205 protein-coding genes, 4 tRNA genes and 2 riboswitches (2 of these 211 running past the window's edge) are annotated in these 230,686 nt (G+C 62.2%); of the genes, 111 read left to right on the top strand and 98 right to left on the bottom strand.

The genetic code is table 11. The features are described from left to right. From SM763_RS01325 to purC, 5 genes are all read right to left on the bottom strand, one after another. A protein-coding gene (locus tag SM763_RS01325) for a sigma-54-dependent transcriptional regulator (protein ID WP_065273386.1) crosses the window boundary here: on the bottom strand, positions 1-1,034 show its 5' portion. Its footprint begins 304 nt before the window's first position; only the first 1,034 of its 1,338 coding nucleotides appear in the window; its start codon is at positions 1,032-1,034; its stop codon lies beyond the left edge, outside the window. A 27-nt stretch (positions 1,035-1,061) separates the two neighbouring features. Further along, entirely contained in the window at positions 1,062-2,846 is a 1,785-nt protein-coding gene (locus SM763_RS01330; RefSeq protein WP_065273385.1) for an ATP-binding protein, read from the bottom strand. A gap of 36 nt (positions 2,847-2,882) precedes the next feature. Beyond that, a complete protein-coding gene (purQ, locus tag SM763_RS01335) occupies positions 2,883-3,551 on the bottom strand; it encodes a phosphoribosylformylglycinamidine synthase subunit PurQ (protein ID WP_065273384.1) in 669 nt (222 codons plus the stop codon). A gap of 202 nt (positions 3,552-3,753) precedes the next feature. After that, positions 3,754-3,984: a phosphoribosylformylglycinamidine synthase subunit PurS gene (gene purS / locus SM763_RS01340; protein ID WP_065273382.1), complete on the bottom strand. Its 231-nt coding sequence runs from the start codon at positions 3,982-3,984 to the stop codon at positions 3,754-3,756. 115 nt (positions 3,985-4,099) lie between these two features. Then, positions 4,100-4,861 (bottom strand): phosphoribosylaminoimidazolesuccinocarboxamide synthase, encoded by a 762-nt coding sequence (purC, locus tag SM763_RS01345; RefSeq protein WP_368997149.1) that lies wholly within the window; start codon positions 4,859-4,861, stop codon positions 4,100-4,102. A gap of 209 nt (positions 4,862-5,070) precedes the next feature. Here purC and SM763_RS01350 point away from each other — a divergent pair, with 209 nt between their 5' ends. The 3 genes from SM763_RS01350 (at position 5,071) to bmt (ending at position 8,591) form a co-directional block, all read left to right on the top strand. Continuing rightward, positions 5,071-5,388 carry a DUF1476 domain-containing protein gene (locus tag SM763_RS01350; protein WP_368997150.1) on the top strand — a complete coding sequence of 106 codons (318 nt, stop codon included), beginning with the start codon at positions 5,071-5,073 and terminating at the stop codon, positions 5,386-5,388. A gap of 130 nt (positions 5,389-5,518) precedes the next feature. Beyond that, a complete protein-coding gene (locus tag SM763_RS01355) occupies positions 5,519-7,498 on the top strand; it encodes a phosphatidylglycerol lysyltransferase domain-containing protein (protein ID WP_368997152.1) in 1,980 nt (659 codons plus the stop codon). A gap of 70 nt (positions 7,499-7,568) precedes the next feature. Further along, a complete protein-coding gene (bmt, locus tag SM763_RS01360; RefSeq protein ID WP_065273380.1) occupies positions 7,569-8,591 on the top strand; it encodes a betaine--homocysteine S-methyltransferase in 1,023 nt (340 codons plus the stop codon). A gap of 104 nt (positions 8,592-8,695) precedes the next feature. On the opposite strand, the gene SM763_RS01365 is transcribed toward bmt, so the two are convergent. Both SM763_RS01365 and SM763_RS01370 read right to left on the bottom strand, forming a co-directional pair. Beyond that, positions 8,696-8,914, bottom strand: coding sequence for a DUF6500 family protein (locus SM763_RS01365; RefSeq protein WP_368997154.1), 219 nt, complete (start codon positions 8,912-8,914; stop codon positions 8,696-8,698). A 43-nt stretch (positions 8,915-8,957) separates the two neighbouring features. Continuing rightward, the gene (locus SM763_RS01370; protein WP_368997156.1) at positions 8,958-10,037 is read right to left on the bottom strand and encodes a PA0069 family radical SAM protein; all 1,080 of its coding nucleotides are present in this window, start codon (positions 10,035-10,037) and stop codon (positions 8,958-8,960) included. A 221-nt stretch (positions 10,038-10,258) separates the two neighbouring features. Between SM763_RS01370 and SM763_RS01375 the strand changes: the two genes are divergently transcribed. Next, entirely contained in the window at positions 10,259-10,960 is a 702-nt protein-coding gene (locus SM763_RS01375) for a corrinoid protein (protein ID WP_065273377.1), read from the top strand. Position 10,961: 1 nt separating this feature from the next. Then, on the top strand, positions 10,962-11,687 hold the full coding sequence (locus tag SM763_RS01380) for a DUF1638 domain-containing protein (RefSeq protein WP_368997158.1): 726 nt from the start codon (positions 10,962-10,964) through the stop codon (positions 11,685-11,687). A 30-nt stretch (positions 11,688-11,717) separates the two neighbouring features. On the opposite strand, the gene SM763_RS01385 is transcribed toward SM763_RS01380, so the two are convergent. Continuing rightward, positions 11,718-12,347, bottom strand: coding sequence for a glutathione S-transferase family protein (locus SM763_RS01385; protein WP_368997160.1), 630 nt, complete (start codon positions 12,345-12,347; stop codon positions 11,718-11,720). A 96-nt stretch (positions 12,348-12,443) separates the two neighbouring features. Here SM763_RS01385 and SM763_RS01390 point away from each other — a divergent pair, with 96 nt between their 5' ends. Continuing rightward, on the top strand, positions 12,444-13,157 hold the full coding sequence (locus SM763_RS01390; RefSeq protein ID WP_368997162.1) for a helix-turn-helix transcriptional regulator: 714 nt from the start codon (positions 12,444-12,446) through the stop codon (positions 13,155-13,157). Positions 13,158-13,175: 18 nt separating this feature from the next. Here SM763_RS01390 and SM763_RS01395 read toward each other — a convergent pair whose 3' ends face one another. Then, the gene (locus SM763_RS01395; RefSeq protein WP_274827959.1) at positions 13,176-13,586 is read right to left on the bottom strand and encodes a SufE family protein; all 411 of its coding nucleotides are present in this window, start codon (positions 13,584-13,586) and stop codon (positions 13,176-13,178) included. Between the two features lie 135 nt (positions 13,587-13,721). Between SM763_RS01395 and SM763_RS01400 the strand changes: the two genes are divergently transcribed. Then, on the top strand, positions 13,722-14,231 hold the full coding sequence (locus tag SM763_RS01400; RefSeq protein ID WP_274827958.1) for a hypothetical protein: 510 nt from the start codon (positions 13,722-13,724) through the stop codon (positions 14,229-14,231). A gap of 113 nt (positions 14,232-14,344) precedes the next feature. Here the strand turns inward: SM763_RS01400 and rnd are convergent, their stop codons facing one another. The 4 genes from rnd to SM763_RS01420 all read right to left on the bottom strand — a co-directional run bounded on the left by rnd (position 14,345) and on the right by SM763_RS01420 (position 18,331). Further along, entirely contained in the window at positions 14,345-15,502 is a 1,158-nt protein-coding gene (rnd, locus tag SM763_RS01405) for a ribonuclease D (RefSeq protein ID WP_274832259.1), read from the bottom strand. An 83-nt stretch (positions 15,503-15,585) separates the two neighbouring features. Continuing rightward, positions 15,586-16,182, bottom strand: a complete 597-nt coding sequence (gene purN / locus SM763_RS01410; protein WP_065273372.1) for a phosphoribosylglycinamide formyltransferase — start codon at positions 16,180-16,182, stop codon at positions 15,586-15,588. Continuing rightward, the gene (gene purM, locus SM763_RS01415) at positions 16,179-17,225 is read right to left on the bottom strand and encodes a phosphoribosylformylglycinamidine cyclo-ligase (protein ID WP_368997164.1); all 1,047 of its coding nucleotides are present in this window, start codon (positions 17,223-17,225) and stop codon (positions 16,179-16,181) included. Before purM ends, purN begins: the two co-directional genes overlap by 4 nt. Before the next feature lie 137 nt (positions 17,226-17,362). Further along, on the bottom strand, positions 17,363-18,331 hold the full coding sequence (locus SM763_RS01420) for an MBL fold metallo-hydrolase (protein ID WP_368997166.1): 969 nt from the start codon (positions 18,329-18,331) through the stop codon (positions 17,363-17,365). Between the two features lie 119 nt (positions 18,332-18,450). Here SM763_RS01420 and SM763_RS01425 point away from each other — a divergent pair, with 119 nt between their 5' ends. After that, entirely contained in the window at positions 18,451-19,380 is a 930-nt protein-coding gene (locus tag SM763_RS01425) for a LysR family transcriptional regulator (RefSeq protein WP_368997168.1), read from the top strand. A 37-nt stretch (positions 19,381-19,417) separates the two neighbouring features. Then, positions 19,418-19,493, top strand: a tRNA-Ile gene (locus tag SM763_RS01430). A 151-nt stretch (positions 19,494-19,644) separates the two neighbouring features. Here SM763_RS01430 and SM763_RS01435 read toward each other — a convergent pair. From SM763_RS01435 to SM763_RS01470, 8 genes are read right to left on the bottom strand one after another with little or no spacing between them, the layout of a single operon-like run. Continuing rightward, a complete protein-coding gene (locus SM763_RS01435) occupies positions 19,645-20,370 on the bottom strand; it encodes an SDR family NAD(P)-dependent oxidoreductase (protein WP_368997170.1) in 726 nt (241 codons plus the stop codon). Continuing rightward, on the bottom strand, positions 20,367-21,140 hold the full coding sequence (locus SM763_RS01440) for a cyclase family protein (protein ID WP_368997172.1): 774 nt from the start codon (positions 21,138-21,140) through the stop codon (positions 20,367-20,369). The genes SM763_RS01435 and SM763_RS01440 overlap by 4 nt, the downstream gene beginning before the upstream one ends. After that, the gene (locus SM763_RS01445; RefSeq protein ID WP_368997173.1) at positions 21,137-22,387 is read right to left on the bottom strand and encodes an SDR family NAD(P)-dependent oxidoreductase; all 1,251 of its coding nucleotides are present in this window, start codon (positions 22,385-22,387) and stop codon (positions 21,137-21,139) included. The genes SM763_RS01440 and SM763_RS01445 overlap by 4 nt, the downstream gene beginning before the upstream one ends. Beyond that, positions 22,384-23,553: a thiolase family protein gene (locus SM763_RS01450; protein ID WP_368997174.1), complete on the bottom strand. Its 1,170-nt coding sequence runs from the start codon at positions 23,551-23,553 to the stop codon at positions 22,384-22,386. The genes SM763_RS01445 and SM763_RS01450 overlap by 4 nt, the downstream gene beginning before the upstream one ends. Next, complete coding sequence (locus SM763_RS01455; protein ID WP_368997176.1) at positions 23,550-25,154, bottom strand: AMP-binding protein; 1,605 nt, start codon at positions 25,152-25,154, stop codon at positions 23,550-23,552. Before SM763_RS01455 ends, SM763_RS01450 begins: the two co-directional genes overlap by 4 nt. Beyond that, complete coding sequence (locus SM763_RS01460) at positions 25,151-25,624, bottom strand: aromatic-ring-hydroxylating dioxygenase subunit beta (RefSeq protein ID WP_065273363.1); 474 nt, start codon at positions 25,622-25,624, stop codon at positions 25,151-25,153. The genes SM763_RS01455 and SM763_RS01460 overlap by 4 nt, the downstream gene beginning before the upstream one ends. Further along, the gene (locus tag SM763_RS01465; protein WP_368997178.1) at positions 25,621-26,961 is read right to left on the bottom strand and encodes an aromatic ring-hydroxylating dioxygenase subunit alpha; all 1,341 of its coding nucleotides are present in this window, start codon (positions 26,959-26,961) and stop codon (positions 25,621-25,623) included. Before SM763_RS01465 ends, SM763_RS01460 begins: the two co-directional genes overlap by 4 nt. Before the next feature lie 10 nt (positions 26,962-26,971). Next, positions 26,972-27,916 (bottom strand): PDR/VanB family oxidoreductase, encoded by a 945-nt coding sequence (locus SM763_RS01470; protein ID WP_368997180.1) that lies wholly within the window; start codon positions 27,914-27,916, stop codon positions 26,972-26,974. A gap of 90 nt (positions 27,917-28,006) precedes the next feature. Here SM763_RS01470 and SM763_RS01475 point away from each other — a divergent pair, with 90 nt between their 5' ends. From SM763_RS01475 to SM763_RS01490, 4 genes are all read left to right on the top strand, one after another. Further along, entirely contained in the window at positions 28,007-28,480 is a 474-nt protein-coding gene (locus SM763_RS01475; protein WP_368997181.1) for a MarR family winged helix-turn-helix transcriptional regulator, read from the top strand. A gap of 117 nt (positions 28,481-28,597) precedes the next feature. Beyond that, a complete protein-coding gene (locus tag SM763_RS01480; protein WP_368997182.1) occupies positions 28,598-29,620 on the top strand; it encodes a TRAP transporter substrate-binding protein in 1,023 nt (340 codons plus the stop codon). Between the two features lie 75 nt (positions 29,621-29,695). Then, the gene (locus SM763_RS01485) at positions 29,696-30,202 is read left to right on the top strand and encodes a TRAP transporter small permease (protein WP_065273358.1); all 507 of its coding nucleotides are present in this window, start codon (positions 29,696-29,698) and stop codon (positions 30,200-30,202) included. After that, positions 30,195-31,508: a TRAP transporter large permease gene (locus tag SM763_RS01490; protein ID WP_065273357.1), complete on the top strand. Its 1,314-nt coding sequence runs from the start codon at positions 30,195-30,197 to the stop codon at positions 31,506-31,508. The genes SM763_RS01485 and SM763_RS01490 overlap by 8 nt, the downstream gene beginning before the upstream one ends. 131 nt (positions 31,509-31,639) lie before the next feature. Here the strand turns inward: SM763_RS01490 and SM763_RS01495 are convergent, their stop codons facing one another. Next, entirely contained in the window at positions 31,640-32,602 is a 963-nt protein-coding gene (locus SM763_RS01495) for a Gfo/Idh/MocA family protein (RefSeq protein WP_274839233.1), read from the bottom strand. Positions 32,603-33,309: 707 nt separating this feature from the next. Here SM763_RS01495 and SM763_RS01500 point away from each other — a divergent pair. Continuing rightward, complete coding sequence (locus SM763_RS01500; protein ID WP_368997184.1) at positions 33,310-35,535, top strand: hybrid sensor histidine kinase/response regulator; 2,226 nt, start codon at positions 33,310-33,312, stop codon at positions 35,533-35,535. Positions 35,536-35,641: 106 nt separating this feature from the next. Here SM763_RS01500 and SM763_RS01505 read toward each other — a convergent pair whose 3' ends face one another. Then, the gene (locus SM763_RS01505) at positions 35,642-37,219 is read right to left on the bottom strand and encodes a bifunctional metallophosphatase/5'-nucleotidase (RefSeq protein WP_368997508.1); all 1,578 of its coding nucleotides are present in this window, start codon (positions 37,217-37,219) and stop codon (positions 35,642-35,644) included. Between the two features lie 174 nt (positions 37,220-37,393). Between SM763_RS01505 and SM763_RS01510 the strand changes: the two genes are divergently transcribed. The 4 genes from SM763_RS01510 to arsC are packed head-to-tail and all read left to right on the top strand — an operon-like array spanning position 37,394 to position 39,553. Next, entirely contained in the window at positions 37,394-37,732 is a 339-nt protein-coding gene (locus tag SM763_RS01510; RefSeq protein WP_274833845.1) for a DUF952 domain-containing protein, read from the top strand. Next, the gene (locus SM763_RS01515) at positions 37,729-38,160 is read left to right on the top strand and encodes a DUF1330 domain-containing protein (RefSeq protein WP_368997186.1); all 432 of its coding nucleotides are present in this window, start codon (positions 37,729-37,731) and stop codon (positions 38,158-38,160) included. Before SM763_RS01510 ends, SM763_RS01515 begins: the two co-directional genes overlap by 4 nt. Then, positions 38,157-39,215, top strand: coding sequence for a quinone-dependent dihydroorotate dehydrogenase (locus tag SM763_RS01520; protein ID WP_368997188.1), 1,059 nt, complete (start codon positions 38,157-38,159; stop codon positions 39,213-39,215). The genes SM763_RS01515 and SM763_RS01520 overlap by 4 nt, the downstream gene beginning before the upstream one ends. After that, positions 39,212-39,553 carry an arsenate reductase (glutaredoxin) gene (gene arsC / locus SM763_RS01525; protein WP_368997190.1) on the top strand — a complete coding sequence of 114 codons (342 nt, stop codon included), beginning with the start codon at positions 39,212-39,214 and terminating at the stop codon, positions 39,551-39,553. Before SM763_RS01520 ends, arsC begins: the two co-directional genes overlap by 4 nt. Here the strand turns inward: arsC and SM763_RS01530 are convergent. From SM763_RS01530 to SM763_RS01540, 3 genes are read right to left on the bottom strand one after another with little or no spacing between them, the layout of a single operon-like run. Next, the gene (locus SM763_RS01530) at positions 39,550-40,872 is read right to left on the bottom strand and encodes an MATE family efflux transporter (protein ID WP_368997192.1); all 1,323 of its coding nucleotides are present in this window, start codon (positions 40,870-40,872) and stop codon (positions 39,550-39,552) included. The two genes, arsC and SM763_RS01530, sit on opposite strands and share 4 nt — an antisense overlap. 13 nt (positions 40,873-40,885) lie before the next feature. Further along, complete coding sequence (locus SM763_RS01535) at positions 40,886-41,404, bottom strand: PaaI family thioesterase (protein WP_065273350.1); 519 nt, start codon at positions 41,402-41,404, stop codon at positions 40,886-40,888. Next, positions 41,401-41,823 carry a PaaI family thioesterase gene (locus SM763_RS01540; protein WP_065273823.1) on the bottom strand — a complete coding sequence of 141 codons (423 nt, stop codon included), beginning with the start codon at positions 41,821-41,823 and terminating at the stop codon, positions 41,401-41,403. Before SM763_RS01540 ends, SM763_RS01535 begins: the two co-directional genes overlap by 4 nt. A 173-nt stretch (positions 41,824-41,996) precedes the next feature. Between SM763_RS01540 and SM763_RS01545 the strand changes: the two genes are divergently transcribed. The 9 genes from SM763_RS01545 to SM763_RS01585 all read left to right on the top strand — a co-directional run bounded on the left by SM763_RS01545 (position 41,997) and on the right by SM763_RS01585 (position 51,053). Beyond that, positions 41,997-42,365, top strand: a complete 369-nt coding sequence (locus tag SM763_RS01545; RefSeq protein WP_065273349.1) for a MerR family transcriptional regulator — start codon at positions 41,997-41,999, stop codon at positions 42,363-42,365. A 371-nt stretch (positions 42,366-42,736) separates the two neighbouring features. Then, positions 42,737-43,138 (top strand): MerR family transcriptional regulator, encoded by a 402-nt coding sequence (locus SM763_RS01550; protein ID WP_368997194.1) that lies wholly within the window; start codon positions 42,737-42,739, stop codon positions 43,136-43,138. 78 nt (positions 43,139-43,216) lie between these two features. Then, positions 43,217-44,998: an acyl-CoA dehydrogenase C-terminal domain-containing protein gene (locus SM763_RS01555; RefSeq protein ID WP_368997196.1), complete on the top strand. Its 1,782-nt coding sequence runs from the start codon at positions 43,217-43,219 to the stop codon at positions 44,996-44,998. 84 nt (positions 44,999-45,082) lie between these two features. Continuing rightward, positions 45,083-45,295 (top strand): hypothetical protein, encoded by a 213-nt coding sequence (locus SM763_RS01560; RefSeq protein ID WP_065273346.1) that lies wholly within the window; start codon positions 45,083-45,085, stop codon positions 45,293-45,295. A 35-nt stretch (positions 45,296-45,330) separates the two neighbouring features. After that, positions 45,331-46,482 (top strand): acyl-CoA dehydrogenase family protein, encoded by a 1,152-nt coding sequence (locus SM763_RS01565; RefSeq protein ID WP_368997199.1) that lies wholly within the window; start codon positions 45,331-45,333, stop codon positions 46,480-46,482. 30 nt (positions 46,483-46,512) lie between these two features. Beyond that, on the top strand, positions 46,513-47,145 hold the full coding sequence (locus SM763_RS01570) for a glutathione S-transferase family protein (RefSeq protein ID WP_274832080.1): 633 nt from the start codon (positions 46,513-46,515) through the stop codon (positions 47,143-47,145). A 10-nt stretch (positions 47,146-47,155) separates the two neighbouring features. After that, positions 47,156-48,367, top strand: a complete 1,212-nt coding sequence (locus SM763_RS01575; RefSeq protein WP_368997201.1) for an acetyl-CoA C-acetyltransferase — start codon at positions 47,156-47,158, stop codon at positions 48,365-48,367. Then, a complete protein-coding gene (locus tag SM763_RS01580) occupies positions 48,367-48,852 on the top strand; it encodes a cupin domain-containing protein (protein ID WP_368997203.1) in 486 nt (161 codons plus the stop codon). Before SM763_RS01575 ends, SM763_RS01580 begins: the two co-directional genes overlap by 1 nt. Then, positions 48,849-51,053 carry a 3-hydroxyacyl-CoA dehydrogenase NAD-binding domain-containing protein gene (locus tag SM763_RS01585; protein WP_368997205.1) on the top strand — a complete coding sequence of 735 codons (2,205 nt, stop codon included), beginning with the start codon at positions 48,849-48,851 and terminating at the stop codon, positions 51,051-51,053. The genes SM763_RS01580 and SM763_RS01585 overlap by 4 nt, the downstream gene beginning before the upstream one ends. 125 nt (positions 51,054-51,178) lie before the next feature. On the opposite strand, the gene SM763_RS01590 is transcribed toward SM763_RS01585, so the two are convergent. The 3 genes from SM763_RS01590 to SM763_RS01600 all read right to left on the bottom strand — a co-directional run bounded on the left by SM763_RS01590 (position 51,179) and on the right by SM763_RS01600 (position 53,577). Beyond that, on the bottom strand, positions 51,179-51,841 hold the full coding sequence (locus tag SM763_RS01590) for a Hint domain-containing protein (protein ID WP_368997207.1): 663 nt from the start codon (positions 51,839-51,841) through the stop codon (positions 51,179-51,181). A gap of 109 nt (positions 51,842-51,950) precedes the next feature. Continuing rightward, complete coding sequence (locus SM763_RS01595; protein WP_368997209.1) at positions 51,951-52,601, bottom strand: sulfotransferase family 2 domain-containing protein; 651 nt, start codon at positions 52,599-52,601, stop codon at positions 51,951-51,953. A gap of 52 nt (positions 52,602-52,653) precedes the next feature. Then, positions 52,654-53,577 (bottom strand): DMT family transporter, encoded by a 924-nt coding sequence (locus tag SM763_RS01600; protein WP_274827886.1) that lies wholly within the window; start codon positions 53,575-53,577, stop codon positions 52,654-52,656. 77 nt (positions 53,578-53,654) lie between these two features. On the opposite strand from SM763_RS01600, the gene SM763_RS01605 reads away from it, so the two are divergent. From SM763_RS01605 to SM763_RS01615, 3 genes are all read left to right on the top strand, one after another. Then, positions 53,655-55,283, top strand: a complete 1,629-nt coding sequence (locus tag SM763_RS01605; protein WP_368997211.1) for an AMP-binding protein — start codon at positions 53,655-53,657, stop codon at positions 55,281-55,283. 110 nt (positions 55,284-55,393) lie between these two features. Further along, on the top strand, positions 55,394-55,585 hold the full coding sequence (locus SM763_RS01610; RefSeq protein ID WP_065273337.1) for a YgaP family membrane protein: 192 nt from the start codon (positions 55,394-55,396) through the stop codon (positions 55,583-55,585). A 124-nt stretch (positions 55,586-55,709) separates the two neighbouring features. Next, complete coding sequence (locus SM763_RS01615; protein WP_368997212.1) at positions 55,710-56,720, top strand: hypothetical protein; 1,011 nt, start codon at positions 55,710-55,712, stop codon at positions 56,718-56,720. Between the two features lie 71 nt (positions 56,721-56,791). Here the strand turns inward: SM763_RS01615 and SM763_RS01620 are convergent, their stop codons facing one another. The 7 genes from SM763_RS01620 to SM763_RS01650 form a co-directional block, all read right to left on the bottom strand. Continuing rightward, a complete protein-coding gene (locus SM763_RS01620; RefSeq protein WP_368997213.1) occupies positions 56,792-58,570 on the bottom strand; it encodes a methyl-accepting chemotaxis protein in 1,779 nt (592 codons plus the stop codon). Between the two features lie 256 nt (positions 58,571-58,826). Then, the gene (locus tag SM763_RS01625) at positions 58,827-59,501 is read right to left on the bottom strand and encodes a type 2 periplasmic-binding domain-containing protein (RefSeq protein WP_490363254.1); all 675 of its coding nucleotides are present in this window, start codon (positions 59,499-59,501) and stop codon (positions 58,827-58,829) included. Positions 59,502-59,927: 426 nt separating this feature from the next. After that, a complete protein-coding gene (gene gcvP, locus SM763_RS01630) occupies positions 59,928-62,777 on the bottom strand; it encodes an aminomethyl-transferring glycine dehydrogenase (protein WP_274827883.1) in 2,850 nt (949 codons plus the stop codon). A gap of 110 nt (positions 62,778-62,887) precedes the next feature. After that, the gene (gene gcvH / locus SM763_RS01635) at positions 62,888-63,247 is read right to left on the bottom strand and encodes a glycine cleavage system protein GcvH (protein WP_065273332.1); all 360 of its coding nucleotides are present in this window, start codon (positions 63,245-63,247) and stop codon (positions 62,888-62,890) included. Between the two features lie 40 nt (positions 63,248-63,287). Beyond that, entirely contained in the window at positions 63,288-64,427 is a 1,140-nt protein-coding gene (gcvT, locus tag SM763_RS01640) for a glycine cleavage system aminomethyltransferase GcvT (RefSeq protein ID WP_368997217.1), read from the bottom strand. A 99-nt stretch (positions 64,428-64,526) separates the two neighbouring features. Beyond that, positions 64,527-64,595, bottom strand: a riboswitch (glycine riboswitch). Between the two features lie 3 nt (positions 64,596-64,598). Beyond that, a riboswitch (glycine riboswitch) is annotated at positions 64,599-64,706 on the bottom strand. A gap of 82 nt (positions 64,707-64,788) precedes the next feature. Then, on the bottom strand, positions 64,789-66,243 hold the full coding sequence (locus SM763_RS01645; protein ID WP_368997219.1) for a glutamine synthetase family protein: 1,455 nt from the start codon (positions 66,241-66,243) through the stop codon (positions 64,789-64,791). 78 nt (positions 66,244-66,321) lie between these two features. Continuing rightward, positions 66,322-67,638 (bottom strand): Rieske 2Fe-2S domain-containing protein, encoded by a 1,317-nt coding sequence (locus SM763_RS01650; RefSeq protein ID WP_368997221.1) that lies wholly within the window; start codon positions 67,636-67,638, stop codon positions 66,322-66,324. Positions 67,639-67,817: 179 nt separating this feature from the next. Here SM763_RS01650 and SM763_RS01655 point away from each other — a divergent pair, with 179 nt between their 5' ends. The 4 genes from SM763_RS01655 to SM763_RS01670 all read left to right on the top strand — a co-directional run bounded on the left by SM763_RS01655 (position 67,818) and on the right by SM763_RS01670 (position 71,220). Next, positions 67,818-68,594 (top strand): IclR family transcriptional regulator, encoded by a 777-nt coding sequence (locus tag SM763_RS01655; RefSeq protein WP_368997223.1) that lies wholly within the window; start codon positions 67,818-67,820, stop codon positions 68,592-68,594. A gap of 199 nt (positions 68,595-68,793) precedes the next feature. Further along, positions 68,794-69,624, top strand: coding sequence for a bifunctional allantoicase/(S)-ureidoglycine aminohydrolase (locus SM763_RS01660; RefSeq protein ID WP_368997225.1), 831 nt, complete (start codon positions 68,794-68,796; stop codon positions 69,622-69,624). 95 nt (positions 69,625-69,719) lie between these two features. Beyond that, positions 69,720-70,112, top strand: coding sequence for a hypothetical protein (locus SM763_RS01665; RefSeq protein WP_274827877.1), 393 nt, complete (start codon positions 69,720-69,722; stop codon positions 70,110-70,112). Positions 70,113-70,233: 121 nt separating this feature from the next. Further along, positions 70,234-71,220: a type I glyceraldehyde-3-phosphate dehydrogenase gene (locus SM763_RS01670; protein ID WP_368997226.1), complete on the top strand. Its 987-nt coding sequence runs from the start codon at positions 70,234-70,236 to the stop codon at positions 71,218-71,220. A gap of 273 nt (positions 71,221-71,493) precedes the next feature. Here SM763_RS01670 and SM763_RS01675 read toward each other — a convergent pair whose 3' ends face one another. The 3 genes from SM763_RS01675 to puuE all read right to left on the bottom strand — a co-directional run bounded on the left by SM763_RS01675 (position 71,494) and on the right by puuE (position 74,909). Further along, complete coding sequence (locus SM763_RS01675; RefSeq protein WP_274833812.1) at positions 71,494-72,921, bottom strand: uracil-xanthine permease family protein; 1,428 nt, start codon at positions 72,919-72,921, stop codon at positions 71,494-71,496. A gap of 87 nt (positions 72,922-73,008) precedes the next feature. Further along, positions 73,009-73,497, bottom strand: a complete 489-nt coding sequence (locus SM763_RS01680) for an ureidoglycolate lyase (RefSeq protein ID WP_368946741.1) — start codon at positions 73,495-73,497, stop codon at positions 73,009-73,011. Continuing rightward, positions 73,494-74,909 (bottom strand): allantoinase PuuE, encoded by a 1,416-nt coding sequence (gene puuE / locus SM763_RS01685; protein WP_368997228.1) that lies wholly within the window; start codon positions 74,907-74,909, stop codon positions 73,494-73,496. The genes SM763_RS01680 and puuE overlap by 4 nt, the downstream gene beginning before the upstream one ends. 182 nt (positions 74,910-75,091) lie before the next feature. Here puuE and uraH point away from each other — a divergent pair, with 182 nt between their 5' ends. Further along, positions 75,092-75,448, top strand: a complete 357-nt coding sequence (uraH, locus tag SM763_RS01690; protein WP_368997230.1) for a hydroxyisourate hydrolase — start codon at positions 75,092-75,094, stop codon at positions 75,446-75,448. 12 nt (positions 75,449-75,460) lie between these two features. On the opposite strand, the gene SM763_RS01695 is transcribed toward uraH, so the two are convergent. Further along, positions 75,461-76,396: a LysR family transcriptional regulator gene (locus SM763_RS01695; RefSeq protein ID WP_368997231.1), complete on the bottom strand. Its 936-nt coding sequence runs from the start codon at positions 76,394-76,396 to the stop codon at positions 75,461-75,463. A 139-nt stretch (positions 76,397-76,535) separates the two neighbouring features. On the opposite strand from SM763_RS01695, the gene SM763_RS01700 reads away from it, so the two are divergent. From SM763_RS01700 to SM763_RS01710, 3 genes are all read left to right on the top strand, one after another. Further along, positions 76,536-77,765, top strand: coding sequence for a urate hydroxylase PuuD (locus SM763_RS01700; protein ID WP_274833802.1), 1,230 nt, complete (start codon positions 76,536-76,538; stop codon positions 77,763-77,765). 167 nt (positions 77,766-77,932) lie between these two features. Continuing rightward, positions 77,933-79,744: an autotransporter assembly complex protein TamA gene (locus SM763_RS01705; RefSeq protein ID WP_368997233.1), complete on the top strand. Its 1,812-nt coding sequence runs from the start codon at positions 77,933-77,935 to the stop codon at positions 79,742-79,744. After that, positions 79,741-83,223 carry a translocation/assembly module TamB domain-containing protein gene (locus tag SM763_RS01710; protein ID WP_368997234.1) on the top strand — a complete coding sequence of 1,161 codons (3,483 nt, stop codon included), beginning with the start codon at positions 79,741-79,743 and terminating at the stop codon, positions 83,221-83,223. Before SM763_RS01705 ends, SM763_RS01710 begins: the two co-directional genes overlap by 4 nt. Before the next feature lie 54 nt (positions 83,224-83,277). Here SM763_RS01710 and SM763_RS01715 read toward each other — a convergent pair whose 3' ends face one another. Further along, the gene (locus tag SM763_RS01715; protein WP_368997236.1) at positions 83,278-84,246 is read right to left on the bottom strand and encodes a glucokinase; all 969 of its coding nucleotides are present in this window, start codon (positions 84,244-84,246) and stop codon (positions 83,278-83,280) included. Positions 84,247-84,428: 182 nt separating this feature from the next. Here SM763_RS01715 and SM763_RS01720 point away from each other — a divergent pair, with 182 nt between their 5' ends. After that, positions 84,429-85,496 carry a glycosyltransferase family 2 protein gene (locus SM763_RS01720; protein ID WP_368997238.1) on the top strand — a complete coding sequence of 356 codons (1,068 nt, stop codon included), beginning with the start codon at positions 84,429-84,431 and terminating at the stop codon, positions 85,494-85,496. Here the strand turns inward: SM763_RS01720 and SM763_RS01725 are convergent. Beyond that, a complete protein-coding gene (locus SM763_RS01725) occupies positions 85,493-86,245 on the bottom strand; it encodes a WecB/TagA/CpsF family glycosyltransferase (protein WP_368997240.1) in 753 nt (250 codons plus the stop codon). The two genes, SM763_RS01720 and SM763_RS01725, sit on opposite strands and share 4 nt — an antisense overlap. 257 nt (positions 86,246-86,502) lie before the next feature. On the opposite strand from SM763_RS01725, the gene SM763_RS01730 reads away from it, so the two are divergent. From SM763_RS01730 to SM763_RS01770, 9 genes are all read left to right on the top strand, one after another. Then, entirely contained in the window at positions 86,503-87,966 is a 1,464-nt protein-coding gene (locus tag SM763_RS01730) for a hypothetical protein (RefSeq protein ID WP_274832057.1), read from the top strand. A gap of 356 nt (positions 87,967-88,322) precedes the next feature. Continuing rightward, a complete protein-coding gene (locus SM763_RS01735; protein ID WP_368997241.1) occupies positions 88,323-94,844 on the top strand; it encodes a type I polyketide synthase in 6,522 nt (2,173 codons plus the stop codon). Positions 94,845-94,850: 6 nt separating this feature from the next. Then, positions 94,851-95,882: a glycosyltransferase family 2 protein gene (locus SM763_RS01740; protein WP_368997243.1), complete on the top strand. Its 1,032-nt coding sequence runs from the start codon at positions 94,851-94,853 to the stop codon at positions 95,880-95,882. After that, positions 95,879-100,468, top strand: a complete 4,590-nt coding sequence (locus SM763_RS01745) for a MupA/Atu3671 family FMN-dependent luciferase-like monooxygenase (RefSeq protein WP_368997245.1) — start codon at positions 95,879-95,881, stop codon at positions 100,466-100,468. The genes SM763_RS01740 and SM763_RS01745 overlap by 4 nt, the downstream gene beginning before the upstream one ends. Then, on the top strand, positions 100,465-101,184 hold the full coding sequence (locus SM763_RS01750; protein WP_368997247.1) for a 4'-phosphopantetheinyl transferase family protein: 720 nt from the start codon (positions 100,465-100,467) through the stop codon (positions 101,182-101,184). Before SM763_RS01745 ends, SM763_RS01750 begins: the two co-directional genes overlap by 4 nt. Before the next feature lie 3 nt (positions 101,185-101,187). Next, positions 101,188-102,120 carry a hypothetical protein gene (locus tag SM763_RS01755; protein WP_368997249.1) on the top strand — a complete coding sequence of 311 codons (933 nt, stop codon included), beginning with the start codon at positions 101,188-101,190 and terminating at the stop codon, positions 102,118-102,120. After that, the gene (locus tag SM763_RS01760) at positions 102,117-104,636 is read left to right on the top strand and encodes a hypothetical protein (RefSeq protein ID WP_368997250.1); all 2,520 of its coding nucleotides are present in this window, start codon (positions 102,117-102,119) and stop codon (positions 104,634-104,636) included. Before SM763_RS01755 ends, SM763_RS01760 begins: the two co-directional genes overlap by 4 nt. After that, a complete protein-coding gene (locus SM763_RS01765) occupies positions 104,633-105,463 on the top strand; it encodes a glycosyltransferase family 2 protein (protein WP_368997252.1) in 831 nt (276 codons plus the stop codon). The genes SM763_RS01760 and SM763_RS01765 overlap by 4 nt, the downstream gene beginning before the upstream one ends. 295 nt (positions 105,464-105,758) lie before the next feature. Next, entirely contained in the window at positions 105,759-107,126 is a 1,368-nt protein-coding gene (locus SM763_RS01770) for an oligosaccharide flippase family protein (protein ID WP_368997254.1), read from the top strand. A gap of 93 nt (positions 107,127-107,219) precedes the next feature. On the opposite strand, the gene SM763_RS01775 is transcribed toward SM763_RS01770, so the two are convergent. The 4 genes from SM763_RS01775 to SM763_RS01790 all read right to left on the bottom strand — a co-directional run bounded on the left by SM763_RS01775 (position 107,220) and on the right by SM763_RS01790 (position 111,982). Beyond that, entirely contained in the window at positions 107,220-108,464 is a 1,245-nt protein-coding gene (locus SM763_RS01775) for a GumC domain-containing protein (protein WP_274832048.1), read from the bottom strand. 111 nt (positions 108,465-108,575) lie between these two features. Continuing rightward, positions 108,576-109,439 carry a CpsD/CapB family tyrosine-protein kinase gene (locus SM763_RS01780; protein WP_368997255.1) on the bottom strand — a complete coding sequence of 288 codons (864 nt, stop codon included), beginning with the start codon at positions 109,437-109,439 and terminating at the stop codon, positions 108,576-108,578. A gap of 193 nt (positions 109,440-109,632) precedes the next feature. Beyond that, a complete protein-coding gene (locus tag SM763_RS01785) occupies positions 109,633-110,268 on the bottom strand; it encodes a sugar transferase (protein ID WP_065273817.1) in 636 nt (211 codons plus the stop codon). Between the two features lie 634 nt (positions 110,269-110,902). Next, positions 110,903-111,982, bottom strand: a complete 1,080-nt coding sequence (locus SM763_RS01790; RefSeq protein ID WP_368997257.1) for an AraC family transcriptional regulator — start codon at positions 111,980-111,982, stop codon at positions 110,903-110,905. 417 nt (positions 111,983-112,399) lie between these two features. Here SM763_RS01790 and SM763_RS01795 point away from each other — a divergent pair, with 417 nt between their 5' ends. Beyond that, positions 112,400-113,290 carry a 2-dehydro-3-deoxygalactonokinase gene (locus tag SM763_RS01795; protein WP_368997259.1) on the top strand — a complete coding sequence of 297 codons (891 nt, stop codon included), beginning with the start codon at positions 112,400-112,402 and terminating at the stop codon, positions 113,288-113,290. A 64-nt stretch (positions 113,291-113,354) separates the two neighbouring features. On the opposite strand, the gene SM763_RS01800 is transcribed toward SM763_RS01795, so the two are convergent. Further along, a complete protein-coding gene (locus tag SM763_RS01800) occupies positions 113,355-114,149 on the bottom strand; it encodes a TIGR03084 family metal-binding protein (protein WP_065273305.1) in 795 nt (264 codons plus the stop codon). Between the two features lie 101 nt (positions 114,150-114,250). Here SM763_RS01800 and SM763_RS01805 point away from each other — a divergent pair, with 101 nt between their 5' ends. Together SM763_RS01805 and SM763_RS01810 are read left to right on the top strand one after the other, a co-directional pair. Beyond that, complete coding sequence (locus tag SM763_RS01805) at positions 114,251-114,922, top strand: TetR/AcrR family transcriptional regulator (RefSeq protein WP_368997261.1); 672 nt, start codon at positions 114,251-114,253, stop codon at positions 114,920-114,922. A 5-nt stretch (positions 114,923-114,927) separates the two neighbouring features. After that, a complete protein-coding gene (locus SM763_RS01810) occupies positions 114,928-116,070 on the top strand; it encodes an acyl-CoA dehydrogenase family protein (RefSeq protein WP_368997263.1) in 1,143 nt (380 codons plus the stop codon). Between the two features lie 15 nt (positions 116,071-116,085). Here the strand turns inward: SM763_RS01810 and SM763_RS01815 are convergent, their stop codons facing one another. Beyond that, on the bottom strand, positions 116,086-117,093 hold the full coding sequence (locus tag SM763_RS01815; protein ID WP_368997265.1) for a hypothetical protein: 1,008 nt from the start codon (positions 117,091-117,093) through the stop codon (positions 116,086-116,088). A gap of 320 nt (positions 117,094-117,413) precedes the next feature. Here SM763_RS01815 and SM763_RS01820 point away from each other — a divergent pair, with 320 nt between their 5' ends. The 3 genes from SM763_RS01820 to SM763_RS01830 all read left to right on the top strand — a co-directional run bounded on the left by SM763_RS01820 (position 117,414) and on the right by SM763_RS01830 (position 121,466). Beyond that, positions 117,414-118,712: a hypothetical protein gene (locus SM763_RS01820; protein ID WP_368997267.1), complete on the top strand. Its 1,299-nt coding sequence runs from the start codon at positions 117,414-117,416 to the stop codon at positions 118,710-118,712. Positions 118,713-118,919: 207 nt separating this feature from the next. After that, on the top strand, positions 118,920-119,705 hold the full coding sequence (locus tag SM763_RS01825; protein ID WP_274827852.1) for an EAL domain-containing protein: 786 nt from the start codon (positions 118,920-118,922) through the stop codon (positions 119,703-119,705). Positions 119,706-119,855: 150 nt separating this feature from the next. Continuing rightward, entirely contained in the window at positions 119,856-121,466 is a 1,611-nt protein-coding gene (locus SM763_RS01830) for a calcium-binding protein (protein WP_368997269.1), read from the top strand. A 120-nt stretch (positions 121,467-121,586) separates the two neighbouring features. Here SM763_RS01830 and SM763_RS01835 read toward each other — a convergent pair whose 3' ends face one another. Beyond that, positions 121,587-122,906 (bottom strand): ATP-binding protein, encoded by a 1,320-nt coding sequence (locus tag SM763_RS01835; protein WP_274836834.1) that lies wholly within the window; start codon positions 122,904-122,906, stop codon positions 121,587-121,589. Between the two features lie 90 nt (positions 122,907-122,996). Between SM763_RS01835 and SM763_RS01840 the strand changes: the two genes are divergently transcribed. Both SM763_RS01840 and SM763_RS01845 read left to right on the top strand, forming a co-directional pair. Beyond that, the gene (locus tag SM763_RS01840; protein WP_368997271.1) at positions 122,997-123,911 is read left to right on the top strand and encodes an MBL fold metallo-hydrolase; all 915 of its coding nucleotides are present in this window, start codon (positions 122,997-122,999) and stop codon (positions 123,909-123,911) included. Between the two features lie 124 nt (positions 123,912-124,035). Beyond that, positions 124,036-124,110, top strand: a tRNA-Asn gene (locus tag SM763_RS01845). A gap of 572 nt (positions 124,111-124,682) precedes the next feature. Here the strand turns inward: SM763_RS01845 and SM763_RS01850 are convergent. From SM763_RS01850 to SM763_RS01860, 3 genes are all read right to left on the bottom strand, one after another. Further along, positions 124,683-124,757: transfer RNA gene (locus SM763_RS01850), tRNA-Asn, on the bottom strand. 320 nt (positions 124,758-125,077) lie between these two features. After that, entirely contained in the window at positions 125,078-127,576 is a 2,499-nt protein-coding gene (locus SM763_RS01855) for a hybrid sensor histidine kinase/response regulator (protein WP_368997273.1), read from the bottom strand. A 12-nt stretch (positions 127,577-127,588) separates the two neighbouring features. Then, positions 127,589-128,098: a putative pterin-binding protein gene (locus SM763_RS01860; RefSeq protein WP_368997275.1), complete on the bottom strand. Its 510-nt coding sequence runs from the start codon at positions 128,096-128,098 to the stop codon at positions 127,589-127,591. Positions 128,099-128,426: 328 nt separating this feature from the next. Here SM763_RS01860 and SM763_RS01865 point away from each other — a divergent pair, with 328 nt between their 5' ends. Beyond that, a complete protein-coding gene (locus SM763_RS01865) occupies positions 128,427-129,041 on the top strand; it encodes a response regulator transcription factor (protein WP_274828475.1) in 615 nt (204 codons plus the stop codon). Positions 129,042-129,132: 91 nt separating this feature from the next. Here the strand turns inward: SM763_RS01865 and SM763_RS01870 are convergent, their stop codons facing one another. Together SM763_RS01870 and SM763_RS01875 are read right to left on the bottom strand one after the other, a co-directional pair. Further along, positions 129,133-129,993: a hypothetical protein gene (locus SM763_RS01870; protein WP_368997277.1), complete on the bottom strand. Its 861-nt coding sequence runs from the start codon at positions 129,991-129,993 to the stop codon at positions 129,133-129,135. A 149-nt stretch (positions 129,994-130,142) separates the two neighbouring features. Continuing rightward, a complete protein-coding gene (locus SM763_RS01875) occupies positions 130,143-131,369 on the bottom strand; it encodes a cytochrome P450 (protein ID WP_368997279.1) in 1,227 nt (408 codons plus the stop codon). Positions 131,370-131,492: 123 nt separating this feature from the next. Here SM763_RS01875 and SM763_RS01880 point away from each other — a divergent pair, with 123 nt between their 5' ends. Then, a complete protein-coding gene (locus tag SM763_RS01880; RefSeq protein WP_274828478.1) occupies positions 131,493-131,840 on the top strand; it encodes a TfoX/Sxy family protein in 348 nt (115 codons plus the stop codon). Positions 131,841-131,935: 95 nt separating this feature from the next. Here SM763_RS01880 and ndk read toward each other — a convergent pair whose 3' ends face one another. Both ndk and SM763_RS01890 read right to left on the bottom strand, forming a co-directional pair. Beyond that, entirely contained in the window at positions 131,936-132,358 is a 423-nt protein-coding gene (gene ndk, locus SM763_RS01885; RefSeq protein ID WP_368997281.1) for a nucleoside-diphosphate kinase, read from the bottom strand. A gap of 140 nt (positions 132,359-132,498) precedes the next feature. Then, positions 132,499-133,701: a multidrug effflux MFS transporter gene (locus SM763_RS01890; protein ID WP_368997283.1), complete on the bottom strand. Its 1,203-nt coding sequence runs from the start codon at positions 133,699-133,701 to the stop codon at positions 132,499-132,501. Positions 133,702-133,846: 145 nt separating this feature from the next. On the opposite strand from SM763_RS01890, the gene SM763_RS01895 reads away from it, so the two are divergent. From SM763_RS01895 to SM763_RS01905, 3 genes are read left to right on the top strand one after another with little or no spacing between them, the layout of a single operon-like run. Beyond that, positions 133,847-135,700, top strand: coding sequence for an ABC-F family ATP-binding cassette domain-containing protein (locus SM763_RS01895; RefSeq protein WP_368997284.1), 1,854 nt, complete (start codon positions 133,847-133,849; stop codon positions 135,698-135,700). Beyond that, a complete protein-coding gene (locus SM763_RS01900; protein WP_065273291.1) occupies positions 135,697-136,323 on the top strand; it encodes a MarC family protein in 627 nt (208 codons plus the stop codon). Before SM763_RS01895 ends, SM763_RS01900 begins: the two co-directional genes overlap by 4 nt. Before the next feature lie 45 nt (positions 136,324-136,368). Continuing rightward, complete coding sequence (locus SM763_RS01905) at positions 136,369-136,950, top strand: retropepsin-like aspartic protease family protein (protein ID WP_368997286.1); 582 nt, start codon at positions 136,369-136,371, stop codon at positions 136,948-136,950. 72 nt (positions 136,951-137,022) lie between these two features. Here SM763_RS01905 and SM763_RS01910 read toward each other — a convergent pair whose 3' ends face one another. The 6 genes from SM763_RS01910 to SM763_RS01935 form a co-directional block, all read right to left on the bottom strand. Next, a complete protein-coding gene (locus SM763_RS01910) occupies positions 137,023-138,396 on the bottom strand; it encodes an SPOR domain-containing protein (protein ID WP_368997288.1) in 1,374 nt (457 codons plus the stop codon). Positions 138,397-138,546: 150 nt separating this feature from the next. Beyond that, entirely contained in the window at positions 138,547-139,179 is a 633-nt protein-coding gene (gene upp, locus SM763_RS01915) for a uracil phosphoribosyltransferase (protein ID WP_065273288.1), read from the bottom strand. 77 nt (positions 139,180-139,256) lie between these two features. After that, positions 139,257-140,492 (bottom strand): phosphopentomutase, encoded by a 1,236-nt coding sequence (locus SM763_RS01920; protein WP_368997290.1) that lies wholly within the window; start codon positions 140,490-140,492, stop codon positions 139,257-139,259. Continuing rightward, positions 140,492-141,796: a thymidine phosphorylase gene (locus SM763_RS01925; RefSeq protein ID WP_368997291.1), complete on the bottom strand. Its 1,305-nt coding sequence runs from the start codon at positions 141,794-141,796 to the stop codon at positions 140,492-140,494. The genes SM763_RS01920 and SM763_RS01925 overlap by 1 nt, the downstream gene beginning before the upstream one ends. A 6-nt stretch (positions 141,797-141,802) precedes the next feature. Then, on the bottom strand, positions 141,803-142,195 hold the full coding sequence (locus tag SM763_RS01930) for a cytidine deaminase (RefSeq protein ID WP_368997293.1): 393 nt from the start codon (positions 142,193-142,195) through the stop codon (positions 141,803-141,805). Continuing rightward, a complete protein-coding gene (locus tag SM763_RS01935; RefSeq protein WP_274828485.1) occupies positions 142,192-143,295 on the bottom strand; it encodes a cupin domain-containing protein in 1,104 nt (367 codons plus the stop codon). Before SM763_RS01935 ends, SM763_RS01930 begins: the two co-directional genes overlap by 4 nt. A gap of 161 nt (positions 143,296-143,456) precedes the next feature. Here SM763_RS01935 and SM763_RS01940 point away from each other — a divergent pair, with 161 nt between their 5' ends. Beyond that, entirely contained in the window at positions 143,457-145,730 is a 2,274-nt protein-coding gene (locus SM763_RS01940) for an NADP-dependent malic enzyme (RefSeq protein WP_368997295.1), read from the top strand. Positions 145,731-146,001: 271 nt separating this feature from the next. Continuing rightward, positions 146,002-148,086, top strand: coding sequence for a putative bifunctional diguanylate cyclase/phosphodiesterase (locus SM763_RS01945; protein WP_368997297.1), 2,085 nt, complete (start codon positions 146,002-146,004; stop codon positions 148,084-148,086). 25 nt (positions 148,087-148,111) lie between these two features. On the opposite strand, the gene SM763_RS01950 is transcribed toward SM763_RS01945, so the two are convergent. Further along, entirely contained in the window at positions 148,112-148,570 is a 459-nt protein-coding gene (locus SM763_RS01950; RefSeq protein WP_368997299.1) for a DNA polymerase III subunit chi, read from the bottom strand. 7 nt (positions 148,571-148,577) lie between these two features. Further along, positions 148,578-150,053 (bottom strand): leucyl aminopeptidase, encoded by a 1,476-nt coding sequence (locus tag SM763_RS01955; RefSeq protein WP_274833738.1) that lies wholly within the window; start codon positions 150,051-150,053, stop codon positions 148,578-148,580. Positions 150,054-150,248: 195 nt separating this feature from the next. On the opposite strand from SM763_RS01955, the gene lptF reads away from it, so the two are divergent. The 6 genes from lptF (at position 150,249) to rsmA (ending at position 157,826) form a co-directional block, all read left to right on the top strand. Beyond that, positions 150,249-151,388 carry an LPS export ABC transporter permease LptF gene (gene lptF / locus SM763_RS01960; protein ID WP_274834457.1) on the top strand — a complete coding sequence of 380 codons (1,140 nt, stop codon included), beginning with the start codon at positions 150,249-150,251 and terminating at the stop codon, positions 151,386-151,388. Next, positions 151,385-152,518: an LPS export ABC transporter permease LptG gene (gene lptG / locus SM763_RS01965; protein WP_368997301.1), complete on the top strand. Its 1,134-nt coding sequence runs from the start codon at positions 151,385-151,387 to the stop codon at positions 152,516-152,518. Before lptF ends, lptG begins: the two co-directional genes overlap by 4 nt. A gap of 1 nt (position 152,519) precedes the next feature. Next, entirely contained in the window at positions 152,520-154,682 is a 2,163-nt protein-coding gene (locus SM763_RS01970) for an LPS-assembly protein LptD (protein ID WP_368997303.1), read from the top strand. Next, complete coding sequence (locus tag SM763_RS01975) at positions 154,667-155,935, top strand: peptidylprolyl isomerase (protein WP_368997305.1); 1,269 nt, start codon at positions 154,667-154,669, stop codon at positions 155,933-155,935. Before SM763_RS01970 ends, SM763_RS01975 begins: the two co-directional genes overlap by 16 nt. After that, on the top strand, positions 155,932-156,909 hold the full coding sequence (pdxA, locus tag SM763_RS01980) for a 4-hydroxythreonine-4-phosphate dehydrogenase PdxA (RefSeq protein WP_368997307.1): 978 nt from the start codon (positions 155,932-155,934) through the stop codon (positions 156,907-156,909). The genes SM763_RS01975 and pdxA overlap by 4 nt, the downstream gene beginning before the upstream one ends. Before the next feature lie 71 nt (positions 156,910-156,980). After that, complete coding sequence (gene rsmA / locus SM763_RS01985; RefSeq protein WP_368997309.1) at positions 156,981-157,826, top strand: 16S rRNA (adenine(1518)-N(6)/adenine(1519)-N(6))-dimethyltransferase RsmA; 846 nt, start codon at positions 156,981-156,983, stop codon at positions 157,824-157,826. Between the two features lie 177 nt (positions 157,827-158,003). Here the strand turns inward: rsmA and SM763_RS01990 are convergent, their stop codons facing one another. The 3 genes from SM763_RS01990 to prfA all read right to left on the bottom strand — a co-directional run bounded on the left by SM763_RS01990 (position 158,004) and on the right by prfA (position 160,817). After that, complete coding sequence (locus tag SM763_RS01990; RefSeq protein WP_274828494.1) at positions 158,004-158,690, bottom strand: DUF4167 domain-containing protein; 687 nt, start codon at positions 158,688-158,690, stop codon at positions 158,004-158,006. 221 nt (positions 158,691-158,911) lie between these two features. Then, the gene (gene prmC, locus SM763_RS01995; protein ID WP_368997311.1) at positions 158,912-159,799 is read right to left on the bottom strand and encodes a peptide chain release factor N(5)-glutamine methyltransferase; all 888 of its coding nucleotides are present in this window, start codon (positions 159,797-159,799) and stop codon (positions 158,912-158,914) included. After that, on the bottom strand, positions 159,762-160,817 hold the full coding sequence (gene prfA / locus SM763_RS02000) for a peptide chain release factor 1 (protein ID WP_065273272.1): 1,056 nt from the start codon (positions 160,815-160,817) through the stop codon (positions 159,762-159,764). The genes prmC and prfA overlap by 38 nt, the downstream gene beginning before the upstream one ends. A gap of 87 nt (positions 160,818-160,904) precedes the next feature. Between prfA and SM763_RS02005 the strand changes: the two genes are divergently transcribed. Continuing rightward, positions 160,905-161,207, top strand: a complete 303-nt coding sequence (locus SM763_RS02005) for a hypothetical protein (protein ID WP_368997312.1) — start codon at positions 160,905-160,907, stop codon at positions 161,205-161,207. A 151-nt stretch (positions 161,208-161,358) separates the two neighbouring features. Here SM763_RS02005 and SM763_RS02010 read toward each other — a convergent pair whose 3' ends face one another. From SM763_RS02010 to SM763_RS02025, 4 genes are all read right to left on the bottom strand, one after another. Then, positions 161,359-161,796, bottom strand: coding sequence for a DUF1499 domain-containing protein (locus tag SM763_RS02010; protein WP_065273270.1), 438 nt, complete (start codon positions 161,794-161,796; stop codon positions 161,359-161,361). A gap of 67 nt (positions 161,797-161,863) precedes the next feature. Then, complete coding sequence (gene speB, locus SM763_RS02015; RefSeq protein WP_274828932.1) at positions 161,864-162,811, bottom strand: agmatinase; 948 nt, start codon at positions 162,809-162,811, stop codon at positions 161,864-161,866. 7 nt (positions 162,812-162,818) lie between these two features. Then, positions 162,819-163,790: an agmatinase gene (gene speB / locus SM763_RS02020; protein ID WP_368997313.1), complete on the bottom strand. Its 972-nt coding sequence runs from the start codon at positions 163,788-163,790 to the stop codon at positions 162,819-162,821. Positions 163,791-163,898: 108 nt separating this feature from the next. Further along, complete coding sequence (locus SM763_RS02025; protein WP_368997315.1) at positions 163,899-165,074, bottom strand: M20 aminoacylase family protein; 1,176 nt, start codon at positions 165,072-165,074, stop codon at positions 163,899-163,901. A gap of 62 nt (positions 165,075-165,136) precedes the next feature. Here SM763_RS02025 and mazG point away from each other — a divergent pair, with 62 nt between their 5' ends. The 4 genes from mazG to SM763_RS02045 all read left to right on the top strand — a co-directional run bounded on the left by mazG (position 165,137) and on the right by SM763_RS02045 (position 167,802). Beyond that, positions 165,137-165,961 (top strand): nucleoside triphosphate pyrophosphohydrolase, encoded by an 825-nt coding sequence (gene mazG / locus SM763_RS02030; RefSeq protein WP_065273266.1) that lies wholly within the window; start codon positions 165,137-165,139, stop codon positions 165,959-165,961. A 32-nt stretch (positions 165,962-165,993) separates the two neighbouring features. Continuing rightward, a complete protein-coding gene (locus SM763_RS02035) occupies positions 165,994-166,935 on the top strand; it encodes a nucleoside hydrolase (protein ID WP_065273265.1) in 942 nt (313 codons plus the stop codon). Next, a complete protein-coding gene (locus SM763_RS02040) occupies positions 166,932-167,387 on the top strand; it encodes a GNAT family N-acetyltransferase (protein WP_368997317.1) in 456 nt (151 codons plus the stop codon). Before SM763_RS02035 ends, SM763_RS02040 begins: the two co-directional genes overlap by 4 nt. Before the next feature lie 139 nt (positions 167,388-167,526). After that, entirely contained in the window at positions 167,527-167,802 is a 276-nt protein-coding gene (locus SM763_RS02045; RefSeq protein WP_274832009.1) for a YMGG-like glycine zipper-containing protein, read from the top strand. Positions 167,803-167,954: 152 nt separating this feature from the next. Here the strand turns inward: SM763_RS02045 and SM763_RS02050 are convergent, their stop codons facing one another. From SM763_RS02050 to SM763_RS02065, 4 genes are all read right to left on the bottom strand, one after another. Beyond that, complete coding sequence (locus tag SM763_RS02050; protein ID WP_368997318.1) at positions 167,955-168,350, bottom strand: DUF2306 domain-containing protein; 396 nt, start codon at positions 168,348-168,350, stop codon at positions 167,955-167,957. Positions 168,351-168,634: 284 nt separating this feature from the next. Continuing rightward, a complete protein-coding gene (gene eno / locus SM763_RS02055) occupies positions 168,635-169,909 on the bottom strand; it encodes a phosphopyruvate hydratase (RefSeq protein WP_368997320.1) in 1,275 nt (424 codons plus the stop codon). A 160-nt stretch (positions 169,910-170,069) separates the two neighbouring features. Beyond that, a complete protein-coding gene (locus tag SM763_RS02060; RefSeq protein WP_368997322.1) occupies positions 170,070-170,951 on the bottom strand; it encodes a DMT family transporter in 882 nt (293 codons plus the stop codon). Positions 170,952-171,101: 150 nt separating this feature from the next. Next, a complete protein-coding gene (locus SM763_RS02065) occupies positions 171,102-171,515 on the bottom strand; it encodes a Fur family transcriptional regulator (RefSeq protein ID WP_065273259.1) in 414 nt (137 codons plus the stop codon). 364 nt (positions 171,516-171,879) lie between these two features. Here SM763_RS02065 and SM763_RS02070 point away from each other — a divergent pair, with 364 nt between their 5' ends. Then, complete coding sequence (locus tag SM763_RS02070) at positions 171,880-173,214, top strand: DEAD/DEAH box helicase (protein ID WP_368997324.1); 1,335 nt, start codon at positions 171,880-171,882, stop codon at positions 173,212-173,214. A 77-nt stretch (positions 173,215-173,291) separates the two neighbouring features. Here the strand turns inward: SM763_RS02070 and SM763_RS02075 are convergent, their stop codons facing one another. Then, positions 173,292-173,993 (bottom strand): endonuclease/exonuclease/phosphatase family protein, encoded by a 702-nt coding sequence (locus tag SM763_RS02075; protein ID WP_274832005.1) that lies wholly within the window; start codon positions 173,991-173,993, stop codon positions 173,292-173,294. Positions 173,994-174,141: 148 nt separating this feature from the next. On the opposite strand from SM763_RS02075, the gene SM763_RS02080 reads away from it, so the two are divergent. Further along, on the top strand, positions 174,142-175,050 hold the full coding sequence (locus SM763_RS02080; RefSeq protein WP_368997326.1) for a DMT family transporter: 909 nt from the start codon (positions 174,142-174,144) through the stop codon (positions 175,048-175,050). Positions 175,051-175,217: 167 nt separating this feature from the next. Here the strand turns inward: SM763_RS02080 and SM763_RS02085 are convergent, their stop codons facing one another. Continuing rightward, entirely contained in the window at positions 175,218-176,636 is a 1,419-nt protein-coding gene (locus SM763_RS02085) for a protein adenylyltransferase SelO (RefSeq protein ID WP_368997328.1), read from the bottom strand. A gap of 71 nt (positions 176,637-176,707) precedes the next feature. Between SM763_RS02085 and SM763_RS02090 the strand changes: the two genes are divergently transcribed. Further along, positions 176,708-177,127 (top strand): cupin domain-containing protein, encoded by a 420-nt coding sequence (locus SM763_RS02090; RefSeq protein WP_274868795.1) that lies wholly within the window; start codon positions 176,708-176,710, stop codon positions 177,125-177,127. Between the two features lie 163 nt (positions 177,128-177,290). Here SM763_RS02090 and SM763_RS02095 read toward each other — a convergent pair whose 3' ends face one another. Further along, positions 177,291-178,403: an anhydro-N-acetylmuramic acid kinase gene (locus SM763_RS02095; protein WP_368997331.1), complete on the bottom strand. Its 1,113-nt coding sequence runs from the start codon at positions 178,401-178,403 to the stop codon at positions 177,291-177,293. 142 nt (positions 178,404-178,545) lie between these two features. Here SM763_RS02095 and tyrS point away from each other — a divergent pair, with 142 nt between their 5' ends. Continuing rightward, a complete protein-coding gene (gene tyrS / locus SM763_RS02100) occupies positions 178,546-179,799 on the top strand; it encodes a tyrosine--tRNA ligase (protein ID WP_368997333.1) in 1,254 nt (417 codons plus the stop codon). A 162-nt stretch (positions 179,800-179,961) separates the two neighbouring features. Here tyrS and SM763_RS02105 read toward each other — a convergent pair whose 3' ends face one another. Continuing rightward, on the bottom strand, positions 179,962-180,099 hold the full coding sequence (locus SM763_RS02105) for a hypothetical protein (protein WP_165832663.1): 138 nt from the start codon (positions 180,097-180,099) through the stop codon (positions 179,962-179,964). A 48-nt stretch (positions 180,100-180,147) separates the two neighbouring features. Between SM763_RS02105 and SM763_RS02110 the strand changes: the two genes are divergently transcribed. Next, the gene (locus SM763_RS02110) at positions 180,148-181,089 is read left to right on the top strand and encodes a GNAT family N-acetyltransferase (protein ID WP_368997335.1); all 942 of its coding nucleotides are present in this window, start codon (positions 180,148-180,150) and stop codon (positions 181,087-181,089) included. 51 nt (positions 181,090-181,140) lie between these two features. Continuing rightward, entirely contained in the window at positions 181,141-181,896 is a 756-nt protein-coding gene (locus SM763_RS02115; RefSeq protein ID WP_274836804.1) for an SDR family NAD(P)-dependent oxidoreductase, read from the top strand. 156 nt (positions 181,897-182,052) lie between these two features. Here SM763_RS02115 and SM763_RS02120 read toward each other — a convergent pair whose 3' ends face one another. The 3 genes from SM763_RS02120 to SM763_RS02130 form a co-directional block, all read right to left on the bottom strand. After that, on the bottom strand, positions 182,053-183,864 hold the full coding sequence (locus tag SM763_RS02120) for an ABC-F family ATP-binding cassette domain-containing protein (RefSeq protein ID WP_490363255.1): 1,812 nt from the start codon (positions 183,862-183,864) through the stop codon (positions 182,053-182,055). Positions 183,865-183,931: 67 nt separating this feature from the next. Next, entirely contained in the window at positions 183,932-184,693 is a 762-nt protein-coding gene (locus SM763_RS02125) for a GNAT family N-acetyltransferase (RefSeq protein WP_368997337.1), read from the bottom strand. Positions 184,694-184,822: 129 nt separating this feature from the next. Further along, complete coding sequence (locus tag SM763_RS02130; RefSeq protein WP_368997339.1) at positions 184,823-185,293, bottom strand: outer membrane protein assembly factor BamE; 471 nt, start codon at positions 185,291-185,293, stop codon at positions 184,823-184,825. A 98-nt stretch (positions 185,294-185,391) separates the two neighbouring features. On the opposite strand from SM763_RS02130, the gene SM763_RS02135 reads away from it, so the two are divergent. The 8 genes from SM763_RS02135 to SM763_RS02170 all read left to right on the top strand — a co-directional run bounded on the left by SM763_RS02135 (position 185,392) and on the right by SM763_RS02170 (position 191,933). After that, positions 185,392-185,928 carry a YceD family protein gene (locus tag SM763_RS02135; RefSeq protein ID WP_347509508.1) on the top strand — a complete coding sequence of 179 codons (537 nt, stop codon included), beginning with the start codon at positions 185,392-185,394 and terminating at the stop codon, positions 185,926-185,928. A 238-nt stretch (positions 185,929-186,166) separates the two neighbouring features. Next, positions 186,167-186,373, top strand: a complete 207-nt coding sequence (gene rpmF, locus SM763_RS02140; protein ID WP_065273246.1) for a 50S ribosomal protein L32 — start codon at positions 186,167-186,169, stop codon at positions 186,371-186,373. Between the two features lie 39 nt (positions 186,374-186,412). Continuing rightward, complete coding sequence (gene plsX, locus SM763_RS02145) at positions 186,413-187,522, top strand: phosphate acyltransferase PlsX (protein ID WP_065273245.1); 1,110 nt, start codon at positions 186,413-186,415, stop codon at positions 187,520-187,522. A gap of 21 nt (positions 187,523-187,543) precedes the next feature. After that, a complete protein-coding gene (locus SM763_RS02150; RefSeq protein ID WP_368997341.1) occupies positions 187,544-188,515 on the top strand; it encodes a beta-ketoacyl-ACP synthase III in 972 nt (323 codons plus the stop codon). A gap of 92 nt (positions 188,516-188,607) precedes the next feature. After that, a complete protein-coding gene (gene ihfA / locus SM763_RS02155) occupies positions 188,608-188,910 on the top strand; it encodes an integration host factor subunit alpha (RefSeq protein WP_065273243.1) in 303 nt (100 codons plus the stop codon). Positions 188,911-188,954: 44 nt separating this feature from the next. Further along, positions 188,955-190,562: a MerR family transcriptional regulator gene (locus SM763_RS02160; RefSeq protein ID WP_368997342.1), complete on the top strand. Its 1,608-nt coding sequence runs from the start codon at positions 188,955-188,957 to the stop codon at positions 190,560-190,562. A 72-nt stretch (positions 190,563-190,634) separates the two neighbouring features. After that, positions 190,635-190,711, top strand: a tRNA-Pro gene (locus SM763_RS02165). 136 nt (positions 190,712-190,847) lie between these two features. Continuing rightward, positions 190,848-191,933 carry a 2'-deoxycytidine 5'-triphosphate deaminase gene (locus SM763_RS02170; RefSeq protein ID WP_368997343.1) on the top strand — a complete coding sequence of 362 codons (1,086 nt, stop codon included), beginning with the start codon at positions 190,848-190,850 and terminating at the stop codon, positions 191,931-191,933. Between the two features lie 28 nt (positions 191,934-191,961). Here SM763_RS02170 and SM763_RS02175 read toward each other — a convergent pair whose 3' ends face one another. The 7 genes from SM763_RS02175 to SM763_RS02205 all read right to left on the bottom strand — a co-directional run bounded on the left by SM763_RS02175 (position 191,962) and on the right by SM763_RS02205 (position 199,156). Continuing rightward, the gene (locus SM763_RS02175) at positions 191,962-192,201 is read right to left on the bottom strand and encodes a hypothetical protein (protein WP_368997344.1); all 240 of its coding nucleotides are present in this window, start codon (positions 192,199-192,201) and stop codon (positions 191,962-191,964) included. A gap of 84 nt (positions 192,202-192,285) precedes the next feature. Then, complete coding sequence (scpB, locus tag SM763_RS02180; protein ID WP_274831991.1) at positions 192,286-192,963, bottom strand: SMC-Scp complex subunit ScpB; 678 nt, start codon at positions 192,961-192,963, stop codon at positions 192,286-192,288. Beyond that, the gene (locus SM763_RS02185) at positions 192,963-193,760 is read right to left on the bottom strand and encodes a segregation and condensation protein A (protein ID WP_368997345.1); all 798 of its coding nucleotides are present in this window, start codon (positions 193,758-193,760) and stop codon (positions 192,963-192,965) included. The genes scpB and SM763_RS02185 overlap by 1 nt, the downstream gene beginning before the upstream one ends. Further along, the gene (gene nagZ, locus SM763_RS02190; protein WP_368997346.1) at positions 193,753-194,760 is read right to left on the bottom strand and encodes a beta-N-acetylhexosaminidase; all 1,008 of its coding nucleotides are present in this window, start codon (positions 194,758-194,760) and stop codon (positions 193,753-193,755) included. The genes SM763_RS02185 and nagZ overlap by 8 nt, the downstream gene beginning before the upstream one ends. After that, a complete protein-coding gene (locus SM763_RS02195) occupies positions 194,757-196,013 on the bottom strand; it encodes an SPOR domain-containing protein (RefSeq protein WP_368997348.1) in 1,257 nt (418 codons plus the stop codon). Before SM763_RS02195 ends, nagZ begins: the two co-directional genes overlap by 4 nt. A gap of 93 nt (positions 196,014-196,106) precedes the next feature. Beyond that, positions 196,107-197,852: an arginine--tRNA ligase gene (gene argS / locus SM763_RS02200; protein ID WP_274831987.1), complete on the bottom strand. Its 1,746-nt coding sequence runs from the start codon at positions 197,850-197,852 to the stop codon at positions 196,107-196,109. 152 nt (positions 197,853-198,004) lie between these two features. After that, entirely contained in the window at positions 198,005-199,156 is a 1,152-nt protein-coding gene (locus SM763_RS02205) for a deoxyguanosinetriphosphate triphosphohydrolase (RefSeq protein WP_368997350.1), read from the bottom strand. A gap of 92 nt (positions 199,157-199,248) precedes the next feature. Here SM763_RS02205 and SM763_RS02210 point away from each other — a divergent pair, with 92 nt between their 5' ends. After that, a complete protein-coding gene (locus SM763_RS02210; protein WP_065273234.1) occupies positions 199,249-199,572 on the top strand; it encodes a HesB/IscA family protein in 324 nt (107 codons plus the stop codon). Positions 199,573-199,667: 95 nt separating this feature from the next. Here SM763_RS02210 and SM763_RS02215 read toward each other — a convergent pair whose 3' ends face one another. From SM763_RS02215 to SM763_RS02225, 3 genes are all read right to left on the bottom strand, one after another. After that, positions 199,668-200,624, bottom strand: a complete 957-nt coding sequence (locus tag SM763_RS02215; protein WP_368997351.1) for a DMT family transporter — start codon at positions 200,622-200,624, stop codon at positions 199,668-199,670. Then, positions 200,624-201,685, bottom strand: coding sequence for a DUF6902 family protein (locus SM763_RS02220; protein ID WP_368997353.1), 1,062 nt, complete (start codon positions 201,683-201,685; stop codon positions 200,624-200,626). Before SM763_RS02220 ends, SM763_RS02215 begins: the two co-directional genes overlap by 1 nt. Positions 201,686-201,846: 161 nt before the next feature. Further along, complete coding sequence (locus SM763_RS02225) at positions 201,847-202,206, bottom strand: hypothetical protein (protein WP_368997355.1); 360 nt, start codon at positions 202,204-202,206, stop codon at positions 201,847-201,849. A 396-nt stretch (positions 202,207-202,602) separates the two neighbouring features. Between SM763_RS02225 and xth the strand changes: the two genes are divergently transcribed. Further along, positions 202,603-203,409, top strand: a complete 807-nt coding sequence (gene xth / locus SM763_RS02230; RefSeq protein WP_368997357.1) for an exodeoxyribonuclease III — start codon at positions 202,603-202,605, stop codon at positions 203,407-203,409. A 31-nt stretch (positions 203,410-203,440) separates the two neighbouring features. Here the strand turns inward: xth and SM763_RS02235 are convergent, their stop codons facing one another. Continuing rightward, a complete protein-coding gene (locus SM763_RS02235; protein WP_368997359.1) occupies positions 203,441-204,619 on the bottom strand; it encodes an FAD-dependent monooxygenase in 1,179 nt (392 codons plus the stop codon). Between the two features lie 99 nt (positions 204,620-204,718). Beyond that, entirely contained in the window at positions 204,719-205,141 is a 423-nt protein-coding gene (gene dksA, locus SM763_RS02240) for an RNA polymerase-binding protein DksA (RefSeq protein WP_065273809.1), read from the bottom strand. A gap of 198 nt (positions 205,142-205,339) precedes the next feature. Between dksA and SM763_RS02245 the strand changes: the two genes are divergently transcribed. The 7 genes from SM763_RS02245 to SM763_RS02275 all read left to right on the top strand — a co-directional run bounded on the left by SM763_RS02245 (position 205,340) and on the right by SM763_RS02275 (position 212,574). Then, complete coding sequence (locus SM763_RS02245) at positions 205,340-206,182, top strand: AAA family ATPase (protein ID WP_368997360.1); 843 nt, start codon at positions 205,340-205,342, stop codon at positions 206,180-206,182. A gap of 180 nt (positions 206,183-206,362) precedes the next feature. Further along, positions 206,363-207,748 (top strand): DUF2927 domain-containing protein, encoded by a 1,386-nt coding sequence (locus tag SM763_RS02250; RefSeq protein WP_368997362.1) that lies wholly within the window; start codon positions 206,363-206,365, stop codon positions 207,746-207,748. Positions 207,749-207,795: 47 nt separating this feature from the next. Continuing rightward, positions 207,796-207,963, top strand: a complete 168-nt coding sequence (locus SM763_RS02255; protein ID WP_165832664.1) for a hypothetical protein — start codon at positions 207,796-207,798, stop codon at positions 207,961-207,963. A gap of 19 nt (positions 207,964-207,982) precedes the next feature. Beyond that, positions 207,983-209,167, top strand: coding sequence for a vWA domain-containing protein (locus SM763_RS02260; protein WP_065273226.1), 1,185 nt, complete (start codon positions 207,983-207,985; stop codon positions 209,165-209,167). A gap of 148 nt (positions 209,168-209,315) precedes the next feature. After that, positions 209,316-210,758: an HD-GYP domain-containing protein gene (locus SM763_RS02265; protein WP_368997363.1), complete on the top strand. Its 1,443-nt coding sequence runs from the start codon at positions 209,316-209,318 to the stop codon at positions 210,756-210,758. Positions 210,759-210,789: 31 nt separating this feature from the next. Next, entirely contained in the window at positions 210,790-211,476 is a 687-nt protein-coding gene (locus tag SM763_RS02270; RefSeq protein ID WP_368997364.1) for a M48 family metallopeptidase, read from the top strand. Positions 211,477-211,581: 105 nt separating this feature from the next. After that, entirely contained in the window at positions 211,582-212,574 is a 993-nt protein-coding gene (locus SM763_RS02275) for an LLM class flavin-dependent oxidoreductase (RefSeq protein ID WP_368997366.1), read from the top strand. 2 nt (positions 212,575-212,576) lie between these two features. Here SM763_RS02275 and SM763_RS02280 read toward each other — a convergent pair whose 3' ends face one another. From SM763_RS02280 to glnE, 4 genes are all read right to left on the bottom strand, one after another. After that, a complete protein-coding gene (locus tag SM763_RS02280; protein ID WP_274828533.1) occupies positions 212,577-213,119 on the bottom strand; it encodes an RSP_2648 family PIN domain-containing protein in 543 nt (180 codons plus the stop codon). 6 nt (positions 213,120-213,125) lie between these two features. After that, positions 213,126-214,340 (bottom strand): RSP_2647 family RNA methyltransferase, encoded by a 1,215-nt coding sequence (locus SM763_RS02285; RefSeq protein WP_368997368.1) that lies wholly within the window; start codon positions 214,338-214,340, stop codon positions 213,126-213,128. A 79-nt stretch (positions 214,341-214,419) separates the two neighbouring features. After that, positions 214,420-214,689 (bottom strand): hypothetical protein, encoded by a 270-nt coding sequence (locus SM763_RS02290; RefSeq protein WP_065273808.1) that lies wholly within the window; start codon positions 214,687-214,689, stop codon positions 214,420-214,422. Next, on the bottom strand, positions 214,682-217,480 hold the full coding sequence (gene glnE, locus SM763_RS02295; RefSeq protein ID WP_368997370.1) for a bifunctional [glutamate--ammonia ligase]-adenylyl-L-tyrosine phosphorylase/[glutamate--ammonia-ligase] adenylyltransferase: 2,799 nt from the start codon (positions 217,478-217,480) through the stop codon (positions 214,682-214,684). Before glnE ends, SM763_RS02290 begins: the two co-directional genes overlap by 8 nt. Positions 217,481-218,271: 791 nt before the next feature. Here glnE and SM763_RS02300 point away from each other — a divergent pair. The 14 genes from SM763_RS02300 to SM763_RS02365 all read left to right on the top strand — a co-directional run. Beyond that, the gene (locus SM763_RS02300; protein WP_082996122.1) at positions 218,272-218,541 is read left to right on the top strand and encodes a DUF6455 family protein; all 270 of its coding nucleotides are present in this window, start codon (positions 218,272-218,274) and stop codon (positions 218,539-218,541) included. A gap of 350 nt (positions 218,542-218,891) precedes the next feature. Further along, positions 218,892-219,461, top strand: a complete 570-nt coding sequence (locus tag SM763_RS02305) for a thermonuclease family protein (RefSeq protein WP_065273219.1) — start codon at positions 218,892-218,894, stop codon at positions 219,459-219,461. Between the two features lie 375 nt (positions 219,462-219,836). Further along, positions 219,837-220,553, top strand: coding sequence for a helix-turn-helix transcriptional regulator (locus SM763_RS02310; protein WP_368997371.1), 717 nt, complete (start codon positions 219,837-219,839; stop codon positions 220,551-220,553). A 59-nt stretch (positions 220,554-220,612) separates the two neighbouring features. Beyond that, positions 220,613-221,995, top strand: a complete 1,383-nt coding sequence (gene iaaH, locus SM763_RS02315) for an indoleacetamide hydrolase (RefSeq protein WP_368997373.1) — start codon at positions 220,613-220,615, stop codon at positions 221,993-221,995. A gap of 29 nt (positions 221,996-222,024) precedes the next feature. Then, positions 222,025-223,173 (top strand): substrate-binding domain-containing protein, encoded by a 1,149-nt coding sequence (locus SM763_RS02320; protein ID WP_368997374.1) that lies wholly within the window; start codon positions 222,025-222,027, stop codon positions 223,171-223,173. A gap of 10 nt (positions 223,174-223,183) precedes the next feature. After that, a complete protein-coding gene (locus SM763_RS02325; RefSeq protein WP_368997376.1) occupies positions 223,184-224,032 on the top strand; it encodes a branched-chain amino acid ABC transporter permease in 849 nt (282 codons plus the stop codon). Then, positions 224,007-225,752, top strand: a complete 1,746-nt coding sequence (locus tag SM763_RS02330) for a branched-chain amino acid ABC transporter ATP-binding protein/permease (RefSeq protein ID WP_368997378.1) — start codon at positions 224,007-224,009, stop codon at positions 225,750-225,752. The genes SM763_RS02325 and SM763_RS02330 overlap by 26 nt, the downstream gene beginning before the upstream one ends. After that, complete coding sequence (locus SM763_RS02335; protein WP_368997380.1) at positions 225,749-226,432, top strand: ATP-binding cassette domain-containing protein; 684 nt, start codon at positions 225,749-225,751, stop codon at positions 226,430-226,432. The genes SM763_RS02330 and SM763_RS02335 overlap by 4 nt, the downstream gene beginning before the upstream one ends. 225 nt (positions 226,433-226,657) lie before the next feature. Beyond that, positions 226,658-228,202 carry a site-specific integrase gene (locus SM763_RS02340; RefSeq protein ID WP_368997382.1) on the top strand — a complete coding sequence of 515 codons (1,545 nt, stop codon included), beginning with the start codon at positions 226,658-226,660 and terminating at the stop codon, positions 228,200-228,202. Positions 228,203-228,412: 210 nt separating this feature from the next. Then, positions 228,413-228,925: a hypothetical protein gene (locus tag SM763_RS02345; RefSeq protein ID WP_368997383.1), complete on the top strand. Its 513-nt coding sequence runs from the start codon at positions 228,413-228,415 to the stop codon at positions 228,923-228,925. Continuing rightward, positions 228,925-229,395, top strand: a complete 471-nt coding sequence (locus SM763_RS02350; protein ID WP_368997385.1) for a hypothetical protein — start codon at positions 228,925-228,927, stop codon at positions 229,393-229,395. Before SM763_RS02345 ends, SM763_RS02350 begins: the two co-directional genes overlap by 1 nt. Beyond that, positions 229,392-229,640 (top strand): hypothetical protein, encoded by a 249-nt coding sequence (locus tag SM763_RS02355; protein WP_368997387.1) that lies wholly within the window; start codon positions 229,392-229,394, stop codon positions 229,638-229,640. The genes SM763_RS02350 and SM763_RS02355 overlap by 4 nt, the downstream gene beginning before the upstream one ends. Positions 229,641-230,110: 470 nt before the next feature. Then, positions 230,111-230,449, top strand: a complete 339-nt coding sequence (locus tag SM763_RS02360; protein ID WP_368997388.1) for a hypothetical protein — start codon at positions 230,111-230,113, stop codon at positions 230,447-230,449. 182 nt (positions 230,450-230,631) lie between these two features. Beyond that, on the top strand, positions 230,632-230,686 hold the 5' end (the start) of the coding sequence (locus SM763_RS02365) for a hypothetical protein (protein ID WP_368997389.1). Its footprint extends 77 nt past the window's final position; only the first 55 of its 132 coding nucleotides appear in the window; the start codon lies at positions 230,632-230,634; the stop codon falls past the right edge of the window.

The raw sequence follows: 230,686 nt of genomic DNA on the forward strand, positions 1-230,686 counted from the left end.
CAGGGGGCCTGCAACAGCTGTGCGGCCTCCTGCGCGGTGACCTGCGGTGCCTCGCAACCGTATTCTTCAGAGAATTGCTCGCTGAAGCGGGTGAACAGAGTCAGGATATCCTCGCCGCGCTGGCGCAGGGGCGGCACGGTGATCCGCAATGCCGCAAGGCGGTAGAACAGATCCGGGCGCAGCGCGTCCTCGCAGGTCTTGCCCGCCTCCTGTAGGTTCGAAATGGCGATGATACGGGTTTCGCCCGGCATGCCCTGTTCGTTGATCACGCTCAGGAGTTTGGCCTGCAGCGCCTCGCTCAGCGCCTCCACGTCCTCCAACACCAATGTGCCGCCGCGGGCCTCTTCAATGGCGGGCAACAGGCTGTCCTCGGGTTGCATCGGACCAAACAGACGCTTCGAGAGGGCCTCTTCCTCCAGTGCGGCGCAGGAGACCAGAACGAATTTCTTGCCCGCCCGGCTGCCGACGGCGTGCAGCGCATGGGCCACCAGTGTCTTGCCGGTGCCGGTCTCGCCATCGATCAGCACGTGCCCGTCGGCTTGGCCCAGATCCAGAATATCCTCGCGCAGGCGTTCCATCACCGGGCTCATCCCGATCAGTTTCTTCATGATCTGGCCGCCATCGGACAATTCGCGGCGCAGCGCCCGGTTGTCGAGCGTCAGGCGGCGGGAGTTGGTGGCCCGCTTCGCCAGTTCCGACATCCGGTCCGGATTGAAGGGTTTTTCGAGGAAATCGAAGGCCCCGACGCGCATCGCCTCAACCGCCATGGGCACATCGCCATGACCCGTGATCATGATCACCGGAAGGGCGCTATCGCTGCCCATCAGTTTCTTCAGGAACTGCATCCCGTCCATGCCAGGCATCTTGATGTCGGAGATCACGATCCCCGGATAATCCGAGCCCAGAACCTTCAGCGCATCCTCGGCACTGGCAAAGGTTTCAGTGTCATAACCCGACAGGGCCAGCCACTGGCTGATCGACTGGCGCATATCCTGTTCATCATCAACGATCGCGATTTTCATAGCCTGTGCCATGCGCGGCCTCTCCATCTTTAACGCCGCTTATTCAGCGGCTTCGATACCGTCCACAAGGATCGGCAACTGTATTTCAAACACGGCGCCGCCGTTTTGCCCGTTGCGGGCAATCAGCCGCCCCCCGAGGTCGTTCACGATCCCCGAGGAGATGGCAAGCCCCAGTCCGACCCCATCGCCGGGCTGTTTGGTGGTGTAGAAGGGTTCGAACAGATTGTCGAAATCCTTGATCCCGTTGCCATTGTCGCGCACCGACAGGGTTGCTGTCTCGCCTGCGGCCAGCAGGATCTCCACCTCGGGGTCCTCTACAGATTTGGTGGCATCCAGTGCATTGCGCAAGAGGTTGACCATCACCTGCTCCAGCCGCAACCGGTCGCCCATAACGTAAACCGGCTGATCGGGCAGCATTCGGGTGATCTTGACCTGACGCTGGCGCAGTTGCGGTTCCATCATCGACAGGGACGACGCCAGCGCATCGCCCATGTTTACAGGGGCAAAGGCATCGCCTGCCTTGCGGGCGTAGGATTTCAGCTGCCGGGTAATGGCGCCCATGCGTTCGATCAGATCATCAATACGCCCAAAGGAGGCAAGTGCCTCTTCGGGGCGGTTGCGGTTGAGCAGCAGCCGCGCCCCGGCCAGATAGGTTTTCATCGCCGCCAGCGGCTGATTGAGCTCGTGACTAACCGCCGCTGACATCTCCCCCAGCGCCGCGAGTTTCGAGCTTTGCGCCAGGCTTTGTTCGGCCACGGCAAGGGTTTCCTGCACCCGTTCCCGTTCGGCGATTTCCCGCTGCAGCCGTGCGTTCAATACGCGAAGCTCCGCCGACTCGCGCTGGAACAGCGCCATGCGCAGCGCCGTCTTGCGGCTGAGTGCATAGAAGGCCAGCGCCAGCAGAATCGCGAATCCCATGATTTCAAGCGCCAGAACCGCGTTCACCCGCTCGCGGATCGAGGCATAGGTGGTGAAGGAGGTTAGCCGCCAGCCCTGGAACGGCACCCGCGTTTCCAGCCGCATCACCGCCTCGCCCTGCAGGTAGGCATCAGCCGGCAGGACGGTCCAATCCGCGGTTGCCCGGATTGCGCGCTGAATGGCGCCCTCCGGTGTTTGCAGGCGCAGTGCGTCGCGCTCTTCCTTGCCGCGCCAGCGCGCTTCGGTCGCCAGAACGATACGGCCGGTGCTATCGCTGACCATCACCGCGTCTGAAATCCCCGCCCAGGCCCGTTCGAATTTCTGCAGATCGACCTCGATCACGATCACGCCGAGCGTCCCGGTGGTGTCAACAATGCGCCGCGAATAGGTAAAACGATAGCCGCCCACCTCGCGTTCAATGACGGAAAACACGGTAGATTTGGCCCGCACCGCATCGACGAAATAGGGCGCGTTGCGGTGGGTTTCGCCCAGACGGTTGCGATTGGTCGCCGCCACGGTACGCCCGTCGCTGGCCAGCAACATGATTGAGGCAGCGCCGATTTCCTCAACAAAAGAAATCAGTCGGTGGGTAGATAGCGAAAAATCCTGACTTTGCAGCGCCGATATCAGCGCCTGATCGCGCGCCAGCAGCTGCGGCACGATGGCATGGCGGCGCAGCTCACTGACCAGGTTTCCGGAGTAAAGCGCAAGGCGCAGTTCGGCCCGGTTGCGGGTACTTTCGGTGAACCGGTGCGTCAGCATTCGGTTGGTCACCCAGACCGTCGTTGCCGCCACCGCCATGAACAGGACCAAGGCCAGCCGCGCCCGCCAGGAGATCGTGCGCGATCTTGCGGCGGACCCGGATTTGGCCACGGGGAGTTCTGTGCGATCAGGCGGGGTGCTCATAGGCTTAACCTATTGCGGCTGCCCGCCTGTCTCAAGTCACGCTGTAGCGACGATCCCGGTCAATGCGCGGAAGACTGCCGTCCCGTCGGTGCCGCCATGACCTTCGTCCGCCGCGCGTTCGGGGTGCGGCATCATGCCCAGAACCCGGCGGTTCTCGGACAGGATCCCGGCAATATCAGCAACCGATCCGTTGGGATTGTCGACATAGGAGAAGGCCACCCGGTCCTGGTCCTTCAGCGCCGCGACAGTGTCGGCGTCTGCATAGTAGTTGCCATCGTGGTGGGCGATCGGGATGCCGATGACGTCCCCTGCCGAATAGCCTTCGGTAAAGACGCTGCTCGTGGTCTCGACCTTCAGGTCCACCGTGCGGCAGATGTATTTCAACCCCGCGTTGCGCAGAAGGGCGCCGGGCAGGATGCCGGTCTCGGTCAGGATCTGGAACCCGTTGCAGACACCAAGCGCGTAACCGCCCCGGTTAGCGTGCTCCACAACCGCCTGACAGATCGGCGATTGCGCCGCGATGGCGCCGCAGCGCAGGTAGTCGCCGTAGGAGAACCCGCCGGGCACGCCGACAATGTCGATGCCTTCGGGCAGCTTGCTGTCCTTGTGCCAGACCATGGAGACATCAAATCCGGCCTGTTCAAAGGCCACGGCAAGATCCCTGTCGCAGTTGGATCCGGGGAAAACGACAACGGCAGCACGCATCAGGGGTTCCTTCCTAGCTTGCGAAATCGGTAATGACCGCCCCAACCCGAAGGCGCCGGGCGGTCAAACGCGGCCAGATCGCGCTGGCCTTTAAAAGAGAGATGGCGCGGGTCAGCACTTTGCCCGGCGCGGGCGACGGATCCGGCAGGGTTACCAGCTCCAGCGGCTGGCGAAAGCCGATAAGCCGCGCCGCCCGCATCGGTCAGGCCAGCTCGATCTCGTAGGATTCGATCACGGTATTGGCGAGCAGCTTCTCGCACATATCCCGCACATCCGCCTCGGTGGCGTCGTCGCTCAGCTCCAGATCGATGACCTTGCCCTGACGGACGCCTTCGACCTTGTCAAAGCCCATGGCGCCAAGCGCGTGGCGGACCGCCTCGCCCTGGGGATCCAGAACTCCGTTCTTCAGCATCACATGCACCCGTGCCTTCATCGCGTCTTTCCTCAGCTTTCGGTCACAAAGCCCGCCACGGGCTTGTTGTTGTCAGATCTATGCCCTGCCTGCCATCTTCACGGGACCACAGCCCCGGATAGGCGGGACGGGTCGGTCAGTTGACCAGAGTCGGCTTTCCCGCTGCGGGCGGGTTGTTCGGCATCACGCCCAGACGGCGCGCCACTTCGGTATAGGCGTCGGTCAGGCTCCCCAGATCGCGGCGGAACACGTCCTTGTCCAGCTTCTGGCCGGTTTCGATGTCCCACAGGCGGCAGCTGTCCGGGCTGATCTCATCAGCGACAACCAGACGCTGGAAATCACCGTCGTAGACCCGGCCGATCTCGATCTTGAAGTCGACGAGGCGAATGCCCACGGCCAGCATCACGCCGGACAGGAAATCGTTGACCCGCAACGCCAGGCTCAGGATATCATCCATGTCCTGCTGGCTGGCCCAGCCGAAGGCAGCGATATGTTCCTCTGTAACCAGCGGGTCACCCAGCGCGTCGTCCTTGTAGCAATACTCGACGATGGGGCGTGGCAATTGCGTGCCCTCGTTGATACCCAGACGTTTGGACATGCTGCCGGCCGCGTAGTTGCGCACGATCACCTCAAGCGGGATGATCTCGCAGCTGCGCACCAGCTGTTCGCGCATGTTGAGCCGCTTCAGAAAATGCGTCGGCACGCCGATCTGGCCTAGCCCCTGCATGAAGAATTCGCTCAAGAGGTTATTCAGAACCCCCTTGCCCTCGATCACGTCCCGCTTTTCGGCGTTGAACGCGGTTGCGTCGTCCTTGAAGTACTGAACGATGGTTCCGGGCTCGGGACCTTCATACAATGTCTTGGCTTTGCCTTCGTAGATCTTCTTGCGACGTGCCATGAGGAACCTTTCGGGGTCAGGGGCGGGAATCCGTCCCGGTTTCTTGCCGCTCTCTTAGTGCAAGCGACATTGCGCCGCAAGCGCGGCGCGCGGTCACAGGCTTGCTGTGAAGGGATATTTGGTTCCGCAGGCCGCTCTTGGTACTATTGCAGTGCGCCCGGGGCAGGCGCATAGTCATCTCATGCCATAGTGCGGAACAGGAGGAAATGATGAGTACTTTTGACAGTCGCGAGCAGGCTTTCGAGGCCAAATTTGCCCATGATGAGGAAATGCAGTTCAAAGCGCAGGCCCGTTGCAACAAGCTGCTCGGTCTCTGGGCGGCCGAAATGCTGGGAAAGTCCGGCGATGCAGCCGAGGCCTATGCCAAAACGGTGGTTACCGCCGATTTTCAGGAACCGGGGCACGAGGACGTTGTCCGCAAGCTGGCGGAGGATCTGAACGGCCGGGTGAGCGCCGATGACATCCGCGAGAAGATGACCGACACGCTGGCCCTTGCCAAGGAACAGATGCTGTCCGAAATCAGCTGAGGCATGCATCTCCCGCCCAGCTTGGTCGGGAGAGGCATTAACTGAAATCATCGATATTAACTGAAGAAGAACGCCTTCTTTGGTATTCTCCTGCGCGAACCGCTGGTGCGGCGATTACGCAGGGATGCTGATGACAATCCACACTCTCCCTCTTTCCGGTGCAGGCCGCGGCCGCCTCTGGACTAGCCTGAAGGACGGTTTTGGCGCCGGTTTCCGGTGGGCCGCGCCTGTGGCCATGACGGTCCTGTGTCTCTGGACCTTCGAGGCCAAACTTGGCCTTCCCTCCCTTGCCGAACTTGGTCACACACTGGCCACCTTGCCCGCATGGGGCTGGCTGGGGGCCTCTATCGCCACCGCAATCAGTTTCTGGGCTTTGGGACGCTACGACTCCGTGGCACACCGCCATCTGCAAACCGGCCTTGATGGCGCCGCGGCCCGCCGCGCCGGAATGGCCGCCATCGCGTTCTCACAGACAGCTGGCTTTGGACTCATCACCGGCACCTATGCCCGCTGGCGCCTGCTGCCGGGTCTTACCGCGCTGCAGGCCGCCAAGATCACTGCCCTTGTCGGGTTCACCTTCATGGCCACGCTGGCCGCCATCGCCGGGGTTGCCCTCGTGCTCTTCCCGCCAATCCAGGGGTTTGGCTGGATTGGCGGGCTGTTACTGGCCGGTTTCATCTGTGCGGTTGCGGCCAGCTTCTGGTTTCCGTCCCTGAGGATCGGAAAGCTCAGACTGCGCTGGCCTTCACTGATTGCCCTGACGGCGCTGATGGGCTGGACCCTGATCGATGTGGTGGCGGCGGGAACTGCTCTTTGGATGCTGCTGCCGGATACGGTCCAGATTGCCTGGTCGATGTTGGTGCCTGTCTATCTGATCGCCCTTGGCGCTGCGATCCTGTCCTCCGCCCCCGGTGGCGCCGGTCCGTTGGAGCTGACGGTCTGCGCCCTGCTGCCAGGCGCGGATACGGGCGCCCTCCTCGGCGCCCTCGCCGCCTTTCGCCTTGTATACTATGTGTTGCCTGCCGCGCTGGCTTGCGGCATGCTGTTCCTGCCGGGCATGGGCAGCGCGAAATCCAGCGCCCCGACCGATGCTGACCTGCTGGGCGCCCGTCGCACCGCTGCCGCAGATCTGCCCGCAAGCCGCGCCTGCGCCGAAACGGCAATCATCCGGCAGAACGGAGGCCACGTGCAGGCCTTGGGCCTCAATCAGCTTGCCGTGCTTGACAGCCCGCAATGCACGGTAGCCTTCTTTGATCCACTGTCGGGCCACACGCCCGAAGTCTTTGCCCCGCTTGCCGCCTATGCCCGGCAGCGGAATGGCTCTGCCTGTTTCTACAAATGCGGCGCCCGCACCGGGACGCTGGCCCGCAATGCCGGATGGAGGATCCTGCGCATCGCGCAAGAGGCCGTGGTCCGGCCCACCACCTTCAGCGACAGCGGCTCCTCCCACCGGCAGTTGCGCCGCAAGCTCCGCCATGCGGAAAAGGCGGGCCTCAAGGTCATGCAGGCCCCCGCCTCTCTGCCGATCGACCAGATGGGCGCCATCCACGCCGCCTGGCAGTCCACGCACGGACACGCCCACGGCACCACCATGGGCCGGTTCGAACCGGGATATCTGGCCGAGCAGCGCGTGTTCCTTGCCTGGAAGGACGGACGGCTTGAGGGATTTGTCAGCCTGCACGCCACGCCCGGAGAGTGGTGCCTGGACCTGATCCGCATCGTGCCTGACGCGCCGGATGGCACAGGCCACGCGCTGGTGCGCACCGCGATTGCTGCCGCCGCGCTGGAAAACGTGCCGCGCCTGTCGCTGGCGGCAGTGCCCGACCACCGCTGGGCCAAGCATACCGATCCGGGGCTGCGCCGGTTCAAATCCTGTTTCGCGCCGCGCTGGGAACCACGCTATCTGGCGTCGCCCAGCTGGCCGCAGATGGCTGTCTCCCTGATTGAGCTTCTGCGTCTTGTGCACCGCCCGGGTCCCGTGCAGTCAGTCCTGCAGACCAGTAGCGATGACGCAAGCCAGACTTCGGACACAGAGAGTGATCTCCTCGACCGCTATCCGGCTCATAATGAACTTGAGCAAAATGAAATTGCCCTGCGCGCCGCGCCGTGACAGGAGGGGCCACTCCGCACTGGCCCGCCAGTGCGCCCCAGTGCCAACCCTTTGACGGGACCGATCAGCGATGACCAACACCTTTATTCAGCTCCTGCAAGACAAAGACGTGCTGCTGGCCGACGGCGCCACTGGCACCAACCTGTTCAACATGGGCCTGCAATCGGGCGATGCGCCCGAGTTGTGGAACACCGACGAGCCGAAAAAGATCATGGCGCTTTATCAGGGTTCGGTCGATGCGGGCAGTGATCTGTTCCTGACCAACAGCTTTGGCGGCACCGCTGCCCGCCTGAAACTGCACGACGCCCAGGGCCGCGTGCGCGAGCTGAACCGCGCCGCTGCGGAACTGGGGCGCGAGGTCGCCGACAAGGCCGGGCGCAAGATCGCAGTCGCGGGCTCGGTCGGCCCCACCGGTGAAATCATGCAGCCGGTCGGAGAACTGTCGCACGCGCTGGCGGTGGAAATGTTCCACGAACAGGCCGAAGCCCTGAAAGAAGGCGGCGTCGACGTGCTCTGGCTGGAAACCATTTCGGCCCCTGAAGAATTCCGCGCCGCGGCCGAGGCGTTCAAACTTGCGGATATGCCCTGGTGCGGCACCATGAGCTTTGACACCGCCGGGCGCACCATGATGGGCGTCACCTCCGAAGCGCTGGCGCAGCTGGTCGAGGAATTCGACAATCCGCCGCTCGCCTTTGGCGCCAACTGCGGCACCGGCGCCTCAGACATCCTGCGCACCGTGCTCGGCTTTTCGGCGCAGGGCACCGAGCGGCCGATCATCTCCAAAGGCAACGCCGGCATTCCGAAATACGTCGATGGCCACATCCATTATGACGGCACGCCCGAACTGATGGGCGAATACGCGGTGATGGCGCGCGATTGCGGCGCCAAGATCATCGGCGGCTGCTGTGGCACCATGCCCGAGCATCTGCGCCACATGCGCGCCGCGCTGGACAGCCGCCCGCGCGGTGACCGCCCCACACTGGAGCAGATCGTCGAAGTGCTTGGCCCCTTCTCCTCGGCCAGCGATGGCACCGGTGAAGATGCCGCTGCTGCCGGTGAGCGCCGCACCCGCCGGGGTCGCCGCCGCGGCTAAGCTTCCCCCTCCTTATTCTATGAAACGGCGGTCCAATCCCGGGCTGCCGTTTTTCGTTTCACCGATTGCAACCCTGTTCAGCGGGTTCCGTGCCCCGCAAGCGCCTAAAGCCCATCCGCCACCATGGCCCGGATCTTCACTGCCTTTTCGAAATGATCCAGCTGATGCGCCTGAATCCACCAGGTAGCCGCCTCCATCAACAGGACGGGATCATCATTGCGATTGGCGAAAAAGGCATAAAAGGACAGGCCGACACCGGCCCCCTTCTGACCAATTTTACGGTCGCACACCGTAAGGATCTTCTGACGCAGCTCGGCGCGCATAGCTCACTCCCATTCCCACATTCCAGTGCCCAGACCGGCCTGGTCAAAACAGCGCCAGCTGATCCCCGGCCTGCGCCGGGCGCGCAAAGAGATCGCAGCGCTGCGGTTCAGACCTCTCGGTCAGGCCCAGACGCTTGCAGGCGGCGCGAAACCGACGCCCGATCATTCCGGCATATTCGCCAGTGCCCCGCATCCGCTCACCCCAGCGCGGATCATATTCCCGCCCGCCGTGCATCTCCCGCAGGCGGGCCATAACCTTGGCCGCGCGGCCCGGCACGTGCAAGGACAGCCACTCCTGCCAGAGTTCGGACACTTCGCGCGGCAGGCGCAGCATGATCCAGCTGGCAGCATCGGCGCCCGCCTCGGCCCCGGCAGCAAGCAGAGCCTCAATCTCGTGATCGGTCAATCCCGGCACGATGGGCGACGTCATGACCCGCACCGGGATCCCCGCCTCCGACAGGCGGCGGATCGTGGCCAGCCGCCGGGCGGGTGATGGCGCCCGTGGCTCCATCCGGCGGGATAGGTCCGGATCCAGCGTCGTGACCGAAATGCCAACCCGTACTAGCCCAAGCGCGGCCATCTCTGCCAGGATGTCGATATCCCGCTCGACCAGCGCTCCCTTGGTGACGATGGCCACGGGGTGCCGGAAATCCCGCAGCACCTTCAGACAGCTGCGGGTGATCTCCAGATCCCGCTCACAGGGTTGGTAGGGATCGGTGTTGGTGCCGATGGCGATCGGCGCCACCTTGTATCGCTTCGCGCAGAGCTCCTTGCGCAGCAGCTCGGCGGCATTGGGCCGCGCGATCAGCTGGGTTTCGAAATCCAGCCCCGGTGACAGGCCCAGATAGGCATGCGTGGGCCGCGCAAAACAATAGATACAGCCATGTTCGCAGCCCCGATACGGATTGATAGAGCGATCGAAGGGAAGATCCGGCGAGCGGTTGTAGCTGATGATGGATTTCGCCGTTTCCTGCCGGATTTCGGTGGGAATCACCTCCGGCGGCGCCTCTTGCTCCCAGCCGTCATCGACCGCGATTCTCGGCAGATCGAACCGGCCTGTCGCATTGCTGACACTGGCGCGCCCTTTGCGGCGCATGTGGGGTTGGTCGCTTTCGATACTCATGCGCCAAGGATGACAGAGCGACAAGAACACATAAAGAACAAACAAGCAAACGCGAAGATTTCCTTGCGAAATCTTCATTATCATTCGGCATCTTTTCCGCCTATAGGTCGGTTCGGATAAAGGCAGTGTCGCAAATAATGCAGTTTCGCTGCGTCATTCTGGCCCATTAGTCGGTGAATAAGGCCAAGCCGGGGATACCCCGCCAGTCAAGGAACAAGCCCATGTCGGAAGAAGAAGACGAAATCATCCTGGCGGAACTGGATGACGAGGAACTCGTTCAGCAGATGTTCGACGACCTCTACGATGGAATGAAAGAAGAGATCGAAGAAGGTGTGAATATCCTTCTGGAACGCGGCTGGGCGCCCTACAAGATCCTGACCGAAGCGCTGGTCGGCGGCATGACCATCGTCGGCGCCGACTTCCGCGATGGCATCCTGTTCGTGCCCGAAGTGCTGCTGGCCGCAAACGCGATGAAGGGCGGCATGTCCATCCTGAAGCCGCTGCTGGCAGAAACCGGCGCGCCGCGCATGGGGTCGATGGTGATCGGAACGGTCAAGGGCGACATCCACGACATCGGCAAGAACCTTGTGTCGATGATGATGGAAGGCGCAGGCTTTGAAGTGGTGGATCTGGGCATCAACAACCCGGTTGAAAACTACCTGGAAGCTCTGGAAGAGCACCAGCCCGACATCCTCGGCATGTCGGCTCTGCTGACCACCACCATGCCCTATATGAAAGTGGTCATCGACACGATGGTCGAACAGGGCAAGCGGGACGATTACATCGTTCTGGTTGGCGGCGCCCCGCTGAACGAAGAGTTCGGCAAGGCCATCGGCGCAGACGCCTATTGCCGCGATGCGGCTGTTGCGGTGGAAACCGCCAAGGACTTCGTCGCGCGCAAGCACAACCAGATGAGCGCCTGATTTGGCACGCAAAGGACGCGCAGCCCGCCTGAATGAGCGGGCTGCCTTCCGCCCCCCAACCGGGCGCAGTCTCGATACCGCCTCCCTTGCGGAACAGGGGCTGGCTGCACCAGAGAAAAAGACCGGGCGCATCCTGCTGATCGGATGTGGCGCCCTGGCCCGGGAAATCCTTGATATCAAGGAAAAGAACGGTCTGGATCACATGGATCTGACCTGCCTGCCCGCGAAACTGCATATCTCTCCCGACAAGATCACCGAAGCCGTCGAGGAGGCGGTGCTGAAACACCAGCAGGTCTACGACGAGATCTATGTGGTCTATGCCGATTGCGGCACTGGCGGTACGCTCGAAAAGCGCTGCGCGGAACTGGGCGTGGAACTGGTGCCCGGCCCGCATTGCTATGCCTTTTTTGAGGGAAACGAAGCCTTTGCTCAAAAGGCCGACGAAGGCGAAATCACCGCCTTTTACCTCACCGATTTTCTGGTCAAACAGTTCGACGCCTTTGTCTGGCGTCCCATGGGGCTGGATAAGCACCCCGAGCTGCGCGACATGGTGTTCGGCAATTACACCAAGCTGGTCTATCAATCCCAGACCAGCGATCCCGCGCTGGTGGAAAAGGCCCGCGCCTGCGCAGATCGCATGGGGCTGGGATTTGAACACCGCCACACCGGCTATGGCGATCTGGAAACCGCGATCCGGCGCTGGGGCGCTAGGGACACGCAGGACTGACCTACGCGCCCCCAATTTGGCCCCTCTCGCTCAGGCGCTTTGCAACGCACCGAGCTCCGCCACCGCGTTAGCCTCGTAGGCTGCCAGCGCCGAACCATCCAAGGCATCGCCAACCCGTTTGACCCAGGCCTTGATCGCAGGACTGTCCGGCATCAGATGGGGCGCCCATTGAAAGGGCGAAGCCAGAAGGATGTCTCCAATACCAATGTCCTCTCCCAACAGGAACGGCCGATCCTTCAAGCCCGCCTCCAGTGCGGAGCAAACCTCTGCCATCCCGCGAAAATTCCCGGTGATCGCCGGATGGTCAATGCCGGAGAAGGCGGACACGATGACGGGTTCCATGACGCCGCCATAATAGCTCATCCAGCTTAGGAAGCTCCCACGCATAGGAGTGCCGATCTTCGGGCTTAGCGGCTGACCGAAGAGCTCATCGAGATACATCATGATCGCCGCGCTTTCGCGGACCTCTTGCCCGTCATCGGTGATCAGATAGGGCACCTTGCCTTCGGGATGGGCATTGCGCGGGTCGTGACGCCCGGTGCCATCACCGCGTGCGACATCTACGATGACCACATCGACCGCCTCCAGCTTGCCGATCAGTATGATCTGGGCAATCACGCGAGAGGAGCGGCTGTTAGGGGAATGAAAGAGTGTGGGCATATCCATGACCTTCGTGTTGATGGGTTGCTGATGACGCAGCTATGCCGCTACCCTCTTGCCAATTTCTGTCAGGATGTTTCCGGGTATATCTCCCCCATGGCCAAAAGCGACCGACTGTTCCGACTGCTGCACCTGATCCGGGGTTTGCGCCCGCCGGTCACGGCCGCGCGGCTTGCTGCTGCGATGGAGGTGTCCGAGCGCACGATCTACCGCGACATTGAAAGCCTGCGCGCCGCCGGGGCCCGGATCGAAGGCGAAGCAGGTCTGGGCTACACCATGACCGAGGACCCTGCCCTGCCACCGCAGACCTTTAGCCAGATCGAACTGGAGGCACTGATGCTGGGGCTGGCCGATGTGAACCAGCGGGGTGATGCGGATCTGGCGCAAGCGGCAAATGATGCATTGGTCAAGATTCTGGCCACCCTGCCCGAACGCCAGCAGCGCCAAGCGATGCATGCGGTCAATCTGGTACACCGGTTCAATGCGCCGCCGCAGGCGACGATCGACATGACCCTTCTGCGCGAGGCGATGTGGGCCGAGGAGGCGCTGGATATTGGCTATCGCGATCTGCAGGACACGCGCACGCAGCGGCGGATCTATCCGCTGGCCCTGTCGTACAATGATCGCACTGTGATGCTGCTCGCCTGGTGTTGCAAACGGCGGGATTTCCGTTTCTTTCACGTCACCCGCATCGAAGGCTATGAGCAAACCGGCGAAAGCTTTCGCCCGCGCAGGGTTGCACTGCTCAGGGAGTTTATCGAACAGCTAAAGGCGCGCTGTGAACCATCCCAGACAGAGTCGCTTTCATAGGCGCAGATCAGGGGCGGATCAGGACGCGGCGGCGGCGGTCTCGCGGATCCGCTCGATCATGGCGCGCAGACCGTTGGAGCGCTGCGCCGAAAGGTGATCGTTCAGCCCCAAGCGGCCCAGTTCAGCCTTGGCATCCACGGCCAGAACCTCGGCCAGCGTCAACCCGTTATAAAGCGACCGCAGAACCGAAATCAGACCACGCACGATCATCGCGTCGCTGTCGCCGTCAAAATGGAACCGGCCGTCTTCGATCACCGGGTGCAGCCAGACCTGACTGGCGCAGCCTTCGACCTTGGTTGCGGGGACCTTCAGCGCATCGTCCAGCGGGGTCATTTCCTTGCCCTGATCGATGACATGGCGATAGCGGTCTTCCCAGTCTTCCAGGAATTCGAAGTCCTCGACGATCTCTTCAAATGCGGCGCTGGCCATGAAAGGACAATCCCCTGTTGGTTACGGTGCGAGCAGATCAGCAGTTATGCGGCTGGCCCGGTCTTTTCAACCGCTTTTCAACGCAGCAGCAATCGGGTAACCACAATCAGGGAGAACTCAAACGGGCAGGACATCATGCGCAAACCCCTTTCACTACTCTTGGCCAGTGCAATTGTTCTGGCGGGCTGCGGCGGCTGGCGTGACTCCCGCATCAACCCGAGCAACTGGTTCGGCAGCTCAAGTGTGGCTGAGGCCCCGGTAGACGGCGACGTGAACCCGCTGATCCCCGAAAAGGTCGGCAATGGCCTGCTCGACAAACCCGAGGCCGAGGACCGCAGCGTTCTGATCGCCGAGGTCAGTGAATTGCGCATTGAAAAGACCCCCACCGGCGCCATCGTCTATGCCACTGGTGTTGCCTCGCGGCTGGGCGCCTTTGATGTCGAGATGCGCCCGGTGCCGAATGACGATCCTGCCGTTCTCGAATATGATTTCCGGGTGGTCTATCCCGAAGACGCAACCGCCGTGGGCAGTGCCTTCAGCCGCACCCTGCGCGCTGCGGTCAGCCTCGGAAGGCAGGATCTGGCGGGCATTCGCACGATCCGCGTCAACGGATCCGGCAACGCCCGCGAAAGCCGCCGTCGCTGATCAGGCGCCGTACGCGAACAGGCTGCTGCCCTTTGTACCTGGGCTTAGACCCTGACGACCACCAAAGGTTCGTCAGGGCAATGTGAAAGATTTTTCGCAGGAACGGGTGCCGCTTAGAGGGAAACAACCTTCACGGATTGCCCCTGCGCCGCCAGCGCGATTTCCCCGTCACACAGACGCAGCGCATCGGCACCAAAGACTTCGCGGCGCCAGCCCGTCAGGGCCGCCACATCGCGCTGCCCGGCGGCGATAGCATCCAGATCAGCGCTAGGCGCGATCAGCTTGGCCGCGACGCCTGAACTTTCGGTCTTTGCCTTCAGTAGTACCCGCAACAGGTCCGCAAGCGCCGGATTGACCTGTAGTTTTTCACGGCTGCGGTCGGGCTTGGGCTGTTTTTCCGGCGGGCAGTTCACACCGCGGCCAACTGCCTCCAAAATACCTTCGGCGATGGCGCCCTTGCGGGCCTCACGCAGCAGCAGGCGCGAGCCACCCAGATCCGATCCGGTGCGCGGTTTGGTCGAGGCCAGCTCGACCAGTGCGTCGTCCTTGAACACACGGTTGCGCGGCACGTTGTTGCGCTGTGCGTAATCTTCGCGGAAGGCCGCCAGTTCGCGCACCACGGCCAGGAATTTACCCGAGGTGGTGCGTGTCTTGATCCGGCGCCAGGCCTCTTGCGGGCGAATGTCATAAGTAGCTGGGTCGGTCAGAACCTGCAGTTCCTCGGCCACCCAATGGCTGCGACCGCTGCGGTCCAGCTCAGCCGCGAGGTATTCATAGATCCGGCGCAGGTGGGTCACATCCGCCAACGCATAGGTTTTCTGCGCATCACTTAAGGGGCGGCGCGACCAGTCGGTAAACCGCGAGGTCTTGTCGAGCCCCTGTTTCACGATCTTGCGCACCAGAGTTTCATAGCCCACCTGTTCGCCAAAGCCGCAGACCATGGCGGCCACCTGCGTGTCGAACAGCGGTTTCGGGAAAACGCCCGCATCGACCCAGAAAATCTCCAGATCCTGCCGCGCGGCATGGAACACCTTCACCACGCTTTCATCGCGGAACAGCGTGTAAAGCGGCTCCAGCGACAGACCGTCGGCCAGCGGATCCACCAGCACCGCGTCCGTTTCACCATCGCCGGAAAACGCCAGCTGGATCAGGCACAGCTTGGAATAATAGGTTCGCTCGCGCAGGAACTCGGTATCCACCGTCACATAATCATGCTTGGCAGCCTCCTGACAGAAGGCAGTCAACTCTTCGGTGGTGGTGAGTGTTTTCATCGGTCGCGGCTTTTCTTTATATTTCATGCGTATCACCCGGTGATACGCCCTTGGTTCCTGCATTGCAAACGGCGCGGGAAAGATCAGTCGATCAGAACCGGTGTCCGGTCCCCGGCTGCGTAACGACGCAGCACTGCCGGATACAGCAGGTGTTCCTTGACCAGAACTCGCTGGGCCAGATCCTCGGGCGTGTCCCCCGGTAGGATCGGAACCCGCGCCTGCCCCAGAACCGGGCCATCATCCAGCGCGGGCGTCACCTCGTGCACGGTGCAGCCGTGTTCCTTGTCGCCCGCCTCAAGCGCGCGTGCGTGGGTGTGCAGCCCCTTGTATTTGGGCAGCAGCGACGGGTGAATATTCAGCATCCGGCCCTGAAACTGCGACACGAAACCAGCGGTCAGAACCCGCATGAACCCGGCAAGGCAGACGATATCAGCGCCGGCCTCCAGAATGGGTTTGACCAGCTCCGCCTCAAACGCCTCGCGGTCGCCCTTGAACGGGCGGTGATCCACCACTGCGGTGGCGACACCAGCAGCGGCGGCCTTCTTCAGCCCGCCCGCATCGGCATTGTTGGACAGGACCAGACAGGGGCGCGCCGGATGGTCTCCGGTCATGCTTTCCAGCAGCGACACCATATTGGAGCCGCCGCCCGAAATCAGAATGGCAACCTTCTTGTGGCTCACAGCAGCTTGCCCGAGTAACGCATACCCTCGCCCGGGGTCACGGAGCCAAGGCGGCTGACGGTCTCGCCTTCACCTTCCAGAACCTCGGTCAGCGCATCTGCGCGATCGGCAGAAACCGACAGGATCATGCCAATGCCGCAGTTGAAGGTCTTCAGCATCTCAGCCTCGGCGATGCCGCCGGTTTCCGCCATCCATTTGAACACCGGCGGCAGTTCCCAGGCGTTCAGATCGATATCAGCGCCCAACCCTTCGGGCAGCACGCGCGGCAGGTTCTCGGTCAGACCGCCGCCGGTGATATGGGCCAGCGCGTGCACGCCCCCTGCCCGTACCGCCGCCAGTGATTGTTTCACGTAAAGCCGGGTCGGAGTCAGCAGCGCCTCCCCCAGAGTACCTTCGGCAAAGGGACAATCAGCCTCCCAGCCGAGGCCGGAAACCTCCACCAGCTTGCGCACCAGCGAATAGCCATTGGAATGCACCCCGTCCGAGGCCAGCCCCAACAGGACATCACCCTCTTCCACGCCTTCGGGCAGCGCGGTGCCGCGCTCCATCGCGCCGACGGCAAAGCCCGCAAGGTCGAAATCACCGTCGGGATACATGCCCGGCATTTCCGCCGTCTCACCACCGATCAGCGCGCAACCAGAGCGCACACAGCCCTCGGCGATACCTTCGATGATGCGGGCGGCGGTTTCTGTTTCCAGCTTGCCGGTGGCGAAATAGTCAAGGAAGAACAACGGCTCGGCGCCTTGACAGACCAGATCGTTGACGCACATGGCCACCAGATCGATGCCGACGCCATCCACAACACCGGTATCAATGGCAATGCGCAGCTTGGTGCCCACGCCATCGGTGGCACCCACCAGGATCGGATCATTGTACCCGGCGGCTTTCAGATCAAACAGCGCTCCAAAACCGCCCAGACCGCTCATCACGCCAGAGCGATTGGTGCGTTTCGCGGCCGGCTTGATCCGGTCCACCAATGCATTTCCTGCATCAATGTCCACACCTGCATCCGCATAGGTCAAACCGTTCTTGCCGCTGGTCATCGCTTGGCTCCTTTAGAAACGTTGCGCAGCCTTTAACGCAAGGCGCTTCGGAAGGGAACAAGGGAATCTGCCGCGCCGCAAGGGGCAGCGCGGCAAACCTGTCAAACTGCGTGCCTCACGCCCGGATTACAGGCCGATTACAGGCCGAACTGCCAGGGGGCCTGGTGAAACCGGTAGCCTTCACTTGCGCGCTGCACCTTGCCGAGCCCCGGGAAGTCCAGATGCATGCCGACCACCAGCAGATCATCCGCCATCGCCCGGTCGAACATCTGCCGCCGTGTCTGCGCTGCCAGTGCCTGATCGACGTCAAAGGGAATGGTCCAGTCCGGCTCGGCGAATTGCAATGCGGTGCTGTGCACCACATCGCCCCAGAACAACAGCGCTTCGCTGCCCGCATCCAGCATGAAGCCGGTGTGCCCCGGCGTGTGACCCGGCAGTGGCACCGCGCTCAGCCCCTTGGCGGCCTCGGCCTCTCCCTTCAGCAGTTTCAGGCGGTTCGCGTAGGGCGCGACGCTGCTGCGGGCGGTTTGGAAGAAGCCGCGGCTTTCATCGGGCACAGCGGCCAGAACTGCCTCATCGTGCCAATAGTCCCACTCCGCTGCTGCAACCGCCAGTTCCGCATTGGCAAAGGCGGCGCTACCATCCGGCGAAAGCAACCCTCCGCTGTGATCCGGGTGGATATGGGTCAATAGCACGGTGGTGATCTGGTCTGGCGTGACCCCTGCCGCCGCCAAGGCCGAAGGCAGCGCGCCCAGATCAGGCCCCAAAAGTTGCGCAGACCCGCTATCGATCAGTGTGTATTCTCCGCCCTGCTCCACCAGATAGCCATTGACCGGGATTTCCAGACCTTTCGCATTTTCGCGATAAAGCGAGCCTGCCAGCGCCGCCTCTGCCTTGGCTGCGTCATAGCCGGTGAAAAACTCCGGCTTGATCGCCAGATGCCCATCCAGCAGCGCGGTGATCCGCGCATCGCCCAGTGTGAACTGATGTAGCACTGGCGTCGGCCCCTGCAGCGCCGCAGCAGCAGGAGTGATCAATGCAGGTGCTGCAGCCGCCGCTGGGGCGACCGCAGCGGCTTTCAAAAGGGTTCTTCGGGTGATAGTCATAAGACACTCCAATATCTGATCAGCGGAATTTCCCCGCACCCTGCAGATAAGGTGCATATATCTTGGGGATCAGTCACAGAAGTCAGATACCCATTATAAGCATTGCTAATAGGTATTTCATGGACAGGCTTTCACTTCTGGAAACATTCGTCGTGGCACTGGATGAAGGCAGCCTGAACCGCGCAGCGCAGCGCCGGGGTATGACCCAATCCGCCGTCAGCCAGCAGATCAAGCAACTGGAGAGCCTACTGGGCCAGCAACTGCTGCACCGCAGTGCTCGCGGGGTGCAGGCCACCCGCGCCGGGGACCTGGTCTTTACCCACGCCCAGGGACTGCTGGGTGGCTATGACCGGCTAACAGCCGAGCTGGACAGCCTGAACGCCAGCGTCTCCGGTACCTTTCGCATCAGCACCAGCACCTTCCTTGGCCGCAGCGTGGTCGGACCGCTTCTTCTGGAGCTGGACCGGCAATACCCCGATCTAGACATCGTCATGCGGTTGGAGGACCGGCTGGTCGATGTGGTGCGCGAGAATTACGATCTTGCCATCCGCAGCGGCAAGCTGGGCAGCACCGATGGCGTGGGCCGCAAGATCGCGGAGTTGGAAACCGTGCTCTTTGCTTCACCAGCCTATCTTGATGACGTGGGGCGACCGCAGCAGCCCGAAGACTTGATAAGGCTTAAGTTCATCCAGCGGCACGAAGACCAGACCGAAGGTTTCTTTCCGCTGCACCGTGATGGCCAGGAAGTCCTGGCGCCGATCCGGGTTGGTTTCACGGCAGACGATCCCGAACTCATCATTCAGGCGGTGACCAACGGCTCTGGCTACACCCGCGCCCCGCGTCCTTTCGTCGAGGACCAGCTGCGCGATGGCACCTTCGAACAGGTGCTGCCGGAGTACAACGCCCCGGACAAGGACGTCTTTGCGGTCTTCCCCTCGCGCCACAGTATCGACCGGCGGCGGGAACTGGTGATCGATGGAGTGACCGAGCGCCTGACCCAGATACACCGCCGAGCGGCGCAGCCGAGACCCGCGACAATCATCGCTTGACCTTACCCGCGCCATTTCCTAACCACTTGCTTACGGCGGGCCTGTAGCTCAACGGTTAGAGCAGAGCGCTCATAACGCTTTGGTTGCAGGTTCGAATCCTGCCGGGCCTACCACACCACCAATGACTTCCCTCAAAGCCGCCGTCCCCCTGCGCATCAATCCGCTTTCTTGCGGCGCAGCACCGCGGTTGCACAAGCCGTCAGCGGTCGTACTTTTGCTTTAGAATTGCAGTGCTTTTTTTCAATCGCTACGGAGCAGCCCCGATCAAAGCGACATCGCCCCGACGCTGCCGCCACCGCAAACATACAGGGTCTGACCGGTGACAAACCCGTTCTCCGGATCGCAAAAGAACAGAAAGGCGTTCGAGATATCGCGCACCGTGCCGAGACGCCCCACCGGAATGCGCTTCGCCAGCTCTGCCTCACGGTCGCTGCCCTTGGGAATGATCCCCCAGAAGTTATCGGTCTGCACGGGGCCGGGAGAGACCACATTCACCGTGATGCCATGCCCGGCCAGTTCCAGCGCCCAGGTGCGGGCCATGCCGATGATCCCCGCCTTGGTGGCGGAATAGGCCGTACGTGTCGGCACGCCAAGCGCAGCGCGCGAACCGTTGAAAAGAACCCGTCCAAAACCACGCGCCTTCATCGCAGGCAGGAACGCCTGCAACAGCGTCAGTGGTGCGCCAAGGTGCAGCTGCGTCAGCCCGGCCAGATCTTCGGGCGTCGCCTCTTCCAGCAGATTGGGCCAGATCATCCCGGCATTGTTCACCAGATGCGTGACGTCATGATTGGCAGCGATTTCTGCTGCAGCCCTCGCCGTGGCGCTTGGGTCCAGCAGGTCGACCTCCACATGATGCAGGCCCGGGTCCGACCACTCAGGCGCGCCGCGTGACAGGGACACAACCGTATATCCCTTTGCAATCAGGCGCTGCCCCAGATCGGCGCCAATGCCCTTGCTGCCGCCCGTGATCACGGCTGTATACTTGCTCATGCCGTCACCATTGCCAGCACGCGCAGGGGGCTGCCCGTACCGCCTTTAATCTTGAGAGGGGGCGCGATCAGCAGCGCGCCCGTGGGGGGCAGCTGATCCAGGTTGCGCAGGCATTGCAGCCCGAATTTGCCTGCCCCATGAAGCAAGTAATGCGCCGGATAGGGTGGCACGTAATGAGCGCCCTGACCGGCATCGGTGCCAACGGTTTCCGTCCCGAACCCGCGAATGTCCCGCTTCAGCAGCAGCTCGATCGCTGCCGGGGTCGGCCCTGGTGAATGCGGCCCGTCCTCTGCCATGTTGAGATAGGCTGCCCCGCTGCGCTTGGACCAATCGGTGCGCATCAGGACCCAGCTGTCGGCGGGGATTTCTCCGTGCTCAGCCTCCCAGGCTTTGATGATCTCTGGCGTCAGTTCGAAATCGTCGTCCTTGGCCGCGCCTTCGGAACAGTCGATCACAACGACCGGGCCGACAAAGACGCCCGGGTCGATCTCATCCACTGCGCCATTGGGCACATCCTTGCCCGACACCCAGTGGATAGGGGCGTCAAAATGCGTGCCCGTGTGTTCATTGAGGGTCAGGTTGTGCCACTTCCACGCGGGGCCGCGATGATCATAGGCGCTGACCTCTTCCATGCGGAAGCGGGCGCATTGGCCAAACTCCGGCGGCAGGATGATCACCGGGAAATCCGGGTCCAGCGTATGGGTCAGGTCCACGATACGCGCCGCACCTCGGCCCAGCGCCACCGCCACATCTGCAATAAGATCGCTCATGATCCGCCTCCGGTCATTTCCCGTTCCAGCAGCAGGGCATCCGCCTGCCAGCGCGCATAGTGATCACGGGCAATGTCGCCACAGGTGACCTCTTCCAGCCCATCAACCAGCCCGCCCACGACCGAGCGCGCAATGGCGCTTGGAGTCACCTTGGGCGGCGGCAGGGGCTGGAACCAGGCATCGCCCTCAATGGGGCCGATATAGACATTCATCACGCGCAAGCCGCTCTGGCGGAATTCGGCGCGCAGGCTTTGCGAGATCGACCGCGCCGCCGCCTGGGACGCCCCGAATGTGCCAAAGCCCGGATCCGGCACCAGCGCCTGAACCGAGAGGATATTCACGAAGGCCGCCGCCGAATTGGTGCCATCCTGCACCCGCGCCGCCATGCCGGGGCCAAACCCCTGCGCCAGCCGCATCAGGCCCAAGGTGTTCACCTCGAAACTGTCGCGGGCAAAACCCGTGTCATTCCCCATGATCCCGCCGGGGCGCACGAAACTGGCCGTGTTGATCAGGATATCGACCTTGCCGCCGATCTCGGCCGCCAGCTTTTCGATCGACGTCACATCCGTCACGTCCAGCGGCAGCAGCGAGACGTTTTCCATCGCTTCAAAGGCCGCGCGTTCCGGCCAGCTGCGCCAGGCTTCCGGCTCTCCCAGGAACACATGGGAGGCACCGGCCTTGAGCAGCGCCTGCGTCAGGGCCAGGGCCACCGGCGCGCGGGCGTCACTGATCAGAACACGGCGGTATTTGGGATCGGACGACATCGCCCGCAGCACGGGATCATCTTGCATCGCGGCACTTCCTTTCTGCGGCAGCGCAACCAATACGCCCTGCCCGGCCCTATCCAGTTTCAACGCCATGCGCACCGCATCACCGCGGCCAACCTCGCCATGCAGATGGCAGTTGAGCATGGGCCCGGCCTCCAGTTTCACCGCCCCCATGCGCCAGGGCATGCGTTCGCGAAAATAGGGTTCGGGCGACACACGGATGGTGGTTTCGGCCATCACCGTGCCGGATGGATCCACATCCTGCCAGCGCAGATCAACAGACAGGCATTTGTGGCAGGCATCGCGTGGCGGATATTGCACCGCCTCGCACTCTGCACAGACCTGCAGGCCAAAACGACCCTGCGCGGCCATCACACCCAGACCAAGTGCGGCCCGGCTGCGCGTGGCGGGGGGCAGCACCGGCACGGTGGTGCGTTTTTGCGGGTCTTTCTTTTTCGGCGGGACCAGTGGTTCGCTCATGTCGTCCCTCCTTCGATCACGGCGGCAGAGGAACAGAGGCCCCGGTCATAGTTGATCACGCCAAAGCCCGACACGGCCGCGCGGCGGGCGCCCTCGACCTGGGTTGGTCCCGCCGTTCCTGTCACCTGCCGCAGTGCTTCAACCAGTCCAAGATAGCCGCCTGCCGCGCCGGCCTGCCCGACGGACAGCTGCCCGCCCGAGGTGTTATGTGGGAAATCGCCGCCGATGGTCAGATCGTGGCGGCGCACGAACTCCGCGCCCTCGCCCTTGGCGCAGAACCCCAAGTCTTCGAACTGCATCATGCAGATCACCGGGTAGTCATCATAGGTCTGCAAGACGTCGATCTCGTCAGGGCCATGGCCCGCCATCTGCCACAGCTCATCCACGTCCACGGCCCAGCCGCCGCGCAGCTGCATGGGATCCTCGGGAAAGGCGTTGGTGCGCTCGATGGTGGCGCTGATGCGGGCAAAGGGCAGCCCCTTGGCCACGGCCATCTCTTCGCGCATCACCACAAAGGCCTCAGCGCCCGCGCAGGGCATCACGCAATCAAAGAGGCCGATCGGGTCCGAGATCATGCGGCCCTCAAGGTATTGATCGAGGCTCAGCGGTTTTTTCATGATTGCCTGCGGGTTCTTCAGGGCATTGGCCCGCTGCGCCACCGCGATACGGCCAAAATCCTCCCGCGTGGCGCCAAACTCTTGCATATATGCGTCCTGCAACAGGGCGAAGCTCGCGTTGGGGCCGCCAAACCCATAGGGAAAGGTCGCATCCATCGAGAACCGAGAAAAGGCGGACAGAAGGGTGCGAAAACTATCGATCCGGTTGGTATCCCCCGACACGCAGGCGATGACATCGGCGTCGCCGCATTGCACTGCACGCGCCGCCCGGCGCAGGGCAGCAACACCGCAGGCCCCGCCCATCGGAACGGTATCGAGCCACCGAGGCGAAATGCCCAGATGCTGGGTCAGGCCAACAGGCGTGTCGGGCGCCAGCGTGAAACTGGAGACCGATAGCCCGTCCAGCTGCTGCGGGGTCATCCCGATCACCTTCAGCGCCTCGCGCAGGGCGCGGGCGATCCACCAATGGGCCGTCTCGTTGGTGTAGCGCACATAGGGCACCGACACCGGCGCGGTCAGCACAACCCCGTCATAGGGCAGACGGTTCATGCCGCGCTCCGCTTTTTCAGATGGCGGGTGTCGATGGTCTGGGGTTCCTTCAGCAGCTCAGCAGCGCGCGTCTTCAAGACCGCCCGTTGCAGCTTCTGGGTCGCGGTGACGGGCAGGTCTTCGACAAAGGCGATGTAGCCGGGTGCCTTGTAATAGGCCAACTGCGTCAGGCACCATGTGGTGATCTCCTGGGCGAGCTGCGGGTCGGCCGCATCTTTTGCAATGATGCAGGCAAAAACCTCGTCGCCCCGGATCTCATCAGGAACGGCGGCGACCGCGACGCTTTGAACTGCCGGATGGCGTGCCAAGATGGATTCCACCTCGACCGCCGCGATGTTTTCCCCGGATCTGCGGATCACGTTCTTCTTGCGGTCGACGAAATACATCGTGCCATCCGCCGCGCGCCGCACGATATCGCCGGTGTGGAACCAGCCGCCTTCCCAAGCCTCATCCGTGGCGTCCGGGTTCTTGAAGTATCCTGCAAAGAAGCCCTTGCGCGGATCCGACCCTGCATGGCGCACCAGCAATTCGCCCTGATCCGCATCCGCGCCGCTGTCATCCACCAGCCGCGCCTCGACCGTGTCCTGCGGCCAGCCGATGCAGGAGGTGCCCACATTGCGCGGCTCGCGGTTGGCACAAATGGTGGCCCCTGCCCCGGTTTCGGTCATCGCCCAGGCCTCGGTCAGGGCAAAGCCGAAGCGTTCTTCGAAGGGGGCATGGAGTTTGGGATCAATCCCTGCGCCAAACCCAAAGCGTACCGAATGATTGCGGTCATCATCGCTGGGCTCTGCCCCCATCAGCATCGAGGGCATCACGCCCAGATAGTGCAAGCAGGTTGCCCGGCTGCGGCGCACCGAGTCCCACCAGCTGCGTGGATGGAAACGATCCAGTGCCGTCAGGCAGCCGCCCACGGCAACCATCGCCATGAAGGAAAAGGCCATGGCGTTCATGTGAAAGATCGGCAGCGGCGTGATCATCCGCTCGCCATCCGTGTTCAGCGCGCAAACACCGGTTGCGGTGCTGTACCAGCGGCCCGCCTCGATGAAATACTCATCGGTCAGAATGCAGCCCTTGGGCTGCCCGGTGGTGCCCGATGTATAAAGAAGCGCCGCCTCCGCATCGCCTGTCCGCGTGGCAATCGCCTCGGTTGTGACGGCCTTCGGCAGCGGTTCCCCAAGTGTCACCACAGGCATCTGAACATTGGCCGCCTCAGCGGCGCTGCGCAGCTCTTCCGCGCGACTGGCCAGCGACAGGGCCAGAACAGGTTCGCCGTGCCCGATCATGTATTCCATTTCAGCGGCGCGCAGATCGGGGTTCACGGGAACAACAGAGATCCCCAGCGCATTGAAGGCCAGCCACCACAGGAAATAGCTGGGCCGATTTTCCAGCAGGACCATAACGCGCTGACCCTTGACGTATCCGGCAGCCTCAATCTCTGCGACATGGTCCTGCACCGTCTTCAGGGCCTCGGCGTAGGTGATCTCACCTGCGTCGATCCCGTAGATCTCTGCCGTCTCTGGCAGCACATTCAGGAACGGGCGGTCCGGCCAGCGGGCGGCGCTCTCTGCAAAGGCGCCATACACAGTCTTTGCGGTGATCATGGCAGCAACTGGATATTGCGGAAGGCCGCGTCGCAATTGAGGAGATCAACCCGCTTGCCCGCAATCCGAAGCGCCCCGTCCACTAGGGCCAGATCATGCCGTACGGTCAGGGCCAGCAACTGCTGCTCGTCCAGGCGCGTCTCCACGTAGTGCATCGAGGTATTGGTCACGAAACGGTCTTCCCCCATCTCGTCCACGAACGGGCGCTGAATGACATGATGACAGCGGCTTTTTGGCTTTTGGCTGAAGGTGCGCGCACCGTTCAGACGCTCGACCCGCAGTTTCAGCATGAACATGTCCTCGTATAGAAGCGAGGTCTGATTGATCGGATCGGTCTGCTTGTAATCAAGCGGCATCCAGTAGATCCCATCAGGCAGCCAGAGCGACAGCCATTCGTCATAGCGGCCCTCGTCCAGCATCCGTACCTCGTCATAGATGAAATCGATCAGCTGATCCCGTGTGACACTCATTCCGCCACCTCCTGCTCCGGGGCATCATAGGTCATGAACTTGGCCCAGGCGTTGAACTGGTTGCGCATCTGGCGTTCGGTGGTGCCATTGTGCACGGCTTCCTGGGTGAAATCCTCGTCGTCTTCGAGAAGACGCTGGACATTGACCCATTCCATACCGTCGGCGTGCAAACCTTCCTGCGCGCGCTCGTACATCTCAAGGTCGTCATGCCCCACAATCGAGGTGGGCGCATTGATCATGCGGTTGTACATCGCCGTACGGGCGGTCAGCGCGTCCGGCGCCCCAACCAGCCGATAGATATAGCTTTCCACGATGGTCTTGTCGGCCGCGAGCGGGATAAAGACCCGCAGCTGCTGGATCGGCCCCTTGATCATGATATTGGGGAAGTAGACGGTGTTGTGCCGGTTGTCGTCTAGGATGGCCTTTGCCCTCTCCTCTCCGTAGCTTTCCGTCAATGCTTCGAAATATCCGGGAATGGCGGAGTAGTCCGAATGGATCGAATGGCTCACACCGGTGTGCCCATGCCCGTTGGGCCATGTGCGGATGCCCATGCCCTCGAAGAACTCATAGGGGGACATGAAGGGCGCGATGATCTCCATCGCGGGGGGCTTGGGCGTGCCTTCCGGCAGGTCCAGCTCTTCGTATAGCTTCACTGCGGTTCCGGCGCTGCTTTCATGCGCGACCATTGGATGGCAGGTGTCGGTCTGGTTCTCGACCAGCATTTTCCAATTGCAGTGATGCAGATAACGCAGCGGCGGGCCGACCACCTCAAGCCGACCTTCGGGCGAGCGGTCCACCATATTGTCGAGCGAGCTGAGGCTATCGCCAAAGAACTCTTCGAAACTGATGCCCTCTTCGGCCAGCCGCGCAAAGATGAAGCCACGATAGTTTTTGACGGCGCCGACCGCCTTCATGCCCTTGCCGCTTACTGTCTCTTCAAGGCCGGTGCCCTCGTATCCCTTTTTGAGTGGGATCGCGAGCAGGCAGCCATCTGTCTTGAAAGACCACGCGTGATAGGGGCAGCGGAAGAATTTGCCGGTATTGCCCTGCCGGTCGATGACGATCTTGGTGCCCTTATGCGGGCAGCGATTGTAAAGAACGTGAATGTCATCCGCCTTGTGACGCACCTGGATGACCGGCTGATCCCCGATCTGGGTGGCGAAGTAATCGCCCTTGGCCGGGGTCTGGCTTTCGTGGCCGACAAACACCCATGAATTGGCAAAGACATGCTTCATCTCAAGCTTGAAGATGTCCTCGTTGATATAGACATCCCGGTGCACCTGATGGGGCTGCACAAGGGACGCCGCCGCAGTTGGGTTTCCTGAATAGCTGACCATGTCCGTTCCCCTATATATCCAGCACCAGCCGTGCGGATTTCGCACGGCTCACGCATATCTGCATCACATCACCGGCGGCGCGTTCCGACTCGCTGAGTACCACGTCGCGGTGATCCGGCACGCCCTCGATCACATCGCATTGGCAGATGCCGCAATCGCCGCGCTGGCAATCGTAAAGGACATCGACGTCATGCTCCTCCAGCACCTCTACGATGGTTTTGTCCGCAGGGATGGTGAAGACCCTGCCATCGTTGATCTGCACCTCAAAGGCGCTGTCACCGTCCTGCGCCTCGGCTGCGGTGAAGAGTTCGAAATGCAGATGATCCGCCGGAATACCGGCACCTTCGGCCTTGGCGCGCACCGCATCCAGCAACCCGCGCGGACCACAGACGTATAGATGCGCATCCCCCAGCCCACTTATGAGAGCATCCAGATCCAGCGCGCTCGAGTCATCATCGCAATGCAGGTGAAACGCCTCGCCCAAGGTGTCCGCCAGCCTCTGGTGATAGGCCATGGCGGCAGCCGTGCGGCCCGCATAGTGGAACGCGAACCTCTGGCCTGCCGCCTGCAAGGCTGCTGCCATCGAAATCATTGGCGTGACCCCGATGCCACCCGCCAATAGAACAGCAGGCGCGTCCAGCTTCACCGGAAAATCATTCTTGGGCGCCGCGAAAGTGACAGGATCGCCCACCGCCAGCGCGTGCATCGCCCTGGAGCCGCCCTGCCCTTCGTCTTCGCGCTGAACGGTGATGCGGTATTCCTTCGGCGCGGACATCAGGTCAGCATCAAACGCCACCAGCGAATAGGCGCGGGTTCCGCCCGGCACGTCGAACTCGACATGCGCGCCAGCCTCCCATTCGGGCAACACGCGACCATCTGTTGCAGCCACTATCAGGCTGCTGATACGGTCGGTCAGCGGTGTAACCTCCAGTACGACACCATCAATTTTGCTCACGGGAGTCCTCCTTTTGAAAGAATATGAAATTTCATATAACTCAGGTCAAGACATTTCTGGGCGTCGCCTTGGCGCATGCTGGGTGGACCTATGACAACGCCAGTCAGCCCGGATGGCACACCGGGGTTTGTGAGCAACTACCTGCTTTATCTGCTTGCTGCCGCCAGCGAAGGGGCCAGTGCCCAGTTTCACGCCCAAGTCCGCAGCTCGGGCCTGCGCGTGCCGGAGTGGCGGGTTCTGGCCTGCCTGCACGACTGCGAAGGCGCGATGATTACGCAGCTGGCCCGGATCGCGCTGGTTGAGCAATCCCGCCTGACCCGCATCATCGCCCAGATGGAGAAGCGCGGACTACTGATCCGCCAAAGCGATCCCGAAGATGGCAGACGGGTCCGCGTCTTTTTGACGCCGGAGGGGCGCGCGTTGACCAACAGGCTGGTTCCACAGGCACAAGCCCATGAAAAGGCCTTGCTAGAACGCCTGACAGAGCACGGCGGACACCAACTGAAGCCCATACTGCATGCATTGCTGAACACCCTGGAAGAGGACGCGCCAGAGAAGCTTTAAGCAGAAAATAGTTTTCAAGACGGCAAAAATGGAGTTACATGAAAACGCATATACCTTCCGAATTGGGGCGCTAGACCCTGAAAATGGTATGAATCCAACATTCTGGGAGACACTCCAATGACCAAGCTAACCAAGATTCTGGCCAGCGCCGCCGTTGCGATCAGCATGGGAACCAGTGCATTTTCTGCCGAAACGATCACCATTTCCACATGGCTGCCGCCCACCCACCCGGTGAACACTGAAATGTTCGCTCAACTGGGCGAGATGATGTCAGAGGCGACAGACGGTACCGTGACGACCGAGCTGAAGAGCGGCCTTGCCTCGCCGCCTGCGCAGATGGATCTGGTCCTTGATGGCATCGCGGATGTGGCAATCCTGTTTCACGGTTACACGCCCGGACGGTTCGTCGGCACCAAGCTGGTCGAGATCCCCGGCTACGAGGGCAACGCCGAAGCCTCCTCGGTCGCTCATTGGCGGGTGCACGAGGCCATTCTCAAGGACCTGAACGAGCATCGCGGCGTCAAGGTCATCGCACTGACGACCCACGGCCCGGGGCAGATCCACTCGAACAAAGAGGTCAACACCCTGGCCGATCTGTCGGGCCTCAAGACACGTTTGGGCGGTGGTGTCTCCGCAGACGTAGGCGCGAAACTCGGTCTTGTCGGCATTCAGGTGCCTGCCCCCAAGGTCTACGAGACGCTTGATTCCGGCGCTGCAGATGCCGTTGCCATGAACCTTGGCGAACGGATCAGCTTCAAACTGAACGAAGTGGCCAAGAACGTGTACGAAATGCCCGGTGGTTTCTATCGTGGCTCCTTCTCGGTCATCATGAGCCAGGAGAAATTCGACAGCCTGCCCGCCGATGTGCAGGAGGCCCTCGACAGCAAGGTCTTCGGCGAACCTGCTTCGCGGATGATGGGCGCGGTCTGGGATAAAAGCGACGCGACCGCACGCAAGCTGACCCTGGACACCGCGGACAATAAGATCGTTGAGGCCAGCGCGGAAGATCAGGCAGCCTTTGCCGTCATGGCCGCAGAGGTCCGCGACAAGATCATCGCAGAGGTGACAGACGCAGGCGTCGACGGGCAAGCCGCCTATGACATGATGGTCAAGGAAATGGCCGCCGCGTCTGGCAAGTAAACGATCCGGAAAACGGGACCGGCGCACAGATGGGCGCCGGTCCTTTCATATCCTACTGCGCTCAAGCGAGGCCCGATGCAATACGCCCTCCGGTTCCTGACCGCCCTTTCAAAACTGCCGATGTTCCTGGCCAACCTGTCCCTTTTTGCGCTGATGTGCCTGACCTTTGCAGATGTGCTGATGCGTTCGGTTTTCAATGCCCCGATCGAAGCGGCAACCGAGCTGATCCGTATCGGCATTGCGCTTATCGTGTTCGCCGCCTTGCCGGTTCTGAGCGCCCAGAACGGCCATATCGCCGTTGATCTGTTGGATGGGCCGTTCCGCAGGATGAGACTTGAACGCTGGCGTGATGCGGCTGTAGCCCTGATCTGTGCTGTGATGCTGTGGTATCCGGCGGGCCGTGTTGTCGATCTGGCGGAACGCTCGCGCAGCTACGGCGACGTGACAGAATATCTGTCGATCCCCACCTTTTATATTGCCTATTTCATCGCAGCGATGATCTACGTCACCGCTGTCGCATTGATCGGGCGCGGCCTGCTGCACCTCATTGCGCCGCATATGCTGGAGGCCAAGAATGCTTGAATCCTTCCTTGGCTTTATCGCCGTCTTCGTTCTGGTCCTACTGCGCATCCCGATTGCCTTTGCCATGGGTTTCGTCGGCATGATCGGGCTGATTTACGAAACCAGCTATCGCGCTGCGATTTCGATGGTCGGGCGCTTAATCATCGACACCGCACAGGACTATGGGCTCAGCGTCATTCCCTTGTTCATCCTGATGGGGCTTTTCGTCAACAAGGGTGGGATCAGTCGCGAACTCTACCGCGTCTCGAACGCCTTTCTGGGACATTTCCGTGGCGGTCTGGCCATGGCCACAATCGTGGCCTGCGGTGGGTTTGCGGCCATCTGCGGATCTTCGCTGGCAACGGCGGCAACCATGGCCAAGGTGGCCATGCCGGAAATGCGCAAATACGGATATGCAGACGGTCTTTCCAGTGCCTCCATCGCGGCGGGCGGCACCCTGGGCATCCTCATTCCGCCTTCCGTGATCCTGGTGATCTACGGGCTGCTCACGGAAACATCGATCGGCAAGCTGTTCATCGCGGGCATCGTTCCCGGCTTTCTTGGCGTCCTGTTCTACCTTGCGGCCGTACGCCTGACCGTGATGCGCAACCCAGAGGCAGGCCCTGCCGGGACGCGCGCCACATGGGGCGAACGCCTGCAGGCGCTCAGCCATGTCTGGGCCGTTCTGCTGCTGTTTTTTCTGGTCATCGGCGGCCTTTACGGAGCGCTCAACTTCTGGCCGCTGAACCTCGCCTTTTCCCCTACCGAGGCCGCAGGAATGGGCGCAATGGGCGCTTTCCTGATCGCCCTGGCCCGGGGCAACCTGAATTGGCGAAGCATTCGCGAAGTCCTGGGGGAGACGGCTCTGACCACGGCCTCGCTCTTTGCGGTTCTTATAGGGGCCTGGGTGTTTTCCAACTTCGTCAACCTGGCTGGCCTGCCCGAAGGGCTGCTGGCGCTGGTCACATCGCTTGATCTGGGGCCCTGGGTCGTGATGATCCTGATCATATTGATCTACCTCGGCCTCGGCTGCATCTTCGAAAGCATGTCGATGCTGCTGCTAACCGTGCCGATTTTCTTTCCCCTGATCACATCGCTGGGGTTCGATCCGGTCTGGTTCGGCATCGTTGTCGTCGTTGTGATCGAGATCAGCCTGATCACGCCTCCCGTCGGCTTGAACGTCTTCATCCTCAAAGGGGTGGTTGGTGACGTTTCGACCGCTACCATCTTTCGCGGCGTGACGCCTTTCTGGCTGATGGATATCCTGCGCCTGATCCTGCTGCTCGCCTTCCCTACGCTTGTGCTGTTCTTGCCAAGTCAAATGTAGGAAGCGCGGCGGAACTGGTGCTTGGGGTTTCGTAGGCCGAGGCGCATGTACCACGTGAGGGCGGCTCACCTCGCCGCCACTTCGCAAGGTATCGAGGATGGACCTGCCCCAACGGCAGGTCCAAACGCCTGTCAGCCTTTTCCGCCCAACATCTCCTCAACCAGGCGCTGCACCTCCAACGCCTCTTGCGGGGTGGCAAGCCGGTGAGGTTTGCCCGCCATGCACAGGAGGAGATCGTCCAGCTGCGCTTGCAGCGCGACGGTGCGGCGGTCTGCCGGAGGTTGGGGCACCGGAACGAAGTCGTCCCCTTCCGAGATGGCATGGTCCGAGAAATTCGAAACCCGGTGGCTGGCCTTGCTGCCCTTAATGGTGAACTCCTGACGATCCGGCTGCGCACCGCCGACCGAAGCCAGAATCGACACCGGCAATCCTTCCTCGTTTTCCAGCCGGGCCAACAACGCCGTTTCGCACAGCGCCGGGTCCCCAGGGTAAGAGGGCTGCGCCCAGGAGACGGTGAGCGGGCCAAAGATCCGCTGGGTGAAGAACAGGAAATGCGACAGGACCTCGCGCGTCATGCCGCCTTCGGCGCGGAACCGCAGCCAGTCCGCCGCCTGCTGCCAGGCGCGCGGCCAGGCGGCATAGGTCACCACCATATCCACCCCGACGAGATCGCCCATTTCCCCTGCAAGGGCAGCACTGGAGATATCCGTTAGAGCCGCACCGGCGGCCTGGGTGAAATTCACCGCTGCTGGTACGCCGCTGGCCTTGAGCCCTGCCACCAGCGCCTCGCTTTCCGCCAGATCAACGCCAAGCGGTTTTTCCAGAAACACCGCTTTGCCAGCCGCAGCCGCCGCCAGGGCATAGGCTTTGCGCGGGACCGGTGGGCAAGCAAGATAGACCAGATCAGCCGCCGCGATCGCCGCCTCGGGCGAACCTGTCACCTCAGCCTCGGGCGCCAGTGCCTGCGCGGCTGCGCAAGCGTCCGCAGACGGATCCCAAAGGGCTACCGGAGTGTAGTCTTTGTGCAGGATCAGTTGCTCAAGCATCCGCTGCCCCATGATCCCCAGTCCGATTACCGCTGTCTTCACCGCCATGTTGGCTCCTGTTTTTACTTCCAATTGTATTGATCCAGCATAGCCGGTTCAAAGGTCCCGCCCCACAGAGGTGGATCGGCTACTGTTGTTTGTCATGTGTAGTTACAGACAGATCGGCGCTTCCGCAGCAGGCGCTTTGTGACAATTATCCCTAACACATGCAAAGAGAGCGATGCGACCTGTTTCCGGACCCCCATGCCACAGACGCCGCGATCAAAAGTGACAGCCGCTAAGGTCTCAAAATGAAAACAATCTACGTATGACTGGAGCTTAGCGGCACCTCAATCACAAACCTCCGTTTACCTCACGGCACCTGCAAGTCGGAGTTGTGACCGCAGAAACGATCACAAAGCCCTGCTTTGCCCCTGTTGCCACGGCCAAGATTGCCCCTGGAATTAACCTGTAATGGCCCCAAACGGGCCATCGCCCACTTGCTGAGGGGCGACAGCGAATCCTGCTCTGCTGAGAAAGCTCAAAGATATGGGCGATCGACAGCCCAGCCCAAGCCCGGCAACACACCATTTACCACACAGGCTTTCCGCCTTGTTTTCAATATCTTCGCGATATACCGTCATTCTGTCCTCACGAAACAATGATCTACACCCTTTGTGCGAAACCGGACGCCATACGTATCAATATCGAAGATATCTTTTCATGCTCTCGCCTCTACGCTGCACAACTTGCCCCCAGGGTGTTCCGGTTAGGCCATGACCTGCCTGACACACCTGCATGTTACGCTGGCCGCTGCGACCGCTGCCATGCTCTGGGCGATCTGCGCCATGATCTTGTTCTGGGTCGCACGCAACACCCGCTTTGCGGGTAAGCCCGCCTTTCTGCTGACATTGAGTGCGATGCTGTGGTGGCTGTTTACCGTTGCCGCCGATCTCGCTTCGCCCGGAGAAGCCTGCAAGGTTGCCTGGTCCCTTGCTGCTTGGCCCGGCATCACCTTGCTGCCGATCGCCTGGTCCTTCTTTGTCTTCGACTACACGATGAATTCCAGCCGCAAGCGGCAACCGATCCGGTTGTTGCTCTATGTCGCTCTGCCAATCCTTGTCGCCCTCATCGCTGCCACCAACAGTCAGACGCAGCTGTTGTATGGTCCTGACACCCGGCTTGTGACCGAGGGCAAAAATACATTCGTCATTTTTGACCATGGCCCCCTGTTTTATGCGGTTGCGGCTGGGCTTTATATTTTTGTGAGCACCGCCCTTGGGCTGCTGACCTATGCGCTGATCCGGGCCAGGAAAATCATTCGGCCATTCCTCGCGGTGCTGATTTTCATCACCGCAGCGCCGCTCACGGCCAATCTGGCCTATATCTTCAATGGTTTCACTGTTTTCGGATATGATCCCACGCCCTTCATGTTTGCCGTGACCCTCATCGCGCTGAGCTGGCTGCTGCTGAACAACACGATGATGGATACCGTCGCACAGGGCCGGAGCCTGTTGTTCTATGCCACCCATGATCCGGTGATCATTCTGGACGCAGACGGTCGCTTTGCAGGGGCCAATCCCGCCGCCAAAATGCTGTTTGGTGAAACCCTTCCACGCCATGGCGACACGCTGGATCATCTGGACAAGATCGGTACGACACTGCAGTCATTTCTGAACAGTGGCGTTCTGGCCAACGCGGAACCGATCCGGCTCAACCAGCGTATCTTTGATCTGCGCGCGGTGCCGATCGAAAGCCCGATGCAAAGCAAGAGCCCGCTCCTGGGTTGGTCCGTTTCCCTTGTCGACATCACCGAAAGAGAACGGTCTGCCGAGGCCCTGCGCGAGGCGCTGGCGACAGCAGAAGCCGCCAACCGCGCGAAATCGCATTTTCTGGCGAATGTCAGCCACGAAATCCGTACACCGTTGAATGGCATTCTGGGGATGGCCTCGGTGCTGAGCGAAACCGCGCTGGACAGGGAACAGCATGACTATCTTCGCATTATCGAGGATTCCGGTCAGGTGCTGCTCACGACGATCGGCGATGTTCTCGATCTGTCAAAGATCGAAGCGGGACGGATGGCTCTGGAAACCCGGCCTTTCGCACTCCGCGATGCAATCGAAGGTGCGCGATCACTGTTTTCAGCTAGAGCCGAAGAAAAACACCTGCAGCTCAGCGCCAGCATTCACGAGGATCTGCCTCAGATGATCGTCGGCGACGGACACCGGTTCCGCCAGGTCCTCCACAATCTGGTCTCAAATGCCATCAAGTTCACCCAGTCAGGCAGCGTCACCATCACAGCGGAACCCACGGCTGAGGGCAGCGAGCTGTTGGTCCGGGTCAGTGATACCGGTGCCGGCGTTCCCATCGGGGCCCGGCAGGCGATCTTTCTTCCTTTTCAGCAGGCGGATGCGGGCGACACACGCAAGTTCGGCGGAACCGGTCTGGGGCTGTCGATCTCCCGTCAATTGTGCCACCTGATGGGCGGCAGCCTGGAACTGGCCGATAAAGCCGGGAAAGGCGAAACCTTTGAAATCAGACTACCGCTGGTCCCAGGCCCTGACGTAGACACGGGACCGCTTCAGTCCACCACGGAGGTCGTCACAGTGTCAGACGCTCCGGCGATGGAGGTTCTGGTAGTCGATGACAACAAGACCAACCGGCTGATCCTCGAAAAGTTCCTCTGCCATACCTCCTGCGAGGTCCACAGTGCCTGTAGCGGCGCCGAAGCGCTCGACATGGTGCGCGCTTCTGCCTTTGATGTGGTTCTGATGGATATTCAGATGCCCGGTATGGACGGCGTAGAGGCGACGCAGAAGATCCGTGCCATGGAACAGGCCACCCGTCGGCCGCCCTGCTTTATCGTCGCTGTCACCGCCAACGCCATGCCTGAGCAACTGGAACAATATTTGGCGGCAGGCATGGACGAGGTTCTGGCGAAGCCGGTGTCAAAGCCTCAGTTGCTGTCGCTCTTGCAACAGGTCCCCCGGAAGGCCGCATAGGGGCAGTTCAACGTTCCAGAACCGCCCCCATAGAGGCGGGGCACGTCAAATGTATGATTTGCGCGCAGCCTTAGACCGCGCGCAAATCCACTACCCGCAAGCCCGATTACTTCTGCGCGATGCGCCCATCGGTATAGGGCGAATATGCCCCTTGCTCTGCCAGATATTCCGCCAGCACATCCGCAAGATCGGGACCAAAGTCATAGGCGTTCTTGTCATCGCCCGAGAAGACCTTGTAGCCATCGCCCCCATTGCGCACGTAGTTGTTGGTTACAACCAGATAGGTCTTGGCTGGATCCAGCGGGGTAAATCCGTCGCCCATATCGACCATCACCTCCTGCACGCGCCCTTCGTTCGGGGCAACCGTAGGATCCCAGGTGAAGGTCAGCCCGGCTACCTGCGGAAAGCGGCCTTTGACCTCTTCCACCTGGCTGACACCGTTTTCAAGCGCAGCAACCAGTTCCTGACCTGAGATTTCAAAGGTCGAAAGCGTATTCTGGAACGGCAGGATGGTCAGAACCTCGCCCATCGTCACCTCGCCCGGCTCAAGGCTGGCGCGGATACCGCCCGAGTTGGCAATGGCGATCTGTACGCCCTGATCCTTGACCCGGTCCAGCATCGCATCCGCAACAAGATTACCCATCTGGCATTCCTGAATGCGGCAGGTCTGGCGGTCTCCGTCCACCGCAGCCGCAGCCTCGGCCACCACCTTGTTGCGGATCTCATCAAGCGGCTGCGCCAGTTCGGCGATACGGGCGACGGTGGCTTCATCCTCAGCCACGGTGCCATCCATGATCAGCGGCTCACCTTTCGCCTCGACCAGGTTCCCAGCCTCATCAAAGGTCACGTTCAGCTCGCCCAGAAATTTGCCATAGGCATAGGCTTGCACGATGGCCACACCGTTCACCATCGTCGGATAAGGCCCAACCGCCCGATCCGATACATTGGAGAGATAAGTGTTACTGTGCCCTCCTACGATCACATCGACGCCCTTGGTTTCGGCCGCAACGCGCTGATCTACGCCATAGCCAGAATGGCTCAGCACGATGATCTTGTTGACGCCTTCCGCTGTCAGTCGGTCGACCTCGGCCTGCACGGCAACCACCGGATCGGAGAAGGTGATATTCTTGCCGGGGCTGGCCAGCTCATGTGTGTCTTCGGGCGTAAGGCCGATCAGGCCGATCTTTTCGCCGCCGCGCTCGATCACCGTGGATTTCTTCAGCACATCCGCCAGCGCCGGTTCCGCGCTGACATCGGCGTTGGACATCAGCACCGGAAACCCGACGGAATCCATGAACCCGCGTAGCACCTCGGGGCCATCGTCGAACTCGTGGTTGCCGACGGTCATCCCGTCATAGCCCATCTTGTTCATCATCTCGGCCGCGGCTTTTCCCTTGTAATAGGTGTAAAATAGCGAGCCCTGGAACTGATCGCCGCCATCCACCAGGATCGAATTGTTGCTGCGGTTGCGGGCATCGGCAATCGCGCTCACCAGACGGGCGGAACCGCCAAAGCATTTGCCCTCGGCGTTGTCACCCTCGCGGCAGCCGCTGTCGTATTTGCTGATTGGTTCAAACCGGGAGTGGAAATCATTGGTGTGCAGAATGGTCAGCTTGTAATCGGCGGCCGCAACGCCCGCCGTCAGCCCCAGTGCCGCAACCGACATCAGGAAACGTGTCATCATCATCAGGACTCCCTTGTTTTATGATTGGAGGAATGGTGCGACCAAACAACGCGCCAGTCAAAGGGGAAAAACAACCAGACCGGGTTTCCTAGGGTCAGCCTGCGCAGGCAGTGGGCATCAGCACCACCGGAATACAGGCTTGATTCCATACGCGGCGCGGGGCATCACGATTTCATGCTGATCTACAAAATTTTCCGGGCGGACGAATGGGCCGCATTTGAGGCTGCGGGCACCACCCGTGGCGCGCCGATCGACCTTTCCGATGGCTACATCCACTTTTCCACCGCCGACCAGGCCGCCGAAACCGCGGCCAAGCATTTCGCGGGCGCGGAGGGGCTGTTTCTCCTCGCGCTGGAGGCTGACGCTCTGGGTGATGCGCTGAAATGGGAAGTCTCTCGCGGCGGCGCGGAGTTCCCCCATCTTTATCGCGAAATGAAGCTGGACGAGGTGCTTTGGGCCAAACCGCTGCCGCTGAAGGATGGCCGCCACCAATTCCCGCAGGAGATGACATGAGCCATTATATCGACCCGGACCGCGCCCAGTTCGAAGCCTTCAAGGGGCTCGACCGCGACCAGCCCATCGAGATGCTGAACCTTGTGAAGTTCCGCGACACCGCCGCCTACCCCGAGGATCACGCGCTGGCTGGCACCGGGCTGACGGGGGCCGAGGCTTACAAAAATTACGGCCGCGAAACCGCGCCGATCATCGCCCGCCTCGGCGCCGGTATCGTCTGGCGCGGCAATTGGCAGGCGACCCTGATCGGTCCGGGGGATGAGGTCTGGGACGAAATGTTCATCGCCCGCTACCCCACTGCCCATGCGTTTCTGGAGATGGTGACCGACCCCGAATACCGCAAGGCGGTGGTGCACCGTCAGGCCGCGGTTGAGACCTCGCGCCTGATCCGCACCAGCCCTGCGAAAGGCGGAGCGAGTTTCGGATGAAGCTGACAGAGAAGCTGGCCCTTGCCGCCCTGCACCGCGTTGATCCCGAAACCGCACACGGGCTGTCGATCAAGGCGCTGACATCGGGGTTCACACCGACGCCCGGCCCGGTGACGTCGCCGCGTCTGAAGACAACGCTGGCCGGTATCGAGTTGCCGAACCCGGTGGGTCTGGCGGCAGGGTTTGACAAGAACGCCGAGGCGCTGTTGCCGCTGTCGCGCGCCGGTTTCGGGTTTATCGAGGTGGGCGCCGCAACGCCCCGCCCGCAGCCCGGCAACCCCAAACCGCGCCTGTTCCGCCTGACCGAGGATGGCGCTGCCATCAACCGCTTTGGCTTCAACAACGAAGGCATGGAGGTGATCGGCAAGCGCCTTTCGCAGCGTCCCCGCGATGCCATCATCGGTTTGAACCTTGGCGCCAACAAGGACAGCGAAGACCGCGCTGCCGATTTCGCCCGAGTCCTGGCCCATTGCGGCGCGCATCTGGATTTCGCCACAGTTAACGTGTCCTCCCCCAACACCGAAAAACTGCGCGACCTGCAGGGCAAGGCAGCGCTGTCGGCGCTGCTGGCCGGGGTGATCGAGACCCGCGATGGTCTGCCGCGCCGGGTTCCCGTGTTCCTGAAAATCGCCCCCGATCTGGACCGCGCCGGGATCGAGGATATCGCCGCCGTGGCGCTGGAAAGCGGCATCGATGCGGTGATCGCCACCAACACCACCCTGTCGCGCGAGGGCCTCAAAAGCGCCCATCGGGACGAGGCAGGCGGGCTATCCGGGGCGCCGCTGTTTGATCGCTCTACCCGGGTTCTGGCGCAGCTTTCAGAGCTGTTGCAAGACCGGGTGCCGCTGATCGGGGTTGGCGGGATCAGCAACGCAGAACAAGCCTATGCAAAGATCTGCGCAGGCGCCTCGGCGGTGCAGTTCTACACGGCGATGGTCTTTGGCGGTCTGTCGCTGGCGGGCGATATCGCACGCGGGCTGGATGCCCTATTGGCGCGTGATGGCTTTGACAACGTCGCTCAAGCTGTTGGAACCAAAAGAAAGGACTGGCTGTGATCACCTATTGGCATAATCCTCGCTGCTCAAAATCCCGCGCCGGTCTCGCCCTCTTGGAGGAGCGCGGCGCAGAGGCCGAAGTGCGGCAATATCTGAAAAACGCGCCCAGCCTGGAGGAAATCAAGTCGGTGCAAGCCGCGCTGGACCTGCCTGCAATCGGCATGATGCGCACGGGCGAGAAAACTTTCAAGGAGCTGGGCCTCAGCAAGGACAGCGCCGAGGCGGATCTGCTCGCCGCAATGGCGGAACATCCGATCCTGATCGAACGCCCTATCGCCATCAAGGGTGACCGGGCCGTCATTGGCCGCCCGACCGAGGCTATCGAGGCGCTGCTTTAGGCGGCGACGCTGGCCTCCAACCGTGGATATCGAAGGGCAAGCGTGGCGGCCCGCGCCACGTTCAGCACCATCAGTGCGCCCCAGAGGCCATGATTGCCAAACAGCGGCACCAGAACCAGCAGCGACACCACATAAAGCGTCACCGACTGGATCATCGCAACGCGCATGTCCCGCGTCCATGTGGCGCCGATAAAGACACCATCGAGCATGTAACTGGCCACGCTCAGCACCGGCGCCAGCGCTGCCCAGAAGAGGAACAGCCGCGCCGTGCTGCGCACCTCGGGCGAGGTTGTCATCACATCGATGATTGCACCGCCGCCAAGCGCAAAGGCCAGCGACAGCGCCACCGCCCCGCCAAGCGCCCAGAAAGAGGCCAGCAAGGCCGCCCGGCGCATCCGGTCGCGGCTATTTGCGCCCACGGCGCCGCCCACCAGGGCCTCGGCAGAGAAGGCAAAGCCATCAAGCGCAAAGGCGGTGATCTCCAGAAACTGCAACAGCACCTGATTGGCCGCCAGTTGCACATCGCCAAGATCCGCGCCAATGAACAGGAAGGTGGTGAAGGAGCCGGTCAGAAGAACCGAACGCACCATGATGTCACCATTGACCTGCAGCATGCGGCGCAGCCTTGCGGGGTCGAATACCCGCCCCCAGTCGCGCCACTGATTGCCAACAAAGGCATCGCGGCACAGCCACAGCCCCAGCGCCAGGCCGCTCCATTCGGCGATCAGGGTCGCCGCCGCGACGCCCTCGACGCCCCAGTCGAGGCCCAGAACAAACCACAGATCCAGCAGGATATTGAGCCCGTTCATCCAGATCTGCAGGATGAAGACGCCGCGTGTCCGCTCCATCGCGATCAGCCAGCCGGTCACGGCATAAAGCGCAATTGTGGCAGGTGCCCCCCAGATCCGAATGGTCAGATACTCGCGCGCCAGCGTCTCCACCTCGGCGCTGGCCGGGGCCAGCGCAAAGGCCCCCCAGAACAGAAGCGTCTGAAAGACGATAAAGACGCCACCGGCCAATGCGGCCAGGATCAGCCCGCGCATCAAAAGAGCGCCGGTTTCAGCCATATCCCCGGCGCCACGCGCCTGCGCCGCAAGCCCGGTGGTGCCCATACGCAGGAACCCGAAGATCCAGTAGACGGTGGCCAGGATGACGGCACCAATACCCACGGCGCCAATCGGGGCCGCCTGCCCCATCTGCCCCACCACGCCGGTGTCGACCGCGCCAAGGATCGGCACCGTCACGTTGGACAGCACGATCGGCACCGCGATCTTCAGAACCCGGCCGTGGGTGATTGGCGCCTCGGACGCGGCAGTCATCGCGACACCCGGTTCAATCCTTTTTCACAGGATCCTGCGGGATCAGGAAATGGCCGGTGGCCTGCGCGAACAGCCGGTCCTTGTGATCCTGCCAGGCCTCGACATGGACCGAGGCATAGCGGCGCCCAGCCCGGTTCACCGTCGCCCGCGCATAGGCATCACGCGGCAGGCCAGATCGCAGGTAATCAACTGTGAAATCGATCGTCTTGGGCTGGCGCGGAAGTTTGCCTGCCGTCAGCTCATTCGGGTCCAGCTCGCCGGATTCGATTTTCGGCCACAAATGCGCCCAGTTCAGTGTGACCACTGAGGTGACCTCAAGGAAAGCCGCCGTGACGCCGCCATGGATAGCGGGCAGGAACGGATTGCCGATCAGCTTCTCATCGAAGTTGAGGATCGCCGTCAGCTCATCCCCGCGCCGGTCAAAAGTGATCCCCAGGAAACGGATATAAGGCACGGCCTCGACAAGGGCGGCAAGGGCCGCATCGCGGCGCTGCTTGACCACCTGAACGGGTTCGGGTCGGGAACGGTTCAAAACCCTTTCTCCACTGTGAAGGCACCCGAAGCCGTAGCCACGGGGCGGTCGCTGTCGTCATCCATCGCAACCGCGCGGACAAAGGCGACGTTGCGGGTGATGTGATGGCAGGTGGCCCGGGTGACAATGGTCTGCCCCGGGGTCGCTGCCCGCATGTAATCGATACGCAGATCAATGGTCGCGGTGCCGCCGGGCGCCGAGGGATGGCTCATCACTGCCGCACCGCAGCAGGTGTCCATCACGGCCGAAACCGCGCCGCCATGAATAACGCCCGTTTCTGGATCACCGATCAGTTTTTCATCATAAGCCATGGTGATCTCGGCCATGCCATCGCCGATTTCGGTCAGCACCATGCCCAATTCACGGGCGTGGGGGATGGCTTCGATGAACTGGCGCGCCAGCTGGGTCTTGTCCGCCATAGGGGCGTTCCCTTTGATCTGTTTGGTCTTTGTATGCGCAACCTTGGCCCTGCCCGCCCCAAAGCGCAACCCCGTGATCACAGCGCTCCGTGACGTCGGATGAAGTTGCCTGCTGCGGGTGCTTGCACTGTTTGCCGCAGTTGCATAGGTTCGCGGCCAAGGGGAGAAAGTGGATGACCGAAGCCAGATTGTCATTCAAGGAAATGTGCGCTGCGTTCGACGTGACACCGCGTACATTGCGCTATTACGAGTACATCGAGCTGCTGCAGCCCGATCGCGAAGGGCGGTCGCGGTTCTACGGCCCGCGTGAAAAGGCGCGGATGAAGCTGATCCTGCGCGGACGCCGGTTCGGCTTTCAGCTGGAAGAGATCAGGCAATGGCTGCTGATCCGCGAAAACGAAGGCGATCAGGCACAAATGCAGGCCTTTGTGGAGATGGCGGACCGGCAGATGATCGAGCTGCAAAAGCAGCGCGAGCAGCTGGATGAGGCCATGGAAGAGCTGAGCGCCCTGCGCGTCACCACCCTGGCTCTGGCGAAATAACACGCAAACTCCCGTTTCGGCGGCTCTCGGAATACCGGGTTTCACGCGGCAGCTATGCCTGCGTGGCCGTGCTGTGAAGTGCCCTTGAGCCGCCCGCGCGGCATATCTGACGTGCTGGGTGGGATTCGCCGCACCGCCGCATCGAATCCCGAAAGATCCGACCTGAATTCCACCTTTACCCCTGCTCCGGATCCCCCTTTCGCCGGATTTTTCGGTCGTTCCGGGGTCCGACGCTGCGTCATAAATGGCTCTCTCCACGTCACCCACGCATGTGACGCAGCGTACAGCTTACGTAAACGTCAAGAAGATGTTGTAAAACACGCCTCAGCTGTTCAATTTTAGGCTGCACGCAGCAGTCGAGAGTGACGACGATGACCGAAGAGACAAAATCCATCCGTCAGATGTGCGATGAGTACGACGTGACTCCGCGCACCCTGCGGTTTTACGAAGCCAAGGAACTGTTGTTCCCGATCCGCGACGGCCAGAAACGCCTGTTCACCAAACGGGACGGCGCGCGCCTGAAGCTGATCCTGCGCGGCAAACGGTTTGGCTTCAGCCTTGAGGAAATCCGCCAGCTTCTGGACCTTTATCACATCGGGGACCAGCAGCTGACGCAGCTGTCGCGGACCTATGATGTCGCCTGCGAGCGGCTTGCCGATATGGAACGCCAGCGGGACGAGCTGAACGAAGCGATCGAAGATCTGCAACAGCAGCTGAAATGGGGCGAAAGTGTCATCGCCTCGATGAAATCCGAACAGGAGGCTGCCGAATAACCGGTTGCCCCGCCCCGGCCTTCCGCCCTTCGGGAGGTCACGCCAGACAAACACTGAAGAAATTCAACGAGGACCGCGATGCCCGTTTACAATGCTCCCACCAAGGACACCCAGTTCATCCTGCACGATGTCTTGAAAGTCTCCGAGGCCGCCACGCCGGGATATAGCGAGTTGGAACGCGATTTCACCGGCGCCATTCTGGAAGAGGCTGGTAAGATCAGCTCCGAGGTTCTGCACCCGCTGAACGTGGTGGGTGATACCGAAGGCTGCCGCCTGGAGAACGGGATTGTCTACACCCCGACCGGCTTCAAGGACGCCTTTGAGCAGGTCAAGGAAGGCGGCTGGACCGGCCTTGATATGCCGGAACAATACGGCGGCCAGAACATGCCCTATGTGCTGGGCACCGCAGTGGGTGAGCTGTTCTCCTCGGCCAACCAAGCATTTGTGATGTATCAGGGCCTGACCCATGGCGCCGCCTCGGCGATCCTGGCGCATGGCACCGACGCGCAGAAAGACACCTACCTGCCCAAGATGGTGTCCTGCGAATGGACCGGCACCATGAACCTGACCGAACCGCATTGCGGCACCGATCTGGGTCTGATGCGTACCAAGGCAGAACCGCAGGCAGATGGCACCTACAAGGTGTCAGGCCAGAAGATCTTTATCTCGGCTGGCGATCACGACATGTCCGACAACGTGATCCATTTGGTTCTGGCCAAGATCCCCGGCGGCCCCGAGGGTATCAAGGGCGTCAGCCTGTTCATCGTCCCGAAATTCATCGTCAACGAAGACGGCTCGGTCGGCGAACGCAATGGCGTCTCGGTGGGCAATATCGAAAAGAAGATGGGCATCCACGGCAACTCGACCTGTGTGATGAACTATGATGAGGCGACCGGCTACCTCCTTGGCACCGAGCACAAGGGCATGCGCGCCATGTTCACCATGATGAACGAAGCCCGTCTGGGTGTCGGCATGCAGGGCGTGGCCCAGGCCGAAGCCGCCTATCAGAACGCTGTTGAATACGCCAAGGACCGCCTCCAGGGCCGTGACGTGACCGGCGTCAAGAACCCCGATGGCCCGGCCGATCCGCTGATCGTACACCCGGACATCCGCCGCAGCCTGATGGATCAGAAAAGCTTTGTCGAAGGGGGCCGTGCCTTCCTTCTGTGGGGTGCCACCATGATCGACAAGGCGCACCGCGACGGAGACAAGGACGCCGACGGTCTGGTCTCGCTCTTGACCCCGGTGATCAAGGGCTTCCTCACGGATGAAGGCTACGACATGACCGTGAAGGCGCAGCAGGTCTATGGCGGCCACGGCTATATCGAAGAACACGGCATGAGCCAGTACACCCGCGACGCCCGTATCGCGCAGATCTACGAAGGTGCAAACGGCGTTCAGGCGCTGGATCTGGTGGGCCGCAAGCTGGCGCAGGACGGTGGCAAGCACGTCATGGCCTTCTTTGAGCTGGTGAAAAACTTCTGCAAGGAAAACGGTGGTATCTCTGAGGCTTACGCCAAGGATTTCATTGAGCCCCTGAAGGCCGCGTCGAAGGATCTTCAGGCCGCGGGCATGTATTTCATGCAGAACGGCATGAAGAATCCCAACAACGCGCTCTCTGGCTCTTATGACTTCATGCACATGTTCGGTCATGTCTGCCTTGGCCTGATGTGGGCGCAGATGGCAAAGGCGGCGCATGCGGCGCTGGAGGCCGGAACCTCTGACGCGGCGTTCTACGAGACAAAGCTGACCACCGGCCGTTACTACATGGCACGGCGCCTGCCCGCCACGCAGCTGCACCTTGTGCGCATCCAGAGCGGTGCGGATACGGTGATGGCGCTGGACGCGGCAAGCTTCTGATCCTTTGCCGGGGCGTTCCAACCGGGACGCCCTGCTTTGCCTTCCCTTCCGGCCCGGTGCCCAGACCAAAAGGACCACCGAACCATGCCAAAACGGTTCCGCCTGACCCGCCGCTTTCCGGTTGCCATGACCGAGGATGGTTATCGCAGGCTGAGACGTTTTGCCCATGAGGCCGGGTTGGACGAAGGCGAGGCGCTGTCATTCCTTTTTGAGAATTTCGACAGCGTCACCGATAGCGAAAACCTGACCCACCGGCTGCGTCTTTTCAACAGCGCGCTGGAGGACAGAAAACGATAGGCACGCCGCAACGACGCGTGCTGAAAGGGAGAGACATGAGCACCGAGACCCGTTCCGCCTGGATGACAGACGAGCACCAGATGCTGGCCGACATGACGGCGCAGTTCATCACCAACGAATGGATGCCAAAATACGAAAAATGGCGCAAACAGGGGATGATGGACCGCGAGACGTGGAACCAGGCCGGTGAATTGGGGCTTCTCTGCCCCTCGATCCCCGAGGAATACGGCGGCGCGGGCGGTGATTTCGGGCACGAGGCCGCAATCCTGATCGAAGGCAGCCGCGCCAATCTGGCGAGCTGGGGACATGGCATCCATTCCGGCATCGTTGCGCATTACATTCTTCAGTACGGCACCGAGGAGCAGAAGAAACGTTGGCTGCCCAAGATGGTTTCGGGTGAGCTGGTCGGCGCACTGGCGATGACCGAACCCTCGACCGGGTCGGACGTGCAGCGGATCAAGACCAAGGCCGTGCGCGATGGCAACGCCTACCGCCTGTCGGGGCAAAAAACCTTTATTACCAATGGCCAGCACGCCAATCTTATTCTGGTTGCAGCCAAGACGGATCCCTCGCAGGGCTCCAAGGGCGTATCGCTGGTTGCGCTTGAGACCGACGGCGCCGAAGGATTCCAGCGCGGGCGCAATCTGGACAAGGTAGGCCTCCATGCCGCCGATACCTCCGAGCTGTTCTTCGACAACGTCGAAATCCCGCCGGAAAACATCCTTGGCCAGGAAGAGGGCAAGGGTTTCTATCAGATGATGCAGCAGTTGCCGCAGGAACGTCTGATCATCGCCTGTGGTGCAGTGGGCGCCATGGAGGGCGCGGTCGAGCGCACCATCGCCTATTGCAAGGAACGCGAAGCCTTTGGCGGCCCGCTCACCCAATTCCAGAACACCCGTTTCAAACTGGTGGAATGCCTGACAAAGACCAAGGTTGCGCGCGCCTTCCTGGATGAATGCATGGCTGAGCATCTGCAAGGCAAGCTGACCGTCGAAAAGGCGGCGATGGCGAAATACTGGACCACCGACACCCAAGGCGAAGTGCTGGATGAATGCGTCCAGATGCATGGCGGTTATGGCTTCATGCAGGAATATGCCGTCGCGGAAATGTGGGCTGACGCCCGGGTGCAGCGCATCTACGGTGGCACTAATGAAATCATGAAAGAACTGATTTCGCGCAGCCTTTGATCTGCTGAATTCCGTGGGAGGATTTGAAGAATGACCATCAAACTGCACTGCTTCGGAGAAAGCGGTAACGCCTATAAGGCCGCCTTGGCGCTTGAGCTGTCGGGCCTTGAGTGGGAGCCTGTCTTTGTTGATTTCTTTGCCGGGGTGAACCGCACGCCGGAATTCCGGGAAATGAACGTGATGGGCGAAGCACCGGTGCTGGAAGACGGCGACATGCGCCTGACCCAGTCAGGCGCCATCCAGCAGTATATCACCGACAAAACGGGAAAATTCGGCGGCGCGCCGGAGGACAAATACGAGGTGCTGCGCTGGGTTCTGTGGGATAACCACAAACTCTCCAGCCAGGCGGGCATGACCCGGTTCCTGATGAACTTCCTACCCGAAGACAAACGCCCCGATCAGGTGATCGGCTTCATGCAGGGACGGCTCAAGGCCGCTTATGCGACGCTGAATGCCCATCTGGACGGGCGCGACTGGATCGTTGGTGACGGGATCACCAATGCCGATCTTTCCTGCTGCGGCTACCTTTATTATCCCGAACCCTTCGGCTTTGACCGCGCCGAATGGCCCCATATCGACGCCTGGCTGACGCGCCTTAGCGAAACACCCGGCTGGCAACACCCCTATGATCTGATGCCCGGCAACCCGTCGGACCGAGCTTGAGGAGATACTTATGACCGAAGCTTATATCTATGACGCGATCCGCACCCCGCGCGGAAAGGGCCGCAAGGACGGCTCCCTGCACGAGGTGACCTCGGTGCGCCTGTCCGCGCTGACACTGAACGCCCTGAAGGCGCGCAACAATCTGGACGGTCACGCCGTCGAGGACGTGATCTGGGGCAACGTCACCCAGGTGATGGAACAGGGCGGCTGCCTTGCGCGCACCGCGGTTCTGGCCTCGGATCTGGACGAAAGCATTCCGGGCCTCGCCATCAACCGTTTCTGTGCCTCGGGCATGGAGGCCGTGAACCTGGCCTCCAACCAGGTGAAGGGCGGCGCAGGCAAGGCCTATATCGCGGGCGGCGTTGAGATGATGGGCCGCGTTGCCATGGGCAGCGATGGCGCGGCCATCGCCGTGGATCCCTCGGTTGCGATGGAAACCTATTTCGTCCCGCAAGGCATCTCGGCCGATATCATCGCCACAGAATACGGCTTTTCGCGTGAGCAGGCCGATGCGCTGGCCGTTGAATCGCAGCGCCGCGCCAAGGAAGCCTGGGACGATGGCCGTTTCGACAAGTCGGTGATCGCCGTCACTGATCAGAACGGTCTGACCATTCTGGACCGCGACGAATATATGCGCCCGCAGACCGACATGCAGAGCCTTGGTGCGTTGAACCCTTCGTTCCAGATGATGGGCGAGCAGATGCCCGGCTTTGATGCTGTGGCCAAGCTGAAGTACCCGCACCTGGAGCGGATCAACCACATCCACCACGCGGGCAACTCCTCTGGCATCGTCGATGGCGCTGCCGCCGTTCTGATCGGCAACAAGGAGTTCGGCGAGGAATACGGCCTGAAACCCCGCGCGCGCATCAAGGCGACGACCAAGATCGGCACCGATCCCACCATCATGCTGACCGGCCCCGTGCCCGCAACGCAGAAGATCCTTGCCGACAACGGCATGGCGATCGGTGATATCGATCTGTTCGAAGTCAACGAAGCCTTTGCCTCGGTCGTGCTGCGCTTCCAGCAGGCGTTTGACGTGGACCCTGCCATCGTGAACCCCAACGGCGGCTCAATCGCCATGGGCCACCCGCTGGGCGCCACCGGCGCGATGATCATCGGCACGCTGCTGGACGAGTTGGAGCGCACCGACAAGGAAACTGGTCTCGCGACGCTCTGCATCGCATCCGGCATGGGCGCGGCCACGATCATCGAGCGCGTCTGATGCCCAAGCTGAACCTGGCCGATATCCCCTGGCGGACCGGCTCCGCCTACCCCGGCAAGCTGGCAGAGGCGGTCGCGGGCCGCTCCAGCCAGCGACTAGGGGATGCGGGTGGCCTCACGCAGTTTGGCGTGAACCTTGTTCAGCTGGAACCGGGTGGCCTGTCGTCCTTGCGCCATTACCACATGGAGCAGGACGAATTCCTGATGGTCACCGCCGGGGTCTGCACCCTGATTGATGATCACGGGGAAACCGAGCTGCACCCCGGCGACTGCGCCACTTTTCCTGCGGGTGAGGCCAACGGCCATCACCTGAAAAACAACACCGACGCGCCGGCCAACTTCCTGGTGGTGGGCACGCGCACCGAAACAGAGACCGCTTATTACAGCGACATAGACATGATGGTGAAGGACGACGCCAATGGCTTCAACTTCACCCGCAAGGACGGCAGCCCGCTGACGGCTGACCAGATCGGAGACGAAACATGACTGAGTTTACGCTTTCCAAGGACGCCGACGGCGTCGCAACCATCACCTGGGATGTGCCCGGCAAGACCATGAACGTGATGTCTTTTGACGGGCTCATGGAACTGGAAGCCGCCATCGACGACGCCCTAGCCGACGACGCGGTCAAGGGCATCGTGATCACCTCGGGCAAGGAAGGCTCCTTTGCCGGCGGCATGGACCTGAACCTGCTGGCGGTGATGAAGGAAGAAGCCGGAGACGATCCCGCACGCGGCGTCTTTGACGGCATCATGAAAATGCACGCCCTGCTACGCAAGATCGAGCTGGCAGGCATGGACCCCAAGACCAAAAAGGGCGGCAAGCCGATTGCCACCGCCCTGCCCGGCACCGCTGCGGGCATCGGTATGGAGTTGCCGCTGTCCACGCATCGCATCTTTGCCGCGGAAAACCCTAAGGCGAAATATGGTCTTCCGGAAATCCTGATCGGTATCTTCCCCGGCGCCGGCGGCACCACCCGCATGGTACGCAAGGTGGGCGCCATCGCAGCCGCGCCGCTGTTGCTCGAAGGCAAGATGCTGGACGCGAAAAAGGCCAAGAGTGCCGGTTATATCGATGAGATCGCAGCCGATCCCGTCGCCGCCGCGAAAGAATGGGTGCTGAATGCCAAACCCGCAGACCTAGTGAAACCCTGGGACGCAAAAGGCTACAAGATGCCCGGCGGCGCGCCCTATCACCCGGCTGGTTTCATGAACTTCGTCGGCGCCTCGGCGATGATCAACGGCAAGACACAGGGCGCCTTCCCGGCGGCCAAGGCGCTTCTGTCGGCGGTCTATGAAGGCGCGCTCGTCGATTTCGACACCGCGCTCAAGATCGAGGCCCGCTGGTTCACCTCCGTGATCATGAACCCCTCCTCCGGCGCGATGATCCGTTCGCTGTTCCTCAACAAGGAAGCCCTGGAAAAAGGCGCCGTGCGGCCCAAGGACGTGCCGGATCAGCGCGTCAAGAAACTCGGCGTTCTGGGTGCGGGCATGATGGGCGCGGGCATCGCGCTGGTTTCGGCGCAGGCCGGTATGGAAGTGGTTCTGGTGGACCGCGATCAGGCCGCAGCCGACAAGGGCAAGGCCTATACCGAAGCTTACCTGGACAAGGGCATCAAACGCGGCAAGGTCACTGCCGAGAAGAAAGAGGCGATGCTGGGCCTGATCAACGCCACCCCCGATCTTGATGCGCTGAAGGGCTGCGATCTGATCATCGAAGCGGTGTTCGAAGATCCCGGCGTCAAGGCCGAGATGACCCAAAAGGTCGAAGCGATCATTCCCGAGGATTGCATCTTTGCCTCCAATACCTCGACCCTGCCGATCACCGATCTGGCCAAGGCGTCGAGCCGTCCTGAGCAGTTCATCGGCATCCACTTCTTCTCTCCGGTTGAGAAGATGCTGCTGGTTGAGATCATCAAGGGCAAGGAAACCGGCGATCGCGCGGTGGCCAAGGCGCTCGACTATGTGCGCCAGATTCGCAAGACCCCGATCGTGGTGAATGATGCGCGTTTCTTCTACGCCAACCGCTGCATCATTCCCTATATCAACGAAGGTCTGCGCATGATCACCGAGGGCGTGTCGCCCGTGCTGATCGACAATGCGGCGCGTCAGCTGGGCTTCCCGGTGGGTCCGATCCAGCTCAACGACGAGACCTCGATCGACCTGGGTGCCAAGATCGCCCGCGCAACCAAGGCTGCCATGGGCGATGCCTATCCCGACAGCCCGGCGGATGATCTGATCTTCTGGATGGAAGGTCTGGGTCGTTTGGGCCGCAAATCCAATGCCGGCTTCTTCGACTATGACGAAAAGGGCAAGCGGGTTGAATACTGGAGAGGCATGCAGGAAAAATACCCGCTGGCCGAAGACCAGCCCGATCTGATCGAAGTGCAGGAACGCCTGATGTTTGCGCAGGTGCTGGAAGCCGTGCGCGCGCTGGAAGAAGGCGTTCTGATGGATATCCGCGAAGGCGACGTGGGTGCAATCCTGGCTTGGGGCTTTGCGCCTTGGTCCGGCGGCCCGCTCAGCTGGCTCGACATCATCGGCACGCCCTATGCTGCCGAACGCTGCGATCAGCTGACCGAAGCCTACGGTGAACGATTTACCTGCCCGGCGTTGCTGCGGGAGATGGCGGAGAAGGGTCAAACCTTCTATGGCCGGTTCAATCCGGATGCAGCCGCCGCTGCTTAAGATTGGGCATTTGAAAAATGAAATGGCCGACCCGAAACCGGGTCGGCCATTTTTGTTTCTTGGTAAGGCTCTATAGTAAAATAAAAGCCCTGACCGGCTCACCCAGTTTTTTATCGGGCGAAACCTCAGATCAGGGACGGAGCTCCCGAAGGGTCAATCGTGGGGCCAGCACCAAAGCCCCCAAGTTGCTCTGCTGCAGCCATGGCCAGCACAAGATCGCGCGCCTCGGGTGCGGCCAGCACATTGTAAAACTCAGGTGCGGCGGCGCCATTCAGAAGATCGCCTTGCATCGGTGCAAAGCCAAGGAAGCCGGCCTCCAAATAGATCACCTCGTCCCGGGCAAAGCGGGGGATGATCAACTCCATCCGCTCGCCTGGATGCAGGCGGCGGATACCGCGATAGCCGTCCAGCGCACAGGCGGGAACCACGGCAAAGGGATCGCCATGGGCGTCCTCGACCAGATCACTTTCCATCAGAACGCCCTGATCCGGCATCAGATACATCGGCACGCGGTTGTTCAGCGCGTCCTGCGGCACCAGCAGTGGGCAGAACACCGGGTCCACGTCGCCTTCACCCACCAGCACCGTTTCGCGCCGCACTTCGACCAGTGGCTGCATGCCATGATCAAAGGTCAAAAGCTGGTCGCCGACAGTCAACGCCTCGACCGGGCGCCAGCCCAGGTTCGACGCCGCATGGGTTCCGGCCAGAAAACCACCCTGCCCAACCGACACCATCGGCGCCGCGCCCTCGGAAAAAGGGTTGCTGCGTTTCTGGAACCAATCAAGCATCTGCGATCCTTTCCGGCCTTTCGGTCCGGGGTGCCTGTCCCCTGCGCCGTTTAGCCTGTTACATCCGTTTCGCGCGGGCGGTTTTGCCCGTCTTAAACAGAGGTAAAGGTTAAACGTTAAAAGAATATTCAAATTGTTTAATTTCTTCAGCGCAGCTTGCCGCCAGTGCGGCGCGACTTTGCAGATCGTAATATTCCCGCCAATCCCGCGCCCGGACCGAGGCATTGGCCCGCTCTAGGTCCAGCCGAAAGCCGAGATGATCAAACAGCGGCTCAGCATCCTTCTCAAAATACTCGATGCGGATATAGGCCTGACACTGTTCGCTCCCGTCCGCATGGCGCATGTAGGAACGCGGCGGATGCGCACGAAACGCCGAAAGCGTATCGGAATGCAGGATAAATTCGCGGAAATCCAAGGCCTTGGATCGCGTGACTGCGGGATGATCGAACGTCTGGTCCCGCAGCCAGTGGTAATAGCTGACCGCCCGATCAAAGGGATTGCGCACCAGAGTAAAGGCAAAAAGCCCCCTCATCTGGTCCTCCGGCAGCAGCCCTTCGATATCTGCGAGGGTGGAATGTTTCCACAACCTACCCCGCGTCTGCACGTCCGTCAGCCGCCGCCGCCGGTTGCGCGCCTTGGGCGTATCCCCCAGCATCATGTCGTCCTTCATCGCCCGCGCCTCCAGCGCCAGCGACAGGGAGGTGCCCCCGGTTTTGGGGATATGAATAAAAACGAAGTTGCGGCCGGGGGACAGGATCATGACCGCAGCCTATGCGGTCCCGTGGGAAAAGAAAACGGCGGACCGCTGCGGTTTACGATCCGCGCAGGGCCAGTGTCGCCCCGGCCAGCACAATCAGTCCGATCCCCGCCATCTGCAGCAGATCCAGCGTCTGACCGAACACAAGCCAGGCAAAGGCGGGTCCGACGATGATCACCGAATATTCGAAGACTGCAACATAAGACGCCTCGCCCTGCTGATAGGCCTTGGTGATCAGGAACACCCCAACGACCGAAGCCATCCCCTGCAGCAGCAGCCAATGCGAAATCTCCCACACTGGCCAGACCCAGCCCCGGGTCACAAACCCATCGGCGCCCTCGGCCACCGGCAACGGCCAGATCGCCAGCCCGCCTAGGGCCACAGCCCCGATCACCGCCTGCGCCAGCAGCATGGCAAACAACATCGACACCGTGCTTTCGCCCCGGCACATCAGCCCGGTCGCCATAGATCCCAGCGCGTAGAACAGCCCGCCACAGACCGGCAGCAGGATCAGCCAGTCGAAATCGGACAGGTCCGGCTGCAACACGCACAGCACACCGACAAACCCCAGCACCACCGCCCCGATGCGGACCGGGCCAATACGGTGCTTCAGAAACAGCACCGAGATCAGCACGATCAGGATCGGCGAGGTGAAAAGCCCGGCCAGCGCCTGCGCCAGCGGCATCAGCGCGACGGCTGAAAAGTAGAACACCATCGACACCGCCACCAGAAAACCCCGCAGCGCCACCGGCCCCAGCCGCTGAGGCCGTAGCCCGCCCAGGCCGGCACGCATCATGACCCAGATCAACGGCAGGGTGATGACCGTACGCAACAAGTAGAACTGCCAGATTCCGATCTGCTCCGCCATGAGCGGCACGGCATTGTCACTGATACCGATGATGGCCATGGCGGCCAGCATCGCCTGCGCGGCTGTGGTCTGGCTGCCTGCCACGCCGGGGGGAATGGTCAATTGTTTCATATCTCTTTCAATGAAAGTAACTTTCGGCAATATCTGTCCTCTAAGCGACACGGCGCAGAATCATGGGAGGAAAATTCATGGGCTGGATGCAGGATGAAACGGGACTGGAAAAAAATGCGGCAAACTATGTTCCGCTGACCCCGCTGTCGCATCTGCGCCGGGCCGCACATGTGTTTTCCGACGTTCCGGCGGTGGTCTATGGCAAGCACCGCAAGACCTATGCCGCTTATTATGATCGCTGCACCCGGCTGGCCTCGGCGCTGGCGGGGATGGGCGTGAAACCAGGCGATGTGGTCGCAACGCTGATCCCCAACCTGCCCGCCCAGGCCGAAGCGCATTTTGGCGTGCCCGCCTGCGGCGCCGTCCTCAACACCATCAACACCCGCCTGGATGTGGACACGGTCGCCTATATCTTTGAGCATGGCGAGGCCAAGGTCGCACTGGTGGACAGCGAATTCCTGGCCCTCGCCGAAGCGGCCAAGGAGCGGATGGAGGGCGACGGACCGATCCTGATCGAAGTGCCGGACACCGAGGCTGGTTTCACCGCTTCTGGCCGCTATTCCGTTTATGAGGACGTGCTAGGCAATGCAGCGCATGATTTCGACTGGATCATGCCCGAGGACGAATGGGAAAGCCTGGCGCTGAATTATACCTCTGGCACCACGGGACGTCCCAAGGGGGTCGTCTATCATCACCGCGGCGCCTACCTGATGACCATGGGCACGGTGATCTCCTGGCGCATGGTGATGCACCCGGTCTACCTAACCATCGTGCCACTGTTTCACTGCAACGGCTGGAACCACACATGGATGATGCCGGTTCTGGGCGGCACGCTGGTCTGCTGCCGCAACATGACCGCGTCTGCTGTCTATAACGCGATTGCGGATGAAGGCGTCACACATTTCGGCGGCGCGCCCATTGTGCTCAACACCATCGTCAACGCCAAGGAAGAGGACCGCCGCGACTTTGACCACACGGTCGAGGTCTTTACCGCCGGCGCCCCGCCTGCCCCGGCAACGCTGGAGAAAATCGAAAAGCTCGGCTTTCACGTGACGCAGGTCTATGGCCTCACCGAGACCTATGGCCATGTCACCGAATGCCTGTGGAAAGGCGGCAGCTGGGACACGCTGGACCAACAGGGCCGCGCCGCGATCAAGGCGCGTCAGGGCGTTGCCTTCCCGATGATGGACCATATCACCGTCGTGGATGACGACATGCATCAGATCCCGATGAATGCCAAGGATCAGGGCGAAATCGTCATGCGCGGCAATTCGGTGATGAAGGGGTATCTGAAAAACCCTGAGGCAACAGCCGAAAGCTTCAAAGGTGGCTACTTCCATTCGGGCGATATCGCGATCCAGCACCCCGATGGCTATATCCAGATCGCCGACCGTGCCAAGGACATCATCATTTCGGGCGGTGAGAATATTTCCTCGGTCGAGGTAGAGGGCGTGCTGATGGCCCACCCGGATGTCAATCTGGCTGCCGTTGTGGCCAAGCAGGACGACAAATGGGGAGAGGTTCCCTGCGCCTTTGTCGAGCTGAAAGAAGGCGCATCTGTGGATGAGGCCGGGCTGATCGCCTTCTCCCGCGAGACGCTGGCTGGGTTCAAGGCGCCCAAAAAGGTGGTGTTCCAGGAGTTGCCCAAGACATCGACCGGGAAAATCCAGAAATTTGAGCTGCGCAAGATCGCAAACGGTCAATAATATCGGCACCGGCGGGCCTGCCCGTCGGTTGCCTCTTGCATTCGCTTACTTTTATTCTTATTTTTGAATATGAAGGCGCCGCAGGGCGCGCGTATCAGAAAGGATAAGACATGACGATCAACAAAGCGGTTATGGCGCTTGCCGGTTTCATGGTGTTGCTGTCCGTGGTGCTGACGCAATTCGTGTCGCCCAACTGGGTCTGGCTGACGGTCTTTGTCGGCGCCAACCTGTTTCAATCGGCCTTCACCGGCTTTTGCCCGGCGGCGATGATCTTTGCCCGTATGGGTTTGAAACCCGCGTGAGGCACGGCGGTCGCTAAGGCGCCCCACTGAGTTGTGAAATCTGCGGCAAAGCGGTTTGCTGCCTTGCCGTGAGGCATGCTATCCTGCGGCAAACAGAACAACCGCAATGATACGGGCAGGCTGAATGACCGCACTCAGGGACTTCGAACGGCTGGAGGCTGCGGGTTTGTGGCGCGCAGCCCCTGATGCGCAGCGCCGGGATGTGATCATCTCGGTCGGCGATGCGACGCTGACCATCACCGACATGAGCGACCGCCCCCTGGCGCATTGGTCCTTGGCGGCGGTCGAACGTGCCAACCCCGGCGAATTCCCGGCGATCTTTCATCCCGATGGCGATCCCGGTGAAACGCTGGAGATCGCAGAAGACGAAAGCACCATGCTCGAGGCGATCGACAAGGTGCGGGCCGCCATTGATAGGCGCCGTCCGCATCCCGGGCGCCTACGCGCGGCAAGCGTCCTTGCCAGTCTGGTCGTCCTTGCGCTGGTGGTATTTCTATGGCTGCCGAGCGCGCTGCAGAACCACGCCGTCAGCGTTGTGCCCGATATCAAGCGCAAGGCGCTGGGTCAGGCGCTGCTTGGCCGGATTGAGCGGGTTACCGGTCAGGCCTGCAGCACGGCGGACACGGTGCCCATTCTGGAAAAACTCGCGCTGCGCACAGGCGTGCGCCGTCTTGTTGTGTTCCGCTCTGGCCTTGCCACCAGCCTGCACCTGCCGGGCGGTATCGTTCTTTTGAACCGGACGTTTGTCGAGGATCACGAAGACCCTGCCGTGGCAGCAGGAGCCGTTTTGGCCGAACGGGCCCGGGCCGAGGCACAGGACCCGCTGGCAGAACTGCTGGCATCAGGCGGTGTGCTGGCCTCTTTCCGGCTTCTGACCACGGGACAGCTGAAACGCGAGACACTCGATCACTATGTTGAAACGGTTCTCAGCACGCCGCGCCCCGAGGTTGCGGATGAGACGCTGCTGGCCGAATTTGCCCGCACCGCGATCCCCTCCACCCCTTACGCCTATGCGCTGGATATCACCGGAGAGACCACCATCGGGCTGATCGAGGCCGATCCGATGGCAGGCCGGGTTCTGGAACCGGTTCTCAATGACCGCGACTGGGTGCGCCTACAGAACATCTGCAGCTAACCCCAGGAAGACACAAAAACGCCCGGGCCAACGGCCCGGGCGCAATGGATTTCCCTGCGCGGAAAAGCGAGTTAGCCCGCCATGAGCTCCTGACCAAAATCATCGTCATAGCCCTGCCCCGCGAGATCCCAATCACCATGGGCACTGGGCGTTGGAGCCGAAGCGAAAGACGAAGACGAGGGTTTGAACTGCGCCACTAGTTGCGCCAGCTCGGTCGCGGCCTGCTGCAACGACTTGCCCTGCTCACTGGATTTCAGAACCATGCTCGCGTTCTGTTGCGTCACCCTGTCCAGCTCGGTCATGCCCGAGTTGATCTCGGAGATGGTCGAGGCCTGCTCACCGGAAGACTCCGCGATCTGGCTGGCCAGGGTCGACACCGACTGGATCTTGGTGATGATCTCGTCCAGAGATTTACCAGCCTCATCAACCAGTTCCACGCCGATCTTGACCTTTTCCGAGCTGCTCTGGATTAGTTCCCGGATTTCATTCGCCGAATTGGCCGACTTCAGCGCCAGCGACCGCACTTCGGAGGCCACCACGGCAAAACCACGGCCGGCCTCGCCCGCGCGCGCCGCCTCAACCCCAGCATTCAGCGCCAGCAGATTGGTCTGGAACGAGATATCGTCGATCACGCTGTTGATCTCCGAAATCTTGCCCGAGGCCTCATTGATCTCCTGCATGGCCACGACGGTCCGCTTCACGATATCACCGCTGCGCATCGCCTCGCTGGTGGTTTCGGCAATAGTGCCTTCGACCGCTTTGGTCTGTTCGGTGGCGGATTGAACATTGGAGGTGATATTGTCCAGTGCAGCCGCAGTTTCTTCCAGGGTCGCCGCCTGATTTTCGGTGCGGCGGGACAGCTCGTCCGTGCCAACCGCCATCTCGCCGATCTGACCTTCAATATCTCCGACCGTGCTCAGCACCCGCCCGATCACGTCATCCAATGCTTCGGCAGTCTGGTTAAAATCGGAGCGCAGTGCGGCATACTCGGCGCTCATTTCCTTGGTGATCCGGTATCCGAGGTTGCCCTTGGACAGGTTGTTCAGACCGTTCGCCAGCTCCTGAACCACATCCGCCTGCTCCTTCGCCGCAGCGCGGGACTGCCCCTCAAGCTCGGCATTGGCGCGCATCGCCTCGACGAATTCGACAACCGCAGCAGCCAGACGCCCCAACTCGTCACCTCGCGCCTTTTCCGGAACCGCGCTGTCGGTGTCACCATTGCGCAGCGCATCGATACGATCAACGATCCGGTCCAGCGGACGCGTGACCGAGGCCGCGGAGAAATAGACGATCAGGCCAATTGCAAGGCAGATCGCAAGACCGATGACCGCCGACTGCAGATAGAGAGCAGAGACGGTGTCCTGGATCGCGCTGTTGTCAAAGCCCATCACCATTTCACCCACAACGGTGCCATCGGTGAGGGAGATCGGAAACTTGACGTAGACCACTTGATTGACCTCGGTGGTCTTCTCCTCTTCCGGATCCGCCAGCAGGGTTTCCACTGCCCCGGTAACTTCCGCGCGCCGGTCCTCGCTTACGAACACCTCGGTAAAGGTCTCACCATCGACCACGACCTGCGCGAACAGAGCGTTTTCCATATCCGCCACGCCCTGGATTGCCCCCTGCGCCGCATCACTGTTGAAATCCCAGACCGCCGCAGCGACCGGAGGCCCGACAAACCGTTGCGCCAGCCCGACCTCATCCTCGAAGGCGTCAATCAAGGCGCTGCTGTGCTTGGACGCCCAGAAGACGGTGTAAGCAATGTTCGATACAACAATGCAGGCGAGGATGGGCAGCAGCAGTTTCTTCTTGATGGACATGCCCAAGAAACGTGAAAGCTGGCGTTTCATTATGGTGCTCCGGTTTGGTGACGAACGTGTCAGTGATCTTGAGGCCAGGCTGCATGCAGAGCTGCGTACACCCCCGGCAAGCAGGGTTCCGGGTTCAAAAATTCTTTTTGGAGGCGCCACGCATGGCGCCCCGTTTTCCCGAAGGAGAGGTTATGCGCCTGCCACACGCAAAGGGGTCGTTCCCCCCGCGAAGGCAGATCGCACAGGGTGGTAGGCGCGGGCCGGGTTAGACCAACACGCCTGCCCCCGCTGCGGATCAGAAGGACATGTAGTTGTCTTCCAGCGCGTCCCGGTATTTGTCGGTCCACCGGGTGTTGATCTCCTGGATGGTTCCATCTGCTTCCAGCTCACCAAAGCAGCGGTCGAAATCAGCGGCAATCGCCGGATCCCGGAAGCTCATGACATAGGGGCTGGGTTCAAAGATGGCACGGAATTCAAGCGGCTGGCTGGCGTCGACACCAGCGGCAGAACCAGCTTCTTGCAGTTGACGGCTGAACTCGGCGAAGAGCATACCATCGCCCAGAATGCCATCGACCCGCTTGCCATAGAGCAGCTTGCTCTGGGTCTTCTGGTCAGCCATCTCGCGATAGGATTTGAAGCCTGCGGTTGCCCCATCCAGACCGGGAATGATGTTGCTCGCGCCCTCAAAGGCCACGATGTTCCAGCCATCCAGATCCGACAGCGCATCGGCCTGCTGCTCTGAAGAGGTCAGGAACGAAACACCATTCTGATAGTTGATGTAGGTCTTGGTTTGAGTCCCGGCTGTGGGCATGCCCAGCGGCACGGTGGCCACCGCATCACCAGACCCTTTTTCGAAGGACTGCCAGTGACGGGTAAAAGGCTGCACCTTGAAAACAGCGCTGTGGCCGCAGTGCCCCAGAACCGCCGAGATAATCTCAGCCTCGCGCCCGGTGCCATCCTGATTGATCATAGGAGGCAGATCACCGGCCATGACTGTAATTTCGGCCGCTACTGCGGGATTAGAAAAGACGAGAAGAGACGCAGACACACATGCTGCAATTCCGAACTTCATACTTCGCTCCTGGTATTGAGTACCAAGCCAAAGAAGTCGATTCGTCTTAACGGGTGCTTATCACTCACGCGCCTGTAGGTTGCAAAAAAGGTCATAACTTCGCGAAAAATTGACCTGCACATAAAATGTGCATCAATGTGGAAGCGCCTCGAAAGCGTTACGAAATAATATTTCCGAAACAAGCCGCACTTTGAACACTTACGTCTCTTTGGCGGATTAACGCATTCCTGCGCAAACAGAGATAGCCGGCCGCCGAAGGCAATCCGCCAATAGAAAACGGGCCCCAAATGGGGCCCGCTGTCCTTCTTCAATTAAGACCGCGCCTTACTCTGCCGCTTCGGCGTAGTCCTCCAGCGGCGGGCAGGTGCAGATCAGATGGCGGTCACCATAGACGTTGTCGACCCGGTTGACCGGTGGCCAGTATTTGTCGACGCGGAAGGCGCCCGGCGGGAAGCAGCCCTGTTCGCGGCTGTAGGGACGGTCCCAATCCTTGACCAGATCCTCCATCGTGTGCGGCGCGTGTTTCAGCGGGTTGTTCTCCCCGTCGATACGGCCTTCCTCGATGTCGCGGATCTCTTCGCGGATCGACAGCATGGCCTCACAGAACCGGTCCAGTTCGGCTTTGGTTTCGGATTCCGTCGGCTCCACCATCAGGGTACCTGCCACCGGCCAGCTCATGGTCGGGGCGTGAAAACCGCTGTCCATCAGACGTTTGGCAACATCGTCCACGGTGACATGAGCACTGTCCGCATAGGGACGCGTGTCCAGGATGCACTCATGCGCGACGCGGCCCGAGGGTCCCTTATACAGGACGTCATAAGCCCCTTCGAGCCGCTTGGCGATGTAGTTGGCGTTGAGGATCGCAACCCGGGTTGCCTGGGTCAGACCGGCGCCCCCCATCATCAGGCAATAGGCCCAGCTGATGGTCAAGATCGAGGCCGACCCGAAAGGCGCACCCGACACCGGACCTTCTTCGCCGCCGGTTTCGGGATGGCCCGGAAGGTGCGAGACCAGGTGCGATTTCACACCGATCGGTCCCATGCCGGGGCCGCCGCCGCCATGCGGGATGGCAAAGGTCTTGTGCAGGTTCAGGTGGCTGACATCGCCGCCCAGATCACCGGGACGGGACAGGCCGACCATGGCGTTCATATTGGCGCCGTCGATATAGACCTGACCGCCCAGATCATGGGTGATCTTGCAGACTTCATGCACGGTTTCCTCGAACACGCCATGGGTCGAGGGATAGGTAATCATGCAGCCCGCAAGGTTGTCGCGGTGCTTTTCAGCCTTGGCCCGGAAATCGTCGAGGTCGATATCGCCATTCTCGGCCGATTTCACCACCACGACCTTCCATCCGACCATCTGCGCCGAGGCCGGGTTGGTGCCATGCGCGGAGACGGGGATCAGGCAGATGTTGCGGTGCCCTTCGCCGCGCGCCCGGTGGTAGGCTGCAATGGTCAGAAGACCGGCGTATTCGCCCTGCGCCCCGGAGTTCGGCTGCATCGAAATCGCGTCATAACCGGTGATCTGACACAGTTTGTCGGACAGATCCGTCACCATCTCGCCATAGCCTTCGGTCTGATCAGCCGGGGCAAAGGGGTGGATATGGGCGAACTCGGGCCAGCTGAGCGGCATCATTTCGGCTGCAGCATTCAGCTTCATGGTGCAGGAACCCAGCGGGATCATCGCCCGGTCCAGCGCCAGATCGCGATCCGCAAGACGACGCATGTAGCGCATCATCTCAGTCTCAGCCCGGTTCATGTGGAAGATCGGATGGGTCAGGTAGTCCGAGGTCCGATGCAGGTTCTCTGGCACCCGGTATTCCGGGGTGAAATCGTCATCCTTGCGGACAATCCCAAAGGCGCGCCAGACGGCTTCGATGGTTTCCGGACGGGTGGTTTCATCCAGCGTGATGCCAACCCGGGTCTCACCAACGCGGCGCAGGTTGATACCTTCGTCGACCGCGGATTTCAGGACTGCCGCCTGCAACGGGCCCACATCGACGGTGATGGTGTCAAAGAACACCTTGGGATCGACCTTGAAGTTCGCCTCTTCCAGCCCTTTGGCCAGACGTACGGTCTTGCGGTGGATACGCTGCGCAATCGCCTTCAGCCCCTTGGGACCATGGAAGACGCCATACATCGAGGCCATCACAGCCAGCAGCGCCTGCGCGGTACAAACGTTCGAGGTCGCCTTTTCGCGGCGGATGTGCTGTTCGCGGGTCTGCAGCGACAGGCGGTATGCCTTGTTGCCATGGGCATCGACCGAGACGCCGACGATCCGGCCCGGCATCGCGCGCTTGTAGGCGTCCTTGGTCGCCATATAGGCCGCGTGCGGCCCGCCTGCCCCCATCGGCACGCCAAACCGCTGGGTCGAGCCGACAGCGATATCGGCGCCCATGGCACCGGGCTCTTTCAGCAGCGTCAGCGCCAGCGGGTCGGCAGTGACCACGGCAATTGCCTTGTGCGCGTGCAGCTTTTCGATATGGGGGGTGAAATCGGTCACGTGACCATAGGTGCCGGGATACTGGAAGATGGCGCCAAACACCTGCTCGGGGTCCATCTTCTCCGGATTGCCGACGATCACCTCGATCCCAAGCGGTTCGGCGCGGGTCTTGATCACGGCGATGTTCTGCGGGTGGCAGTCGCGGTCGACGAAAAACGCCTTGGCCTTGGATTTGGCAACCCGCTGCGCCATGGTCATCGCTTCGGCGGCGGCGGTGGCTTCATCCAGAAGCGAGGCATTCGCAATTTCCAGACCGGTCAGATCGGAAATCATCGTCTGGAAATTCAACAGCGCCTCAAGCCGACCCTGCGAGATTTCCGGCTGATAGGGGGTGTAGGCCGTGTACCAGGCCGGGTTTTCCAGAATGTTGCGCTGGATCGCGGGCGGGGTCACCGTGCCATGATAGCCCTGCCCGATCAGCGAGGTCATCACCTTGTTCTTTTGTGCGACTTCGCGCATGTGGAACAGCAGCTCGCGCTCGGACAGCGGGCGACCAAAATCCAGCGCAGCCTTTTGCCGAATCGACGCCGGAACGGTGTCGTCGATCAGCGCATCCAGACTGTCGGCGCCCACGACGCGCAGCATCTCGTCCATCTCCTCGGGAGACGGGCCGATGTGGCGGCGGTTGGCAAAGTCATACGGCAGGTAGTCCGTCGGTTCAAAAGACATGAGGCACCCCTTCAGGTTCATGTTTCAGGCACAACCCTATCATTCGGGCAGGCCCGTTCGCACAGCGCAGTGGTTCCCCGCCCCCGGATCTGGCGGCGGGGAATGAGAAATCAGCCGATGAACGCCTTGTAACCGGCTTCGTCCATGTAATCGTCCATCGGAGACAGATCGGACGGTTTGATCTTGAAGAACCAGGCTTCGCCTTCGGGGTCTTCGTTGACCTTGCCCGGCTCATCCGCGATGGCTTCGTTGATCTCGACTATCTCGCCGTCCAGCGGCGACAGGATGTCCGAGGCGGCCTTGACGGATTCGATCACCACGATCTCTTCGTCCTTGGTCACTTCGCTGCCGACCTCGGGCAGTTCGACGAACACCACATCGCCCAACTGTTCAGCCGCATGGGCGGTGATGCCCACGGTGATGATCTCGCCTTCGGCCTGCAGCCACTCGTGTTCTTCGGTATATTTCATGTCCACTTTCCCTTTGAACAAACGCGCCTGTTTTTCTGTTTCAGCGCTTGAAGTTGGCCGCCACGAAAGGCAGCGTTGCAACGGTGACGGGGGCGCGTTTGCCGCGCAGCTCGCCATAGATACGGGTGCCGGGCGTGGCCATGTCCGCAGGGACATATCCCATCGCCACCGGGCCGCCCTCGGTGGGACCAAAGCCGCCAGAGGTGATCTTGCCGATGGGCGCGCCGCCCTCGGGTTCGGCAAACAGCTCCACACCTTCGCGCATCGGCGCGCGGCCTTCGGGTTTCAGGCCCACACGGCGCACAGTCGGCCCCTCTGCCATCTCGGCAAAGACATGCGCCGCGCCCGGAAAACCACCTTCGCGGTCGCCGCCCGGGCGACGCACCTTCTGGATGGCCCAAGTGAGCGAGGCCGCCGCCGGGCGGGTCTCTGCGTCAATGTCATGGCCGTAAAGGCACAGACCGCCTTCAAGGCGCAGGGAGTCCCGTGCGCCAAGGCCAATCGGCTCTACATCAGCGTGCGCCAGCAGGCGGCGGGCAAACGCTTCGGCCTGGTCTGCAGGTACGGAGATCTCATAGCCATCCTCGCCCGTGTAGCCCGAGCGGGAGACCCAGATTTCGACCCCATCTGCATCCAGCGTGGCCACATCCATGAATTTCATGTCCGCGGCGGCAGGCGCAATCGCCGAAAGAACCGCCTCGGCCGCAGGACCCTGCAGCGCCAGCAGCGCGCGGTCAGTAATGGGGGTAACAGTCACGGCCGGTTCCAGCGCCGCCTTCATGCGGGCGATATCGGCCTCTTTACAGGCAGCATTCACGACCACGAACAGGTGATCACCGCGATTGGCGAACATCAGATCGTCCTCGATGCCGCCCTGATCGTTGGTGAACAGACCATAGCGCTGGCGCCCTTCCTTGAGGCCCAGCACGTCCATCGGTACCAGCGTTTCGAATGCCTCGGCCACCGCCGCATAGCTCTCCCCGGTCAGGATCACCTGCCCCATGTGGCTGACATCAAAAAGGCCCGCCTTGGCGCGGGTGTGCTTGTGCTCGCCCATGATGCCCATGGGATACTGCACCGGCATCAGATACCCGGCAAAAGGCACCATCTTGCCACCCAGCTCTTCATGCAGGGCAAACAAAGGCGTCTTTTTCAAATCAGACGTGGTTTCATCAGACATGCGTGTCCGTCCCGTTGTCACGGCCGGTCCGATCCATCTGCTCGAATGGGTCCGGCATCCAAGTTCTGCGCAGATTTCGCCTGCACACTTCGATGCCCCCTCTGTCCCTTGCGCCTGAGATCGCTATCCCTTCGGCGCCCCGATACCTACGCCGGGGTCTCTCCAGAGTTTACTGCGCAGGCGGTCCCTGTGGCCTGAGAGTTTCCGGGGCGGTTGCTCCTTCGGCACCGGTTGGAGCGAGGTGATTCCGCTCCGCTGCGGTTCTCCCGTCTGCGCGCCCCGAAACTAACAGCGCGCCGCCCGCCGTTCAAGACGCAAACGGCAGCAATACTGTCGCTTTCAAGGAAGTTTGATGCCGATTTCAGAACAGGTTGAAATATTCGGCCTGTTCCCATTCGCTGATGGTGTTCAGGTAACGATCCCATTCGAAGCGTTTGAGATGGGACAGATACCCGGTGAAGCCCTCCCCCAGAACGCCGCTGAACAGATCGCTCCCTGCCTCGAATGCCGCCAGTGCCTCGCCCAGCGATTTCGGAAATTCCTGCGCCCCCTCACCATAGGGAGAGGTTGTGGGCAACGGCGCCTTGAGCCCCGCCGCAATTCCAGCGCCGCCCGCGATCAGCTGTGCGGCAAAGGCGTAATAGGGGTTTGCCGAACTGTCCGGCGCGCGGTTTTCGATCCGGCTCGCGGGATCGCCGGGCGCCATCAGCCCGCGCAGCATGGCGCCGCGGTTGTCGGCGCCCCACTGGATCCGGTTCGGCGCCAGCTGGAACGGCATATAGCGTTTGTAGCTGTTGACCGTCGGTGCGATCATCAGCGACGAAGCCTCCGCATGGGTCAGCAGCCCGGCGATCCAGCCCGACGCCTCGGCGCTAAGGCTGCCATCCGCCTGCGGCATGAACAGGTTGCGGCCTGTGGCGATATCCTGCAGCGACTGATGCACGTGCCAGCCGTTGGCCATCGCGTTCTCCAGCCGCGGCTTGGCCATGAAGCTAGCGTGCAATCCTTCGCGGGCACATACTTCCTTGACCATGGTACGGAACATCACCATGGCGTCCGCCTGCGTCACCGGATCGGCAGGGGCAAAGGTCAGCTCGACCTGGCTTGGCCCCATTTCAATCTCGACCGAGCGCACCTTCAGCCCCAGCCCCTGCGCGTTGCGGCGGATGAGATCCAGCACGCTTTCCATTTCGCCATAACGGGTTTCGGTCAGATACTGGTACCCCTGCGCCAGATTGCGGGTCTCAACCGGCGCGCCAGGCATGCCCGACTGACCGTGTTCGCGGGCATCGCTGGTCCGCTCAAAGACCTGAAATTCCACCTCCAGCCCCAATGTTGCAGCCATGCCCTGCACGGCCAGCCGATCCACCGCCGTCTGCAGCACGGCTTGCGAGGCAAAGGGAACCGGGCTGCCATCGCGCATCACCGGCGTGCAGAGGATCCAGGCCGAATGCGGCGACCACGGCAGTACGCGGAAAGTCTCCGGACGCGGCACCAGCAGCACATCACTCGCCCCCTGCATCAGGCTGGCAGGACTGTCATCTGCCTCGCTCCAGACGGGAAAGGCGGTGCGATGCGAGGTATCTTTCAACAGCAAAGTCGAAGGCACATTGAGCCCCGCAGAGAACAGGCTATCAAAGGCGTCGGCCACGATGGTTTTGCCACGCAGGATGCCGTGCTGATCGGCAAACAGAACCCGGACGGTTTCTATACCCTCTGACCTGACCCTTTGCAGCAGATCCGCCGCCCCAGCGCGGCATGCATCGGACAAGAGGCCAAGACGGGCCAGCTTGCCTGTGGAAATATCTTCGGCCATCTCGCCTCTTTCATCGCTATGCATCCGACCCTACCGGGGCCGGTGCTGGCTGTGGTGTTGCGTTGCTTCCGGGACGGTTCAGACGCTCGCATCCCAGGAGCACTGGCCGCGGCGCGCATCGTCTGCCTCTTCCGCCGCCTTTTGCCAATCGCCGTCCTGGGCGATTGAGTCATTGGAAATAGGCCCGAAAATGCTGCCAAGGTCCAGTCCGCCCGCCATCGGAAGATCCGCTTCGCGGCCCTCCTTGACGGCCGCAATCGCTGCCCGCAGCATACGACGGTAGCGGATGATGGCCACATCCGACTTGCCCAGATGCTCCTGCGTGCGGTCCTGAATGGCGCCCATGCTTTCAACTGCCCATTGATCGTGCACGTTGATGTCGAGCCCCATGCCCGTATAGGTCTCGCTTTCCTGCTCGGCCGGGTTATAGCCGTATTCGTTGCGCTTGTTCTTTTTCGGCGCATAGCTGGGCAGCACGTGTTCCTTGAGGCGCTGTTCGCGCATCAGCTCCTTGTTCACCGGTTTGTCGAAGCTGGTGAACATCGAATACCAATAACAATTCTCGTCATCGATCGGCACGTGCCACTGGGTGATGGTCATTTCCCGGCTCATCGGAATGCAGATCGCCTCGGGGAAGATCTGGTTGGTGACCCGCACGTGGCTGCGGCCATCCTCCATGTGGCGCAGGGCGGTGATTTTCAGCCCGTGATCGGCCTCTTCCACCTGAATTTCCGGGCGCGGATAGTCGCGCAGCAGCTTGGTCATCGGGATTTCGGTGTTGCCCGCCTTATCGCGGAACTGCTTGCCATAGCTGTCGGCGGGATCTTCATCCTGCAGGAAGCGGTGCAGGAAAGAGGCATGCGCCGGGTCGATCCCCACTTCCAGTGCCTGCAGCCAGTTGCACTCCCACAGGCCCTTGAAGGCAAAGACATGCGTATCGGGTGCCCGGAAACAGTCAAAGTTGGGGAATTCCGGCGGCTCTCCCGGCCCCATATAGGCCCAGACGATACCGTTCTTTTCGACCACCGGGTAAGACGCGGTCTGGATCTTCTCGTGCATCCGGCTGCCTTCCGGCTCACCCGGCTGCTCGACGCATTGCCCAGAACGGTTGAAATGCCAGCCATGGAAGGGGCAGCGCAGACCGTTATCCTCAAGCCGCCCATAGCACATGTCTGCGCCCCGGTGCGGACAGTGCCGCCCGATGAGGCCGAGCTTGCCTTCGGTATCGCGGAACAGCACCAGATCCTCGCCCAGCAGACGCACCGGCACCACCGGGCGCCCCTGCTGCAATTCATCCGAGAGCGCCGCAGGCTGCCAATAGCGGCGCAGCACCTCTCCGGCATCGCTCCCCTTTCCGACGCGTGTCAGACTGTCGTTGAGTTCCTGGCTGATCATGGCGGGATCCTTATTCCTGTCTGCAATAATTCGAACCGAAGGTAACAGGCTGCAACGAGTGACTTGACGAAGTTCGAAATACGCACCAATATATGTTGATACGCACAATTACTGCGCAGCCTGAGGATCGGTGTCAAGACCTGTTCCCCTTATGGCGAGCGGCTTCTTTGGGACTTCGAATGAACAAACCTCCTCAGGACCGGAACATTTCATCCAGCTTTGCCAAGGGTCTGGCCGTCATGGCGACCTTTGACGCCGAAACACCCAGCCTCACCCTAGCCGAAATCGCGCGCCGCAGCGGACAGGAGCGGGCAACTGCGCGCCGGGGGGCCCTGACACTGGTGCAAGCCGGGTATCTGCGGCAGGACGGCCGCATGCTATCGTTGACGCCGCGGGTTCTGGCGCTCGCGGGCGGTTTCCTGCAGGCCAACCAGTTCGGCCACCGGGTTCAGCCGGTGCTGAACCAGCATGCCCGCAAGCTGGAGGTCGGCATTACCCTGTGCATTCTGGATCAGGACCGGGTTCTGCTGTTGGCACAATCCACCGTCGATCAAGGACCGGTCACCTACGGCTTTACTGCGGGGGCGCATATCCCGCTGCTGCACACCAGTCTCGGACGGATGCTTCTGGCCTGCCTACCGCCCGAGGAGGCGGGCGAAGCCGTCGCGCGCGCGGATAAACCGCGCCATACGGAGCAGTCCCTGACCCACCCCGAAGACATCACCAATCAGGTCGACCTCGCCCGTCGTCAGGGCTGGTGCCTGACCGACAGCGAATTCGAACCAGGCATCCTTGGCCTTGCGGTGCCCGTCTCCGTTCCGGGACAAACTCCAATCGTGGTTGGCGCCTCCGTCCCGCGCGGAAACAACCCCGAGGCCGACACTGGCGATCTGCTGCAAGGATTACAACTCTGCGCCGCTGATCTGCGCCAGTCCAAAGCCGTGGACTGCCTCTGATCGTTGCCCGCTCGCACCCCGGGGCGCCGACTCCGGGGCATATTCAAAAATTATTGAACAATGTTTTTACCACGCCGCACCTTGGACCCGCGCGCGCATCGGCTCATAGTCGCTCCTGACGCGCGGTAACCGCCTGCCCAAACAATGCCAGGCGGGACGGTCCGCGCCCCATCAGAGCCTCACAAAGGACGGCGGCACCATGACAGAGCGCAGCTATTTCACCCCAACAGGCGGGCACCCCGGGCAGGACCAGCTGCTGACAGACCGGGCCATGTTCACCGACGCCTATGCGGTCATTCCCAAGGGCACCATGCGGGACATCGTCACCTCGGTCCTGCCGGGCTGGCAGGGCATGCGCATGTGGGTGATCGCGCGCCCGCTCAGCGGGTTTGCCGAAACCTTCTCTCAATATATCGTCGAGCTGCAACCGGGCGGCGGCTCTGACACCCCGGAAACCGATCCGGCTGCGCAGGGCAGCCTGTTTGTTACCGCTGGCCAGGTCGAGCTCAGCATCGACGGCACCGCGCATGTGCTGGAGGAAGGCGGGTTTGCCTATGTGCCCCCGGGCAGCGACTGGTCGCTGCGCAATCCCGCCGCAGACACCGCCACCTTCCACTGGATCCGCAAACAGTGGCAGTCCGCACCGGGCCTGACCGCGCCCGCCTTTTTCACCGTCAATGAAAAGGATCTGTCACCCCATATGATGCCTGGAACCGAGGGGCGCTGGGGCACCACGCGCTTCATGGATCCCGAAGACCTCTCCCATGACATGCATGTGACCATCGTTACCTTTGAACCCGGCGGCACCATTCCTTTTGCCGAAACCCATGTGATGGAGCACGGACTTTATGTGCTGGAAGGCAAGGCTGTCTACCGGCTCAATCAGGACTGGGTCGAGGTGGAAGCCGGTGATTTCATGTGGCTCCGCGCTTTCTGCCCACAGGCCTGCTATGCGGGTGGACCGGGCCGGTTCCGCTACCTGCTTTACAAGGATGTGAACCGCCATATGCCGCTCACGCCCCTTCGCTGAACGGCCGGGTCGGCGGCTTTTCCTCGGACGCCCCATTGCAAACCGCAGCCGCGACGCTAGGCTGCGAGTACGTCTTTGCCTTCAGGAGCAGTCCGATGACTTTTGCTTTTGCCCCGGCCCGCACCCTTGCCCGCCTTGTTTTCAGCCGCCGCACAACGGTTCCCACTCTGGCGCTTTGCGCGACGCTCGGCGCGGGTATGCTGACGCTGCCCCCCACACCCGCCGCGGCCGGGGAGAAGGTGCAGGGAAGTCAGGTTACAATTCTGGGCCGCACCTGGATCGTCAGCCCTGTCGGCGATGGCACCGGTCGCTACCGGGCCGAGCGGCTGAACCGCAAGCTGGAAGCCTTCCGCCCGCCTGCAATGATCAGCGCCCGTCAGGCTGCCCGCGCCTACAAGGCCGCCACCGGTTGCACCGTCCGCCGCGACAGCATGCTGCGCACGATCTCCGGCGTCTACTACGCCGATCTGGTCTGCCGGTCGCGGTAACCGCGTACCGCGACGCCGCACGGCGCCTGCCACTCGCTCCCTTTTGCCCTCCCATTCAGATATTCATCGCCCCAATCCGGACCGGCTGCGCCGCTCCATTTCCGGGGCCGGAGAACAATTCATGAAAATTGCCATCAACGGATTTGGCCGCATTGGCCGCACCATCCTGCGCCAGATCCTGACACTGCCCGGATCCGAAAGCATCCAGATCGCCCGGATCAACGATATCGCACCGCTCGATATCTGCGCCTACCTGTTCCAATACGACAGCACATTCGGCCCCTTCCCCGCGCCGGTGGAGACAGGAGAAGCCAGCCTGCACGTGATGGGGCGCACTATCCCGGTCAGCCATGCAGCGGACCTGACTGAGGTCGATCTGTCCGGTGTCGATGTGGTTCTCGAATGCACCGGCATCGCCCGAACCTCCGACGTGGCGCAACGCGGCCTGCAGGCCGGCGCGCGCAAGGTGCTGATCTCCGGCCCCTCCCCCGCCGCCGAACGCACCGTGGTTCTGGGCGCCAACGAGGATAGGCTGACAGACGCCCGCATCGTCTCCAACGCCTCCTGCACCACCAATGCCCTGGCGCCGCTGGTACGCCTGCTGGATGAGCTCGCGGGCATTGCTTCAGCCCATATGACCACGATCCACTGCTACACCAATTCGCAGCCGCTGGTAGATGCGCCCCGCGGCGATTTCGCCCGTTCTCGTGCGGCGGCAATGTCGATGGTTCCGACCACCAGCTCGGCCACTCACCTGATCGACGAGGTCCTGCCGCAGCTGAAGGGCCGGATCAGCGGCGCTGCCGTCAGGGTGCCTGCCGCCAGTGTTTCCGCCGTCGATCTGGTGGCTAGCCTTGAAACCCCGTTCAGCGAAACTGACGCCCTCAGCGCGCTGAAGAAAGCCGTCGAAGGCTCTCCGGTGCTGGGCTGGACCGATCTGCCCCTGGTTTCCTCGGATCTGCGGGCCCGGCCGGAATCACTGGTGATCGCAGCGCCGGAAACCCGGATGTGCGGCGACAGACAGATCCGTCTGTTCGGCTGGTATGACAACGAGTGGGGCTTTTCCGCGCGCATGCTGGATGTGGCCCGGCTGATGGCGCAAAGCTGACCTCATCCCCGGCCCGATCTTGGCCCCGCTCCCAAGGTCTGGGTTCGGGGTCAAGGGCAGCGCAGCTGCCGCGCCTTGGCGCGGGCTCCCCTTGAGGCCGAAACCAGTCCAATAGAATGGCGCAGGTGCCTGAAGGCAGACCTGCCCTTTAGGCACCTCTCAGCAAAAAGAAAAGCGCCGCGCGGCAGCGCGGCGCCCGGCCCAACGGGACCAGATCATCACAGGATGATCGCAGGACGGGCGGGAGAAACCCGCCAGTCCCGTAAAGCTGGCTCAGTCGTGCCCGAGGCTGCCCTGACCATGCCCCGACATGCCGCCCGAGACTTCCTCGGTGGCGCTGCCGGGCAGTTCCATGGGCAGCACCAGGTTCAGCACGATGGCGATTACCGCCGCAGGCAGTAGACCGCTGGTCATCAGGATCCGCAGCGTATCGGGCAGATACTGAACCGCACCGGGTTCCAGCTGCAGCCCCAGCCCCACCGACAGGGAGATTGCAAAGATCACCATGTTACGCCGGTTCCAGTCCACATCGGACAGCATCGAAATACCCGCTGCGACCACCATGCCGAACATGACGATGACGCCGCCCCCCAGCACCTCGATCGGAATGGTGCGGATAATGGCGCCGACCTTGGGCACCAGGCCGCAAATGATCAGAAAGATCGCGCCGCAGGTCACCACATGGCGGCTCATCACGCCGGTCATGGCGATAAGGCCGACGTTCTGGCTGAAAGATGTATTCGGCAGCCCGCCAAAGATCCCCGCAACCGCCGTGCCCAGACCATCGGCATAGGTCGCTCCGGCGATCTCTTTGTCGGTGGCCTCGCGCCCGGCGCCACCCTGAGTGATGCCGCTGACATCACCCACGGTCTCAACAGCCGAGACAAAGGCCATCAGGCAGAAACCCAGGATCGCGGCGAAGGAGAACTCGAACCCGTATTTGAACGGCACCGGCAAGGCAAAGGCCGACGCGCGCGACCAGCTGGTTCCGATGGCCTCAAAGCTCACCATGCCGACCATCAGCGCGTAGATATAGCCCACGATCAGCCCCAGAAGCACCGCCGAAACCGACAGCATGCCACGGGCAAAGAATTTCAGCCCCAAGGTGGCAAAGATCACGATCAACGCGGCCGACCAGTTCAAGAGCGAGCCGTATTCCGGCTTGCCGATGGCAGGCACGCCGCCTGCCGCGTACTGGATGCCGACCTTGACCAGCGCCAGACCAATCATCGTCACCACCAGCCCGGTCACCAGCGGCGGCAGGGCAAAACGGATCTTGCCGATCACGGTCCCGAGCAACGCATGAAACAGGCCGCCGATCAGGACACCGCCATAAAGCGCGCCCAGCGCATCGACGCCCTTGCCCGCGACCAGCGGGATCATGATCGGCAGAAAGGCAAAGCTGGTGCCCTGCACGATCGGAAGCGCGGCGCCAACCGGGCCGAGGGTGATCGTCTGCAGCAGCGTCGCCACCCCGGCAAACAGCATCGACATCTGGATCATGTACAACAGCTCGGGAAAGTCGGGCGAGTTCGAACCAAACCCGAACCCCGCCGCCCCGGCGACGATGATCGCTGGCGTCACATTGGACACGAACATCGCAAGCACATGCTGGATCCCCAGCGGTATCGCCTGGGTCAGCGGTGGCGTGTAATTCGGATCGCGCAGCTCTGCTGCCGTTCCGATGGAACCATCTGCCATTTTCATTTCCCTCTTCTGTTGGATCTGTTGGTATTTTTGTTGGTGCCACCTCTTTTCGGGTGGGCTTGAAAACAGACGAGGCGCCCGTCAGGGGCGCCTCACCTCATATGCGGTATCGAACCAGTGTTCCTGCAGATTTGCGCCGGGACCGATCCGGTCCACCACGGCAAAGAGGCCGGGTTCGCACAGCGGCGTCAACACGCCGTGCCAAGTGCCACGGTGGAAATTGATGGCCTGACCCGGCTCTGTCTCAAAAGCCAGCGGCCTGCCCGGCGCATCGCCCAAATCTTGGGCAACAACCACAAGGAAACCCTGCCCCCCCATGGGGATAAAGGCCTGGCTTCCCTCCGGGTGGCGCTCCACCATTTCCAGCCGCATCGGCAGGCTGCGGGGCTCGGCGTTGAACAGGCTGAGGCCCGCGCGCCCGTCCGCAAAATCCATCTTTGCCCGGTCGTGATAACGCCCGCACAGGCCCTGATTGATGATCTTGTCGGGCGCGCCGGAAATGTCGATCAGATCCCCGAACGGTGCAAAGGCTTCGGCGCTGATCGGCGTGATCTCGATGATCTCACTCATGGCAGGAGATCCTTCAGGCGAAATTCGGCAATCCGTTCAACCTGTCGGCAGGCCTCGGCAAATTCGGTATCCCGGTCGTTTTCGATCCGCCGTTCAAAGGCCGCCAGGATCGATGCCTTGTCGTGATCGCGCACGGCGATGATGAAGGGGAAACCGTGTTTTTCCACATAAGCAGTGTTGAGCTGCGTGAAGCTCTCCCGCTCAGCGTCAGTCAACGCGTCCAGCCCGGCGCTGGCCTGCTCTGAAGTGCTTTCTGCAGTCAGGCGTTTCGCCGCGGCCAGCTTTCCGGCCAGATCCGGATGGGCGGTCAGCACGCCCAAACGCTCAGCCTCGCTGGCGGAGCGGAACATCCGGCACAGCGCATTGTGCAGCCCCAGTGCCGTGTCATGCGCCGGTCCCAGCTCCAGATCAAAGGCGCGTTCGGCGATCCAGGGGGAATGTTCGAAGATGCCGCCATAGGCCGCAACAAAGCTTTCCCGCTCCATCTGGCTCGGACGCGTGTAGCGCTTGTGCGGGTGGGTCTCTGCCCAGTGATCGGCGATATCGGCCCGGCGCGGACACCAGACGCCCTCAAACCCTTGGATATAATCAAGGAACCTCTTCAGCCCTGCGGCCTTGCCCGGTCTGCCGATCAGACGGCAATGCAGACCCACCGACATCATCTTGGGCGCTCCGGCCTCTCCTTCGGCATAGAGCACGTCAAAGGCGTCCTTCAGATACTGAAAGAACTGCTCGCCCGTGATGTAGCCCGGCGCGGTGGCAAAGCGCATGTCGTTGGCTTCCAGTGTGTAGGGAATGATCAGCTGGTCCCGATCGCCCACCTCGAGCCAATAGGGCAGATCGTCGTCATAGGTATCCGAGATATAGTCGAACCCGCCTTCCTCTGCGACCAGCCGCACAGTATTGGCGCTGCACCGCCCGGTGTACCAGCCGCGCGGGCGGGTTCCGACCACCTCGGTATGAAGGCGCACCGCCTCAGCGATCGCTGCGCGTTCCTCCGCCTCGGGCATGTCCTTGTGCTCGACCCATTTCAGCCCATGGCTGGCGATCTCCCACCCAGCGGACTTCATCGCGGCCACCTGCTCCGGGGAGCGCGCCAGCGCAGAGGCGACGCCATAGATGGTGACCGGGATACTCGCCCCGGTGAACATCCGGTGCAGCCGCCAGAACCCGGCGCGGGCGCCGTATTCGTAGATCGACTCCATGTTCCAGTGCCGCTGCCCCGGCCAGGGCGCGGCCCCGGCGATATCCGACAGAAAGGCTTCAGACCCGGCATCCCCGTGCAGCACGCAATTCTCGCCGCCCTCTTCGTAGTTAAGCACGAATTGCACCGCGACCTTCGCACCGCCCGGCCAGGCTGCATCCGGAGGGGTGGCGCCATAGCCGATCATATTGCGCGGATATCTGTTCATGGTCTGCTGTCTCTTTGTTGATGTCGCCCGCCACTTTGGCAGGCAACCGCAAGCATAACCTCTATAATGGCAGAAGACCTGGCCCTTTTATCAAAATTTCCCGAAAACACTGTCAATCCGGCGCCATTTGCTCAACTCTCGCGCTTGGTGCAGGAAGAACAGACATAGCGAAGGAACTGCCAATGACCGGATACCTTACCACCCATGTTCTGGATACCGCCCGCGGCTGCCCGGCCGAGGGGCTGTCGATCACGCTTTATCGTGTCGAAGGTGGCACCCGGACCGAGCTGGCGCAGATGCAGACCAACGCGGATGGACGCACCGACAGCCCGATCCTGCCACAGGGGAAGTTTGCGACCGGCACTTACGAGTTGGAGTTCGACGCAGGCGGCTATCTGCGCGCCACCGGTCAGACCGCAGAGGAGCCACTGTTCCTCGACATCGTGCCGATCCAGTTTGGCATCAGCGATCCAGAGGCCCACTACCACGTGCCGCTGCTACTATCGCCCTATGGTTATTCCACCTACCGTGGCAGCTGAACGCCGCATCGGTCAGGCGCCGGGATCCTCGGCGCCTGTTTCGGTCTGGCGCATCGCCCGCGCCATCCGCTCGGTCATGAAATCCATGAACAGCCGGGTTTTCGGATCCTGATGGCGCCGGTGGGTGTAAAGACAGGCCATCTGCACCGGCACCGGCGGCGTCGCGGTTGCAACCGGCACCAGCCGCCCGGCCTCCAGATGCGGCGCCACCTCGAACACGGGTTTGAGGGCGATCCCCTCACCAGCCAGAGCCCAATCGGTCAGCACATCGCCATCATCGCATTCATAGCGCCCGGAAACGGCAAAACGCTGCGGCCCCTCCGGAGTTTGCAGCCTCCACTGGAACTCGCTGGCACCGGGATAACGCAGGTTGAGACAATTGTGCCCCTCTCGGATCAGTGCCGCGCCGTCCTTTGGCATGCCACAGCGAGCAATATACTCCGGCGCCGCAACCAGAACCCGGCGGCAATCGGCGATCTTGCGGATCCGCAGGGTGCTGTCTTCAGGTTGCCCCAGAAAAAACGCCAAATCCAGCCCTTCGGTGGTCAGATCCACCGCCCGGTCCGATAGTCGCAGGCGCAGGTTGATTTCAGGATAGCTCGCCAGGAATTCCGGCACCGCAGGCGCAACCAATCGCCGCCCCAGTCCCAGAGGCGCCGCTACGAACAGCGTGCCGCGCGGCGCATCGGTCAGATGCATCACCTTCGCCTCAGCCTGATCCACCGCATCCAGAACCGTGACCGCGCCGCTATAGAACACCTGCCCCTGCTCGGTCGCGGTCAGGTTGCGAGTGGTGCGCTGGAACAGACGAACGCCCAGATAATCCTCAAGCTGGGAAATCCGTGCCGAAGTAACAGCCGGAGAGATCCGCAGATCCCGCCCTGCCGCCGACATGGAGCCAAGTTCATAGACACGCACAAAAGTGCGGATATTGTCGAGGTAAGACATGGACGGGGCCGATATTATTCCAGAATTTTTGATACAGCTTGGATTTTATCTGCAATACCGAAGAATGTCCCCCTTGCCTAGGGTAAGGACCAGAGACCGGACTGAGACCAGAAAGCAAAGACAATAGGGGCGTTTGCGCATGTATGAACTCGTGATGATGTGGGATTGGCTGGGCTTTGCCATCCGCTGGCTGCATGTGATCACCGCGATCGCCTGGATCGGCTCGTCCTTCTATTTCATCGCGCTGGACCTGGGCCTGCGCAAGGCCGCGGATCTGCCCCCCGGCGCCCATGGCGAGGAATGGCAGGTCCACGGCGGCGGCTTCTACCATATCCGCAAATACCTGGTGGCCCCGGCCGAGATGCCGGAGCATCTGATCTGGTTCAAATGGGAAAGCTATTCCACCTGGCTCTCCGGCTTTGCGCTGCTGATGGTGGTCTACTGGGCCGGGGGTGAGCTGTATCTCATCGACCAGTCCAAGGCGGATCTGTCCCTGTGGCAGGGCATCGCGATCTCTGCCGCCACCTTGTCGATTGGCTGGCTCGTTTACGACCGCCTGTGCAAATCCGGTCTGGCCGAGCGCCCTACCCTGCTGATGGTACTGCTGTTCGTGCTGCTGGTGGCCATGGGTTGGGGGCTCAACCAGGTCTTCACCGGTCGCGCCATGATGCTACATCTGGGGGCCTTTACCGCCACCATCATGACCGCGAATGTCTTTTTCATCATCATGCCGAACCAGCGCATCGTGGTGAAGGACCTGCAGGAAGGGCGCACCCCCGATGCCAAATACGGCAAGATCGCCAAGCTGCGCTCGACCCATAACAACTACCTGACCCTGCCGGTCATCTTCCTGATGCTGTCGAACCACTATCCGCTGGCCTTTGCCAGTGAATACAACTGGCTGATCGCGGCGCTGGTATTCTTGATGGGGGTGACGATCCGGCATTATTTCAACACCCGCCACGCCAATGCAGGCAACCCGACCTGGACCTGGCTGGCCACGTTCCTGCTGTTCCTCGGGGTGATCATTCTGTCCACTGCCGGGCTGGAGCACGAAGGCGATACTGAGGAAGAGGCCGCACTGCAAGGCACCGCCCTGGTGATGGCAGAGGCCGCAGGGTTCGAAGAGGTGCATGAGATCGTCATGGGCCGCTGTAGCATGTGCCACGCGCGCGAACCTTTCTGGGACGGCATCCGCACAGCGCCCAAGGGCGTGGTTCTGGAAACCGAGCGCGACGTGGCCCGCCGCGCCCGCGAAATCTACCTGCAGGCAGGCGTCACCCATGCCATGCCCCCGGCCAATATCACCTATATGGAACCCGAAGACCGTGCCGCGATCCGCCGCTGGTTCCGCGCCGCGCAGATGTGATCCGCGCCTTCTGATGGCGGGCGGCATGTCTATGTGCGCACCAATCCGCCACCTGCCCGATCCGCTCCTGCGATGATACCTATCCCGGCTTTACCTCGGCTGTTGCTGTGCTAGGTTTTCCGCCGACAGGGGGGCACGCCCGCCCCCTGCCGCTGCCCGGAGCCTTGATGTACTCAAAACCGAAATCACGCTTTGCCTTGCGGCGTTTGGCGTCGGGCCTGCTGGTCTGCGGCTGCCTGCTGTCCGCTCCTGCTGAGGCCGCCGAAACCCTGCTGGTCGCTCCCGGTGCGCCGGATGATCTGACCGCGCGTCTGCAAGGCGCCTCTGCGGTTCTGGCCACAAGAAATCAGAGCGACGTTCAGGATCTTCTGGCGGCAGCGCTGTCGGATTACCGCACCATGGTGCAGGTTCTGTATGATGCGGGCTATTTCGCGCCGGTGGTGAATATTCGCCTTGATGGGCGCGAGGCAGCGGCGATTGATCCCGTAACACCGCCCAGCCGCATCGACCTGATCGAGATTTCGGTCAAACCGGGGCGCAGATTCACCTTTGGTGCGGCCGAGGTTCGTCCCTGGCCCAAGACCAGCGATGTGGAGCTGCCGGACGAGTTCACCAGCGGCGCCCCCGCCAGCACCGGTGCCATCCGCGATGCAGCCAATGCCGGGATCCGCGCCTGGCGGCGACAGGGGCATGCCAAGGTCGCCCTTGGCGGGCAGGACATCACCGCCGACCATCGCAGCGCCACGCTGAAAGCGCGACTGCGGCTGCAGCCCGGTCCGCAGCTGCGGTTCGGCAAGACCACGATTCTCAGCCCCAGCGCCGTCCGCGAAGACGCCATCCGCAAGATCGCGGGTTTCCCGCAAGGCGCAGTCTATCACCCCGATCTGATGTCGAAATCCGCGACGCGCCTTCGCCGCACCGGGGCCTTCTCCTCGGTCTCGCTGCAAGAGGCCGAGCGCGCCAACACCGATGGCACGCTTGATCTGAACGTAACGCTGGAAGACATGCCGCCCCGCAGGCTGACCTTCGGCGCCGAGCTGAGCACCACCGAGGGGGTGACGCTCACCACCAGCTGGATGCACCGCAACCTGTTCGGCGCTGCCGAAAAACTACGCTTCGAGGCCCGCGTCAGCGGCATCGGCGGCAGCAGCGATATCGACGGGCGCGTCGCTGTGCGTCTGGACAGGCCTGCCACGCTCGGCCCCGATGACAATATTTTCTACCTGGCCGAAGCCGAGCGTCTGGATCAGGAGCATTTCACCGCCACCCATGGCATGGGCGGCATCGGGGTTCGGCGGGTGTTTTCCGACACGCTCTTCGCCGAAGCAACCGTCGGCTTCGATTCCATCCTCGCCACGGACGCCTTTGGCAAACGGCGTTTCAAATATGCTTTCGCCAGCCTGCGCGCCGAATATGACGGACGCGATAGCACGGTGGATCCTACCCGTGGCCGCTTCCTGAGTGGCCGCTTTACGCCTTTCTTTGGTGTCGATGGCAGCGATCCCGGTGCGCAGATCACGCTGGATGCCCGGACCTATCATGGGTTTGGCGCCGATGACCGGATCGTGCTGGCCGGGCGGGCGCAGCTCGGCTCGGTCATTGGTCCATCGCACAGTGGGGTCTCTCCGACGCTGCTGTTCTTCTCCGGCGGTGGCGGGTCGGTGCGCGGGCATGAATATCAATCCCTTGGCGTGCCCGTCGCAGGCAAGACCGCAGGCGGCCGGGGCTATCTGGCCCTGTCAGCGGAACTGCGCGGCCGCATCACAGAGAAAATCTCACTCGTCGGCTTTTACGACCATGCCTACGTCGATGCGGATAGCTTCGTGTCGTCGGACTCGGCCAGCCACTCGGGCGCCGGGCTGGGCCTGCGCTACAACGTGTCGGGCATCGGCTCGATCCGGGTTGACCTCGCCTATCCCGTGACCGGCGGCAGCGACGATGGGCCACAACTCTACATCGGCATAGGACAGGCGTTTTGACCAGTACCCGCACCCTCACGCGCGGCAGCTGCCTGGCTGCGGCCCTGTCGCTCACCGCTGCTGTCGGCCCCTCCGGCGCTCAGGAAACAGAAAGCGACAGCGGCGGCATGCTGGTGGGGTTACTCGAAGACACCCTGTCTGCCGACAGTCGCTATATCACCGTGACCGGCCTCACTGGTGCCCTGTCCTCACAAGCCACGATCGAACGGCTGACCGTCGCGGATGATGATGGCATCTGGCTCACCATCGAAGAGGCAAAACTGGACTGGAACCGGCTGGCCCTTCTGCAGGGGCGGTTTTCGGTCAACAGCCTCAGCGCCGAGAGCATCACCGTGGTTCGCAGCCCGACACCGGTGCCCGCAGACCCGGAGCTGCCCACCCCGGAAGCCACCCCACTCCGCCTGCCCGAATTGCCCGTCGCGATTGAACTGGGCGAGATCCGCGCAGGCCGCGTGGATCTGGGCGAAGACCTGCTTGGCCAATCCGCCAGCCTCTCCGTCACGGGGACACTGAGCCTGGCCGATGGCGCGCTGCAGACCCGGCTGGAAACGGCGCGGCTGGACAAGCCCGGCGACCGGCTGTCGCTGGTGGCGGGCTATTCCGATCAGACCCGCCAAATTGATCTGGACCTGTCCCTGACCGAGGCCGCAGGCGGTTTGCTCTCCACCGTCCTGGCACTTCCCGGTCGCCCGACCCTTGGCCTCACCGCAAAGGGCAGTGGCCCGGTCACTGATTTCAAAGCGGATATCGCGCTCAGCAGTAACGGACAGGAACGCCTTTCGGGTCAGGTCGTTCTGGCTGCGCTGCAGGATGCCGAGAGCGAACCGGATGAAAGCCCCAGCGGGATCGCCTTCTCGGCTGATCTGGGCGGCGATATCGACCCGCTTCTCTTGCCCGACTACCGCCCCTTCTTTGGCCCGGGCCTGCGACTGGTGACACGTGGCCAAACCGTGGCAGAAGGCGGTGTCGCGCTTGATACGCTCGCGCTCAGCACCCGCGCCCTGCGCGTGACCGGCGCGCTTGCCACCGGCGCCACCGGCAACCTTGATACCGCCAACCTGAAGGTCCAAATCCAGCCCCCGTCAGGAGAAGCCGCCGTCGTCCTGCCCGTCCCCGGCGCGGCAACGACCCTTGCCGGGGCAGATCTCACCGCGCGCAAGACCACCGATGGCGCATGGAGCGTCGCCGGAACGGTGAACCAGCTCAGCCATCCGCAGATGCGCCTTGGGGAACTGCGCCTTGACGGCTCCGGCACCCTCAAGAGCGCAGCAGATGACACCGGCCCGGCAGGTCTTGTCGGAGATCTACGTCTGGCCCTGCGCGATTTCGCGCCGCGCGATCCGGCGCTGGCACAGGCAACCGGTAGCGAACTGGAGCTTGTCACCACTCTCACCACAGACGGGCCGGATGCGCTGTCGCTGACCGGCCTGACGCTGAGCGGCTCCGACTACCGCGCCGCAGGCGACGCCACTTTTTCCGGCCTCGATAGCGGTCTCCGGGTGGCGGCTGACCTCAGTGCAGGTGCTAGCGACCTGTCACGGTTCTCTGCGCTGGCGGGCCGCCCGCTGGGCGGCGCGGTGCAGGCATTGTTCACCGGGCAGTTCACGCCTCTTTCCGGCGCCTTTGACGTGGATCTGAACCTGCAGGCGCAGGACCTGAGCGCGGATATCGCCCAGCTGGATACGCTGATGACCGGTCCTACCACGCTGAAACTTGTAGCCGCGCGCGGCGCAGACGGATTGCGGATTGACGATTTCAACCTAGATAGCCGCGCCCTGTCTGCCACTGCCAGCGGCAGTCTGGACAGCGCCGCCGGACGGCTCTCCCTCACCGCCCGCCTGCTGGAGCTGGAACAGCTGGTGCCAGAGGTGCCCGGAACGCTGGAACTTGCGGCGGACCTGACCCGCGATGGCGACATCCTGTCGGGCCAGGCACGGCTCAAGGGACCGCATTCCTCGCGTGCGGATCTGGAAGGGTCCGTGCAGCTGGATGGCAGCGCCGATCTGACATTTGATGCGGCGCTCAACGAATTACAGCGGTTCGTGCCGGAATTGCCGGGCGTCCTGGCCGCCAAGGGCGAGGCGCAGCGCAAAGACGGGGTCTGGAGCATCAATGCCAGTGCCACAGCCCCTGCAGAGGCCCGCGCCGATCTCTCCGGCACCTTTAGCGAGGCCAGCGGCGCGGCCGATATCGCCGCCACCGGTCAGCTGCGTCTGGAGGGGGCGAACCCCTTCATCAAGCCCAACCTTGCCAAGGGCGCCGCCCGCTTCGATCTGGCCATGAAAGGCCCGCCCGCACTCGAAAGCATTACGGGCACGATCACCACGTCTGGGGCAACGCTGGCCCTGCCGTCGGCGGGACAGCGCGTGGATGATATCAACGCCACCGTGTCCCTGCAGCAGGCGCGCGCCTTGCTACAACTTTCAGCCAGCCCCGGCGACAGCGGCAGCCTGCGCGTCTCCGGGCCGGTGGCTCTGGCGGCGCCGTTCAATGCAGACCTCAGCATTGAGATCCTCGATCTGCTGATGAGCGATCATCTGAGCTATGACAGCCAGTTGAACGGGCGGCTGGCCCTCACCGGCGCGCTCACCGGCAACAGCCGCCTGTCCGGGCGCATCGACGTGGGTGAAACCAATATCAACCTCAACGCCACTGGCGGTTCGGTCACTGCGGCGCCGATCCCGCCGATCTCTCATATCGGGGCCTCTGGCGCCGTGAATGCCACCCGCGCCCGCGCCGGGCTGATCACATCGGCGCAAAGCACGGGTGGCAGCGCGGGACGTTCGAACATGGCGCTGGACGTGGTGATCGATGCTCCGGGCAAGATCTTTGCCCGTGGGCGCGGCCTGCGCGCCGAACTGGGCGGACGCATTCACCTGCGGGGCAGCACAGCGCGGATCTCACCCGCCGGGCAAATCGGCCTGATCCGCGGCACCTTCGACATTCTGGGGCGGCGTCTGGATCTGGACGAAGGGCAGATCACCCTGCTGGGCAACTTGGTTCCTTATCTTGAATTCCGCTCCTCGGCGCAGACGGAACAGGGCAGTGCAACGCTGGAGATTTCGGGCCTGATCGATGCACCGGAAATCAAGGTCACCTCCGAGCCGCCCCGCCCCAGCGAAGAAGCCCTGGCGTTGCTGCTCTTTGGGGATAACATCAAGGATCTGTCGCCGCTGGCACTGGCCCGGCTGGCGGCCTCGGCCCTGCAGCTGAGCGGTCGGGGCGGGCAAACTCAGGACACTCTGCGCCAAAGCACCGGCGCGGATGATGCCGAAGTCGGCCTGGACAGCCTTGGCGCCGGGCGACTGGGTTTGGGCGGTTATATCTCCGAGAACGTCTATACCGATGTGGATGTGAACACCCGCGGCGATAGCGAGCTGAGCATCAATCTTGACCTGTCCAAAAGCCTGACGGTGAGCGGCAAGGTCGACAGTGAAGGCGAATCCGGTCTGGGCCTGTTTTTCAAACGTGATTACTGACAGGCAGGCGCCGCGCCCGGCAACACTCTCCGCTCCGCGTTGGTAGCCGACCAATTACGCTCGAACGGGTGCGGCACTCCGGCGCTGCGCTGCTTCGATGGCATAGCGGGCGGTGCCGCTGACGCCAGCAGCATCATCGGTGATCAGCCACAGGGGCGTGGTTGCGCATTGCGCGGCAAGTTTGCCCCCCGGTTCGGCAAAGGCCGCCAGAAAATCACCGCGCGCACCGGTGCCAAGCACCCCGCGGGCGACGCTACCGGCAAAGAAGATCCCCTGACCCGGCATATAGGCAGGCACCAGTTCGCGGGCCAACAGCCCAAGCAGCCGCGCCCAAGCAGGCATGCTGCGCTGCGCGACGTGTTCTTCGCCATCCTGAAAGGCGGCAACGATCTCTGCCCCGCCTTCGGAGGGATCGCCGCCAAGGGCGCGGTGCAGCCGCACGAGTCCGCGACCGGAAAACAGCTCTTCCACGCTGGGAAATTCCTCCGGACTACGCCCCAGAAGACGTGCCAACTCCTGCGCCAGCGGATCCGGCAGGCTGGCGTGACCCAGTTCCGCCTCGATTGTGTTTCCACCGGCCGAAAGCGAGACATTGAAGCCGGTGCCGACACCGGCCACCAGTGCCTGCTCTCCTTGCTGGCGCCCAGCGCGCAGCGAGGACAGCTGTCCGGGGATCAGCACCGGCAGCGCGTGCCCAAGGGCAGCAAGGTCATTGACCACATCGACCCGGCCACCGGTTTCCAGCGGTAGTCTTTCAGCAAGTCCTGCCGCAGTACCGTGCCAGTCACGATTGGTCAGCCGATAGGTCCCACCGTAGACCGGCCCTGCCACAGCAAGGCAGCAGCCCTGCAAGGGCGGCAGATCCGGCTGCGCGCAATAGGCGGCCAGAACTTCATCCAGGCTGGAATAGCTGTCGTTCGGGAAATGTTTGAGCCCTGTCACGCCGATTTCCGGCCCCGCAAGAGCCAGCCGCGTATTACTGCCCCCAACATCCCCCACCAATACGGTCAGATCCGATGCCATTCCTGTCAGCCTCCTCGGGCGCCCCGGTTGTCGGGTGCTGTTATTTTAAGCTGCCGCATCGAATAGCAAAATGCAAATGTTGGCGCAACCATTGCCCGTGCCGGGATCGGCAAACACATCTTGCCGCAGATACGGCCCTCGCCTTAGGTTGGCCGCACCTAAGCTGAAGGAAACAGATGCAAATGAAGGACAGTGCCGAACCAAGCTCCGTCTCTGTACGGCTGCGCAAACGGCTCGGCCGAACCTATCGGCGGATGCGGTTCCTGTCCTCGCTGCGTCACTTGCACGGGCCGCGCGGCGTCTTTGCAGCCCCGGATGAGGTCACCCTGATCGCCCTTGTGCGTGACGGGAGTTATTACCTCGACGCGTTTTTCGATCACTACAGCAGCCTTGGCATCCGCCATTTCGTGTTCTTCGACAACGGCTCGGAGGATGACACGATTGCGCGGATCCGCGAAAGACCGGGCACCGCCATCCTGCAATCGCGCCTGCCCTGGGGCCAGTTCGAGAACATGTTCCGCAGCTATGCCGCGCAGCGCTATGCGCAAAACCGCTGGTGCCTGATCGTGGATATGGACGAGATCTTTGATTTCGAAGGGCGCGCCGAGGTCGGGCTTCAGGGGCTGACGCGCTACATGTCCGCGCGCGGATATACCGCCATGATGGCGCAGATGCTGGAAATGTTCCCCAAAGCGCCTTTGGCCGAGGTCGCGGACATGACCTACCCCGAGGTGCTGCGCCAGTTCAGCTGGTGCGACCTCAGCGCGATTACCGCCCATGACTATGACGCGCCGGACACTGGGCTTTCCTATTTTCTGAACCAGAACCGGATCGCCGTGGGTGGTTCGCAGCCACTGCAAGTGTTGTTTGGCGGCGTGCGCGCCAAGGTGTTTTCAGAGCATTGCTGCCTGACGAAACACCCGTTGGTCTTTGTCGGTCCCGGGGTTGAGGCAGGCGTGCACCCCCATGCCGCCACCGGGGTGACACTGGCGCCGATGACGGGGCTGCTTAAGCACTATAAATTCGCCAATGACAGCCTGGCGCGCGACCGTAAATCCGTCGCCGAGGCGGCCATCGCCCATGGTGAGGACCAGTTGCGCCTGTCAGTTCTGTCCGGCAAACCCGATCTGTCGCTGTGGTCGGAGGCGGCGCTGCAGGCACCGGATATCGCCACCCTGCAGGACAAGGGATTTCTGATCGCGTCAGAGGACTACAGTCAACACATCCGGGCCTCGGCTGAGGGCGGCTAGCTGCGCCTGATCCGCAGGGCGCGCTTAATTTGACGTGGCAGAATGGCAAAGCATTTCAGATAACGGGGCACCATCCGACCCGGACTGCTGAGCGCCCGCCAGAGCCATTCCAGCGCCAGTTTGCGCATCCAGAGCGGCGCGCGCTGCTGATGCCCGCCGAGAAAATCCAAACCCGCACCAACCGAAGCAAACCCCACTCTCGGCGCAAATTCGCGCCCGCGCGCCGCCAGCAGCTCCTGCTTTGGCGCACCAAGCGCAAGGAAACACAGGCGAATTCCCTTTTGATCCAAGTTACGCAGGATCTCTTCCGCCTCGGGGCATGCGGGGTCGAACACGCCAGAGGGCGCATGGCACCATGCCAGATCAAGTCCCGGCACCTTGGCTGTCAGCGCAGCGGAGGCATCCGAAAGCGCCTCGGCAGTGCTACCGACCAGCGCCACCGGCACCCCAGTCTTTGCGGCCAGCCTGCACAGGGGTAGCACCATGTCCGATCCCGGCATCAGCTCAACCGGTCTGCCCGCCAGCTGTGACAGCCAGACCACCGGGCGCCCATCGGCAACAACCAGATCCTGCGCCGCATAGGCGGCAAGGAAATCGGCACTTGTTTCCAGTTTGACCAGATGATCCAGATTGACCGTAGCAAGAGCAAAGCCTTCGCCGCTTGCAAACCGCAACAGGACTTCACTCTCCAGCCGGGGCCAGTCCGCGATGTTGACCTCAATCCGTGTGCCTTGAAACTCGAAATACACCAGTCCGCCTCATCCCTGTCTGCAAACCCTGCCTATAAATCCAGTCTGCAAAGGACTGATTACCCGTCTGCCCGCGTCTGGACCAGTCCGGCAGGGGTGCGCATAGGTAAACGTGGCATTGTTGCCATCCGTTTACCCGATTTCGCATTTCAGCGGGACACGAGGTGCAAGTTTACGTAAACTTTGACAGGTAAGGTCTATAAAACAGGCCATTACTGATCGTTTGTGATCGTCACCATCGAGAGTCCCGAACGCCGATGCCCAACGCCCTGGCCAATATGATGCTGCTAATCTGGCCGCTGGTCAGCCTGCTGCTGTTCCTGCGGCTGCCGCTGGAACGGGCAATCCTGTGGTGTTTCATCGGTGGCTATCTTGTGCTGCCGCCCCTGGCCGAGTTCGACCTGCCGCTGGTGCCGGACATGGACAAGTTCACGATCCCTTCGGTCGTCGCTTTTGGCCTCTGCGTCTGGCTGTTGCGCAAGCCTGTGCCGCTGTGGCCGCGCCATCCGCTGGCCCGTGCGCTGACAATCCTGTTTGTCCTATGCGTCATCCCTACGGTCATGACGAATAAAGATCCCGTTCTGTTTCAGGTGCTTGAAGGGGCCGGCCCGATCGTCTTTCTGACCGATATGCTACCTGGGCTGCGCTGGCGTGATCTGGGATCAGTGATCATCAATCAGATCATCGTGCTGATGCCGTTTTTGCTGGCCCGTCGCTATCTGTCCTGCGAAGCGGGACAGAAGGAACTGTTGCTGGCCCTCTGCCTTGCCGGTCTGGCCTATAGTATTCCGTCGCTGTTCGAGATCCGCTTGAGTCCCCAGCTCAACATCTGGATCTATGGATTTTTCCAGCACGATTTCGGCCAGATGATGAGGCAGGGCGGATTTCGTCCCATCGTGTTCCTGCCGCATGCGCTGTGGCTGGCCTTCTTCATCTTTTCCTCCATTGTTGCAGCTGTCGCACTTGCCCGGGCCGCACAGGAGCGGGAACGGACCAAATTCGCCCTCGCCGCTGTCTATCTCTTTGGGGTGCTCTACCTGTGCAAGAGCCTGGCTTCGCTTGCCTACGGGCTTTCCATCGTGCCGGTTGTGGCCCTGGCCCCGGCCCGCTGGCAAATGCGTCTGGCGATGGTAATTGCGGTGATCGCGGTGACCTATCCGATGCTGCGCAACCAGGGTCTTATTCCAACCGACGCCATTCTGGCACAGGCAGAGGCAATCAGCACCGAGCGGGCACAGTCCCTGGGTTACCGGTTCCACAACGAGGCGATGATGCTGGAGCGGGCCGCCGAAAAGCCCTGGTTCGGCTGGGGGGGCTGGGGGCGCAATCTGGTGCGCGACATGGAAACCGGCCGGATCATATCTGTGCCCGACGGGCGCTGGATCATCACTTTCGGCGCATTTGGCTGGCTGGGTTACATTGCCGAAATGGGCATGCTGACCTTGCCGATTTTTCTGCTCGCTTGGGAAATGCGCCGCCACCGGGGCCACGCGTTCTCCCCCTATGCAACACCGATCGCCCTGATTCTAGCCGCCACATTGGCCGATATGCTGTTGAATGACACACTCATCCCGATCACCTGGCTTTGTGCAGGCTCTGTGCTGGGATATGCCGAACGCCTGCGCAATCCGGACGTATTTCGTAGTAAGCGCAGCCTGTTTGACCGACAGCAAGCCATTGGAACGTCGGAACAGGCTCCGGGGCCACGCAGTGTCTTGTGACAAACGCTTTGCAAGCTTTTGCCCTTGCTGCCTCATTTTTATCGCGTTTCCGGCGTAATTGGTCACCATCCGTTCATAGCTTGGCCGCATATGGCGATCACTCTGGCCTTGGGCAATCAGGATTTCGGGTGTCATATTTCCGAGGTTTTGACTGAATTCAGCCCAGCCACGTTTTGGTTCACGATACCTCTGCACCCGCTTTCCCGGGGGCTTTTCCTATTTCGGAACAGAGGTTAACCGGGCGCGACAAGGGGTTGAAGGGATTGACAAAAGACGACCGGCCCGTTCCACTTTCACGGCGCTGCGGGTTTCGGTTCAGGGTTGATGCGTAAGACGCGTAAAAGGTGAAGACTAAGTTGGGAAACAAAGACGAGAGCCAAACACGCGCCGACGCCTACTCCGGTGACATCGCCATCGTCGGACTGTCCGTCTGCCTGCCTGGCGCCGAATCCGCTGCGGCGTTCTGGCGCAACCTGCGTGACGGCATTGAATCCATCGAGGTGCTGGACGAGGCGAGCCTGCTGGAAGCCGGTGAACGCACCTCTATTCTCAGCGATCCCAACTATGTGCCTGCCGCCGCGCGTCTTGAGGGCTATGACGAATTCGATGCCGATTTCTTTGGCTTCAGCCCCAAGGAAGCCGCCATTCTGGATCCCCAGCACCGAAAGTTCCTTGAGGTCGCCTGGGGCGCCATGGAGGATGCCGGCCACCCGCCCGAAAGCCTGGATGAGCCCATCGGTGTCTATGCGGGCTGCGGTATGGGCAGCTATTTCTATTTCAACATCTGCTCGAACCCGGCCCTGGTGGACGAGGTTGGCATGTTCCTGCTGCGCCACACCGGCAACGACAAGGACTTCCTGTCGACCCGCGTCAGCCATGTCTTTGATCTGAAAGGGCCATCGGTCAACATTCAGACCGCCTGCTCGACTTCTCTGGTAGCGGTGCACTACGCCTGCAAGGCGCTGCGCGAAGGGGAGTGCGGCATGGCGCTGGCAGGCGGCGTCACCATCGAGCTGCCGCAGGGGCGTGGATACCTTTACAAGGAAAACGAGATCCTGTCGCCCGACGGCCATTGTCATGCTTTTGACCACCGGGCGCAGGGCACCGTCTTCGGCTCTGGTGCTGGGGCGGTGGCGCTCAGACGGCTGGAGGATGCCATCGCCGATGGCGACCATATCTGGGCCGTGATCAAGGGCTCCGCTATCAACAACGACGGCGCCGACAAGGCTGGCTATCTGGCGCCTTCGGTCGGAGGACAGGCCACTGCCGTACGCAAAGCGCTGGCGGCCGCGGATGTGACGGCTGAGACCATCGACTATGTGGAATGCCATGGCACCGGAACCTACCTAGGTGATCCAATTGAGGTCACCGCCCTCACAGAAGCCTACCGCGACAGCACCGAGGAAAGCGGCTTTTGCCGCATCGGCTCGGTCAAGACCAACATCGGCCATCTCGATACGGCCGCAGGGGTCGCTGGGCTGGCCAAGACCGCGCTGGCGCTGAAACATCAGCAGATCCCGGCCTCGCTTGGCTACGAGGCACCAAACCCGGCCATTGATTTCGACGGCTCACCGTTCAAGGTCAACGCCGCTCTCAGCGACTGGCAGTCCAATTCTGGACCGCGACGGGCCGCGGTGAACGCGCTGGGGGTTGGCGGCACCAACGCCCATGTCATCTTGGAGGAAGCGCCAGGCCGTGGCGCCTCCGACGAAAGCGATTTCCCCTTCCATGTGCTCTGCATCTCGGGCCGGTCCAAGGCGGCGCTTGACGACAACAGCGCCGCGCTGGCCGCGTGGCTGCGCCAGAACCCCGAGGTGGATCTGGCCGATGTGGCCTATACTCTGAAGGAAGGGCGGCGCGGTTTTGCCAAGCGTCGGGTGCTGGTGGCCGAAACCGCAAGCGAGGCCGCCGATCTTTTGGAGACTGGCGATCCACGCAAGGTCTTTACACACGACCATCTGGGCGATGCGCCCGAGGTCGTCTTCATGTTCCCGGGCGGCGGTGCACAATACGCGGGCATGGCGCGCGACCTTTACGAAACCGAACCGGTCTTTGCCGATTGGATGGACCGGGGGATTGATCACCTCCAAGCCAGCCTCGATTATGACATCCGCGCTCTGTGGCTCCCCGAAGAGGGGCAGGAGGAGGCCGCGAATGCAGCCCTGCAAAAGCCCTCGGTGCAGCTGCCGCTGATCATGATCGTGGAATACGCGCTGGCGCAGCTCTGGATCAGCTGGGGCGTGCGCCCCGCTGCGCTGGTCGGCCATTCCATGGGCGAAAACACCGCCGCCTGTCTGGCAGGGGTGATCTCATTCGAGGATTGCATCGATCTGGTGCTCTTGCGCGGGCGGCTCTTCGACACCGTGCCTGCGGGGGGCATGCTGTCCGTCTCCCTGCCGCTAGCCGAGGTGGAGGCACTGATCGGTGACGATCTCGATATCGCCAGCGTCAACGCGCCGCGCCTGACAGCCGTTTCCGGTCCGCAAGCGGCGCTGGACCGGCTGGCCAAGGACCTGAGCGCACGCGACATAGACCATCAGCGGATCCAGATCGATATTGCGGCTCATTCGCGGATGCTGGACGGGATCCTTGAGCAATACGGCGCCTTCCTGCGCGGTCTGACCCTGTCGGCGCCGCAGATCCCGGTGATGTCCAACCGCAGCGGCGACCAACTGACGCCAGAGCAGGCCACCGACCCCGACTATTGGGTCAGCCAGCTGCGCGGCACTGTGCAATTTGGCGCCTGCATCGACAGCTTGGCCGAGGTGCCGGGCCGCATCTATCTGGAGGTCGGCCCGGGCAAGGCGCTCAGCGCGCTGGCGCAAATGGCCCCGGCGGTCGCCCCCGGACAGGCGCTCAGCTCATTGCGCCATCCCGAACAGGATGTGATGGATGATGCCTATTTCTTTGGCGTCATAGGTCGGCTCTGGGCCTGCGGGTATGACGCCGATTGGGATCAGATCTGGGGCGAGGCAAAGCGCCATCGCCTGCCGCTGCCCACTTATGCCTTTCAGCGCAGCCGCTATTTCATCGAACCGGGCACCGCCACGCAGGTCGATGAGGCTCCCCTGCCCGCCCGCCACGATGACATCGACAACTGGGGCTACCGTGCGGCCTGGCGCCCGCGCCTTGCCGATTGCGCGCTGGATGTGGACACCGAACTGGATCAGGACCCGCAATGCTGGCTGATCTTCGAAGATGACATCGGCCTTGCCTCTCAGGTGGCGGACAGGCTGGTGGCGGCAGGGCACGCCGTGGTGCGGCTGCGCACCGGGGATACCTATGCGCAGCTATCGCCGACCTCTTACATCTTGGCGCCCGAACAGGGCCGCGCGGGCTATGCCGCACTGCTGGCGGATCTGGCCCGAACCGAGATGCTGCCAACCCGGATTGCGCATTTCTGGCTAGCGACCGACGGCGAGACCTTCCGCCCCGGCAGCTCCTTTTTTGACCGCAATCTGGAAACCGGGTTTTACGCCCTGACCGCGCTGGCGCAGGAGCTTGGCAGCGCCGATCTGCCCCAGCCGCCGCACATCACCGTCTTCACCACCGGCGCCGCGCAGTTGCGGGACGAGGCTTTGCCGGATCCGGAAAAGGCGATGATCGCCGGTCCTGCCCGGGTGATCCCACGCGAATTGCCTGGATTCTCCTGCGCCACGGTGGACATCGAACTTCCCCGCGCAGAAACAGGTCTGCTGGCCCGGATCAAGGGCGCGGCGGCGCCAGATATCTCCTCTCGCCTGCTTGAGGAACTTCTGGCCGAGCCGACCAGCACAGCCGCCGCCTGGCGCGGTGAAAAACGTTATGAGCTGGACTGGCGCCCGGTCGAACTGCCGCCTGCCGCGCTGCCCACCTTCAAAAAAGGCGGAACCTATCTGATCACCGGTGGCTATGGTGGCATTGGCCTCTCAATCGCCCGGCACCTGCTGGAAGAATACGCCGCAAATGTCATCCTGATTTCGCGCGAGGGCCTGCCAGAGCGCGGCGGATGGGCGCAATATCTGCGTAGTCACAGCCCCGCCAACCGCACCGCCACGCGCATCCGCGCGGTCGAGGCGCTGGAGGAGATCGGCAAGGGCGCGGTGCTGCCGCTGGCCGCCGATGTCTGCAACTCCGGCCAGATGCGCGCCGCTCTGAAGGCCGCCGAGGACCGCTTTGGCCCCCTCACCGGGGTGATCCATGGCGCGGGCAGTATCGATGACGGGCCATTGCTGGCGAAATCGGACGAACAGATCGCCAAGGTCCTGGCACCTAAGGTCAGCGGGCTGCGGGTACTGGACAGCCTGTTCCCCGATGGCAGCCTTGATCTGATGGTGCTGTTCTCCTCTTCCTCGACGGTGACGGGTCCGGCGGGACAGGTGGATTACATCGCCGCCAACGAATACCTCAACGCCTGGGCGGCGCATCGCCGGGGCGGCAAGACCCGTGTCGTGGCGGTGGATTGGGGCGTCTGGGCCGATACCGGCATGGCTTCCGAAGCGATGGCCGCGCGGCAAGGCAGTGACGGCCCCTCGGACCCTGTACCCTGCGCACAGGCCCTGCTGGACAGCGAAGGATTTGATGGCAGCGGCAACCGGATCTACCACACCCGACTGGATGCAGCCCGTCATTGGCTGCTGAATGAACACCGCACCGCCGATGGCACCGCAGTGATGCCCGGCACCGGTTACATCGAACTGGCTGCAGAGGCGATGACGGCCCTTGGCATGGCCGAGGATGGCGCGCTCCCAGCCTTTGAACTGCACGACCTTTACTTCCTGCGCCCGCTGGCGGTCGCCGATGACAGCCCGGCAGATCTGCTGATCCGGCTCTTGGCCGAGGAAGACGGCTACGCCCTGTCCTTTTACACCGCCAGCGGCGAAGGCTACGCCCTGCATGCCGAGGCCAAGGTCACATTTGCCGAGGCGCAGAGCCCGGCGGCGCCGGTTGACCTCAGCGCTCTTGCCGCCCGCTGCCCGTCGCAGACCGAAACCGATGGCGCGCGGCTGAAATCCCCGCAGGAGGTCAACCTGCTTTTTGGCCCGCGCTGGCATGTGCTGCAGCGCATGGCCTTTGGCAGTGGCGAAGGGATCGCGACACTGCAACTGGCCGATGCGGCCAAATCCGACGGGGCGCTTTTGCACCCGGGTCTGCTGGATCTGGCAACCGGCTGGGCCATCGCGCTGGCGCCGGGCTATAGCCCTGACCACCTTTGGGTGCCCCTGTCGTACCGGGCAATCCGCATCCATGCGCCACTGACCGAGACAATCCACAGCCACATGCGCCTGTCCGCGCAAGCCGCCGACGCGGCTGGCGAAGGGACCGCCGTATTCGACGTGACGCTATGCGATGATACAGGGCGGGTTCTGGTCGAGATCGAAGGCTTTCGCATGCAGCGGATGACGCAGGCTCTGGCTCCCGCTGCAACTGCGGCGGCTGATGTCAGCGCCACCGATATTGCCATGGGCAAAGGGGGCAGCGCCCAGCCCCTGTCGCCCGAGGAACGCCGCCTTCACCACAATATCGCAAACGGCATCCGCGCCGAAGAAGGGGGCGAGGCCCTGTCGCGCGCCCTTGCCGCAGCAACCTCCGGCGGCCTGTCGCAGGTCGTGGTCTCAGCCCTTGATCTGCCTGCCCTGATCGAACAGGCCAAGATGACCAGTTCCGAGGCCCCATCGGACAGCCAAAGTTTTGAGCGCCCGCAGCTCGACACTGACTACGTGGCGCCGGAAAACGCGGTTGAGGAGGTCCTGGCGGGATATTTCCAGACCCTTCTGGGTGTGGACGAGGTCGGCACCCGCGACAGCTTCTTTGATTTGGGTGGGCATTCCCTGATCGCGGTGCGGCTGTTTGCCCAGATCAAGCGGGATTTTGGCGTCGAGTTCCCCCTGTCAGTCCTCTTCGAAGCCCCAAGCGTTGCTGATCTGGCGACCAGGATTATCGCCCGAACAGGCGGCGGCGTGACCACCGAAGGCAGCGCGCAGTCCCCGGACACTACCGATGACGCAGGGCCAGAACCCTTTACCCATCTGGTCAAGCTTCACGCCGGAGATGGCACCGGGCGGCGCCCGTTCTTCCTTGTGGCCGGCATGTTTGGCAACGTGCTGAACCTGCGGCATCTGGCGCAGATGCTGGGCAGCGACCGCCCGGTCTACGGCCTTCAGGCGCGCGGGTTGATCGGGGACGTCGCGCCACACGACAACATTGCCGAGGCCGCCGCCGATTACCTGCAGGAGGTGCGGCAGATCCAGCCGCAGGGCCCCTATCTTCTGGGCGGTTTCTCGGGAGGTGGCATCACGGCCTATGAAATGGCGCAGCAGCTGAAGGCTGCCGGAGAGGAAACCGCAGCGCTGGTCCTGCTCGACACACCGCTGCCAGTGCGCCCACCGTTGAGCCGACAGGACAAGGCGCTGATCAAACTGCAGGAGTTGCGCCGCAAGGGACCGTCCTATCTGGCGGAATGGGCGCGCAACCGCGTTGCCTGGGAGATCACAAAACGCCAACGCCGCCAGGGCAGCAACGATGCAGGCGCTGCGCCTGCCTTTAACAACCGGCAGATCGAAATGGGCTTCCGCGCCGCTGTTGCCAGCTATGAATTGCAGCCCTGGGACGGCGCCATGTCGCTGTTCCGTCCGCCACTGGACCAGCACTGGCAGGTCTCGGGTGGCAATTGGGTCAGCGCCGAGCGGGAGTATGTCTTTGACGACAACGACTGGACCCGCTGGGCGCCGGAGATCGAGGTGATCGAAGTGCCCGGTGACCACGACAGCATGGTGCTGGTACCAAACGTCAGCGTTCTGGCGGCTGAGGTCAAAGCGCGGCTGGACCGGGCCGAGGCTGGCTATACTGCGCCAGCACCGGAGCATGCCGGGCAAGTGCGCAATCAGGCGGCGGAGTAGATGTCCATGGCCCCTCCCCCACAGTTCCAAAGCGACAGCGTTCTGACCATCATCCTGAACTACCGCACCCCGCAGATGACGCTACAGGCGGCAGAGGCAGCGCTGGCGGAAATGGAAGATCTGTCCGGCGCCGTGGTGATCGTGGAAAACGGATCGGGCGATAACTCGTGGGAAGAGTTGCAAGCAGGCGCTGCCAGCCGGGGCTGGCTGGACAGCGGCAAACTGCGGCTGATCCGTTCGCCCGTCAACGGTGGCTTTGGCGCGGGCATGAACATCGGCATGGAGGCCGGTCTGCCCGACGGCAGCGCGCCGGGGTTCTATTACCTGCTGAACTCCGATGCCTTTGTAGAGGGCACGACGATTTCCCGGCTGCGGGATTTTCTCCTTTCCAGCCCCGGTGCTGGCCTCGCCGGATCCTTTGTGCATGGCACGGATGATGCGCCCCACCGCACCGCCTTCCGCTTCCCCTCGATCGCGGGAGAGTTCGAAATGGCCGCCCGCACCGGTATCGTGACGCGGCTCCTATCCCATGCGGTGGTGGCAATGGACATGCCCGAGCAGGAGACCCAGGTCGACTGGACCGCCGGCGCCAGCCTGATGATCCGCCGCGAAGTGATCGAGGATATCGGTGGCTTTGACGAAAGTTTTTTCCTCTATTTCGAGGAAACGGATCTGTGCAAACGCGCCGCGCAGGCCGGATGGCGCACGCATTACGTGCCGACCAGCACCGTGGCGCATCTCGGCTCGGCCTCGACCGGGATGAAGTCCTGGGACCGCACACCGACCTACTGGTTTGATTCCCGCATGCACTATTTCGTCAAGACGCACGGGGTGATCTACGCCGCCCTCGCCACCTTGGCGCGCGTCCTCGGCTGCGGCCTTTATGGGCTGCGGCGACTGATCCAGAAAAAGCCAGCCGCGGATGCGCCGCATTTCCTGCGCGACCTGCTGACCCACGCGCTGCGGTCGGCGATCCGCCCCAAGACAGCAATACGTGAAACGCGCCCTCACAGTCATGTTCCGGAGGAACAGAAATGAGCCAATTTTCCTCAGTCATCATCGGCAATGAATCCCTCGCGGTGGGATGCGGCGATGCGCTGCTGGCGCGCGGGCATCAAATCTCTGCCGTCGTGTCGCAGGATGATGGTATTCGCAGCTGGGCCGAAAAACACGGAATCCCAGTGCACGCCAGCCCGGATGCGCTGACCGAAGGCTTTGACTGGCTGCTCTCCATTGCCAACCTGCGGGTCATTCCCGACCGGGTGCTGACGCTGGCCGCCAAGGGCGCGGTGAACTTTCACGACGGGCCGCTGCCACGTTACGCCGGCCTCAACGCGCCGAACTGGGCGTTGATCGAGGGCGCCGACAGCTATGGCATCACCTGGCATATGATAGAAGGCGGCATCGACGAAGGCGATATCCTCGCCCAGCGCCTGTTCGATGTGGCAACGGATGACACCGCCTTCAGCCTCAACTCCAAATGCTATGCCGCCGCGATGGACAGCTTTGGCACGGTGATAGACCAGCTGGAGGCAGGCACACTCAACCGCCAGCCACAGGACCTGAGCCAGCGCAGCTACTACGCCCGCAGCGACCGACCCGCGGCAGGCGCGCTGATCGATTTCACCGCCCCGGCGGCGGCGATCACCCGTCTGGTGCGTGCGCTTGACTTTGGCGGCTACTGGAACCCGCTTTGCTCCGCGAAATGCGCCATTGGCGAGAATATCCTGCTGGTCGGCAGCGCAGAGGCGGTCGAGGGCGCAGGCGCGCCCGGCAGTGTGATCGAGGTCAGCAAGGACAGCCTGACCGTGGCCTGCGGCGATGGCGCGGTGCGGCTCAGCGGTCTGACCGATCCTGCAGGACGCAAACGGGCGCCTGTCGATCTGTGCAAGCCAGGCGATGCGCTGCCGGTCCTGAATGCGGCGGAAAAGCACGCGATCACCGAAGCCCTTGCCAAGACACAGAAAGGCGAAAGCCATTGGCGCCGCGCGCTGGCTGCGATGCGCCCAGTCGCTGTTCCCCTTGCAGAACCGACCGGTGACAGCGGTCTCACCCGCCGTCCCATTGCAACGCCGGATGGCCTGACGGAGGCACAGATCGCCGCCGCAGTCCTGACCTGGGCCCTGCGCGGCGCGGGGGAAGAGGTCGCCGATATTGCCCTCAGCCTTGAGACCATGACACCGCTGGCCGGGCTTGTCTCTGGCTGGGTTCCGGTGCAGGGACAGCGCGACGACACCTTCGGGGATCTGCGGGACCGCGTCGCCAAAGAGATTGAAAAAGCCCGCGCAACAGGCGGGTTTGCCGAGGATTTGATTGCCCGCGCGCCGGAACTGGCACCGCAGGCACAGCCCGGCATTGGTTTGTCCATGGGACGGGATGCAGCTCTGCCAGGCTGCGTCGCGACCGTGTCATGGGCGGATGGGGTGCTTGCGCTCCATGTGGATGGTGCCCAGCTGACACCAAAGGCCGCGGAGCTGCTCGCCGCGCGGCTGGAGCTGCTGCTGGGCGCCATTTCCACCCCGGATCAGGCAGATAGCCCTCTCGCCGATCTGCCGGTCCTGCCCGAGGATGAGCGCCGGGTGTTACTCAGCGACTGGAACCAGACAGCCGCAGACACGGGCCCGGATCAGACCATCCACGCCGCATTTGCAGCGCAGGTGTCCCGCACACCCGAGGCCACCGCTCTGGTGTTCGAGGATCAGAGTCTCAGCTACGCAGACCTCAATGCCCGCGCCAACGGGGTCGCGGCCAGACTACAGGACATGGGCGTCAAACCCGGCAGCCATATAGGGGTCTACGTCTCCCGCAGTCCGGATCTGGTGGTGGCTGCCCTCGCGGTGATGAAGGCAGGTGGCGCCTATGTGCCGCTCGACCCCGCCTATCCTGCGGATCGGATTGCCCATTTCATCAAGGACAGCGGCGCCGATGTCATCGTGACACAAGACGCCCTGCAAGGCAGCCTGCCCGTCTCAAGCGCGCAACTGCTGGTACTGGATGGCGCGGATGCCCCCGCCCCGAGTGACACGCCTGTTGATGGCGGCGCCACCGGACAGGATCTGGCCTATGTGATCTATACCTCCGGCTCTACCGGCCTGCCCAAGGGGGTGATGGTGCGCCACGCCAATGTGGCGAATTTCTTTGCCGCCATGGATGCGCGCATTCCCCATCAGCCCGGCGATGCCTGGCTCGCGGTGACCAGCCTCTCCTTTGATATCTCGGTGCTGGAGCTGTTCTGGACCCTCGCCCGCGGCTTCAAACTGGTGCTCTCCAGCGATGAAAGCCGCCTGCAGCTATCCAACGGGCCAATTGCCATCTCGGACCGCAAGATGGACTTCAACCTGTTCTACTGGGGCAATGATGATGGCCCCGGCCCACGCAAATACAACCTGCTGCTGGAGGGCGCGAAATTCGCCGATCAGCACGGCTTCAACGCGGTCTGGACGCCCGAGCGGCACTTTCACGCCTTTGGCGGCCCCTACCCGAACCCCTCGGTCACCGGGGCAGCCGTCGCGGCGGTGACGCAGAATATCGGTGTGCGCTCGGGCTCTTGCGTGGCGCCGCTGCACCATCCCGCCCGCATCGCCGAGGAATGGGCGGTGATCGACAACCTGACGGCGGGGCGCGCCGGTATCGGCTTTGCCGCAGGCTGGCAACCGGATGATTTCATCCTGCGCCCCGAGAATACGCCGCCGGCCAACAAACCGGCGATGTACGAAGCCATCGAAACCGTGCGCAAACTCTGGCGCGGCGAAGAGGTCGCCTTCCCGCGCAAGGATGGCGGCACCCATGCGGTGCTCACACAGCCTCGCCCTGTGTCCAGCGAACTGCCGGTCTGGGTCACTACGGCTGGCAACCCCGACACCTGGCGCGAGGCAGGCGAGATCGGCGCCAATGTCCTGACCCACCTTCTGGGGCAAAGCATTGATGAGGTCGCGGGCAAGATCCGCATCTACCACGACGCCCTGCGCGGCGCCGGGCATGATCCGGCGGAGTTCACCGTGACGCTGATGCTGCACACCTATCTGGCCGACAGCCGCGAGGATGCCCGTCAGACCGCGCGCGAACCGATGAAGGATTACCTGCGCTCTGCCGCGGGTCTGATCAAGCAATACGCCTGGGCCTTCCCCGCCTTTAAGAAACCCAAAGGTGTCAATAATCCCTTTGAAATGGATCTTGGCATCCTGTCCGAGGAAGAACTGGATGCGATCCTCGACTTTGCCTTCGAACGCTATTTCGAGGACTCAGGCCTGTTCGGCACCGTGCAGGATGGCGTTGCCCGCGTGGAGCAATTGAAACGCATCGGCGTGGATGAGGTGGCATGTCTGATCGATTATGGCATCGCGCCCGAGGTGGTGCTCGAGGGGCTGAAACCTCTGGCCGAGGTGCTGCGCCTGTCCAACGCCCCGCAAGAACTGGCCGCGGACGACTTTTCACTTGCGGCGCAGATCCTGCGCCATGACATCAGCCATATGCAATGTACGCCCTCCATGGCGCGCATGATGGTGCAGAACGATGAGGCCCGCATGGTGCTGCCGCACCTTAAGCATCTTCTCGTCGGTGGCGAAGCGCTGCCCGCCGATCTAGCCGGTGATCTGCGCGAGGCTGGACCCGGGCAGATCCACAACATGTACGGGCCGACCGAAACTACCATCTGGTCGACCATGCAGACCCTTGATGGCGTCCCGGCAGGCGTTGCCGATATCGGCGGGCCCATCGCCAATACCCAAGTTTACGTGCTGGATGCTGCGGGCGCGCCGCAGCCCATCGGGGCGCCGGGGGAGTTGTTCATCGCCGGACACGGGGTGACCGCAGGTTACTGGCAACGGCCCGAACTGACAGCGGAGCGGTTTGTCCCCGATCCCTTTGGCGGCGGGTTGATGTATCGCACCGGCGATCTGGTGCGCTGGCGCGCGGATGGGCGGCTCGATTTCCTGGGACGGACCGACCATCAGGTGAAGATCCGCGGCCAACGTATTGAACTTGGAGAGATTGAAGCGGCGCTGGCCGTCCAGCCCGGCGTCACCGGCGCGGTTGTCATGCCGCGCAAGATCGGCGCGGGAGAACAACTGACCGGCTATATTACCACCTCTGCTCCGGTGCAGGAGGCTGCGTTGAAACAGGCGCTTTCGGCCCGGCTGGCCGAGGTGATGGTACCATCGCATATCGTGACGCTGGATGCGTTTCCACTGACCCCCAACAAGAAGATCGACCGCAAGGCGCTGCCGGTTCCAAAACCGGCGCGGGTTGCCGCACCCACCGCAGCGACCCCGCCCAAGGGCGGCGCGCAGGGCAAGATCGCCGCGATCTGGGGGCAGATTCTTGGTCTCGATGGGATTGGCGCGCAGGACAATTTCTTTGTTCTTGGCGGTCATTCCCTGCTGGCGGTGCAGGCGCACCGGGACATCCGCACGGCACTTGAGGTGCCGAAACTGTCGATCACCGACATCTTCCGCTTCCCGACGCTCGCCGGTCTTGCCGCCCATATCGAAGGGCTTGCAGGCGGCGCGGAATCGCCGGATGATCCCGCGGGTGCAGAACAGGCCGCCGCAGCCGAGGCGGCCAAATCGGAAACCATGTCGAAACGGCGGGCGATGCGCGCCAGCCGCAAAGCCCGGACCGGATGATAACTGACAGCCCCGCCCCCCTTGATCAGACAACCGATGCGCGGCTGGCTCTGGTCCTGCCGCTTTTTGGCGCTGGCATATCGCTGGGGGCGGCCAACCCGCTGGGGGCGTTGCCCGATCCCTTCCCGCAAGAGCGCGCCTGCCTGTCGCCCAGCGCCGTGGATAAACGCCGCCGCGAATTTGCCGCCGGACGGGCGGCTGCGCACCGGGCGATGCAGGATCTTGGCCGGGCGCCATGCCCCATCGTGATTGCCAAATCCCGCGCGCCCATCTGGCCCAAAGGGTTGACCGGATCGATCACCCATACCCACAGCTGCGCCCTTGCCGCCGTGACCTCAACACAGACCCGGCGGGCCATTGGCATCGACGTCGAGGAAGACACCCCGCTGAAAGACGACCTGCGGCCCGCGATCTGCTCTGCCCGCGAACAGGATTGGCTGACCTCGCAGGACAACCCCGGCCAGATGGCCAAGCTGATCTTCTCCGCTAAGGAAGCCGCCTATAAGTGCCAGTATACTGTCAGTGAACAGTTTTTCGGCTTTGACGGCATGGAATTGGAGATCGAACCAGAAGACGCGGGTGAAACGGTCCGGCGCGGACGTTTCGTAGCCGCCTTCACCGCCGACCGCCCGCCGTTTCGCACTGGCGCCCGGATCAACGGCGCCTATGTCATCGGGGAAGGTATCATTTTCACCGCAGCAAGCCTGGAGGCGTGAGCAATGGGAAAACGATCTCTGCTTCTGGCGCTGACGACCTGCCTGCATGGGATTTGGGCCAGCCTGCCCCTGCAGGCCGCGCCGTTTCCGGTCCCCGAGCTTTCCCCACCAGAGCAGCCAATGAAGGTCTATCACCTTGGCCACTCTCTGGTCGGCCCTGTGATGCCTCATATGCTGGCGCAGCTTGCACCCAAGGGGCACAGCTGGAATAGCCAGCTCGGGTCGGGCACGTCGCTAAAACAGCACTGGGAGCCGGAGGAGCCGATCCTTCATTTCGATCTGGTGAATCATGCCCCCATCTGGCGCGACGCCAAAGAGGCCATCGGTTCTGGCGATTATGATGCGGTGGTGCTGACAGAAATGGTCGAGCTGCGCGACGCGGTGAAGTATTTCGGCTCCGCCAAATACATGCGCCGCTGGGCCGCGCTGGCCCGTGATGCTTCGCCTGACACGCGGATCTATCTTTATGAGACCTGGCATCACCTCGATGACCCGGACGGCTGGCAGGCGCGCATCGCAAGCGATCTGGACCGGCTCTGGCTGGGCAAGGTGCTCGGATCAGACACGCGTCGCAATCCCAAACGCCCGGTCTACCTGATCCCCGCCGGACAGGTCATGGCCGCTGTCGCACGGGCCATTGATGCAGGCCAGATCGACGGGTTGAGCGATATTGCGGATCTTTTCGCCAAGAGCCCAGAGGGCGCACAGGATACCATTCATATCAACGACTTGGGCGCCTATATTGTCGCCCTCGCCCACTATGCCGTGCTCTATCACCGCTCCCCTGTTGGCCTACCGCACCAGCTGTCGCGTCCGGATGGAGAGGCAGCGACGGCGCTGTCACCGGCCGCTGCCGAGACGGTGCAGCAAATTGTCTGGCAGGTGGTGACAGGGATCCCCCGCACGGGTCTCTCTGACGCAGGCCAGAACGGATGAACCTTGAAACACTGATCACCTCGGTCCTGATGGTGGGCCATTCGCTGTTTGGCCAGGACAATCCCGCCATGCTGGAACAGCTGTTGCGCCAGTCCAGTAGCAGTGCCACCGTCGAAGCGCAGATCATCAATGGCGCGCCGCTCAGCTATAACTGGGAGCACGGCGACAGCGCCGAAGGGGTGAACGCCCGCGAGCGGCTCCAGACCCCAGTCGACGCGGTGATCCTCACCGAGGGCCTTCCGCTGGCCAATCACCTGAAATGGAGCAATACCGAAGAGACCGTCACCCGCTATTACCAGCTGGCCAAGGATGCCAATCCGGATGCCGCGGTCTATCTGCAGGAAACCTGGCACAGCCTCAGCAGCGGAACCGGCACCGAGGTGCCGTTTGACGAAGGCGCCGATATCCCCTGGCGTGACCGGCTGGAGCAGGACCTGCCCCGCTGGCAGGCTGTGGTCGATGAAGTCAACGACAGTGTCGGTGGTGATATGCGCCTACTTCCCGCCGGGCAGGCCATGGCGCGTCTGGACGATGCCATCCGGGCCGGAACGGTGCCGGGCCTCACCGAGATTTCCGAAGTTTTTTCCGATGACATCCACCCAAATGCCACCGGGTTCTACTATATCAGCGCGCTGCAGTATGCGGTTCTGACCGGACACAGCCCAATGGGCCTGCCGCACCGGCTGAAGGATCGTTGGGGCAAGGCCTATCCGGCGCCTGCGCCCGCACTGGCCCGGCGGCTGCAGGAGATCGCCTGGGCCGCGGCCCAAGGCGAGGAGGTGCGCACCGCCGCCCTGCCGCCCGACCCGCCGCCGCTGCCCTCCGACCCCGCTGCGCCACGCCTGAATGAGGAGGTTGCGGCCTCTGCCTCCGCGCCGGGAAACACCGCAAAGGCACCGCCGCGCCAGCCGATCGCCATGAACCTGATGGAGGTCGCCGACTGGAGCCCGCAGGCGCCTTTCCTTGACCACTTCAAAACCGCCCGTCCCTGGATCGGCCACCTGCCTGGGCGCTGGGGCGGTGTCGGCCATGACGATCTTGCCGCTGCAGGCTATCTGGACCCGCAAGGCTGGCCCACCGCCATGCCGCCCGAGCTTGGCTCCATCGGCACCGTCATTCTGACCGATCTGCCCGCCTCGGCGCACTCGCTTGCCGGGCGTTATGTGCTGCGCTTTGACGGCTCCGGCATTGTCGAGGTCTCTGGCCGCGCCGAAAACGTCCGCTATGGCAAGGGCAAGGTCACCTTTGACTATACCCCCGGCCCCGGTCCGGTCGAAATCCGCATTCAGCGTACTGGGCGCGGGGCGGACTACGTCCGCAACATCACCGTGGTGCGCGCCGATCAACTGCAGGCCTATGAAGATGGCGCCCTGTTCAACCCACTCTGGCTCGACATGCTGGATGGGTTTGACGTGCTGCGCTTTATGGACTGGATGCAGACCAACGATTCCGAACAGGTTGGCTGGGAAGACCGCCCGGAGGTCTCCGATTACACCTGGGCGCGCAAGGGCGTTCCGGCCGAGATCCTGCTGGCGCTGGTCAATACACTGGGCGCCGATCCCTGGTTCAACATGCCCCATATGGCCGACGACAGCTATCTGCGCAATTTCGCCCAGCTGGTGGATGGCGGCCTGGACGAAGATTTGCGCGCCTATGTGGAATACTCCAACGAGGTCTGGAACTGGCAATTTGCACAGGCCCAATGGGCCGACGAGCAGGCCCGCAGCCTCTGGGGCGGCAGTGACCTCTGGATGCAGTTCTACGGCGGACGCGCTGCGGAAATGTCGCGGATCTGGACCGATGTCTTTGGCGCAGACGCCGACCAACGACTGGTGCGGGTGATTTCCAGTCAGACCGGCTGGCCGGGCCTTGAGGAACAGGTGCTGAACGCACCGCTCTGGGTGGCCGGGGCGCCAGACCGCCTGCCCCCGGCGCGCTATTTCGATGCCTATGCAATCACCGGCTATTTCGGCGGCACGCTTGGCCTGCGCGACAACGCCCCCATGGTGCGCGCCTGGATCGCCGACAGCCGCGACCGGGCCCGCTCTGCCGCCGCCGATCTGGGGCTGCAGGGCGCTGAGGCTGCGGCCTATATCGAGGCGCATCAGTACGATGTGGCAACGGCGCAGGCTATGCTGGAAATCGAGGATGGCCTCCTCAGCGAGGACGGCAATGGCGCTATGGCCGGTTTTCTGGACAAGGAGCTGCCCTATCACAAATCCGTCGCCGACGAATACGAGCTGGACCTAATCATGTACGAGGGCGGCAGCCATGTGGTGGGTGTCGGCCAAATGGTCGAGGACGCAGAGCTGACCGGCTTTTTCACCCACTTTAACTACACCGAAGAAATGGCCGCGCTTTATACGAAGATGCTGACTGGCTGGGCCGAGCATGGCGGCACCCTGTTCGCGGCCTATGCCGATGTGGCTGTGCCCGGCAAATGGGGCAGCTGGGGTGCGCGGCGCACGCTCAGCGACGACAACCCGCGCTGGCGGGTGCTGGAGGCGGTGAAATGACACCGCTGATATCCGTGCTGATCCCGGCCCATAACGAGGCGGCGTATATCCGCCCCTGTCTTGAGGCGCTTTTTGCCTCTGATCCGTTGCCCAGCTCGGCCGAGGTTCTGGTGCTAGCCAATGGCTGCACCGATGACACCGCTGAAATTGCCCGCTCTGTCACCCTTCCCCAAGGCTGGAGCCGCAAGGTGATCGACCTGCCACAGGGCGGCAAGCTGGCCGCGCTCAACGCCGGGGATACCCGTGCAAAGGGCGCTGTGCTGGTCTATCTTGATGCCGATGTCACGGTTACCCCGCCTCTCTTGGCGCAACTTGCAGGGGCTCTGACGCCGGAGCGACCGCTTTATGCCAGCGGCAGCCCCCGTGTCGGCCCGGCCCGCTCTGCCCTGACCCGCGCCTATGGCCGGTTCTGGTCCAGACTGCCCTTTGTCACGGATGGCGCCCCCGGTTTTGGTCTTTTCGCCATGACCCGTACCGGGCGTGAGCGCTGGCAGGACTGGCCCGACATCATCTCGGACGACACATTCGCACGGCTGTCCTTTGCCCCTGCCGAGCGCATTCGTGTGCCCGCCCGCTATGACTGGCCGATGGTCGAAGGTTTTGCCAATCTGGTGCGGGTGCGCAGACGGCAGAATATCGGCGTCGAGGAAATCGCCAAGCGATTTCCGCATCTGTTGGAAAACGATGACAAACGCAGCCTCGGCGCATCGGGTCTGATGCGCCTCTTCCTGCGCGACCCGCTGGGGTTTGCCGCCTATGCGCTGGTCAGCCTGACGGTAAAAACGCCACTGTTCAGGACCAAGACACGCTGGGCGAGAGGTCGCTAGGCCTCCTGAAGCCTGCGGACTGACGCCACCGCGCCGCGCTTGCGCGGCGCCAGGCCCAACCGTCGCACACGCGGCTCTGCCGTGGGCAAGATGGGCGGGAGAGCGCCGTTGGCAGCAGAAGTTTCCGCCGTCGCGCTGCTTCACTGCCTGTCACGACGGCGCATCAATCATTGCCCAGCCAACGGATTGTCGCAAGCAACTGCCGGGTTTCGTGCTTAGGCAGCGCCGAAAGTTGCATGTCGATTGACGCGCCGCGCCGCCCTGCCTAGCGTGCAGAAAACCATCAGGAGGTCAGATGCTTAAGCAAGCCGCGCTGTTTTCCGGCCAGGGTCTGCTGGCGCGGGTGCTGCGCTCGGCCTCCTGGCTGATGATCGGCTATGGCGGCAGCCAGGCACTGCGGCTTGGCGCCAATCTGATCCTGGCCCGGCTGCTGTTCCCCGAGGCCTTTGGCCTGATGGCACTGGTCAGCGTGGTGACCGTTGGCCTTTCCCTGTTTTCCGATGTCGGGATCGGCCCGTCCATTGCGCAGAATGAACGCGGCGATGATCCCGACTTTCTCAACACCGCCTGGACCATTCAAGTTGTCCGCGGGTTCGGTCTCTGGGGGATGACTCTGCTGCTGGCCTGGCCTGTTTCCTGGCTCTATCAGGCCCCGGATCTGCTGCTCTACTTGCCGATTGGCGGCATTGGCCTCGCCATCGCAGGCTTCAATCCGACCCGCATTGAAACTGCGCACCGGCACTTGCTGGTCGGGCGCCTCACTGCACTGGATCTCGCGGCGCAGGCCCTTGGCATCGGCGCTATGGTGCTTTTGGCCTGGGCAACCGGATCGGTTCTGGCGCTGGTTCTGGGCGGGGTCATTCAGGCCGCGGTGAAACTTGTGCTGACCCATTTCGGCCTGCCAGGGCAGACAAACCGGTTTCGCTGGGAACCCCGCGCCGCGCAGGAGCTGATCCGCTTTGGTAAGTGGATATTCCTCTCCACGGCCTTCTGGTTCCTGACCTCGCAGGGGGACCGGGCTATCTTGGGCCGCTTTGTGCCGCTGGATGTGCTGGGCGTCTATAATATCGGCTACTTTCTGGCGAGTTTCCCGATGCTGCTGGGCCATGCGGTGAACCAGAGGCTGATGATTCCGGTTTATCGCGACAAGCCCGCTGATGGCCCGCCGGAAAACCGGCGCAAACACCGCCTGCTGCGCGCAGGTCTGAGCGCCGTGATCCTGTCGCTGCTGTTGATCATGGCCTGGATCGGCCCCTGGCTGACAGACCTCCTGTATGATGCGCGCTATCAGCAGGCGGGCGCGATGATCGTGCTGATCTCACTGGCGCTGGCCCCGGCCGTCATCACCATGACCTACGACCAGGCCGCATTGGCCGCCGGGGACAGCCGGGCGTTCTTTGTCTTCACCGCCAGCCGCGCCCTACTGCAAACAGCACTTTTCTTACTCGGCACCTACTGGTTCGGGTTGCCCGGCGGTATTGCAGCGCTGGGATTGGCGATGCTCGGCGCCTATCCGGTGCTGATCTGGCTGGCCCGCCGACACGGCGCCTGGGATCCCCTGCACGATCTGGTCTGTGGCTTTCTGGTTGTTCTGGTCGGAGGCAGCGCCCTTTGGTGGCATCAAGATGCGGTGCTGACCCTGATCAAGGCGCTGGCCCCTTGATCCACCGCCTGCCCTACAGCCGCCCCTGCGGCAGGACAACTGGGACTGCGCGCCCGGCTTTTGGTCGTGACGGTCCCCTCACAAGGCAAACGATCAGCTGCGCCGCCCTTTGCCTGAGCGCCGTTTTCCACCGGGGGACTTCATTTCCGGAATGGTGACAACCGGCATTAGCCCAGTTTCCCGCTTCATCTGCGCGACCGAGCGCAGCACCGGCTTTCGTAACTCCAGAAGGAAGGCAATCACCAAAGCGGCGAGCAGGCTGGCGGCGGCGCCCAAAAGCGCCGTGCGCTTGCGTCCCCCTGTTACCGGGTAATCGGGCAAGGCAGCTGGTTCCAGCACTGTCAACCGCTCGGACTGGCGCGCGGTTTCCAGACGGAATCCGATCTCGGCCTCGTTGCGGCGAGCACGGGTCGTCTCCAGTTCGCTCTGCAGCTGTTGCAGCCTGCGGTCATAGGCAGCGAGCTGACGCTCGACCTCAGGAGAGGTTTCTAGTGACGCTTCGATTTCTGCCTTGCGCCGGGTCAGAAGATCGCGCTGCGCGGTCAGGGTAGCAAGCTGCTCTTCGAATTCTTCAAGCATGCGCTGCGCTGTTGCCGGGCGTTCATTGGACATCGCCTGATCTGCCGCCCGACGGATCTGGATCTGCTCCCGGTCAATATCCAGCAGCGCCTCGTTCAGTGTGGCGATTTCCCCTTGGCGGATTTCCAACGCCCCCGGCTGAGCAACGTCGTGCTCGGTCCGGTAGGAGGCGATCTCATCGTCCAGCGCCGCCAGTTCCTTGGCCACGGCCGTTTCCTTTGCGGTAAAGAAATTCAGCGTTTCCCGCGCCTGCTCGATACGGGTACTGACGCTGAGCTCGATCGTCCGGCGCCCAAATTCCGCTGCAACCGCCTGGGCCTGTTCAGGGCTGGGCATGCGGGCGGTGATGGTCAAAACAGCGATGGTGCCATCATCGGCGAAGCCTTCGCGCACCGCAGCCACCCCGGTAATCGAGACGTTTTCGCGCACCAGCGTAACCAGGTCCGAAGGTCTAAGATCCGGCATATCGCCATATAGATCGAACGCCTCGACAATCTCCAGTACAGAGCTGCGCGCCATCAGCCGCTGTTCGATCAGCTGCATGCGACGCGCGGTGGATCCTTCGACCGTTGATTTGGCCAGATCATCCGCGATTGTCGGCTGTGCGACTTGGATGACCTCGGAGCTTTCGTAGAAATGCTGCTGTCGGGCGGCCAGAAACAGCGACACCAGACTGCCCAGAACGGCAATCGCAAGGATCACCAACGCACGGCGGCGCAGCATGTCCAGAAGATCCGGCAAAGAGTAGATAGGACCCATTCAACATCTCTTGGTTTGCCGCGGTCGCGCCGCTGGGCAGATTAACGTGCAAAGTGTGCTGTGCCATACACACCATGGCAAGCAGGCAAAACTTTGACCGGTTGGCGGAAGTTATGCGACAGGACCGATGTCGGCGGTCGCGCGCCCTCGGTTCAGGACCACCCCCAGCAACGGCGCGTTTCCATTGAGGATCCTCTCGCAAGCGGCCAGATGCGCCGCCGTTGTCTGCGTCCCGTCCGAGATCACCAGCACCCCGTCGACCTGCGGCAGAAAGGCCGCCGCATCATCGTACTCCAGCATCGGTGGCAGGTCGAAGACAACCGTTTCCGGGTCCAGGTCCGCCAGCATGTGGTCCAGTACCGCGGCGCTACGGCTGTCATGCAGGATTTCTGCCGCGTTCAGGTCCGGCGTCGCGTTCAACCCGACCGCGAGCGTATCGAGCGGGCGCACCAGCGCCTCTTCTACAGGGCGGGTGCCGGACAGGAAGGACGCCATGTCGCCCGCCGCCACCAGCCCCATCGCAGGGCCCACCCCAGGGCTGCGAAAGTTGAGATCCATCAAGATGGTCCGGCTAGACGGCACCCGCGCCAAGCTAAGCGCCAGATTGACCGCACAGAATGTGGCTCCACAGCCCCCGGTGGGCGCAGTGACCGCAACCCGGTTCCAGCCGCGGACCTTCAAGGTTTGCAACAGCCGCGTGCGCAGCAGATCAAAGGCGCGCCCGGCCGGGTCGGTCCGCACGGCTGAAGCCAGCGGCGCACCATCACGGCCCCCCCGGTCAGGATTAAAGGAGATTCTGGCCAACCGTTCCCATGGGCTTGGCAAGGTGGTGGGGAGGATTTCGGCAGGTTCGGACTGCAGGCCGGGTGGTACGTTCTCCAGCACAGCCTCATCCGGTTCCGGGCGCAACTGTTCCTGCACCTCGGGCTGAACCTGTGCGCGCCGCCGAAATTTCTTAAAACCCTGTTGCGTCATGCCTTGCTCATATTGTCATCACAGCCTTGCCACGTGGCCGCAGCTTTGCCAACTTCAGGATCATATCAACTTGCCCCTGCGAAAGAAGCCCGCAACGCGTCTTGCTCCGGCCATGGCCGCAAGGCAGCGCCCGCACCAAAAATGAGATGCACGGCGCGGGTCCTCTTCGCGACTGCATTGAACCAGACAGGGATTAATATCCTGTACCTTTCAGAACCACGCCGATAGTACGCCAGATCAGACCGATGTCACAGCCAAGGCTTAGCGCACGACAGTATTCGGAATCCGCGGCAGCGCGAAAGGCAAAGGTGCTTTCGTTGCGGGCCGACACCTGCCACAGCCCCGTCAAACCGGGTTTGAGATCAAAATAGTCGCGCGGATCACCGTAAATCGCCAGCTGCTCGGGCATCATCGGACGCGGACCCACAAGGCTCATCTCGCCTTTCACCACGTTCCACAGCTGCGGAAGCTCATCCATGGAGGTGACTCGTAGGATACGGCCAACACGGGTGATGCGGGGATCGTTCTTCAGTTTCTGCGTTGCGTCCCATTCCCGCCGCAAGGCCGGGTCCCGCGCAAGGCATTCGGCCAGACGGGCATCCGCATCCCGCACCATGGTGCGTAATTTCAGGATTCGGAAGCGTCTGCCATTCCGGCCCAGGCGCTCCTGCGTGTAAAACGGGCTGCCGCCTTCAAGTGCAAGCGCCAGCGCGCAGAACAACACGACAGGCAGAGTGACAGGCAAGGATAATAGGGTTAGCAGCAAATCTAGGGTCCGTTTTCCAGCCCGACGATACAGCTCCGGACGCGAGGACCGGCGGTGCGGCATCTGCAGCGGTTCATAGTGTGATGGACCGATCCATTGGGCCACGTTGGCATTGGCGGCCTGCGCTGTCATCGCCTGTCGCAGAGCTTCATCCTTGAGCCGTTTCAAAACCAAGGTTCCCTGCCCAGCAGTATCGACTGAAGCAAATGACAGCATCGGAACTTTATTCTTACGCAACAGGTCCGTCATCAAAATCCCCATTCCTCACCAGACCCCATGGGTCGGGCACACCGCATCCTGCGGAACCGTTTAATTTGCACAGGTCCGGCATGGCAGCAGCCGGCAACACACGTCTGTAATTGAAGGGTCTGATAGGACGCGCCCCCACGCGTCTTCCCTGCACCCACTTCTCCGCATTTAGGGCGAAAGAAGTTCAAATTATCGACACATTCTTTTTAATATATTTTTATCTAAATTGCTGCGAGTAAATGAAAAAAGGTTAACCAGCCACATTTTCACCTGAATTCCAGCGCATTTGGGAAACAATAATCCAAAATATGCTCACACTGTTGGGGAACTGGGGAATATAGACCCGGAATCGGTGGCGCAGCGCACCTCAGCCCCCACATTGCATCCGGGCTAAGCGTGCACGCTATCAGCCTGCAACAGAATGAGATTCGACAGGATCACGGCCGTTTCAGGAGCCGCTGCGGAATTTTCCGGGGCTTTTTCCTGTCCAACGCTTGAAGGCATCGTTGAACGAGCTGAGCCCGCGATAGCCCAGCAAATGCGCGATCTCTGCCAGAACCAGATCGCTGTGCAACAGATATTGCGTGGCCATTTCCTCGCGCAGCTTTTCCAAAATTTCGAAATAACTGGTACCCTGATCGCCCAGCTTGCGCGACAAGGTACGGGGACTCATGCCAAGGTCCTGTGCCACGGTCTCCAGCGCCGCCGTTCCCGAGGCAAGTCGACGCGAAATGCTCTGCCCAACTTGCGATGCGATATCTCTCTCCCCGGCCGTCATGGTCTTCATCTGCGACGCGGCGCATTGCAGCAAGATGCGCAACAGGATCGGGTCACCTGTCGCAAGCTCCCGCGTCAGGTCATCGGTTTCGAACCGTAACAGGTTTTCCGGTGCACCAAACTGGACACGGCAGCCAAAGAACTCTTCCATCTCGGCGGCGCCGGACAAACGGTGATGGCAGAACGCCACCTGCCGCAGCCGGATACGGGTCTGGCTGGACCGGCGCAGGCTGGACAGGATCAGTGCCACGAGGAATTCCACGTATTGTCCGCTTAGCTCGATCCCCGCCGTGTCTGGAGCAGATGTCCGCACTCGGCTTTCTCCTCCGCGGATCTCGGGGCGGGTGCCTGCATCCACCGCATAGGTCCAGGTCAGCGCACCGGTTTCAGCAAGCTGGGAGCGATCGAAATGCAGGGCCTCTCCGAATAGGCGGGCGTAGTCCGACAGGTTCGACAGAAACCCCAGCACCTGCGGCGCACACAACGCCAGATACCCCAGAAGCCCGGCCTTGCGCAGATCGGTCTGCTGCCCGAACCGCAGTCCGAAGAGATCAATCTCGCTGATTTTCGCCGCATGCTGAAAGAACGATGCGATCGAACGGCTGTCGGTAAAAGGCTCTTCTTGGCCAACAAGACTCTGGCCAAAAGGCACCGCACGAAAGATCTCTGCCGAAGAATGCCCAAGCTCGGCCAGCCTTTGCGCGGCGCATTGTACAAAAATTGCATTTTCAAGGTTCAGATGCCGGGTCATAACACAAGCCCCACTCAAGACACACTCAACACCACAGTCAGAGGGCATCGTCTTGGCCCCTGACATGGCCTCTGTGGTGCATCCGGGCAGAGCGTCCCGGCGTTTCATCCGTGCGTTGTACGCGGGTGCGCCGCTTGGCCAGGCAGCCCCACGAAACGCTGCAGGCTGCTTTTACAATATAGCCTGATTTGAATATTTCCCAACTCTGTCCAGCGGAAACCGGCCACCGCTTGGCGTCTCTTCCGGTCATCCCCCCTCACCTTTTGGATAGTACCCCAAGACCTGCGGATAGGTCTGGCCGTTTTTCGGGGCGATCAAACGCCGTGCCAGCAACATTGACGGTCGCCTGCTTGCCTGTTGGCGGGAATCGCGTCTTTATGCGCGCCATTCCAAAACAGACGGAAGGCGCGGATGACCATGGCTGCAGATAGATCGTCTTTTTTTCAGTCCGACAACTGGATCGCTGCCGAGGCGCAGGGCACGGAGTGGACTTTCTGGGCCATGTCCGGAGACACGCCCGGCGCTCGCCGCAAGGCACATCTGCCGCAGGGCAGCAACGATCCAGGCTTTTCCGAGATCCATGCCGCGCTGTGCAGCGAGCTGACTGCATCGCAACTGCCAATTGTCGCCTGTGGCACCGGCCTGGCCGCACCGCAGGCCGTCCCGACGCGCCCGGACCAGCTGCCACTGGCCCCACAAGGCAGCGCCCTGCCCCGGGAAACCGTGCTCATCACTCTGCCCGGGCTGGCGCAAAAGGCGCCGCCTGCCATAATGCAGGGCGCCGAAACCTGCATCGCCGGGTTTCTGGCGCTCAATCCGTCCTGGGACGGGGTTCTTTGCCTGCCCGGAAAAACCACCCACTGGGCTTTGATCAGCGCAAATGAAGTCGTCAGTTTTCAAAGCTTCCTGACTGTGGAGCTGGCCGAAGCCACCTGCGCCATGGCCGGATTGCAGGTGCAGGACTGGGCAGCTGGTGAGCTGACCGGAACCGCAGCCGACACCATGTCAAAGCCGGAACTGATGGCCGCGCGATTAGCCGAAGCCAAGGCAGCCATGCATGGCGGCAGCTGCACCCCGGAACAGGCCACCGGGCGGATCTGGGGCGCCGTGCTGGGCGCCGAACTGGCCGCCGCCCGCCCTTACTGGCTAGGGCAAAATTTGGCGCTGATCGGTGAAAAGGAGACCGCCCGCCCCTATGCCGCTGCATTGGAAATGCAGGGGCTGCCGGTCACCATTGCAGACCCGGAACGCATGACACTGGCCGGGTTGACCCGGGCCTGGCGCAGCTTGCGCAAAGAAGACGACTAACCTCCACCGTCGCGCCGGCCCCCTGCCCGCTCACAGGACAAAGGGCCGAGGGAGCGCCAAGCGATCAGACCTTGTGACGGGCCCCTTTCGAGGGGGGCATTTCGGGCGGGCCAGCAAAACACTGGGCGATCTCCATCCAGCGCGTCGCGGTCGCCCCGGTCACCTCCAGCGCGGTGTCTTCGATATTCCGGACCTGCGTGACCACCTGCGCGAACTCCACCGCAGATCCGACAACCCGGTTGTCCTCTTGCGGCGTGTTCCATTCCCAGACCGCCGAAGACGGTCCGGTCAGCTGGACGAATGGCGCGGGGTCGGGCACCTCTTCTCCCCGGTTCAGGAAGGTCCAGCCATAAGTCGCAACGCCAAGATGGGCGATATTGCGGATCCGGTCCTGCTCCACCCGCTCCAGCCCCAGAAGATCAAAGACCTCCTGACCATGCGCCCAGGTTTCCATCTGCCGTGCGGTGATCGAGGACAGCGCACTCATGTCCGGGCCCACCCATTTCACCCGCGCCTTGGGATCGGCCACAGCAAAAGCATCGGCGCAGGTTTCCGCGCCAGCCTTCCAGGCCTCAAATAGCGCCCGTCCCGACAGCCCGTCGAGCCAGGGGAACTGGCACTGCAGGATCGTCTTGCCCGATTGCATGTCCTGCACGATCGGGCCGATGAATGCGGCAAAGGCCTCCTCCCCCTTGAGCGAGGTTTCTGCCGCCACGTTGAACAGGTGCAGGTGGCCCAGCACGTGATCGATGGTCCAGTCTTTGAACTGCGTCGGCCTGTGAAACGCCTCTTCCGGCAGATCCTCCAGTATCGCCGCCAGCGCCCGGCTTTCGGCACGAAAATCCTCTGCCTGCTGCATGGATGCCCTCCTCCCAATTGAAATTCCGCTACGTCCGGCGAGCCCTTCCACGATTGAACCGACCGAACGTTCTGTTTTACGATTCCTCAAAGGATAGGCGCATGACACAGAAAACCGAAGACCAACCCGACGTCACCGCGCCCGGCGCTGCGGGCACAACGCGAACCGAAACGCGGGCAGACAAGACCCGGCAGCGGATTTTCGACGCGGTCACGGACTGTCTGGACCAGTCGGGATACGCGGAAACCTCGATCAACCGGGTACAGACCGCCGCTGGTGTGTCACGCGGGGCGCTGACCCATCACTTTCCTTCGAAAGAGGAGATGATGGTGCGCACGCTGGAACATCTTCTGGCGCCGGTGCGCGGCCCAGAACAGGCGAGCGAAAGCGGCCATATGCTGCGCAAGGGCGGCGCGGCACAGGATTTGCCCGCCGAACTGCACCGTCTGTGGGCCCGGGTGATCAACACCCGTGAAGGGCGCGCGGTGATGGAAATCCTCGTCGCCTCGCGCACGGATGAAACCCTGCGCACGCGCATCACCCCCTCGCTCTGGGATTATAACGACGCCTTCAACCGCAATATTGCCAATCTATACACCGCGTCCTCGGGCGAGGATCTGGCGTTGCTCTGGTCGATCTGCCGCAGCTTTATGCGCGGGCTGCACAGTCAGGCACCCTACGAACGCGATCGAGAGATCATCACCAAGATGGTCGATCTGTTCGCCCGCATCATGTCGCCGCATCTGGCGACCCGCCCCGGCCCCAAGGAGTAAACCGCATGCAAAGCCCCTTTGACACCGAAGAGCGCCGTGCCTTCCGCGAGAGCCTGCGGAGCTTTGTGGCGCAGGAAATCACTCCCTTCTGCGATGACTGGGACGAAGCCGGGGAAATCCCCTGGGAGCTGCACCAGAAAACCGGGGCGCTGGGCGTCTGGGGCTTTGGCATCGAGGAGAAATACGGCGGGCTTGGCTTTGACGACTGCTTCATGCGTGCCGCCTACAGCGAGGAAATCGCCCGCTGCGGCGCGGGCGGTGTCGCGGCGGCCATGGGTGGGCGTCAGATCTCGCTTGATCCCATTGCCCGGCTGGCCAGCGAAGAAATCAAGATGCAGGTGCTGCCGGAGGTGATCGCGGGGCGCAAAGGGTCTTCGCTTGCGGTGACGGAGCCGGGCGGCGGGTCGGACGTCGCCAATATCACCACCACGGCGCGGCGGGATGGCAATCACTGGGTGCTGAGCGGCAGCAAGACCTTCATCACCGGCGGCATGACGTCGGAGTATTTCGTCATTCCTGCCCGCACTGGTGAGCCGGGGCTGGAGGGGATTTCGCTGTTCTTTGTCGAAGCAGATACCCCGGGGTTCACCCGCAGCGCGCTGAGCCGGAAAATGGGCTGGTGGTGCTCGGATCAGGCAACGCTGTTCCTCGATGACGTCCGCCTGCCCGCCGACCGGATGATGGGGCCGGAAAATCATGGCTTTCTGGCGGTGATGGAGAATTTCAACCTCGAACGGGTCGGGCTGATCGCCAACATGCTGGGCATGATGAAAACCTGCCTTGAGGACAGTATCGCCTGGGCACAGGAGCGGCAGACCTTTGGCAAGCCGCTGATCCGCCATCAGGTGATCCGCCACAAGATCGCCGATATCTCGGCCCGGATCGACGCGGTAGAGGCCACTCTGAACATGATCTGCTGGCAGGTGAACGAAGGGCGGATGCCGGTGGCCGAAATCTGCAAGGCCAAGGTCTTTGCCTCCAAGGCCTGCGAGTTCTGCGCCTCCGAAGCGATGCAGATACTCGGTGGTGCGGGCTATCTGCGCGGCAACCGGATCGAACGTATCTACCGAGAGGTCAAGGTGATGGCCATCGGCGGCGGCTCCGAGGAAATCATGCGCGATCTGGCGGTGCGGCAGATGGGGCTGTAATCGCGCAGCGGCGCGTCATACCGCCGAGGAAAAGCTGCGTTCAGCCGCCTCGAAATTACGGGTCAGCGGCGCCGTCAAAGGCGATTGCGCCGAATAATAGGCCCCGACCCGGCACAGTTGCACTGCAAAATCGGGATGCGCGCCCGCATCATCGTATTTGCGCACCCGCTCCTTGCGCAGCCAGCCGCGGCGTTTGACCTCCTGCTCGATCAGCTTCAGCCGCTGCACGCAATGCAATGTCGTGTAGACCGACAGGTAATCCATGTAATCGGCGATGTCGTGGCCACAGCCAGGGTCGAAAATCTCGATCACGATATCGGCCATCACATCGGGGGCGATGGGCCAGGTTTCATCAGCAATCAGCCAGGCCAGATCTTCGGCCCCGTGGCGTAGACCGGCGTATTCGAAATCGAACCAGCGCAGGTATCCGTCGTCGCCAATGGCGGCATTGCCCGACCGGCAATCCCATTTCAGGAACTGCATGCCCGGGTAATCCATCCGCTCAGCCACAGCCGCCATATCGAACTGGCGGGAGATGCCTACCGAATAGGGCTCCATCGCGGCAACCGAGCCGACAAAGGAGCCAACCCAATCCGCGTTCGAGCCCAGATGCGGCAGCATTTCCGCCAGCTTCGTCTGCCGCCCGGCCGCGTGAATACGAAAGATCGCCGCCACCGCCTCGGCCGCCAGTTCCACCTGATCCTCGGGGTCCTGCTCCATGATCTCGGCATTCAGACGCATCTCACCGGTGTCAGACTGGAACATCACGTCATCGCTGACGCCCAGAACCTGCGGAATATCGTCACAATGGGGCGCCAGCTCCTGCAGCACATGCGCCTCCAGATGGGTGCGGCGAAAGTCGGGCCGCAGTGTCGCGATCACGCTGTGGTCGGGATAATGCAGCCGCAAGGACGAGCGCGAATTGCCCCCCGGCGCAGAAATCCGGTCGGGCGCGGCGCCCAGAACCACCTCGGCCTTGGCCGCGATATAGGCCTTGCGATCCTCAAAACTGCCGTCAGCCACGTCTGTCCCTCTTCACCTCACCAAGTGTTGCGCCTGTGCTGACATCAGAAAACGGCGAATTTCGGGACAAACAGAGGCAGAGAGTGCGCGATTCGCCCGGTACACGCTGAAGTTGATACGCCAGGGCGCGCCAATCGCAAACAATACACCTCCGAAAGGACTGTTTGTTTCCAAAATTTCCCGCACTCACCCCGTATTTGACTAAAATGCGACGAAAATTTGTTCGACTGCCGAACCATTTCATATGTTCACCGTTGAGCGGCACGCCTCCCATTTTGCGCCTGCCGAAACGCATCATTTCAGATCGTAGGGGTGACAATATGACTTGGGGACATTTTTCGCACAAAGGCTGGTCCGGTTGGGGAAAAAGCAGCGGCAAGGACGCCTGCGGCAGCAACAGCTACCACAATGGCGGCGTGCGCGGCGAACACTTCGCGCGCTGGTATGACGGACATCTGTCCGACCGGTTTGGCCACGGCGGCAAAGGCCATAAAAACTGGTGGGACCGCGACGAAAAGGACGATCACGGCACGGGCGGCAGCAAGGGGACCGGTGGCAGCAAGGGCTCCGGCGGAACCAAAGGCTCTGGCGGCACCCGGGGATCGGGTGGCAAGGACGGCTGCGGCACGGGAGAAGGCACAGGCCGCGGATCAGGCGGCGGCACCGGTGGCGGCTCGAAAGGCCATCACGGCGGCAAGGACTGGTGGAACCACGGTGGCAAGAACTGGTGGGACCATGCTCGCAACGAAGATGACGATTGCGCGTCCGATGGCTCTGGAGGAACCCGCGGCTCTGGCGGAACGCATGGTTCTGGCGGCACCCACGGTTCTGGCGGGACTCACGGTTCTGGTGGAACCGGCGGATGGGGCAGCGGTGGCCATTGCGGCTCCGGAGGCACGGGCGGAACCGGCGGTACAGACGGCGGCGGCGGCGAAAACACCGACGATGGCAAGACCACCATCACTTTCACCCTGGGCGAAGAAGGCGGCAGCCAGGTGGACGTGTCCGTCACGCAGACGCCCGGCGGTGAGCTGTTCGTGAAACTGGATCCAACCACCTTTGACGGCCAGGAGGCTGATCTCGACGGCATGTTCTTCAACCTGAGCGACGACGGCCGCACCGATGCACTGCACTTCTACCCGGATGAAAACGCGTTGCCGGTGACCGGCCACAGTGCATCCGCCAATTCGGAGAACACGCTGGATAACGGCGCCACTGTCTCCGAAAACTATGACGCCCACGTGCAATTCGGACAGGTGCCGGACAGCACCGAAGGGACCGTCAACAACCTCAACTTCACCCTCTGGTCCGAAGATGGCGCGCTGACGCTGCAGGATCTGGACCTCACCAATGTGTCGATTGTGGTCAACAGCGACGGTCGGGATCCGCAGGAGCTGCACGGCGGTCTGACTGATGAAGCGCAGGCGCAGGTCGAAACCGACCCGGCAGCGGTGAATGGCATGACGCTGGACAGCTGGTCCGAAACCCTTCCGGTCGCCTTTAGCCAACCCGCAACCGAACCGGATGTTATGTCTCTCATGACCCTACCGCCGGAGGATGACATGATGCCGGAAGACCCGGCTGACACGGAAGACGACATGATGGCCGAGGCTGTCTGAGGCCACGCTGCCTCACCATGAACCGAGAAGACATTGACCGGAGGCCCCCAAACGGGGGCCTCCGGCGATTTTTTGGAGCAGCATTACTGATCCCCTTCGACGATCAACCGTTCACCTAAAAAGGAGGGTGCATCCCGCTGATGCATAAACCTTTCTTTAGGAAGAAAGGTTACACAGCTGGCCGACGGATCCTTAGGAGGTGCAGCGGTGAAACAGGAAAAATGTCAGGCCTGCCGGAATGGCGCAAAGTTCGACCTGCCCATCACCATGGCGTTCCAGCCAATGGTCGCCCTTGGCGCGGAAAAGATCTTTGCCTACGAGGCGCTGCTGCGCGGCAAGGACGGCGCTGGTCCGCGCGAAGTGTTCTCGCATGTCACTTCTGATACGCTTTACGCCTTTGACCAGAAGTGCCGCACCACCTCGATCGAACTGGCAGCAAAGCTGAACCTTGCGGAAACTGGCGCGCTCCTGTCGATGAACTTCCTGCCCAATGCGGTTTACGATCCAAAGGCCTGCATCCGGCTGACTCTTGAAACGGCGAAACGCACTGGATTTCCGGTGGACCAGATCATGTTTGAGTTCACCGAAACCGAACGGGTGAACACGGACAAGCTGATCGAAATCCTGACCACCTATCGCCGCCTTGGCTTCAAGACCTCCATCGATGATTTCGGCGCCGGCTATTCCGGCCTGAAACTGCTGACGATGTTCCAGCCGGATGTGGTGAAACTGGACGCCGGGCTGATCCGCAATATCGATGTCTCATCGGCGAAACAGACGATTGTTCGCAACACCATCAGGATGCTTGAGGAAATGGGTATCCTGATCGTCTGCGAAGGGATTGAAACCCAGGGCGAATACGATGCGCTATATGATCTGGGTGTGGACCTGATGCAGGGGTATTTGTTCGCCAAGCCGGGATTTGAGTCCCTCCCTGCGCCGCAATGGCCTGTCCACAGCAGCCTGTCCATGGAGAAAAGCGTGCTACGCTGAGGCACACGCCAAAAGTTACCGTCACGTCATCCTCTTTTTGAGCGAATTCTCCCACCTCCGCCCGCTCCTATTTGATCCTGGTCACGTTCCACGCGTACGCCCGGCCTTAAAATTGCGCTGTATTTACGGGCACGGTGAAGGAGGTTTCCCATGTATCAACTGACCGAAGACGGCGACTGGACCAACGATTTTGACTACACTCAGACCAACGTCGCAGACATCCAACCCGGTCACAGCGTCAGCGGTACCGTAGGCGGCGCCGATGCGGGCGATCTGATCCGGGTCTCACTGGCCTATGATCAGCCCTACACGTTTACCCTGGAGGGCGACGGGGTTTCCTTTGAGATGCTGGATGACGGCACCGATGCCGGGGCAACAATCGACGGCAACACGATGACCTACACGGCCGAGCACCCCTCGGATTATTATAACATCCGCGTCACTGGCAGCGGCAGCTACACCGTCACCATGCAGGGCCTTCCTGCGGATTATCTGGAGGACGAGGACGCACGCGACATGAGCGGCGCGCCAACTCTTGAGATCGGATCCAGCATAACGGGCGTCATCAATGGCAGCGCCCGCACCGGAGAGACCGACTACTATGCCTTCCACGCGATTGGCGGAATGGACTACGGGTTCTCTATGGCGCAGGCTGACTCGCCTTTTGGGGCCACGTCCGGCGGCTGGCTGGAAATCCTTGGCGCGGATGGAGAGCCGGTCGACGGTGTGTCCGGCGGCGCCAGCGCCTGGGACGGATCAGTGAAGACCTTCTCGCCCGAGCTTTCCGGCACCTACTACCTCGCCGCCTGGACCTATTTCGGCTACTCCGGCGCCTATACGATCAGCAGCTATACGGACGCCGCACCGACCAACCTGGCCAGCCTCGGCACGATTTCCGCTACCGAAAGCGGTGGCTCCACAATGGTTACCCTGCGCGTTGATATCGCCGAGGCCCCCGAAAGCGATATCACGGGAACCGTCTCTGTCACCGCAGTGGACGCGGATTACTCTAAGACGGTCAACAGTTTCGACGCCGCCTTCACGCTGGAGGCAGGCCAGACCTATGTGAACGTCACCGTCCCAGTAGGCAGCAGTGCAGATTACTCAGAAGACACGATCTTTGTCGGTGATATTGCGGAAATTCGTGGTGCCGGGATCGACCAGGGTTTCCTCGCCTCAGAGAGCTTTGTCAGCGAGCTGAGCAACACCCCAACCGCGGGCGACGACGTTCTGGTCGGCACCGATGGAAAAGACCGCATTTTGGGCCTTGCGGGCGACGATGAAATTTCCGGCCTCGGCAGACGCGATACCCTGAAGGGCGGTGCTGGCCGCGACACGCTGGACGGAGACACCGGCAACGACAAACTTCTGGGCGGCACCGGTCGGGACAAGCTGTTCGGCGGCGACGGCGACGACAAACTGCTGGGCGGCGGCGCCCGTGACCGGCTGTTCGGTGGCAGTGATGCCGACATCCTGGACGGTCAGGGCGGCAACGATATTCTGACCGGTGGTCGTGGTCTGGATGTGTTCGTGTTCTCCGGCGACTTTGGCAATGACAAGATCCGCGATTTCAACGCCACACGCAACGGTGAGGACATTGATCTGAGCGGGGTGGAAAGCATCACCGGCATGCGGGATCTGCGCAACAATCACATGAGCCAGGAAGGCGACGACGTGCTCATTCAGGATGGCAACGGCAATTCGATCACTCTGCTGGACGTCGATATGGCCGACCTAGGTGTGGGCGATTTCATCTTCTGATCGTGTAACCGGATTTTCCACCGGGCCTGCATCACGCAGGCCCGACTATTCTGACATTGACCAGCAGGTGCCCTGCCCGTTCAACCGTTTCGCAGCCCCTCAGGGTATAGCTGCAATTCCTCAGCGTGCGATCACGATATCGGCCTGCAACCCGCCCAGTTCGGCGCTTTCGGTCAGGCGCAGCGTGCCGCCATGCGCCCGCGCCACATCCACAACGATGGCAAGCCCCAGTCCAACCCCGGTTCCAAGGTTCTGATTGCGCGCAGCATCCAGCCGGGTAAAGGGACGTATCGCATCACCGCGCTGCGCGGGGTCGATACCGGGACCGTCATCCTCGACCCGGATGCGCAGGGATTTTTCCGTCAAAGTCACAGAGACCCGCGCCCGGCTGCCATATCGTACCGCGTTCGAGACCAGATTTTCCACCGCCCGGCGTATCGATTGCTGGCGTAGCATCACGGTGCCAGACCCGCTCAGCTCTCCCAGCATCACATCCTTGCCTTGCCGCTGCCAATCCTCGACGATGGCATGCGCCATTTGCATCGGGTCCACCGGTTCAGGCTCGCCTGTTGACGCACCGCGGGAGAAATCCAGAAAGGCATCCAGCAGCGCCTGCATTTCATCGACATCACGCAACAGCGGTTCCGCTTCCTCTTCGTCCAACATCGCCAGCCCCAACTTCAGCCGTGTCAGCGGCGTGCGCAGATCGTGGCTCACCCCCGACAGCATCAGGGTCCGCTGCTCGATCTGCCGCTCGATCCGGGCGCGCATATCCACGAAGGCGCTGCCAGCGGCCCGTACCTCGGTCGCGCCACGCGGCGAATAAGGGATCATCCGTCCCCGGCCAAAGGCCTGCGCCGCATCCGCAAGCCGCTTGATCGGGCGCAGCTGATTGCGCAGGTAGATGAAAGAAATCAAGGCCATGAAAAGGCCGAAGAAAACCATCGTCACGATCAGCTGATGCGGCGCTGCCGCCGTCAACCGCCGCCTGTCCACCCGCAGTTCCATCCTGCCAAGGTCGGTATCCAGGAACACCTTGACCTCGCGGTTATCGGGAAACTGCGCCGCGACAAAACCCGGCAGATCCTGCTGCAACTTGTCCCGGACAACGCGGCCAGAGAATTCGTACCACCCCACTAGATCCTGCGGGTCAGGTTCACCCTCCTCAAGGAACCGTGCCCCCATCTGCAGAGGCTGCAGGAACGGAGCAATCCGCACCAGCATGTCCTGTTGGCTTTCCGCGCCTGCGCCCTGCTGTTGCAGCAATGCGATCTGCTGCATCACCGTGGCCGTCATCTGGGTGGTCACATCCTCCAGATCTCGTTTGATAAAGACGATGGAGACCACAAGCTGCATCGACACGATAGGCACGATCAGGATCAGCGCCGCCCGGCCATAAAGGCTCCGTGGAGAATATTGTTTGAGCCTTTGCAAGAACATGCGCTAAGCCTACAGGGTCGCCCCATGGCTGTGAAGGGACCCGGCAGGCTTTTGCCCCCCGCGCCAGCAACAAAAGGAACGGATACCCGAATGCAGGCTCCATACGATTTCAATCCCGCCCCCGGCCGTGCCGAAGAGCTGCAACCGGGTGTGCGCCGCATTCTGGCCCCGAACCCCTCGCCAATGACCTATCGCGGCACCAACACCTATCTGATCGGAACCCAGGATCTGGCGGTGATCGACCCAGGCCCGGTGCTGCCAGAGCATCTGGAGGCGATTTTGGCCGCAGTGGGCCCTGATCAACGTATCGGTCATATCATCGTCACCCATGCCCATGTGGATCACTCACCCTTGGCGGCCGAGCTCAGCCAGCGTACCGGCGCGCCGGTCTATGGTTTTGGCCCGGCCAGCGCAGGCCGGAGCCCGGCGATGCAGCAACTGGTCGCGCAGGGCATGACAGGCGGCGGCGAAGGCATCGACAGCGCGTTCACGCCTGACATTATCGTGGCAGATGGCGATGTGATCTCCGGCGCGGGCTGGGACCTTGAGGTGCTGCACACACCCGGGCATCTGGGCAATCACATCGCGCTGGCGTTGGATGATGCCTGTTTCACCGCCGATCACGTGATGGGTTGGGCCAGTTCGCTGGTCTCGCCGCCCGATGGTGATCTGACTGACTTCATGGCTTCCTGCCGCAAGCTGCGCGCCCGCGACTGGCGGATCTTCTATCCCGGCCACGGCGCCCCGATCACTGACCCTGCCGGACGTCTCGACTGGCTGATCGCCCACCGCGAAGCCCGCGAAGCCGCCATCATTGATGCGCTGCGCTCCGGCCCGGCCCGCCCGGGCGATCTGGCCGCCCGGATCTATACCGAAACCCCGGCGGCCCTATTGCTCGCTGCCGAGCGCAACGTCCTGGCCCATCTCATTGACCTAATGGGAAAATCCCGCGTAACCCCGGTCGGTGACCTGAGCGCAACCGCAGAATTCAGGCTGCTGGGCTGATCCCTGGACGCCCCTGCCCCAGAGCGGTTTTCGGTCCCGGAATGTGCGATCCAATGTTATTTGCATTTTTTTCGCCTCCCCCTCTGGACGCCCCCACGCAGGGCCGCTATACGGCGCGGACCGTTCCGGCGTAGCTCAGCGGTAGAGCAGTTGACTGTTAATCAATTGGTCGTAGGTTCGATCCCTACCGCCGGAGCCATAAAAAGCCCTTAGGTCTTTACGACCTGAGGGCTTTTTGGGTTCCAGAATCTGGAGTGCTATTGGATGCGGGGGTATCTGCGCAAGAGGTGCACTCCCCTCCTTTTTTCTGAACCTGCTGGCCTTCTAAGTTACATTCTGGTCTCCAGTTGAGCGCTAGAGGTCAGAATGGCGAAGCGCCACGTCCGCGTTCTGCGGTCCGAACCCTGTGTCCGTGGATGTGGCCTTTGAGGCCATCAATTAGTCCATTTAATGCGACAGCTTTTTGTGTTCCTTGCCGTCCTCCGAGATGTGAAAGAGAGTGCAGTGGGGCACTGCCCTTGCGCCATGCTTTTTGAGCTCAAACCCAAAGACAGACGTTTTGATTTCCAACAAAGAGGAAAAAATTATCTGTGCATTTGGAAGTCCAGACGCCAGAGGTAATCAGTTGGTAACTCAGGTTGCTTGGCCACCCTTAAGGTAGGTGCAGTGCCTCCCCCCAAGCGCAGGCTTTCATCAAAAGGATGGAGCTATGGCGTCAAACTCTCCGACACCAAAAAAGCCCTCAGGTCTGCGCGACCTGAGGGCTTTTTATGGCTCCGGCGGTAGGGATCGAACCTACGACCAATTGATTAACAGTCAACTGCTCTACCGCTGAGCTACGCCGGAATGTGAGGCGTGGTATAGAATCTCCGCTCTGCCGCGTCCAGAGAAAATTCTCTCCAAGCTGCAGTTTTTTTCAGCCCCTAAAGTCAGAGCGCGCTTTCAGCCTAACATATTGGTCTTAAGCCCTCTTTCGTCTCCGCGCCGACACCCCCTGTCACCTTGATAGGCCCCTGTGGAACCAACCTCTGTCCACGCGTCTTCGGCACCAAGGCGGCCCAAAAGCCCGACCGGATTGCCACGTTGTCCGGCTCGGCGCCGTAGCCAGCCCCCCTCCCCCGTTATTGGTCAACAGCACGGAGAGCCTGTGCCGCGGAGCGCCGACTTCAGGCGCACATATGGACGGACAAAAAGCTCTCGGCCTCGCACCAGATCTCATCGAGCAGTTCGGTCTGGGTGATGTCGCAGCCTTCTGCGTGTTCGATCTCCAGCATCAGCTCGCGGAACCGGGTCAGGCCCAGGACCGCTGCCGATCCCGCCAGGCGGTGTGCCTCCTGGCGCAGCTCTGTCGTCAGCTCCTCGGCCTCGGCCAAAGCTGCCTTCAGCCGCTCCACGTCCTCGCAATACGTCGCGAGGAAGCCGCGGGCGCGTTCCGGGCCAAGCGCATCGAAGAACTGCACGATGTTTTCGTCCTGATTAACCTCCGGCAGCACCGGGGTTCGCCCTGCCCGACGAGCGATCACATCGGCAAGTTCCTGTTTGCTGATCGGCTTGGTGATGACCTCGGCGAATCCCGCGTCCAGAATGCGGGCATGATCTTCGGCGGCGGCATGCGCTGTAAGGGCTACGATGTCGGTGCCTTCCGCCAGTTTCCGCGCGCGGATCCGGCGAATTGCCTCGATCCCGTCCACCTCTGGCATGCTGATATCCATCAGGATCAGATCGAAACTGCCCGCTTCGGCGCAGTTGACCGCCTCCAGCCCGCCTGCGGCCGTGGTCACCCGTTGGCCCTGCTGGATCAGCATCTTCTCCAAGAGCAGGCGATTGATGTCATTGTCTTCGACGATCAGGACGGCACTAGTCTCCTGTTCCTGATCCGATTGCGCCTCGGCCTTGACCATGGGCGCGCTGGCCACCGGCAGCGGCAGCGACATCGAGAACAGGCTGCCTTCGCCAAGTTCGCTTTCGCAGGTGATTTCACCATCCATCGCCTGCACGATACGGCGGGTGATCGCCAGGCCAAGCCCGGTGCCCTCATTGCCGCGCCGATAGCTGGAATCGAGCATGGTGAACTCTTCAAAGATGCGCTGCAGATCCTCCTGCGGGATACCGGGGCCGGTATCGGCGACATGGAAGTCCACCACATCCGTCTCCGGCAGGCGCTGGATATCGACGGAAACGGCGCCTTCATTGGTGAATTTCACAGCATTTGCGATCAGGTTGAGAAGCGCTTGCTGAATGGCGCGGGGTCGCCCTGCCACCACCGAGGACGGGCCAAGGCTGCAATGCAGCGACAGATCGATTCCCCGGCTCTTTGCGGTGGCCTGCTGGCTTTCGATCAGACCTTCGGCCAGTTCCCTGAGGTCGAAGACACGAATCTTTTCCGGGTCCACCCCTGCTTCGAGCCGCGACAGCTGCAACACGTCGTTCACATGATGCAGCAGAAGCTCTCCCGACACTCGCATTGCCTGGAGATAGCGCATCTGTTCGCCCGAGGGATCGGTGTCTTCCAGAAGGTCGATCGCCCCCAGCACCCCGGTCAGAGGGGTGCGCATTTCGTGGCTCATGACGGTGAGCAGATTGGCCTTGGCACGCTCACCTGCAAGGGCATCATCGCGGGCGGTGCGCAACTCTTCTTCGGCCTGCATCCGGTCCGAAATGTCACGCATGAAGCTGACAAAGACCATATCCTGCCCCGACTGGCTGAGCGAGACCGAGAGTTCGACCGGAAAAATTTCACCGGACTTGCGCACCCCTTCGAGCTGGACCCGGCCGGCGCCGATCACTTTGGTCTGGCCGGTATTGAGGAAACGCGCCATGCCCCGGGCATGGGCTTCGCGCAGGTGCATCGGAATGATCAGCTCCTGCATCTTCTGCCCGATGACTTCGGCGCTGTTGTAGCCAAAAATCGTTTCGGCCGCGCCGTTGAACGCCTGAATACGGCCTTCGGTGTCGACCACCAGAATGGCGTCGAGAGAGGAGGAAATCATCGCCTCCATCTGCGCGGCGGCGCGGCTGCGCTCTTCGGCCAGCTGGCGCCCGCGCCGGTACATCTGCGCCAGCATTAGCGCGGTGATCGCAATGGCCGCGAATAACGCCAGAATGACCCAACCCAACTGGTAGAGGATATCGAACAGCTGCAGGCGCTTGGCCTCGGTTCCCTCGACCTGCATCACCACCCCGAACAGGGCAAGTTCACGCACCTTGTCGCCGTTCTGATTCAGTTCCGAACGAACCTGAGAGATATTTTCAATCAACTGCTCGTCGCTGACATCGATCAGATCAGCCAAACGGTCCAGCCGCGCACTGAGATCGGACAGTAACTTGCTGCCCGCCTCGTTGTCGCGAAGCTCCTGAAACAGCGGGCTTTCCTGAAAGGTCGCAATACGGCTGTAATAAATGTCAAAGCGACGGCGCAGCAGGGGCAGGTCCTTTGCCTGCCGCGCTGCACCGGCTGCTGCATCCAGTTTCAGATGCTCGACCTCGGCCTGCGACATGACCCATTGCATGTTGTCCGTCGCGGCCGTCGATAGGCCCTCGAGCCTGAGGAGAACCTGTTGACCCAGGCGCACGGACTGTACCACCAGCAAAGGCAGAACGATCAGGGCCGCGACCAGAACCCAGCGCGACGCTAGTGGAAATCGCCAGTCCGTTTCTTTGGTCACCGGGCCACACCTTTACCGTTGGACGTTGATCCCCTCCAGCTGCCAGATGCTTCTGGAGTAGATCGCTTCGGTTTTATACGAGGGATTGCTATCGTAAGGGTAAACGATCCACAAAGGCCCCTTGGAGCGGACCGACATGGTCTTGCCGTTGCGTTCATAGGCGATGATCGGCCCCCCTTCGATCGCATCGGACAGAGGCACCTCGACCATGTAATCGTTGATCGCCCGCGCTTGCAGGACACCGGAGGTCAACCCGAGATGGGCCATGAGATCCTTCAGCGATACGCCGGTGAAGGCCTGCGTGCCAGAGGTCCAGATGGTTTCCGTTTCAAAGGAGGTCTGGCCCAGCGCCATTAGCTGATCGCGGGTGAAGGTCGTCGTCGAGGCATCATCCCCTTCGATCTGAACCGTCAGCAGCACGGTGTCGTCGCTGGCGGCCTGCGCCGACGCCCCAAGCCCGAGCATCAGGCCTACCCCCAGCGCCAGAACCAGCGCGCCCAAAACATTCATCCAGCGGATCATCACAACACTCCTTTTTGAAAATACCCAATTTCACCGCGTCGGACACTGACAGATTGTGCCCCCTCTGGCACCAACGCCTCGGGATATGCGCCTATCCCAAAGGATAGGACGCCTGCCGGATGGGTTATTAAAACCCAACCTTTTCAGCTGTCCTTCTCCAGCTTAATTCAGTTATCTTTCTAAATGTTTTATTGAAAACCGGCCCGGGGCACTATTGTCTGCAAGAGGGAAGACACGTCCAGCCGGGGATTGATACTTATGAAACCCTTGTCGTGTAGGTGTCGACTTTGATTGACCTTCGCTGTCGCTAACAGACTCTAGGAATTCTATGCGTATTCTTTTGGCAGATGATCATGACATGGTTCGCGAGACCATTTCCGCCTACCTCAAATCCGAGGGGGGCGCAGAGGTGTTGCTTGCCACCGATCTGCCGGGCGCGATGGAGCTGATTTCCGCGGAAGGCCCGTTTGACCTGGTGTTGCTGGACTACCAGATGCCCGGAATGACGGGACTGGATGGTCTGGCTGAGGCGCTTGCGGCCAATGGCGGCAAGGGCGTTGCCATCCTCTCCGGCAGCGCTCCGGCCAATACTGCCCGGGCGGCGCTCGATGCCGGGGCCATCGGGTTCATTCCCAAGACCATGGGCGCGCAGTCGCTTTTGAACGCGGTCCGCTTCATGAGCGCGGGGGAAATCTATGCTCCGGTCGAGTTGATGCGCGCGGAAGAGAGCGCAAATACGCACCCCCTGGCCGAACGGCTGAGCCCGCGGGAGCTGGAAGTCCTGAACGGCCTTTGCCGCGGCCTGTCGAACAAGGAAATCGCCCGCGAGTTGGACTTGCAAGAGGTCACCATTAAACTGCATGTGCGCACCCTCTGCCGCAAGCTTGACGCCAAGAACCGCACCCAAGCTGCGCTGACCGCCAAGGAAGCCGGTCTTTTCTGAACCCCGCCCGCAGACTGCGCCGCACCGGTCGCATTCAGGTGTTCTTTGGCAAGAGGCGACATTCCTCCTCTCCGGCCGTGCGGCCTCTTGATCAGGCCGCCCTCTGCCGTTTCGCACGTCGGCGGGCCGCACCGGCTTCGGCCTTTTCATTCGCCATGTCTTGGATCCAGTCCTCCCAGATCGACCGGTTGTGGTCCAGTTGCACGCTGTCGACGATCTCCACCCGTCCCAGAATCGCAGCCTCAAAGCTTTCCTGTTTCACCTTGCCATAGGCATCGGGCACAAGCCGACGAACGATCTCGGTCTGCGCGATACCGGCAACGGCGGCCTTGGTGGCATGAAGGATACGCGGCGCATGGCGTTTGAATGCTGCAAGGAGACTGCCCGCCCGCACCAGATAGATGCCGGAATTCCACAGGACATCAGGATCGGCCTCATCACTCCCCACTCCAGCGCTGTACAGCGCCTGCATCGGCTCCTGTCCCCGGCGCCGCGACAAGGTTCTGAGACGACCATAAGACCCGTGATCACGGGTTGCCACCGCCACGATACCGCCCTGTTTGGCCGCAGGCAGTGCTGCCTCCAGCGTCTGAAGCAAACGGCCTTCGGAGGCGCAGGAATGGCTGGCAGGCATGATCAGCAACAGCGCATCCGGCGCATCGCGGAACCGCAGCGCAACGGCCGCGAGAGCCGCAGCGGATTTCGACAGCCCCGGCTCGATCAGCAGGGAGCCCTTTACGCCCACCGCGCACATCTGCTGCACTGCCAGACCTTGATTGGCTTCGCAGGTGACCACCGTCGGAGCGGCAAACATCGGATGATCCAGACAGCGGATAACCGATTGGAACCGGCTTTCGATCATCGCTTCCGCGAAGAAATGCGCCGGAACGCGCTCTTCCCCTGCCGGAACCACAGAATTTGCCTGCCCTGCCATCACCACTGGATAAATCATAACAACCCTCGCCGGAGTAAACTGATGCCGACAGGTTTACAGAAACTTCATACAAAAAGCGCCTATCCATGGGGCTGCGCAGCGCGCCCAAAAGGATAGGTCGCGCGCAAAGGCGCACCCCATGCGGGCAGCGCTCGGCCTGGCGGCGGTCAGCCTAAGGAGGCAGGCAGATGCGCATAGCCCCGGAACCGCATCCGACCGCCGGAGACCCGCCCCGGCAGCAGATTGTAATCCGGAAAGCGACTGAGGAAGCGTTCAATAGCGATCTTGCCTTCCAGCCGTGCCAGGGTCAGCCCGACGCAGACATGGGGTCCCCCGGCGAATGCCAGATGCCGGTTTGGCTTGCGCGAGATGTCGAAGCGTTCAGGATGCTCGAACACCTCCGGATCGCGGTTGGCGGCGCCGATCACCAGATGCAGGTTGGTACCCCGCGGGATCTCAAGCCCGCCGATCTCCACCATCCGCGTGGTTTCCCGGTTGCCCAGCTGGTTCGGGGACCGCATCCGCAACATCTCCTCCACCGCCGGTTTGATCAGCTCCGGATCCGCCTGCAGCCGCGCGCGCTGGTCCGGGTGATCATTCAGAAGCGCCAGACCATTGCCGATCAGGTTGGTGGTGGTCTCATGCCCTGCGTTGAGGATGAAAATACAGTTCTGGATCAGCTCGATCTCGCTCAGCTGCTCATCCGCGCCCTCGCCCCGGATCAGTCGGGTCAGCACGTCGGTTTCCGGATCGCCCCGCTGGGCACGGCGCCGCGCGATGAGATCCGTCAGATAGGCTTTGAACTCCTCCACCGCCTTATGCCCGCGCTCCAGCTCCTCATCGCTGAGCGCAGGTTCCAGCGCCCCGAGGATCGCCAGCGACCAATCGCGCAGCGGCCCGCGTTCCTCCATCGGGACGTCCAGCAGGTTGCCGATGATCTGGATCGGAATGGTCGAGGCGAAATCCTCGATAAGATCGACCTCCTCGCGCCCTTCCATGGCATCCAGCAGATGATCGACGGTCTCAACCAGCCCCGCCTCCATCCGCCCGATGGCACGCGGCGTCAGGGCCGAGGTCATGATCTTGCGCACGCGTGTGTGCAGCGGCGGGTCGGAAAACACCAGCGATGTGGTGTGATGTTCAAAGAGCGGTGAACCTTCGCCGAACTTGGGAGCAAAGGCGGCCTTCTTATCCGAGGAGAAAGACGTGGTGTCCCGATAGATCCGGTCCAGATCCGCATGGCGGCAGATCAGCACCGAACCATCGGGCTGCTGCAGAATGGGCGCCTCAGCCAGCAGGGCATCGTAGAAGGGAAACGGATCCTCCACAAAGCCCTCGGGTGGGTTTGCCAGATCAAAATTCAGAATGTCGGGTGCGGTTTGCGGTTGTGTCACGTCGTCTCCTCCCAGAACGTGCCGTAACGTCCGCTGTCGTTTTGAGACTGTCAATCGCTGCGGCGTAAAATTCCGCTGCGAAACCAGCGTGACAGCCCCCTGCGCCCCGGATATGTTCGCCCTATGTCCACGCCTATCTCATCCATCCGCAACCTTGGCCCGGCCTCGGAAGAGTCCTTTGCCCGTGCAGGCATCCACTCCGCCGAGGAGCTGCGCGAGCTTGGCGCGGATGCGGCCTATGCGCGGCTGCTGCAGGCGGGCAGTCGCCCTCATTTCATCGGGTACTATGTGCTGGTGATGGGGCTTCAGGGGCGCCCGTGGAACGACTGCAAGGGCGAGGAGAAAAAAGCTCTGCGCAAACGGTTCGACCAGATCAAGGCGGAAAACACCACGGCCAAGAGCGAGGCCGCCGGTCTGTCCCGGCTAGAGCGCGAGCTCGATGCCATCGGCGTCATTCCCCGCCGGGGATAAGCGCTCCTCCCCCTTTCCGAAGGAAACGGACGAACGAAAAAGGCCGCCCCGGTGTCCCGAGGCGGCCCTGAAATCCGGGTCACGGAAAGTCAGGCTTAGCCGACCAGTTCCAGACCGGAGAAGAAGTATGCGATTTCAACCGCTGCGGTTTCCGGCGCGTCGGAGCCGTGAACCGAGTTTTCGCCAACCGATTCCGCGAACTCGGCGCGGATGGTGCCGGGAGCGGCGTCTGCCGGGTTGGTGGCGCCCATGATTTCGCGGTTTCTCGCGATGGCGTTTTCACCTTCCAGAACCTGACACACGATCGGCTCGGAGGACATGAATTCGCACAGTTCGTCGTAGAAGGGACGCTCGGCGTGCACTTCGTAGAACTTGCCGGCCTGTTCCTTGGTCAGGTGGATGCGTTTTTGCGCGACGATGCGCAGACCTGCTTCTTCGAATTTGGCGTTGATTGCGCCGGTCAGGTTGCGGCGGGTTGCATCGGGCTTGATGATCGAAAAGGTGCGTTCCAGTGCCATCGGGCGTTCTCCATTAGTGTTCGGCCGGGGCAAATCCCCGCGCCGGATATATCGCGCGCCGGGTAACATGCCTGCGCTCGCTTGGGAAGGGCTGAGTTGCTCCCTGGCGCTCAAATCCACGCTGTCAACACGGCCTGCGATCAGCCCGCTTCGGGCAAAGGTTCGCGTATATCGACCCAGCGCACATACAGCGCCGAGGCCAGCGCCAGGATACTGGCGCACAGGATGATCCCCAGCACCATGAAGGGCCCGTTTTCAGGCGCCACCAAAGCACCGGTCAGCGAGGTCAGAACCGCCCCCAGCGCCACCGACAAGGCCCCCGACAACCCCGAAGCGCTGCCCGCCAGATGCGGGCGCACCGACATCAGCCCGGCGCTGGCATTGGCGATGGTGAGACCGTTGCCAAATCCGACGCAGATCGCGGCGCCGAAAAACACCGAAACCGAGCCCTGCCCCAGCGCGAACAGGATCAAACCCCCAAGCGGGCCGAGCGTCGCGCTGATACGGCCAATCAGGATCAGCGTCAGCAGCGACACCCGCCCCGCCACCCGTCCGGTGATGAAATTGCCCACCATGAAACCGCTGGTGATGATGCCGATGCCCAGCCCCACCATGGCAGGGCTGAGGTCGAACCAGGCCGCTGCCACCAGCGGCGCCCCGGTGATGAAAGAGAAGAACCCGCCGACCGAAAAGGCCACACAAAGGCTGTACCCCCAGAACCGGCGCGAGGCCAACAGCTCAGGATAGGTGCGCATCTGGGCGCCAAAGGTGGCCGAGCGGTTGTCGTTTGTCTCGCCCCAGTCGCCCCAGGCCAGCGCCAGCATCGCAAGGCCCATCAGGGTATAAAGGATGAATCCCGCCCGCCAGCCAAAGGCCATCTCGAGAAAGCCCCCCAGCATCGGCCCCAGCATCGGCGCCAGCGCCATCGCCATGGAGACGTAGCCCATCTTGCTGGCGGCCTCTTCGGCGCTGTGCATGTCTCGGATCGCAGCGCGGGAGACCAACTGCCCCGCCACCACGGCCCCTTGCAGCAAGCGAAAGCCAAGGAACACCCAGATCGATTGCGCCAGCGCGCAGCCGATTGAGGCAAGGGCAAAGACCAGCAGCGACGCCAGCACCACCGGGCGACGTCCGAAGCGGTCCGACAAAGGCCCCATGACCAGCTGCAATACCGCAGAAATCGCCAGGTAACCGGCGATGGATAGGTTCACCAGACCATAGTCGGCCTGAAAATCCTCTCCGATCCGAGCCAGCGACGGCAGGAACATGTTGAGCGACAGCACCGAAAGGGCGGTGCCAAAGATCAGCGTGGCAATGTGAGGGGCCGTTTGCGCAGCTCGCATGGCAGTCACCGGACGTAGAACGGGAGAAAGACGAATTCCCGCCTTGGCTATCACGTGCTCCGGGGATGGGCCAGTTGATACCCAGTTGAGACACAGCGTGCAAAGGCGCTGGTCGGGCGCGATACCCTCTGCTATGAGCGCGGCCATGCTACGTATTTCGGACATCACCTATTCGGTCGAAGGCCGCCCCCTGTTCGACGGGGCCAGCGCCACCATTCCCACCGGCCACAAGGTTGGCCTTGTGGGGCGCAACGGCACCGGGAAGACCACCCTCTTCCGCCTGATCAAGGGCGAACTGGCGCTGGAAGGCGGCAGTATTTCGTTGCCGTCCCGGGCGCGGATTGGCGGTATAGCGCAAGAGGCACCCGCCTCGGACGTGTCGCTGATCAACACGGTGCTGGCCGCCGACCTCGAACGGGCCGAACTGATGGCCGAAGCCGAAACCACAACCGATCCTGATCGCATCGCCGAGGTGCAGACCCGACTCGCCGACATCGACGCCTGGTCCGCCGAGGCCCGCGCGGCCTCCATCCTCAAGGGGCTTGGCTTTGACGAAGAGGCGCAACAGCGCCCCTGCGCCGATTTCTCGGGTGGCTGGCGGATGCGGGTGGCGCTTGCCGCTGTGTTGTTCTCTGAGCCCGATCTGCTGCTGCTCGACGAGCCGACCAACTATCTCGACCTCGAAGGCGCGCTCTGGCTTGAGGCCTATCTAGTGAAATACCCTCATACGGTCATCATCATCAGCCACGACCGCGAACTTCTGAACCGCTCGGTCGGCGGCATCCTGCATCTGGAGGATCGCGGCCTCATCTACTACGGCGGCAACTATGACCAGTTCGCCCGCCAGCGCGCCGCCAACCGCGCCAATCAGGCCGCAGCCGCCAAGAAACAAGAGGCGCAGCGCGCCCACCTGCAGGCATTCGTGGACCGGTTCAAGGCCAAGGCCAGCAAGGCCAAGCAGGCGCAAAGCCGGGTGAAGATGCTGGAAAAGATGGAAACCATTCGCGCGCCCGAAGACGCAGCACGCACAGTCTTCACCTTCCCGGAGCCCGAAGAACTGTCGCCGCCGATCATCGCCACCGAGGGCGTTTCGGTCGGCTATGGCGACACGGTGATCCTCAGCAAACTGGACCTGCGCATCGATCAGGACGACCGGATCGCGCTGCTGGGCAAGAACGGCGAAGGCAAATCCACCCTGTCGAAGATGCTCTCGGGCCGTCTTGCACCGATGTCCGGCAAGATGACGCAATCGAGCAAGCTGCGCATCGGTTTCTTTGCCCAGCACCAGGTCGACGAGCTTTATATCGACGAAACCCCGCTGCAGCACCTGCAGCGCGAGCGCCCCGAAGAAGGTCAGGCAAAACTGCGGGCGCGCCTTGCGGGCTTTGGCCTTGGCGCCGCGCAGGCGGATACCGAGGTCGGACGCCTGTCGGGCGGGCAAAAGGCGCGCCTGTCACTGCTTCTGGCAACACTGGATGCGCCGCATCTTCTGATCCTCGACGAGCCGACCAACCACCTTGATATCGAAAGCCGCGAAGCGCTGGTGGAAGCGCTGACCGCCTATACCGGGGCGGTGATCCTTGTCAGCCACGACATGCACCTTCTGAGCCTTGTGGCCGACCGGCTGTGGCTGGTGTCGCAAGGCACGGTGAAACCCTATGAGGGCGATCTGACCTCTTACCGGTCGCTGCTGCTGGAAAAGGACAAACCTGCGTCGAAACCGGCCGCTGCCAAGCCAAAGCCGAAACGCCCCACGCGCGATGCCATGCTGGCGCTGCGCGCGGAGGCCCGTAAAGCCGAGGAACGCGTCAGCAAACTGACCGCAATGAAGGACAAGCTTGACATCAAGCTGGCGGACCCGGAACTCTACGAGGCAGAGAAGAAGGACGAAGCCCGCGTCTGGCAAGGCAAGCACGCCGAAGTCATCGAGGCGCTGGACCGCGCCGAACTGCTGTGGATGCGGGCGCTGGAGAAACTGGAAAAAGCCGAAGCCCTATGATCGACACGGCCTTTATGATCACCTCTTTTGTCACGCTTTTCGTGATTATTGATCCTATTGGCCTGACCCCGATCTTTCTGGCGTTGACACAAGGCATGACCGCGTCCGAGCGGCGCGGCGTGGCCATTCGCGCTTCGCTGACCGCGACCTTCATCCTCGCGCTATTCACCCTGTTCGGAGAGGCGGTTCTGGCCTTCGTCGGCATCTCAATGCCCGCCTTCCGTGTCGCAGGTGGCGCGCTGCTGTTCCTCACTGCGCTCGACATGCTGTTCGAACGGCGCACCAAACGCCGCGAACATCAGGGCGAGGAAGCCACCGAGGTCGAAGACCCGTCCGTCTTTCCGATCTCCATCCCGCTGATCGCAGGCCCCGGCTCGATTGCAACCGTGATCCTGCTCGCCGGTCAGAAACCAGGCATCGAAGGCTTTGCCCTGGTGATGAGCATCGTTCTGGCGGTGCTGTCGCTGATGCTGGTGATGTTCCTTGTCTCCGGCGTGCTGGAGCGGCTTCTGGGCAAGACCGGGATCAACGTGGTGACCCGGCTTCTGGGCATGCTGCTGGCGGCGCTTTCGGTGCAGTTCATTCTGGACGGTCTGCGCGCCTTTGGCTTTGCCGCAGGCTAGTATCGCGGCGCGAACTTCCTACATCAGAAAGCAGGAGGCGCGCTGATGACCGATATGGACTATGCCCGGGTGATTTATCTTGTCCTGCTGCTGGTGGCGGTAGGATCCTGGGTCTTCGTGCGGAACCGGCAGTCGCTGGGCAAGACGGTGCAGATGCTCGCCGTCTGGGCGTTTATCTTCCTTGGGGTGATCGCTGCCTATGGTCTGTGGGGTGATATCCGCAGCACGGTAATGCCACAGCAAAGCGTGATCACCGAACAAGGCCGGGTCGAGGTGCCGATGGCGCCGGATGGTCACTACTACCTGACCCTGTCGGTCAACGGCACGCCAGTCAATTTCCTGGTGGATACCGGCGCCAGTCAGCTGGTGCTGAGCCACGCGGACGCTGAGCGCGCCGGGATCGACACCGACAAACTGGCCTATCTGGGCCGCGCGCAGACCGCCAATGGCGAAGTGCGCACCGCCTCTTTCTGGGTGGATGAGATGTCGCTTGGCGGGATCACCGACAGCGATGTGCGGGTTTGGGTCAACGCCGGTGAGATGGATAAATCCCTGCTTGGCATGGGCTATCTGCAACGCTGGTCACGGATCGAGATCCAGAACCGCGCCCTTGTGCTGACCCGTTAAGTTACGGAGCAACGCAACGGGGCAGAGATGCGCCCTGCCCCATAGCCTGAACGCCCATCTTTCTTGCTGAGCTTACTTGCTGAGCCGCGCCTTGGGATACCCCGCGCCGCGCACGGCATTCAGGGCTTCATCACCTGCCCCAGTGGCAGTGAAAGGCCCTGCCAAAACAACTTTGTAGGTCTTGCCCTTGCGGGTGAGCGTGCCCAGACGGACCGGCAGGCCGGTGCTGCGGGCCAGATCCCGCGCAGCAGCGCGCGCCGCCGCCGGATCGGCAAAGGTCGCCGCACGGACGTAGCGACGCGGCGTGGCTTCAGATGCAGCCGCTCCCGCCTCGGGGTCCGACCTGGTCGACAGACGCAATGCCAGCGGCTCGCGCGCCTCGGCGGCGCTGCGGGCATGACGCCCCGACAATGTGACCGTCTGCCGGTCCAGCGGTTTGCGCACCAGTTTACGCGGCAGGCCATCGGTCCAGACCTCGGCCATCTGCGCATCTCCTGCAGCGCTGCGCACGCCGCGCATTGTATTCATGCGGTCGTCATCCCGTTCCACCCGGACGTAACCCGGCGGCACCGCAGTCTGTCCATTCGGCGTGGCCGCTGTTAGCGTACGCTCGGCGCGCCGGGGGTTCAGACGATCATCCTCCCAGACTGGGCGGTAGCCTTGCGGCACCGTCAGCCCCGTGCTCAGTCGGCGCTGCTGATAGACATGTGCGGGCAGGATACGGGTATTGGGCGCCAGTTGAAGCGACGAGTTCTGATCGCCCGCCCTGTCCCGGCCATAAGTCACCGGCGCTTCGGTCTGCGGGCCACAGCGGACGCCTGCGGATTTATTGATGTACTGCTGGCTGATCGCAGAAGCCCCGGGGCAGCCGCCAGCCGTCGGCGCCGTGCGCACTTGCTGCGGTGCAGGCTGCGGCGCCGGAACAACCGAAGCCGGTTTCACGACACGCCGGGGCGCGGCAGTGGTGACCCGCGTGGGGCGGGCACTGGTGCTTTGTGCAGTGCGGCGCGGTTTGGTGGTTGCGGCAACTGCAGGGGCGCTTGCAGGAGCCGTCGTCCGAGACGTGGGCGTCGCCTTTTTGGCGGGAGCCGTTGCAACCGCGGTCGCGGCGGGCTGCTGTTCCTGCGGCAGGGTGATGATTTCAGGCCCCGCGTTCGCCTGCGGCTGGCGTTTAGCAGCCCCTGCGATGGTAGTAGGCTTGTAGCCGCACAATTGCTTGCGGCTGCGGGTTACGCGGGGCACCCAGTTCACATTGCCGTCGATCCCGGCGCGGATATAGATACAACCGCGGCTGTCGACATATTGCTTACCCTTATAAGAGGCCGGGGGTACCTCTGCTGGGGGACTGGAGGCCCGCAGGGTCTGCGCCTCCACGGCCTGACCCACGCCTTGAACGCTCAGCGTGCCTGCAATGATGGCGAGCGCGACAATTCTTGTTATCTTCATACCAGAGCCCCACAACATATGGGCATACGATGCCTGATAACCAAATCTTAGTAAACCCGGCGCCGGGCACAATCTGGCGGCGTTCGGGCAAATTGTTGCCCCGGCTCCGCTGCCAAGGCAGGCAGCGGGCCCAGAGCCAGCAAATGCGAATTACTTGGTGCCGAACATGCGGTCGCCGGCATCGCCAAGACCGGGCATGATATAGCCTTTTTCGTTCAGCTCGCGATCCAGCGAGGCCGTGACGATCGGCACATCCGGATGCGCCTCTTTCATGCGCGCAACGCCTTCCGGCGCGGCCAGGAGGCAAAGGAAACGGATGTTGTTGGCACCGGCCTCTTTCAAGAGGTCGATGGCCGCTGCCGAGGAGTTGCCGGTCGCCAGCATCGGATCGACGGCGATCACCAGACGGTCCTTCAAACCTTCGGGCGCCTTGAAGTAATATTGCACCGGCTGCAGGGTTTCCTCGTCGCGGTAGAGACCCACAAATCCAACCCGGGCCGAAGGGATCAGTTCCAGTACGCCATCCAGCATGCCGTTGCCCGCCCGCAGGATCGACACCAGCGCCAGTTTCTTGCCCGCCAGGATCGGCGCTTCCATTTCCTCCATCGGGGTGTCGATGGTGGTGGTGGTCAGCGGCATTTCGCGAGTGATCTCATAGGCCAGAAGCTGGGTGATCTCGCGCAGCAGACGCCGGAACCCGGCAGTCGATGTGCCCTTGTCCCGCATCAGGGTCAGTTTGTGCTGGACCAGCGGATGATCAACAACGGTCAGATGTTCGGACATATCGGCACTCCTGCGAATAAATTTGGTCTCTCTTATGCGTCCTTGCCCGGTGCAGGCAAGCCGGATTGCCCATTCCGCTACAGAAAGCTGCGCCCCGGACCGCTGCTGGCCACGCCCAGATGCTGCGCAATCGAGACCCCGACATCGGCAAAGGCCCGCGCGCCCAGTGATCCGGCGCCCGGTGCCTTACCTAGTGTCTGGCCCGGCGCGGCCACCAGAACCGGCACCTGTTCGCGGGTGTGGTCGGTCCCCGGCCAGCTGGGATCATTGCCATGATCTGCGGTCAGAACCAGAATATCCCCGTCCCGCAACCGTGGCAGGATCTTTCCGATTTCATGGTCGAACCATTCCAGCGCCCGTGCATAGCCCGAAATATCACGCCGATGACCGTAAAGACTGTCGAACTCCACAAAGTTGGCAAAGGTCAGACTGCCCTCCTCTGCCGTCTCCACCGCCTCGGCCAGATGCTGCATCAGGTCGGCGTCGGGGCCTTTCTTCAGGGTGTCGATGCCGCTCATGGTGAAGATGTCGCCGATCTTGCCGATGGCGTGGACCTTCTGCCCGGCGTCCTGCACCCAGTTGGTCAGCAGCTTTGCCGGGGGCGTGATCGCAAAATCCCGCCGGTTGGTGGTGCGGGTAAATCCACTCTCTGGCGCGCCTACAAACGGGCGCGCGATCACCCGGCCCACCTTCATCGCATGCAGGCGCGGCGCCACCGCTTGGCACAGGTCCAGAAGACGATTGAGGCCAAAGCTCTCTTCATGCGCAGCGATCTGAAAGACACTGTCGGCAGAGGTATAGCAGATCGGGGCGCCGGTCCTCATATGCTCGTCCCCGTGACGGGCAATAATATCGGTGCCCGAGGCGTGACAATCGCCCAAGATCCCCGGCGCCCCCGCGGCCTCTGCGACAAAGGCGCTGAGATCTGCCGGAAAGGCAGGCGTCTCGTCTGGAAAGAAATGCCAGTTCCATGGCACCGGAAGGCCTGCCAGCTCCCAATGGCCGGAAGGCGTATCCTTGCCGGGGCTGACTTCAGCGGCGCAGCCCCACAGCCCCTCAGGTTCAGCGGTCAACCCCGGAAACGGCACAGCAGAGGCCAGCCGCATGGCCGATCCCAGCCCCAGCCGGTCCAGATTGGGTAGATACAGCGGGCCACTGCGCCCGTCCTCAGCCCGGCCCTCGGCGCAGGCCTGCGCGATATGCGCCAGCGTGTTGGCGCCCAGATCCGGCAGATCGCCGTTGTAAAAGCGATCCGCATCCGGCGCTCCGCCAATGCCAACGGAATCCATCACCACCAGAAAGGCGCGCGCCATCAGATGATCCTTTCGTGAATGAGCGGCGGCAGTTCCGGCGCCGCCTCTGCAATGGTGATCGCCGCCAGAACCTCCTGCGCGGCGCGGTCGGCGGCCTCTTCCCGGGCGGCATGAATGCGCACCAGCGGCGTTCCGCGTGCAACGCGCGCGCCCAGCGGCAACAAATCCGACAGGCCGACAGCAGGATCGACAAGATCGCTTTCGACCATGCGCCCGCCGCCAAGGCCAACCACGCAAAGGCCCAGCGCCTCACCGTCGATGGCGGAAATATAGCCGGCCTGCGGCGCGGCCACTTCGCGGATGACGCTGGCTTCAGGCAAAACGCTCTGCCAGTCGCTGGCAAAGCCCTGCGGCCCGCCCATTGCGGCCACCATGGCTTCGAAGCGGGCAGCGGCCCGGCCATCGGTCAATACCGCCGACAGGCGCGCGGCGGCCTCTTCCGGAGTTTTTTCCAGTCCCGCCTGCACCAACAGCACCGCCCCAAGTGCGATGGTGATCTCAGCCAGCGGCCCGGCGGTCTCGCCGGTCAGCACGCGCATCACCTCAGCCACCTCTAGCGCATTGCCCAGCGCGGGCGCCAAGGGCTGGTTCATATCGGTGATCAGCGCCGAGGTCGGGCAGCCTGCCGCATTGGCGGTGTCCACCAGCGAACGCGCCAGCGCGCGGGCCTCCTCGTCAGATTTCATGAAGGCGCCCGAACCTGTCTTTACGTCCAGCACCAGCGCATCGGGGCTGGCGGCCAGTTTCTTGGACAGGATCGAGGCGGTGATCAGATCCAGGCTTTCGACCGTGGCCGTCACATCGCGGATCGCATAGAGCCGTTTATCTGCGGGAGCGATCTGCGCGGTTGCCCCGACGATGGCACAGCCGACATCGCGCATCAGACCGTCCAGTCGATCCTCGGACACTGAGGTGGTAACGCCGGGGATGGCCTCCATCTTGTCCAGCGTCCCGCCGGTATGGCCCAGCCCCCGCCCCGAGATCATCGGCACATAGGCGCCGCATTCCGCCAGCGCGGGCGCCAGCAAGAGCGATACACAGTCGCCGACACCGCCAGTGGAATGCTTATCCAGCACCGGCCCATCCAGATCCCAGCTCAGCACATCACCGCTGTCGCGCATGGCAAGCGTCAGCGCGCGGCGGCCATCCGTGCTCAGCCCCTGCAGACAGACCGCCATGGCAAAGGCCCCGGCCTGGGCATCGCTGACCGTACCATCGGCAAGCCCCTGAGCAAACCAGCGCAGATCGGCGTCACTCGGGGTCTCTCCCCGGCGCAGGACAGCATTGATCGCACGGGCATCCATAGGGGATCAGGCCCCGGCCATGTGGCTGGCACCAAAGGCACCGGGCAACAGATCGGCAATGGTGGCGTGCCGCTCGGCCCCTGCGGTGGTGCCCATGGTCACAGACACTTCTCCGCTGCCGAATTCAGCCAGTTTCTGACGGCATCCGCCGCAGGGCGGCACCGGGTCGGGACTGTCGGCGATCACATAGACCTCTGCCAGCTGCGTCTCGCCCGCTGCCACCATGGCGGCAATCGCCCCGGCCTCGGCGCAGGTGCCTTCGGGATAGGCGACATTCTCTACGTTGCAGCCCACGTAGACCGTGCCCGAGGCCGCGCGAATGGCGGCCCCGACCTTGAAGTTGGAATAGGGCGCGTGCGCGTTCTCACGCACGGCAATGGCTGCTTCCTTCAGACTCATGCTTCCTCCAGCTTTGTGTTGAAGGTACCCGGCAGGCTGACCTCAAGCAATTCCAGATCCGCAGAGCCATCGCTGAGCCGCGTTTTCATGCCGGGCGGAATGACGAAGGCATCGCCTGCTTCCAGCTCATAAGGATCACGCCCTTCCCCGTGCAGGGTAACGCTGCCCTCCATCACGAAGGTAAAGAGGATGTCGGTGTCGTGGCTGGCCCAGGGGCTGTTGCCCGCCTCTGCGCCCTCGGCGCGGCGTACCACCTGCACCGAGGCGACGCCCTTGGTGTTGTCGTTGATGGTGGTGTCGCGGCAGACAAAACCCGGCAGACGGAAAGGAACCCAGTCTGCGCCCGCTGCCTGATTGTAGACAAACCGCTGGCCCTGCCATTCGCGATCAGGGCGGTAATGCGGGGTCGGCAGGGTCATCTCGTGGTCGATCTCGGTCACATGTTCTGCCGGAACGCCGATCTCGATCACCTGCACGTTGTCGCTTGCCTCCAGCACGCGGTGACGGATTTCGGGCGGCTGGATAAAACAGTCACCCGCCGTCAGGCGCATCTTCTCGCCCTGATCCTCATAGACCACATCGACCCAGCCGTGGATGCAGAAAATCAGCTGAAAGCCGACCCGGTGGAAGTGCACCATATCCGGCACTGGCCCGCCATCGGGGATGCGGATGTGGCTGGCGATGATCGAGCCGCCCAAGCGGTCCGGCACCAGATCACGGTAATGCATGCCCGCGCGCCCGATGATCCAGGGCGCCTGATCCTTCAGCCTACGCACCACGAAGGAATGCACCGTGTCCGGCATCACAATTGGTTGATGACGCTCTTCGATTTCGATTTTGGTGCCGTTCGGGGCGGTCAGACTACGCGCCCCGCCCGCGAATCCCTCGGGGTCTTCGGTCAGAATGCGCAGGGTTCCGGGGCTCTCGGGGGCCCCCCGTTCGATACGCAGCCGCAGGCCATGCCCCGAGAAGACACCGATGCGCGGATCGTCCGCCGGATAGATCATATCCAGCTTCATTCCCAAGGTTTTAGTATAAAACGGAATATCGTCGCGTAGCTCCTGCGTGGGCAGGCGCATTTCTGCGATGGTCTCGGCCATCTCTCTTCTCCCTCAGACGGTCTGGTGCGGTTCTGCCCGGCAGAGTGATCCGATTGGATAAAATATGCAAGGATCCGCCCGCCGCCGAGACCGCCCCGAAAACCCTGTTCCCCTCCGGCGCAATATAGTTTAACGCTAAACTATCAGTTTTGGAGGGCCCCATGTCCGATACCCCGAACCTGCGCGACGCCGCGCTGCGCTATCACGAATTCCCCCGCCCCGGTAAGCTGGAGATCCGTGCGACCAAACCGATGGCCAATGGCCGCGATCTGGCGCGGGCCTACTCCCCCGGCGTCGCCGAGGCCTGCCTTGAGATCAAAGCAGAGGCAAGCACCGCCGCGCGCTATACCTCGCGCGGCAACCTGGTGGCGGTTGTCACCAACGGCACCGCGGTTCTGGGGCTGGGCAATATCGGCCCGCTCGCTTCGAAACCGGTGATGGAAGGCAAGGCGGTCCTGTTCAAAAATTTCGCGGGCATCGACTGTTTCGACCTGGAACTGAACGAAAGCGATCCGGAGAAGCTGGCCGATCTGGTCTGCGCGCTGGAGCCGACATTCGGCGCCATCAACCTGGAAGACATCAAGGCGCCCGATTGCTTCATCGTCGAGAAGATCTGCCGCGAGCGGATGGGCATTCCGGTGTTCCACGACGACCAGCACGGCACCGCCATCGTAGTGGGGGCTGCCGCCCGCAACGCGCTGCATGTGGCAAAGAAATCCTTTGAGGACATCAAGGTCGTCTCGACTGGCGGCGGCGCAGCGGGCATTGCCTGTCTCAACATGCTGATGAAACTGGGCGTCAAACGGGAAAACATCTGGCTCTGTGACCTTCATGGTCTGGTCTACGAAGGCCGCACCGAAGACATGAACCCGATGAAAGCCGCCTTTGCCCAGAAAACCGATCTGCGCACACTGGAGGATGTGATCGACGGCGCCGATCTGTTCCTCGGCCTCTCCGGTCCAAACGTTCTGAAACCTGATCACGTCGCCCAGATGGCCAAGCGACCGATCATCTTTGCCCTTGCCAACCCGACGCCGGAAATCATGCCCGATGAGGCCCGCAAAGTGGCGCCCGATGCCATCATCGCCACCGGGCGCAGCGATTTCCCCAATCAGGTCAACAACGTCCTGTGTTTCCCGTTCATCTTCCGCGGCGCGCTGGACGTCGGCGCGACCGAGATCAACGACGAAATGCAGATCGCCTGCGTCGAAGGCATCGCGGAACTGGCGCGCCGGACCACCTCGGCCGAGGCGGCAGCGGCCTATCAGGGCGAACAGCTGACATTCGGCGCCGACTACCTGATCCCGAAACCCTTTGATCCGCGCCTTGTGGGGGTTGTCTCCTCTGCCGTGGCCAGCGCCGCCATGAAAAGCGGCGTTGCCACCCGCCCGATCGCGGATCTGACCGCCTATCGCGCCCAACTGAACCAGACCGTGTTCAAATCGGCGCTGTTGATGAAACCGGTGTTCGAAGCCGCCCGCGCCGCCGCCCGCCGCATCGTCTTTGCCGAGGGCGAGGATGAACGGGTGCTGCGCGCCGCGCAGGAGGTATTGGAAGAGACCACCGAAACCCCGATCCTGATCGGCCGCCCCGATGTGATCGAGGCACGCTGCGAGAAGATGGGCCTGCGCATCCGACCCGGCAGCGATTTCCAGATCGTCAACCCGGAGAACGATCCGCGCTATTACGATTACTGGAACAGCTATCACAAACTGATGCAGCGCAAGGGCGTGACCCCGGATCTGGCCAAGGCGATCATGCGCACCAATACCACGGCCATCGGCGCCATCATGGTGCACCGCGGCGAGGCGGACAGCCTGATCTGCGGCACCTTTGGCGAATACCGCTGGCACCTTAACTATGTGACCCAGGTTCTGGGCGGCGGCACCTATGCACCGCATGGCGCGCTGTCGATGATGATCCTTGAGGACGGCCCGCTGTTCATCGCCGACACCCAGGTGCGGATCGAACCCACCCCCGAGCAGATCGCCCAGACCGTTATGGGCGCCGCGCGCCACGTACGCCGCTTTGGTCTGGAGCCCAAAATTGCCCTTTGCTCGCAATCTCAGTTCGGCAATATCGATTGCGACACCGGTGCCCGGCTGCGCGACGCCATAGACATTCTGGACGATAAGCCACGCGATTTCATCTACGAAGGCGAAATGAACATCGACACCGCGCTGGATCCTGAGTTGCGCGGGCGGATCTTCCCCAATTCCCGGCTGGAAGGCGCCGCCAATGTGCTGGTCTTTGCCCATGCGGATGCTGCCAGTGGCGTGCGCAACATCCTGAAAATGCGCTCGGACGGGCTGGAGGTCGGCCCCATCCTGATGGGTATGGGCAACCGCGCCCATATCGTCAGCCCGTCGATCACCGCACGGGGGCTTTTGAACATGGCGGCAATTGCCGGTACGCCCGTCGCCCACTACGGCTGATAGCGACCAATTTAGCGCGCTTGCGCGCCGCCCCCGGTGAGCGGCGCGCCAGTGCCGTCACGTCAGATGCGGAGCCTGCGCTCTGCCCCGCATATGAATTGCTGAATATAAACACAAAAGTAACCCCCGACACTTAGCAAGACATTGGTATGGCCCGTGCCAAGCGGTATTGACGCGGGCTGGTCACAGGAGGCGGTTCAGGACGTAACAGGTTCGGAATTGTCCGGCGCAAGGCAGGATCTGCCAAGGCGCAGTGCGAAGGTTGGACGAGGTGACGGAACAGTTTCCGCAACATAGCCCAGAAGGAGATGGTGGAGCCGCCGGAGCCGAAAGGGACTGTCAAGCGCAGGAACAGCGGATCGGGCTGAGCCTCCTTAAGCATGCCTATCGCAACCATCTGTCCAATCTCTTCGTGAACGTCGCCTGCGTCCTGGGCGTCTACGCCCAGTTCCAGTACACGGGGCAAGGCAGCACCTTGGTCGATACTCTGACCGCCTGTCTGCTGACGCTGTCCATTGGCCGGACGATCCTGGCAGCGCGGGACGAAAGGCACCTGTCGCAGGAAACCGATCCTGAATCATCTCTGGCAGTAGGTGCCAGTCGGCGTTATTTCCTCGGCACATTTCTTGGCAGTCTGATCTGGGGGGGCCTGCTGCATGCTGCCCTGCAAAGCGGCAATCAGGACCTGAAGTATTTCACCGTCATCGTCGTCTCTGCCATGGCCTCCGGGGCGACCGGGGTGCTCGCGCCGATGGCAAACACGGGCCGTATCTATATTGCCACCCTGCTGACGCTGATCATCGCTGAACTGTGCCTGCAGCCTGTGCCGGAATTCGCTCTCGCCACTTTGGTTGCCGTCTTCATGGCCGTCATGTTGGTCACACACCAACGCAACTACAATATCCTACGCCATTCGATCCGCCTGCAACTGCGCAATCACGAACTGGTGCAGGACCTGCGCGTCCAGCAGGAAGCCCTGACCGAACTCAATGCAACGCTGGAAGACCGGGTCAAGAAACGCACCCGAGACCTGAAACGGCTGGCGGAACATGACAGCTTGACCCAGCTGTATAATCGCCGTGGCATCATTCAATGGGTGGAGGATCAGCAACCCAATATCCCTGACGGATATGCCTTTGTCGTGATCTTCATCGATCTGGACCGGTTCAAGCAGATCAACGACGGCATGGGCCATGCCACCGGGGACTGCGCCCTTGCAGAAATCGGCGAACGTCTGGCTGACGCCGCGCCGGAACACGCGGCCTTCTGCCGTTGGGGCGGAGACGAATTCGTAGGATTGGTTGCGGTGCCTGAAGAGCGCTGCATCGACATCGGCTATGAATTCACCGAACAACTGCGCGCCATTATCGAAAAGCCCATCATCTTCTCCAGCCAGGAGGTCACCGTGGGGTTCAGCGCCGGTCTCGCCGTCTCGCGCCCCCGTCCGGTCGCAGTCAGCGAGGCGATCAGATCTGCGGATCTGGCCGCCGGAGAGATCAAGCGAACCGGACGCGGCAACACGCTGCTGTTCTCCAAAGAGCTGGTTGAAGAAAAAGAGCGCCACCTGATCATTGCCCAGCGCCTGAAACACGCGGTGCCTGCCAATGAAATGCACCTGGCCTTTCAACCGCTCGTGCATGCGGATGATTTCTCGTTGCATTCGTACGAGGTTCTGCTGCGCTGGGACAATCCGATCCTTGGCCGTGTCAGCCCGGAAGAGTTTATTCCCATCGCCGAAGACATCGGCGAGATCGTCCGCATCGGCGAATATGTGCTGGATACGGCACTCTCGACCTACACCGAAGAACTTGGACGCGATTCACATGTGAAGCTGGCGCTCAATATCTCGCTGCGGCAGCTGGTTGTGCCCGGGTTCGCAGACTTCATTCTGGGATACCTTGAAAAATACGGCCTGTCCGCCCGATCACTGATCCTTGAGGTGACAGAAACGATTTTTGACGCCCGGAATCAAAACCAGATCATCGCGGTTCTAAATGCACTGCACGCCAAGGGCATCGAAGTTCACATCGACGATTTCGGCACCGGCTATTCCTCGCTGTCACGCTTGCACGAAATGCCTATTTCGGCCCTTAAGATCGACAAATCCTTTGTTCAGCAGATCGACGATCAACGCTGCGCCATCATCGAAGGCAGCGTCATGATTGCTGAACGGTTCGGTGTGCATACCGTGGCCGAAGGGGTAGAAACCGTTGAACAGGCCCGCCTGCTGCACGCCATCGGCGTCACCTATCTGCAGGGCTACCTCTTTGGCAAACCCAAGCCCCATTTTGCCGAAGTGACAGTGCACTCCGACTTCCTGCTCTGGACCAAGGACAAACAGTCCCGCGCTTCCTAGATCCCGGCGCTCCGGCGGGAAAGTATCACTTCTCAGCCTTCTTTTCCCAGCGCCCGCTTTCTTCGGACCAGTATTGCGCCGAACAGCCTGCATCGGTCAGGGTTTTCCACTGCACGCGGGCATGCTGCACCGCCTCGGGGTCGGTACCATCAAACAGGATACAGACGCGCTCCAGCGCCTGCACCTCTTCTGGTGAAACCGCTGCCCCATCCACCGCCATGACGCAGCTGGGCGTGTTTGCCGCCTCGGCTTCGGTGGTCAGCAGGATAGGCTGCAACGCATCATGCGGACCGCCCGCCAGCCCGTGCGGCAGGAAGGCGTCATCGCCCCCCAGCCACAGGCGTTCATCCAGCCAGGCCATGCGATCCCGGCTTTGGCCCCGCACAGCAATACGCCAGCCTGCGCCGCGCGCCTTATCCAGCAGCACCGGCAGCGTATCCTGCAGTGGCCTGCGCGTCAGATGATAGAAATAGGCGGCCCCCATGGCAGTGTCATTCGGCCTCGAACCGATCCTGCACCAGCCGGTTCAGCGCCATGACGCCCCAGCCGGTCGCCCCTTTGGGTGCATAGGCGGTTTCGGTCTTAACCGAGGCAACGCCCGCGATATCCAGATGGATCCACGGCATGCCGTCCTGAATGAACCGTTGCAGGAACTGAGCGGCGGTGATCGAACCTGCAGGACGGCCGCCGACGTTTTTCATATCGGCAATGCGCGATTTCAGCTGATCATCATAGGCTTGTCCCAGAGGCAGACGCCATGCGCCTTCATCCTCGGCTGCGGCGGATTTCAGGAAACCATTGCACAGGCTGTCATCATTGGAGAAGACGCCAGCGTTTTCGTGGCCAAGACCGATGATGATCGCACCCGTCAGGGTGGCCAGATCGATCACGCCCGCCGGTTTGAACCGCTCCTGCGCGTACCAGAGCACGTCGCACAGAACCAGACGACCTTCGGCATCGGTATTGATGACCTCAACCGTATCGCCCTTCATCGTCTTCACCACATCGCCGGGCCGGGTGGCGTTGCCCGATGGCATATTCTCGACCAGACCAACCAGACCCACCACATTGGCCTTTGCCTTGCGCAGGGCCAGCGCCTTCATGGTACCGGTCACAACACCGGCGCCGCCCATATCCATGGTCATGTCTTCCATGCCCGCAGCCGGTTTCAGCGAGATACCACCAGTGTCAAACACAACCCCCTTGCCCACTAGCGCCAGCGGCGCGGCATCGCTCGGGCCGCCCTTCCATTGCATGACGGCGACTTTGGACGGGCTGTCCGATCCCTGCCCCACCGACAGGAGGCAATGCATGCCCAGCTCTGCAAGCGCTGCCTCGTCGAGGATCTCGACCTCAAGACCGATATCGGAAAGCTCTTCGATCCGGCGCGCGAACTCGGTGGTGGTCAGCACGTTCGCCGGCTCGTTGATCAGATCGCGGGTCATATGCACGCCTTCAGCCACCGCCAGGAGCGGAGCGAAAGCCGTCGCCATCTCCTCCGGTGATTTATGCGCGATCACCACTTCCCCCTTCGGTGCCTCATCGGCAGCAGTCTTGTGCTGATCAAACCCATAGGCCCGCAGCGCCAGTCCCAACGCAAGATCTGCCGCCCGAGGCATCGGCCCCGCCATAACGGTAAGCGCCTTGCCGCCTGCGCGTTTTGCCAGTTCAGCGCCCGCCTTTCGGGCCTCGGTCTGGCTGGCGCGTTTGGGCAGCACCAGTACATGCAGTGCCTCAGCGGCGAGGCCAGCAGGCCAGGCCATGGTGATCACCGAGCCGGTTTTTGCCTTCTTGAACCCTTCCGATTCGATCAGCCGGGCAATGCCCCCCTTGCCCAGACGGTTGGCGGTACGCGCCGCCTGATCCATTGTCCCCTCCGGCGTCACCAGAACCGCGACATGGCCAGTCATTTCGGCCAGGGTCTTGGGATCATAGTCATCAAAACGGATCGGGGTCAGAGTGCTCATCGCATGGGCTCCTGTCGGTCTTTTACATGGTTTTGCAACAGCTACCCTGTGCTTGACGGCTTGACCAGCCCTGCGGATTGCACGCCGCGCCCGGCTTTGATCATTGCCTGTCGGCTGTGCAGATTGCAGTTTTCCCCGCCGGACAAATCCTTTAAGCTGCGGCGCAATCACAACCGCAAGATCTGGGGGGATCAGGTGTCACGCTACGACAGATATGTGCTGTCGCAATACCTGCTGTTCTTCGGCTTCTTTGCGCTCATCCTTGTAGCTGTGTTCTGGGTGAACCGGGCCGTGGTGCTGTTCGACCGGCTGATCGGAGACGGGCAGTCGGCGCTGGTCTTCCTGGAATTCACCGCCCTGACGCTGCCGAATCTGATCCGCATGGTGCTGCCAGTCGCCGCCTTTGCCGCCTCGGTCTGGGTGACCAACCGGCTGCACAATGAAAGCGAGCTGACGGTGCTGCGCGCGACCGGAACCAGCCCTTGGCAAATGGCCCGCCCGGCGCTGGCTTTTGGCATCATTACCGCGCTGATGATGTCAGTGCTGACGCATTTCCTGTTGCCGTCCTCGATCAACCAGCTTGCGCTGCGCGAACGGGAGGTGTCACGCAATGTCACAGCCCGCCTGCTGACCGAAGGCAAATTCCTGCACCCGGCCAAAGGCGTCACCTTCTACATCCGGCAAATCGACCCTGACGGCACTCTCAACGACGTTTTCCTTTCGGACCGGCGCGATCCGGAGCAATCGGTCACCTACACAGGCGCCCGCGCCTTTCTGGTGCGCGATGGCGACAAGGCCCATCTCATCATGGTGGATGGCATGGCGCAGCGGCTGGATCACAAGACCCAGACGATGTCGACCACCGTCTTTTCTGACTTTTCCTATGATATCAGCTCTCTGACTCAAAAGATTGGTCAAACGACCCGCAATATCCGCGCGATTTCCAGTCTTGAGCTGCTGACCGCAAAAGAGGCGATCACCGACAGCGAAGGCTATTCGCAGGGCGCCCTCACTGAAGAACTGCATCTGCGGTTTGCCCGGGCCCTGGTCTGCGTCACGGTCGCCCTGATTGGGTTTTCCGCGCTGATGTTGGGAACATTTTCGCGCTTTGGGGTCTGGCGGCAGGCGCTGATAGCCTTTGCTCTGCTGATCGGGGTCGAGGGCCTGCGCGGTATCGTCTCGGAACCCGTTCTGAAGAACCCCGATCTTTGGCCGCTGATTTATCTCCCCGCGCTGAGCGGCCTTGCCATTGCGCTGCTGTTTCTGCATCTGGCCAGCCACCCTAGCCTGCTGCGCAGGCGGCGGCGGGCTGAACCGGGAGAGCAGCTGGCGTGAAACTCGATCTCTATTATGCACGCAGATTTGCGCAGTGGTTCCTCGTTATCGCTGGCGTCCTAATGACGTTGGTGGTGCTGATCGACCTCAACGAGCAGATCCGCCGGTTTGACAGCCTCGACCTCGGCGCCGGTAAGTTGATCGGTCTGACACTGTTGAACGCCCCCGCCGCCTTTGACGAATTTCTGCCGCTGATCATGATCCTCAGCACCATCGTGCTGTTCGTTGGGCTCGCGCGCAGCAGTGAGCTGGTGGTGACCAGAGCCATCGGTCGCTCTGGCATTCGGGCGCTGGCCGCGCCGGTTCTGGTAGCCGCGCTGATCGGCATTCTGGCCCTCAGCACCCTGAACCCCATCGTCGCGGCGACGACCAACCGTTTCAAAACCCTTTCGGAAACCTATCGCAACGGCGGCCCCTCGGCGCTGTCGCTGTCCGGCGAGGGGCTGTGGCTACGTCAGGGTAGCCCGCAGGGGCAATCGCTGATTCACGCGTCGGGCTACGCGGGCGAGCAGCAGGACTCCAGCCTGGGAAAGGGCGATGCCGACAGTATCAAACTGTTCGACATCACCATTCTCGACTACGCCCCCGGGGGCACACCAATCCGTCAGATCGTCGCCGAAAGCGCCCGCCTGCAGGGCGGCGACTGGCTGCTGACCAAGGCCAAGGTCTGGCCATTGGCCGCTGGATTGAACCCCGAAACCAGCTCGGCTGAGCACGAAGTGTTACTGGTGCCGACCACACTGACCACCGACCGGATCCGCGACACGCTTGGCACCGCTGACGGGATCTCGGTTTATGACCTACCCGCCACCATCCGCGATCTGGATGAAGCCGGGTTCTCCACCAAACGCTACGAGGTTTGGTATCAGGCCGAACTGGCCCGGCCGCTGTTCCTGGTGGCCATGGTGCTGGTCGGTGCGGCCTTTACCATGCGCCATGCCCGCTTTGGCGGCACAGGTCTGGCGGTACTCACTGCCGTCTTGCTGGGCTTTGGCCTTCATTTCATACGTAACTTTGCGCAGGTTCTTGGCGAGAACGGCCAGATTCCGGTGGCCCTGGCCGCTTGGGCTCCACCGGTTGCCGCGATTCTGCTGACTATGGGCCTGCTTTTGCATGCCGAGGACGGTTAATATGCACCGCACCCTTTTGCTTTCCGTGCTGCTGCCGTGGCTGGGCCTGACCGTCCCCGTGCAAGCGCAGGACACCAATGCCGCTGACGCGCCGCGACAGCCTGCAATGCTGGTTGCAGACCGGGTATTCATCGCCCCGGACCGGACGCTGGTTGCCAGCGGCCATGTCGAGGCCTTTCAGGGTGACGTCCGCCTCAAGGCACAAAAGATCACCTATGACCAAAGCAGCGGCACTCTGGAAATCGAGGGGCCGATCCGGATTGACCAGGGCGGCGAGATCGTCATTCTTGCCAATGCTGCCGAAATGGACCGGGACCTGCGGAATGGTCTTCTGAGCAGTGCGCGCATGGTGTTCCAACAGCAATTGCAGCTGGCCTCGTTGCAAATGACGCGAGTCAGCGGGCGCTATACGCAACTGTACAAGACCGCCGTCACTTCGTGTCACGTCTGCGAGGACGGAAGCCCGCCGCTCTGGCAGATCCGGGCTGAACGCGTGACCCATGACCAGCTCGAACGCCAGCTTTACTTCGAGAACGCCCAGCTGCGGGTTCTGGATGTGCCGGTGTTCTATTTCCCAGGAATCCGCCTGCCCGATCCGACGCTGAAGCGAGCCACCGGTTTCCTGATCCCCTCTTTGCGCACAACCTCGAACCTCGGCTCCGGGGTCAAAGTGCCGTATTTCTTCCGGCTAGGTGATCACCGGGACCTGACGCTGTCGCCCTATGTCTCGCGCAAGACCCGCACGCTGGAGGCACGCTACAGGCAAGCTTTCCGTACCGGCACGATTACATTCGAGGGCGCCCATACTCGGGATGATCTGCAACCCGGCGACAGTCGCGGCTATTTCTTCGGGACCGGCAGTTTCGATCTGCCCCATGATGTCCGCCTCGGGTTCGATGTAAAAACCGTCTCGGACGACGCCTATCTTGCCGACTACGGCCTCGACGATCTTGACCGGCTCCGCTCGGATCTGACGCTGACCAAGGCGCAACGCGACATGATGTTCAGGGCCGGTCTTTATCACTACAAGACTCTGCGCGACAGCGAACAGCAGGAGTTCATCCCCTCGGCCGTCGCCGATCTCACCTTCCAGCGCCGCTATTTCCCGCAGACTATCGGTGGCGAAATGCGCCTGACGCTGGAGGCCCATGGCCACCGTCGACAGTCGGATCAGACCAGTACCGGCGCCTTGCCGCTGGGCCGGGACATTGCCCGTGTGACCGCCGATATCGACTGGCGCCGTCAATGGCATTTCGCGAGCGGCCTGGTGGCCGAGTGGCAGGCCGGCGCTGCGACAGATGCGTTTTCGATCTACAACGACGCCAAGTTTGACAACACCGCAACCCGGCTGACGCCGCGCAGCGCCCTGACCCTGCGCCTGCCGATGAGCAAGGTCAGCGCCACCGGCAACCGCAGCTATCTGGAGCCCATCGTCCAGCTGGGCTGGAGCGATGTCACCGGCGATGCGGTGCCCGGCGACGAAAGCGGCTTTGTCGAATTCGATCAGGGCAATCTTCTGGCCCTGTCGCGCTTCCCCGCTGTCGATGCGCGCGAAGACGGGCTGACCCTGGTCTACGGGGTCAACTGGGCGCATTACGCGGTCAATGGATGGCAAGCCTTTGCCACCGTCGGACAAATCTTCCGGCAGGATGCCGACATCCGCTTCACCAAGAGCTCGGGCCTCGGCGGCACCACCTCAGATATCCTGATGGCAGGGCAGCTGAAGCTGAGCCAGGATCTGTCGCTAACCACGCGCGGCCTATTGAACGGGTCGCTGAACTTTTCCAAGGCGGAATTCCGCGGCGATTGGCGCCACGAAAAGGGGTCGTTGTCTGGCACCTACCTGTGGCTTGGCACCGACCCGGCCGAAGGACGCAGCGAAGAGACCTCGGAAATGTGGTTCGACGGCTCCTACGAGATTTCACCGGCCTGGCGCGCCAGCGCCAACCTGCGCTATGACATCTCTGATGCACAGGCCACGCGGGCAGGTATCGGCCTTGCTTACAGCAATGAATGCGTCACCGTCGACGTTTCGCTCAACCGGCGTTATACATCTACAACAAGTGTTGAGCCTTCGACCGATTTTGGGTTTACCATCGCGTTGAACGGGTTCTCCGTGAACAGCGGCAACAAAAAGTACAGGCGATCATGCAGCAATACCTGACCCTCCGGACTCCGGCCTCCCTGATCCATCGCGGCCTGCGGTTTGCGGCCAAGTCGGCCACGGCCCTGACGCTCTGCGCCGTTCTTCTGACGCCGGTGCCTGGCGCCGCGCAGGGGTTGTTCTCGCCTGCCATCACGGTCGATGACTCGGTCATTACATATTACGAACTCGAACAGCGCGCCCGTTTCATGGGGGTGCTGCGGGTTCCGGGCGACCTGATGAAGGCGGCCCGCAAGGAGCTGATCAATGACCGCCTGAAACTGGCGGCCATGGCTGAGGCTGGTATTGAGCCCAGCGAAGATGAGATCACCGCAGGCATGACTGAACTGGCTGGGCGCGCCAACCTGTCGCTGAACGAATTCCTGTCGGCGCTGCAGGAAAGCGGCGTCGATCCGGAAACCGTGCGCGATTTCTCCCGCGTCGGGCTGGGCTGGCGTGATCTGGTCGGTGCCCGCTTCCTGTCACGCGCCCGCCCGACCGAGGCAGAGATCGACCGCGCCATGGGTCAGGCTGGCTCCGGCAGCGTTCAGGTTCTTCTGTCCGAGCTGATCCTGCCGATCAACGACCAAAACGCCGCACAGGTCGAGGATCTGGCGCGTCAGGTCTCGCAATTGCGCAGCTATGATTCCTTTTCCGCCGCCGCCAGCCAGTATTCCGCTGCCCAAAGCCGCGAACGCGGTGGCCAGCTGAACTGGATGCCGATCACCAAACTGCCGCCGCAGCTGCAAGAGGTCGTGCTGGCCCTCAGCCCCGGCGAGGTGACCGACCCGCTGCCGCTGCAAGGCGCGGTTGCCCTGTTCCAGATGCGCGATCTGCGCGAGGTCACAGGACGTGCGCAACGCTATGCTGCGATCGATTACGCTGCCTATTACCTGCCTGGAGGGCGCAGTGCCGAGACATTGACCAAGGCGCAAGGCATCATCTCCCAGACAGATACCTGCGACGATCTTTATGGGGTGGCAAAGGGTCAGGATCCTTCGGTTCTGGATCGTGTCAGCCTGCCCCCGGCAGAGATCGACCGCGACATCGCGATCGAGCTTGCGAAACTCGATCCCGGCGAAACCTCGACCGCAGTGACGCGCAACAACGGAAATACATTGGTTCTGCTGCGCCTGTGTGGTCGTACGGCCGAACTCGGCGAAGGTGAAAGCCGCGAAACCGTCGCCAATGCCCTGACCGCGCAGCGGGTTGATTCCCTGTCCGAAAGCTATCTGGAACAGCTGCGCGCCGACGCCCAGATCAAAGAAAAATGACCCATACGCGCCCCGTCGCGATCAGCTGCGGCGAACCGGCCGGTATCGGCCCTGAAATCGCAGCAAAGGCCTGGGCTGAGCTGCGGACCAGCTGCCCCATGCTGTGGCTCGGCGATCCGCGCCACCTTCCTGCAGGCACGCCTTATCAGGAGGTTGCGCAGCCGCAGGATGCCGCAGCGATCTGCCCGCAGGCGCTGCCGGTGCTGAAGGTGCCCTTTGCCGGGGACGCCAATACCGGAACACCGGACCCACGCAATGCATCCGGTGTGATCGCCGCAATAGAAACCGCCGTATCGCTGGTGCGCGCAGGCGAGGCCTCGGCCGTCTGCACCGCCCCCATTCACAAGAAGGCGCTGATCGACGGCGCGAGCTTTGCCTATCCCGGCCACACCGAATTCCTGGCCCATTTGGCAGGGCGCGACAGGGTGGTGATGATGCTGGCGAGCGACCAGCTGAGGGTGGTGCCGACAACCATCCATATTGCCCTTTCTAAGGTGCCCCGCGCCCTGACGCCGGATCTGCTGCGCGAAACCATCGCCATCACCGCCGAGGGCCTGCGGCGTCAGTTCGGCATTTCCAAGCCGCGCATCGCTGTTGCCGGGCTCAACCCGCATGCAGGTGAAGGCGGCGCCATGGGCCGCGAGGAGCTGGAGTGGATCGCGCCGCTGATCGCCGAGCTGCAATCGCCGGACATGACTCTGACCGGGCCGCATCCGGCGGATACGATGTTTCATGCGACCGCCCGCGCCCGCTATGATGCAGCGGTCTGCATGTATCACGATCAGGCGCTGATCCCGATCAAGACGCTGGATTTCGACCGCGGCGTCAACGTCACCCTTGGCCTGCCCTTCATCCGCACCTCTCCGGATCATGGCACCGCCTTTGATATCGCGGGGACCGGTCAGGCGAACCCGTCGAGCATGATCGAAGCGCTGAAAATGGCGCAGCGTATGGCCTTGGCGACCACTGACTGATCCTACCCCTCGCCACCCTTTACGCCTGCAGCCCCTTGCCTTGGCCCGGTATTTCACCGCATAGGAAGGGGATGAGCCAGATCGACACCCTCCCCCCCCTGCGCGAGGTCATCGCGACGCATCAGCTGTCCGCCCGCAAATCGCTGGGCCAGAACTTTCTGCTGGATCTCAACCTGACAGCAAAGATCGCCCGCCAGGCCGGCGACCTTACTGGTTGTGATGTGCTTGAGATCGGGCCTGGCCCTGGTGGCCTGACCCGTGGGCTTCTGGCCGAGGGCGCGCGCCGGGTGCTGGCAGTGGAAAAGGACAGCCGCTGCCTGCCGGTGCTGGAGGAGATCGCAGACGCCTATCCGGACCGTTTGCAGGTGATCAATGGCGACGCGCTTGAGATTGACCCGCTGCAATACCTGACACCGCCGGTGCGGGTGGTAGCCAACCTGCCCTACAACGTCGGTACCGAATTGCTGGTGCGCTGGCTTACGCCAAAAGACTGGCCGCCGTTCTGGCAAAGCCTGACGTTGATGTTCCAGCGCGAGGTGGCCGAACGCATCGTGGCGCAGCCCGGCTCCAAGGCCTATGGGCGGCTCGCCATTCTGGCGCAATGGCGTGCCAAGGCGCAGATCGTACTGTCGCTACCGCCAGGCGCCTTTACCCCGCCGCCGAAGGTGAGCAGTGCCGTGGTACATCTGGAGGCGCTAGCCGAACCGCGCTACCCGGCGGATGCGGCGACCCTGTCGCGTGTTGTGGCTGCGGCCTTCAATCAGCGCCGAAAAATGCTGCGTGCGAGCCTTAAAGGGGTGTCTCCGGATATCGAAGCGCACCTGGAGGCAGCGGGCATCCCCCCAACAGAACGCGCCGAGCAAGTGAGCCTGGAAGCCTTCTGCGCGCTGGCCCGCAGCCTGAAGCCAGTCGCGTAAGACGCCGCCCCTGCCGCAACGCCCTCATTTGACGGCGCTCCAGACCTGCAGCCCAGAGCAAAAGAAAAACCCCGGCCCGCCATCGGCGACCGGGGTTCTCTATTTCGTTCGCAAAAGACCTGAACCACAGGGTGGACGCAGGAACGGGACACATCTGCCCCAATCCCATTGCAGCCCTTACTCAGCTGCTTCCGGAGTGTCTTCTGACGGTTTGGGCTTGGAGCGGCTGCGCGTGGGCTTCTTGGCCGGTTTCTTGGCCTCATCCTCTTTGCCTTCCGCTGCGGCCGGTTCTGCGACCTCGCCTTGCGCCCCTTCGGGCGCCTTCTTGGCGGCGGGCTTGCGCGGCGCGCGGGGTTTGCGCGGCGCAGATTTTTTCGGCGCGGCCTCGGAACTCGCGCTTTCCGGTGTCTCAACCAGACCGCTGTCCTGATCCTGACCGCCAGCTTCGCGCGGGTCGATCACTTCGGGCTGCGGCGCATCGGCGGGATCGGCTGCGGGTTTGGCCTGAGCCGCTTCGCGTTCCTGACGCTCCATCCGCTCGGCGCGTTCGCGATCACGTTCGGCCTGGCGTTCGCGGTTCTGCCGCTCCTGCTCTTCACGGCGCGCGTCGATTTCCCGCTGCGCTTCGTTCAGAAGGCGCAGGTAATGCTCGGCATGCTGCTGAAAGTTTTCAGCCGCAACGCGGTCATTGCTCAGCTGCGCATCGCGAGCCAGCTGGTTGTATTTGTCTATGATCTGCTGCGGAGTTCCGCGCACCTTGCCCTCGGGACCAGAGCTGTCAAAGACACGATTGACAACATTGGCGCCATTTGCAGGGCGATTTCGGTTCGACTTGGAACGCGAACGTGATTTTGACGATCTCATATGCCTAACGTCAGCCTTGATTGTAAGCGTCGTAGACCCAATCGAGCGCGCCTCAGCGCCGGGTCATCGACATTTTTGGGCTTGATGTCGCCGGGAGGAAAAACGCCCTCACCTTTGTGCGACAGTTTGAGTAACCACTTTAAGCGCCCCCATACAAGAGGCACAGCTTCTTTTTCGACCTTTTTTCTTTCTAAAGTGCGAATTTTCCCATTCGATCCGGTCTAGGCAGGCGCATTCCCACAAACAACCCGGTCCCGTCCATCAAGATCGGGAAGAACCTGAACCGCCTCCAGCCCTGCCGAGTGGAACAGATCCGCGACATCCGCGCCCTGACTTGGGCCGATTTCGACCAGCAGCCGCCCCCCCGGCCCAAGATGCTGCATGACACCGGCCAGAATACTGCGATAGGCGCCCAGCCCATCTCCGCCATCGGTCAGGGCCATCTGCGGTTCATGGTCCAGAACCTCGGGGTCCAACGCCTCCATTTCAGACCGGGCGATATAGGGCGGGTTGGAAACGATCAGATCGAATTTCCCGCTCACGTTTTGCAACCAATCCGACTGGCGGATATCGGCGCGCTCCGCCACCCGGTGCAGCACCGCATTGGCGCTGGCCTGCAGGCAGGCCGCCTCGCTGAGATCGACGCCAAGCCCAGAGGCATCCGGCTGTTCGGCGAGCAGCGTCACCAGAATGCAGCCCGACCCGGTGCCCAGATCCAGTATCCGTTTGAAGGGGCACGACAGCGCGGCTTCGATCAGGGTTTCGGTTTCCGGGCGCGGGTCCAAAACCTCGCCCGAGACCTTGAAACGGCGACCGTAGAACTCCCGCTCGCCGATTAGATGCGACACAGGAACGCGCACGGCGCGCAGGGCCACAAGTTGCTCATACCGGTAGGCGATCTCAGAAGACAGCTCTTCCGGTGCTATCAGTGTAACACGACTCGCTTCGATTCGCGCGGCATGCGCCAAAAGAACCCGTGCATCGCGTGCAGGATCAGGCACCCCGGCCGCCCGCAGCCGCGACGCTGCGGCAGACATGGCCTGCGCTGCGGTATTTCCCGAATGCGTCACGTCACTGCCCCAGTTCGGCCAGAAGACGCGCCTGATCATCCGCCGTCAGCGCGTCGATGATCTCATCCAGATCGCCCTGCATGATCTGATCCAGCTTATAGAGCGTCAGGTTGATCCGGTGATCCGACATCCGCCCCTGGGGGAAATTATAGGTCCGTATCCGCTCCGAGCGATCGCCCGAGCCGACCTGGCTGGCGCGGCTTTCCGAACGTTCGCTGTCTATGCGCTGGCGCTCCAGATCATAAAGCCGCGTGCGCAGCACCTGCATGGCAATCTCGCGGTTGCGGTGCTGGGATTTTTCCGAGCTGGTGACAACCGTGCCGGTCGGCAAGTGGGTGATCCGCACCGCAGAATCCGTGGTGTTGACGTGCTGCCCCCCCGCGCCGGATGACCGCATGGTGTCGATACGCAGATCGTTCGCATCAATTTTGATGTCGACGTCCTCGGCTTCGGGCAGGACCGCGACGGTGGCCGCCGAAGTGTGGATACGGCCGCCGGATTCGGTGACGGGAACCCGCTGCACCCGGTGCACGCCGGATTCATACTTCAGCCGGGCAAAGACATTCTCGCCCTTTATATGGGCCACGACTTCCTTGATGCCCCCCAGTTCGGTGGCCTGTTCTTCTAGGATCTCGAACTTCCAGCCGCGCGCCTCGGCATAGCGCTGATACATGCGGAGCAGATCCCCCGCAAAAAGCGCCGCCTCGTCGCCGCCGGTGCCGGGGCGGATTTCCAGGATCGCGGGCCGCGCGTCAGCCTTGTCCTTGGGCAGTAGCGACAGCTGCAGCTGATGTTCCGCTTCGGGCAGCGCCGCCTTCAGCGCCGGGATTTCCTCTTCGGCCAGTTCCTTCATATCGGGATCGGCCAGCATGGCTTCGGCCTCGGCCAGATCCGCCACAAGCTTGCGATAGGCCTGCACCTGCTCAACCACCGGCTTCAGATCGGAATATTCCTTGGCCAGGGTCGCAATATCGCCGCCGCTGGCACCATCTGCCATCGCCGCTTCAAGGTATTGAAACCGTTGCAGGATCTGCTCCAGCCGATCTTCGGGTACCATCGGGAACGCCTATTTTGTTCTTGTCATAAGGGCCATGGGCCGCCGGGGCGCTTTGGCGCGGGCCGCGCCCTGTGATATGCTAGGGGCATGCATTATACCAGTCTCCTTATCGCAACCGCGCTGATCAGCACCGCCCTGCCCCTGCAGGCGGATGTCACCGGTCCGGGCGGCAAGGTGCTCGATTGCTATTGCACCGACAAATCCGGCAGTCGGGTCGAGCTTGGCGAGTTTCGCTGTCTCTCGGTCGATGGACGCAGCTTCATGGCGCAATGCCAGATGTCCCTGAACGTACCCATGTGGCGCGAGGTCCAGTCGGCCTGCCCTTCGGCCGCGCTGAACGGCGCGCAGTTGCCGCAAACCGAAACAGACCACCCGCTGCCAAGGCTTTAGGCGCAAGACCAGCCAAACCGCGCGCACGCCGCACCTTGGTGCGGCGCCCGGCCCAACGGGAGCGGCGCATTTCGCAATGCGCCTGCGACGGGCGGGAGCGCCTCCCCCTACTTGTTGAGCATCACTGCCGGTTGAAAAAGCTGCGGGTTTCCTAGTCCACCGCAGCAGTGTCGCCCGCCATCTCCATCTGCGACAACCAGTTGTCGATCCGGGCCTTGTTGCTGCCCAGATCGGAGCGGCCAAAGCGCAGCCGAGCGTAGACCTTCAGCAACTCCCCATCCTGCCGGGCCGTGGTGTAATCGGGAAATCCGAACAGCTTGGTCCGGGTAACATAGGTCACCATCTGGTCCTCGACCGAGCCAGCGAGCAATTGCGTGCGCGGCGCCTGCCCGGCGATACGGTCGAACCGGCGCAGCCCGTCCGGGCCTGTGTTCACTACCCGGAAGATACCACCGCGAAATTCCTTGTCCTCGGACAATTCCGGCTGGGTGTTCCAGTCCAGGGGATCAGAGGGCGCCAGCCGGATGAAGCCAAGCACCACAACGACAGCAGCAAGAACGATCCACCCAAGCAGCATAACACGTCCCATCTGGTCTCCCCCCGCCCCGTCTGCTGTCACCGCAGACCGCGGTGCCCTGCGCCGCGGCTGAGGTTGCCTATTTCGTCTTCACGCCCGGCAGCACGCACATCAATTCGTACAGCAGGTTCGCCGCCGTCAGCGCCGTGTTACCCGATGCATCATAGGGCGGCGACACCTCGACCAGATCGCAGCCCACGATATTGAGCCCCTTCAGGGATCGGATCAGCTCCAGCGCCTGCGGTGTCGTCAGCCCGCCGATTTCAGGCGTGCCGGTGCCCGGCGCATAGGCCGGATCAAGACTATCAATATCATAGGTCACGTAGACCGGCCTATTGCCGATATCGCGACGAATTTCCGCACCCATGTTGTGCAGCTGCCGCCCCCACAGCTCCTGCGCCGGAAAATGCTGGAAGCCCCAGGACTGCGCCTCGGCAAAATCCTGTGCCGAATAGCCAGTGCCGCGAATGCCGATCTGATAGGTCTTGTCGGGAACGACCAGCCCTTCTTCATAGGCGCGGCGGAAGACGGTGCCATGGGTTTCCTTTTCGCCGAACATCTCGTCGTTGACGTCGGCGTGGGCATCCACATGAACCAGCGCCACGGGGCCATATTTCGCGGCGATGGCGCGCAGAATCGGCAGGGTGATGGAATGATCACCGCCCATGGCCACCGGAATGGCCGAGCCCGACAGGATCGCCGCATAGCTGTCCTGGATGATGCGCAGCGAATCCTTCAGCGAAAAGGTATTGATCGCCAGATCGCCGATATCGGCGATGTTCAGGCTGTCAAAGGGCGCCGCGCCGGTGGCCATGTTATAGGGCCGCAGCATCGCGCTTTCGGAGCGGATCTGTTTCGGGCCAAACCGGGTGCCCGAGCGCCAGGAGGTGCCGATGTCCATCGGAATGCCCAGCACCGCCACGTCCAGCCCGGTCAGCGAGGTCGCTTGCGGCAGCCGCATAAAGGTATTGGGCCCGGAGAACCGCGCCAGATCGTTGCCACTGATGGGTTGATTGAACTCTGCCATTCTCTGCTCAGCCATTCTTCTTTGTCATATTCCAGCCCAGAAGGCAGATGATTTCCATCGCCACATGAGCCCCCGCAATCGCCGTCGCGCCGGTAGTATCGAACGGAGGCGAAACCTCCACCACATCGCCGCCTTTGATGTTGATCCCGGCGATATCACGCAGGATCCGCGCCACCTGCGCCGAGGTCAGCCCGCCCCAGACCGGAGTGCCGGTACCGGGTGCATAGGCCGGGTCCAGCCCGTCGATGTCAAAGGTCAGATAGGTGGGCCGGTCGCCGAGGATGTCCTTGATGCGGCGGGCAGTCTCTGCCGGGCCGATCTCATGCACGGTGGGGGCGTCGATGATATTGACGCCCAGCGTGTCCTCGTTGGTGGTGCGGATGCCCACCTGAACCGAGGTCGCAGGGTCCACGATCCCCGATTTCACCGCCTTATAGAACATGGTGCCGTGATCCACGCGCGAGAAATCATCATCAGCCCAAGTGTCGGTATGGGCATCAAACTGCAACAGCGAGATCGGACCGTATTTCTCGGCATAGGCTTTCAGGATGGGAAAGCTGATGTAGTGATCGCCGCCCAGCGTGACCGAGGCGGTATCGCTGTCGAGAATGCCCTTGATATGCGCCTGCAGGGTGCCGGGAAAGGCCGGGACATTGGCATAGTCAAAGGCCAGATCGCCGTAATCCGCAATCGCCAGCTCGCTGAGGGGATCAAAGCCCCACCCATAGGGGGCATCGGGGCTTTGCAAGAGGCTCGCCTCGCGGATCGCGCGCGGGCCCAGACGGGTGCCGGGGCGGTTGGTCACCGCCTGATCAAAGGGCACGCCGGTAACGGCGATATCCGCGGCGCTTAGATCCTTGGTGTAGCGGCGGCGCGCAAAGGACGGAGCCCCACCAAAGGTGTTCTCAAAGCTGAGCCCCTTCAGGTCTTCGCGGGTGAAAGCCTGATCCACCTGGGTCTTTGCGTCTTCCAATGCCATCGGCCTGCCCCGTTACAAGTTGTTAACCCCGTTTCAGCCGGGAATACCCGACTGAAACTATGTTGTCACCTGCTGAGGGTGGTATGAATACCCGCCCTTGCAAGCCGGTCACGCTGCGGGTTGAGCGCGCTCCACCAGACGGGCGAAAAAGGACGCCCCGACGGGTGCGATGGCATCATTAAAGTCATACTTGGGGTGGTGCAGCCCGGCGGTATCGCCTTGGCCGATATACAGATAGGCGCCGGGGCGCGCGTTCAGCATGTAAGAGAAATCCTCGGCCCCCATGTCGCGGGTGGCATCGGGGACAACCCGGTCCTCGCCGACGATTTCGCGCGCGACGCCGACAGCAAAATCCGCCTTGTCGGCATCGTTGATGGTCGCGGGATAGCCGACCTCGTAATCCAGCGTCGCTTCGACGCCGTAAGAAACCGCCTGCCCCGCCACGATCTCCTCCATGCGGCGCATCACCATGTCCTGCACTTCGGGATCAAAGGTGCGGACGGTGCCGTTGATATAGGCCGTGTCGGGAATGACGTTGTCGACGGTGCCGGTATGGATCTGGGTGACCGAGACCACCAGATCCTGCAGCGCGTAGTGATTACGGCTGACGATGGTCTGTATCGCCTGGGCAATGCCGCAGGCCGCCATCACCGGATCGCGGGTCTCGTGCGGCATGGCGCCGTGCCCGCCAACCCCCTGAATACGCACATGGAAGGTATCCACCGCCGCCATGATCGGCCCCGGCGTGGTCAGGAAACTGCCCTCGGCCAGCCCCGGCAGATTGTGCAGCGCGTAGACCTCGCCGATGTTGAATTGCTCCATCACGCCTTCTTCTACCATGATACGGGCACCGCCGATGGCCTCTTCGGCGGGTTGGAAGATCAGCGCGACGCGGCCACTGAAATTACGCGTCTCGGCGAGGTATTTCGCTGCGCCCAGCAGCATGGTGGTGTGTCCGTCATGGCCGCAGGCGTGCATGTTGCCCGCGTGGCCCGAGACATATTCGACGCCGGTTTCCTCGGGGATGGGCAGTGCATCCATATCGGCGCGCAGGCCAATCGTCGGCGCCTCCGGCGCGTCATGCCCCTGACCGTTGATGATCGCCACCATGCCGGTCTGAGCGATGCCCTCGTGCAGCTCATCCACACCGAATTCGCGCAGGCGCTCGGCCACGAAGGCGGCGGTCTTGGGCAGATCCAGCGCCAGCTCCGGGATCTGGTGCAGATGGCGCCGCCATGCGGTCATATCAGTGGCAAAATCGGCGATGCGGTTGACGACCGGCATGGGGTGGACTCCTTGGTCAGACTCGGGATGATGCATCTGACACCGATCAATAGGCAGCTGCAATGGCCGATACAGAGCTCATCCACGACGAAACCGCCGGAATCGAACGACTTTTGGAAATCATGCGCGCCCTGCGGAATCCCAAAACGGGCTGCCCCTGGGATGTGGCGCAGGACTTCGCCACCATCGCGCCCTATACCATCGAAGAAGCCTATGAGGTCGCAGATGCGATCGAGCGCGAAGCCTGGGATGAGCTGAAGGGAGAGCTGGGCGATCTGCTATTCCAATCGGTCTTTCACGCGCAGATGGCCGAAGAAGCCGGGCATTTCACCTTTCAGGACGTGGTCACCACCATGTCCAACAAGATGGTCAGCCGTCATCCGCATGTCTTTGGTGACGAATCGCGTGATAAATCCCCCGAGCAGCAGACCCGCGACTGGGAGGCGATCAAGGCCGCAGAACGCGCGGGCAAGGCGCAACAGGGCACGCTGGATGGCGTCGCTGTCGGTCTACCCGCACTGCTGCGGGCGCATAAGCTGCAAAAACGCGCCGCCCGGGTGGGTTTCGACTGGCCCGATGCCAGCCACGTGATCGACAAGATCCAGGAAGAGGCCGCCGAACTGGTGGAGGCGCGAGACGAGCTCACACAGGACGCGGTGGAAGAGGAATTCGGCGATCTGATGTTCGTGATGGCCAATCTCGGCCGCCATCTGGGGGTGGAGCCCGAGGCCGCCCTGCGCCGCGCCAACGCAAAATTCATCCGCCGGTTCGAAGGCGTCGAAGCGCGTCTGGCCGATCTGGGCAAACGCCCCGAGGACAGCACGCTTGAAGAGATGGACGCCTTGTGGGATGCCGAAAAGGAAGCCCAGCGCGCCAAAGCCACCTGATCGTGACCAAAAGAGATACAGAAAGACCTTTCATGACCGCACGCAAGATCATCATCGACACGGATCCCGGCCAGGACGATGCCGTTGCCCTGCTGCTGGCGCTGGCCAGCCCGGACGAGCTGGAAGTGCTTGGCATCACCTGCGTCGCTGGCAACGTGCCGCTATCGCTCACGCAGAAGAACGCCCGCATGATCTGCGAAGTCGCCGGGCGCAGTGATGTGCCGGTGCTGGCGGGCTGCGATGCGCCACTGGCCCGGCCGCTGGTGACGGCGGAACATGTGCACGGCAAGACCGGTCTTGATGGCCCCGAGTTGTGGGAGCCGCAATTGCCGCTGACCGACGGCCATGCGGTGGATTTCATCATCCACAACCTGCGTCGCCATGCCCCCGGCTCGGTCACCCTCTGCCCGCTGGGACCGCTGACCAATATCGCGACGGCCTTCAAAAAGGCACCCGACATCATCGACCGGGTGCAGGAAATCGTGCTGATGGGCGGCGCCTATTTCGAAGTCGGCAATGTCACCCCCGCCGCCGAATTCAACATCTACGTCGACCCCGAGGCGGCCGAGACCGTCTTTACCTCCGGTGTGCCGCTGGTGGTGATGCCGCTGGATGTCACCCACAAGGCGCTGGCAACCCGGCCCCGAGTCGCTGCGATCCGCGCTTTGGATACTCGCGCAGGTCATTTCACCGCCGATATGCTGGATTTCTTTGAACGGTTTGATGTGGCCAAATACGGCTCCGAAGGCGGGCCGCTGCACGATCCCTGCGTCATCGCGCATCTTTTGCAACCGGATTTGTTCTCCGGTCGTCACGTGAACGTTCAGGTCGAAACCGGGTCGGAGCTGACCCTTGGCATGACCGTCGCCGACTGGTGGGGCGTCACCGACCACGCGCCCAATGCCATGTTCATGGGGGATGTGGACGCGGACGGCTTTTTCGCCCTGATCACCGACCGTCTGGCCCGGCTATGAGCGCCGCCCTGCATCTTGCCAAGCCCGAGCATCTGGGCAAGCTGCTGCCGCTGGTTGCTGCCTGCCACGAGGAGATCGGCCGCGACAGCAGCGCCGAGCAGCGCGAAGCGGCAATCGCACCGCTGCTGGAGGGCATGCCTTATGGGGCAGTCTATATCATCGGCCCCACCCGTGCGCCGATTGGCTATATCGTGGTCACCTTCAGTTGGTCGGTCGCCTTTGGCGGCATGGACGGTGTGGTGGATGAGATCTACATCCGCCCCGCCGTACGCGGCCGCGGCATTGCCACCGAAGTGCTGACAGAATTGCCCAAAACCCTTGCCGAAGCAGGGATCACGGCGCTGCATCTCACCGTCGATCAGGCCAATGAGCAGGCACAGCGCCTTTACGCCCGCGCCCGTTTTCAGCCGCGCGAAGGCGAGATACTGATGAGCAAGAGACTCATCCCCTGAGGCCCCAAACAGCGCATCAGGCAGGTTTTCGCCACTTTGGGCGTGTCCTTCGGATTTTTCCCAAAAGTTGATCCAGAACAGATCGGGGCGCTGAAATCGGCGCAATACTCCCCCTCAGACCACTGACAGGAGATGTCCGATGAAAGCAAAGCTCACCGCACTCACCGCTGCTGCCGTTCTAGCCCTGACCGGCTGCGAGAACCTGACCACCGAACAACGCACCGTCGTTGGTGTCACCGGCGGCGCCGCTGCCGGTCTGATCGCCGCCGAGGCGCTGGATGCCAACAAGAACTGGCGCATCATCGCTGCCCTTGCCGGTGCGGCAGCTGGCACCGTGGTGGCCCAGAACCAGGCCACAAACACCTGCGCCTATGCCCGCGGCGACGGCACCTATTACGAAGCGCCCTGCCCGTAAGGCCATCACAAGCGATTTGAAATAACGCCCCGTGCGACTGGCTACGGGGCGTTTTCAATAGAACAAGTGCCCCAACCATGATGGCGCAGCCTGTGTCAGCAGAGAAGATGTAGCGCGGGAACATGCACAGGAGAGCTGTGCGAACTTCTGAACTAACTTCTGGCGATCTTCCGTCTGCGCTCCTGAAAGCCGACAACAGCCAGATTTGTCGCCAACCCCAAGGCAGATGCGATGGTAAAGCTCTGCTCGAATGGCACCGAAAACACCGTGTCAGCCAGGGTGATGTAGATCCGCGCGGTAGAGACGGTCAGCCCCAAGGCAAAGGCAAGCCGCATCCAGCGCATATGTAGCATCACCTCCCTGCGCCGAATTGCGCGATAGGCGAGGATCATTGCCGCCACCATCGACAGGCAAATGGCGTAGGTGACGCCTTGGGTCAGAAATCCGCCCAATGCGGGAAAGACGATCACCATATGCATCACCCCAAGGCTTGAGACGAAGCCACTTGCGATGAACAGTTTCCCAAGCTCCTGTGTAGGCCCGGCCACCTTCGCCGCAGACCTGGCGAGAATTGAAGAGGGCCGACAAGGAAGAACAAGATCCCCGCAACGAGATGGACTGCGGTGCTCCAGGGATGTTCGGCATAGCGCAGATCGACGAACGCAAGCTCTCCGTGGGGCTGAACCAGGAAAGAAAGACGCGAGACAGAGTCCCGCAACACCGGCCAGCACAGAAGATAGAGAAGCGCGACTTTCAAAACGATCCCGGCCCCTTGGAAAAGAAAAAGCCCCGCCAGACATGACGGGGCCTTTCGCAGTCTGTCAACCGAGACTTATTTCAGGATCGAACGGCCTGCGTATTCGGCCACTTCGCCCAGCACTTCTTCGATGCGGATCAGCTGGTTGTATTTTGCGAGCCGGTCGGAACGCGCCAGCGAGCCGGTCTTGATCTGGCCGCAGTTGGTAGCAACCGCGAGATCAGCAATGGTGGCGTCCTCGGTCTCGCCCGAACGGTGCGACATCACGTTGGTAAAGCCCCCGCGGTGCGCCATGTCGACGGCCCGCAGGGTTTCGGTGAGCGAGCCGATCTGGTTCACCTTCACCAGCATCGAGTTGGCCGAGCCGCGCTGGATACCTTCGGCCAGACGCGCCGGGTTGGTCACAAACAGATCGTCACCCACCAGCTGCACCTTGTCGCCGATGGCGTCGGTCAGGGCTTTCCAGCCGTCCCAGTCATCTTCGCCCATGCCGTCTTCGATCGAGATGATCGGGTAATCGTTCACCAGCGCCGACAGGTAAGCGACGTTTTCATCGCTGGACAGTGTCTTGCCTTCGCCCGACAGGACGTATTTGCCGTCCTTGTAGTATTCGGTCGCAGCACAATCGAGCGCCAGATAGATGTCCTCACCCGGGCGGTAGCCTGCCTTCTCGATGGACTTCAGAACGAAATCCAGCGCTTCACGAGTCGATGCGATATTGGGGGCAAAGCCGCCCTCGTCGCCGATCCCCGTGCTGAGGCCCGCTGCGGTCAGCTCTTTCTTCAGGGTGTGGAACACTTCGGCGCCCATGCGCACGGCGTCACGGATATTCTCCGCTGCCACCGGCATGATCATGAATTCCTGAATGTCGATCGGGTTGTCGGCATGTTCGCCGCCGTTGATGATATTCATCATCGGCACCGGCAGAACCCGCGCCGAGGTGCCGCCCACATAGCGGAACAGCGGCTGGGTGGTGAAATCGGCAGCCGCCTTGGCCACGGCCAGCGATACGCCCAGAATGGCATTGGCGCCCAGACGGCCCTTGTTGGCGGTGCCGTCCAGCTCGATCATCGCGCTGTCGATGGCAACCTGCTCGGTCGCGTCAAAGCCGACCAGCTCTTCGGCGATCTCACCGTTGACGGCGGCCACGGCCTCCAGAACGCCTTTACCCATGTAACGGCTCTTGTCGCCGTCGCGCTTTTCCACCGCTTCATGGGCGCCGGTCGACGCGCCCGAGGGGACAGCGGCGCGGCCCATGGTGCCGTCTTCGAGGATCACATCAACCTCAACGGTCGGGTTGCCCCGGCTGTCAAGGATTTCGCGGGCGTGAATGTCGATAATGGTGCTCATCGGTCGGTTCCTGACTGTGGCAATTGATTGCCAGCGTCATAGCAGCCGAGGGCAGATTGTAAACCGGTTCCGTTATCGCTAACGCGCCTTTATTTCACCGGTTAGGGCTAACAATTCGCTGTTTGCGCCAACAGTTTTGCAGCTGAGTCGATGTGCCTGATCAGGCCGCCGCCGGAACGGCGCGGGCCAGTCGACGTTCGCGCAGGAAGGTATATAGGCCAGAGGCGATGATCAGCCCGGCCCCGGCCAGCGTCATCGCATCGGGGCGTTCGTTGAACATGATGACACCCGCCAGCAGCGAGAAAACAAGCCGCGTATAGCGGAAAGGCGTCACCGCCGAAGCATCCCCGACCCGCATCGCCGTAACGATGCCATAGTATCCCAACACGCCGAACAGAACCCCGCCCAGCAACATCAGCGTTTCGCCCCCTTCCAGCGCCCGCGCCTCTCCGGGCGTCAGCACCAAGAGCAGCGCCGCAGCCGGAATGACGGCTGCAAAGGCCTGAAAGCTGACCACGGTGGAAGGCACCGCGCTGTCCATCACCCGGGTCAACAGATCCCGCGCGGCAACCGCCCCAACCGAAACCAGAACCAGCAGGGCCGCGGGTTCAAATCCGCTGAACCCCGGCCGGATGATCATCAGGACCCCGGCGAACCCGAACAGAATCGCGCTCCAGCGGCGCCATCCGACCTGCTCCCCCAGAAACAGCGCCGCGCCCATGGTGATGACCAAAGGCGTCGCCTGAAACACGGCGGCCACAACGGAAATATCCACCAGCGCCAGAGATGTGGCAAAGCTGACCGCCGCCAGCGCCTCGGTCAGGGCGCGCAGCACCGGCCTCCGGCGCCAGGCGCGCGGGGCAAAAATCCGGTGCCCCTGCACTTTCGCCAGAACCGCAAAGACGCTGCCGCTGCCCAGCCCCAGAAGGATCAGGATCTGCCCCACCGGAAGCTTCTCGGACAGGGTCTTGATGAACATATCCTCCAGGGTGAAGGCTGCCATCGCTCCGATGACCAGAAGAATACCGTTGATGTTGTTCATGCGCGCGCCCTTCCTGTGCCTGGCCCCCGCGATAGGCGCCCTGCAAATCCGGGCATGCCCAGCATTGCCGCCACCGGCAAGCGGTTTCGCGACAGGATGACGCAACATGTTGTGATGTTAATCATCACGCATCGTGATGAATGTAGCTTGTCAGCTCTTTTTTGTCGGCACGCCGTAGAGTTCCAGCTTGTGCCCCTTCAGCTGGTATCCAAGCTTGGCCGCGATCTTTTCCTGCAGCGCCTCGATCTCGGGGTCGCAGAATTCGATCACTTCGCCAGTGTTTATGTCGATCAGGTGGTCATGATGCTCGCGGTCCGCGTCCTCGTAACGGGCGCGGCCGTCGCCAAATTCCAGCCGGTCCAGAATGCCGGCCTCTTCGAACAGCTTTACCGTGCGGTATACCGTGGCCAGGGAAATCCCGGCATCCAGCGCGCTGGCCCGGGCGTAGAGTTCCTCCACATCCGGATGATCATCGCTGTCCTGCAGGGCGCGCGCAATCACACGGCGCTGGCCGGTCATACGCAGGCCCTTGGCCTCGCAGCGGGCGATAATCGATTCTGCCATCGCAGTCCTCTCCGTTTCTGGGCTCCCTGTGTAACGAACCAAGCTCGGGGCGCAAACCGTCAAATCACCTGTCGTGCCCATTGACATTCCGGGCCGGGGCCTCCATTTGGGCGTCAGGCATCCCTCCCTGCCGCGTGAGCAGAGACAGCCCGGTTGCACCTGAGGTGCAGGCATTCCCCGGCGTCTTAGTGATATGCCCGTGTTCCCAAAATCACGCGTGGGGCGTTTGCAGAGGCCAGCGGCCTGGCATCCGGCCAGCCCCCGCCAGAGGTCCCTGCCCCACCCATCTCCGCAATCTGGGACGCGGTCCCGGAGCTGCGGCACCGGTCTTTTGCATGATGCGAAGGCCGCGAAAGGACGACAAGTGACTGAATTTTCGACTATGGGGCTGCCGCAGCAGCTTCTCGCCCGCATTGATGACATGGGTCTGAAAGATCCGACCCCGATTCAGGCGCGCGCCATTCCCCATGCCCTGAACGGCGAGGACGTACTGGGTCTGGCCCAGACCGGCACCGGCAAGACCGCCGCCTTTGGCATTCCGCTGATCACCCGCATGCAGGACTACGGCCGCAAACCGGCGGCCAAGACCGTGCGTGGTCTGGTACTGGCACCGACCCGCGAGCTGGCCAACCAGATCGCAGCGACCCTCAAAGGGCTGACCGAAGGTTCCCCGATGAAGATCGGCCTGGTGGTCGGCGGTGTTTCGATCAACCCGCAGATCCAGCGCATTGCCCGGGGCACCGACATTCTGGTCGCCACCCCCGGCCGTCTTCTGGACATTCTGGACCGCAACGCGCTGGATCTTGGCTCCTGCGATTTCCTGGTGCTGGACGAGGCCGACCAGATGCTGGACCTCGGCTTTATCCACGCCCTGCGCAAGATTTCGGCCCTTCTGCCCGAAGAGCGCCAGACCATGCTGTTCTCGGCGACCATGCCGAAACAGATGAACGAGATCGCCAATTCCTATCTGCAGCGCCCGGTGCGCATCGAAGTGACCCCTCCGGGCAAACCGGCGGCCAAGGTCACCCAATCGGTGCATTTCATCGCCAAGGCGGAAAAGCTGAGCCTGCTGAAAGAACTGCTGACCGAGCACAAGGACGAGCGCACGCTGGTCTTTGGCCGCACCAAACACGGCATGGAAAAGCTGATGCGGGTGCTGGACAAGGCCGGTTTCGCCGCTGCCGCAATCCACGGCAACAAGAGCCAGGGTCAGCGCGAACGTGCCCTTGCCGCCTTCAAATCCGGTGAGATCAAGGTGCTGGTGGCCACCGATGTGGCCGCGCGGGGTCTGGATATCCCGGACGTAAAATACGTCTACAACTACGAACTGCCCAACGTGCCGGATGCCTATGTGCACCGCATCGGTCGCACCGCGCGCGCGGGCAAGGACGGTCAGGCCGTCGCATTCTGCGCACCGGACGAGATGGATGAGCTGAAGGCGATCCAGAAGACCATGAAGATCACCATTCCCGTGGCCTCGGGGCGCCCGTGGGAAGTGCTGCCTGATCCGGCAGCCCCCAAGGGCCGCGGTGGTCCGGGCGGCGGCAAGCCGGGCGGACGCCCCGGTGGCAACCGTCGGCGCCGTGGTGGTGGCGGCGGTGGTCGCGGCAAAGGTCAGGGTGGCGGTCAGCGCAGTGGCCAAGGCGGCGGACAGGGTGGCAGCGGACAGGGCGGAGGCCAGCGCCGCCGCTCCAGCTAAGCCAAAGCTGCTAACAGATCAGAAGACTCGGAAACCGCCGCGCCATTGCGTGGCGGTTTTCTTTGTGCGGCGGATGCCTAACCGGCGCGCCGCAGATCCGCCCAGACCGGCAGGTGGTCCGAGGCAATGTGCGCTGGCTGCGCCTGATGCACCCCAGCCCGCACCACCTCCAGACCTGTGCTATGGGCAATTCGGTCCAGCGCGCCAAGCGGTCGCAGCGCCGGAAAGCTAGGTGCAGGCGGCAGGAACCGCATCATTGGCGCCAGCCGGTCCAGAACCGAGCTGCGCGACCAGTCGTTGAAATCACCGCCCCAGACCGTCGGCATATCGGTCCATTTCGCGCTGTGTTGTGCCAGATGCCGCACCTGCGCCCGCCGCGCCCGCCCGGTGAGCCCCAGGTGCGCGCCAACCACCCGCAAGGGGCCGATGGGGGTGTCAAAGGCCGCCCAGACCGCGCCGCGCGGCTCCAGGCCTGGCAGGTCGATGTGGCCCTTGTCGCGCAGGGAAATGCCCTGGCCCTTCCAGATCACCGCATTGCCGTGCCAGCCCAGCGATCCGGCACCGCCCAGATCCACATCCTGCCAACCCGCCTCGTTCAGAACGAAATGCGGCAGCGCCGCGGGCCGGGGCGGCAGACGCTTGTCCGCCTCCTGCAACAGCACGATCCGCGCGCCCATGTCCTCCAGCACGTTCAGGATACGGCGTGGCTGGCGGCGCAGGTCCAGACCAACGCATTTCTGAATGTTGTAACTGGCCAGACGCAGGGTGGTCACGGGCATGAGGGCTCCTTTCCCTGCCAGTGTTCATCGCCCGCAAAGCCGGTGCAAGCCAAGATCGCCTTACCTGCGTCAAGGCGCGCACGATTGCAGCCAATTTTGGCGAAACGTCTTGCTTGACAGTCCGTTACCTCCCGGTGCTGATGCGCCCATGACAGAAAAAAGATCCATGGACGCCGCGGGCGCCCTCGCCCTGACCGGCTTTGCCGCCCTTCTTGGCTTCAATCAGGTGGTTATCAAGATCGCCAACGGTGGCTTTGGCCCGGTGTTCCAGGCAGGCCTGCGCTCGCTCATCGCGCTGGCGGTGATCCTCTTGTGGGTCTGGCTGCGCCGCTCCCGGCTGCGACCCGAAGGCGGCATGCCAGCGGGCATTCACGGCTGGGGCATCGTGGTCGGCCTCTTGTTCACGGGCGAGTTCATCTGTCTGTTCTGGGCGCTGGATGTCTCATCCGTGTCGCGGGTGACGATCATCTTCAACTCGATGCCCGTGTGGCTGGCGCTGGCCGCGCATCTGTGGCTGCCGGGAGAACGCTTGAGCGGGCTGCGCGTTGTTGGCCTAGTGCTGGCGATGGGCGGTGTGGTTCTGGCGGTGCTGGACCGGGATGCCAGCGGCGCTTCGGTTCTGGGCGATGTGCTGGCGCTGATCTCGACCCTGTGCTGGGCCGGGCTTGCCTTCTGCGTGCGGGCAACGCCCTTGTCGCGGGTACCCGCGGTGACGCAGCTGGTCTACCAACTGGCGGTCTCGGCCGTGCTGTTGCTGGCGCTGTCGCCGCTTTTCGGGCCGCTGCTGCGCGCACCCGAGCCGATCCATATCGCAGGCGTGCTGTTTCAGGCCATTGCGATTGCCAGCCTCGGATACCTGCTGTGGTTCTGGCTGTTCACCATCTACAAGGCCGGCTCGGTCGCCTCCTTCAGCTTTCTCTCGCCGGTGCTGGCGGTGGTGATGGGCTGGCTGATCCTTGGCGAGAAACTGTCATATGAGGTCTGGCTGGCACTGGCACTGGTGGCGGCAGGCGTCTTCCTGATCAACCGCCCCGACAAACGCACCACAATCGGATAAGCAAGCTCTCCCGCCCGTCGCGGAGGCATCACAGATGTATCCGCTCCCGTTGGGTCTGGCGCGCCATGGCGCGCGCGCCGTGCGCAGCACGGCGCCGGGCCCAAGGGGGAGAGCGCCTCCGCAAGGAGGCCGAGCCCGCGCGGGAGCGCGGCCCCTGCTTCTCTGCCTTAGGTGCCGCAGAAGGTTGCTGCGACCACCTCTTCAGGGCGCGGCGGGTTTTTCAGCTCCGCGTGCTCTGGCTGATCCTCAAAGGGGCGCGCCAGCACCAGATTGAGCCGTTCAAACGGCGCCATGTCGCCATCGACCGCGGCCGCTATCATCTCTTCGATACGGTGGTTGCGCGGTATGAAGGCCGGGTTGATCTGCCCCATCAGCGCCTCGGGGTTTTCCTCTGTCTCAAGCCGCTGCCGCCAGCCCATCGCCCAGCTGTCAAAGGTTGCCGGATCAAGGAACTGGTCACGGGCATTCTCACCAGCTAGCGCCCGGAAGGCGTTGGTGAAATCCGCCCGCCCCGCCGCCATACGCTCCAGCAGATCCTCGATCAGCGCCATGTCGCCCTCTTGCGGCGTGGCGATGCCGATCTTGGCGGCAAAGCGACTGAGCCATTCGCGCTCGATCACTCCGGGCATGGCATGCACGATTTCGGTGGCTTCCTCGACGCCTGCCTGCGGATCGTCCAGCTGCTGGATCAGCGCCGTGGCCAGCTGCGCGAGGTTCCAGACGATGATTCCCGGCTGGTTGTCATAGGCATAGCGCCCCATCCGGTCGATCGAGCTGAAAACCTGCGAGGGATTGTAAACGTCCATGAAAGCACAGGGGCCATAGTCGATCGTCTCGCCCGAGATGGAGCAATTGTCTGTATTCATCACCCCGTGGATAAAGCCCACCGACATCCACTGCGCCACCAGCCGCGCCTGCGCATCGCGCACCGCGCGCAACAGGCCCATGGGACCCTGCACGTCGGGATAATGGCGATCAATGGCGTATTGCGTCAGCCGCTGCAGCGCCGCGACATCACCGCGCGCAGCAAAGATCTGGAAGGTCCCCACCCGCAGATGGCTTGTCGCCACCCGCGTCAAGACCGCGCCGGGCTTGGCGCCTTCACGCCAGACGGGATCGCCGGTTTCTACTGCGGCCAGCGCCCGCGTGGTGGGTATGCCAAGCGCGTGCATCGCCTCGGACACCACGTATTCCCGCAACACCGGCCCCAGCCAGGCCCGCCCGTCGCCTTGCCGCGAATAGGGCGTACGGCCTGAGCCTTTGAGCTGGATATCCCGGCGCTTGCCGTCGCTGCCGATGGTTTCGCCCAAAAGGATCGCGCGCCCATCCCCCAGCTGCGGATTGAAGTTGCCGAACTGATGCCCGGCATAAAGCTGCGCCAGCGGATCGGCCCCCTCGGGGATGCGGTTGCCGCCGAACACCTCGGCCATCTCCGGCAGATCGCCCGGGGTGATCCCCATGAGCTGTGCCAAATCGTTGTTGAAGGCAAGCAGGCGGGGCGCGGACACCGGTTCCGGCGCCTGTTTGCTGTAGAACTGAGGCGCAAGCTGCGCGTATGTGTTGTCAAAGGGGATGTGCAATGTCATGGCCCAAACATATGCGGCAAGGCACGGATTGCCAGATCAAACAGGCATAAGACAGCAGGAAAGAGGCGCGGATGACGGCGGATCAGATCATCGAAAAGCTGAAACTGGAACCCCACCCCGAGGGCGGCTGGTACCGGCAGACCTGGGTTGCCGAGAACGAAGGACGCCCCACAGGCACCTGTATCTATTTCCTGCTCAAAGCGGGGGAAGCCAGTCATTGGCACCGCGTCGATGCGGCCGAGATCTGGCTGTATCACGCAGGCGCGCCGCTGGTGCTGTCGCTGTCCGAAACAGATGAAGGCCCCGCCACAGATCACCTTTTGACCCCGGATCTGACGAAGGGCGCGCCGCAGCTGATCGTGCCCACAGGTCACTGGCAGGCTGCCCGCACGACCGGAGACTATACCCTGGTCAGCTGCACCGTGTCGCCTGGGTTCCAGTTCGAAGGGTTCGAGCTGGCCGCGCCAGAGTTTGATATTCCGCGCGAGTAACCCAAGGGCAGCGCCCGAGCCTGGGAGGGAGCGCATGCGCCCTCCCGTGGGGAGGGTCGGGCGCTGCCCGGCCGCACACGTCCGGGCGAGACATCTCAATCTGGCCAGTCCTTCGCCACGCTGAGCTGCGGACGGTCCCTGCCCCTTTGCAATCGGCAGGCATTTACCCCTCGCCCGGCACGCTCACCACACCACCGCCGACACAGGCGCGCACGCCTGTGGTACCGGGACAGGAGGTCGGCATGCCCCGCGCCACCCGCACCGCCAGATGGGCAAAGGCCTGCGCCTCCAGCATATCGCCATCAAGGCCAACGTCCTCGACCGGCTTGACCGGGCAATCGAGCGAGACCCGCAGCATCTCCATCAGCACCGGGTTCTGCCGCCCGCCGCCGGTGACCAGCACCATCTCGGGCGGCTCGGGGCAATGCTCCATCCCCTGCGCCACGGCGGCGGCACACATGGCGGTCAGCGTCGCTGCGGCATCCGCATCGCTCAGCTCCCCGACCAGCTCTACCATTTCGGAGAAATCGTTCCGATCCAGTGACTTCGGCGGCATCTTTGCAAAGAACCCCTCAGCCAGGAACAACTCCAGTGCGCCCTCTTCGACCTGCCCCTTGCGGGCAATCGCGCCATCCTTGTCAAACGGCAACCCCAACCGCGCCTGCAGCAGATCGTTGAGCGGTGCATTGGCCGGCCCGGTGTCAAAGGCCAAGAGCGCGCCGGGATCTTCGGGTCGCTCGAACCGCGGGTCCACATAGGTGAGATTGCCGACCCCGCCGAGGTTCAGAAAGCATAGCGGGCGCGTCGCGCCGATGTATTTGGCGCAGGCAAAGTGGAAGAATGGCGCCAGCGGCGCGCCCTCACCGCCGAGGGCCACGTCATCAGAGCGGAAATCCCAGATCACGGGCCGTCCCAACGCCTCGGCCAGGGCCGCGCCATCGCCCACCTGCAGCGTGCCCTGTCTGCGCGGCGCATGGGCCAGGGTCTGACCGTGAAATCCGACAATCTGCGCGGCGGGAAACCCGGACAATAGCTCGGCATGGACCTGATCGGTCAGAACGCCTGCGGCCTCAACCTCTGGCCCTGACCAATGGCCAAGCCCCGCGCGCAGCACCGCGCGCTCCGCCTCGCTGTAGGGGCGGTAACCACTGTCGCCAAAAGCAAAGATCCGCTCTCCGTCGGTCTCGACCAGCGCCGCATCAACGCCATCCAGCGAGGTGCCACTCATGGCGCCAAGCGCGATCACCCTACCGGTTTTTGCAATCGCTCGTGTCATTTCCCTGCCCTTCAGCCAGATCAACCGGGCCCGCCTGCCTGCAGACTGCCCAACGCGCATGGATTTTCTGCGCAAAAGCAGGTTCCATGTGCCCCTTTTGCGTTTTATACACCACGTCGCAATAGACAAGCCGAGGCATGCCATGACCTATCATCCCAAATCGGATTTCATCACCGTGATGATGGAGCGCGGGTTTCTCGCCGACTGTACGGACTATCAAGGTCTGGACGAGGCGCTGATGACCCCTGGCCAGTCCGGCTATATCGGCTTTGACGCCACCGCGAAATCGCTGCACGTGGGATCCCTGATCCAGATCATGATGCTGCGCTGGCTGCAAAAGACCGGCCACAAGCCGATCACCCTGATGGGCGGCGGCACCACCAAGGTGGGCGACCCGTCGTTCCGTGCCGATGAACGCCCGTTGCTGACGCTCGAACAGATCGACGACAATATCGCCGGAATCAAAAAGGTGTTTTCGGCCTATGTCGATTATGGCGACGGCCCGAATGGCGCCATGATGATCAACAACGACGAATGGCTGAGCGATCTCAACTACCTTGAGTTCCTGCGCGACATCGGGCGGCATTTCTCGGTCAACCGGATGCTGTCCTTTGAAAGCGTGAAATCGCGGCTGGACCGGGAACAATCGCTCAGCTTCCTCGAATTCAACTACATGATCCTGCAGGCCTATGACTTCCTGGAGCTGAACCGCCGCTATGGCTGCATCCTGCAGATGGGCGGCTCGGACCAGTGGGGCAATATCGTCAACGGCATCGACCTGACCCGCCGGGTGCTGGATCACGAGATCTACGGTCTGACCTCGCCGCTGCTGACCACTTCGGACGGCAAGAAGATGGGCAAGTCGCAGAACGGCGCGGTCTGGCTGAACCCGGATATGCTCTCCCCGTATGAGTTCTGGCAGTTCTGGCGCAACACCACCGATGCGGACGTAGGCCGGTTCCTCAAGCTTTACACCGAGATGCCGCTGGACGAATGCGAGCGTCTGGGCGCGCTGGCCGGGTCCGAGATCAACGAGGCCAAGGTGATCCTCGCCAATGAGGTGACCACCCTGCTGCACGGCGCCGACGCGGCCGCCGCTGCCGAGGCCACCGCACGCGAGGTGTTCGAGAAAGGCGGCGTCGGGGACGATCTGCCGACGCTGACCCTAACCCCTGCCGATCTGGGCGACGGAATTTCGATCGTGCAGTTGATCGTGAAATCGGGCCTGGCGAAATCCGGCAAGGAGGCCAAGCGGCTGATCTCCGAGAATGGCGCGCGCATCGACGATGCCCCGCTGAGCGATGCAGGCCTGATGATCGACGCGGGCGCACTGGCCTCTCCGATCAAGCTGAGCGCGGGCAAGAAACGCCACGCGCTGGTGCAGTTGGCGGACTAAGCGCCACTGGCTATGTGATGAAGAACGTTAAAGAGGCAGGGCTTCCTGCCTCTTTTTTGTTGCTGCCTGCGCTGCTCTGCCTGCCGTGTCGGCCCTTCTCCTCCCACGGGAGTGGGAGTGCCCCGTTATTGAGCGCAGAGCACACCGCACCCGGCGGCAGGGCTAGAAGAACAGAAACTCCGCCAGCGTCAGCAGGATGAAGACCGGAACCGACAGGCCCGTCGCCACAAGAAGGGCTGCGGTCTTGGTGATCCGGGGGCTGGGGGCGCATCGGCCCAGAACCTGGGACTGTTTTTTCATGCGCCCCATTAACCCTGAATTAGGTTTCCACTCGGTAAACATATAGGCATGTTTGATTTCATTCCTGCCGAAACGGCCCAGACCTCGATCCAGCCCGGACGGCACAACACCTTGCCCCAATCCGAAGAATTTCTGCGCGCGCTGCGGGCGACCGGGCAGGATCCGTTGGTCCTGGAGCGGATGAACAATACCACCGTCCTGCGGCAACGGTTCTGGGGCCGCATCGACGTCGCCATGGTCAACCGGGCCACGGTGCACAAACCCCTGCGCCTGCTGGAAATGCTGCAGGAAGAAGGCCTGCGCCGCACGCCGGTGATCCTGTCACCGGAAACCCCCACACCCGAACTGGCCCGCCACGGCGCGGTGCCTCTGATGGGCCCCGCCAGCGTCGCCCGGCTGAATCTGGCGCCCTGCCCCGATGCCCGACGCGCCGCACTACATCAGAAATGGCGCAACCGGCTGAAACACGGTGAATCTCAATCCCTGCGCCTGACGCGGCAGAACATGCCGGTGGATCCGACTCACTGGCTGTTTGCGGCCGATCAGGCAAAGCAAACCGAACGCGGCTATCGCAGCTGGCCCGTCGGCCTGACTCTGGCCTATGCGCAGGCCAATCCCGGCACGGCGAAACTGTTTCAGGCCTTCGAGGGCAAAGAACCTGTGGCGGCGATTCTGGTGCTGCGCCACGGGGAGCATGCGACCTACCACCTGTCCCACAGCAGCGACCGCGGCAAACAGCTGTCGGCCCATAACCTGTTGATGTGGGAAGCGATGAGCTGGCTGTCCGCCCAGGGCTGCAAAACGCTGGATCTTGGCGTTATCAACACCGAAGACGCGCCTGGCCTCGCCCGGTTCAAACTTGGCACCGGCGCCGACCTGCACCGTCTTGGTGGCACCTGGATTTTCTGGCCGCCGATGGGTCGCCTGCTGGCGCCACTGGCGCGGCTGGACCGGCGCATGATGACGGCGGGTACCGCTGGACAGATCTGATCCCCCATGTTTATTTGAACACATGTTCAGATACTTGGAGGACCCCTGCTCATGAAACTTGACCAGACATGCGCGGTAATCACCGGCGGCGCATCCGGCCTTGGCGAGGCGACTGCCCGCCATTTTGCAGAAGGCGGTGCCAAGGTTACAATCCTTGACCGCGACGCCGAGCGCGGCGAGAAGGTCGCGGCCGAGATTGGCGGCTTTTTCGTTCAGACCGATGTCACCGACGAAGACTCGGTTGCCGCAGCGATTGCCTTTGCTGCCGAGAAGATGGGCCGGATCTCCGCCTGCGTGAACTGTGCCGGCATCGCCTATGGCATCAAGACCGTCGGCAAGGACGGCGCACATCCGCTGGATGCCTACAAGCGCACCATCGACATCAACCTCGTCGGCACCTTCAACGTGGCACGGCTGGCGGCGGTAGAGATCGCCAAGAACGACCCCGAGCCCGATGGCGCCCGTGGCGTGATCATTAACACCGCGTCCATCGCGGCCTTTGACGGCCAGAAAGGCCAGGTAGCCTATTCCGCTTCCAAGGGCGGTGTCGTCGGCATGTGCCTGCCGATGGCGCGGGATCTGGCGTCCTCGGGCATCCGGGTAATGACCATCGCACCGGGCATCTTCATGACGCCGATGCTGGCCGGTCTGCCCGAAGAAGTGCAACAGCAACTGGCCGCCGATGTGCCGAACCCACCGCGGCTTGGCGATCCGGCGGAATACGGCCGCCTCGCAGGCTTCATCGTCGAGATGGGATACCTCAATGGCGAAGTGATCCGCATCGACGGCGCCCTGCGTATGCGTTAAAAACAGCGGATTAACAATACGTTAATCTGAAATATTAAAGGGGCGCCGTATCAGGCGCCCCTTTTCTTGTGGCAGTCTAATTACCGCACCTCCGAATGAATAGTTAACGATAAGATGCTGATTTTAGACAATGTTTCGCACACGAAACAAATCCGCTCAGGCATCGCCCGCCTTTTCCTCCAGCTCCAGCCACTCTTCCTCTGCTGCAGCCAGTTTTTCCTGACGCTCTACAAGGGCTTCGGTGGCTTTCTTGAACTTCACCGGCTCACGCGTGAACAGTTCGGGATCTGCCATCAGTTGTTCCAGCTTGGCAATCTCCTGTTCCAGCCGGTCGATCTCTTCCGGCAGGGCCTCCAGACGGTGTTTTTCCTTGAAGCTGAGACCTTCCTTCGGCGCCGACTCCTGCTTGGGCTTTGGCTTGGAAGGTTTTGACTTTTCGACCTTTTCCTCCGCCTCTTTCGGCGTGCGTTGGGACAGGTAATCGCTCCAGCCGCCCGCATAAGCCGTGGCGCGCCCGTCGCCCTCCATGGCGATGGTGGTGGTGGCAACACGGTCCAGAAAATCCCGGTCGTGGCTGACCAGCAGCACCGTGCCGTCATAAGCGTCCAAAAGCTCCTGCAGCAGATCCAGCGTTTCCACATCGAGATCGTTGGTCGGCTCGTCCAGCACCAGAAGGTTGCTTTGCCGCGCCATCAGTCGGGCCAGCAACAACCGCGCCTTTTCCCCGCCTGACAGGGAGCGCACCGGCGCCCGCGCCTGCCGTTCATCGAACAGGAATTCCTTGAGGTAGCCCACCACATGTTTGGGCTGTCCCCGCACCATGACCTGATCGGCCTTGCCGGAAATCCCCAGCGCCGGATCCGTTGTCAGGTTTTCCCAGAGGCTGGCATCGGGATCGAGCTGATCGCGGGTCTGATCGAACAGGGCAATCTCCAGATTGGTGCCAAGGGTAACGCTGCCCGCGTCCGGCTCTTCCAGCCCCAGCAGCATCTTCAGCAGCGTCGTCTTGCCCGCGCCGTTGGGTCCCACAAAGGCGACGCGATCGCCGCGCTGCACCTTCAGCGAGAAGTTCGAGACAATGGTCTTATCATCAAAGGCCTTGGAAAGGCCCTCGGCTTCGATCACCTTGCGGCCTGACTTGGGTCCGGCATCCAGCGCCAGTTCGGCCGCGCCCTGGCGTTTAATCTGCGACGCGCGCTCGGCCTTCAGGTCCTGCAGCGCCCGCACCCGGCCCATGTTGCGTTTGCGCCGGGCCGAAATACCTTCGACGGCCCAGCGGCTTTCGGATTTGATCAACCGGTTCAGCTTGTGCCGCTGCTGGTCTTCTTCTTCCCAGATCTTGTCGCGCCAGGCCTCGAAGGCGTCAAATCCCTTTTCCTGACGCCGCACTTGCCCCCGGTCGACCCACAGGGTGGCGCGGGTCAGCGCGCGCAGAAACGCCCGGTCGTGAGAGATCAGCACGTAGGCCGCGCGGGTGGATTTCAACTCCCCTTCGAGCCAGGTGATCGCCTCGATGTCCAGATGGTTGGTCGGTTCATCCAGCAGCATCAGATCGGGCGCTTCGGCCATCAGCTTGGCCAGGGCCGCGCGGCGCCGTTCCCCGCCCGAGGCAGTCTCGACCGGGCGCGCGGGATCAAACTTCAACCCCTCGCCCGCGCGCTCCACCCGGTACATCTCGCCCGGCTCCAAAGCGCTGGCGGCGAAATCACCAAGCGTCGCAAACCCGGTCATCTGCGGGTCCTGCTCCATATAGCCCACCGATTTACCTGGCGGCACCACGATGCTGCCCTGGTCCGGTTCGACGAGACCCGCCATCACCTTCATCAGGGTGGATTTACCCGAGCCGTTGCGGCCCACAAGAGCAACCCGGTCACCGGGTTGCACCACGAGGTCGAGATCGGAAAACACCGGATCGCCACCAAAGGTGAGCGATATGCCGGACATCTGCAAAAGAGGAATTCGTGCCATGAAAGCCAGCTAAACCGGCCCGCGCGCGCCGTCAACGCCGACCACGGCTGGGAGCCGTGGAAATCGGCTACACCGGGGCTGCCACAGCGCGCAGCAGGCGTTTGCGCGTCTCCGGGATGGCACCAACATCGACGCCGGTAAAGACATGCAGCGTATTGAGCTCCTCATCCACGACCGCGTGATCGCTGACCCAGCCTCCCATCAACAGATAGGTCCGCAACAAAGGCGGCATATGGCGCAGGGCCACCTTCTGGTCGGGCACGCGCGCTGGGAGGCAGTCAAACCGCACCACCTGCGGCGCCTTGATCACAGGCTGCCACATGCCCGGCGCCAGATGGCGCTGCCTCAGCAGGGCAAAAGTGTCGAGATAGGGCGCAGCTTCCGTACCTGCGAAGGAACTGCACCCGAAAAGCATCCGGATATCTTCGGCGTCCACCAGGGCGGTGATCGCCCCCCAGGCGATGCGCAGGATGTCTGCATCCCCGGCGCCTTCCCGAATGCAGAACCGCCCGACCTCGGCCATGCGCCCCTCATAGGAACTGAGCCGGGACAGGTCATAGTATTGGGCTGCATAGCTTTGGGGAATGTCCTGACCGCTCTCCAGCGTCAGCATCCGGAAACACCCAATCAGTGCCCTGGTGTCCCGCTCTTCGACCAGTATGTGGCGGCAGCGGGAATCATAGGGATCACGATCCAGCTTCACAGTACCAAAGCATTGGCTGCGCAACTCTTGCGCCGCGTGAAGATCCGCATCTGTCCCTGCGAACCGGGCCAGATAACGGCCTTTGCTGAGGAGTGTTTCCGTCAGGAGCGTTGCAGACTGCGCCATTGCCGATCCCCCATGTGGCGGCCAGACCTCTCATCCGGCACCCCACCCGCGTTTCCATAGGGCGCAGTCAGACTAGCGCCCCCAGATCACAACCGCACGACAGACACCGCAGCCCATGGCCACCACTGTTTACTGGTCGAGGATTGCATCCGGGGAGAAGTTGCCCAGGTTGCCGATCAACTGACGCAGGAAGGTCTTATCTTCGATGCTGGAGGATGTGACCCGGCGCTGCAGCGGGATCACCCGGCCATCCTCAAGCCCGAAACGCTGGATGCCGCTAACGACGCCGCGCGTGTCAAAGTTGACCGCAACCAGTTCGCGGGACACCGGTTTGGGCTCTGCAGCGCCATAATGGCGCATCCGGGTGGACACATAGTAGTAGCCGCTTTCGTTCAAAACACCCGAAGAAGACGGGATGCCAATGGATTCGGCAACGGAGTCCCGGCTGTCCACGCCGACGACCACTTCTGCCAGATCTTCCTCGGTTGGCACATAGCCGTGCTTGCGATAGCTGGCCGCGCAGGCGGTCAAGGATCCGCACAGCAGCAGTGTCGCCGCCAGCTTTGCCGCTGATTTCAGCTTGATTGACTGTGCACCCATGATGCCCCCCGAAAGACTGCCGCGACCCCGGCTTGATTACGCCGCCCATCCCGATTACCTAATGCAGCCTTCTGGTTCAAGAAACGAAAGTTTGCAAAATGGCTGACAGCACTGCTTTCCGGGTCGCGGATCTGCCGCAGAACGCCCCGACGCCCTTTGATATCCGCCCCGATGCCGAAGCCCTGGCTGACTTGGCGCGGGATCTGGAGGTCAACAGCCTGCGCAAGCTACGGTTCGAAGGCGAGATCCGCGCCAGCGGGCGCCGGGACTGGGTGCTGACCGCCACCCTGGGCGCCACGGTGGTGCAGGACTGCGTGGTCACGCTGGATCCGGTCACCACCCGGATCGACCAGAAGGTGCGGCGACAGTACATGGCATCCTACGAGGAGCCGGAAGACGCCGAAGCAGAAATGACCGAGGATGAAACCATCGAACCGCTGGGCAGCAGCATCGATCCCTATGAAGTAATGATTGAGGCACTGACCCTGGCGATTCCCGCTTACCCGCGCAAAGAAGGCCAGGAACTGGGCGAAGCAGTGTTCGCTGAACCGGGTGTTAAACCCATGCGCGACGAAGACACCCGCCCCTTTGCCGCCCTTTCGGCTCTCAAGGAACAGTTGAAAGGCGACGACTGACGGTAAATGAGGCGGAAAAATACCGTATGGTGAACTTCCTGCTGGTACTGACGCCCCGCCTGCCCTAAAAAACCGCTTGCGCCGCAGAGGATTCGCAGTATTTTCGCGCGCTCATCGGAATTTTTGGTTGGACATCGGAGAGGCTGCGGCCTACACGCACGTCACACCGATCACGACAAAACAATGAAATCGCGCGGCGGGGATGGCCCCAAGGCGCCAAGCAGACAAAGGTTGAGACATGGCCGTCCAACAGAACAAAGTATCCAAATCGCGCCGCAACAACCGTCGCGCGCACGATGCCCTGGTTGCTGCAAACCCGAACGAATGCTCCAGCTGCGGCGAACTGAAGCGTCCGCACCACGTGTGCCCGTCCTGCGGCCACTACGACGATAAAGAAATCGTTGCAGCGAACGACGAAATCGACATGGATGAGGACGCGGCGTAAGCCCTCCTTTGATCACATAACGCCAGGCAGGCTTTACCTATGACGGGCAAACCCGATCAATCCAAAGCGCAGACTGGTAAAATTGTGATTTCTGTCGATGCCATGGGCGGAGATGCCGGCCCTGCCGTAGTGGTGGCCGGTATCGCGAAATCCGCCGAGAAGAACCCGAATATCGGATTCATTCTACATGGCCCCGAAGACGAATTGGCACCTTTGGTTGCCAAACGGCGCATCCTGGCGGATCGCGTCGTTATTCGTCATGTCGACAGCGTTGTCACCATGGACGACAAGCCCAGCCAGGTCATGCGCAATGGCAAGGGCACCTCGATGTGGTCCGCATTGGACGCCGTGAAGAACGGCGAAGCCGCCGGGGTCGTCTCTTGCGGCAATACCGGCGCGCTGATGGCTCTCAGTATGCTGCGCCTGCGCAAGGTGCCGGGCGTCAACCGCCCCGCGATTGCGATTCTCTGGCCATCACGCAACCCGCAGGGGTTCAACGTGATGCTGGATGTGGGCGCCGATGTGCGCGCCGACGCGCAGGATCTGCTGCAATACGCGCTGATGGGCACCTCCTATACTCGTAATTCCATGGATATCGCCCGCCCGCGCGTTGGCCTGCTCAACGTCGGCACCGAGGAACACAAGGGCCGCGCCGAGCTGAAAGAAGCCCATGCGCTAATCGCTGAAAATGCCGGGATCGCCGATTATGAATTTGTCGGCTTTGTCGAAGGCAGCGATATCCCCGGCAATGTGGCAGATGTCATCGTCACCGACGGCTTTACCGGCAATGTGGCGATCAAGACCGGCGAAGGCACCGCCAGCCTGGTCCGCTCGGCCTTGCGCGAGGCCTTTGAATATTCCTTCCTGTCCAAGATCGCGGCGCTGCTGGCCTATACCTCTCTGTCGCGGCTGGCAAAACGGATCGATCCGCGGCGCGCCAATGGTGGCGTGTTTCTGGGCCTAAACGGCACCGTGGTAAAATCCCACGGCGGCGCCGATGCCACCGGGGTATCCGCCGCGGTGAAACTGGCCTTCCGTCTGGCCGAGCAGGGTTTTGCCGAAAAACTGGCCGCGCGGGTTGCATCCGCCGTGGAGCTTACCCAAGATGCCGCAGGCTCCGACGACGACGACCGGATCTCAACAAAATAAGACCAAGAAGGCAGTCACAGAATGACGCGACGTGCAGTAGCTGTAGGCACCGGCCATTATCTCCCTAAACGCGTGGTCGAAAACGCGGAATTCGAAGCCACCCTGGACACCACGGACGAATGGATTCGCTCCCGCTCCGGGATTGAACGCCGCCATTTCGCCGAAGAGGGCGAAACCACCTCCTCGATGGCAACCGCAGCGGCCAAGGCGGCGCTCTCCGATGCCGGTCTTGTGGCCGACGACCTCGACGCGATCATCGTGGCCACCTCGACCGCCGATCTGACCTTCCCTTCGGCGGCCACCATGGTGCAGGCACAGCTGGAAATGACCCGCGGCTTTGCCTTTGACGTGCAGGCGGTCTGCGCCGGCTTCGTCTATGCGCTCTGCAACGCAAACGCATTGATCGCCTCCGGTCAGGCTGACCGGGTTATGGTGATTGGCGCCGAAACCTTCTCACGCATCATGGACTGGACCGACCGATCGACCTGCGTGCTCTTCGGTGATGGCGCCGGCGCACTGATTCTGGAGGCACAGACCGGCGCGGGCACCAGCGATGACCGCGGGATTCTGGCCACCGATCTGAATTCGGACGGGCGCTACAAGGATTTGCTTTATGTAGACGGCGGTGTTTCCACCCAGTCGACCGGCCATCTGCGCATGCAGGGCAACCAGGTTTTCCGCCATGCCGTGGAGAAGCTGGCCAAGACCGCAACCACAGCTCTGGAACGCGCGGGCCTTGGCGCCGAAGACGTGGACTGGATCGTGCCGCATCAGGCCAATATCCGCATTATTCAGGGCACCGCCAAGAAGATGGGCCTCAGCCTCGACAACGTTGTGGTGACTGTTCAGGACCACGGCAACACCTCTGCTGCGTCGATTCCACTGGCCCTGTCGGTCGGCAAGGAACGCGGCCAGATCAAGCCCGGCGACCTGATCGTCACCGAGGCGATCGGCGGCGGATTGGCCTGGGGCGCGGTCGTGCTGCGCTGGTAGCACGGGCCAGCGCAATCTCGCAGCGCGCAATTCATTGATATTGACAGTGAAATTCCCCACCCCCTATGCTTGAGCAAACAACGGGGACTGGTATGAGCGAAAAAACTCTGACGCGAATGGATCTGAGCGAGGCCGTTTTCCGCGAGGTTGGCCTCTCCCGCAATGAAAGCGCGCAACTGGTTGAAAGCATGCTGCAGCACATGTCAGACGCCCTTGTCCGCGGGGAGCAGGTGAAAATCTCTTCTTTCGGCACCTTTAGCGTCCGGGACAAGACGGCACGTGTGGGGCGCAATCCCAAAACCGGTGAAGAGGTTCCGATTCAGCCACGCCGTGTGCTGACCTTCCGGCCCTCCCATCTGATGAAAGACCGAGTCGCTGACGGCAACCGCAGCTGAAGACGGCTGCCCCGACCGGTCCAGAACCAACGGAATCAATACCCATGTCCAAATCACCAGACGCCTTCCGCACCATCAGCGAAGTGGCGGAATGGCTGGGGGTGCAAGCGCATGTCCTGCGCTTCTGGGAAAGCAAATTCACCCAGGTAAAACCGGTCAAGCGAGCCGGCGGGCGCAGATACTATCGCCCTGCGGACATGCTGCTCCTGGGTGGCATCCGCAAGCTGCTGCATGACGATGGCATGTCCATCAAGGAAGTTCAGGCAATTCTGCGCGACCTTGGCATTACCCATGTCTCCGAGATGTCCCATAGCCTTGATACGGCCTCCCCCGGAGAACCGGACGGAACCGGATCCGGCGGTGGGTTCGCCCAGAGCAATGCAGCCACAGAATCTGCCGCAGCGCATCCCCGCGCTGGCGCAACGCCAGGGGACAGCGTCGAGGGCGACCCCGAGATCGCGGGTGAAAGCGCAGGAGCGGAAGAAGACTCGCCGCGCGCCGCCAGCCATCTGCCGTTTTTCGAACAGGAGCAATTTGATCCCTTTGCAGAGGTCGCTGACGAAAGCCAGGCGGGCGCCCAGCCCAGTGCATCGCAAGCTGAGAGCATTCCAGAGACCATCTCGGAGCTGGATCAGGATGAGTCGCCACTGGTGCAGGCGGAGGCCGACGATGCCCTGTCCGAGGCCACCAATGCGGAGCCCGACACACCGGCGGATCAACCTATTGCCTCTGACCTGTCGGAAGAGCTTCCCCCGCCACAAGACGACCTGAGCGGCGAAGAAAGCCTGCCTTTCGACGAGGTGCAGCCCGTCTCCACAGAGCCGGAACCTGCACAGATCATGATGGACCTTGGCGGCCACGACGCCCCTGCCCCGGAATGCGAGGCAGACCCGGTGATCGAGGAAACCGCCGCGCCGGAGGCAGCAGCCGAACCGGCCCCCTTCACAGGCGAAGCGGACAGCACCACGGATGACACCGACAGCGAGGTCCAGTCGGCGCCGAATCCGGAGGCGGAAGCGCTTGTGCCAACCGAAGATCAGGCGGAGCCTGCCTTCGAGGTCGGCTTCGCACCGGACGAAACCGAGCCGCCAACCGCGCCGATTGACCCTGCTGTGCCGCTCACCAGCCACCTCGACGCTCCCACGCCATTGGGTAAGAGCGAGCCCGCCGAATTGGACGATGCCCACGCCGACCTGATGGCCGAGGAAGCGCCGACTGAGGCTATGGCTACGGAGCATGACGAGCCTGAACCCGCATCCGAGCAAGCCCCTGTCGAAGCCATCCTGCCTGAGGAACTCTCAGAGCAACTGGGCGAGGAACTGGCCGAATCCGACGCAGATACAGCCCTGCAGGATGCCATGGATGCAGATGCACCGCGGGAAGGATTTGCCCCTCCAGGCCTGCCGGACGATGCGGAGCAGGACGCGGCAACCGATGCGCCCGAAGCAGGCTTCCCCCCGACCGGGGATCTCCCGATGGAGGAATCCAAGCCGCGAATCATTTCCGTGCCCGACGAAAATCTGGCCGCCCAAGTCAGCCTGCGTCCCGGTGTTCTGGCCCTGTTGTCGCAGACAACGGAACTGCGGCCCGAAGTGCGCGCCGAAGTTGCCGAATGCGCCGCCGAGCTGCGCCAATGGCTGGAAGCACATTAATTTTCCAAAGCAGCGGAAAAACTTGGCAATGCCTCTTGCCCCCGCCGGGAAAAACGGTAGAAAGCGCTTCAACGGGCTATGGCGCAGCCTGGTAGCGCGTCCGTCTGGGGGACGGAAGGTCGCAGGTTCGAGTCCTGCTAGCCCGACCATACAAAACGCCTGGGTGTTTGCGCACCCAGGCGTTTTGTGTATGTGTAGCCTGGGGTTACGGATCGGGACCATCATCTGGGTCGTCTTGAACAGCAGCCCGACCGGGCCGATGCCCGGCCAGACGGGAGAAAGACAATGACAGGCGTTTTACCCAGCCAGACACTGGAAACCATGCTGCAGCAGGGCGAGATCACCCTGTCCGAGCCTTTGGTCGACGGGCAAATCCAGCCTGCCAGTCTGGATCTGCGGCTGGGTCACGTGGCCTACCGCGTGCGCGCCTCCTTCCTCTCTGGACACGGCAACACGGTCGCTGATCGCCTCTCTGAATTTGAAATGCACCGCATTGATCTGGATGGCGGCGCTGTTCTGGAAAAGGGCTGCGTCTACGTGGTGCCGCTCCTCGAAGGGTTGGCCCTGCCGCAGGACGTCTCCGCCGTGGCCAATGCCAAAAGCTCAACCGGGCGGCTGGACCTGCTCACGCGCACCATCACCGATGGCGGCGAGGAGTTCGACCGCATCAAGCCGGGTTACACCGGGCCGCTTTATGCCGAGATCTGTCCGCGTTCTTTCTCCGTGCTGGTGCGCCCCGGCATGCGGCTCAATCAGATCCGCTTCCGCACCGGTCAGGCGGTGCTGAGCGATCAGGAACTCAGCGCGCTGCACGCAGAAAGCCCCCTGGTGGATGGCGAGGCGGTGATCGAGGATGGCTTGGGCTTTTCCGTGGACCTGCAACTGCCAGGTACCGATCTAGTGGGCTACCGGGCCAAACCGCATACCGGGGTGATCGATCTGGACCGGATCGGCGAATACGATCCGCAGGATTACTGGGAAGAGGTGCGCACCACCAAGGGCCGCATCATTCTGGATCCCGGCGCCTTTTACATCCTTGTCAGCCGCGAGGCCGTGCATATCCCGCCCGCCTATGCCGCCGAAATGGCGCCATATCTGGCTATGGTCGGGGAATTCCGGGTGCATTACGCGGGCTTTTTCGATCCCGGCTTCGGTCACGCTTCAGTCGGCGGAGCAGGATCACGTGGCGTGCTTGAGGTGCGCTGCCACGAAGCGCCTTTCGTGCTGGAACACGGGCAAGTCGTCGGGCGTCTCGTGTATGAACGCATGGCCGAGGTGCCGCAGCAGCTTTATGGCGCGGGCATAGCCTCCAACTATCAGGGACAGGGACTGAAACTGTCCAAGCACTTCAAACAGCCACAATCTAGCTGACGCCGGAAGCGCCCCCAGGCGGAAAAGCTCAGCGGTTGTCCCGCTGGGCGCGCCGCGCACGCCGCTCCTGCCGCATCTCGCGGATCCTTTCGCGTTCAGCGCGTTCTACCGCCTCTGCCGGAGTGTCGGGTCGGTTTTCCGCCTGCCCGCCCCGCCCGCGTTTTCCACTGCGCCCCGACAGCGCATTGAGCCCCGCATCCACGCCAGAGTTGACGGCCCGCCCGACAAGGCGGCGCATGATCATGTTGAGAATGGATTCGACGTTCATCAATAGGCTCCGGTTCCGTTCAAATGCCATTGTGACATCGGAATGGGACGATTTCTTGGCAGGCTGCCACCGCACACGAAATCGTCAGCTTTCGAACAGCTCTGGCTGCTCCTCGGGATCCTCGTCCCCGTCGTCACCGCCCTGTCCCGTCGGGAAGCTGCCCGGCGGCGGGCGGCTTTCCAGCAGCCCGGCAGAGCGTAGTTCCTTCAACCCCGGCAGGTCGCGGGCGCTTTCCAGACCGAAGTGATCCAGGAACACCGGTGTCACCACGAATGTCACCGGGCGGCCCGGCGTCATGCGGCGGCGACCAAGGCGGATCCACTCCATTTCCAAAAGCTGATCAATGGTACCCCGGGACACCGATACGCCGCGGATCTCTTCGATCTCGGCCCGCGTCACCGGTTGATGGTAGGCGATGATGGCCAGGGTTTCGATCGCAGCGCGGCTCAGCTTGCGGGTCTCGACGATTTCCTTCTGCATCAGGAAGCCAAGGTCCGGCGCCGTGCGGATTGCCCAGGCATCGCCGACGCGCACCACCCTGACACCGCGCCCCTCGTAGCGTTTGCGCAGGTATTCCAGCGCCTCGCCCGGGTTGCAGCCATGCGGCATGCGGGCCTCCAGATCACGGAGGGTGACAGGCTCGGTACTGGCGAACAGCACCGCCTCGACCATGCGCTCCTGCTCGGCCATGGGCGGGGCATCGAACAGGCTGTCCGACTCCTGCTGCGCCTTGTCCGGCTCCTGGTTGCTGAAATCTTCCATCAGGTGTTCCCGTTCAGGTGGCGCAACTGGATCGGCGCAAAGGTCTCGTTCTGGCGGATTTCCAGCTGGCCTTCCTTGACCAGCTGCAGGGAAGCGGCAAAGGTCGCCGCCGTGGCCGAGCGCCGTTTCACGGGATCACTGTGCCAGCCATCCGGCAGGTAGCTCAGCATATCGGTCCAGCTGCCGGTAAAACCAATGAGGCCACGCATCCGCTCCAACGCCTCCTCCATGGTGAAGACTGAATCCCGGTCCATCACGAAGGGGCGGAAATCGTCGCGGGTGCGGATCCTGGCATAGCCCTGCATCAGGTCGAGAAGGTTGGCGCTATAGGTCACGGTGCGGATACGTTCGACCGTTTCGCATTGCCCACGGGCAAAGAAATCCCGCCCCAGCTGGTCCCGCCCCATCAGCCGTGCAGCAGCGTCGCGCATGGCCTGAAGCCGCTCCAGCTGGAATGCCAGATGAGCCGCCAGTTCCTCGCCCGAGGGGCCTTCTTCTTCGGGGTCGGGGGGTAGCAACAGCCGCGATTTCAGGAAGGCCAGCCAGGCCGCCATCACCAGATAATCAGCGGCCAGTTCGATCCGCAGCTCCTTGGCGCGTTCCACGAAACTTAGGTATTGCCGGGCAAGCTCCAGAACCGAAATACGCCGCAAATCGACCTTCTGGGTGCGCGACAGAGTCAGCAACAGGTCGAGCGGCCCCTCATAGCCGTCGACATCGACAATCAGCGCCTCAGCCGCCAGCCGATCCTCGACCGAGGGCTGAATCTCTTCCGGAAAAAGTGACTCTTCAGACATAAACCTTTCCGCCCATCAGGGCAGCAAGTTCGGCCTCGGCAGCCTCTATGTCAAGCGCAGCGGGGGTTTTGCGCGCCGCGATGGCCCGCAGGGCGCGGTTTTGCCCCACCTCATCCAGGGTTCCGGCAGCCTCTGCCACCTGCGTACGCACGGCAAGATCGGCATTGCACAGCAGAACGATATCGCAGCCCCCCGCGCGGGACTGCCCGGCGATATCTGCCGGTGCCCCCTGCAGGGCCTTCATCGAGATATCGTCGGTCATGATCAGCCCGTCAAAACCGATGTGCTTGCGGATCCGCTCCATCACCGGGGGCGACAGGGTCGCCGGGCGCGGATCAAGCGCGTCAAAGACGATATGCGCCGTCATTGCCATCGGGAGGTCATTCAGCGCCCGGAAGGCCGCGAAATCCGTAGCCTCCAAATCGGCAGCGGATGCGGCCACATGCGGAAGGTCCAGATGGCTGTCCGCCACCGCGCGGCCATGGCCGGGAATATGTTTCAGAACCGGCACCACGCCGCCATCAAGATGCGCCTCGGCCACCGCGCGAGCCAGTGCGGTCACATCCGGCAAAGCCTCGCCATAGCAGCGATTGCGCAGAAACGGGTGAGTGTCGGTAGAGGCGATATCTGCAATCGGGGCGCAGTTGCTGTCGATGCCAAGCGCGTGCAACTCATGCGCAATCAGGCGATAGCGCAGATACATGGCCCGTTCGGCGCCGTCACCAGCCTGAACCGCGTGTTCCATCGGCGGCAGCCAGTCGCGCCCCAGTGGCGGGCGCAGGCGCTGCACCCGGCCGCCTTCCTGATCAATGGTAATCAGGCAATCGCGGCCCACGGAATCGCGAAGCTCTCCGCAGAGGGCACGGACCTGATCTGCAGAGCTGATATTGCGGGCAAACAGGATAAAGCCAAAAGGATCCGCATCGCGGAACAGGGCCTTTTCATTCTGGGTGAGGCGCAGCCCCTCTGCATCCAGAATGGTCGCGCCAAATCCTGTCATCGGGTGGTCACGGGGATGCAGTCGGCATTGCCTGCCACCAGTGCAGAGCAGAACCGGCGGGCATCGGACAGCCCGTCAAAGCCCATGGCCCGCAGACGGTAGAAGGTGCGGCCACCGCTTTCGGCGCGCTGGATCACCCGTTTCTTGTCGGCAAGGTAGTCGTCGAACTGCGCATAGATCCGGTCCCATTCGGAGCGGGCGACCTCTGCGCTTTCATAGGCGCCAAGCTGTGCCAGGCGCGTACCTGCGGGCAGGCTGTCGGCAGAAACCTCGATCGCGACAGCAGAGCTGGGAGTTGCGGCCGGCGCAGCTGCGGGGGTAAACCGCGCAGGCCGCAGGTTCGGGCGCAGAGAAACTTTGACGCCCGGGGCCTTCAACAGCGCGGCAGAGGGTTGCGGCGCGGAGGAAACAGCGGCGATTTCAACCGGTTTCAGGGGCTGCGGCTGTACGATCTCGGGGGCCGCGACAGAGGCATTGGAAACCTGCTCCGGCGCTGCATCCGGTGTCTCTGCACCAAGAGGCATTACCCCATCAGTAAGTTCAGCCACCAGGGCGTTGATGTCACCGCTTTGATAGGCGGCCAGAGACTGATCCGAAACTGCGGGCGCCTCACGGTCGGCGCGGTTCTGTTCGGCCTGCTGCGCCAGTTCCGACATCGGCCGGTCGTCCTCGGTCAGCTCAATGGGTTGCGGTGCCAGCACCAGACGCTCTGCTGGATCCTCGGCAGTACCGGTTGCGGCCACGGCGTTCACTGCCAGCCCCTGATGGTCTGCAGGACGGCCGCCGGGGTTTTCCGGCTGCACGCGCATCGGCCCTTCGACCGCGCGCACCACAGGCACGCCGCTGACATCGCGCATCACCAGCTTGTAGCCCCAGACGCCGATCCCGACGACCAGCGCCAGCGAAGCGACCGCACCGAGCATTCCGGCCATCCGGCCAAATCCTGCCCGCCCAGCAGGCGCGGCATCATCGGCGTAGCCGCAATCATCGGCCATATAGGCATCCGCCTCATAGCCGGTCCCATCGGCCTGCGCCGGATCAAAGCCACCAAAACCCTGCGGTGCATAGGACGCGGCAGGGGCTGCGGCAGTTTGGGGTGGAACAAAACTCTGCTGTGCCTGCGGCTGGACCGACGGGTCATAGGCACCGAACTGCTGCTGTCGCTGATACTGAACACCACCGGCAGAATCGCCATCTGCGACTCCGCTCTGGTCATAGGCCGGGCGCGTGCCCGCCTGCGTAAAATACGCCATTATCCGCCTCACTGCCCGTTTCATGCGCCACATCACCTGCGCCGCATTTTCGGGTCTCTTGAACTGCCTCGTTCCGGCGGTCTGTGCGTATTTTTATCGCATCTCTTCCGCCGGGGTCACGCCAAGAATACCAAGACCAGCGGAAATGACAATGGAAACGGCCCGCGCAAGTGCCAAATTGGCATGTGTTGCCGATTGGCTGCTCTCGTTAACAAATCGTAAACTTTTGTCGCTTTTGCCGAGATGGTACAGGCCGTGCAGATCCGAAGCCAGATCGTAGAGGTAGAAGGCTACGCGGTGCGGCTCGTTGCTGCGGGCAGCAATTTCCACCAAGCGCGGCCATTCCGCCAGCTTGCGGGCCACCGACAGCTGCGCCGGAGCGGCCAGCAGCGACAGATCCGCATCGGCTAGGGCCGCATCATCAGAAGCGATTCCCGCCTCTTCCGCCTTGCGCAAGGTCGAGCAGATCCGCGCATTGGCGTATTGCACGTAGAAGACCGGGTTGTCTTTGGACTGCTCCAGCGCCTTGTCGAGATCAAAGTCAAAGCCCTGATCGTTCTTGCGGGTAAGCAGCATGAAACGGGTCACATCAGGGCCCACGGCCTCGACCACGTCGCGCAGGGTGACAAAGGTCCCTGCCCGTTTGGACATCTTGAATTCCTGACCGTCCTTGAACAGCTTCACCAATTGGCACAGCTTGATATCCAGCGGCACCTTACCATCGGACAGGGCCGACACAGCGGCCTTCATGCGCTTCACATAGCCGCCGTGATCGGCACCAAAGATGTCGATCAGCTCGTCGAAGCCACGCTCCACCTTGTCATAATGATAGGCGATATCGGGGGCAAAATAGGTCCAGGCGCCATCGGATTTCTTCACCGGACGATCCACGTCATCGCCGTGTTCGGTGGATTTGAACAGGGTCTGCTCGCGAGGCTCCCAGTCTTCCGGCTTCTTGCCTTTCGGCGGCTCCAGCACGCCCTGGTAGATGAGCCCCTTGGCATCAAGACTTTCCAGCGCGGCTTCGATCTTGCCGGTGCCATAAAGCGATTTCTCGGAGAAGAAGACATCCATTTCGATGCCGAGCAGCTTCAGATCCTCGCGGATCAGATCCATCATCGCGTCGGTAGCGAAATTGCGCACTTCCTGCAGCCAGACCTCTTCGCCTTTGCCGACATAGGCATCGCCTACCTTGTCCTTCAGCGCCTGGCCGACCTCGATCAGGTAATCGCCGGGATAGGTGCCATCCTCGAATGCGACCTCCTGGCCGTGCGCCTCAAGATAGCGCAGGTAGACGGAACGGGCGAGCACATCGACCTGACCGCCACCATCGTTGATATAATATTCGCGGGTGACGTCATAACCCGCATAGGCCAGCAGCGAGGCCAGCGCGTCGCCGAAGACCGCACCGCGCGTGTGCCCCACGTGCAGCGGGCCGGTCGGGTTTGCGGAGACATATTCCACGTTGACCCGTTTGCCCTGCCCCAGCTCGGATTTCCCATAGGCCGTGCCATCCGCCAGAACGGAACCCAGCACACCCTGCCAGACGGACGGTGCAAGACGCAGGTTCAAAAAGCCCGGACCAGCCACTTCGGCAGAGGTGATCCGATCATCCTGCGCCAGATGTGCCGCCAGTGCCTCGGCAATATCGCGCGGCTTTTTCTTGGCCGGTTTTGCCAGCACCATGGCTGCATTGGTCGCCATATCCCCATGCGCCGGATCGCGGGGCGGCTCCACCGCCACGTTGTCGAAAGAAAGCCCCTCGGGCAGCGTGCCGTCGGCGGTCAACGCGTTCAGGCTGTCGATCACAAGCGAGCGGATATCGTTGAAGAGGTTCATATCGGGCGTCCTATTGGTTTGATCTAGCGGATACCCACGCCTGCGTCAGGGGTCAACCATCAGCGACCGCCACAAGGCCTGTCATGCCCCAATGGGCAGCGCAAACTGGTCCGCAACGCCCGAATGGCCCTCATGCGCGCCAATCCACTGCGCTAGGCCGCAGGTTTCCCCAGGATCAGCCGGTCATGTTCCTGCAGCGCAAATCGGTCCGTCATGCCCGCGATGTAATCCGACACCAGACGCGCAAGAACGGTCTGGCTGTCCGCAGCGCGGATCTCGGCGTGCCAGCGTTCCGGCATCTGATAAGGGTTGGCCAGAAAGTAGGGAAACAACGCTTCGACCACCTGCGCCACCTCGGCGCGTTTCTTCATGACCTTCGGCGCCCGGTACATGCGCAGGAACAGGAACGCACGGATCTCCTTCAGATCCCTCCACAACCCGTCGGAAAAGGCCACTACCGGCGTGCCCAGCGCGCGCACATCTTCGACGCTTTGCACCCCGGCCTCCTGCAACAGGCCGCGAGAGGTCGCGATTACATCTTCGACCATCACGCCAAAGACGCGCCGCAGCGCCTCGTGTCGGCGCCGGTTCAGCTCAAGCCCAGGATAGCGCAGGTCCACCTCGCGATAGGCCGACCCGACGATGGGCAGATCGGCGATTTCCGCATCGCTAAACAACTCTGCCCGCAACCCGTCGTGCAAATCGTGATTGTTATAGGCGATATCATCGGCCAGTGCCGCCACCTGCGCTTCGGCGCTGGCGTGGGTGCTGAGCTCCAGATCCATGGTGTCGTTGAATTCGGCCAGCGCCCAGGGCAGCGGGCCAGTGACCGGGCCATTATGCTTTGCGATGGCCTCCAGCGTTTCCCAAGTCAGGTTCAGCCCGTCGAAATTGGCATAGTGGCGTTCAAGGCTGGTGACGATGCGGATCGCCTGCGCGTTGTGATCAAAGCCGCCATAGGGTGCCATCAACGCATGCAGCGCATCCTCGCCCGTATGGCCAAAGGGCGTGTGCCCCAGATCATGCGCCAGCGCCACCGCCTCGGTCAGTTCCTGATTGAGCCCCAGCGCCCCGGCAATCGTCCGCGCCACCTGCCCGACCTCGATCGAATGGGTCAGCCGGGTGCGGTAGTTGTCACCTTCGTGTTCGACAAAGACCTGCGTCTTGTGCTTGAGCCTGCGAAAGGCGCTGGCGTGGATGATGCGGTCACGGTCCCGTTGAAAGGGAGAGCGGAAGTAGCTTTCTTCCTCGGCGACCAACCGGCCACGGCTCCGATTTGGCATCGTCGCAAAAGGCGCATTCATTTCTGATCTTTATCCTTCGCAAATCTTGTCGCCCGCCCAGGACTTTCTATATATGGGTTAGCACGCGGCACCACATATTTGGGAGAAAATATATGCAATTGCCCCCAAAAGTCACAGAACGCGCCTTTGCGCGCCTCGCCGAGATCGGCGCCGCCGGTCAGGGCCAGGCCTTGCGAGTCGCCGTCGAAGGGGGCGGTTGTTCCGGTTTCCAGTATGAGATCGGCCTCGACACCCCGACGCCCGAGGATCTGGTGCTCGAAGGCGGCGGTGAAAAGGTTGTGGTCGATGCGGTTTCGCTGCCGTTTCTGGAAAACGCAGTTATCGATTTCACCGAAGAGTTGATCGGTGCGCGCTTCACCATCGAGAACCCGAATGCCACCTCCAGCTGCGGCTGCGGCACCTCCTTCTCGATGTAAATCTCCTCATCTGGGCGTCGCCACGCTCGCGTCGGTACCCCGATCGTTAAAGACTATTCCCACGCCTCGGAAAGATCTGGCAGGCGACGACCGGATTACGGGTCCGTGCGCATTGCGATACCTGCGCGGTGCCGGACCTGCCGCCGCGCATTGATCATCGACTTGCTCCAGACATTGCCACCCGGGGTTAGCTGATCCCAGACAAGATAGATCCCCGAGGCAGCAATCACCGCGGCGCCCATCCAGGTGCCCTGGTCCGGCACTTCGCCAAACCCAAGCGCGCCGATCAATACCATCCAGACGAATTGCAGGTTCATGAGCGGCGTCACCGCATAGGATGGCAACCGTCTCAGCGCCGCCACCAGCAGCCAACGCGCCCCGAACAGCAGACCGGCATAGCTCAGCGCCCAGACGACATCCACCATTGGCATTGGCAGCCAGACAAAGGGCAGCACCGGCAGCATGACAAGGCTGAGCGCCAGATTGGGATAGAACACCTGCGCCAGCACGTTCTGCTCATGCCGACCGATATAGCGTGACAGCGTGATCGACAGCGTCCCCAGCACAGAGGCCCCCAGCGCCACCACGTGGCCCGCTGTCAGGCTGGATAGACCGCCCGGAAAGACGCAGATCACCCCACCGAAACCCGCCGCCAGTGCCAGCCAGGCGCCGGGACGCACCGGCTCGCGCAGGATCGGCGCCGACATCAGCCCGGCCAGAAGCGGCATCAGTCCGATGAAGATGAACACCTCGGCAAAAGGCAGCAGGCGGAAGGCATAGAAGAAACACAAGGCCGCCGCCACCGTGGCCGCGGACCGCAGTCCCATAGCCAAGCGGCAGTCCGTGCGCAGCCCGTTTGGCAGCGACCGGGCGCCGCCGCGGATGAAGGTGGTCGCGGCGCAAAGCCCCGCCACAACCGCCCCGGACAGAGCATAAAGCTGCGCCGGGGCATAGCCGCCCGCCAACAGCTTGGTAATGCCATCGGCCGAGGCGATGAACCCGGTATAAAGGACAGCGAACACCGCGCCGGTCAGGGCAAAGGGCAATCCCATCACGCCCGCCCCGCATGGCCGCTGCGCAGGAAGCCTTCGAAGAACTGCCCGAAGCAGGCACAGCTGTTTTCGGCTTGCGCCAGTACGTTTCGCTGCGCCGGATCCAACCCTGACGCCAGCCTGTCCCGTGCCAACGCCCAGTCCCCGCCGCGCGCCACGTCTGCCTCATAAAGAGCCATGGACAGGCTGCGCAGAACCCCGGCGCCCTCAGGCGCCTTCAGGTGCGTCGCGCCCTGCGGCAGTCGGTGGTCAAAGGCCTTGCCGCCACTCAGGGCGCGTAGCCAGTTGCAGACAAAATAGCAGTGATAGTCATCGCCCCCGCCGGTAAAGCCCTGCTGTATTACGGCGAAACCATCGGTTTGCGCGGCCAGCCAGTCCTCCCAGATCACAGGCACTTCTCCCCCGGCATAGCGCAGCGCGGTGCAGACCTCGGCCAGCAGATCCGCATCCTGATCGAGAAAGGACACCACCCCGGCGTACTCCAGACTGCGCAGCGCTGCCTGGCTTAGCCGCGGATCCCTGCGACCGTATTCGGACAGGTAGAACACGATATGGGTGAGCTCATATCCCGCCTTCTTGTTCGGCAGCGCAAAGGTCTGCGAAGTCTCGATGAAATCATGCAGACGCTGATCCAGCCCAGGCAAGTCCAGCATGATCCCCCGGCGCGCCAGCAGCCGCCGTGCCTCGGCCCGTTGCAGGTCGGACAATTCGGCGCCCACCAGATCGCTGTCCTCAACCCAGGCAGCCATCTCTTCACCCTTGCCGCCAGCAAATCCCAGATCCTCCAGATCCAGACAGATGGACAGGATGAAGCGGTAGTATTGCCGGAAGAAACTCAACCGCCGCTCTGCTGTGTCGTAAAACGCCTCGAAAGGTGCAAGTGCCGCGACCGGCACCTCTGCCCCCGTGCATTCGAGAATATTCAGCAACTCGGCGTTTTCCTTCAGCCAGAACACATTCTCCCGGCTGCGCCGTTGCCGCGCAAAGGTATCGCTCAGCACGGCCAGATTGCCCCCCGGGGGCCGGATACGATCTGTCGGAAAGGCAAGAACCTGTGCCATGGAGGCGAGCTCCTTTTGTGCGCTGTGCAGTGGGTGGTGGGCGGTGGAAGGATCAGTATTGCGGACACCCCCGGATCGGATCGGCGGTGCCCCCGCTTTTAGATGATCAGGTCATGATCATCGCCCCTGTTTATGGTGCGGTTTTTATAGGGGCACCTGCCTCAGCTGCCCGAGGAAAACAGGCCGGTGACATCCCCCTGATCGGTGCGCGCCCGGGCCTGCGGCGCCGAGCCAGAGGAAAAAAGACCGGTCAGCGCGCCGCTGGACTGGCTGCCATCCGCAACCGGTGCAGAGCCCGAGCTGAACAGCGAAACCGCCTCACCGCCAAAACTATCCGCCGCACACGGCGCGGAACCGGAGCTGAACATCTCCGCACCGCCGCCTGTCATCAGGTCTGCAGAGGGCGCCGATCCGGAAGAAAACATCTCGACAGCTTCGCCGCCAAACAGGCTGCCAGCGGCAGCCTCAACGGATGAAGTAGCGGCGGATTGAACGTCATTTTTCTTGAGCAAAGCAGTCATGGAAACCTCCGAGTGTTGGGCATTATCGCCACCAAAACGCTGGCACGGAGTTGGCAATTCCAAAACCGGAATCTGCAATTTCAGGTTGCTTTTTCCGCGGCAGGCACTTTAACTTTGAATTACAAATTACTGTTTAATTACCGGTATTTAAATCCATACACACCTTATACTAACCCTTATCCACAAAGGCAGTCCTGCAAGGCCAAAAACAACAACCCTAGGTGGATGCATGCAAAGTCGCAAAACGAGCCTTTCACCCGTCATCGCCAGCCCGCATAAGTGATTCGCCCCTCCGTGGCCAGCCCTTGCTCTGGCCCCCTGTTTGGGCGATAGATCGGCAACCCCAAATGCCCCGCCCGCACCCCTGCGGTCGCCGGGCGCGCCTGGAGATCCGACATGAAAATCGCCACGTTCAACATCAACGGCATCAAAGCCCGCGCCAATGCCCTGCCTGACTGGCTTGATGAGGCGCAGCCGGATGTTGTTCTGCTGCAGGAAATCAAATCGGTCGACGAGGCCTTCCCGCGCGAGATTTTCGAAGAACGCGGTTACAACGTCGAAACCCATGGTCAGAAAAGCTTCAACGGAGTGGCGATCCTGTCAAAACTGCCGCTCGAAGATGTCAGCCGCGGCTTGCCCGGCGATGACAGTGACGAGCAGGCGCGCTGGATCGAGGCCACCGTGGTCGGCAAACAGGCGATCCGCATCTGTGGGCTTTACCTGCCCAACGGCAACCCGGTGGAGCTGACCGAGGATGGCAGCCCGGTGCCCGGCGGCAAATACGCCTATAAACTCGCGTGGATGGAGCGGCTGCGCAATCGCGCCAAGGATCTGCTGGCCGATGAGATGCCCGCACTGATGGCCGGGGATTACAACATCATCCCCCAGCCCGAGGATGCAAAACGCCCCGAGGCCTGGGCCGAGGATGCCCTGCACCGCCCCGAAAGCCGCGCCGCCTTCCAGCGGATTGTCAACCTCGGCTTTACCGAAGCCTTCCGCGCCCGCCATCAGGGGCCGGGCCATTATTCCTTCTGGGATTACCAGGCAGGCGCCTGGAACCGCAACGACGGGATCCGTATCGACCATTTCCTGCTGACCCCGCAGGCGGCGGATCTGCTGACGGATTGCCAGATCGACAAGGATGTGCGCGGGCGGGAAAAGCCGTCGGATCACGTGCCCGTCTGGGTCGAACTCGACATCTGAGGCCGCGGCGCGGCGGCTCAGCCCAGCCGGATCAGCCCGGCTGCGGCGCTGTCACATCATGGCGGTAGATCCAGTCGAACTGCCCCACCATCATCTGCGGCGCCAGCCGTCCAGCCAGTTTCAGCACCTGATGCGCAGGCCAGTTAAGCGGCGGGCGTAGGTGATATTTCCAGGCATTGCCGGTGGCGGCGGCCACCACTTTCTCCGCGCGGGCGCGGCGACGGTTCTGATAAAGCGCCAAACCGGTCTGCATGTCAGGGGCCTCTTCCAGCGCGGCGCAGAGCGTCCAGGCATCCTCAAGCGCCAGATTGGCCCCCTGCGCCATAAAGGGCAGCGTCGGATGGGCGGCATCGCCCAACAGCGCCATGGCCTCGCCATACCAATGCTCTGCCACCGGGTGCCGGAACAGCCCCCAGAGCGCCACATCCTCAACCGCGTCCAGGAGGTCCTTTGCATCGCGGCCAAATCCGGCAAAGGCGCGGCGCAGATTGTCCGGGTCGTCCTTGAGGTTCCAGCCTTCCTCGGCCCAGCCACGCCGCTCCTGCGCGGCGACGAGGTTGACGATGGAGCCGTCGCGCAGCGGATAGGCCACCAGATGGCGGCCCGGCCCCATGAAGACCTGCGCCTCAGCCGTCAGGCCGATATGGTTCGGCACGATGGCGCGCCAGGCGACCTGCCCGGTGAAGAACGGCTGCCGCGGGGCGTTGAGTGCCGCGCGCACCCGCGAATGTAGCCCGTCTGCGCCGATCACCAGATCACCGCCACAGCCCGCCCCATTGGCCAGATGCACCATCGGCTCCGGCCCAGGTTCGACCCGTTCGACCTTTTGCAATAGGCGCACCTTCACGCCCTCTTGCCGAGCGGCATCCGCCAGAAGGCCGATCAGATCCGACCGGTGCACAAAATAGTATCGCAGATCCGCCGCGTATTGCTCCAGATCGAGGCGCAGAACCTCATCCCCTTTGGCATGGCTGCGCAGCACCACAGCGCGGGCCCGCGGGGCACTCCAGGCCAGATCCTCGGCCAGGTCAAGCGCCTGCAGCACCGCCAGACCGTTCGGGGTGATCTGCAACCCGGCGCCCACTTCGGAAATCGCCTCGGCCTGCTCCAGAACCGTGACCCGCGCACCCTTGCGGCGCAGGGCGACCGCCGCCGCAAGACCGCCAATACCAGCGCCCACAATGGTGATTTTCTTATCCGTCAGTTCCATGGGTCGCCTACGCAGATTCTCCGGTCCGGTTTCCCTTAAACGAAAAACGCCGGAGCCACAGGCCCCGACGTCAATGTTTCTGCCTTCGCCGAGAGACGATCAGTCGTCGCGGTGAACTTTTTCGCGGCGCTCGTGGCGTTCCTGCGCTTCCAGGCTCATGGTGGCGATGGGGCGGGCGTCCAGGCGTTTCAGCGAGATCGGTTCGCCGGTTACTTCGCAATAACCGTATTCGCCTTCATCAATGCGCCGGATGGCCGCGTCGATCTTTGCGACCAGTTTGCGCTGGCGGTCGCGGGTGCGCAGTTCAAGAGCACGGTCCGTCTCTTCGCTTGCGCGGTCTGCAACGTCGGGAATGTTTCGGGTGTTGTCCTGCAATCCTTCGATAGTGTCGCGGCTCTCTGCAAGCAGCTCGTGCTTCCAGTTCAGCAGCTTACGACGAAAATATTCAGATTGCCTTTCGTTCATGAAAGGCTCGTCTTCGGCCGGACGATAGTCTTCCGGCAGAAACATTTCTTGCTTCATCTCGGCTCCTTCGGTCTGGCCCATAATGCTGGTCTCTTCAAATCGTTCCAAACATTGCGGCTCCCCATGCCGCAGCGTTTATCCCCTGCCGCGCAGATTGTCACTACACAATAGTAAACCAGCCGGGTTAAAAGCGACCAAACCGCATCATTGCAGCCCGGAAACGGGCACAGAGTAACCAGAGGACGCAGGACAGACATGCAATTTCAGGGCACCAAGGATTACGTTGCAACAGATGACCTGAAAGTGGCGGTCAACGCCGCCGTCACGCTGGAGCGGCCGCTGCTGGTCAAGGGCGAGCCGGGAACAGGCAAGACCGAGCTGGCCAAACAGGTGGCGGACGCTCTGGGTCTGCGGATGATCGAGTGGAACGTGAAATCCACCACCCGCGCGCAACAAGGCCTTTATGAATATGATGCCGTCAGCCGCCTTCGCGACAGCCAGCTGGGCGATGAACGCGTGCATGACGTCAAGAACTACATCAAGAAGGGCAAGCTTTGGGAGGCCTTCGAGGCCGACGAAAAGGTCGTGCTGCTGATCGACGAGATCGACAAGGCCGACATCGAATTCCCCAACGACCTCTTGCAGGAACTTGATAAGATGGAGTTCCACGTCTACGAGACCGGCGAGACGATCCGCGCCAAGCAGCGCCCGATCATGATCATCACCTCGAACAATGAAAAAGAACTGCCGGACGCCTTCCTGCGCCGTTGTTTCTTCCATTACATCCGCTTCCCCGATGCCGAGACGATGAAACAGATCGTCGAAGTGCACCACCCTGGCATCAAGGAAAGCCTGCTGACCACGGCGCTGACCCAGTTCTACGAAATCCGCGACACCGCGGGTCTGAAGAAGAAGCCTTCGACCTCCGAAGTCATCGACTGGCTGAAGCTCCTGCTGGCCGAGGATCTGACCCCCGAGGATCTCGCGCGCGACGGTGCCGATGCGCTGCCGAAGCTGCATGGGGCGCTTTTGAAGAATGAACAGGACGTGCATCTGTTCGAACGGCTGGCCTTCATGGCACGCGGGCGCCGAGGCTGACGCTTACCAGGGCACCACTCTTGACCTCACCGCTGCCGCCCATTTCGGCAGTAGCGGCGGTCGTTCCTGCGTTTTGATGCTGCGTTTACTTATTTTCGCGATAGCTTATCCTTGCCGGGGCGTAGCCGCCTGATGGCACCGCAGCATCCCGCCAGCCCGTTTTTCCGGAGACCGCCGTTTTTGTTCAGAAGAACGCATCGTGACACTGCCCGGGCGCCCCGGGTCCTGCTTGCCCTCGCCTGCGCTGCGCTTGTGGGCTGCACCGGCACCTTTGACGGCAGCCAGCCCGGCCGCGCTGCCATCGCCGACAGCACATTGCCCCCGGCCAAGGCATTCGCCGCCGCGCACCCTCAGCCACCACAACGGGCAAACCGCGATATCGCGCGGGATTTCCTGGATCTGCATTTCAATCTCGAAGGCGGCGGCACCCTGCCCGTCTTTACCCGGTTTGACGGCCCCATCACGCTGCGGGTAACAGGCGCCCCGCCCCCCGGTTTCGAGCACGAGCTGACCCGCCTTCTGGCACGATTGCGCAATGAGGCCGGGATCGACATCACCCGGGTGAATGGTGACAGCGCCCGGATCACAATCGAAACCGTCTCGCGCAAGGCGATCCGCAAGGCTCTGCCCAAGGCGGCCTGTTTCGTGGTGCCTAACGTCACATCGCTGAGGGATTTCCGCCGCAAGCGGCGCAGCCCGGACACCGACTGGACCCGGATGCGCCAACGGGACAATCTGGCGCTGTTCCTGCCCAGCGACGTCAGCCCGCAAGAGCTGCGCGACTGCCTGCACGAAGAGCTGGCGCAGGCGCTTGGCCCGCTGAACGATCTGTACCGGCTGTCGGATTCCGTCTTTAACGATGACAATGTGCACACCGTTCTGACCGGGTTTGACATGCTGATCCTGCGCGCCACCTATGCGCCGGAATTGAGGACAGGCATGACCCGTGCCGAGGTCGCCGCCCGCCTGCCGGGGATCCTGGCACGGCTCAACCCACGCGGCCAGGGCATCCCGCCCCGCCCGCTGCCCGCAACGCCGCGCCGCTGGATCGCCGCCATCGAAACCGCGCTTGGCCCCGACACCCGCCTGTCAGAGCGTAGGCTGGCGGCCCGCACCGCCGTGGAAATCGGCCGCGCCAGCGGCTGGCGGGACCATAGGCAGGCACAGGGGCTTTATGTTCTGGGCCGCCTGATACAGGCCGATGCCCCGGACAGCGCCCAGGCCCTGTTTGCCTCCGCAATGGAAATCCTGCGCGGTCAGCCCGGCACGGAGCTGCACCAGGCCCGCATCCGCCCACGCATGGCGGCCTACGCCATCGCCCGGGGCCAGCCCGATGCGGCCCTGACGCTGCTGGAACCGGTTCCCGAGATCGCAGCCCGCTATGAAAACGCCGCGCTGCTGTCCACGGCCTTGATGATGCAGGCCGAAGCGCTAGACCTTGCGGGGCAATTCGACGCCGCCTCAGCGGTCAGGCTGGACAGCCTTGGATGGGCACGCTACGGGTTCGGCCCGGATTGGGCCGTCCGGGCCAAGCTGCGGGAGGTCGCAAATCTGCGCCCGCACTAAGACCGGCCGGGGATCCATGGAACATATGACACAGGCGGACTGACAAGATGATCGTAATCGCTGCATTGCTGCTGGGGGCGCTGACAGGCGCGCTGACGGCCCGGAAACGTAACGGCAATCTCGCCGACATGCTGCAATATGGCGCTGTCTATGCCATTGCCTTTGGTATTGTCGGGATGCTCGCCACCCTGATCATTCACCGGATGGCGGTGTAACTGCCCAGAAAGGTCCCAGATGTTTCAACCCTTTTTCGAAAACCTGCGCCAGGCCTCGGTCCCCGTTTCGCTGCGGGAGTACCTGACCTTTCTGGAAGGCATGAAAAAGGGGCTGGTGACCTACGATCTTGACGCCTTTTACTACCTGGCGCGCGCCGCCATGGTGAAGGACGAGCGCAATATCGACAAGTTCGACCGCGCCTTTGCCGCCACATTCGAAGGGCTGGAGGCACTGCCCGCCTCAGCCGTGCTGGACGCCGTGGACATCCCCGAAGACTGGCTGCGCAAGATGGCGGAAAAGCATCTTTCGCCAGAAGAACAGGCCGAGATCGAGGCGCTTGGCGGTTTTGACAAGCTGATGGAAACCCTGAAAGAGCGCCTGAAGGAACAGGAAGGGCGCCATCAGGGCGGCAACAAATGGGTCGGCACCGCCGGCACCTCGCCCTTTGGCGCCTATGGTTATAATCCCGAAGGGGTGCGCATCGGCCAGAAGGAAAGCCGCCATCGCCGCGCGGTGAAGGTCTGGGACAAGCGCGAGTTCAAGAACCTTGATGGCGACGTGGAGCTTGGCACCCGCAACATCAAGGTCGCCCTGAAGCGCCTGCGCCGCTGGGTCCGCGAAGGCGCGCAAGAAGAGCTTGATCTCGACAATACCATCCGCGCCACCGCCGAACATGGCTATCTGGACGTGAAAACCCGGCCCGAGCGGCACAACGCCGTGAAGGTGCTGCTGTTCCTTGACGTGGGCGGTTCGATGGATCCGCATATCAAGGTGGTGGAAGAGCTGTTCTCGGCCGCGCGGTCTGAGTTCAAGCACTTGGAATACTTCTACTTTCACAACTGTCTTTACGAAGGCGTCTGGCGCGACAACCGCCGCCGCTGGGATGCACAAACGCCGACGCACGAGGTGCTGCGCACCTATGGGCCGGACTACAAGTGCATCTTCGTCGGCGATGCCTCGATGTCGCCCTATGAAATCGCCTATCCGGGCGGCGCCAATGAGCATTGGAACCAGGAGGCTGGACAGGTGTGGTTGCAACGCGCGCGCGAACACTGGAAATCCAATCTCTGGATCAACCCGGTGCCAGAGAAATACTGGGACCATACCCATTCCATCGGCATGATCCGCGAGATTTTCGAGGACAGCATGGTGCCGATGACTCTGCACGGGCTGGAAAAAGGCATGCGCGAGCTGACTCGATAGGTTCCGGCTTGCAGGCTGCACTTCATACCAACTTAAATAAATTCCTGCGTATTTTGATTTCGGACGCGGGAAACCGTTAGTCAATCGTCAAACACGCGCGATTAGCGTCGATGCCCAGTTCTGCATCCCTATCGAGTACAGCCATTTAATGACCACTGGCACAAACTTTGACGGCACCGCCGGGCCGGAGCTTCGTCTTGGAGAAGTCCTTGGCGCGCTCAGCCACGCGCTGGATATGACCGAAGGCCAGCCCAAGGGCCATTGCATCCGCTGCGCCTGGATCGGCATGCAGGTGGCCGAGGCGCTGGACCTGCCGCCGCAAATGCGCACCGATCTGTATTTCACCCTGCTGATGAAAGACACCGGTTGCAGTTCTAACGCGGCCCGGATCAACGAACTCTACATGATGGATGATCTGACCTTCAAACGGACCTTCAAGCGCGTCAAAGGCTGCCGCGAAGGCATGCCCTTCGTGCTGCGCAGCACAGCCCGGGGGGCGTCGCCGCTGACGCGGCTGAAGACATTGCGCCATGTAATCGGACACCGGGACGAAATCGGGCAAGAGCTGGTTCGCAATCGCTGCGGCCGCGGGGCGGAAATCGCCCGCCGCATGCGGTTTTCCGAAGAGGTGGCCGAGGCGATCGCCTCACTTGATGAACATTGGGACGGCGGTGGGCGGCCTCTGGGCCTGCAGGGCGATCAGATCCCGCTCCTGTCGCGCATCGCCCTGATGGCGCAGGTGACGGATGTTTTTACCCTGGATTTCGGCGCCGAAGCTGCCGCGCGGGAGATGGAAAACCGCGCGGGCGTCTGGTTCGACCCCGATCTGGTCCGCGTCTTCACCAGCCTGATCCGTGACCCCGGTTTCGCCCATGACCTGCTGTCACCGGAACTGGAGCAGCAGGTGTTCTCCTGCGCTCATGCCCTGCACACGGCAGAGGTGAACGAGGACTACCTTGATGAGATCAGCCATGCCTTTTCGCTGGTGATCGACGCAAAAAGCCCCTTTACCCACGGCCATTCCCAACGTGTCGCCCGCTATACCCGCATGATCTGTGAACAGCTGGGACTGGCGGCCTGCCACACCCGATGGATGACCCGCGCCGCGCTGCTGCATGATATTGGCAAGCTGGGCATTTCGAACACCATTCTGGACAAGCCGGGCAAGCTGACGATGGACGAGATGGATATCGTCCGCAAGCATCCGGTCTGGGGCTATGACGTGCTGAGCCGGGTTGGCGCCTTCCGGCGGATGGCCGAAGTGATCGTGGCCCACCACGAACGCCCCGATGGCAAGGGTTATCCCTATGGGCTTCAGGGAGAGGCGCTGACGCGGGACATGCGGATCATGGCCGTTGCCGACGTCTTTGACGCGCTGACCGCCGACCGCCCCTATCGCGATGCGATGCCGCTGGAGGAAGCCTACAAGATCATGGACAAGATGTCCGGCACCGGTATCGATCCGGATTGCTATGCCGCGCTACAGGATGCGATCACGGCCAGCGGCTGGCCTGCGACGTCCCTGCAGGGCGACTGCGAATGGGATAGCCTCGCGCAGGTTTCCACGAAAAGCGGCCAACAATCCGCTTGAGCGCGGGACTTGCCCGCCCCATATCTACCTCATGCTGCGTCTCACTCCCATTCTGCTGGCCGTGCTCTATGGCCTCATCTCCTACCGGATTTCGGTCTGGCGGACCCACCGCGAACTTGATGCCCGTTCAACCCGTCTGGCAGACCCGAAACTGAAACGGCTGACCGACCAGATGGCGGCGGCGCTGGAGGTCGCGGATATCCCCGTCTTCATCTACGAGGTCGACCCTGTGAACGGTCTTGCAGCCCCCGATGGACGTATCTTCATCACCCGCGGGTTCTACGCCAAGTATCAGGCGGGCGATGTCAGCGATGCGGAGCTCGCCTCGGTCATCGCGCATGAACTGGGGCATGTGGCGCTGGGGCATTCAAAGAAACGCATCATCGACTTTTCCGGCCAGAACGCCCTCAGGACCGCGCTGATGATGATCCTCGGGCGCTATATCCCTTTTGTCGGCCCCTGGATTGCCGGACTTCTGGCAAATCTTCTGGCTGCGCGGCTGTCGCGTGGGGATGAATACGAGGCGGATGAATATGCAGCCGCCCTGCTGATGAAGGCAGGCATCGGGGTCGAACCGCAAAAAAGTCTATTCCGCAAGCTTGAGGAACTGACCCAGTCGCGCGCGGGCATGGCACCAGCCTGGCTGATGAGCCACCCCAAGACCGAACAGCGCATCGCCGCCATCGAACGGCTGGAGGCGGACTGGGCCAAGGCCTGACGGAAGGTCATACCGCCTTTGCGCCTCCCTGCTCTGCCACACGCCTTGCGCCCCGCGGGAAGAGGCGCCACATCTTGGAAAACACTCGATCAAAAGGCCGCGCTCATGCTCTATTCCCTGCTCGATCTTGCCCCGGTTCCGGAAGGCTCTGCCATCCCGCAGGCGCTAAAGAACAGCACCGAACTGGCGCAAAAGGCCGAAAGCCTAGGCTATCACCGTTACTGGCTGGCCGAGCATCACAACATGCCCGGCATCGCCAGCGCCGCGACTGCCGTTCTGATCGGCCATATCGCCAGCCAGACCAGCACCATGCGTATCGGCGCGGGCGGCATCATGCTGCCGAACCATGCGCCCTATATGGTGGCGGAGGCCTTCGGTACTCTGGCCTCCCTCTATGGTGACCGGATTGATCTGGGGCTGGGCCGGGCGCCAGGCACCGACATGCAGACCGCCCGTGCCCTGCGCCGCGGCATGGGCGCCGCGGCCAGTGGCGACAGTTTTCCGCAGGATGTAATTGACCTCATCGGTTTCATGGCGCCGGAGGACCCGCAGGCGCCGGTGCGCGCCTTCCCGGGCCAAGGCACCAATGTGCCGGTCTGGATCCTAGGCTCCAGCCTTTATGGCGCGCAGCTCGCCGCGCATCTGGGCCTGCCCTATGCCTTTGCCTCCCATTTCGCGCCGCAGGCGCTGGAGGAGGCGCTGGAGGTCTACCGGCGCTCTTTCCAGCCTTCGGCCTTCCTGGACAAGCCGCACGCGATGATGGCGATCAACGTCTTTGCCGCCGACAGTGACGCCGAAGGCATCCGGCTGCGCACCACCATGCAGCAGGCCTTTGCACGGCTGCGGCTGGGTCGTCCGGGCAAGCTGCCCGCCCCGGTGGATGACATCAATGCGCACCTGGAGCCGCATGTGCTGGCAGGTGTGAACGAGGCACTGCGCATCACCGCCGTGGGCAGCCCAGAGAGTGTGCGCAGCCAGCTATCGGAGATCATTGGACGGTATCAGCCCGATGAGGTGATCCTGACCGGGCAGATCCACGACCATCAGGCCCGGATGCACTCGTTCGAGATCGCCGCAGAAATCCTGAAAGAGATCTAGGTTCAGCCCGCCAGCGCCTTCGCAAGCCGTGGCAGGCGTGCCTTTTTCAGCAAGGGGCGCATCTGCCAGCCGCCGCCGGACAGGCGGTTGGCCTCATCCAGAACGGCCGCGCCGACCGTTTGCATCCCGGCCTGTTCCTTGAGCCACAGATCATAAAGCAGCTCATCCGGGCCGATGCGTTTCAACCCTTCCTCGGACAGGGTGTGGCGCGGAAAATCCTTGGCGTTCATGGTGACGATTCCATCGGCATGCCCCGCAATGGCGGCGGCCAGCACGTGCACATCCGCCGCATCCGGCAGCCACAGCCGCGCCTCCACTCCCGGTGCGGGCGCCACAAGTGCACCGGGCCAGTTCGCCTGTAACAACGCAACTTCGGACGCGGCCTGCGCCGCCCCTTCGGGGCCGAGTTTCAGCGCCGCGCGGCGCCATTCCTCCAGGATACGCTCGGACCAGAGCGGCGCATAAAGCCCCAGCCGGGCCGCGCCCAGCAGCATCTCCCGCATCACCGTGGGATAAAGAACGCAGGTATCAAGGAGCAGTTTCACGCGCGATCAGTCCAGTCGGAAGAACACGGCCTTGAGGTATCCGCTTTCGGCCAGCTGTGGCATCTGCGGATGGTCCGGCCCGGCGTATCCGGTGTGAATGAGCTGTCCCCGCCGCCCGGCCTTACCGATCCCGCGCGCCGAGGCGTTGCGGAAGCGAGTCAGATCCGCCGCGTGCGAACAGGAACAAAGCCCCAGATAGCCGCCCGGCGCGACCAGCGGCGCGGCCAGTTTGGCCACCCGTTCATAGGCGCGCAGGCCCGCCTCAAGCGCGTTCTTGGAGGGCGCAAAGGCGGGCGGATCGCAGATCACCACGTCAAATTGCGCGCCTTCGCTGCCCAGCGCCGCCAGCACGTCAAAGGCATCGCCCTGCCGCACGACAAAACGATCCTGCCAGCCCGACGCAGCCGCGCCCTGCCCCGCCAGATCAAGTGCCGCGGCAGACCCATCAACGCAGGTTGCCTCGGCTGCGCCAGCCGCCAGCATGGCAAGGCCAAAACCGCCGACATGGGAAAACACATCCAGCACCTTTGCCCCCGGTGCCACCAGCCGCGCAGCAAAGGCGTGGTTTTCGCGCTGATCGAAGAACAGGCCGGTTTTCTGCCCGCCAGTCAGATCCGCCATATAGGTGGCGCCATTCATCTGAACCGGCACCGGAGCGTCCGGCGTCTCGCCCTGCAGGGTGGCATTGACATCGTCCAGCCCCTCCAGCCCCCGGGTGCGCCCTGAGGCATTCTTCAGGATCACCTCAGCACCGGTGACAGTGGCCAGTGCGGCGGTCAGCGCCTCAAGATGCGCTTCGGCCCAGGCCGCGTTGGGCTGCACCACGCAAGTGTCGCCAAACCGATCGATAACGATGCCCGGCAACCCGTCTGCCTCGGCGTGGACCAGTCGATAGAAGGGCGCATCGTATAGCTGTGTCCGCATTTCCTGCGCCCGCGACAGGCGCGCCTCGAACCAGGCCTGATCAATCTGTGCCTCAGGGTTGCGGTCCAGCATCCGGCCGATGATCTTGCTGTCAGGATTGACCGAGACCAGCCCCAGCGGCCGCATCGCCTCATCCTCAAGCACTGCCAATGTGCCCGGCGCCAGTTTCCGGGTGCGCCGGTCGGTGACCAGTTCATTGGCATAGACCCAGGGAAACCCATGCCGGATCGCACGGGCATTGGCCTTGGGCTTCAGTTTTACGCGGGGGCGCTGCGGCGCGGAGGCTGTGTCTGTCATGCCCCCTCATAGCTGCAAGGCAGATAGAGGGGAAGAGGCCGCAGCGCGCCAGTCGGTAATAGCGCGCAGTGCCGAACGCCTAGCGATCCCGACTGCGCCAGCCGCCGCGCCGACGCGGCTTCACGACCTCGGCCAGCCCCTCACGCAGAACGATGACCATCGGGTGGTCCGGCTGTCCGTCCTCATATTTGGCAAGCAGGCGCTGCATCGCATCGCGGTTATCAATCCCTCCGGGCAGGCTCAGCGCCCAGTCCAGAAAGATACTGCGGCACTGCGACATGTCGATCCCGTCGATCCGGAAGGATTCCCGGATCAGCCCCTTGGGGTCCATCTGGTCCTGCTCACTCATCTGCGCCATTTGCACCTTCCCGATCAAGCGCCCCGTCGATCATCGCACGACAGGCCGCATAGCTGTCTTCCAAGTCCTGCTCCAAACCCTGCAGCGTTTCAAATCCGGTGCTGCGGCACAGGAACTGCGCGCCGCCCTCACCGATTGCTGCGGTATCCAGCGCCTTGGCCGACAGCAGCCGCGCCGCCGTCTGCACTGACCAGAATAGGCGATAGGCCTGCGTCAGTCTGGTACCTTCTGCGGCATCCAGCCAGCCACATGCGACGGCGCCGTCCAGACCAGTCGCCACATCCCGCGCCCCAGAACCAGAGAGCAGCGCGCCAGCCTGCGCGACGAGTTCGATATCCATCATCCTGCCCGGCCCGGTCTTGGCATCCCAGACCCCCGCCGGGGCCTTGGCCGCCGCGATACGGGCGCGCATGTTGGCCACCTCGGTAAGGATCTGCAGCCGCTCACGCGGGCCGCTCAGCACCGCGCTACGCAGGTCTTCGATATCGGCGATCAGATCCGCAGGCCCGGCGATGCTGCGCGCCCGCGTTAGCGCCAGATGCTCCCAGACCCAGGCCTCGTTCTGCTGGTAGTTGGTGAAACTGGCGAGACTGGTCGCCACCGGCCCCTGATTGCCCGAGGGGCGCAGGCGCATATCGACCTCATAAAGGCGTCCCTGCGCCATCGGCGCGGTCAGCGCGGTGATCAGCGCCTGCGTCAGCCGGGCAAAATAGGGGCGCGTCGCCAGCGGTCGCTTGCCTTCGGATCCTTCATCCGATTGCGGATCGTAGATCACGATCACATCAAGGTCGGACTGCGCATTGATCCGCCCGGCCCCAAGCGAGCCCATCGCCACCACTGCCGCGCCGCGCCCGGGCGCGGCGCCGTGTTTTTCGGCAAACTGCGCCTCGACGCAGGGCACCAATGCGGCGATCACCGCCTCGGCCAATTCGGCGTATTGCACGCCCGCGGCCTCGGCATCGATCAGACCACGCAGATGATGCACCCCGATGCGGAAATGCCATTCCTTGCACCAGCGCCGGGTAGTGTCGAGCTGGGTTTCGTAATCGCCTTCGGCGGCCAGAAGCGCCTCCAGATCCTGCTGCAGCTTGGCGCCGCCCGGCCAGGGATCGAAGAAGGAGCCGCCGATCACCGCGTCGAACACGCCCGCGTTGCGCGACAGGAAGGCCGCCAGCTCACCAGAGGTGCCGACGATATCCACCAGCAAATCCAGCAGCTGCGGATTGGCCTCGAACAGGGAAAACAGCTGCACCCCGGCGGGCAGACCAGCAAGGAATCCATCCAGTGCCAAAAGCGCCTCAGCCGGTTTTGCGGTGCGCGCCAACCGCGCCAGAAGATCCGGTTTCAACCGATCAAAGATCTGCGCGCCCCGGGCCGAGCGCAGCGCCGGATAGGTGGGCCAGCGTGCAATCACTGCCTCATCCAGCCCTTCGGGCAGCGCAGGCGCCGCCGCCGGTTTTGCATCCGGGGCGAAAAAGCCTTCGGTCAAGGTATGCACCTCGGTCAGCCGGTCGCGGATTTCCGACTGAAGCTCAGCCGGATCGCGCCCCATCAGGCAGGCGACGCGGGCAATGCCATCCTCGGATTGCGGCATACGGTGGGTCTGCGCGTCATGCACCATCTGGATACGGTGCTCCACCTCGCGGTGGAACCGGTAGTGATCGGTCAGGGTGGCCGCCACATCGGCGGGGATCCAGTCCCGCGCCGCCAGCGCCGCCAGCCCTTCGACCGTGCCACGCAGGCGCAGGCTTTCATCGCGCCCGCCCGCGATCAGTTGCCGGGTCTGGGTGAAGAACTCGATCTCGCGGATACCGCCACGCCCCAGTTTCATGTCATGGCCCGGCACGGTGATCACACCGCCAGTGCCCTTGTTTTCACGGATCCTGAGCCGCATGTCGTGGGCGTCCTGGATGGCCGCGAAATCCAGATGGCGGCGCCAGATAAAGGGCCGCAATGCCGCAAGGAACCGCTCACCTGCGGCTATGTCCCCGGCGCAGGCGCGCGCCTTGATATATGCGGCACGCTCCCAGGTGCGCCCAAGGCTCTCATAATAGCGCTCTGCCGCCTCCATCGCCATGGCGACCGGCGTCACTGAGGGATCCGGGCGCAGGCGCAGATCGGTACGGAAGACATAACCATCCCCGGTCTTGTCACTGAGCAGCGCGCACATATTGCGAGTAGCCCGCACCATGCCCTGACGCGCCTCATAGAAATCATCCGGGTCGAACCGGGTTTCGTCAAAGAGGCAGATCATATCGATGTCAGAACTGTAGTTCAGCTCATGCGCGCCCATCTTGCCCATGGCGAGGATGGTCAGCCCGCCTGCAGTTTCCACATCTGCCTCACTCATTCCCGGCAGTTTCTTGCGGCGGATCAGCGCGGCGATTTCCGACTTGATCGCCACATCAGCGCAAAGCGCACCGAAATCCGTCAGCGCACCTGTCACCCGTTCCAGCGGCCAGACACCGCCCAGATCGCAAAGCGCCGTCAGCAGGGCCACACGCCGCTTGGCCTGACGCAGCCCCGGTTTCAGCTGATCGGGCGCCATGGCGCGGCAGTCGGCAAACACGGCCTCGAGCGCCGCCTCGGGATCTGCCAGGGCTTCGGGCAGCCAGGCTGCCTCCCGCGTGATCAGACCTTTCAGATAGGGGCTGGAGCCGCCGGTCCCGGCCAGAAGCTCAGCCACTTCGGCCGAAGCCGAAGGCACCAGAGCACGGGTTTCTGCACCCAGTTCGGAATCAAAGGGGCGCGGCAGGCGGGTGATGTCAAAGGCAGCATTCATATCGGGACTCTGTGCTGCCGTGAAACCGGCGTCAATGCGCCTTTTGGCGGCGCCTGCCCACCCTTTCCCCGGCCCGCTGAACCAGGTCAAAAGGGCGCGGTAATCTGGTGCCAACGACCAGGCGGAGCAGCAAACCACGCAGAGGTCTGGAATACCCCCATAACCACCCAGGGTTGTATCACGTTATAGTGAGGTGTGGCTGTGCTCCTCTCCCTTGCCCGAATGTGCCAGTAATCAGTATCCCGTTGTCAGGAACCAGAGCCAAATGCCCACCTTTGGGGCCTTCCCAAAGGGTTTGGCTTTCGGATGTAGCGAGTATCGTACCGAGTGGCCGTCGTTCAAACCGGACCATCGATGAGCATGGCCGCGCCGGGGGAATGGGCGGGCAGCGCGCAAGAAAAGCCTATCTCTTTTGCAACGCCCATTGACCAGGCTGGTCGCCCCCATCGTGGCGTAAAAGTCCAAGAAACACCCCCAGCTCAGAACACGGACAGACCGGGCCGAGAGCGCGAGAGTACCATCCTCCGGTTCTCTCTCAGGCCGTGTCGCGTGACCGCCATAAGGACAGCTCGAATAAAATCGTAACTAGTCTTTACGGAAACTTACCGATTGGCGCTTTGGTGCCCCATTCGTGCCGCGTTCTTCACCTTAGCTGTCGCTGTCGGTCAGATTGGAAACGCAACTGATGACGTGGTCGGCTCCTCCGCCGGTCTCGACATGAATGGTCGCCTTGAACACGCGACGAACCAACAGCAGCCGCGCCTTTGGCGTGGGTCGGAGACACTTTTTTGATGAGTACAGCAGAAAAACTGACAAGGCCGGGGTACCTCAGCAAATCCATCGGCCTGATGTCCACCGCCGCCAGAGCTGCCGGTGTCGATCTTGGCGCCGCCATGAAGAAAGGTGACATCACCGCAGTGGATTATGCCACCATGGTGCATCGCTGCAATTCCTCCAATTGCGCGCGGAAATGCGAACACTGGCGCAACGCAGAACCCGATGCGACCGCTGCGCCCTCCTTCTGCGCCAACCTGGAAATCCTTGAGCGGCTGAAACCCTAAACCCGACACCTATGCCCGCAGCCTTGTGGCAGCCGAACTGCGGCGCGGCCCACAAGGGCCCTTGTCCTACCTCTCTGCAGACCTGCAGACTGAACACCTGAGACTGCCCGGGGCGGCTTCCCTGGATTCCCCCCCCCGCTCGGCCAGGGTGAGATGCGGGGCATAGCGGTATGATTTCTGGGGGAGAATAGGCGCCCCAACGGCGTGCCATGCGGGCCCCTGATGAACCGCTCTGGCACTGTCTGCACCGCCATTAACCAAATATTGGCCTGTTTGAGGGCATGATCCTGCTCATTCGAGTTTTTAACCATCAGCACCACCTGACAAATATCATCAGAGAAGCCACGCCGATGAAAATCAAACACCTTGCCGCCCGTATCGCCCTTACTTTTGCCGCCAGCGCTGCCATGTCTGCCGATCTGCAGCCCGGCGACCCCATTTCCGCAAAGATCTTCCTGCAGTTGCACAGCATCGAAAAACTGGCCGGTGAGGTCGTGCCGCTGGTGTCGGCGCCGGGCCGGGACTTTCGGGTTATCGATGGCGATTCGCTGGCTATGGGCGATCTGAACATCCGCCTCGTCGATATTGATGCGCCGCTCGCGGTGCAGCGCTGCAACACGCCGGACGGGTCCTATTGGGATTGCGCCGCCCAGGCGCGCCAACGGGTGCGCTCCATTGTGAACGAAGCTGAGCGGGTGGAATGCTTTAGCACCGATCAGGATCACTATGGCCGACACTTGGCCACCTGCGATGCCGATGGGGTCGACGTCGGGGCCCTGCTGGTCGAAGAAGGGCTGGCCTGGGCGCATGAGAACGACGGCCGCTATGTCCCGCAGGCCTCGATCGCGCAGGCCAATGCGCGCGGCATCTGGCAGGCCGAAACCGCTCCGCCCTGGAACTGGGACGCCGAACAGGACTGACCGTTCTCACCACGTATGCAGACCGGACCGGGGGCCAGCGCATTTTGCCGGGCGCCTCTGGCCTTACCTTTGCACAGCCCCCCTTTTTTGACGCCCGCGGACGCCACCTGCAGCCGCGCCACCCGGTCTGTGCGGTGTTTTCGCATTCAGCATGGGATGCCGAATTCCGGTTGCGTCCGAACATAAAACTGCGTGGTCTTCAGCCGCGCAGCCTCCCATACAGCCTATTTTCCCACCTTGCCCGCATCTGGATTCGACCTTGCAACGCGCTCCTCTTGTTGTGGATGTTTCTTTCTGCAACAGTAATGACGTGTTCCCTTTCGACTGGTGCCAGTGAAGCTAACCGAAACAGAAACCGAGCTGATCTTTTCGATCATGCGAGACCTCAGTGGTGCCTTTGACCATTGCGAGGTCCGTCGCCGTGTCGGCCAAAAGATGCTGGATCTTCTCAAGGCGGATTATTTCGCCTCTTACGTCTGGGATGATGCCGAGCAGAGGTTCGTGTCCTGCGTTCAGATCAACATGAGCGAAGACAACCTGCGCCGCTACGAAAGCTATTTTCAGTTCAACGACCCTATCACACCAACCCTGCAAAAGCGCAAGAAGGCGACGCCGGTCAGCGAAGTGATGCGCCACGACCGGCTGGTCAAGACCGAGTTCTACAACGATTTCCTGAAGCAAGATGGCCTGTGCTACGGTATGGATTTCTTTGCCTATGACCGGGGCGACAACATCGGCGACCTGCGGATCTGGCGCGGCGCAAACCGCGAGGATTTCACGCCACGGGATGCCCGGATCGTGGATGCGGTCGGGCCCAGCCTTGTTAACGCGCTGGTCCGCGCGCGCAGTTCCACGCAGCAAACGCCCTCTCTCCGCTTTGCACATATCGCCGATGATCTGGGGCTGACGGTGCGCGAGGCCGAAGTTGCCGACCTGCTGATCACCGGCCTCAGCGATGACGAACTCTGCGCAAAGCTGGGCTTTTCCAAGCCGACTCTGCGCTCGCATATCGCCTCCATCTTCCGAAAATCCGGGCTGAACCGGCGTACCCAGCTGGCACCTTTCTTGGCTGAGAAAAATCATCATTTGTGATGATAGGAATGTAATCCTGCCGAAACCTATCCTGTTTCCCAACCATCAGGGAGACAGGAATGACGCTGGATTTGGAACGTTTGGACGCCGTTGCAACGGTCGCTGCGCTCAAGGAAGGATCGGTTTCACCGGCGGCCTATGCCGAGGCCCTGGCAGAGCGGGCCGCGAAACACGCCGATCTGAATGCGCTGCAAAGTTTCGACGCCGGGCAGGTTGTCCAGGCGGCGACCGCAGCCTTTGAAGCCCACCCGGAGGCGGCGCTGGCCGGGCTTCCCATCGTGGCCAAGGACAATATCAACACAACGGCCTACCCAACCTCCGGCGGCACTGGCGCGCTGTTGCAGCATACCCCAGCCACCGATGCCGGTGTTGTGAAGCGCATCACCAAGGCGGGCGGCTTCATCGGCGCCAAGGCGGGGATGCACGAGCTCGCCTTCGGGATCACTTCGAACAATGCGGTCACCGGCGCGGTGCACAATCCGGCAGATCCGGGCCTGATCGTCGGCGGCTCCTCCGGCGGCACCGCTGCCGCTGTTGCAGCCGGGATCTTCCCGGCGGGTCTCGGCACGGATACGGGCGGCTCCTGCCGCATTCCTGCAGCACTGTGCGGAGTGATTGGTTTCCGCCCGACCACCGGGCGCTATGACAGCGATGGCGTCGTGCCGATCTCCCACACCCGCGACACCGTCGGCACCCTGGCCCGCAGCACCCGCGACATCGCCCTCTTCGATGGGGTCCTATCCGGCGATGATGCCGCGCTCGCGGAGCTTGCGATGACCGATGTCACGCTGGGCGTGCCCCGGAACATGTTCTATGACAACCTCGATCCGGTGGTTGCCGCAGCGGTCGAGGCGCAGCTTTCGGTGCTGTCGGCGGCGGGAGCTAAGCTTGTCGACGTCGATTTCGATGGCATCTGGCCGCACAACGAAGCCTTCAGCTTCCCGGTCGTTTTCTACGAGGTCATGCGTGACCTTCCTGCCTATCTGGCCGAACACGCGCCAGAGGTTTCCTTTGAAACACTCATCAAGGGCATCGGATCCCCTGATGTGGCAGGCGCCATCGGCAGTCAGCTGGGGGACGAGGCGATGCCGGAAGCCGCCTACCGGGCTGCGATGGATGTGCACCGCCCAGCGATGCGGCAGATCTACGGCAAGGTCTTCGAAGACAACGGATTGGACGCGATTGTCTTTCCGACCACCCCCCTGCCCGCACGGCCCATCGGTGAGGACGAAACCGTTACATTAAACGGTGACCAATGCCCCACCTTCCCCACCTACATCCGCAATACCGACCTTGGATCGAATATCGGCGCCCCAGGCATCTCGCTTCCGTGCCCCGTTTCCTCGGGCCTTCCGGTCGGCATCGAGTTTGACGGCCTGCCCGGCAAGGACCGTGCACTGCTCGCTTTGGCGCGGGCCGCAGAAAAATCAATGGCGCGATAGACGCCGACATCCACACAGGGAGAATAAAAATGCTGAAAGCAACAACCAAACTCTTTGCCAGCGCTGCGGTGGCGCTGGCCCTTGGGACGGTCTCTGCCGCCGCCGATATCAAGGTGGGCGTGCTGGTGCCGGATTCTGGCCCGGCAGGCCTGTTTGGCCCTTCCACCCGCAACTCGGCCACATTGGCGGCCGAGCAGATCAACGCGGGCGGTGGCATCAACGGCGAGGCAATCGAACTGGTATTCGCCGATGTCGGCGTGCCCCCGGCCGAGGCTGCACAGGCCGCATTGCGCCTGTGGAAGGGCGAAGGCGCGCAAGCCTTTGTCGGCATGCATGATTCCGCAGTGCGCGAAGCGCTGATCGGGCGTTTCAACGGGCAAGTTCCCTATGTCTACACCCCTGTATACGAAGGCAACTCCTGCGCGCCCGGCCTATATGTCACCGGCGAAACCCCCAGCCAGCAGCTGGCACCGGTGATCCCCTATCTGGCAGAAAACGAAGGCGCGTCGAAATGGTATCTGATCGGCCATGATTACAACTGGCCGCGCGACACAAATGCGCTCGCGAAGAACTATATCGCCGATGCAGGCGGTGAAGTGGTGGGCGAGGAATACGTGCCTTTCACGGTTTCTGAATTCGACTCCTCGCTGCAACGCATCAAGGAAAGCGGCGCCGACGCCATTCTGATCACGTTGGTCGGGGGCGGGTCCGTCGGCTTCAACGTCAGCTTTGCGGGGTTTGGTCTGGAAGAGCAGGCCCTCCGACTTGGTACATTGATCGAGGAAAACACCCTTGCGGGCATCGGTGCAGAGAACGCGGACCGGCTTTTCTCCTCTTCGGGATACTTTGCCTCCATCGCCTCAGACGCTGCGGTTTCCTTTGCGGCGGATTACACGGCAGCCTTCGGGGCGGATGCACCGGCTCTGAATGGCCTTGGTCAGTCCGCTTATGAAGGGCTGATGCTGCTGGCCGCGCTCGCGAACAAGGCGGGCAGCCTTGACGTTGCCGCGATGGATGCCGCCGCCGAAGGTACCACATGGAGCACGCCCCGCGGTGAAAACACACTGACCGGACGCCATATGGCGCAGACGATCTATCTCGCCGATGGCAGCGGCGGCACCTTCGACATCGTTGCCTCCTTCGACAAGGTGGCCTCCTCCGAAGCCTGCGCGGACTGAGCCTGCGCCCATGTCCTCCGTTCTTGTCCTCAACCTTGCCTGGCAGATCAGCACCCTGGCGCTGGTCGCGCTGGGGCTGGCCATCGTGTTTGGCAAGCTTCAGATCATGAATATGGCACATGGGGAATTCGTAATGATCGGGGCCTATGCCCCGGTCATCACCTCCTCGCTGGGTCTGCCTGCATGGCTGCAGGTTCCGGTTTGTTTGCTGACCGTTGCCCTGGTGGCCTTCGTGCTTGAGCGCACGATCATCCGTCACCTCTATGGCCGGATGTTCGACAGCCTGCTGGCCACCTGGGGCATCGCCATCCTGCTCCGCGAAGCGGTGGAGCTGATCTTTGGCCGGGGCTATCAATCCGTCACCCCGCCCATCAGCGGCACGATCAGTGTTCTTGGCGCCGACTACCCTGCCTATCGCATTGCCGTCATCCTTGGCATTCTCGCAGGTTTTGTCGCGCTGTTCTGGTGGAACAGCCGCTCCAAGGTCGCCACCCGGATCAAGGCGATGGTCGGCAATCCGGACCTGGCCGAGGCTGTGGGCATCAATACCGCCCGGCTGTCGGCTGGCGCTTTTATCTTCGGCTGCTGCACCGCCGGGCTGGCCGGGTTGATCCTGGCGCCCACCATCCGGATCGAGCCGATGATGGGGCTCGATTACCTGATCCGCTCGTTCTTTGCCCTTGTGGTCGGCGGTCTTGGCACCCTCGAAGGGCTGGGCATCGGCGCGGGCATTATCGCGGGAACGCAATCCGTCCTCGGGGCCGTTGCCAATCAGACCTATGGCTATCTGGCTGTTCTCACTCTTTCCATTCTCTTTCTCTGGCTGAAACCTGATGGTATCCGTTCTTCTTCCCGTTAGCCTGCTTCTGGCAGTGCTTCTCCTGATCCCCGAGGTGTTCGGCGACTTCACGGCCTACCAGATCGGGCTGTACCTGATCTATGGCATCGCAGCGCAAGGCATCGGCTACCTCTGGGGCAAGACCGGGGTGCTGCCGCTGGGGCAGGCACTGTTCTTCGGATTTGCCGCCTATGTCACGGCCAGCACCCTGCGCGCAGGAAACGGACTCGGCATCGACCTCCTCCTGGCCGTCACCGTATTGGCTGCCATCGCCGTGTTTGCTTTCCTTCTGGCCACGCTGATCTTTCGCGGTCGGAAGGAAAGCGGTCCATACTTTTCACTGATCACACTGGCCTTGGTGATGATCGCCGAACAGATCGCCGGAACCGCCACGCCGCTCACCGGCGGCTTCAACGGGATGAGTGGGTTTCCCAGCCTCGGCAATCTCGATCCCTTCGGAAGCTTTTACCACGTCATCGTCGCAGCCACAGTGTTGGTCAGCCTGTTGCTGTTCATCCTGAACCGACTTCCGGTCAACCTGATCGCCAAGGCCGTGGCCGACAACGAACCGCGCCTGCAACTGCTCGGATTTCCGACCCATGTCATCAAAGGCGCAGCCTTTGCTTTCTCTGCCGCCATTGCGGCCCTGGCCGGGGGGCTTTTTGCTTCGCATCAGGGGATCGTGACGCCCACCTCGATGGGGTTCGGCCTCTCCGCTGAAATGGTCATCCTGACCGCTGTGGGCGGCCGGTTTCACGTGCTTGGCCCGCTGATCGGAGCCGTCATCGTCGGCTGGGCCTCAGCCGAGCTGCGCGACAGTTTCCCCTATTGGGAACTATTGATGGCCTTGGCTTTCATTCTAGTGGTGCTGAAGGCCCCTGGCGGCATCGCGGAGCTGCTGGAAGCCGCATACCGGCGCATCCGGCCCGCAACGCCCGGCAGGTGCGCGCCCTCCATCGCGGCTCCGCCAAGCAAACCGACCGACGCCCCAGGCGCGCTGCGATTTGACGATGTGCATCTACAGATCGGTGTCGTCCGAATCCTGAACGGCGTGACCTTTGACACGCCCTCGACCGGCATCATCAGCGTCATCGGGCCAAATGGCGCGGGTAAGACCAGCACGCTCAACGCGATCACCGGCAACCTGCAGATCACCGGCGGCAGCATTGCATTGGGGTCGCGCAACATTCACGCGCGCCCTCCTTACAAGGCGCTGCGCAGCGGCATTGGCCGCAAGTTGCAGGTGCCCTCCGTGTTCTTTTCCATGAACGTTTCAGAAAACCTGGCGCTTGCCATGATGGCCAACCGGGCACGGCTGGTGGATCTGCTGCGCCCCGCGACCCTGCACTGGCGATCGGAATCGCTGACGGAGCTTTTAAAACGCCCCGCGGTGCCTCTGCAGGAAGATCTGGTCGCACCGGTCGCACATCTGCCACAAGGCCACCGTCAGTTTCTGGAATACGCCATGACCATCGCATCTGAGCCTCGGGTATTGCTGCTGGACGAACCCTGTGCAGGGCTTTCCCCGGATGAAACGGCGTTGATGACCGAACTTGTGCGGACATATCAGGCACAAACCGGCGGTCTGGTCATCGTCATCGAACACGACATGAGCATCGTTCAGGCGATCTCGGACAAGGTTCTGGTCCTGCACCTGGGGCAGGTGCTCGCCTTTGACAGCTTCGACAAGGTGCGCAGCAATCCCGAGGTGCAGGCCGTCTATGCGGGAGGCACCAAATGACCTCGCTTCTGGAAATCGACAATCTGACCGGCGGCTACCGGGACACCCATGTTCTGTTCAATGTCTCCGCCCGGATCGAAGCAGGCAGCGTTCTGGGCGTCTTTGGCCGGAACGGTGTTGGCAAGACCACCCTTGCACGACTTGTGCAGGGCAGCCTGATTGCGGGGGCTGGTGATATCCGGCTGGAAGGGCATTCTGTCGCCTCACGTCCTTCGCATGCCCGGCGCAAACGCGGCATCGGTTACATGCCCCAGACATCAATGGTGTTCGACGATCTGACGGTCAGGGAGAACCTGGCCCTCGGCAGCAACCGGGAGGGACCGGAGAGATATTTCGACCGCTTCCCAAGGCTGGCAGAACGGCTGGACCAACCCGCAGGCACCATGTCCGGCGGTGAGCGTAAAATCCTGGCCTTTGTCCGCGCCATGACCGAGGACACAAAGGTGATTGTCCTTGATGAACCCTCCGAGGGCGTTCAGCCGGAAAACATCGCCCATATGGCGGAGTGCCTGATGGACCGAGCGAAAGCCGGGGCCGGTATTCTGTTGTGCGAACAGAACCTCAGCTTTCTGACCGGTATTTCCGATTGGTATCTCGGCCTCGACGCCGGAACGGTGGTTCTGGACAAACCCGCAAACGAGGTCTCTATAGAGCGATTACGGTCGATATTAAGCCTATGACCGAGACTAAAATCGGCAGTTCCCTGCGCGCGCCATCACTCAAACGAGTAAATTTGAAAAGAGGGAATGGTGGGTGATAAGAGATTTGAACTCCCCACCAACAGAGAAAACTCTTATTTTATTGACAATTCAGCAATATAGCCGTCGCAAAGCGCCATTTTCTGCTACTCTTTTTTGCCAAACCTGCTACTCTTTTCACCACTCCTAGACGAAAAGAGGCCCTCGGTGAACGCCAAAATTAGGTACTTAGTTCGAACAAAAGATGGCCTCTACCGGTACAAGCGAAAGGTGCCCCGAACACTTCGCGAGCTACTGCGCCGCGAACAATGGAACTACTCGCTGGGCCGCGAGCTAGAGGCCGCTCAAGAGAAGTGGTTCGAGTACAAGAAGAAGCACGACACCCTGATTGAGCGCCTCCAATCGGGCGACCCGGTAGAGCGTGCGCAGGCGACCGCTGACGCGGTCACGATCCGCGCCGCCGATCACTTCGCCGCCATGGAACGGTTACAGAAAGATGGACCACGTCCCGGCCTGTCTCCTGTCCCGATGACGCGCGAGGAACGCGAATTGGCGGAAGAGGAAGACGCTGCGGCAATTGAGGGCATTCGGAATCTTTGGGAGAAAACTGCCGAAGAAATGGAAGACGCGGAAGGCACCGAAAATGAATATCGCCGACTTGCCACCCACCTATTCATGGCCTTTGGTGATGCGACATACCTTGAAGGCGACCCCGTGGCCCCGGAAGAACTGCGGCCCGTGCCCCCGTCAGGGGGCAAGAAGCGGCTCTGGGACATGCTCCACGCCGCCCTTCTCTCTCGCCTCGAAGAAATAGCCCCCGGCGTCATCGGTGACGATGAACACCGCCTGTCATCTCTACGCGAACGGTACTTCAAGCTACATAATTCGTCCGCTGCTACGCAGCGTAGCTATCGCGGCAAGATCGACCGGATGACCGCCTTCATGGGCGACCTTACCTTACAACAGATCACCCCAGAAAAACTGCGTCTGTATCGCGCTCACCTGCTTGAAGAGGGTCAAAAAAAGGGGCTGGCACCGGAGTCTGTAGCGCAATACTTCGCCCCCGTTAAAGCAATTATGCGGTGGGCGATCAGCGAGGAACTAGTTCCCGGGTTCGATACTATGCCTACCGACAAGGTCAAGATGCCCCGCAATGGCACGCCGGTAGAGGAGTCGCGGTGGCAGCGGTTCGATGATGAGGAAATCAAGCAGGTGTGGAGACTGGCTCAGGAAGCTTGGGGGCCTGAATCCAAGTTCACTCCCGAACGGCAGGAAGCTTTCAAGTGGGCATTCCGGGTGGCGCTTTACACTGCAGCCCGCCCCGTTGAGATTTTCCGCATGAAGCCTGAGAACGTGACGCCGGAATTCATCAACATTACCGAAACCAAGACACGTAAAAGCCGCAAGCTGCCTTTATCAAAGCATCTGAATGGCTTTTATGAGTTTATGCAGGACGGCGGCTGGAAGCTGGGCAAAACCAAACCTGAGTCCGCTGCCGGGACCATGTCCGACTCGTTCACCAAGGCCATTCGGCGTGCCGGTTTCACCAATGACCGTCAGGTTCTGTACAGCACCAAAGATACGCTGGTTGACCGCCTACAGCGCGCGGGGCACTCCGATGACGTCATTCGAGGGGTTACTGGACATGTCGGCGGACAGGGTCAGTTGCGAAACTACAAGACTCGGTTGAATGACACGCGGGAAGGGCTGGCTATGCTGCGAGAGGCACTTGACGCAATCACCTACTGGTGACCCTCACCAATATCACGGACGAACTGGCCCGCCCATCCGGCGGGCCTTTTTCTTTGGCGCGTCAGCGCCCAGCCCTTCGAACTTAATTAACAGGTTAACTTGACCCGTTTTGCGGTTTTCTTGACCGATTCGAAAAATAGGCGCATGATTTCGACATGACACAAAACCGTGTCAAGTAAAAAGTATCATTGTTTGTGAGTAGGGTAACGAGTGCTGACTGTATGTCAAATGGACGTGGCTAATGCGCTGGTGCTGTCGCGGAATACCGTGACGACCCGGACGCGGAAGCTCGAATTCACCCACGCCGCGCAGGGCGCACGCCGGTATCGGCTGGCAGATGTGCTGCCGACCATCAAGGACCGGGAACGGGACAAGGTCTCCGCTCTGTTCGATCTGGCAGAAGATGACGGTGAAGAGCTGTTCGTAGGTGACAATGCCGTACCCCGCGCGCGGCGTCTGGAAGGCTGGCTGCGTGGCGAACAGCGTGAGCGACTGTTTGGCGCGCAGGTGACCTTCACCGGGGCGCTGGCAGGGTCTGTTCAGTCTTCGGTGCTCTTCGAGCACCATGAGGCCCTGCGCCTCAAGCTGGCACTGACTGACCCCGTGATGCGGTGGACCGTCCTTGGCGACGACAGTGCGCTGCCTCGATTTGAGCACTGGGCGGTGCCCTTCGCGATCACGAACGCACGGTACGAAGATTTGCATGAAAAGGAGGCCGCGTGATGGACGCAGGCGAGAATTTCCGGGCCATTGTGGCCTCTGACGACAAGCTGAAGGCCCGCTGGGAGGCGGTCAGCGACAAGGTTGTGGCGGATGCCGCAAAGTTGCTGGGTGTCACGTTGGACCGTGAAGACGTGGTGGCTCTGCCCTCTGCACGGCTGGCAGTGCTGACCGATGACGCTCTTTCAGACGACTATTTGAACGAGGTCAAGGACCTTGAGGCGGTACAGGAGCACCTGCGTCAGCAGGAACTGCGCACGGCGCTGGAACGCGGCGAAGATGATGCCGTCGAAGAATTGAACCGCCTTCCGCGCTTCCAGCGTCTGGCCCGTGCGCGGGAACTCGGGATGACGGGCGCGGCCCCGGTGCCTGCACCGACTTCGGTTGCCGACGAAGCAACCTTGCTGCGCCGCCTCCTGACCCTCAGCCCTGCTGAACGTCTGGCAAAGGCACGGGCATGGGGGTTGGCATGACTCATCTTGACCAGATCGAAACTGCAGTGCGCGCGCAGCGCGGAAACTGGACGGCCCTTTTTAGTCGCAACGGTGCGGGCTGGAAGTGCATTCTTCTGCCTAAGCACATTCTCACCGATGACGAATACCAGTACCTTGCCCGCCGCCTGAGTGCGCCGGACGGCGGGGCGGCTCTGACCCCGGCGGAGCGGAAGCGAAATTCCATTCGCGCGCTCGCTGATAAGGCGGACAGTCATGCCCGCTAGTGATCCTGATAGCTCTGTTTTCGCAGGCGGCCCGCTCCCCCCGCCTCTCACCAAGGTACAGAAGGCACGCAAGCAAGTCCGCGATGAAAAGTGGAATGCGGCTCGAGCGCTTCGCGATGCGATGACCGATGAAGAACGGCAGGCCGAACAGGAACGTCTCGCCCGCGAGGTAGAGGCCATCCTTGCCGCCCGTGAACAGGACCAGCGCAATGCAGCATAACAATGACCGCTTGAACTTAGCCATGGCCCGCTACCGGCGGCGGTGCCAGCTCTGGCGCGCGGCGCGGGCGGCGTGCCCACGTACTTCCTTCCGAGCCAGTACCGTCGCAATTGAACGGGCTATCGCCGCCACGCTGGCCCGCGAAGGATTTTAACCGACTACGGCGGGTATGCTCCCCGGCCTGCCGTCCCAGCCCCCGGCGGGTCCTTCTCCTTCCCGCCGAGGGCTGACCAACATGACAGGAAACTAAATGGCAATTTTTCCTTTGACCAACCAGCCCCACACCGTGGCAGGAGAGGCGGAGCGAATGTTGCGGGCGCATATGTTCTGCCACGACAACCACACGCATGGCGTCGGTGGGTACTACCTCACCGCTGCCGATGTGAAGCAGCTCCGCGCTATCCTTGGCGAAGATTGCGACGCGGCGATGCGCGGCGCAGGCTTTGAGCCTGACCCTCGCCCGCGTCGGTCGGGCTGGTGGACGGGACCCCGGTCACCGGCATGCGACGGCGCGCGAATCCGGTTGCAGCTCAAGTGGGATCATTTGCGGGCAGTGGTAGGTTTCTACGGCGAGCGGCAGGCAGCTTGATTCGGTTCAGCACCCCGCGCGGTCCGGTCACTGAAATTGACACTTGAGCTTGAAGCTCAAAACCGCATTCCGGAAATTCAGCTTCAAGCTATACTTCTGATATAAAACGATAAAATATGTTGACTCGCTGTGGCGGCAGGGTGCAGCTCTGTCATCACAGCACATCAAAAGGAGCGCAGAAAATGGCGGACATCATCGTTTTGGCAGACCAGATCAAAGAAGCAGCGGAGCGGGAAT

The sequence above is a fragment of the Pseudophaeobacter sp. C1-32P7 genome, from assembly GCF_041008775.1.
Lineage (GTDB): Bacteria > Pseudomonadota > Alphaproteobacteria > Rhodobacterales > Rhodobacteraceae > Phycobacter > Phycobacter gallaeciensis_A.

Coding starts and splice junctions, on each gene's coding strand:
- SM763_RS01330 (WP_065273385.1), bottom strand. CDS start 2,846: ATGAGCACCCCGCCTGATCGCACAGAACTCCCCGTGGCCAAATCCGGG.
- purQ (WP_065273384.1), bottom strand. CDS start 3,551: ATGCGTGCTGCCGTTGTCGTTTTCCCCGGATCCAACTGCGACAGGGAT.
- purS (WP_065273382.1), bottom strand. CDS start 3,984: ATGAAGGCACGGGTGCATGTGATGCTGAAGAACGGAGTTCTGGATCCC.
- purC (WP_368997149.1), bottom strand. CDS start 4,861: ATGGCACGTCGCAAGAAGATCTACGAAGGCAAAGCCAAGACATTGTAT.
- SM763_RS01350 (WP_368997150.1), top strand. CDS start 5,071: ATGAGTACTTTTGACAGTCGCGAGCAGGCTTTCGAGGCCAAATTTGCC.
- SM763_RS01355 (WP_368997152.1), top strand. CDS start 5,519: ATGACAATCCACACTCTCCCTCTTTCCGGTGCAGGCCGCGGCCGCCTC.
- bmt (WP_065273380.1), top strand. CDS start 7,569: ATGACCAACACCTTTATTCAGCTCCTGCAAGACAAAGACGTGCTGCTG.
- SM763_RS01365 (WP_368997154.1), bottom strand. CDS start 8,914: ATGCGCGCCGAGCTGCGTCAGAAGATCCTTACGGTGTGCGACCGTAAA.
- SM763_RS01370 (WP_368997156.1), bottom strand. CDS start 10,037: ATGAGTATCGAAAGCGACCAACCCCACATGCGCCGCAAAGGGCGCGCC.
- SM763_RS01375 (WP_065273377.1), top strand. CDS start 10,259: ATGTCGGAAGAAGAAGACGAAATCATCCTGGCGGAACTGGATGACGAG.
- SM763_RS01385 (WP_368997160.1), bottom strand. CDS start 12,347: ATGCCCACACTCTTTCATTCCCCTAACAGCCGCTCCTCTCGCGTGATT.
- SM763_RS01390 (WP_368997162.1), top strand. CDS start 12,444: ATGGCCAAAAGCGACCGACTGTTCCGACTGCTGCACCTGATCCGGGGT.
- SM763_RS01395 (WP_274827959.1), bottom strand. CDS start 13,586: ATGGCCAGCGCCGCATTTGAAGAGATCGTCGAGGACTTCGAATTCCTG.
- SM763_RS01400 (WP_274827958.1), top strand. CDS start 13,722: ATGCGCAAACCCCTTTCACTACTCTTGGCCAGTGCAATTGTTCTGGCG.
- rnd (WP_274832259.1), bottom strand. CDS start 15,502: ATGAAAACACTCACCACCACCGAAGAGTTGACTGCCTTCTGTCAGGAG.
- purM (WP_368997164.1), bottom strand. CDS start 17,225: ATGACCAGCGGCAAGAACGGTTTGACCTATGCGGATGCAGGTGTGGAC.
- SM763_RS01420 (WP_368997166.1), bottom strand. CDS start 18,331: ATGACTATCACCCGAAGAACCCTTTTGAAAGCCGCTGCGGTCGCCCCA.
- SM763_RS01425 (WP_368997168.1), top strand. CDS start 18,451: ATGGACAGGCTTTCACTTCTGGAAACATTCGTCGTGGCACTGGATGAA.
- SM763_RS01435 (WP_368997170.1), bottom strand. CDS start 20,370: ATGAGCAAGTATACAGCCGTGATCACGGGCGGCAGCAAGGGCATTGGC.
- SM763_RS01440 (WP_368997172.1), bottom strand. CDS start 21,140: ATGAGCGATCTTATTGCAGATGTGGCGGTGGCGCTGGGCCGAGGTGCG.
- SM763_RS01445 (WP_368997173.1), bottom strand. CDS start 22,387: ATGAGCGAACCACTGGTCCCGCCGAAAAAGAAAGACCCGCAAAAACGC.
- SM763_RS01450 (WP_368997174.1), bottom strand. CDS start 23,553: ATGAACCGTCTGCCCTATGACGGGGTTGTGCTGACCGCGCCGGTGTCG.
- SM763_RS01455 (WP_368997176.1), bottom strand. CDS start 25,154: ATGATCACCGCAAAGACTGTGTATGGCGCCTTTGCAGAGAGCGCCGCC.
- SM763_RS01460 (WP_065273363.1), bottom strand. CDS start 25,624: ATGAGTGTCACACGGGATCAGCTGATCGATTTCATCTATGACGAGGTA.
- SM763_RS01465 (WP_368997178.1), bottom strand. CDS start 26,961: ATGGTCAGCTATTCAGGAAACCCAACTGCGGCGGCGTCCCTTGTGCAG.
- SM763_RS01475 (WP_368997181.1), top strand. CDS start 28,007: ATGACAACGCCAGTCAGCCCGGATGGCACACCGGGGTTTGTGAGCAAC.
- SM763_RS01480 (WP_368997182.1), top strand. CDS start 28,598: ATGACCAAGCTAACCAAGATTCTGGCCAGCGCCGCCGTTGCGATCAGC.
- SM763_RS01485 (WP_065273358.1), top strand. CDS start 29,696: ATGCAATACGCCCTCCGGTTCCTGACCGCCCTTTCAAAACTGCCGATG.
- SM763_RS01490 (WP_065273357.1), top strand. CDS start 30,195: ATGCTTGAATCCTTCCTTGGCTTTATCGCCGTCTTCGTTCTGGTCCTA.
- SM763_RS01495 (WP_274839233.1), bottom strand. CDS start 32,602: ATGGCGGTGAAGACAGCGGTAATCGGACTGGGGATCATGGGGCAGCGG.
- SM763_RS01500 (WP_368997184.1), top strand. CDS start 33,310: ATGACCTGCCTGACACACCTGCATGTTACGCTGGCCGCTGCGACCGCT.
- SM763_RS01505 (WP_368997508.1), bottom strand. CDS start 37,219: ATGATGACACGTTTCCTGATGTCGGTTGCGGCACTGGGGCTGACGGCG.
- SM763_RS01510 (WP_274833845.1), top strand. CDS start 37,394: ATGCTGATCTACAAAATTTTCCGGGCGGACGAATGGGCCGCATTTGAG.
- SM763_RS01515 (WP_368997186.1), top strand. CDS start 37,729: ATGAGCCATTATATCGACCCGGACCGCGCCCAGTTCGAAGCCTTCAAG.
- SM763_RS01520 (WP_368997188.1), top strand. CDS start 38,157: ATGAAGCTGACAGAGAAGCTGGCCCTTGCCGCCCTGCACCGCGTTGAT.
- SM763_RS01530 (WP_368997192.1), bottom strand. CDS start 40,872: ATGACTGCCGCGTCCGAGGCGCCAATCACCCACGGCCGGGTTCTGAAG.
- SM763_RS01540 (WP_065273823.1), bottom strand. CDS start 41,823: ATGGCGGACAAGACCCAGCTGGCGCGCCAGTTCATCGAAGCCATCCCC.
- SM763_RS01545 (WP_065273349.1), top strand. CDS start 41,997: ATGACCGAAGCCAGATTGTCATTCAAGGAAATGTGCGCTGCGTTCGAC.
- SM763_RS01550 (WP_368997194.1), top strand. CDS start 42,737: ATGACCGAAGAGACAAAATCCATCCGTCAGATGTGCGATGAGTACGAC.
- SM763_RS01555 (WP_368997196.1), top strand. CDS start 43,217: ATGCCCGTTTACAATGCTCCCACCAAGGACACCCAGTTCATCCTGCAC.
- SM763_RS01560 (WP_065273346.1), top strand. CDS start 45,083: ATGCCAAAACGGTTCCGCCTGACCCGCCGCTTTCCGGTTGCCATGACC.
- SM763_RS01565 (WP_368997199.1), top strand. CDS start 45,331: ATGAGCACCGAGACCCGTTCCGCCTGGATGACAGACGAGCACCAGATG.
- SM763_RS01570 (WP_274832080.1), top strand. CDS start 46,513: ATGACCATCAAACTGCACTGCTTCGGAGAAAGCGGTAACGCCTATAAG.
- SM763_RS01575 (WP_368997201.1), top strand. CDS start 47,156: ATGACCGAAGCTTATATCTATGACGCGATCCGCACCCCGCGCGGAAAG.
- SM763_RS01580 (WP_368997203.1), top strand. CDS start 48,367: ATGCCCAAGCTGAACCTGGCCGATATCCCCTGGCGGACCGGCTCCGCC.
- SM763_RS01585 (WP_368997205.1), top strand. CDS start 48,849: ATGACTGAGTTTACGCTTTCCAAGGACGCCGACGGCGTCGCAACCATC.
- SM763_RS01590 (WP_368997207.1), bottom strand. CDS start 51,841: ATGCTTGATTGGTTCCAGAAACGCAGCAACCCTTTTTCCGAGGGCGCG.
- SM763_RS01595 (WP_368997209.1), bottom strand. CDS start 52,601: ATGATCCTGTCCCCCGGCCGCAACTTCGTTTTTATTCATATCCCCAAA.
- SM763_RS01600 (WP_274827886.1), bottom strand. CDS start 53,577: ATGAAACAATTGACCATTCCCCCCGGCGTGGCAGGCAGCCAGACCACA.
- SM763_RS01605 (WP_368997211.1), top strand. CDS start 53,655: ATGGGCTGGATGCAGGATGAAACGGGACTGGAAAAAAATGCGGCAAAC.
- SM763_RS01610 (WP_065273337.1), top strand. CDS start 55,394: ATGACGATCAACAAAGCGGTTATGGCGCTTGCCGGTTTCATGGTGTTG.
- SM763_RS01615 (WP_368997212.1), top strand. CDS start 55,710: ATGACCGCACTCAGGGACTTCGAACGGCTGGAGGCTGCGGGTTTGTGG.
- SM763_RS01620 (WP_368997213.1), bottom strand. CDS start 58,570: ATGAAACGCCAGCTTTCACGTTTCTTGGGCATGTCCATCAAGAAGAAA.
- SM763_RS01625 (WP_490363254.1), bottom strand. CDS start 59,501: ATGATCAATCAGGATGGCACCGGGCGCGAGGCTGAGATTATCTCGGCG.
- gcvP (WP_274827883.1), bottom strand. CDS start 62,777: ATGTCTTTTGAACCGACGGACTACCTGCCGTATGACTTTGCCAACCGC.
- gcvH (WP_065273332.1), bottom strand. CDS start 63,247: ATGAAATATACCGAAGAACACGAGTGGCTGCAGGCCGAAGGCGAGATC.
- gcvT (WP_368997217.1), bottom strand. CDS start 64,427: ATGTCTGATGAAACCACGTCTGATTTGAAAAAGACGCCTTTGTTTGCC.
- SM763_RS01645 (WP_368997219.1), bottom strand. CDS start 66,243: ATGGCCGAAGATATTTCCACAGGCAAGCTGGCCCGTCTTGGCCTCTTG.
- SM763_RS01650 (WP_368997221.1), bottom strand. CDS start 67,638: ATGATCAGCCAGGAACTCAACGACAGTCTGACACGCGTCGGAAAGGGG.
- SM763_RS01655 (WP_368997223.1), top strand. CDS start 67,818: ATGAACAAACCTCCTCAGGACCGGAACATTTCATCCAGCTTTGCCAAG.
- SM763_RS01660 (WP_368997225.1), top strand. CDS start 68,794: ATGACAGAGCGCAGCTATTTCACCCCAACAGGCGGGCACCCCGGGCAG.
- SM763_RS01665 (WP_274827877.1), top strand. CDS start 69,720: ATGACTTTTGCTTTTGCCCCGGCCCGCACCCTTGCCCGCCTTGTTTTC.
- SM763_RS01670 (WP_368997226.1), top strand. CDS start 70,234: ATGAAAATTGCCATCAACGGATTTGGCCGCATTGGCCGCACCATCCTG.
- SM763_RS01675 (WP_274833812.1), bottom strand. CDS start 72,921: ATGGCAGATGGTTCCATCGGAACGGCAGCAGAGCTGCGCGATCCGAAT.
- SM763_RS01680 (WP_368946741.1), bottom strand. CDS start 73,497: ATGAGTGAGATCATCGAGATCACGCCGATCAGCGCCGAAGCCTTTGCA.
- puuE (WP_368997228.1), bottom strand. CDS start 74,909: ATGAACAGATATCCGCGCAATATGATCGGCTATGGCGCCACCCCTCCG.
- uraH (WP_368997230.1), top strand. CDS start 75,092: ATGACCGGATACCTTACCACCCATGTTCTGGATACCGCCCGCGGCTGC.
- SM763_RS01695 (WP_368997231.1), bottom strand. CDS start 76,396: ATGTCTTACCTCGACAATATCCGCACTTTTGTGCGTGTCTATGAACTT.
- SM763_RS01700 (WP_274833802.1), top strand. CDS start 76,536: ATGTATGAACTCGTGATGATGTGGGATTGGCTGGGCTTTGCCATCCGC.
- SM763_RS01705 (WP_368997233.1), top strand. CDS start 77,933: ATGTACTCAAAACCGAAATCACGCTTTGCCTTGCGGCGTTTGGCGTCG.
- SM763_RS01715 (WP_368997236.1), bottom strand. CDS start 84,246: ATGGCATCGGATCTGACCGTATTGGTGGGGGATGTTGGGGGCAGTAAT.
- SM763_RS01720 (WP_368997238.1), top strand. CDS start 84,429: ATGAAGGACAGTGCCGAACCAAGCTCCGTCTCTGTACGGCTGCGCAAA.
- SM763_RS01730 (WP_274832057.1), top strand. CDS start 86,503: ATGCCCAACGCCCTGGCCAATATGATGCTGCTAATCTGGCCGCTGGTC.
- SM763_RS01740 (WP_368997243.1), top strand. CDS start 94,851: ATGGCCCCTCCCCCACAGTTCCAAAGCGACAGCGTTCTGACCATCATC.
- SM763_RS01745 (WP_368997245.1), top strand. CDS start 95,879: ATGAGCCAATTTTCCTCAGTCATCATCGGCAATGAATCCCTCGCGGTG.
- SM763_RS01750 (WP_368997247.1), top strand. CDS start 100,465: ATGATAACTGACAGCCCCGCCCCCCTTGATCAGACAACCGATGCGCGG.
- SM763_RS01755 (WP_368997249.1), top strand. CDS start 101,188: ATGGGAAAACGATCTCTGCTTCTGGCGCTGACGACCTGCCTGCATGGG.
- SM763_RS01760 (WP_368997250.1), top strand. CDS start 102,117: ATGAACCTTGAAACACTGATCACCTCGGTCCTGATGGTGGGCCATTCG.
- SM763_RS01765 (WP_368997252.1), top strand. CDS start 104,633: ATGACACCGCTGATATCCGTGCTGATCCCGGCCCATAACGAGGCGGCG.
- SM763_RS01770 (WP_368997254.1), top strand. CDS start 105,759: ATGCTTAAGCAAGCCGCGCTGTTTTCCGGCCAGGGTCTGCTGGCGCGG.
- SM763_RS01775 (WP_274832048.1), bottom strand. CDS start 108,464: ATGGGTCCTATCTACTCTTTGCCGGATCTTCTGGACATGCTGCGCCGC.
- SM763_RS01780 (WP_368997255.1), bottom strand. CDS start 109,439: ATGACGCAACAGGGTTTTAAGAAATTTCGGCGGCGCGCACAGGTTCAG.
- SM763_RS01785 (WP_065273817.1), bottom strand. CDS start 110,268: ATGCCGCACCGCCGGTCCTCGCGTCCGGAGCTGTATCGTCGGGCTGGA.
- SM763_RS01790 (WP_368997257.1), bottom strand. CDS start 111,982: ATGACCCGGCATCTGAACCTTGAAAATGCAATTTTTGTACAATGCGCC.
- SM763_RS01795 (WP_368997259.1), top strand. CDS start 112,400: ATGGCTGCAGATAGATCGTCTTTTTTTCAGTCCGACAACTGGATCGCT.
- SM763_RS01800 (WP_065273305.1), bottom strand. CDS start 114,149: ATGCAGCAGGCAGAGGATTTTCGTGCCGAAAGCCGGGCGCTGGCGGCG.
- SM763_RS01805 (WP_368997261.1), top strand. CDS start 114,251: ATGACACAGAAAACCGAAGACCAACCCGACGTCACCGCGCCCGGCGCT.
- SM763_RS01810 (WP_368997263.1), top strand. CDS start 114,928: ATGCAAAGCCCCTTTGACACCGAAGAGCGCCGTGCCTTCCGCGAGAGC.
- SM763_RS01820 (WP_368997267.1), top strand. CDS start 117,414: ATGACTTGGGGACATTTTTCGCACAAAGGCTGGTCCGGTTGGGGAAAA.
- SM763_RS01830 (WP_368997269.1), top strand. CDS start 119,856: ATGTATCAACTGACCGAAGACGGCGACTGGACCAACGATTTTGACTAC.
- SM763_RS01835 (WP_274836834.1), bottom strand. CDS start 122,906: ATGTTCTTGCAAAGGCTCAAACAATATTCTCCACGGAGCCTTTATGGC.
- SM763_RS01840 (WP_368997271.1), top strand. CDS start 122,997: ATGCAGGCTCCATACGATTTCAATCCCGCCCCCGGCCGTGCCGAAGAG.
- SM763_RS01860 (WP_368997275.1), bottom strand. CDS start 128,098: ATGATCCGCTGGATGAATGTTTTGGGCGCGCTGGTTCTGGCGCTGGGG.
- SM763_RS01865 (WP_274828475.1), top strand. CDS start 128,427: ATGCGTATTCTTTTGGCAGATGATCATGACATGGTTCGCGAGACCATT.
- SM763_RS01870 (WP_368997277.1), bottom strand. CDS start 129,993: ATGATTTATCCAGTGGTGATGGCAGGGCAGGCAAATTCTGTGGTTCCG.
- SM763_RS01880 (WP_274828478.1), top strand. CDS start 131,493: ATGTCCACGCCTATCTCATCCATCCGCAACCTTGGCCCGGCCTCGGAA.
- ndk (WP_368997281.1), bottom strand. CDS start 132,358: ATGGCACTGGAACGCACCTTTTCGATCATCAAGCCCGATGCAACCCGC.
- SM763_RS01890 (WP_368997283.1), bottom strand. CDS start 133,701: ATGCGAGCTGCGCAAACGGCCCCTCACATTGCCACGCTGATCTTTGGC.
- SM763_RS01895 (WP_368997284.1), top strand. CDS start 133,847: ATGCTACGTATTTCGGACATCACCTATTCGGTCGAAGGCCGCCCCCTG.
- SM763_RS01900 (WP_065273291.1), top strand. CDS start 135,697: ATGATCGACACGGCCTTTATGATCACCTCTTTTGTCACGCTTTTCGTG.
- SM763_RS01905 (WP_368997286.1), top strand. CDS start 136,369: ATGACCGATATGGACTATGCCCGGGTGATTTATCTTGTCCTGCTGCTG.
- SM763_RS01910 (WP_368997288.1), bottom strand. CDS start 138,396: ATGAAGATAACAAGAATTGTCGCGCTCGCCATCATTGCAGGCACGCTG.
- upp (WP_065273288.1), bottom strand. CDS start 139,179: ATGTCCGAACATCTGACCGTTGTTGATCATCCGCTGGTCCAGCACAAA.
- SM763_RS01920 (WP_368997290.1), bottom strand. CDS start 140,492: ATGGCGCGCGCCTTTCTGGTGGTGATGGATTCCGTTGGCATTGGCGGA.
- SM763_RS01925 (WP_368997291.1), bottom strand. CDS start 141,796: ATGGATGCCCGTGCGATCAATGCTGTCCTGCGCCGGGGAGAGACCCCG.
- SM763_RS01930 (WP_368997293.1), bottom strand. CDS start 142,195: ATGAGTCTGAAGGAAGCAGCCATTGCCGTGCGTGAGAACGCGCACGCG.
- SM763_RS01935 (WP_274828485.1), bottom strand. CDS start 143,295: ATGGCCGAGACCATCGCAGAAATGCGCCTGCCCACGCAGGAGCTACGC.
- SM763_RS01940 (WP_368997295.1), top strand. CDS start 143,457: ATGTCCGATACCCCGAACCTGCGCGACGCCGCGCTGCGCTATCACGAA.
- SM763_RS01950 (WP_368997299.1), bottom strand. CDS start 148,570: ATGGGGGCCGCCTATTTCTATCATCTGACGCGCAGGCCACTGCAGGAT.
- SM763_RS01955 (WP_274833738.1), bottom strand. CDS start 150,053: ATGAGCACTCTGACCCCGATCCGTTTTGATGACTATGATCCCAAGACC.
- SM763_RS01970 (WP_368997303.1), top strand. CDS start 152,520: ATGCACCGCACCCTTTTGCTTTCCGTGCTGCTGCCGTGGCTGGGCCTG.
- SM763_RS01975 (WP_368997305.1), top strand. CDS start 154,667: ATGCAGCAATACCTGACCCTCCGGACTCCGGCCTCCCTGATCCATCGC.
- pdxA (WP_368997307.1), top strand. CDS start 155,932: ATGACCCATACGCGCCCCGTCGCGATCAGCTGCGGCGAACCGGCCGGT.
- rsmA (WP_368997309.1), top strand. CDS start 156,981: ATGAGCCAGATCGACACCCTCCCCCCCCTGCGCGAGGTCATCGCGACG.
- SM763_RS01990 (WP_274828494.1), bottom strand. CDS start 158,690: ATGAGATCGTCAAAATCACGTTCGCGTTCCAAGTCGAACCGAAATCGC.
- prmC (WP_368997311.1), bottom strand. CDS start 159,799: ATGATCAGGCGCGTCTTCTGGCCGAACTGGGGCAGTGACGTGACGCAT.
- prfA (WP_065273272.1), bottom strand. CDS start 160,817: ATGGTACCCGAAGATCGGCTGGAGCAGATCCTGCAACGGTTTCAATAC.
- SM763_RS02005 (WP_368997312.1), top strand. CDS start 160,905: ATGCATTATACCAGTCTCCTTATCGCAACCGCGCTGATCAGCACCGCC.
- SM763_RS02010 (WP_065273270.1), bottom strand. CDS start 161,796: ATGGGACGTGTTATGCTGCTTGGGTGGATCGTTCTTGCTGCTGTCGTT.
- speB (WP_274828932.1), bottom strand. CDS start 162,811: ATGGCAGAGTTCAATCAACCCATCAGTGGCAACGATCTGGCGCGGTTC.
- speB (WP_368997313.1), bottom strand. CDS start 163,790: ATGGCATTGGAAGACGCAAAGACCCAGGTGGATCAGGCTTTCACCCGC.
- SM763_RS02025 (WP_368997315.1), bottom strand. CDS start 165,074: ATGCCGGTCGTCAACCGCATCGCCGATTTTGCCACTGATATGACCGCA.
- mazG (WP_065273266.1), top strand. CDS start 165,137: ATGGCCGATACAGAGCTCATCCACGACGAAACCGCCGGAATCGAACGA.
- SM763_RS02035 (WP_065273265.1), top strand. CDS start 165,994: ATGACCGCACGCAAGATCATCATCGACACGGATCCCGGCCAGGACGAT.
- SM763_RS02040 (WP_368997317.1), top strand. CDS start 166,932: ATGAGCGCCGCCCTGCATCTTGCCAAGCCCGAGCATCTGGGCAAGCTG.
- SM763_RS02045 (WP_274832009.1), top strand. CDS start 167,527: ATGAAAGCAAAGCTCACCGCACTCACCGCTGCTGCCGTTCTAGCCCTG.
- eno (WP_368997320.1), bottom strand. CDS start 169,909: ATGAGCACCATTATCGACATTCACGCCCGCGAAATCCTTGACAGCCGG.
- SM763_RS02060 (WP_368997322.1), bottom strand. CDS start 170,951: ATGAACAACATCAACGGTATTCTTCTGGTCATCGGAGCGATGGCAGCC.
- SM763_RS02065 (WP_065273259.1), bottom strand. CDS start 171,515: ATGGCAGAATCGATTATCGCCCGCTGCGAGGCCAAGGGCCTGCGTATG.
- SM763_RS02075 (WP_274832005.1), bottom strand. CDS start 173,993: ATGCCCGTGACCACCCTGCGTCTGGCCAGTTACAACATTCAGAAATGC.
- SM763_RS02080 (WP_368997326.1), top strand. CDS start 174,142: ATGACAGAAAAAAGATCCATGGACGCCGCGGGCGCCCTCGCCCTGACC.
- SM763_RS02085 (WP_368997328.1), bottom strand. CDS start 176,636: ATGACATTGCACATCCCCTTTGACAACACATACGCGCAGCTTGCGCCT.
- SM763_RS02090 (WP_274868795.1), top strand. CDS start 176,708: ATGACGGCGGATCAGATCATCGAAAAGCTGAAACTGGAACCCCACCCC.
- SM763_RS02095 (WP_368997331.1), bottom strand. CDS start 178,403: ATGACACGAGCGATTGCAAAAACCGGTAGGGTGATCGCGCTTGGCGCC.
- tyrS (WP_368997333.1), top strand. CDS start 178,546: ATGACCTATCATCCCAAATCGGATTTCATCACCGTGATGATGGAGCGC.
- SM763_RS02105 (WP_165832663.1), bottom strand. CDS start 180,099: ATGAAAAAACAGTCCCAGGTTCTGGGCCGATGCGCCCCCAGCCCCCGG.
- SM763_RS02110 (WP_368997335.1), top strand. CDS start 180,148: ATGTTTGATTTCATTCCTGCCGAAACGGCCCAGACCTCGATCCAGCCC.
- SM763_RS02115 (WP_274836804.1), top strand. CDS start 181,141: ATGAAACTTGACCAGACATGCGCGGTAATCACCGGCGGCGCATCCGGC.
- SM763_RS02120 (WP_490363255.1), bottom strand. CDS start 183,864: ATGGCACGAATTCCTCTTTTGCAGATGTCCGGCATATCGCTCACCTTT.
- SM763_RS02125 (WP_368997337.1), bottom strand. CDS start 184,693: ATGGCGCAGTCTGCAACGCTCCTGACGGAAACACTCCTCAGCAAAGGC.
- SM763_RS02130 (WP_368997339.1), bottom strand. CDS start 185,293: ATGGGTGCACAGTCAATCAAGCTGAAATCAGCGGCAAAGCTGGCGGCG.
- SM763_RS02135 (WP_347509508.1), top strand. CDS start 185,392: ATGGCTGACAGCACTGCTTTCCGGGTCGCGGATCTGCCGCAGAACGCC.
- rpmF (WP_065273246.1), top strand. CDS start 186,167: ATGGCCGTCCAACAGAACAAAGTATCCAAATCGCGCCGCAACAACCGT.
- plsX (WP_065273245.1), top strand. CDS start 186,413: ATGACGGGCAAACCCGATCAATCCAAAGCGCAGACTGGTAAAATTGTG.
- SM763_RS02150 (WP_368997341.1), top strand. CDS start 187,544: ATGACGCGACGTGCAGTAGCTGTAGGCACCGGCCATTATCTCCCTAAA.
- ihfA (WP_065273243.1), top strand. CDS start 188,608: ATGAGCGAAAAAACTCTGACGCGAATGGATCTGAGCGAGGCCGTTTTC.
- SM763_RS02160 (WP_368997342.1), top strand. CDS start 188,955: ATGTCCAAATCACCAGACGCCTTCCGCACCATCAGCGAAGTGGCGGAA.
- SM763_RS02170 (WP_368997343.1), top strand. CDS start 190,848: ATGACAGGCGTTTTACCCAGCCAGACACTGGAAACCATGCTGCAGCAG.
- SM763_RS02175 (WP_368997344.1), bottom strand. CDS start 192,201: ATGAACGTCGAATCCATTCTCAACATGATCATGCGCCGCCTTGTCGGG.
- scpB (WP_274831991.1), bottom strand. CDS start 192,963: ATGGAAGATTTCAGCAACCAGGAGCCGGACAAGGCGCAGCAGGAGTCG.
- SM763_RS02185 (WP_368997345.1), bottom strand. CDS start 193,760: ATGTCTGAAGAGTCACTTTTTCCGGAAGAGATTCAGCCCTCGGTCGAG.
- nagZ (WP_368997346.1), bottom strand. CDS start 194,760: ATGACAGGATTTGGCGCGACCATTCTGGATGCAGAGGGGCTGCGCCTC.
- SM763_RS02195 (WP_368997348.1), bottom strand. CDS start 196,013: ATGGCGTATTTTACGCAGGCGGGCACGCGCCCGGCCTATGACCAGAGC.
- argS (WP_274831987.1), bottom strand. CDS start 197,852: ATGAACCTCTTCAACGATATCCGCTCGCTTGTGATCGACAGCCTGAAC.
- SM763_RS02205 (WP_368997350.1), bottom strand. CDS start 199,156: ATGAATGCGCCTTTTGCGACGATGCCAAATCGGAGCCGTGGCCGGTTG.
- SM763_RS02210 (WP_065273234.1), top strand. CDS start 199,249: ATGCAATTGCCCCCAAAAGTCACAGAACGCGCCTTTGCGCGCCTCGCC.
- SM763_RS02215 (WP_368997351.1), bottom strand. CDS start 200,624: ATGGGATTGCCCTTTGCCCTGACCGGCGCGGTGTTCGCTGTCCTTTAT.
- SM763_RS02220 (WP_368997353.1), bottom strand. CDS start 201,685: ATGGCACAGGTTCTTGCCTTTCCGACAGATCGTATCCGGCCCCCGGGG.
- SM763_RS02225 (WP_368997355.1), bottom strand. CDS start 202,206: ATGACTGCTTTGCTCAAGAAAAATGACGTTCAATCCGCCGCTACTTCA.
- xth (WP_368997357.1), top strand. CDS start 202,603: ATGAAAATCGCCACGTTCAACATCAACGGCATCAAAGCCCGCGCCAAT.
- SM763_RS02235 (WP_368997359.1), bottom strand. CDS start 204,619: ATGGAACTGACGGATAAGAAAATCACCATTGTGGGCGCTGGTATTGGC.
- dksA (WP_065273809.1), bottom strand. CDS start 205,141: ATGAAGCAAGAAATGTTTCTGCCGGAAGACTATCGTCCGGCCGAAGAC.
- SM763_RS02245 (WP_368997360.1), top strand. CDS start 205,340: ATGCAATTTCAGGGCACCAAGGATTACGTTGCAACAGATGACCTGAAA.
- SM763_RS02255 (WP_165832664.1), top strand. CDS start 207,796: ATGATCGTAATCGCTGCATTGCTGCTGGGGGCGCTGACAGGCGCGCTG.
- SM763_RS02260 (WP_065273226.1), top strand. CDS start 207,983: ATGTTTCAACCCTTTTTCGAAAACCTGCGCCAGGCCTCGGTCCCCGTT.
- SM763_RS02265 (WP_368997363.1), top strand. CDS start 209,316: ATGACCACTGGCACAAACTTTGACGGCACCGCCGGGCCGGAGCTTCGT.
- SM763_RS02270 (WP_368997364.1), top strand. CDS start 210,790: ATGCTGCGTCTCACTCCCATTCTGCTGGCCGTGCTCTATGGCCTCATC.
- SM763_RS02275 (WP_368997366.1), top strand. CDS start 211,582: ATGCTCTATTCCCTGCTCGATCTTGCCCCGGTTCCGGAAGGCTCTGCC.
- SM763_RS02285 (WP_368997368.1), bottom strand. CDS start 214,340: ATGACAGACACAGCCTCCGCGCCGCAGCGCCCCCGCGTAAAACTGAAG.
- SM763_RS02290 (WP_065273808.1), bottom strand. CDS start 214,689: ATGAGTGAGCAGGACCAGATGGACCCCAAGGGGCTGATCCGGGAATCC.
- glnE (WP_368997370.1), bottom strand. CDS start 217,480: ATGAATGCTGCCTTTGACATCACCCGCCTGCCGCGCCCCTTTGATTCC.
- SM763_RS02300 (WP_082996122.1), top strand. CDS start 218,272: ATGAGTACAGCAGAAAAACTGACAAGGCCGGGGTACCTCAGCAAATCC.
- SM763_RS02305 (WP_065273219.1), top strand. CDS start 218,892: ATGAAAATCAAACACCTTGCCGCCCGTATCGCCCTTACTTTTGCCGCC.
- SM763_RS02310 (WP_368997371.1), top strand. CDS start 219,837: ATGCGAGACCTCAGTGGTGCCTTTGACCATTGCGAGGTCCGTCGCCGT.
- iaaH (WP_368997373.1), top strand. CDS start 220,613: ATGACGCTGGATTTGGAACGTTTGGACGCCGTTGCAACGGTCGCTGCG.
- SM763_RS02320 (WP_368997374.1), top strand. CDS start 222,025: ATGCTGAAAGCAACAACCAAACTCTTTGCCAGCGCTGCGGTGGCGCTG.
- SM763_RS02325 (WP_368997376.1), top strand. CDS start 223,184: ATGTCCTCCGTTCTTGTCCTCAACCTTGCCTGGCAGATCAGCACCCTG.
- SM763_RS02330 (WP_368997378.1), top strand. CDS start 224,007: ATGGTATCCGTTCTTCTTCCCGTTAGCCTGCTTCTGGCAGTGCTTCTC.
- SM763_RS02335 (WP_368997380.1), top strand. CDS start 225,749: ATGACCTCGCTTCTGGAAATCGACAATCTGACCGGCGGCTACCGGGAC.
- SM763_RS02350 (WP_368997385.1), top strand. CDS start 228,925: ATGGACGCAGGCGAGAATTTCCGGGCCATTGTGGCCTCTGACGACAAG.
- SM763_RS02355 (WP_368997387.1), top strand. CDS start 229,392: ATGACTCATCTTGACCAGATCGAAACTGCAGTGCGCGCGCAGCGCGGA.
- SM763_RS02360 (WP_368997388.1), top strand. CDS start 230,111: ATGGCAATTTTTCCTTTGACCAACCAGCCCCACACCGTGGCAGGAGAG.